Origin of the sequence: Streptomyces sp. A1136, assembly GCF_004795055.1 — a bacterium.
Taxonomy (GTDB): Bacteria; Actinomycetota; Actinomycetes; order Streptomycetales; family Streptomycetaceae; genus Streptomyces.
The window spans coordinates 111,482-342,167 of the sequence record NZ_SSBJ01000001.1 but is presented as its reverse complement, the minus strand read 5'-3'; the positions used below and the strand labels follow the sequence as shown (position 1 = coordinate 342,167).

General features: G+C 70.8%; 206 protein-coding genes, 7 tRNA genes, 2 pseudogenes and 1 riboswitch (2 of these 216 cut by a window edge). Of the genes and pseudogenes, 114 read left to right on the top strand and 101 right to left on the bottom strand.

Annotation, left to right across the window (positions count from 1 at the left end):
• Both E6R62_RS01615 and E6R62_RS01610 read left to right on the top strand, forming a co-directional pair.
• A protein-coding gene (locus tag E6R62_RS01615; protein ID WP_136210552.1) for an ATP-grasp domain-containing protein crosses the window boundary here: on the top strand, positions 1-466 show its 3' portion. Its footprint begins 323 nt before the window's first position; the window shows 466 of its 789 coding nt (coding positions 324-789); its start codon lies beyond the left edge, outside the window; its stop codon occupies positions 464-466.
• Between the two features lie 121 nt (positions 467-587).
• On the top strand, positions 588-1,304 hold the full coding sequence (locus tag E6R62_RS01610; protein WP_136210550.1) for a hypothetical protein: 717 nt from the start codon (positions 588-590) through the stop codon (positions 1,302-1,304).
• Positions 1,305-1,373: 69 nt separating this feature from the next.
• Here the strand turns inward: E6R62_RS01610 and E6R62_RS01605 are convergent, their stop codons facing one another.
• Together E6R62_RS01605 and E6R62_RS01600 are read right to left on the bottom strand one after the other, a co-directional pair.
• Positions 1,374-1,793: a molybdopterin-binding protein gene (locus E6R62_RS01605; RefSeq protein WP_136210548.1), complete on the bottom strand. Its 420-nt coding sequence runs from the start codon at positions 1,791-1,793 to the stop codon at positions 1,374-1,376.
• A 173-nt stretch (positions 1,794-1,966) separates the two neighbouring features.
• The gene (locus E6R62_RS01600; protein ID WP_136210547.1) at positions 1,967-2,779 is read right to left on the bottom strand and encodes a VOC family protein; all 813 of its coding nucleotides are present in this window, start codon (positions 2,777-2,779) and stop codon (positions 1,967-1,969) included.
• Between the two features lie 111 nt (positions 2,780-2,890).
• Here E6R62_RS01600 and E6R62_RS01595 point away from each other — a divergent pair, with 111 nt between their 5' ends.
• Positions 2,891-3,496 carry an HhH-GPD-type base excision DNA repair protein gene (locus E6R62_RS01595; RefSeq protein ID WP_136210545.1) on the top strand — a complete coding sequence of 202 codons (606 nt, stop codon included), beginning with the start codon at positions 2,891-2,893 and terminating at the stop codon, positions 3,494-3,496.
• Between the two features lie 149 nt (positions 3,497-3,645).
• Here the strand turns inward: E6R62_RS01595 and opcA are convergent, their stop codons facing one another.
• Positions 3,646-4,578, bottom strand: a complete 933-nt coding sequence (gene opcA, locus E6R62_RS01590; protein ID WP_136210543.1) for a glucose-6-phosphate dehydrogenase assembly protein OpcA — start codon at positions 4,576-4,578, stop codon at positions 3,646-3,648.
• A gap of 88 nt (positions 4,579-4,666) precedes the next feature.
• Positions 4,667-6,247, bottom strand: a complete 1,581-nt coding sequence (locus E6R62_RS01585) for a helicase HerA-like domain-containing protein (RefSeq protein WP_206308615.1) — start codon at positions 6,245-6,247, stop codon at positions 4,667-4,669.
• A 105-nt stretch (positions 6,248-6,352) separates the two neighbouring features.
• On the opposite strand from E6R62_RS01585, the gene E6R62_RS01580 reads away from it, so the two are divergent.
• Together E6R62_RS01580 and E6R62_RS01575 are read left to right on the top strand one after the other, a co-directional pair.
• Entirely contained in the window at positions 6,353-6,649 is a 297-nt protein-coding gene (locus E6R62_RS01580) for a type II toxin-antitoxin system VapB family antitoxin (protein WP_008740979.1), read from the top strand.
• Positions 6,650-6,846: 197 nt separating this feature from the next.
• On the top strand, positions 6,847-7,491 hold the full coding sequence (locus E6R62_RS01575; RefSeq protein ID WP_136210539.1) for a LytR C-terminal domain-containing protein: 645 nt from the start codon (positions 6,847-6,849) through the stop codon (positions 7,489-7,491).
• Between the two features lie 85 nt (positions 7,492-7,576).
• Here the strand turns inward: E6R62_RS01575 and upp are convergent, their stop codons facing one another.
• The gene (upp, locus tag E6R62_RS01570; RefSeq protein ID WP_136210537.1) at positions 7,577-8,212 is read right to left on the bottom strand and encodes a uracil phosphoribosyltransferase; all 636 of its coding nucleotides are present in this window, start codon (positions 8,210-8,212) and stop codon (positions 7,577-7,579) included.
• Positions 8,213-8,411: 199 nt separating this feature from the next.
• Here upp and E6R62_RS01565 point away from each other — a divergent pair, with 199 nt between their 5' ends.
• The 10 genes from E6R62_RS01565 to E6R62_RS01525 all read left to right on the top strand — a co-directional run bounded on the left by E6R62_RS01565 (position 8,412) and on the right by E6R62_RS01525 (position 15,530).
• Complete coding sequence (locus E6R62_RS01565) at positions 8,412-9,359, top strand: universal stress protein (protein ID WP_168713933.1); 948 nt, start codon at positions 8,412-8,414, stop codon at positions 9,357-9,359.
• 86 nt (positions 9,360-9,445) lie between these two features.
• Positions 9,446-9,631, top strand: coding sequence for a hypothetical protein (locus E6R62_RS01560; RefSeq protein ID WP_136210535.1), 186 nt, complete (start codon positions 9,446-9,448; stop codon positions 9,629-9,631).
• Positions 9,632-10,125: 494 nt separating this feature from the next.
• Positions 10,126-10,674: a hypothetical protein gene (locus E6R62_RS01555; protein ID WP_136210533.1), complete on the top strand. Its 549-nt coding sequence runs from the start codon at positions 10,126-10,128 to the stop codon at positions 10,672-10,674.
• A gap of 65 nt (positions 10,675-10,739) precedes the next feature.
• The gene (gene tadA / locus E6R62_RS01550; protein WP_240801431.1) at positions 10,740-11,168 is read left to right on the top strand and encodes a tRNA adenosine(34) deaminase TadA; all 429 of its coding nucleotides are present in this window, start codon (positions 10,740-10,742) and stop codon (positions 11,166-11,168) included.
• A gap of 159 nt (positions 11,169-11,327) precedes the next feature.
• Positions 11,328-11,414, top strand: a tRNA-Ser gene (locus E6R62_RS01545).
• 164 nt (positions 11,415-11,578) lie between these two features.
• Positions 11,579-11,866 (top strand): hypothetical protein, encoded by a 288-nt coding sequence (locus tag E6R62_RS01540; protein WP_136210529.1) that lies wholly within the window; start codon positions 11,579-11,581, stop codon positions 11,864-11,866.
• Between the two features lie 398 nt (positions 11,867-12,264).
• Complete coding sequence (locus E6R62_RS39325; RefSeq protein WP_168713923.1) at positions 12,265-12,426, top strand: hypothetical protein; 162 nt, start codon at positions 12,265-12,267, stop codon at positions 12,424-12,426.
• Between the two features lie 381 nt (positions 12,427-12,807).
• Positions 12,808-13,608: an RNA polymerase sigma factor SigF gene (locus tag E6R62_RS01535; RefSeq protein ID WP_240801423.1), complete on the top strand. Its 801-nt coding sequence runs from the start codon at positions 12,808-12,810 to the stop codon at positions 13,606-13,608.
• A gap of 224 nt (positions 13,609-13,832) precedes the next feature.
• Positions 13,833-14,672, top strand: coding sequence for an RNA polymerase sigma factor SigF (locus E6R62_RS01530; RefSeq protein WP_136210526.1), 840 nt, complete (start codon positions 13,833-13,835; stop codon positions 14,670-14,672).
• 60 nt (positions 14,673-14,732) lie between these two features.
• Positions 14,733-15,530 (top strand): hypothetical protein, encoded by a 798-nt coding sequence (locus tag E6R62_RS01525; protein ID WP_136210523.1) that lies wholly within the window; start codon positions 14,733-14,735, stop codon positions 15,528-15,530.
• 26 nt (positions 15,531-15,556) lie between these two features.
• Here E6R62_RS01525 and E6R62_RS01520 read toward each other — a convergent pair whose 3' ends face one another.
• The 9 genes from E6R62_RS01520 to E6R62_RS01480 all read right to left on the bottom strand — a co-directional run bounded on the left by E6R62_RS01520 (position 15,557) and on the right by E6R62_RS01480 (position 24,669).
• A complete protein-coding gene (locus E6R62_RS01520) occupies positions 15,557-15,799 on the bottom strand; it encodes a hypothetical protein (protein WP_136210521.1) in 243 nt (80 codons plus the stop codon).
• A 139-nt stretch (positions 15,800-15,938) separates the two neighbouring features.
• Positions 15,939-18,083 (bottom strand): glycosyltransferase family 39 protein, encoded by a 2,145-nt coding sequence (locus tag E6R62_RS01515; protein ID WP_136210519.1) that lies wholly within the window; start codon positions 18,081-18,083, stop codon positions 15,939-15,941.
• Entirely contained in the window at positions 18,080-19,354 is a 1,275-nt protein-coding gene (locus E6R62_RS01510; protein ID WP_136210517.1) for a glycosyltransferase, read from the bottom strand. The genes E6R62_RS01515 and E6R62_RS01510 overlap by 4 nt, the downstream gene beginning before the upstream one ends.
• 25 nt (positions 19,355-19,379) lie before the next feature.
• Positions 19,380-20,900, bottom strand: coding sequence for a cell wall metabolism sensor histidine kinase WalK (locus tag E6R62_RS01505; protein WP_276615508.1), 1,521 nt, complete (start codon positions 20,898-20,900; stop codon positions 19,380-19,382).
• Between the two features lie 212 nt (positions 20,901-21,112).
• Positions 21,113-21,880, bottom strand: a complete 768-nt coding sequence (locus E6R62_RS01500; RefSeq protein WP_136210515.1) for a response regulator transcription factor — start codon at positions 21,878-21,880, stop codon at positions 21,113-21,115.
• Positions 21,881-21,971: 91 nt separating this feature from the next.
• Positions 21,972-22,853 carry an amidohydrolase family protein gene (locus E6R62_RS01495; RefSeq protein WP_136210513.1) on the bottom strand — a complete coding sequence of 294 codons (882 nt, stop codon included), beginning with the start codon at positions 22,851-22,853 and terminating at the stop codon, positions 21,972-21,974.
• On the bottom strand, positions 22,834-23,175 hold the full coding sequence (locus tag E6R62_RS01490; protein ID WP_168713932.1) for an antibiotic biosynthesis monooxygenase: 342 nt from the start codon (positions 23,173-23,175) through the stop codon (positions 22,834-22,836). The genes E6R62_RS01495 and E6R62_RS01490 overlap by 20 nt, the downstream gene beginning before the upstream one ends.
• Positions 23,176-23,359: 184 nt before the next feature.
• The gene (locus tag E6R62_RS01485; protein WP_136210509.1) at positions 23,360-24,238 is read right to left on the bottom strand and encodes a DUF2797 domain-containing protein; all 879 of its coding nucleotides are present in this window, start codon (positions 24,236-24,238) and stop codon (positions 23,360-23,362) included.
• Positions 24,235-24,669: an Lrp/AsnC family transcriptional regulator gene (locus E6R62_RS01480; RefSeq protein WP_136210506.1), complete on the bottom strand. Its 435-nt coding sequence runs from the start codon at positions 24,667-24,669 to the stop codon at positions 24,235-24,237. The genes E6R62_RS01485 and E6R62_RS01480 overlap by 4 nt, the downstream gene beginning before the upstream one ends.
• A 108-nt stretch (positions 24,670-24,777) precedes the next feature.
• On the opposite strand from E6R62_RS01480, the gene E6R62_RS01475 reads away from it, so the two are divergent.
• Positions 24,778-25,695, top strand: coding sequence for an SMP-30/gluconolactonase/LRE family protein (locus E6R62_RS01475; RefSeq protein ID WP_136210504.1), 918 nt, complete (start codon positions 24,778-24,780; stop codon positions 25,693-25,695).
• Between the two features lie 56 nt (positions 25,696-25,751).
• Here the strand turns inward: E6R62_RS01475 and E6R62_RS01470 are convergent.
• Together E6R62_RS01470 and E6R62_RS01465 are read right to left on the bottom strand one after the other, a co-directional pair.
• Positions 25,752-25,824, bottom strand: a tRNA-Arg gene (locus tag E6R62_RS01470).
• A 231-nt stretch (positions 25,825-26,055) separates the two neighbouring features.
• Positions 26,056-26,146, bottom strand: a tRNA-Ser gene (locus E6R62_RS01465).
• Positions 26,147-26,454: 308 nt separating this feature from the next.
• Here E6R62_RS01465 and E6R62_RS01460 point away from each other — a divergent pair.
• From E6R62_RS01460 to E6R62_RS01450, 3 genes are all read left to right on the top strand, one after another.
• A complete protein-coding gene (locus E6R62_RS01460; RefSeq protein WP_136210502.1) occupies positions 26,455-26,880 on the top strand; it encodes an SSI family serine proteinase inhibitor in 426 nt (141 codons plus the stop codon).
• A gap of 119 nt (positions 26,881-26,999) precedes the next feature.
• Complete coding sequence (locus E6R62_RS01455; protein ID WP_136210500.1) at positions 27,000-30,479, top strand: PAS domain-containing protein; 3,480 nt, start codon at positions 27,000-27,002, stop codon at positions 30,477-30,479.
• A 13-nt stretch (positions 30,480-30,492) separates the two neighbouring features.
• A complete protein-coding gene (locus tag E6R62_RS01450) occupies positions 30,493-31,068 on the top strand; it encodes an antibiotic biosynthesis monooxygenase (protein WP_136210498.1) in 576 nt (191 codons plus the stop codon).
• Between the two features lie 78 nt (positions 31,069-31,146).
• Here E6R62_RS01450 and E6R62_RS01445 read toward each other — a convergent pair whose 3' ends face one another.
• The 13 genes from E6R62_RS01445 to E6R62_RS01385 form a co-directional block, all read right to left on the bottom strand.
• Positions 31,147-32,796, bottom strand: coding sequence for a long-chain fatty acid--CoA ligase (locus tag E6R62_RS01445; protein WP_136210496.1), 1,650 nt, complete (start codon positions 32,794-32,796; stop codon positions 31,147-31,149).
• Positions 32,797-33,015: 219 nt separating this feature from the next.
• On the bottom strand, positions 33,016-33,549 hold the full coding sequence (locus tag E6R62_RS01440; protein ID WP_136210494.1) for a SigE family RNA polymerase sigma factor: 534 nt from the start codon (positions 33,547-33,549) through the stop codon (positions 33,016-33,018).
• 136 nt (positions 33,550-33,685) lie between these two features.
• Complete coding sequence (locus E6R62_RS01435) at positions 33,686-34,852, bottom strand: lipid-transfer protein (protein ID WP_136210492.1); 1,167 nt, start codon at positions 34,850-34,852, stop codon at positions 33,686-33,688.
• A complete protein-coding gene (locus E6R62_RS01430) occupies positions 34,849-35,289 on the bottom strand; it encodes a MaoC family dehydratase (RefSeq protein ID WP_136210490.1) in 441 nt (146 codons plus the stop codon). Before E6R62_RS01430 ends, E6R62_RS01435 begins: the two co-directional genes overlap by 4 nt.
• Entirely contained in the window at positions 35,276-36,346 is a 1,071-nt protein-coding gene (locus E6R62_RS01425) for an acyl-CoA dehydrogenase family protein (protein WP_136210488.1), read from the bottom strand. The genes E6R62_RS01430 and E6R62_RS01425 overlap by 14 nt, the downstream gene beginning before the upstream one ends.
• Positions 36,346-37,281, bottom strand: a complete 936-nt coding sequence (locus tag E6R62_RS01420) for a bifunctional MaoC family dehydratase N-terminal/OB-fold nucleic acid binding domain-containing protein (protein ID WP_136210486.1) — start codon at positions 37,279-37,281, stop codon at positions 36,346-36,348. The genes E6R62_RS01425 and E6R62_RS01420 overlap by 1 nt, the downstream gene beginning before the upstream one ends.
• Positions 37,278-38,438 carry an acyl-CoA dehydrogenase family protein gene (locus E6R62_RS01415; protein WP_136210484.1) on the bottom strand — a complete coding sequence of 387 codons (1,161 nt, stop codon included), beginning with the start codon at positions 38,436-38,438 and terminating at the stop codon, positions 37,278-37,280. Before E6R62_RS01415 ends, E6R62_RS01420 begins: the two co-directional genes overlap by 4 nt.
• Before the next feature lie 633 nt (positions 38,439-39,071).
• Positions 39,072-39,491 carry a DUF6344 domain-containing protein gene (locus E6R62_RS01410; RefSeq protein ID WP_240801422.1) on the bottom strand — a complete coding sequence of 140 codons (420 nt, stop codon included), beginning with the start codon at positions 39,489-39,491 and terminating at the stop codon, positions 39,072-39,074.
• Between the two features lie 257 nt (positions 39,492-39,748).
• A tRNA-Ser gene (locus tag E6R62_RS01405) sits at positions 39,749-39,835 on the bottom strand.
• 222 nt (positions 39,836-40,057) lie between these two features.
• Positions 40,058-41,149 (bottom strand): YeiH family protein, encoded by a 1,092-nt coding sequence (locus E6R62_RS01400; RefSeq protein ID WP_136210480.1) that lies wholly within the window; start codon positions 41,147-41,149, stop codon positions 40,058-40,060.
• Positions 41,149-41,703: a cysteine dioxygenase family protein gene (locus E6R62_RS01395; RefSeq protein WP_136210478.1), complete on the bottom strand. Its 555-nt coding sequence runs from the start codon at positions 41,701-41,703 to the stop codon at positions 41,149-41,151. The genes E6R62_RS01400 and E6R62_RS01395 overlap by 1 nt, the downstream gene beginning before the upstream one ends.
• Before the next feature lie 100 nt (positions 41,704-41,803).
• On the bottom strand, positions 41,804-42,709 hold the full coding sequence (locus E6R62_RS01390; protein ID WP_136210476.1) for a LysR family transcriptional regulator: 906 nt from the start codon (positions 42,707-42,709) through the stop codon (positions 41,804-41,806).
• Positions 42,710-42,823: 114 nt separating this feature from the next.
• The gene (locus E6R62_RS01385) at positions 42,824-44,371 is read right to left on the bottom strand and encodes a S1C family serine protease (protein ID WP_136210474.1); all 1,548 of its coding nucleotides are present in this window, start codon (positions 44,369-44,371) and stop codon (positions 42,824-42,826) included.
• Positions 44,372-44,604: 233 nt separating this feature from the next.
• Between E6R62_RS01385 and E6R62_RS01380 the strand changes: the two genes are divergently transcribed.
• The 3 genes from E6R62_RS01380 (at position 44,605) to E6R62_RS01370 (ending at position 47,273) form a co-directional block, all read left to right on the top strand.
• The gene (locus E6R62_RS01380) at positions 44,605-45,405 is read left to right on the top strand and encodes a glycerophosphodiester phosphodiesterase (protein WP_136210472.1); all 801 of its coding nucleotides are present in this window, start codon (positions 44,605-44,607) and stop codon (positions 45,403-45,405) included.
• Positions 45,406-45,490: 85 nt separating this feature from the next.
• A complete protein-coding gene (locus E6R62_RS01375; protein ID WP_136210470.1) occupies positions 45,491-46,093 on the top strand; it encodes an ATP-binding protein in 603 nt (200 codons plus the stop codon).
• A 205-nt stretch (positions 46,094-46,298) separates the two neighbouring features.
• The gene (locus E6R62_RS01370; protein ID WP_136210468.1) at positions 46,299-47,273 is read left to right on the top strand and encodes a DUF5926 family protein; all 975 of its coding nucleotides are present in this window, start codon (positions 46,299-46,301) and stop codon (positions 47,271-47,273) included.
• A gap of 184 nt (positions 47,274-47,457) precedes the next feature.
• Here the strand turns inward: E6R62_RS01370 and E6R62_RS01365 are convergent, their stop codons facing one another.
• The gene (locus E6R62_RS01365) at positions 47,458-48,015 is read right to left on the bottom strand and encodes a hypothetical protein (RefSeq protein ID WP_168713931.1); all 558 of its coding nucleotides are present in this window, start codon (positions 48,013-48,015) and stop codon (positions 47,458-47,460) included.
• A gap of 213 nt (positions 48,016-48,228) precedes the next feature.
• Positions 48,229-48,945 (bottom strand): bifunctional DNA primase/polymerase, encoded by a 717-nt coding sequence (locus tag E6R62_RS01360; protein WP_136210466.1) that lies wholly within the window; start codon positions 48,943-48,945, stop codon positions 48,229-48,231.
• A 544-nt stretch (positions 48,946-49,489) separates the two neighbouring features.
• On the opposite strand from E6R62_RS01360, the gene E6R62_RS01355 reads away from it, so the two are divergent.
• Together E6R62_RS01355 and E6R62_RS01350 are read left to right on the top strand one after the other, a co-directional pair.
• A complete protein-coding gene (locus E6R62_RS01355) occupies positions 49,490-51,022 on the top strand; it encodes a PP2C family protein-serine/threonine phosphatase (RefSeq protein WP_240801421.1) in 1,533 nt (510 codons plus the stop codon).
• Positions 51,023-51,113: 91 nt separating this feature from the next.
• Positions 51,114-52,580: an aminopeptidase P family protein gene (locus tag E6R62_RS01350; protein WP_136210464.1), complete on the top strand. Its 1,467-nt coding sequence runs from the start codon at positions 51,114-51,116 to the stop codon at positions 52,578-52,580.
• An 81-nt stretch (positions 52,581-52,661) separates the two neighbouring features.
• Here E6R62_RS01350 and E6R62_RS01345 read toward each other — a convergent pair whose 3' ends face one another.
• Entirely contained in the window at positions 52,662-53,144 is a 483-nt protein-coding gene (locus E6R62_RS01345; RefSeq protein WP_136210462.1) for an ATP-binding protein, read from the bottom strand.
• A gap of 273 nt (positions 53,145-53,417) precedes the next feature.
• Between E6R62_RS01345 and E6R62_RS01340 the strand changes: the two genes are divergently transcribed.
• The 9 genes from E6R62_RS01340 (at position 53,418) to E6R62_RS01300 (ending at position 63,245) form a co-directional block, all read left to right on the top strand.
• The gene (locus E6R62_RS01340; RefSeq protein ID WP_136210460.1) at positions 53,418-54,209 is read left to right on the top strand and encodes a hypothetical protein; all 792 of its coding nucleotides are present in this window, start codon (positions 53,418-53,420) and stop codon (positions 54,207-54,209) included.
• 107 nt (positions 54,210-54,316) lie between these two features.
• Positions 54,317-55,030, top strand: coding sequence for a YcnI family protein (locus E6R62_RS01335; RefSeq protein ID WP_136210458.1), 714 nt, complete (start codon positions 54,317-54,319; stop codon positions 55,028-55,030).
• A gap of 65 nt (positions 55,031-55,095) precedes the next feature.
• On the top strand, positions 55,096-55,749 hold the full coding sequence (locus tag E6R62_RS01330) for an SCO family protein (RefSeq protein WP_136210456.1): 654 nt from the start codon (positions 55,096-55,098) through the stop codon (positions 55,747-55,749).
• Positions 55,746-56,231 (top strand): copper chaperone PCu(A)C, encoded by a 486-nt coding sequence (locus tag E6R62_RS01325; RefSeq protein ID WP_136210454.1) that lies wholly within the window; start codon positions 55,746-55,748, stop codon positions 56,229-56,231. Before E6R62_RS01330 ends, E6R62_RS01325 begins: the two co-directional genes overlap by 4 nt.
• A gap of 22 nt (positions 56,232-56,253) precedes the next feature.
• Positions 56,254-58,353: a copper resistance CopC/CopD family protein gene (locus tag E6R62_RS01320; RefSeq protein ID WP_136210452.1), complete on the top strand. Its 2,100-nt coding sequence runs from the start codon at positions 56,254-56,256 to the stop codon at positions 58,351-58,353.
• Positions 58,354-58,358: 5 nt separating this feature from the next.
• Positions 58,359-59,645: an iron uptake transporter deferrochelatase/peroxidase subunit gene (gene efeB / locus E6R62_RS01315; RefSeq protein ID WP_136210450.1), complete on the top strand. Its 1,287-nt coding sequence runs from the start codon at positions 58,359-58,361 to the stop codon at positions 59,643-59,645.
• A 42-nt stretch (positions 59,646-59,687) separates the two neighbouring features.
• The gene (gene pheA, locus E6R62_RS01310) at positions 59,688-60,623 is read left to right on the top strand and encodes a prephenate dehydratase (RefSeq protein WP_136210448.1); all 936 of its coding nucleotides are present in this window, start codon (positions 59,688-59,690) and stop codon (positions 60,621-60,623) included.
• 535 nt (positions 60,624-61,158) lie between these two features.
• On the top strand, positions 61,159-62,436 hold the full coding sequence (gene serS, locus E6R62_RS01305; RefSeq protein WP_136210446.1) for a serine--tRNA ligase: 1,278 nt from the start codon (positions 61,159-61,161) through the stop codon (positions 62,434-62,436).
• Positions 62,433-63,245 carry an HAD family hydrolase gene (locus E6R62_RS01300; protein WP_136210444.1) on the top strand — a complete coding sequence of 271 codons (813 nt, stop codon included), beginning with the start codon at positions 62,433-62,435 and terminating at the stop codon, positions 63,243-63,245. Before serS ends, E6R62_RS01300 begins: the two co-directional genes overlap by 4 nt.
• 160 nt (positions 63,246-63,405) lie before the next feature.
• On the opposite strand, the gene E6R62_RS01295 is transcribed toward E6R62_RS01300, so the two are convergent.
• The 5 genes from E6R62_RS01295 to E6R62_RS01275 form a co-directional block, all read right to left on the bottom strand.
• Entirely contained in the window at positions 63,406-64,071 is a 666-nt protein-coding gene (locus E6R62_RS01295; RefSeq protein ID WP_136210442.1) for a rhomboid-like protein, read from the bottom strand.
• A gap of 81 nt (positions 64,072-64,152) precedes the next feature.
• Positions 64,153-64,872 carry an ABC transporter permease gene (locus tag E6R62_RS01290; protein WP_136210440.1) on the bottom strand — a complete coding sequence of 240 codons (720 nt, stop codon included), beginning with the start codon at positions 64,870-64,872 and terminating at the stop codon, positions 64,153-64,155.
• Between the two features lie 13 nt (positions 64,873-64,885).
• A complete protein-coding gene (locus E6R62_RS01285; protein WP_136210438.1) occupies positions 64,886-65,797 on the bottom strand; it encodes an ABC transporter ATP-binding protein in 912 nt (303 codons plus the stop codon).
• Positions 65,794-66,681: an ABC transporter permease subunit gene (locus E6R62_RS01280; protein ID WP_136210436.1), complete on the bottom strand. Its 888-nt coding sequence runs from the start codon at positions 66,679-66,681 to the stop codon at positions 65,794-65,796. Before E6R62_RS01280 ends, E6R62_RS01285 begins: the two co-directional genes overlap by 4 nt.
• Positions 66,671-67,657: an ABC transporter ATP-binding protein gene (locus E6R62_RS01275; protein WP_240801420.1), complete on the bottom strand. Its 987-nt coding sequence runs from the start codon at positions 67,655-67,657 to the stop codon at positions 66,671-66,673. Before E6R62_RS01275 ends, E6R62_RS01280 begins: the two co-directional genes overlap by 11 nt.
• A gap of 244 nt (positions 67,658-67,901) precedes the next feature.
• Between E6R62_RS01275 and E6R62_RS01270 the strand changes: the two genes are divergently transcribed.
• The 3 genes from E6R62_RS01270 (at position 67,902) to E6R62_RS01260 (ending at position 71,686) form a co-directional block, all read left to right on the top strand.
• A complete protein-coding gene (locus E6R62_RS01270) occupies positions 67,902-68,792 on the top strand; it encodes a M24 family metallopeptidase (RefSeq protein ID WP_240801419.1) in 891 nt (296 codons plus the stop codon).
• A 5-nt stretch (positions 68,793-68,797) separates the two neighbouring features.
• Positions 68,798-70,570 (top strand): SDR family oxidoreductase, encoded by a 1,773-nt coding sequence (locus E6R62_RS01265; RefSeq protein WP_136210662.1) that lies wholly within the window; start codon positions 68,798-68,800, stop codon positions 70,568-70,570.
• A 183-nt stretch (positions 70,571-70,753) separates the two neighbouring features.
• Positions 70,754-71,686: a MerR family transcriptional regulator gene (locus E6R62_RS01260; protein ID WP_136210432.1), complete on the top strand. Its 933-nt coding sequence runs from the start codon at positions 70,754-70,756 to the stop codon at positions 71,684-71,686.
• Between the two features lie 90 nt (positions 71,687-71,776).
• Here E6R62_RS01260 and E6R62_RS01255 read toward each other — a convergent pair whose 3' ends face one another.
• Entirely contained in the window at positions 71,777-72,631 is an 855-nt protein-coding gene (locus E6R62_RS01255; RefSeq protein WP_136210430.1) for an aquaporin, read from the bottom strand.
• A 133-nt stretch (positions 72,632-72,764) separates the two neighbouring features.
• Between E6R62_RS01255 and E6R62_RS01250 the strand changes: the two genes are divergently transcribed.
• The 3 genes from E6R62_RS01250 (at position 72,765) to E6R62_RS01240 (ending at position 78,354) form a co-directional block, all read left to right on the top strand.
• On the top strand, positions 72,765-73,304 hold the full coding sequence (locus E6R62_RS01250; RefSeq protein ID WP_136210429.1) for an RNA 2'-phosphotransferase: 540 nt from the start codon (positions 72,765-72,767) through the stop codon (positions 73,302-73,304).
• A gap of 122 nt (positions 73,305-73,426) precedes the next feature.
• Positions 73,427-75,295: an HSP90 family protein gene (locus tag E6R62_RS01245; RefSeq protein WP_136210427.1), complete on the top strand. Its 1,869-nt coding sequence runs from the start codon at positions 73,427-73,429 to the stop codon at positions 75,293-75,295.
• Positions 75,292-78,354 carry a tetratricopeptide repeat protein gene (locus E6R62_RS01240; protein WP_136210425.1) on the top strand — a complete coding sequence of 1,021 codons (3,063 nt, stop codon included), beginning with the start codon at positions 75,292-75,294 and terminating at the stop codon, positions 78,352-78,354. The genes E6R62_RS01245 and E6R62_RS01240 overlap by 4 nt, the downstream gene beginning before the upstream one ends.
• Before the next feature lie 79 nt (positions 78,355-78,433).
• On the opposite strand, the gene E6R62_RS01235 is transcribed toward E6R62_RS01240, so the two are convergent.
• Positions 78,434-79,339: an LLM class flavin-dependent oxidoreductase gene (locus E6R62_RS01235; RefSeq protein WP_136210422.1), complete on the bottom strand. Its 906-nt coding sequence runs from the start codon at positions 79,337-79,339 to the stop codon at positions 78,434-78,436.
• Positions 79,340-79,493: 154 nt separating this feature from the next.
• Here E6R62_RS01235 and E6R62_RS01230 point away from each other — a divergent pair, with 154 nt between their 5' ends.
• Positions 79,494-80,384, top strand: a complete 891-nt coding sequence (locus E6R62_RS01230) for a Cof-type HAD-IIB family hydrolase (protein ID WP_136210420.1) — start codon at positions 79,494-79,496, stop codon at positions 80,382-80,384.
• 61 nt (positions 80,385-80,445) lie between these two features.
• On the opposite strand, the gene E6R62_RS01225 is transcribed toward E6R62_RS01230, so the two are convergent.
• Genes E6R62_RS01225 through E6R62_RS01210 form a run of 4 tightly spaced genes read right to left on the bottom strand, consistent with a single transcriptional unit; the run spans position 80,446 to position 88,341 of the window.
• On the bottom strand, positions 80,446-82,182 hold the full coding sequence (locus tag E6R62_RS01225) for a GAF domain-containing sensor histidine kinase (protein ID WP_136210418.1): 1,737 nt from the start codon (positions 82,180-82,182) through the stop codon (positions 80,446-80,448).
• A gap of 24 nt (positions 82,183-82,206) precedes the next feature.
• Positions 82,207-85,761 (bottom strand): thiol reductant ABC exporter subunit CydD, encoded by a 3,555-nt coding sequence (gene cydD, locus E6R62_RS01220; protein ID WP_136210416.1) that lies wholly within the window; start codon positions 85,759-85,761, stop codon positions 82,207-82,209.
• A 54-nt stretch (positions 85,762-85,815) separates the two neighbouring features.
• The gene (gene cydB / locus E6R62_RS01215; RefSeq protein ID WP_136210414.1) at positions 85,816-86,817 is read right to left on the bottom strand and encodes a cytochrome d ubiquinol oxidase subunit II; all 1,002 of its coding nucleotides are present in this window, start codon (positions 86,815-86,817) and stop codon (positions 85,816-85,818) included.
• 18 nt (positions 86,818-86,835) lie between these two features.
• Positions 86,836-88,341, bottom strand: coding sequence for a cytochrome ubiquinol oxidase subunit I (locus E6R62_RS01210; protein WP_136210412.1), 1,506 nt, complete (start codon positions 88,339-88,341; stop codon positions 86,836-86,838).
• Between the two features lie 191 nt (positions 88,342-88,532).
• Between E6R62_RS01210 and E6R62_RS01205 the strand changes: the two genes are divergently transcribed.
• Positions 88,533-88,901 (top strand): cyclophilin-like fold protein, encoded by a 369-nt coding sequence (locus tag E6R62_RS01205; RefSeq protein ID WP_136210410.1) that lies wholly within the window; start codon positions 88,533-88,535, stop codon positions 88,899-88,901.
• 72 nt (positions 88,902-88,973) lie between these two features.
• Here E6R62_RS01205 and hisC read toward each other — a convergent pair whose 3' ends face one another.
• Positions 88,974-90,056 (bottom strand): histidinol-phosphate transaminase, encoded by a 1,083-nt coding sequence (gene hisC, locus E6R62_RS01200; RefSeq protein ID WP_136210407.1) that lies wholly within the window; start codon positions 90,054-90,056, stop codon positions 88,974-88,976.
• A gap of 362 nt (positions 90,057-90,418) precedes the next feature.
• On the opposite strand from hisC, the gene E6R62_RS01195 reads away from it, so the two are divergent.
• From E6R62_RS01195 to E6R62_RS01185, 3 genes are all read left to right on the top strand, one after another.
• Positions 90,419-91,534 carry a LacI family DNA-binding transcriptional regulator gene (locus E6R62_RS01195; protein WP_136210405.1) on the top strand — a complete coding sequence of 372 codons (1,116 nt, stop codon included), beginning with the start codon at positions 90,419-90,421 and terminating at the stop codon, positions 91,532-91,534.
• A gap of 248 nt (positions 91,535-91,782) precedes the next feature.
• Entirely contained in the window at positions 91,783-92,985 is a 1,203-nt protein-coding gene (locus E6R62_RS01190) for a metallophosphoesterase (RefSeq protein ID WP_240801418.1), read from the top strand.
• A gap of 148 nt (positions 92,986-93,133) precedes the next feature.
• Positions 93,134-93,949 (top strand): hypothetical protein, encoded by an 816-nt coding sequence (locus E6R62_RS01185; RefSeq protein ID WP_136210403.1) that lies wholly within the window; start codon positions 93,134-93,136, stop codon positions 93,947-93,949.
• An 82-nt stretch (positions 93,950-94,031) separates the two neighbouring features.
• Here the strand turns inward: E6R62_RS01185 and thiC are convergent, their stop codons facing one another.
• Positions 94,032-95,819 (bottom strand): phosphomethylpyrimidine synthase ThiC, encoded by a 1,788-nt coding sequence (gene thiC, locus E6R62_RS01180; protein WP_136210401.1) that lies wholly within the window; start codon positions 95,817-95,819, stop codon positions 94,032-94,034.
• A riboswitch (TPP riboswitch) is annotated at positions 95,813-95,960 on the bottom strand. It overlaps the preceding gene by 7 nt.
• A 72-nt stretch (positions 95,961-96,032) precedes the next feature.
• On the opposite strand from thiC, the gene E6R62_RS01175 reads away from it, so the two are divergent.
• Positions 96,033-97,448, top strand: a complete 1,416-nt coding sequence (locus E6R62_RS01175; protein ID WP_136210399.1) for a YibE/F family protein — start codon at positions 96,033-96,035, stop codon at positions 97,446-97,448.
• 54 nt (positions 97,449-97,502) lie between these two features.
• Here E6R62_RS01175 and E6R62_RS01170 read toward each other — a convergent pair whose 3' ends face one another.
• The 4 genes from E6R62_RS01170 to E6R62_RS01155 all read right to left on the bottom strand — a co-directional run bounded on the left by E6R62_RS01170 (position 97,503) and on the right by E6R62_RS01155 (position 99,757).
• Positions 97,503-97,952 (bottom strand): SsgA family sporulation/cell division regulator, encoded by a 450-nt coding sequence (locus E6R62_RS01170; protein ID WP_136210397.1) that lies wholly within the window; start codon positions 97,950-97,952, stop codon positions 97,503-97,505.
• Positions 97,953-98,051: 99 nt separating this feature from the next.
• Positions 98,052-98,798, bottom strand: a complete 747-nt coding sequence (locus tag E6R62_RS01165; protein ID WP_240801417.1) for an IclR family transcriptional regulator — start codon at positions 98,796-98,798, stop codon at positions 98,052-98,054.
• Between the two features lie 275 nt (positions 98,799-99,073).
• Complete coding sequence (locus tag E6R62_RS01160) at positions 99,074-99,301, bottom strand: DUF5326 family protein (protein ID WP_206308614.1); 228 nt, start codon at positions 99,299-99,301, stop codon at positions 99,074-99,076.
• 138 nt (positions 99,302-99,439) lie between these two features.
• Positions 99,440-99,757, bottom strand: coding sequence for a cupin domain-containing protein (locus tag E6R62_RS01155; protein ID WP_136210393.1), 318 nt, complete (start codon positions 99,755-99,757; stop codon positions 99,440-99,442).
• A gap of 87 nt (positions 99,758-99,844) precedes the next feature.
• Between E6R62_RS01155 and E6R62_RS01150 the strand changes: the two genes are divergently transcribed.
• The 4 genes from E6R62_RS01150 to E6R62_RS01135 all read left to right on the top strand — a co-directional run bounded on the left by E6R62_RS01150 (position 99,845) and on the right by E6R62_RS01135 (position 103,092).
• Positions 99,845-100,228 (top strand): phage holin family protein, encoded by a 384-nt coding sequence (locus tag E6R62_RS01150; protein WP_136210391.1) that lies wholly within the window; start codon positions 99,845-99,847, stop codon positions 100,226-100,228.
• Between the two features lie 39 nt (positions 100,229-100,267).
• Positions 100,268-101,425, top strand: coding sequence for a cystathionine gamma-lyase (locus tag E6R62_RS01145; protein ID WP_240801416.1), 1,158 nt, complete (start codon positions 100,268-100,270; stop codon positions 101,423-101,425).
• A gap of 177 nt (positions 101,426-101,602) precedes the next feature.
• A complete protein-coding gene (locus tag E6R62_RS01140; RefSeq protein WP_136210389.1) occupies positions 101,603-102,508 on the top strand; it encodes a LysR family transcriptional regulator in 906 nt (301 codons plus the stop codon).
• Positions 102,509-102,612: 104 nt separating this feature from the next.
• Positions 102,613-103,092 carry an NUDIX domain-containing protein gene (locus E6R62_RS01135; RefSeq protein ID WP_136210387.1) on the top strand — a complete coding sequence of 160 codons (480 nt, stop codon included), beginning with the start codon at positions 102,613-102,615 and terminating at the stop codon, positions 103,090-103,092.
• 33 nt (positions 103,093-103,125) lie between these two features.
• Here the strand turns inward: E6R62_RS01135 and E6R62_RS01130 are convergent, their stop codons facing one another.
• Together E6R62_RS01130 and E6R62_RS01125 are read right to left on the bottom strand one after the other, a co-directional pair.
• Positions 103,126-104,313 (bottom strand): globin domain-containing protein, encoded by a 1,188-nt coding sequence (locus tag E6R62_RS01130; RefSeq protein ID WP_136210385.1) that lies wholly within the window; start codon positions 104,311-104,313, stop codon positions 103,126-103,128.
• 139 nt (positions 104,314-104,452) lie between these two features.
• Positions 104,453-105,103, bottom strand: coding sequence for an HAD family phosphatase (locus tag E6R62_RS01125; RefSeq protein WP_136210383.1), 651 nt, complete (start codon positions 105,101-105,103; stop codon positions 104,453-104,455).
• 106 nt (positions 105,104-105,209) lie between these two features.
• Here E6R62_RS01125 and E6R62_RS01120 point away from each other — a divergent pair, with 106 nt between their 5' ends.
• From E6R62_RS01120 to E6R62_RS01110, 3 genes are read left to right on the top strand one after another with little or no spacing between them, the layout of a single operon-like run.
• The gene (locus E6R62_RS01120; protein ID WP_136210381.1) at positions 105,210-106,115 is read left to right on the top strand and encodes a GNAT family N-acetyltransferase; all 906 of its coding nucleotides are present in this window, start codon (positions 105,210-105,212) and stop codon (positions 106,113-106,115) included.
• Positions 106,116-106,129: 14 nt separating this feature from the next.
• A complete protein-coding gene (locus E6R62_RS01115) occupies positions 106,130-106,591 on the top strand; it encodes a GNAT family N-acetyltransferase (protein ID WP_168713922.1) in 462 nt (153 codons plus the stop codon).
• 54 nt (positions 106,592-106,645) lie between these two features.
• A complete protein-coding gene (locus tag E6R62_RS01110) occupies positions 106,646-107,821 on the top strand; it encodes a winged helix DNA-binding domain-containing protein (protein ID WP_136210377.1) in 1,176 nt (391 codons plus the stop codon).
• A 64-nt stretch (positions 107,822-107,885) separates the two neighbouring features.
• On the opposite strand, the gene E6R62_RS01105 is transcribed toward E6R62_RS01110, so the two are convergent.
• Together E6R62_RS01105 and dnaB are read right to left on the bottom strand one after the other, a co-directional pair.
• Positions 107,886-109,271 carry a serine hydrolase gene (locus tag E6R62_RS01105; protein WP_136210375.1) on the bottom strand — a complete coding sequence of 462 codons (1,386 nt, stop codon included), beginning with the start codon at positions 109,269-109,271 and terminating at the stop codon, positions 107,886-107,888.
• Between the two features lie 9 nt (positions 109,272-109,280).
• Complete coding sequence (dnaB, locus tag E6R62_RS01100; protein WP_136210373.1) at positions 109,281-110,762, bottom strand: replicative DNA helicase; 1,482 nt, start codon at positions 110,760-110,762, stop codon at positions 109,281-109,283.
• A 440-nt stretch (positions 110,763-111,202) separates the two neighbouring features.
• Here dnaB and E6R62_RS01095 point away from each other — a divergent pair, with 440 nt between their 5' ends.
• Positions 111,203-112,534: an MATE family efflux transporter gene (locus tag E6R62_RS01095; protein ID WP_240801415.1), complete on the top strand. Its 1,332-nt coding sequence runs from the start codon at positions 111,203-111,205 to the stop codon at positions 112,532-112,534.
• 136 nt (positions 112,535-112,670) lie between these two features.
• Here E6R62_RS01095 and rplI read toward each other — a convergent pair whose 3' ends face one another.
• From rplI to rpsF, 4 genes are all read right to left on the bottom strand, one after another.
• Positions 112,671-113,117, bottom strand: coding sequence for a 50S ribosomal protein L9 (rplI, locus tag E6R62_RS01090; protein ID WP_136210369.1), 447 nt, complete (start codon positions 113,115-113,117; stop codon positions 112,671-112,673).
• 18 nt (positions 113,118-113,135) lie between these two features.
• Entirely contained in the window at positions 113,136-113,372 is a 237-nt protein-coding gene (gene rpsR, locus E6R62_RS01085; RefSeq protein ID WP_005315025.1) for a 30S ribosomal protein S18, read from the bottom strand.
• Positions 113,373-113,415: 43 nt separating this feature from the next.
• Entirely contained in the window at positions 113,416-114,003 is a 588-nt protein-coding gene (locus E6R62_RS01080; protein WP_136210367.1) for a single-stranded DNA-binding protein, read from the bottom strand.
• Between the two features lie 72 nt (positions 114,004-114,075).
• Positions 114,076-114,366 carry a 30S ribosomal protein S6 gene (rpsF, locus tag E6R62_RS01075; protein WP_004950685.1) on the bottom strand — a complete coding sequence of 97 codons (291 nt, stop codon included), beginning with the start codon at positions 114,364-114,366 and terminating at the stop codon, positions 114,076-114,078.
• Between the two features lie 250 nt (positions 114,367-114,616).
• Between rpsF and E6R62_RS01070 the strand changes: the two genes are divergently transcribed.
• From E6R62_RS01070 to E6R62_RS01060, 3 genes are all read left to right on the top strand, one after another.
• The gene (locus E6R62_RS01070; RefSeq protein ID WP_136210365.1) at positions 114,617-114,922 is read left to right on the top strand and encodes a hypothetical protein; all 306 of its coding nucleotides are present in this window, start codon (positions 114,617-114,619) and stop codon (positions 114,920-114,922) included.
• Between the two features lie 139 nt (positions 114,923-115,061).
• Positions 115,062-116,180 (top strand): peptidoglycan bridge formation glycyltransferase FemA/FemB family protein, encoded by a 1,119-nt coding sequence (locus E6R62_RS01065; RefSeq protein WP_136210363.1) that lies wholly within the window; start codon positions 115,062-115,064, stop codon positions 116,178-116,180.
• A 70-nt stretch (positions 116,181-116,250) separates the two neighbouring features.
• Positions 116,251-117,282 carry an alanine racemase gene (locus E6R62_RS01060; protein WP_136210361.1) on the top strand — a complete coding sequence of 344 codons (1,032 nt, stop codon included), beginning with the start codon at positions 116,251-116,253 and terminating at the stop codon, positions 117,280-117,282.
• A 7-nt stretch (positions 117,283-117,289) separates the two neighbouring features.
• Here E6R62_RS01060 and E6R62_RS01055 read toward each other — a convergent pair whose 3' ends face one another.
• Together E6R62_RS01055 and E6R62_RS01050 are read right to left on the bottom strand one after the other, a co-directional pair.
• Complete coding sequence (locus E6R62_RS01055) at positions 117,290-118,750, bottom strand: glycosyltransferase family 87 protein (protein ID WP_136210359.1); 1,461 nt, start codon at positions 118,748-118,750, stop codon at positions 117,290-117,292.
• 87 nt (positions 118,751-118,837) lie between these two features.
• Positions 118,838-121,423 (bottom strand): transglycosylase domain-containing protein, encoded by a 2,586-nt coding sequence (locus E6R62_RS01050; RefSeq protein WP_136210357.1) that lies wholly within the window; start codon positions 121,421-121,423, stop codon positions 118,838-118,840.
• A 271-nt stretch (positions 121,424-121,694) separates the two neighbouring features.
• Between E6R62_RS01050 and E6R62_RS01045 the strand changes: the two genes are divergently transcribed.
• The 3 genes from E6R62_RS01045 to E6R62_RS01035 all read left to right on the top strand — a co-directional run bounded on the left by E6R62_RS01045 (position 121,695) and on the right by E6R62_RS01035 (position 124,853).
• Positions 121,695-122,297 (top strand): PadR family transcriptional regulator, encoded by a 603-nt coding sequence (locus E6R62_RS01045; protein ID WP_136210355.1) that lies wholly within the window; start codon positions 121,695-121,697, stop codon positions 122,295-122,297.
• A 49-nt stretch (positions 122,298-122,346) separates the two neighbouring features.
• Positions 122,347-123,429, top strand: coding sequence for an inositol-3-phosphate synthase (locus E6R62_RS01040; protein ID WP_136210353.1), 1,083 nt, complete (start codon positions 122,347-122,349; stop codon positions 123,427-123,429).
• Positions 123,430-123,566: 137 nt separating this feature from the next.
• Entirely contained in the window at positions 123,567-124,853 is a 1,287-nt protein-coding gene (locus E6R62_RS01035; RefSeq protein ID WP_136210351.1) for an MFS transporter, read from the top strand.
• 110 nt (positions 124,854-124,963) lie between these two features.
• Here the strand turns inward: E6R62_RS01035 and E6R62_RS01030 are convergent, their stop codons facing one another.
• On the bottom strand, positions 124,964-126,430 hold the full coding sequence (locus E6R62_RS01030; RefSeq protein ID WP_136210349.1) for a CCA tRNA nucleotidyltransferase: 1,467 nt from the start codon (positions 126,428-126,430) through the stop codon (positions 124,964-124,966).
• 186 nt (positions 126,431-126,616) lie between these two features.
• Between E6R62_RS01030 and E6R62_RS01025 the strand changes: the two genes are divergently transcribed.
• The 7 genes from E6R62_RS01025 (at position 126,617) to trxA (ending at position 136,182) form a co-directional block, all read left to right on the top strand.
• Positions 126,617-128,881 (top strand): DUF6049 family protein, encoded by a 2,265-nt coding sequence (locus E6R62_RS01025; RefSeq protein ID WP_136210347.1) that lies wholly within the window; start codon positions 126,617-126,619, stop codon positions 128,879-128,881.
• Between the two features lie 47 nt (positions 128,882-128,928).
• On the top strand, positions 128,929-131,109 hold the full coding sequence (gene murJ / locus E6R62_RS01020; RefSeq protein WP_136210345.1) for a murein biosynthesis integral membrane protein MurJ: 2,181 nt from the start codon (positions 128,929-128,931) through the stop codon (positions 131,107-131,109).
• 126 nt (positions 131,110-131,235) lie between these two features.
• Positions 131,236-132,975, top strand: coding sequence for a protein kinase family protein (locus tag E6R62_RS01015; RefSeq protein WP_136210343.1), 1,740 nt, complete (start codon positions 131,236-131,238; stop codon positions 132,973-132,975).
• 127 nt (positions 132,976-133,102) lie between these two features.
• On the top strand, positions 133,103-133,804 hold the full coding sequence (sigM, locus tag E6R62_RS01010) for an RNA polymerase sigma factor SigM (RefSeq protein ID WP_136210341.1): 702 nt from the start codon (positions 133,103-133,105) through the stop codon (positions 133,802-133,804).
• Positions 133,801-134,706 (top strand): anti-sigma factor, encoded by a 906-nt coding sequence (locus E6R62_RS01005; protein WP_136210339.1) that lies wholly within the window; start codon positions 133,801-133,803, stop codon positions 134,704-134,706. Before sigM ends, E6R62_RS01005 begins: the two co-directional genes overlap by 4 nt.
• A 124-nt stretch (positions 134,707-134,830) precedes the next feature.
• Positions 134,831-135,790 (top strand): thioredoxin-disulfide reductase, encoded by a 960-nt coding sequence (gene trxB / locus E6R62_RS01000; protein WP_136210337.1) that lies wholly within the window; start codon positions 134,831-134,833, stop codon positions 135,788-135,790.
• Between the two features lie 50 nt (positions 135,791-135,840).
• Positions 135,841-136,182 carry a thioredoxin gene (gene trxA / locus E6R62_RS00995; RefSeq protein WP_136210335.1) on the top strand — a complete coding sequence of 114 codons (342 nt, stop codon included), beginning with the start codon at positions 135,841-135,843 and terminating at the stop codon, positions 136,180-136,182.
• Positions 136,183-136,248: 66 nt separating this feature from the next.
• Here the strand turns inward: trxA and E6R62_RS00990 are convergent, their stop codons facing one another.
• From E6R62_RS00990 to rpmH, 9 genes and pseudogenes are all read right to left on the bottom strand, one after another.
• On the bottom strand, positions 136,249-136,872 hold the full coding sequence (locus E6R62_RS00990; RefSeq protein ID WP_136210333.1) for a GNAT family N-acetyltransferase: 624 nt from the start codon (positions 136,870-136,872) through the stop codon (positions 136,249-136,251).
• Between the two features lie 89 nt (positions 136,873-136,961).
• Positions 136,962-138,077, bottom strand: coding sequence for a ParB/RepB/Spo0J family partition protein (locus E6R62_RS00985; RefSeq protein ID WP_136210331.1), 1,116 nt, complete (start codon positions 138,075-138,077; stop codon positions 136,962-136,964).
• Positions 138,074-139,183, bottom strand: a complete 1,110-nt coding sequence (locus tag E6R62_RS00980) for a ParA family protein (protein WP_136210329.1) — start codon at positions 139,181-139,183, stop codon at positions 138,074-138,076. The genes E6R62_RS00985 and E6R62_RS00980 overlap by 4 nt, the downstream gene beginning before the upstream one ends.
• A 265-nt stretch (positions 139,184-139,448) precedes the next feature.
• A complete protein-coding gene (gene rsmG, locus E6R62_RS00975; RefSeq protein WP_136210327.1) occupies positions 139,449-140,165 on the bottom strand; it encodes a 16S rRNA (guanine(527)-N(7))-methyltransferase RsmG in 717 nt (238 codons plus the stop codon).
• Positions 140,166-140,275: 110 nt separating this feature from the next.
• Positions 140,276-140,788 (bottom strand): R3H domain-containing nucleic acid-binding protein, encoded by a 513-nt coding sequence (locus E6R62_RS00970; protein WP_136210325.1) that lies wholly within the window; start codon positions 140,786-140,788, stop codon positions 140,276-140,278.
• A 30-nt stretch (positions 140,789-140,818) separates the two neighbouring features.
• Positions 140,819-141,925, bottom strand: a complete 1,107-nt coding sequence (gene yidC, locus E6R62_RS00965) for a membrane protein insertase YidC (protein WP_136210323.1) — start codon at positions 141,923-141,925, stop codon at positions 140,819-140,821.
• 30 nt (positions 141,926-141,955) lie between these two features.
• A pseudogene (gene yidD / locus E6R62_RS00960) lies at positions 141,956-142,210 on the bottom strand (membrane protein insertion efficiency factor YidD); the annotation flags it as partial.
• The gene (gene rnpA, locus E6R62_RS00955; RefSeq protein ID WP_136210321.1) at positions 142,207-142,581 is read right to left on the bottom strand and encodes a ribonuclease P protein component; all 375 of its coding nucleotides are present in this window, start codon (positions 142,579-142,581) and stop codon (positions 142,207-142,209) included. The gene rnpA and the pseudogene yidD, both read right to left, overlap by 4 nt.
• A gap of 20 nt (positions 142,582-142,601) precedes the next feature.
• Positions 142,602-142,739, bottom strand: coding sequence for a 50S ribosomal protein L34 (rpmH, locus tag E6R62_RS00950; protein ID WP_018547628.1), 138 nt, complete (start codon positions 142,737-142,739; stop codon positions 142,602-142,604).
• Between the two features lie 360 nt (positions 142,740-143,099).
• Here rpmH and dnaA point away from each other — a divergent pair, with 360 nt between their 5' ends.
• From dnaA to E6R62_RS00890, 12 genes are all read left to right on the top strand, one after another.
• Entirely contained in the window at positions 143,100-144,911 is a 1,812-nt protein-coding gene (dnaA, locus tag E6R62_RS00945) for a chromosomal replication initiator protein DnaA (RefSeq protein ID WP_136210319.1), read from the top strand.
• A gap of 982 nt (positions 144,912-145,893) precedes the next feature.
• Positions 145,894-147,024, top strand: coding sequence for a DNA polymerase III subunit beta (gene dnaN, locus E6R62_RS00940; RefSeq protein ID WP_136210318.1), 1,131 nt, complete (start codon positions 145,894-145,896; stop codon positions 147,022-147,024).
• 169 nt (positions 147,025-147,193) lie between these two features.
• Positions 147,194-148,069 (top strand): phosphogluconate dehydrogenase (NAD(+)-dependent, decarboxylating), encoded by an 876-nt coding sequence (gene gnd / locus E6R62_RS00935; protein ID WP_136210316.1) that lies wholly within the window; start codon positions 147,194-147,196, stop codon positions 148,067-148,069.
• Between the two features lie 99 nt (positions 148,070-148,168).
• Positions 148,169-149,305, top strand: coding sequence for a DNA replication/repair protein RecF (gene recF / locus E6R62_RS00930; protein ID WP_136210314.1), 1,137 nt, complete (start codon positions 148,169-148,171; stop codon positions 149,303-149,305).
• A complete protein-coding gene (locus E6R62_RS00925; RefSeq protein ID WP_240801413.1) occupies positions 149,302-149,862 on the top strand; it encodes a DUF721 domain-containing protein in 561 nt (186 codons plus the stop codon). The genes recF and E6R62_RS00925 overlap by 4 nt, the downstream gene beginning before the upstream one ends.
• A 435-nt stretch (positions 149,863-150,297) precedes the next feature.
• Positions 150,298-152,319, top strand: coding sequence for a DNA topoisomerase (ATP-hydrolyzing) subunit B (gene gyrB, locus E6R62_RS00920; protein WP_136210652.1), 2,022 nt, complete (start codon positions 150,298-150,300; stop codon positions 152,317-152,319).
• Between the two features lie 40 nt (positions 152,320-152,359).
• Positions 152,360-154,981, top strand: a complete 2,622-nt coding sequence (gyrA, locus tag E6R62_RS00915; protein ID WP_136210312.1) for a DNA gyrase subunit A — start codon at positions 152,360-152,362, stop codon at positions 154,979-154,981.
• A gap of 3 nt (positions 154,982-154,984) precedes the next feature.
• Entirely contained in the window at positions 154,985-155,617 is a 633-nt protein-coding gene (locus tag E6R62_RS00910; RefSeq protein WP_136210310.1) for a DUF3566 domain-containing protein, read from the top strand.
• Positions 155,618-155,710: 93 nt separating this feature from the next.
• Positions 155,711-155,784: transfer RNA gene (locus tag E6R62_RS00905), tRNA-Ile, on the top strand.
• 91 nt (positions 155,785-155,875) lie between these two features.
• Positions 155,876-156,214 (top strand): ASCH domain-containing protein, encoded by a 339-nt coding sequence (locus tag E6R62_RS00900; protein WP_136210308.1) that lies wholly within the window; start codon positions 155,876-155,878, stop codon positions 156,212-156,214.
• 146 nt (positions 156,215-156,360) lie between these two features.
• Positions 156,361-156,495, top strand: coding sequence for a DLW-39 family protein (locus E6R62_RS00895; protein ID WP_208809277.1), 135 nt, complete (start codon positions 156,361-156,363; stop codon positions 156,493-156,495).
• 123 nt (positions 156,496-156,618) lie between these two features.
• Positions 156,619-157,932 (top strand): hypothetical protein, encoded by a 1,314-nt coding sequence (locus E6R62_RS00890; RefSeq protein WP_240801412.1) that lies wholly within the window; start codon positions 156,619-156,621, stop codon positions 157,930-157,932.
• Here the strand turns inward: E6R62_RS00890 and E6R62_RS00885 are convergent.
• A complete protein-coding gene (locus E6R62_RS00885) occupies positions 157,929-159,191 on the bottom strand; it encodes a serine/threonine-protein kinase (RefSeq protein ID WP_136210302.1) in 1,263 nt (420 codons plus the stop codon). The two genes, E6R62_RS00890 and E6R62_RS00885, sit on opposite strands and share 4 nt — an antisense overlap.
• A gap of 34 nt (positions 159,192-159,225) precedes the next feature.
• Positions 159,226-159,774: a DNA-binding protein gene (locus E6R62_RS00880; RefSeq protein ID WP_136210300.1), complete on the bottom strand. Its 549-nt coding sequence runs from the start codon at positions 159,772-159,774 to the stop codon at positions 159,226-159,228.
• Positions 159,775-159,934: 160 nt separating this feature from the next.
• Between E6R62_RS00880 and E6R62_RS00875 the strand changes: the two genes are divergently transcribed.
• A tRNA-Ala gene (locus tag E6R62_RS00875) sits at positions 159,935-160,007 on the top strand.
• A 276-nt stretch (positions 160,008-160,283) separates the two neighbouring features.
• The gene (locus E6R62_RS00870; RefSeq protein WP_136210298.1) at positions 160,284-160,730 is read left to right on the top strand and encodes a LysM peptidoglycan-binding domain-containing protein; all 447 of its coding nucleotides are present in this window, start codon (positions 160,284-160,286) and stop codon (positions 160,728-160,730) included.
• 105 nt (positions 160,731-160,835) lie between these two features.
• Here the strand turns inward: E6R62_RS00870 and E6R62_RS00865 are convergent, their stop codons facing one another.
• The gene (locus E6R62_RS00865) at positions 160,836-161,522 is read right to left on the bottom strand and encodes a DUF5324 family protein (protein ID WP_136210296.1); all 687 of its coding nucleotides are present in this window, start codon (positions 161,520-161,522) and stop codon (positions 160,836-160,838) included.
• Positions 161,523-161,700: 178 nt separating this feature from the next.
• On the opposite strand from E6R62_RS00865, the gene E6R62_RS00860 reads away from it, so the two are divergent.
• Both E6R62_RS00860 and E6R62_RS00855 read left to right on the top strand, forming a co-directional pair.
• Entirely contained in the window at positions 161,701-162,228 is a 528-nt protein-coding gene (locus tag E6R62_RS00860) for a peptidylprolyl isomerase (RefSeq protein WP_136210294.1), read from the top strand.
• Positions 162,229-162,346: 118 nt separating this feature from the next.
• Entirely contained in the window at positions 162,347-163,228 is an 882-nt protein-coding gene (locus E6R62_RS00855; protein WP_136210292.1) for a rhomboid family intramembrane serine protease, read from the top strand.
• A 161-nt stretch (positions 163,229-163,389) separates the two neighbouring features.
• Here the strand turns inward: E6R62_RS00855 and crgA are convergent, their stop codons facing one another.
• On the bottom strand, positions 163,390-163,644 hold the full coding sequence (gene crgA, locus E6R62_RS00850) for a cell division protein CrgA (protein ID WP_136210290.1): 255 nt from the start codon (positions 163,642-163,644) through the stop codon (positions 163,390-163,392).
• A gap of 91 nt (positions 163,645-163,735) precedes the next feature.
• Here crgA and E6R62_RS00845 point away from each other — a divergent pair, with 91 nt between their 5' ends.
• From E6R62_RS00845 to E6R62_RS00825, 6 genes and pseudogenes are all read left to right on the top strand, one after another.
• Positions 163,736-164,524, top strand: coding sequence for a DUF881 domain-containing protein (locus E6R62_RS00845; protein ID WP_136210288.1), 789 nt, complete (start codon positions 163,736-163,738; stop codon positions 164,522-164,524).
• Positions 164,481-165,239, top strand: coding sequence for a class E sortase (locus E6R62_RS00840; protein ID WP_136210286.1), 759 nt, complete (start codon positions 164,481-164,483; stop codon positions 165,237-165,239). Before E6R62_RS00845 ends, E6R62_RS00840 begins: the two co-directional genes overlap by 44 nt.
• 90 nt (positions 165,240-165,329) lie before the next feature.
• Positions 165,330-165,506, top strand: a complete 177-nt coding sequence (locus E6R62_RS39320; RefSeq protein ID WP_168713929.1) for a hypothetical protein — start codon at positions 165,330-165,332, stop codon at positions 165,504-165,506.
• A complete protein-coding gene (locus E6R62_RS00835) occupies positions 165,503-166,141 on the top strand; it encodes an aminodeoxychorismate/anthranilate synthase component II (protein ID WP_136210284.1) in 639 nt (212 codons plus the stop codon). Before E6R62_RS39320 ends, E6R62_RS00835 begins: the two co-directional genes overlap by 4 nt.
• A 137-nt stretch (positions 166,142-166,278) precedes the next feature.
• A pseudogene (locus tag E6R62_RS00830) lies at positions 166,279-166,962 on the top strand (class E sortase); the annotation flags it as partial.
• 36 nt (positions 166,963-166,998) lie between these two features.
• On the top strand, positions 166,999-167,739 hold the full coding sequence (locus E6R62_RS00825) for a class E sortase (RefSeq protein ID WP_136210280.1): 741 nt from the start codon (positions 166,999-167,001) through the stop codon (positions 167,737-167,739).
• Between the two features lie 62 nt (positions 167,740-167,801).
• On the opposite strand, the gene pknB is transcribed toward E6R62_RS00825, so the two are convergent.
• The 6 genes from pknB to E6R62_RS00795 form a co-directional block, all read right to left on the bottom strand.
• On the bottom strand, positions 167,802-169,826 hold the full coding sequence (gene pknB, locus E6R62_RS00820; protein WP_136210278.1) for a Stk1 family PASTA domain-containing Ser/Thr kinase: 2,025 nt from the start codon (positions 169,824-169,826) through the stop codon (positions 167,802-167,804).
• A 155-nt stretch (positions 169,827-169,981) separates the two neighbouring features.
• The gene (locus E6R62_RS00815) at positions 169,982-171,442 is read right to left on the bottom strand and encodes a penicillin-binding protein 2 (protein ID WP_136210276.1); all 1,461 of its coding nucleotides are present in this window, start codon (positions 171,440-171,442) and stop codon (positions 169,982-169,984) included.
• Positions 171,439-172,863, bottom strand: coding sequence for an FtsW/RodA/SpoVE family cell cycle protein (locus E6R62_RS00810; protein WP_136210274.1), 1,425 nt, complete (start codon positions 172,861-172,863; stop codon positions 171,439-171,441). The genes E6R62_RS00815 and E6R62_RS00810 overlap by 4 nt, the downstream gene beginning before the upstream one ends.
• A 31-nt stretch (positions 172,864-172,894) precedes the next feature.
• On the bottom strand, positions 172,895-174,358 hold the full coding sequence (locus E6R62_RS00805) for a PP2C family serine/threonine-protein phosphatase (protein ID WP_206308613.1): 1,464 nt from the start codon (positions 174,356-174,358) through the stop codon (positions 172,895-172,897).
• 144 nt (positions 174,359-174,502) lie between these two features.
• Complete coding sequence (locus tag E6R62_RS00800; RefSeq protein WP_136210270.1) at positions 174,503-175,003, bottom strand: FHA domain-containing protein; 501 nt, start codon at positions 175,001-175,003, stop codon at positions 174,503-174,505.
• A gap of 10 nt (positions 175,004-175,013) precedes the next feature.
• On the bottom strand, positions 175,014-175,850 hold the full coding sequence (locus E6R62_RS00795; RefSeq protein WP_136210269.1) for a DUF3662 and FHA domain-containing protein: 837 nt from the start codon (positions 175,848-175,850) through the stop codon (positions 175,014-175,016).
• 292 nt (positions 175,851-176,142) lie between these two features.
• On the opposite strand from E6R62_RS00795, the gene E6R62_RS00790 reads away from it, so the two are divergent.
• The 6 genes from E6R62_RS00790 (at position 176,143) to E6R62_RS00765 (ending at position 182,545) form a co-directional block, all read left to right on the top strand.
• Positions 176,143-176,225 (top strand) — tRNA-Leu (locus E6R62_RS00790).
• Between the two features lie 285 nt (positions 176,226-176,510).
• Positions 176,511-178,850, top strand: a complete 2,340-nt coding sequence (locus E6R62_RS00785) for a sensor histidine kinase (RefSeq protein WP_306432391.1) — start codon at positions 176,511-176,513, stop codon at positions 178,848-178,850.
• 20 nt (positions 178,851-178,870) lie between these two features.
• Positions 178,871-179,518 (top strand): response regulator transcription factor, encoded by a 648-nt coding sequence (locus E6R62_RS00780; RefSeq protein WP_136210267.1) that lies wholly within the window; start codon positions 178,871-178,873, stop codon positions 179,516-179,518.
• A 67-nt stretch (positions 179,519-179,585) separates the two neighbouring features.
• Positions 179,586-181,022: a DUF2252 domain-containing protein gene (locus E6R62_RS00775; RefSeq protein ID WP_240801411.1), complete on the top strand. Its 1,437-nt coding sequence runs from the start codon at positions 179,586-179,588 to the stop codon at positions 181,020-181,022.
• Positions 181,023-181,148: 126 nt separating this feature from the next.
• Positions 181,149-181,982 (top strand): J domain-containing protein, encoded by an 834-nt coding sequence (locus E6R62_RS00770; RefSeq protein WP_136210265.1) that lies wholly within the window; start codon positions 181,149-181,151, stop codon positions 181,980-181,982.
• 218 nt (positions 181,983-182,200) lie between these two features.
• Positions 182,201-182,545: a rhodanese-like domain-containing protein gene (locus E6R62_RS00765; protein WP_136210263.1), complete on the top strand. Its 345-nt coding sequence runs from the start codon at positions 182,201-182,203 to the stop codon at positions 182,543-182,545.
• A 50-nt stretch (positions 182,546-182,595) separates the two neighbouring features.
• Here the strand turns inward: E6R62_RS00765 and E6R62_RS00760 are convergent, their stop codons facing one another.
• The 6 genes from E6R62_RS00760 to paaA form a co-directional block, all read right to left on the bottom strand.
• Positions 182,596-183,738, bottom strand: a complete 1,143-nt coding sequence (locus tag E6R62_RS00760) for an acyl-CoA dehydrogenase family protein (protein ID WP_136210261.1) — start codon at positions 183,736-183,738, stop codon at positions 182,596-182,598.
• A 148-nt stretch (positions 183,739-183,886) separates the two neighbouring features.
• Positions 183,887-185,035, bottom strand: coding sequence for a 2Fe-2S iron-sulfur cluster-binding protein (locus tag E6R62_RS00755; RefSeq protein WP_136210259.1), 1,149 nt, complete (start codon positions 185,033-185,035; stop codon positions 183,887-183,889).
• Positions 185,036-185,575 (bottom strand): 1,2-phenylacetyl-CoA epoxidase subunit PaaD, encoded by a 540-nt coding sequence (paaD, locus tag E6R62_RS00750; RefSeq protein WP_136210257.1) that lies wholly within the window; start codon positions 185,573-185,575, stop codon positions 185,036-185,038.
• A complete protein-coding gene (gene paaC / locus E6R62_RS00745) occupies positions 185,569-186,318 on the bottom strand; it encodes a 1,2-phenylacetyl-CoA epoxidase subunit PaaC (protein WP_136210647.1) in 750 nt (249 codons plus the stop codon). Before paaC ends, paaD begins: the two co-directional genes overlap by 7 nt.
• A 23-nt stretch (positions 186,319-186,341) precedes the next feature.
• Positions 186,342-186,626 (bottom strand): 1,2-phenylacetyl-CoA epoxidase subunit PaaB, encoded by a 285-nt coding sequence (paaB, locus tag E6R62_RS00740; protein WP_136210255.1) that lies wholly within the window; start codon positions 186,624-186,626, stop codon positions 186,342-186,344.
• Positions 186,623-187,720 (bottom strand): 1,2-phenylacetyl-CoA epoxidase subunit PaaA, encoded by a 1,098-nt coding sequence (gene paaA, locus E6R62_RS00735; RefSeq protein ID WP_240801409.1) that lies wholly within the window; start codon positions 187,718-187,720, stop codon positions 186,623-186,625. Before paaA ends, paaB begins: the two co-directional genes overlap by 4 nt.
• Before the next feature lie 134 nt (positions 187,721-187,854).
• On the opposite strand from paaA, the gene E6R62_RS00730 reads away from it, so the two are divergent.
• The 3 genes from E6R62_RS00730 to E6R62_RS00720 all read left to right on the top strand — a co-directional run bounded on the left by E6R62_RS00730 (position 187,855) and on the right by E6R62_RS00720 (position 190,669).
• Complete coding sequence (locus tag E6R62_RS00730; protein ID WP_240801408.1) at positions 187,855-188,544, top strand: DUF5819 family protein; 690 nt, start codon at positions 187,855-187,857, stop codon at positions 188,542-188,544.
• Positions 188,532-189,710 carry an HTTM domain-containing protein gene (locus tag E6R62_RS00725; RefSeq protein ID WP_368773864.1) on the top strand — a complete coding sequence of 393 codons (1,179 nt, stop codon included), beginning with the start codon at positions 188,532-188,534 and terminating at the stop codon, positions 189,708-189,710. The genes E6R62_RS00730 and E6R62_RS00725 overlap by 13 nt, the downstream gene beginning before the upstream one ends.
• Before the next feature lie 221 nt (positions 189,711-189,931).
• Positions 189,932-190,669 (top strand): TrmH family RNA methyltransferase, encoded by a 738-nt coding sequence (locus tag E6R62_RS00720; protein WP_240801429.1) that lies wholly within the window; start codon positions 189,932-189,934, stop codon positions 190,667-190,669.
• A gap of 30 nt (positions 190,670-190,699) precedes the next feature.
• Here E6R62_RS00720 and paaN read toward each other — a convergent pair whose 3' ends face one another.
• Entirely contained in the window at positions 190,700-192,382 is a 1,683-nt protein-coding gene (paaN, locus tag E6R62_RS00715) for a phenylacetic acid degradation protein PaaN (protein WP_136210251.1), read from the bottom strand.
• A 191-nt stretch (positions 192,383-192,573) separates the two neighbouring features.
• Between paaN and E6R62_RS00710 the strand changes: the two genes are divergently transcribed.
• The 3 genes from E6R62_RS00710 (at position 192,574) to E6R62_RS00700 (ending at position 195,832) form a co-directional block, all read left to right on the top strand.
• Positions 192,574-194,169, top strand: coding sequence for a 3-hydroxyacyl-CoA dehydrogenase (locus E6R62_RS00710; protein WP_136210249.1), 1,596 nt, complete (start codon positions 192,574-192,576; stop codon positions 194,167-194,169).
• Positions 194,166-194,756: a TetR/AcrR family transcriptional regulator gene (locus E6R62_RS00705; RefSeq protein WP_136210247.1), complete on the top strand. Its 591-nt coding sequence runs from the start codon at positions 194,166-194,168 to the stop codon at positions 194,754-194,756. The genes E6R62_RS00710 and E6R62_RS00705 overlap by 4 nt, the downstream gene beginning before the upstream one ends.
• A 107-nt stretch (positions 194,757-194,863) precedes the next feature.
• Positions 194,864-195,832, top strand: a complete 969-nt coding sequence (locus E6R62_RS00700) for an alpha/beta hydrolase (protein WP_136210245.1) — start codon at positions 194,864-194,866, stop codon at positions 195,830-195,832.
• Here the strand turns inward: E6R62_RS00700 and E6R62_RS00695 are convergent.
• Positions 195,813-196,481, bottom strand: a complete 669-nt coding sequence (locus tag E6R62_RS00695) for an Lrp/AsnC family transcriptional regulator (RefSeq protein ID WP_240801406.1) — start codon at positions 196,479-196,481, stop codon at positions 195,813-195,815. The two genes, E6R62_RS00700 and E6R62_RS00695, sit on opposite strands and share 20 nt — an antisense overlap.
• A gap of 177 nt (positions 196,482-196,658) precedes the next feature.
• Between E6R62_RS00695 and pdhA (E6R62_RS00690) the strand changes: the two genes are divergently transcribed.
• The 3 genes from pdhA (E6R62_RS00690) to E6R62_RS00680 are packed head-to-tail and all read left to right on the top strand — an operon-like array spanning position 196,659 to position 200,160.
• Positions 196,659-197,792 (top strand): pyruvate dehydrogenase (acetyl-transferring) E1 component subunit alpha, encoded by a 1,134-nt coding sequence (pdhA, locus tag E6R62_RS00690; RefSeq protein WP_136210640.1) that lies wholly within the window; start codon positions 196,659-196,661, stop codon positions 197,790-197,792.
• Positions 197,792-198,802, top strand: coding sequence for an alpha-ketoacid dehydrogenase subunit beta (locus E6R62_RS00685; RefSeq protein ID WP_136210243.1), 1,011 nt, complete (start codon positions 197,792-197,794; stop codon positions 198,800-198,802). The genes pdhA (E6R62_RS00690) and E6R62_RS00685 overlap by 1 nt, the downstream gene beginning before the upstream one ends.
• Positions 198,802-200,160 carry a dihydrolipoamide acetyltransferase family protein gene (locus E6R62_RS00680; protein WP_136210241.1) on the top strand — a complete coding sequence of 453 codons (1,359 nt, stop codon included), beginning with the start codon at positions 198,802-198,804 and terminating at the stop codon, positions 200,158-200,160. Before E6R62_RS00685 ends, E6R62_RS00680 begins: the two co-directional genes overlap by 1 nt.
• A gap of 268 nt (positions 200,161-200,428) precedes the next feature.
• On the opposite strand, the gene E6R62_RS00675 is transcribed toward E6R62_RS00680, so the two are convergent.
• The 10 genes from E6R62_RS00675 to E6R62_RS00630 all read right to left on the bottom strand — a co-directional run bounded on the left by E6R62_RS00675 (position 200,429) and on the right by E6R62_RS00630 (position 213,485).
• Positions 200,429-201,406 carry an NAD(P)H-quinone oxidoreductase gene (locus E6R62_RS00675; protein ID WP_136210239.1) on the bottom strand — a complete coding sequence of 326 codons (978 nt, stop codon included), beginning with the start codon at positions 201,404-201,406 and terminating at the stop codon, positions 200,429-200,431.
• Between the two features lie 116 nt (positions 201,407-201,522).
• The gene (locus E6R62_RS00670) at positions 201,523-202,611 is read right to left on the bottom strand and encodes a TrkA family potassium uptake protein (protein WP_136210237.1); all 1,089 of its coding nucleotides are present in this window, start codon (positions 202,609-202,611) and stop codon (positions 201,523-201,525) included.
• Positions 202,599-203,945 carry a molybdopterin molybdotransferase MoeA gene (locus E6R62_RS00665; protein WP_136210235.1) on the bottom strand — a complete coding sequence of 449 codons (1,347 nt, stop codon included), beginning with the start codon at positions 203,943-203,945 and terminating at the stop codon, positions 202,599-202,601. The genes E6R62_RS00670 and E6R62_RS00665 overlap by 13 nt, the downstream gene beginning before the upstream one ends.
• Positions 203,942-204,805, bottom strand: a complete 864-nt coding sequence (locus tag E6R62_RS00660; protein WP_136210233.1) for an NTP transferase domain-containing protein — start codon at positions 204,803-204,805, stop codon at positions 203,942-203,944. The genes E6R62_RS00665 and E6R62_RS00660 overlap by 4 nt, the downstream gene beginning before the upstream one ends.
• 1,119 nt (positions 204,806-205,924) lie before the next feature.
• Positions 205,925-206,464 carry a bacterial proteasome activator family protein gene (locus E6R62_RS00655; RefSeq protein ID WP_136210231.1) on the bottom strand — a complete coding sequence of 180 codons (540 nt, stop codon included), beginning with the start codon at positions 206,462-206,464 and terminating at the stop codon, positions 205,925-205,927.
• Between the two features lie 105 nt (positions 206,465-206,569).
• A complete protein-coding gene (locus E6R62_RS00650; RefSeq protein WP_240801428.1) occupies positions 206,570-209,314 on the bottom strand; it encodes an FtsX-like permease family protein in 2,745 nt (914 codons plus the stop codon).
• Between the two features lie 104 nt (positions 209,315-209,418).
• Complete coding sequence (locus tag E6R62_RS00645; RefSeq protein WP_136210227.1) at positions 209,419-210,162, bottom strand: ABC transporter ATP-binding protein; 744 nt, start codon at positions 210,160-210,162, stop codon at positions 209,419-209,421.
• A gap of 25 nt (positions 210,163-210,187) precedes the next feature.
• Entirely contained in the window at positions 210,188-210,916 is a 729-nt protein-coding gene (locus tag E6R62_RS00640) for a PadR family transcriptional regulator (RefSeq protein ID WP_136210225.1), read from the bottom strand.
• A 110-nt stretch (positions 210,917-211,026) separates the two neighbouring features.
• Positions 211,027-211,638 (bottom strand): hypothetical protein, encoded by a 612-nt coding sequence (locus tag E6R62_RS00635; protein WP_136210223.1) that lies wholly within the window; start codon positions 211,636-211,638, stop codon positions 211,027-211,029.
• Positions 211,639-211,823: 185 nt separating this feature from the next.
• A complete protein-coding gene (locus tag E6R62_RS00630) occupies positions 211,824-213,485 on the bottom strand; it encodes a protein kinase (protein ID WP_136210221.1) in 1,662 nt (553 codons plus the stop codon).
• Between the two features lie 227 nt (positions 213,486-213,712).
• Here E6R62_RS00630 and E6R62_RS00625 point away from each other — a divergent pair, with 227 nt between their 5' ends.
• Positions 213,713-215,353 (top strand): protein kinase, encoded by a 1,641-nt coding sequence (locus tag E6R62_RS00625; protein ID WP_136210219.1) that lies wholly within the window; start codon positions 213,713-213,715, stop codon positions 215,351-215,353.
• A gap of 210 nt (positions 215,354-215,563) precedes the next feature.
• Here the strand turns inward: E6R62_RS00625 and E6R62_RS00620 are convergent, their stop codons facing one another.
• Positions 215,564-216,226 carry a response regulator transcription factor gene (locus tag E6R62_RS00620; RefSeq protein ID WP_136210217.1) on the bottom strand — a complete coding sequence of 221 codons (663 nt, stop codon included), beginning with the start codon at positions 216,224-216,226 and terminating at the stop codon, positions 215,564-215,566.
• Positions 216,227-216,551: 325 nt separating this feature from the next.
• Between E6R62_RS00620 and pdhA (E6R62_RS00615) the strand changes: the two genes are divergently transcribed.
• The 5 genes from pdhA (E6R62_RS00615) to E6R62_RS00595 all read left to right on the top strand — a co-directional run bounded on the left by pdhA (E6R62_RS00615) (position 216,552) and on the right by E6R62_RS00595 (position 222,182).
• Positions 216,552-217,751, top strand: coding sequence for a pyruvate dehydrogenase (acetyl-transferring) E1 component subunit alpha (gene pdhA, locus E6R62_RS00615; RefSeq protein ID WP_136210215.1), 1,200 nt, complete (start codon positions 216,552-216,554; stop codon positions 217,749-217,751).
• Positions 217,752-217,756: 5 nt separating this feature from the next.
• The gene (locus E6R62_RS00610; RefSeq protein WP_136210213.1) at positions 217,757-218,737 is read left to right on the top strand and encodes an alpha-ketoacid dehydrogenase subunit beta; all 981 of its coding nucleotides are present in this window, start codon (positions 217,757-217,759) and stop codon (positions 218,735-218,737) included.
• Between the two features lie 31 nt (positions 218,738-218,768).
• On the top strand, positions 218,769-220,211 hold the full coding sequence (locus E6R62_RS41650) for a dihydrolipoamide acetyltransferase family protein (RefSeq protein WP_136210638.1): 1,443 nt from the start codon (positions 218,769-218,771) through the stop codon (positions 220,209-220,211).
• A gap of 684 nt (positions 220,212-220,895) precedes the next feature.
• Positions 220,896-221,348, top strand: coding sequence for a GNAT family N-acetyltransferase (locus E6R62_RS42010; protein ID WP_306432390.1), 453 nt, complete (start codon positions 220,896-220,898; stop codon positions 221,346-221,348).
• A 78-nt stretch (positions 221,349-221,426) separates the two neighbouring features.
• A complete protein-coding gene (locus E6R62_RS00595; RefSeq protein ID WP_136210211.1) occupies positions 221,427-222,182 on the top strand; it encodes a hypothetical protein in 756 nt (251 codons plus the stop codon).
• 72 nt (positions 222,183-222,254) lie between these two features.
• On the opposite strand, the gene E6R62_RS00590 is transcribed toward E6R62_RS00595, so the two are convergent.
• Complete coding sequence (locus tag E6R62_RS00590) at positions 222,255-222,671, bottom strand: PPOX class F420-dependent oxidoreductase (RefSeq protein WP_136210209.1); 417 nt, start codon at positions 222,669-222,671, stop codon at positions 222,255-222,257.
• Between the two features lie 79 nt (positions 222,672-222,750).
• Positions 222,751-223,974, bottom strand: coding sequence for a DUF1266 domain-containing protein (locus E6R62_RS00585; RefSeq protein WP_136210207.1), 1,224 nt, complete (start codon positions 223,972-223,974; stop codon positions 222,751-222,753).
• Between the two features lie 296 nt (positions 223,975-224,270).
• Between E6R62_RS00585 and E6R62_RS39315 the strand changes: the two genes are divergently transcribed.
• The 4 genes from E6R62_RS39315 to E6R62_RS00565 all read left to right on the top strand — a co-directional run bounded on the left by E6R62_RS39315 (position 224,271) and on the right by E6R62_RS00565 (position 229,488).
• Positions 224,271-225,257 carry a hypothetical protein gene (locus tag E6R62_RS39315; protein ID WP_168713928.1) on the top strand — a complete coding sequence of 329 codons (987 nt, stop codon included), beginning with the start codon at positions 224,271-224,273 and terminating at the stop codon, positions 225,255-225,257.
• Between the two features lie 234 nt (positions 225,258-225,491).
• On the top strand, positions 225,492-227,378 hold the full coding sequence (locus E6R62_RS00575; RefSeq protein ID WP_136210205.1) for a C1 family peptidase: 1,887 nt from the start codon (positions 225,492-225,494) through the stop codon (positions 227,376-227,378).
• Between the two features lie 140 nt (positions 227,379-227,518).
• Positions 227,519-228,169 (top strand): GntR family transcriptional regulator, encoded by a 651-nt coding sequence (locus E6R62_RS00570; RefSeq protein WP_136210203.1) that lies wholly within the window; start codon positions 227,519-227,521, stop codon positions 228,167-228,169.
• Positions 228,166-229,488: a nitrate/nitrite transporter gene (locus E6R62_RS00565; protein WP_136210201.1), complete on the top strand. Its 1,323-nt coding sequence runs from the start codon at positions 228,166-228,168 to the stop codon at positions 229,486-229,488. The genes E6R62_RS00570 and E6R62_RS00565 overlap by 4 nt, the downstream gene beginning before the upstream one ends.
• Positions 229,489-229,579: 91 nt before the next feature.
• On the opposite strand, the gene E6R62_RS00560 is transcribed toward E6R62_RS00565, so the two are convergent.
• Entirely contained in the window at positions 229,580-230,404 is an 825-nt protein-coding gene (locus tag E6R62_RS00560; RefSeq protein WP_136210199.1) for a maleylpyruvate isomerase family mycothiol-dependent enzyme, read from the bottom strand.
• 137 nt (positions 230,405-230,541) lie between these two features.
• Here E6R62_RS00560 and E6R62_RS00555 point away from each other — a divergent pair, with 137 nt between their 5' ends.
• Positions 230,542-230,686, top strand: partial view of a carbon-nitrogen family hydrolase gene (locus tag E6R62_RS00555; RefSeq protein WP_136210197.1) — the 5' end (the start) only. 635 nt of this gene lie beyond the right edge of the window; 145 of the gene's 780 nt are visible here — the first part of the coding sequence; it begins with the start codon at positions 230,542-230,544; its stop codon lies beyond the right edge, outside the window.

Below are 230,686 nucleotides of genomic sequence, written 5' to 3'. Positions count from 1 at the left end.
GGCGGCCGTGTACCCGGACGGGTCCCACCTGCCGCCCGGGCCCGACGCGCGGACGCCGGTGCTGGTGTCCGAGGTGGTGGAATTCGCCGCCGAATACCGGCTGTTCCTGCTGGACGGGGAGATCGCAGCCGCGAGCCGGTACGCCGTGTACGGACGACTGGACTGCGCACCGCTCGACACCGATCCGCGCTCCGGCGAGGTGCGGCGCTTCGCGGCGGACCTGGGTGGGACCGGGCTGCCCAGCGGGGTCGTCGTGGACGTCGGGCTCACCACCGGCGGGCGCTGGGCGGTGGTCGAGGCGAACATGGCCTGGTACGCGAACTGCTACGCCGCGCCGATCGCCGGCGTCCTGGACGTGGTGCTGCGGTCCGGCGGCCCGCAGGCCCGGGTGGCCGGCCCCGACCTGCCGTTCGTACGCGACGGGCGCGAAACGACTGAGGGCTCCGGCACTCGGAGCGGGCGGTAAATCCTTTCGCCAGTACGACTGTTCCGTCCGTGCGGGTGGACGGCGGGCGGGCGTCGGCCGAGTGGGGAGGGGCCGCGTCTATAAAGGGCCCGTCCTGTTGACCTACCGATGGGCTCCCACCATGCTGCAGGCCGCTCTGCGCGTACTCGCCGCCGTTTCCGTCGTCTCCGCCGTCGCCGTCTCGCCCGCCGTCGCCACCCCCGGCTCGCCCGCCACGTCGGCCGCGCCCGGCTCGTCCGTCGCCGACCTGAACTCCCCCTGCGGCCCCGTCACCGAGTACCGCGCCGCGGACTGGTGGCGTACGACCACGAACCCGCTGATCGCCCAAGCCGTCGCGGCCACCGCCCTGGACGAGAACTGGCAGTGGCGCGACGACACCAACACCCTCTGGCGCGGCGACACCCGGGAGAACGTCGACGAGCTCTTCCGGACGGGCTTCACTCCGCGCGGTGACGAACTGATCCCGCTGGCCGACTACATCGTCAAGGGCGGCGGGCAAAGCAGCGCCCACCTCAGCACCAGTTGCGAGAAGTGGGTGGCCCAGAAGTTCGCCACCTACGGCTCGGCGAAGACGGGATGGGTCTACGAGATCGAGGCCCCCGGCGGCATCGACGTGAACGCCACCGCGCACCTCAACCACTACGAATCGCCCTACCTCTGGAACAAGGAGATCGACTTCCCGGGCGGGGTCGAAGGCCGCTACATCAAGGGCGCCTGCAAGTTCCACCTCGTCTCCACCGACCCGGACACGAAGGTCAACACCTACGAGAACCTCGGCTGCAAGGACAACGACCGCTTCGCGCCGCTCGTTCCGGAGCCGGCCGCCGCCGTCCGGTAGCGGTCGGAAGCCGCCCCGCCCGGGCCTGGTCGGGCGGGGCCGGGCGACCGGGCGGGGCCGGGGAACGGCTCAGGTGGTCGCCAGGCTGATCTCGGTGGACTTGATCAGGGCGACGACGGAGGACCCCTCCGCCAGGCCGAGCGCCTCGACGGCGTCGTTGGTGATGGCGGCGGTCAGACCGCCCCCGTCCACGTCGACCTTGACGGACGCCATGGCCCCGCCACTGGCCAGGCCCGAGACCGTGCCCCGGATCTGGTTGCGGATGCTGATGCCGTCGACGGACCCCGTGGCAAGGGCCACCTCGGTGGCCTTCACCAACGCCTTGACAGCCGTGCCGGGGGCGATGCCCAGGTCCTTCACTGCGTCGGTGGTGATGGCCGCGGTGATCACTTGGCCGCCTTCCAGGCGCACCTTGACCGTGGCCATGGCCTCGCCGGCAGTGACGTCGCTGACGGTGCCGGCGAGCTGGTTGCGGATGCTCAGGCTCATGAAGGTTCGGCCTCTCGTGGACGCGTCGTACGACCGGAGGAGCCGTACAAGATCGACGCTAACCGGCCCGGAGCCGACCGGTGCGGGACCCGTCGCATCCGCCGGCCCAAGCCACTCGTGCGGCTCGCCTCTGCGTTCGGGCGTCCGAGGCGTGGGACCCAACCCGACTGTCGCTACGCGAACTTCGGGGTCTCACCGACCCGTGTCGACATGTCGATCACCGCGAACGCCGCGCCCTGCTGGTCCGTCAGGGCCGCGAAACGCCCGAAGGGGCTGTCCATCGGCCCGAAGTGGAGCCGACCGCCCCGCGCCTTCGCCTTCTCCACCGCCTCGTCGCAGTTCGGTACGCCGAAGAACACCTGGATGTAGGGCGGGATCTCCGGCGGGAACTCGTCACCCATGTTCATCCGACCCAGCACCGGATTCTCCGAGCCGCCCAGGCTGAAGACCTTGTAGTCCATCCCCGCCGCCTGCGGGTCGTCACCCGTCTCCATCCGCCGCGCCTGGTACGGGAAGACCTTCGGCAGGAACCCGTCCACCTTCGCCACGTCCCGGGTGAAGACCTCCGCCCAGGCGAACGAGCCGGGCTCGCCGATCTTCTCGAAACCCTTGTGGTCGCCGGGCTGCCAGACGCCGAAGACCGCGCCGCTCGGCTCCTTGGCGATCACCATCGTGCCGAACCTGCCGACCTGCATCGGCCCCATCGCCACCTCGCCGCCCGCCGACCCGATCCTCTCCGCCGTGGCGGCCGCGTCGGGCGAGGCGAAGTACAGACACCACTGGGAGGGGGCGTCGACGCCCGGCATCGGCGGTACGACGGCCGCGACCGCCTTGCCGTCGGAGTAGGCCTGCGTGTAATTGCCGTACTCGCTCGACGCGTCGCCGAACGTCCAGCCCAAGACGTCGCCGTAGAAGCTCTTGGCCCCCTCCACGTCGGCGAACATCGCGTCCACCCAGCAAGGAGCGCCTTCCGGGTACCCAGTCATGATCGATCGACTCCCGTGTCGTGTACGTCGTCGTGACCCGTCTCGGTTCACACGCTAGGCGGCCGGTGCGCCGCCCGCGCGCGGAGGACGGCCAGGAGGGAGGCTGGGTCCATGGACAAGGACATCACCATCCGGCTGGCCCAGCAGCCGGAGGCCGACGCCCTGCTCGGCCGGAGCCCGCTCGCCGCGCTCGTCGGGATGCTGCTGGACCAACAGGTGCCGATGGAGTGGGCCTTCTCGGGGCCGTACACGATCGCCCGCCGGATGGAAGCGGACGACCTCGACGCCCGGGTGATCGCCGCCTACGAACCGGAGGCCTTCGCGGCGCTGCTCTCCGAGAAGCCGGCCGTGCACCGCTACCCGGGCTCCATGGCGAAGCGAGTGCAGCAGCTGTGCGCGTACCTCGTGGAGCACTACGACGGGGACGCGGAGGGGATCTGGCGGGACGCGGGGTCCGGCGCGGAGCTGCTGGGACGGCTCAAGGACCTGCCCGGCTTCGGGGAACAGAAGGCGCAGATCTTCCTCGCCCTGCTCGGCAAGCGGTTCGGGGTACGGCCGAAGGGCTGGCGGGAGGCGGCCGGGGGCTACGGCGAAGCGGGCGTCCACCGCTCGGCGGCGGACATCACCGGGCCGGAGTCGCTGGCCGCGGTGCGGGCGTACAAGCAGGAGCACAAGGCCGCCGCCAAGGCCGCGAAGACGGGGCCCGCGAAGGAATAGGGCGGCGCGGCCCGCCGAAGCCGGGCAGGCGTGGTCCGTGGAGGCCTGGCCCGTGGAGGCCTGGCCCGTGGAGGCCTGGCCCGTGAAGACACGGTCCGGGCGCGGCGCGGCCCGGCCGGCGTCGGAAGCCGGCCGGTCCACGCCGACCGCTACGCGGAGGGCGAGGCCTCGAGCGGGGCCCCGCGCAGCGCCGAGGCGTAGATCACGTCCGCGTCGAGCCGCCGCAGTTCCTCGGCGATCAGCTCGGCGAGGCTACGGATCTTGAGGGCCACCTTCCGGTCCGGCCACCCCGGCAGTGACAGGGTGGCCAACACCCCGTCCGGCCGGTCCACCCGGATCTCGCCCCCGGTCGTCTCCAGCCGGACCCGCGTCACCACCGGCCCGTCCGTGACCACGCGCTCCACCGGCACCCCGAGCCGGACCTCCAGCCAGCGCGCCAGCAGCTCGGCGCTCGCGTTGTCGGCCTCGCTCTCCACCGCCGCGCCCGTCACCGGCAGCGGTGCCTGATCCAGGGCGCCGGCCAGCAGCGAGCGCCACGGCGTGAGCCGGGTCCAGGCGAGATCGGTGTCGCCCGGGGTGTACGAGGCCGCCCGATCGCGCAGTACGCCCACCGGGTCGGCGGTCGCATGGGCGTCGGTGATCCGGCGCTGCGCCAGCGCGCCCAGCGCATCGCGCGCCGGTGCGGCGGGGGCGTCGGCGGGCCACCACGCCACCACCGGCGCGTCCGGGGCCAGCAGGGGCAGTACGACCGAACCCGCGTGCTCGGTCAGTTCGCCGTGCAGCCGGAGCAGCACTATCTCCCCGGACCCGGCGTCGGAACCGACGCGCAATTCGGCGTCCAAACGGGTTTGGTGCGGCTTGCGCGGACCGCGGGCGGTCCTTTTGATCACCGCGATGATGCGGCTGGGGTGTTCGCGCGAGGCCTCGGAGGCCGCGCGTACCGCGTCGTAGGCGTTCTCCTCGTCGGTGACCACGACGAGCGTGAGCACCAGCCCCATGGCGGGGCTGCCGACAGCTCGGCGCGCTTCGAGGAGGGCCCGGTCGATCTTGCCGGACGTGGTGTCGGTGAGGTCTGTCCGCATGGTCCGAGTCTGTCAGCGAAAACCGTGGAAGTCGCAACCGGTTCAGTGGATTCCGCCTGGACCGCTCCGGGCGGAGGTGGTGTCCGGTTCAGCGTCGGCGGCGGGCCGTCCCGAAGAGCGAGCGTGAGATCTCCCGGCCCAACTGGGTGCCGACGGACCGGGCCAGCGAGCGGAAGAGCCCGCTTCCCACCACCTGCTGTGCCAGGGACGGCTCCGGCCGGGCCGTCCCGTGCCCCGGCTTCGCGGCCCGCCGGCCCTCCTTCTCGGCCTCCGCCGCCACGGCCGCCCGTTCGGCCGCCGCCTCGGCGGCCGCCTGCTCGGCGCTGATCTTCTCGTAGGCGGACTCCCGGTCGATCGGCCGGGCGTAGCGGGCGTAGAGGGGGGAGGAGGTCACCGCCCGGTCGAGCCCGGCCGCGTCGATCGGTCCCATCAGCGACCGCGGGGCGCGCAACCGGGTCGCCGCGACGGGCGTGGGGGCGCCGTTCTCGTCCAGCACGGTGATCACCGCCTCGCCCGTACTGAGCCGGGTCAGCAGCTCCTCCAGGTCGTAGGCCGAATGGGGGAACGTCTTCACGGTCGCCTTGAGCGCCTTCGCGTCGTCGGGGGTGAAGGCGCGCAGCGCGTGCTGCACCCGGTTGCCGAGCTGTGCCAGTACGTCCGCCGGCACGTCCTTCGGCGTCTGCGTCACGAAGAACACACCGATGCCCTTGGACCGGATGAGCCGGACCGTCTGTGTGATGGATTCCAGGAAGGCCTTGGAGGCGTCGTGGAACAACAAGTGCGCCTCGTCGAAGAAGAAGACGAGTTTCGGCCGCTCCGGGTCCCCCACTTCGGGCAGGTCGGCATAGAGGTCGGCCAGCAACCACATCAGGAAAGTGGAGAACAGTCGGGGCTTGTCCTGTACCGCCGGGAGTTCCAGTACGGAAACCACCCCGCGCCCGTCGGGAGCCGTCCGGAGGAATTCGGCGGTGTCGAATTCCGGCTCTCCGAAGAAATCCACCGCACCCTGCTGCTCGAAGGCGGTCAAGGCCCGCAAAATGACCCCGGCCGTCACCGTGGAAAGCCCGCCGATGCCTTTCAGTTCGGCCTTTCCCTCATCGGATACGAGGAAGGCGACGACCGCGCGCAAGTCTTTGAGGTCGATCAGCTCCAGACCCTTGGAATCGGCGTAATGGAAGATCAGACCGAGCGACTGCTCCTGCGTCTGGTTGAGCTGGAGCACCTTCGAGAGCAGGACCGGTCCGAAACCGGTGACGGTGGCCCGGAGCGGAATACCCGGCCCGATACCGCCCAGGGAGTAGAACTCGGCGGGGCAGCCGGCGGCCGACCATTCCTGGGCCACTTCCCCGGCCCGCTCGTGGATCTTGTCGTTCGGCACGCCCGGCGCCGAAATCCCGGAGACGTCGCCCTTGACGTCCGCGAGGAAGACCGGGACGCCCGCCTCGGAAAGTTGCTCGGCGATGAGCTGGAGGGTCTTGGTCTTGCCGGTGCCGGTGGCGCCGGCGACCAGACCGTGCCGGTTGAGCACCGCCAGTGGAACGCGCACCTGCCGGTCCGGCAGGCAGCGGCCGTCCCAGACCAGGGCGCCCAAATCGAGCGCGGGGCCGGTGAACGCGTAACCGGCGGCGATCTCGTCTGCCGGGGCCACGGGGTCTGTGCTCTCGCTCATACGTCCCTCACGGATTGGCCTTGCTCCCGGATTGGCCTCGTGTGCCACTTTTGCACCGCCGTCACGATGCTGCGCCCGCAGGCACCGGCCCGGTAGGCTTTCCGTGTGATCTTCAAGCGCATCGGAAGCGGGCGGCCGTACCCCGACCACGGCAGGGAAACCACCCGGCAGTGGGCGGATGTCGCCCCGCGCCCGGTCCGGCTCGACCAGCTCGTGACGACCAAGGGACAGCTGGACCTCGAAACACTGCTCGCCGAGGACTCCACTTTCTACGGGGACCTCTTCGCGCACGTCGTGAAGTGGCAGGGCGACCTGTACCTGGAGGACGGGCTGCACCGCGCCGTGCGCGCCGCCCTCCAGCAGCGGCAGGTGCTGCACGCCCGCGTCCTCGAAATGGACTGACCGAGCTCGCCGCGCGAGGCCCGGGCACCGACGCGCGAGGCCCAGGGCACGGGCCCGCGGCTCCGGGCGGCGGGCACTGCCGTCCTGTCCGTCGGTGACACCCGTGCTGACCGGCCGATTGCGCCTTTCGGGTCGGCCTTTGCCGATCAATAGATCATTTAGTAGGCATCGTTCCGGTACGGCATTACGCTGCGCCCATGAGCATGCTCACTCCCCCCGGCATGGGCGGAAAGTACCGCGTCACCGGAGCTGCCTTCCCCCGCATGAGCCGCCCGCGGCGACGCCGCCGGATCATCCTCGCCCTGCTCGGCTCCGCCCTCGCGCTGGCCCTGCTCGGCTACGGGGCACTGCAGCTCATGGACGTCTTCCGGGGCGACACCAAGCACAAGACGGCCGCGGCCAAGGACTGCCCGACCGGTGCCCCCAAGGCGGGCCCGGCGGCGGCGCCGTCCAAACCCGCGGTGGTGCTGCCCCAGCCCGGCCAGATCACGGTCAACGTCTACAACGCGACCCCGCGCGCCGGTCTCGCCAAGGCAGTCGGGGACGAGCTGAAGAAGCGCGGCTTCGTGGTCGGCCAGGTCGGCAACGCCCCCGCCGACTTCGACAAGAAGATCCCCGGCACCGGGATACTGCTCGGTTCGCCCAAGACCGACAAGGCCGCGTACTCCGTGCTCGGCACCCAACTGGCCGGCATGACGCAGCACACCGACACCCGCGAGGGCGCGGACATCGACCTGATCCTCGGTGACGGCTTCAAGGAGCTGAGCACGAAGGAGGACGCGGACAAGGCGCTGGCCCTACTGGCCAACCCCGAGCCCGCGCCCGCCGCCAAGAAGTGCTGATCCGCGCCCGGGGCCCGGCTCGGCCGAGCCGATATCCGACCGCGCCGTGGCTATTCGACCGAGCCTGTATCCGACCGCACCGTTGCTATTCGGCCGAGCCGTACATGCGGTCACCCGCGTCGCCCAGGCCCGGCACGATGTAGCCGTGCTCGTTGAGCCGCTCGTCCACCGCCGCCGTGACCACCGTCACCGGTGTGCCCGCCAGCTCGCGCTCCATGACCTCGACGCCCTCCGGCGCGGCCAGCAGCACCACGGCGGTCACGTCGTCGGCGCCGCGCTTGATGAGCTCCCGGATCGCGGCGACCAGCGTGCCGCCGGTGGCCAGCATCGGGTCGACCACGTACACCTGGCGGCCGGAGAGGTCCTCCGGCATGCGCGTCGCGTACGTGGAGGCCTCCAGGGTCTCCTCGTTGCGGACCATGCCGAGGAAGCCCACCTCGGCGGTCGGCAGCAGCCGCACCATGCCGTCCAGCATGCCGAGACCGGCGCGCAGGATCGGGACGACCAGCGGGCGCGGGTACGAGAGCTTCACACCGGTGGTCGCGGCGACCGGGGTCTGGATGTCGGCCTGCTCGGTGCGCACGTCGCGGGTGGCCTCGTAGGCCAGGAGGGTCACCAGCTCGTCGGCGAGGCGGCGGAAGGTGGGGGAGTCGGTGCGCTTGTCGCGCAGGGTGGTCAGTTTGTGCGCCACCAAGGGGTGATCGACGACCTGCAAACGCACAACTTCCTCCAAGACCTCAACTGCCGCCAGCTGCCGGGTTTCGACCTGCGACCTGCGAAAACGGCCGCGGTGTGCGACCCACACCCAAAAGGCTACGCGCTGGGCGACACCTTCCGTGTCCTCGGTGGCCGAAGGACGCCCCCGGACGCCCCCCGGCGTCGGGATTGCGGGCCGCACCCGGCCCCAGCACCCTGGACTGATGAGCAACGGACTGGTGATCGCCGCGGTCGACGGCTCCGAGCACAGCCTGGAGGCCCTGGAGTGGGCACGTCTGGCGGCGCTGCGACACCACGCCGGGCTGCTCGTGGCGCATGTGCTCTCCGACAGCGCGCAGTTGTACGCGGGCCGGCGCTCCTCCCTGCACGACGCGTCCCAGCCGCCGGAGTACGCCGATCCGGTGGGTGACCGCGTACGGGCCCTCCTGGCGGCGGCGCCCGAACAGCCGGTCGAGGTGCGGTACGAGGCCCTGGAGGGGTCGGTTCCGGAGGCCCTGCGGGTGATCGGTGCCGAGGTGCGGCCGCTGGTGCTGGTGATGGGCTCCAGAGGGCGCGGGGGCTTCGCCGCGCTGCTGCTCGGGTCGAACAGTCGCGCCGTGGCCACCACCGCGCCGTGCCCGGTGGTGGTGGTGCCGCCGGCGGCGCGGGCCTCCGGAGGGGCCGGCGGGCCGGTGGTCCTCGGGCTGCACACCGCCGAGACGCACGACGACGTGCCGGCCTTCGCGTTCGCCGAGGCCGCCGCGCGGGGGACGGCCGTCCAGGTGGTCTCGGCCTACCCGGTACCGCCGTCGGTGCCGACGGCCGCCGCACCTCCGACCCCCGCCTTCGCAGTGATCACGCCCGAGGCGTTGGCCGGGAACGGCGGTGACACCGCTCCGGCCGAGCGGGACACGCTGCGGGCCCAACAGGAACGCCTCGCCCCGTTCCGCGACCGGTATCCCGGGGTGCCGGTGGAGCAGGCGGCCGTGCCGGGCGGGGCGGCCGAGCCCCTGGTCGAGGCCTCGCGCTCGGCGGCGCTGGTGGTGGTGGGCCGCCACCACCCGAGGCGGCGCCTGGGGCCCGTGATGATGGGCTCCGTCGCGAACGCGGTGCTCCAACACGCGCACGGCCCGGTGGCGGTCGTCCCGGCAATCCACGACGAACCTGCCTGAGCTGGGACGACTTGGGTGGCATCAACTCGGAAGTCCCGGGGAAGGTGGGTAGCACAACCGGAGTAGACCAGCCGGGGCGGTGGGCGATGGGGCCAGAGAAAGAGCCGGGCGATCCGGGGGAGCCGGAGAGCATGGCGCAGCGGCGGGCGCGACGCGCGCAGTTCCTCCGCGACCTGAACGAGGCGCGTGAACTGCGCGACCGCGTGCAGCCCAGACGCGCCCGCGCGGCCCGTATGCGCCAACAGATGCGGATGCGCACCTTCCGCTGGTAGGCCGTTTTTAAACCGCCAGGCCCACCGCCAGGCGCCGCCCGCGTGCGAGGTGCGGGACGGGACCGGGACGGTGCAGCGCGACACACCGCCGCGCGAACCCACCGCGCGGGCCCGACACACCACCGCGCGAACCCGCCGCGCGAACCGGCCTTACGTACAGGCCGCCCAACGCCCCTACGCTGCTCGGCGGCCCCGCGGCCCCGCGGCCCCGCGGCCCCCGACCATCGCGGCCCGGACCCCGGGCCCGGGCCCCCGACCCCGGGGGACACGCCCACCGCTCAGGCGGGTCCGGGCCGCCCAACGCCGCCCCCGCACAACCCGCGGAGCGCACGGCACGGGACGACGCAAGCGCGGAAGACCTCTCGCAAAGCCGCTGTTTCTGCCACGATGCCGATGGGGCGGGGTACGAACGGCTCGCACACGGCCGCTGCGACCCCAACCTCAGGCCGGGGGGACCTCCAACCGGCACGCCTACGACCAGTGGGAGAGTCACGGTGTACTTCGCCGCACTGCTCGCGCGCACCGAAGACGGGTGGGAAGCGAGCGACATGGAACTCGACGCCGTCGAGTCCTTGAGTGATCTGATCGATCTCGCCCGGTCCGCCGCTGTCGACGACGACACGGTGGTCGCCCTCATCGAGCAGGAGGACGCCTGGTTCGGCGTCATCCGCGTGGACGGCGAGGAGGACCCTCGGTACTTCGTATCGAACGCCTCCGCGGCCGACCGCAGCTCCTACGGCTCGATGCTGACCAAAGAGCTGCTGGGCAACGAGGAGGAGGACGACGAACTCGACGAACTCGACCTGGACGGCACCGAGGACGGCGAGGCGGACGCCATCGCCGCCTTCACCACCGAGGCCGACGACGCGGACGAAGGGGTCCGCGGCGGCGCCGAGCCGGTACCGGCCGGTCCGCTCGGCGACCCTCGACTGCTCGACGACCTCGGTGTGAGCCACAAGCAACTGATGACCCTCGACGGAGACGCCCTCTCGGAGATCGCCGAGTCGCTCGGTGCGACCGAGGTCCTGGAGGCCGTCCGCTAGTGATCTACGAGCACCACACGCACCACCCCGGTCCCGACCCCGTACGGGACCCCTGGCGGGACTCCATGCGCCTGGCCCTCCAGGAGGCCGCTCTGGCGGTGTCGGCCGGCGACGTGCCGGTCGGCGCCGTCCTGCTCGGCCCGGACCGGGAGGTCCTCGCCACCGGGCACAACGAGCGAGAGGCGACCGGTGACCCCACGGCCCACGCCGAGGTGCTCGCGCTGCGCCGGGCGGCCGCCGAGCTCGGCGAGTGGCGGCTGAACGGGTGCACCCTGGTGGTGACCTTGGAGCCGTGCGTGATGTGCGCGGGCGCCCTGGTGCAGTCGCGTGTGGCCCGGGTCGTCTACGGCGCGGACGACGAGAAGGCGGGCGCGGCGGGGTCGCTGTGGGACCTCGTACGGGACCGCAGGCTCAACCACCGGCCGGAGGTGATCCGCGGCGTCCTCGCGGACGAGTGCGCCCGTCAACTGACGGACTTCTTCCGCGACCTCTGACGCCCCCACCGGACCACCACCGGAGCCACCACCGGAGCCACCACCGGCGCGACCGCTGGTGGACCTCGACACGGCCTCCGACCGTCCCGGGCACGGCTCGCGGACCGGTCTCGGATACGGATTTCAGAGCACGGCGCTCTTTGGGCTAAGCTCTCTCTCGGTAGCGTGTCCGAGCGGCCGAAGGAGCACGCCTCGAAAGCGTGTGATGGTGCAAGCTATCCGTGGGTTCAAATCCCACCGCTACCGCTCTGAGCGAGAGCCCCGCCCCGCAAGGGTCGGGGCTCTCGTCGTTCCCGCCCGGCGGCGCGGCGCCCGGGCGGGAAGCGCTCGTACGGCGCTGTCCCGGAGCTCGTACGGCCGCTCTCCGGGGCCGCGGCGTGACCGGTCGCCCGCTCGGCCGTTGTCACGACATGACCAAGACCCAGCGCATGCTCGCCGCCTTCGCCCTCGCGGGGGCCGCCGCGGGCCTCGCCGCACCCGCCGCCTCCGCCGCGCCGATCGCCCCCCTCACCCTGCCGGACCTGCCGCAGGCCGCCCCGGGCATGCCGAAGGGTGCCACGCCCGGCTCCGTGCAGGAGATCGGCGCGAAGCTCAACGACCTCAACCAGCTCAACCGGCTGATGGACCTCCCGAACGACCTCGCGCCGGTGATCGCGCCCGTCCAGCCCCTCACGGACCTGGCCGGGGCCATCGGCTGACGCGGCCCCGCGACCCGGCCCCGCCGCGCCCCGCCCCCCGACCCGTCCGTGACGCGAAGAAGGCCCCGGCCGTAGCCGGGACCTTCACGTAGGGGCGGGGGGAGCGGCGTCGGGGGGACAAGCCGCTCCCCCCGATGAGACGGAACCTGCCAGTCCGCTCCGCGGTCGGGGGAAGCCCGCGGCTCGGACCCCGCAGCGAGGCCCTTTCCCTCACCCGCCGGCTTCCTGCCAGAACCGGTGGGCTCGTCTCCCATCCTGCGTCCTCCCCCGCCACCCCGGGACTGACAAAAGGCCTGTACCGACAGGTCATTGGTCCTTAAAGGGCAGGTGAGTGTCCGAACATGACCGGTTAGACTCACCCGACTCAGCAGGACCGGTTGGGGAGGCCGACACCGCTCGTGGACACCAAGAAGATCGTCATGGGCGCGCTCGTCGTCTTCGCACTCTTCGTGATCATCACTCAACCCGTCAAAGCCGCCGATATGGTCCAAATAGGCTTCCAAGGGATCTCGGACGCCGCCCACGGGATCGGCGAGTTCATGACCGAACTGGTGCGCTGAACCCGTACGCTGAAGCGGATTCCGGACTTACCGGCCCCCCACTCCGACGGGTGGGGGGCTTTTTGTGTTATCCGTGTTCACGACGAATATCCCGATATGCCCAATCCACCCAATCTACCCTCAACACGGCGATATCAGGTGCTTGCACACAGTGCACATCTTTTGTGATGCTATGACCGCTTTTGACGGATAGTTGACTGAAGGGGTGGCGTGACCGTGCCGGCCAGTACTGCGCCTCAGGTTCCACCCCAGCAGGACCCCCAGAACCCTCCGAGCCCCCCCGGCCCTCCAAGCCCCCAGAGCGCACAGGAACCTCCGGAGCCGACCGAGCCGCCGCAGCACGACCCCCAGGTCCCCCCGCAGCAGGAGTCCCCGCCCGACGTGCCGGAGGAGCCCCCGGCCGCCCCCAGGCCGCAGAGCCGCGGCGCCGACACCCGGGCCCTGACGCAGGTGCTGTTCGGTCAGCTCAAGAACCTCCAGCCGGGGAGCCGCGAGCACGCCCGGGTCCGCGGGGCCCTCATCGAGGCCAACCTTCCCCTCGTCCGTTACGCGGCCGCCCGCTTCCGCAGCCGCAACGAACCGATGGAGGACGTCGTCCAGGTCGGAACGATCGGGCTCATCAACGCGATCGACCGCTTCGACCCCGACCGCGGGGTGCAGTTCCCGACCTTCGCCATGCCCACCGTGGTGGGTGAGATCAAACGATACTTCCGGGACAACGTGCGCACCGTGCACGTCCCGCGCCGCCTCCACGAGCTGTGGGTCCAGGTCAACGCGGCCACCGAGGACCTCACCACGCTGCACGGACGCACCCCCACCACCCCCGAGATCGCCGAGCGCCTGCGCATCACCGAGGACGAGGTGCTGTCCTGCATCGAAGCCGGACGGAGCTACCACGCAACCTCGCTCGAAGCCGCCCAGGAAGGCGACGGAATGCCCGGCCTGCTGGACCGCCTCGGCTACGAGGACCCCGAACTGGCCGGCGTCGAGCACCGCGACCTCGTCCGCCACCTCCTCGTACAGCTGCCCGAGCGCGAACAACGCATCCTGCTGCTGCGGTACTACAACAACCTGACGCAGTCGCAGATCAGCGCTGAGCTGGGGGTTTCCCAGATGCATGTGTCCCGGCTGCTCGCCCGGAGCTTCGCGCGCCTGCGATCCGCAAACAGGATCGAGGCGTAACCGGAACGGGTGGAGATCACCCGACGCGTTTCCCGACAGACCGGGCTCATTCCGGTCTGTCGCTGGAGATACATGTCGACATGGCGCTACAGCGTGTTGCCGACATGTGACATTCTGCTGGAACCGCGTTTGCCGCAGCCCCGCCTCCGGTATTCAGGTGGAGGCTGCGTTCCTCCGACGGGCGCGCAGAGAAGCGCGACCGTCCGCGACCTCAAGGGGGTGGCATGTCCGTAGACCAGGGCAGCTCAAAGGTGCTCACGCTCGTCAAGCGTGAACTGCCGGCAGTGTCCAACCGCTCGGAAGCCATCGACACCCGCACGCTCTCCCGCTCCCTCTTCCAGCGACTTGCCGCCCTGGACGTGGACAGCCCCGAACGCGCGTACGTACGAGACACCCTGATCGAGCTGAACCTCCCCTTGGTGCGGTACGCGGCGGCCCGTTTCCGCAGCCGCAACGAGCCGATGGAAGACATCGTCCAGGTGGGCACCATCGGCCTCATCAAGGCGATCGACCGCTTCGACTGCGAGCGCGGTGTCGAGTTCCCGACCTTCGCGATGCCGACGGTCGTGGGCGAGATCAAACGATTCTTTAGGGACACTTCCTGGTCCGTGCGCGTCCCGCGCCGCCTCCAGGAGCTGCGGCTGGCCCTCACCAAGGCCAGCGACGAACTCGCCCAGAAGCTGGACCGGTCCCCCACGGTGCCCGAACTGGCCGCCGTGCTCGGGGTCTCCGAGGAGGACGTGGTCGACGGCCTGGCCGTCGGCAACGCGTACACCGCCTCCTCGCTCGACTCGCCCTCGCCCGAGGACGAGGGCGGCGAGGGCTCCCTCGCCGATCGCCTCGGGTACGAGGACAGCGCGCTCGAAGGTGTGGAGTACCGCGAGTCGCTCAAGCCGTTGCTGGCCAAACTCCCGCCCCGGGAACGGCAGATCATCATGTTGCGGTTCTTCGCGAACATGACGCAGTCGCAGATCGGCGAAGAGGTCGGCATCTCCCAGATGCACGTCTCCCGGCTGTTGACGCGCACGCTCGCACAACTGCGGATCGGCCTCATCGGCGAGTGACCGCCGAACGACCGCTGCCTCCGGCTTCCCATGTGACGGATCGTCAGTAACACTGGCGCGATGCGAACGGGAACCCGCCGGGCGACAGCACTCACCCTCTGCGGCGCGGTCGCCGTCGTGGCCTTGGGCGGCTGCGGCGGCCCGTCCCACGGCGGCTACGTCGCCGTGGGGGCGGCCCCACCCGGCCCGGGTCGGAACGTGCCCCCACGGGGCGAGGTGGAGTTCCAGCAGCTCGGCGCCCCGGCGGCGGGCGGCGCAGACGCGTCGGCCACCAGTGGTACGTCGCCCGGTGCGGGGGACGCGCGGACCTCGGCCGACTCCACCCGGGGCGGACCCTCGTCCACCTCAGCCGGCGGCTCCGCACCCACCGGCACCTCGCCGGAAGCCGACCCCACCACCACCGCCCCCCACAACCCCGGGAACCCGGCTTCGGGAGCCGGATCGGGGACGGGGCCGGCGTCAGGGACCGGGGCGGGGGCGCCGGGATCGCCGCCCGTGCCCACGCCGCCCGCGCCGGGCGGACCGGGCACTCCGACCCCGGCGCCCGCCGGCCCGGCCCGGCTGACGGTCGGCGCCCCGCTCCGGTCTGCCGCCCCCGACCGTTGGTGCGAACGCGTCACGGTCACCTTCACCAACACCGGTGGTACGGCCGCGCGCTCGGGCACGGTCAGCTTCGCGACGCACATCATCGGCGCGCTCGGAATCGACTGGGCCACGATCACGACGACCCGGCCACTGCCCGTACCGATCGCGGGCGGCACCTCGAAGACACAGACCTATACGGTCTGCGTCGAGTCCTGGCGGGTCCCACTCGGCATGCGGGTGGAGACCCGGAACGTCACCGCCATCTGGGGCTGACTCCGCTCCGCGACGAAATGACGGGACTAACCCAGCGCCAGCCAGGCGACCGCCGCGATCACGAGGAGTCCGACGAGGCCCAGGCCGATCCACATGCCGGTCTTGGGGGCCGCCTTCGCGGGCCGGCGCCGACGGGCTCCCGGCACGGTGGCTCGCACCGGCTCGGCCTCCTCGACGAACGCCCGGAACATCTGGGTGCTGCCCGCGGGGTCGTAGTTGCCCTCGGGACCTGCCGAGTGAGGACCTGATGAGTTGTGGTTCGCAGCCATGGCTCCGCACCCTAGCGGGTTTGTCCCTGCCCTTACCGCCCCACCCCGCGATGTCCGGGGTGGGGGTGGCCGGTCGAGCTCGGCATGTTCGTGGCGATCCTGTCCTCGACGGGGAATCGGCGGGAGTGGGTTCGGGGGATCAGGCCCCGCCGGTCGGGGACGCGGACAGGTCGTAGAAGGTGGCTCCGCCGACCGTGGTGGCCTTGAAGGTGGCCTTCACCCAACTTTCGATGGCGCTGCTCGTGCCACCGCCCGGACCGAAGGCGGCACGCCGGGAGCCGGTGGTCTCCCCGCCGGTTCCGCCTTGGCTTCGTCGCTGCGGGCCGCCCTGGGCCTGGTTCTCGCTCTGGCCGATGAACCAGTGGATGCGGCCGGCCTTCACGTAGGCCTTGAACCGCTCCAGGGTCGGCGAGGGATCGCTGCCGTTGAAGCCGCCGATCGCCATCACGGGAGCGCCGGAGGCGAGTTGGTAGCTCGCGGCGTTCTGCGAGCCGATGGCCGCCGCCGCCCACGTGTAGCGCGTGGCATCGGCCCGCAGCACGGCAGTGGCCTCGGCGCTCGCCTTGGTGCCGTTGAGCAGACCGCCGGGGCCGCCGCCGGCGGTACCCCGCGGACCGGTCGCACCGGCCGGGCGGGTTCCCACGGGGGCCTTGCCGCCCGGAGCACCGGGGGGTCGTGCCCCGGGGGGCACCTGTGGCCCGCCGGCCCGGGCGCCCGGGGGCACGGCACCGCCGGGGAAGTAGAACGCGCGCATGCCGCGGCCACCCGGCCCTCCGCCGCCCGCCACCGCCGGGCCCGCCGTCACGATGGACCCCGTGTGCGGGGTGTTCACCGTGGTCAGGCAGTAGGCGAAGGGCCCTGCCAGCGCCGCGCCGAGCCCGACGCCCGCCGCCGCCAAGAGCGCCCTGCGGCCCAGTCGGGCGGCGAAGATCAGCGCGACGGCCGCGCCGAGCCCCGCGACGAGCACCGTCCAGCGCAGCCACGGCAGATATCCGCCTGCGCGGCCGAGCAGTACGAAGGCCCAGTACACGGTGAGCGCGAGGGTTCCGGCGAGGGTCAGCGAGGCGGCCCTGCTGCCCCGCTCCTCCCACAAGACGGCGACGCCCATGCCGACGAGCGCGGCCACGAACGGGGCGAGGGCCACGGTGTAGTACTCGTGGAAGATCCCCTGCATGTAGCTGAAGACCAGGCCGGTGATCAGGAGTGAGCCGCCCCAGGCGAGGAAGGCCGCGCGGGCCATGCTCTCCAGCGAGTCCGTGGCTCGACGGGCCCGCCAGGTGATCACCAGCCCGGCCACGAGCATGAGCAGGGCCGCCGGGAGCAGCCAGGAGATCTGGCCGCCGATTCCGGTCGAGAAGAGCCGGTCGATTCCGGTCTCGCCCCAGCCTCCGCCGGCGCCCCCGCCGGGGCGCCCGCCGCCGACGCTGCCGGTCTCGTTGCCGTTGATCCGGCCCAGCCCGTTGTAACCGAAGGTCAATTCCAGGAAGGAGTTGTTCTGCGAACCTCCGATGTAGGGGCGGGACGCGGCGGGCCACAGCTCCACCACGGCCACCCACCAGCCGCCCGCGACCGCCATCGTGATTCCGGCGAGCAGCAGCTGACCCAACCGCGCGCGCACCCGCGTCGGAGCGCACACCGCGTACAGGACGGCCAGTGGCGGCAGGATCACAAGGGCCTGGAGCGTCTTCGTCAGGAAGGCGAGCCCGACCGCGGCGCCGGCCGCGACGATCCAGCCGGTGCGCGCGCCGTCGAGCGCCCGCAGGACGCAGTACACGGTGACGGTCATCAGCAGGGCGAGCAGCGCGTCGGGGTTGTTGAAGCGGAACATCAAGGCCGCCACGGGCGTCAGTGCGAAGACCGTGCCGCTCAGCAGGGCCGCCACGGGGCCGAACTGACGTCGTACGGCGGCGTAGAGCACCGCGGTGGTACCGACGCCCATCAAGGCCTGGGGGACGAGGATCTGCCATCCGCCCAGTCCGAAGAGCCGCACCGACAGGGCCATCGGCCACAGGGCGGCCGGGGGCTTGTCGACGGTGATGGAGTTGCCCGCGTCGGAGGAGCCGAAGAAGAAGGCCTTCCAGCTCTCGGCTCCCGCCTGGACGGCGGCCGAGTAGAAGGAGTTCGCGTACCCCGAGGCACCCAGGTCCCACAGCAACAGGACCGCGGTGAGGAATAGGAGCAGGGCATAGGCGGGGCGTTCCCAACGGGGCCGACCGGTCGGCGCGGCGGTGCTGGTGGCGACCGGTGGGGCGGGCGGGAACAGGGGCACTGCTGCCGTCGTCATCGGATGTCGTCCTTCGTGGGGTTGCCGCGCCGCTCGGGGAAGACCCAGGCGCGAAAGAGCAGGAAGCGCAGCACGGTGGCGGCGAGGTTGGCGGTGATCAGTACGGCGAGTTCGGTGCTGTGGGCGGCGTTGGTGGCAGCCGCGTCGAGTGCTGCGAGCGAACCACTGGTCAGGGCGAGCCCGATGGCGAAGACCAACAGCCCCTGTGCCTGGTGGTGTAGGGCGCGGGCGCGTCCCCGTACCCCGAAGGTGAGTCGGCGGTTTGCGGAGGTGTTGGCGACGGCCGAGAGCAGCAGGGCCGCCGCGTTGGCGACCTGGGGGCCGGCCGAGATCCGGAAGACCGAGTACAGCGCCAGGTAGAGCAGCGTGCTGAGCAGGCCTACCGCGCAGAAGCCGAGGAGCTGGCGGGCCAACCCGCGTGGTACCCCGGGCAGTGCCGTCCGGTCCCGTGGGTCGTCACCGAAGGGGCGGGCCAACCGGTCGAGCGGCAGGGCGCCCACCGCGAGCGCCCGGCCCACCCGCCAGACGCCCTTGAGGTCCTCGGCGGCGGTGCGGACGATGTGGACCGTGGAGTCGGGGTCGTCCACCCAGTCCACCGGGATCTCGTGGATGCGCAGCCCGGCCCGCTCGGCCAGCACCAGCAGCTCGGTGTCGAAGAACCAGCCGGAGTCCTCCACCAGTGGCAGCAGCCGTTCGGCGACTTCGCGCCGGATGGCCTTGAACCCGCATTGGGCGTCACTGAAGCGGGCGGCGAGGGAGGAGCGCAGCAAGAGGTTGTAGGCCCGGGAGACGAACTCGCGCTTCGCTCCGCGTACCACGCGTGAGGAGCGGGCGAGCCGGGTGCCGATGGCGAGGTCCGAGTGACCGGAGATCAGTGGGGCGACCAGGGGCAGCAGCGCGTTGAGGTCGGTGGAGAGGTCCACGTCCATATAGGCGAGGACGGGAGCATCCGACCGCGACCAGACGGTGCGCAGGGCGCGCCCGCGCCCCTTCTCTTCCAGTCGGGTACTGCGGACCCCGTCCACCGTGGCGGCGAGGGCGGTCGCGACGTCGGGGGTCCGGTCCGTGCTGGCGTTGTCGGCGATGGTGATCCGGAAGGCGTAGGGGAACGTCCTGGTGAGGTGATCGTGGAGCCGGCGCACGCACGGGCCGAGGTCTTTCTCCTCGTTGAACACCGGGATCACCACGTCGAGTACGGGCTCACCGGGCGCGGGTGCCAGGTGCCCGCGGGCAGGGAGGGCTCCGGGGCCGTAAGAGGTGTCGGTTGACATGTTCCGACCCTCGTCGGGCGAACTGTCACCGCTGTGTGGTGAGCCTGTGCTCCGTCTGTGAGTCGGTGCGCACCGTCGGTGAGCCGGGGCCGGCCGTGGCGTGTGCGAGAGGCAGGAGGACCTCGAAGCAGGTCCGGCCGGGTCGGCTGTGGACCTCGACCCGCCCGCCGTGGGCGGTGACGACTGCCTGGACGATGGCGAGCCCGAGGCCGGTGGATCCCGCCACCCTGGACCGGGACGCGTCGCCGCGGGCGAACCGCTCGAAGACGTGCGGGAGCAACTCCGCCGGAATACCCGGCCCGTTGTCCTCGACCCGGAGGCGGACGAGCGGTGTTTGACGTGAAACACCGAACGCCTCGGGGCTTGTTTCACGTGAAACATGGGCGGTGACGGTGGTGCCCGGTGGGGTGTGGGTGCGTGCGTTGGCGAGAAGGTTCACCAGGACCTGTTGGATACGGGCCGGGTCGGCCCGGATGGTCGCGGGATCGTCCGGGAGCTCCAGCCGCCAGTGGTGTTCGGGCCCGGCGGCCCGGGCGTCGCTGACGGCGTCGACGACGAGGGGGGCGAGGTCGGTGGCGGTGTCGTCGGTGACGAGGGGTCGCCCCGCGTCCAGCCGGGCCAGCAGCAGGAGGTCTTCGACCAGGCCGGTCATCCGGGTGGCTTCGGACTCGATGCGGCCCAGGGCGTGGCGGGTGTCGGGTCCGGGCTCTTCGTGGCCCCGGCGGGTCAGTTCGGCGTAACCCCGGATCGAGGCCAAAGGGGTACGCAACTCGTGGCTGGCGTCGGCCACGAACTGACGTACCCGGGTTTCGCTCTGCTGCCGGGCGGTGAGCGCGGAGGAGACATGGCCCAGCATCCGGTTCAGCGCCGCTCCGACCTGGCCGATCTCGGTACGGGGGTCGGCTTCGGCGTCCGGCACCCGCTCGTGCAGGGCCGGCTCACCGCTGTGCAGGGGGAGTTCGGAGACGCGGGTGGCGGTGGCGGCCACGCGCCGTAGCGGTCGCAGCGCCACGCCGACCAGCGCCTGCCCGGCGAGCGAGGCGGCGATCAGGCCGGCCAGGGTCGCGAAGACCTCCACCGCGACCAGCGTCCGGACGGTGGAGTCGACTTCGCCGAGCCGAAAGCCGAGGACGAGGCTTCCGTCGGGAGCGGTGAGCACCCGATAGCCGCCGAGCTCGGGCAGATCCACGTCATGCGGCCCGAGCCGGCCTTGAGCCGCCTTGCGGGCGACCTTTTTCAACGCCGCGGTCTGGGCTTCGGTGAGGGGCTGGCGGTGATCGAACTCCGGGCCGCCGACCGCGGCGTTGCGGGCGCTGCCGATGACCTTGCCGTTCTCGTCGAGCCTGATGCCGGCCGCGTCCGGCGGGGTTCCGGCGAGCACGAAGCCGAGGTTGCCCTCTCGGGCCGCCTTGCCGGCGCCGGGTCCCCGGGTGGCCATCGTGATGGAGGTCCGCAACTGATCGTCCAGTTGCTGGACCAGGTACTGGCGCAGCGCGAAGGTGGTGACCGTGCCGATGGCCGCGCCGACGACAGCGATCAGCACCACCGCCGCCAGGACGAGCCTGGACCGCAGCGACCAAGGCCGCCGCGTCCTTCGCCGTCGGACCCGGGCGGAGGGGGCCTCGATGGACCGGTCGTCCGTGGTGGGGCGGGCCGGGGCGACATCGTCGGCGTTCGCGGGGGGACGGCCGGCCCCGGAGGCGAGCCGGCGCCACCCGGCGCGACCCCCGCTCCCGCGCCCGGGAAGACGTACGGCCACTACTCGGCCGGCTTGATCAGGTAGCCGGCGCCCCGTCGGGTGTGGATCATCGGCGGCCATCCCGGACCGCTCTCCAGCTTCCGCCTCAGGTAGGAGATGTACAGCTCGACCACATTGGCCTGGCCGCCGAAGTCGTAGGACCACACACGGTCCAGGATCTGCGCCTTGCTCAGGACCCGGCGCGGGTTGCGCATCAGGTAGCGCAGCAGCTCGAACTCCGTGGCGGTCAGGTGGACCTCTTGGCCGCCGCGGGTCACCTCGTGGCTGTCCTCGTCCAGCCGGAGGTCACCGACGGCCAGGACCGAGCCGCCTCGGGCCGCCTGCGCCGCGCCCGAGCGGCGGACCAGGCCGCGCAGCCTGGCCACGACCTCCTCCAGGCTGAACGGCTTGGTGACGTAGTCGTCGCCGCCCGCCGTCAGCCCCGCGATGCGGTCCTCCACGGAGTCCTTGGCGGTCAGGAACAGCACCGGCACGTGCGGGAGCTCCCGGCGCAGCCGGCCGAGCACGGCGAGGCCGTCCATGTCCGGGAGCATGATGTCGAGGAGCACCACGTCCGGGCGGAATTCCCGGGCGGTCCGCACAGCGGCCGCCCCGTCACCGGCGCTGCGGACCTCGCACCCCTCGTAGCGCAGGGCCATGGACAGGAGTTCGGAGAGCGCGGCCTCGTCGTCGACGACGAGCACCCGGCACGGGCCGCCGTCGGGCCGGACGAGGGCCGTGTGCTTGCCGGTGGACGTGGACGCTTGGGAGGTGGTCGTCGCAGTCATGCGTACACGCTGGACGGAACCTCTGAGAGCGTTCTTGCGCCTGCCTGTGAATTTCCTGAGAAGCGGGCCGGCGCGGCCCCGCCGTTCCGGTTCAGGCCAGGTGGAAGAGTCGCGCGCCGTTGTCGTGGCAGACCGCCCGCAGCCAGTCGTCCCCGAGGCCGAGCCGTTCGAGGGCGGCCAGCTGGTGCTCGTAGGGGTAGGGGATGTTCGGGAAGTCGGTGCCGAGCAGAATCCGGTCGCCGAGGTCCGCGAGCCGCCCGAGGTCACCTGCGGGGAAGCCGCTGAACTGTTCGGAGAAGTCGGTGAAGGCCATGGTGGTGTCGAGGCGGACCTCGGGATACCGGTCGGCCAGGTCGAGGAAGTCGACGTATTCCGGCATGCCCATGTGGGCGATGATCAGGGGCAGCCGCGGGTGCCGGGCCAGCAGGCGCGCGATCGGTTCCGGACCGGTGTGCTTCCCCGGTACCGGCCCCGAGCCACAGTGGATCACGATCGGGACGGCGGCCTCGGCCAACAGTCCCCAGACCGGTTGGAGCCGTTCGTCGTTCGGGTCGTAGGCGCCGACCTGAAGGTGCGCCTTGAAGATCCGCGCTCCCCCCTCGACGGCCTGGCCGACGTACTCCGCCACGCCCGCCTCCGGGAAGAAGGTCGCGGTGCGCAGGCAGTCGGGCGTCCGCGCGGCGAAGTCCGCGGCCCACGCGTTGAGCCAGGCGGCCATCGCCGGCTTGTGCGGGTAAAGCATGGCGGTGAAGGCCCGGACCCCGAACGCGCGCAGCAGCGCGACCCGCTGATCCTCCTCGTGCCGGTAGGTGATCGGCCACTCGACTCCGGTCAGCGGGCCGACGGCGTCGAAGTAGTCCCACACCTTGCCCAGAACCCGCTCGGGCATGAAGTGCGTGTGCACGTCGACCAGCCCGGGCAGTCCCAGCCGGTCGCGGAAGGCGCGAACCGCCTCAACCGTCGTCGCGGACAAAACCGTGGCTCCGTTCGACCGTGGCGACGTGCAGCGTGTAGCTCTGGTACCAGTGGGCGCGGCCGTGCTCTATCGCTGCCCGGTGTTCCAGGTCCTCCCGCCACGCGGAGAGGGAATCGTGGTCGCGGAAGTAGGCGACGGTGATGCCGAGGCCGTCGGGGGTGCGCGCGGACTCGTGTCCGAGGTAGCCGGGGTTGGTCCGGACGATCTCTGCCATCCGGTCACTGGTCTGCGGGTAACCGCCGTCGTCGGAGGTGCGCAGGCTCGTGAAGACGGCCATCACGTACGGCGGTTCGAAAGGCGGTAGGGGTTGGGCGCTCATGGCGACCACCCTCCGTGGCGGTCCCTTCGCCTGTCCACCCGAAAGGGGGCCGTAGGGCCAAAGGGATCCAAGTTTTGACCTTGGTACCTCCCGGTCGCGGCTCCCTCCGGGCGTCCGGTCCGGGTCCCAGGGTCCGGGTGCCCGGCGGGAGGCCGGTCCGTCGTCCGGGCGGGGCGTCGGTCGGTCAGAACAACCCGTCCTGCTCGGCGTCGGCAGTCGATGCGATCGCCACCACCGGCACGTCCGTGCCGGCGTCACCCGCCGCGGCCACCAGTTCCCAGCCGGCCAAGAGGCGGGTGTCCACCACCAGCCCGTCCGCGAAGTGCAGGTCCGGCCCGGCCGCGCCGACCAACAGGCCGGCCACCGTCCCGCCGGGCACCAGCTCGGCGACCACCCCCGTCGGCTTCGGGAGCGCGTCCAGCCCGAAGGCGGACGCGTGATCGACGACTTCGCAGCCCACCGGCTCCAGGGACTCCGGCCACCCGGGCAGCGCCACCGCACGGGCGTGCAGCTCCGCGACCTCCCGGGCCCGTCCGGCCGGCGGCGGCAGGTCGGCCCGTACCGCCCGCTTGCGGGCGTAGGCGATCCGGTCCGGGACTCCGAGAGCCGCCCGCAGGAGTTCCTCGGTGCGCCGCGCGGCCATCAGCGGGCCACGCCCCAACCAGGCCCAGGTCACCGCTCCCTGTTCCAACAACCGGGCCGGGCCGCGCTCCTCGGCGGTGATGCCGACCTTGATCAGGCCGGTCCCGAACCAGGCGAGGTACACCCGGTAGGGCCGCGGATCGGCGGCGTTGGTGTCGGCGGCCACGGAGAAGGACCGGTCCAGCCGCGCGCACTCGGGGCACTGGGCGCTCCCCGTCCGCCCCGCCACCGTCCGGCGCGCGGGACACGGCGTCCGCTTTCCCGCCCGCCGTACTCCGAGGCAGTGCCGCTCGCCCCGGGCGGCGAAGGCCAGCCGCCGTCCGTAGCCGAGCAGGCTGTCGCGCTCCGCGCGTTCGCCTCCGTACCAGCCGATGCGGGGCCGCCCGTCCTGCCACCGGATGCCGGTGCACCACCAGGTCACAGCGGGAGCGGCCGCTCGAAGAAGGTCTCCAGGACGACGGTGGCGTGCGTTCCGCTGACGCCCTCGATGGCGTACAGGCGGCGCAGTACGTCCTGCAGCTGTTCGGTCGAGCCCGTCCGCACCTTGACGAGAACAGAGGCGCTGCCCGCGATGATGTGCGCCTCCTGGATCTCCGCGATGTCCTCGAACGCGGCCCTGGAGTCCCCCATCCAGGCATTCGAATCCACCATCACATAGGCCAGGACCCCGCTCCCGACGGCCGCCGGCTCCACGTCGACCGTGGTCCGCCGGATGACTCCGCGCTCCCGCATTTTCCGTACGCGTTCGTGCGTGGCCCCCGCCGAGAGCCCGACCGCCGCGCCGAGGGCGGCGTACGACTGGCCCGCGTCCTGCTGGAGCCGCTGGAGCAGCGCCCGGTCGATGTCGTCCACGCGATCTTCCCCTCATCCACCCGTCAACACTTGCGAAGACAGTACCTGATACTGCAATCTCAGCCTCACGCCGAACACTATTCGGAGCGCTCGACCATTGGGGGAAAGATGTCATCCATAGCGGACGCCACTCTGTACGAGATCCTGGACGATCGCTTCCGCACGGGCCGCTGCGCCAACGGTGACGCCCGGCTGGAGCGGCTCCACGACGACTGCCGCTGGGCGGAGGGCCCGCTCTACCTGCCGGCATGGCGGCAGGTGGTGTGGAGCGACATCCCCAACGACCGGATGTTGCGCTGGGACGAGGCCACCGGCGCCGTCTCGGTGTTTCGCACCGGCGCCGGGAACCCCAACGGCAACACCCTCGACCGCGAGGGCCGCCTGATCACCTGCGAGCAGGGCAACCGACGCGTCACCCGCACCGAACCCGACGGAACCCTCACGGTCATCGCCGAACGGTGGGACGGCAAGCGCCTCAACAGCCCGAACGACGCGGTGGTGCGCTCCGACGGCTCGATCTGGTTCTCGGACCCGGACTTCGGCATCAACAGCGACTACGAGGGCCGGCGCGCGCCGAGCGAGATCGGCGCCTGCAACCTCTACCGCGCCGACCCGGCGACGGGCGAGGTCCGCCTGGTCGCGGACGGCTTCCTCGGCCCGAACGGGCTCGTCTTCTCCCCCGACGAGAGCGAGCTCTACGCGGCGGACACCCGAGCGGGCCAAATCCGCGCCTTCAAGGTCACCGACGCGGGGACCCTCACCGCCGACCGCGTCTTCGCCGCCTGCCCCTCGGTCGACAACATCCGCTTCGACGACGCCGGCCGACTGTGGGCGGCCGCGATGCGGGACGGCGTCCGCTGCTACGCGCCGGACGGCGACCTCATCGGCCGACTGCGCGTCCCCGAGCCGGTCTCGAACATCGCCTTCGGCGGACCGAAGAACAACCGCCTCTTCATCACCGCCACCACCTCGCTCTACTCCCTGGTCCTCTCGGTCACCGGCCTGCCCCGCGTCCACCGCCCCTGACACCTGCGGACACAACGCAAAAGGCCCCCCGGCGAACCGGGGGGCCTCTTCGGCTGTGCACTCGGCAGGATTCGAACCTGCAACCTTCTGATCCGTAGTCAGATGCTCTATCCGTTAAGCTACGAGTGCTTGGGCTGTTCGGGGTTTTGCGCCCCGTTGGCCTTGCGAGAACAACAATACATGGACCACGGCGGGACGCGAAATCCATTAGCCCCACCGCCGCTGACCTGCGGAAACAGCGCGGATGGAGATCATCCGGAAGGCTCCGGGCGGCGCTCGGGGATCGGCGCGGTACCCCTCCCGGGGCGTTCGAAACACGAAGAAGCCCCGGTCCTCATGGACCGGGGCTTCTTCGAGGTGCGGAGGCGGAGGGATTTGAACCCTCGATGGGGGGTAAGCCCCAAACCGCATTAGCAGTGCGGCGCCATAGACCGGACTAGGCGACGCCTCCAGCACACCCTCGCGTACGAGGGTGCGTGCAGATGATGACACAGGCGCGGGGCCGGTCACCAATCCGCTCCCACGGTACAAGGAACGACGGGCCCGGGGCAAAGCCTTAAAGGCATCCACCAGCCGAAGCACCGATGCGCGCGGGCGGCCGCGCGGGCAGCCCGCGCGGGCTGCCCGGCCGCCTCGAACGGTCGCGTCCCGCCGCGTGCCGTACGGACACGTACACGCGCACGCGTCGGCCCGGACGCAACGTCGGGCCGCGCGGGTCGTTGGTGAGGCGTACGACGTACGGACGACCTGGAGTGCCCCATGCTGCGTCTCGCCGCCTTCGCCGTCACCTCCGCCCTGGCCGCCGCGGCCGCCGGGCCGCTGCCACCCCTGCCATTGGAGCGGCTGCTGTCGACGCCCGACCGGCTCGGCATCGCCGTGTCCGACACCGGCAACCCGCGCACGGACGGCGAGTACCGGTTGGAGTGCGACCCGGTCGGCGGGAACCACCCGAAGGCGGAGGAGGCCTGCGCCCGCCTTGACGCACTCGCGCGGGAGGGCAAAGACCCCTTCGCCCCCGTGTCCAAGCGCCAGATGTGCACGATGGTCGACGGCGGCCCGGCCACCGCCCGGATCACCGGAACGTGGCACGGCAAGAAGGTGGACGCCACCTTCCGGCGGAGGAACGGATGTGACATCGCCCGGTGGAAGACACTGGAACCTGTGCTTCCGAGTGGGCGCTCCTGACCTGGGAGGATGCGAAGGATGTGCGGTATCAACCCCTCATCGACCCTCCCGCCGCGGGACGGTGCCCTTAGACTCCTCCCGTGACATGCCGGTAGTCGTGGTCAGGGAGGAAGCTCGTCGTGAGCAGCAGGCCATCCCGAGGCGCTGCTCGCCTCGCAGCAATACTCGACGCACTTCCTGACGCGCTGTTGCTCGTCAACGCCAACGGCACTGTGGTCAACGCGAATTCGATCGCCCTGGAGATCATGGAGAGCCCCGGCACCGGTCTCGTCGGCCGCGGGGTGTTGGACCTCCTGCCCGAGTTCGACTCGAAGCTCATCCCCGGCTCGATGCGCCGTCCCGGTGACGACGAAGAGGGACGGGCGAAGCCCAAGAGGATGACGGCCCGACGCACCGACGGCAGCGAGTTTCCCGTCGAGGTCACCGCCGCGCACCTCGACGGCCGGGACGCCTACCGCGAGCCGCAGCCCGCCTACACCGGTGACGAGCTGCTGATGCTCGTCGTACGGGACCTGTCCCAGACCGTCGACACCGAGGCCGAGCTCGCCCGTTCCCAGCGACAGACCGAGATGATCCTGCGCGCCGCCGCCGAGGGCGTGGTCGGCACGGACACCGACGGCAGGGTCGTCCTCGTCAACCCGGCCGCCGCGCAGATCCTCGGCTACCGTGCCACCGATCTCGGCAACCGCGAACTGCACGGGCTGATCCAGCACTCACGCGCGGACGGTTCGCCGTTCCCCTTCGAGGAGTCCCCGCTCGCCGACACCCTGCGCAGCGGTCGCAAGCACCGGGTCCGCAGCCAGGTGCTGTGGAACAAGGCCGGGCAACCGGTCTCCGTCGACCTGACCACCTCGCCCGTACGGGACGGCGATCTGCTCGTCGGCGCCGTCATGACCTTCACCGACCGGCGGCCCTACGACGCCCTGGCGGCCCGGCACGCCCAGTTGCTGGCGGTGCTCGGCGAGTCGCTGCGCGGGCCGTTGGAGGAACTGCGCGGGGAGCTGGCGACGCTGGCCGCCGACGACGCGGGCCAGCTGTGGCCCGAGGCGAACCAGCTGCTGCACCACCTGGCGGCCGGCTACTCCCGGATGACCACGCTCGTGGACAACGTGCTGGGCTACCAGCGGTTGGACGCGGGCAGCGACAAGCTCGCCAAGGAAAAGACGCTGATCAACAAAGTCGTCGCGGCGGGTGTCGACGGCGCGGTGGAGCTGATCGGGCCGGGCCGGGCGCAGTTCGCCGTGCACGCGCCGACGATCGAGGCCGAGGTGGACGGGGAGCGGATCGCGACCGCGCTCGCGCACCTGGTCGCCGACGTCGCCGGGGTGGACGCCACGGGCAAGACCCGACAGGGCAGCGGATACAGCGACTCGACGATCGTGGTGGCCGCCGCGCAGCGCGGTGACGTCGTACGGATCGAGGTACGCGGGCCGTACGAGGGCGGCAACCCGGTGCACGAGCCGATCGTGCGGGGCATCGTGGCCGCGCACGGCGGGGTCCTGCAGACGGTCGACGTCCCGGGCGCGCCGGGCGGTACCTACGTGCTGGAGCTGCCGCTGGGTGCGGGGGCCGGGACGGTGACGCTGCCGGAGCCGGAGCCGGAACCGGAGAAGGCCGCGGCGGCGGAAGCCGAGCCGAAGGCCAAGGACGGCGCCGGAGTCGGGGGCGAGGCCGGGGGCCGGCGGGCCCGGCGCGGCGTGGACGCCTTCCTGGACGACGCCGCCGACGAGGCGAAGGGGTCGCGGGAGGCCGGCGGCGCGCTCGCGCTGTCGTCGGGGCGGCGTCGTGTGGACGGCACGCTCGACGGCCCCGGTACGAACGGGCCCGGTACCGACGGCCCTGGCACCAACGGGCCCGAGCTGGCGCAGTCTCCGGTGAACCCGGCGGGTCTGGGTACCGGGCGTCGGCGCGGCCGGGACGGTGACGGCAGTTCGGGCGGACCCGGCGGCGTCGGCGGCGTCGGCGGTCCCGACGCTTCCCCGCGTCCCGGCGGACCTCAGCCCGCACAGCCCCAGCCCCAGCCCGGGCAGCCCGTGTCGGCCCAGTCCGCGGCGCGGCAGCCCGTGCCCCCGCGCGGGACCGGGATGCCGGCGCTGCCGCCCGTGCCCCCGGTGCCGACCGTTCCGGTGACCGAGCATCCGGCCGGTCGCCGCCGCGCGTTGGGCCCGGCCGTACCGGCCGGCTCGGCGTCGGGTCCGGCGGGTCCGGCGGGTCCGTCGGGTCCGGCGGGTCCGGCGGGTCCGTTCCCGCAGCCGGCCGGTCCGGTTCCGGCGACCGGGCTCACGGCTCCCGTCCCCCAGCGACCCATCGCCCCGGAGGGCGGCTTCGCCCTGCCCGCCGGTCCGACCCCCGCCCCGGGTGCCGGGGCGGGACCCGCTCCGGCCGGGGCCGACGCGGAGGCCCCGGTCGGCCGCCGGGGGCGCCGGGTGCTCGGCGCGCCCGCGGCCGAGGCTCCCGAAGCCGCCCCCGCTGCCGGGCCGGAGGCCCCCGGGCCGGTACCGCCCACGGGGCGGCGTCGCGCCCTGCCCGACGCTCCCGCCTGGCCGGTGCCCGCGGCACGTGCCGCCTCCGAGGACGGCGAGTCCGCGGCGGGCCCCGTATCCGTACCCGGTGCCCGGCAGCCGCACGACGGTCCGCCCGAGGCCTCGCAGCCGATCAGCGTGCGCGCCCTCGGCACCCTCGGCCAGGGCATCTCGGTCGACGCGGGCGGTTCCGGCCGTCGCCGCCGACTGTCCGAGCCCACGCCCCAGGGCCGTGCCTTCGCCATAGGAGCGCCCGAGGCGGGGGCCGACGAGGGCCCGGAGCCGCTCGACGGCCCCGGCGGCGCGGTCGAGGTGGTCAACCGCCCCGTACCGCTGCCCGTGGACGACGAGCTTCCGCCGGAGCCGCTGGACAACCCGCGCCGGCTGCTGGTGTGGCCCGCGCCCGACGCCCAGACCCAGCAGGCGCTCAGCGACCGGGGCTACCGCCCGGTGATCGTGCACTCCCGCGAGGAGGTGGACGCGCAGATCGCCGCGTTCCCCGCCGCCTTGTTCGTGGACCCGCTGACCGGTCCCATCACGCGCACCGCCCTTCAGTCGCTGCGCCAGGCAGCGGTGGCGGCGGAGGTTCCCGTCCTGGTCACGGCCGGACTCGGGCACGCCACGCGCGAAGCGGCCTACGGGGCCGATCCCGCCGTACTGCTCAAGGCGCTCGCGCCGCGCGACAGCGAGCAGCATCCCTCGCGGGTGCTGCTGATCGAGGAGCACGACGAGATCGCCACCGCGCTCACGGCCGCCCTGGAACGGCGCGGCATGCAGGTCGCGCGGGCGGGCGCCGACACGGACGCCGTGGAGCTCGCCACCCGGATGCGGCCCAATCTCGTCGTGATGGACTTGATGCAGGTGCGCCGCCGGCGGGCCGGGATCGTGGACTGGTTGCGCGCCAACGGGCAGCTGAACCGGACCCCCCTCGTGGTCTACACGGCCACCGGGATCGAGCCGGGTGATCTGCCGCGCCTGGCCTCGGGCGAGAGCGTGCTGTTCCTGGCCGAACGGGCCACGACCGCCGATGTCCAGGGCCGCATCGTGGACCTGCTCGCCAAGATCGGCACCAACTAGTCATCCTGGGCCGATGGCCATCATCGACACGACCGAGCACACCGTTCCCGCCGACAACGGTGAGGTGAGCCTCCTCATCGCCCGGCAGGTCGAGCCGGGCCACGAGGAGGACTTCGAGGCCTGGGCCCGAGGAATCCTGGAGGCCGCCGCGGGCTTCCCGGACCACCTCGGGTACGGGCTGTTCCGGCCGGCGGCTGAGGGCGCCCCCTGGTTCCTGGTGCACCGCTTCCGGCACCAGGCCGCCTTCGAGGCGTGGCAGAGGTCCGCCGAGCGCGCCGCGTTCTTCGCCAACTGCCAGGGCCATCACCACCACGAGATAGCGCGGCGGGAACTGCACGGCATGGAGACGTGGTTCGCGAAGCCGGGTACGACCCGGCCCGCGCCCCCGCGCTGGAAGATGGCGATCAGCTCGGGGCTGGCCATCTTCCCGATCTCGCTGCTCGGCAACGCGGTGCTCGGGCCGTTCCTGGTGGATCTGCCCTTCGTGCTGCGGACGGCCGCCTTCACGGTGGTCTTCAGCACCCTGATGACCTACGTGGCCATGCCCGCCGTCAGCAAGCTGCTGCGGCCATGGCTCACGCGCGGCTGAGGTCTCCGGGACGATCGAGCCGGTCGGGCCTCGTGGTGTCCGGCTCGGGTGAGGCGGACCTCCTCGCGTCGGCTCGGGTCAGTCGAGCTTCGTCACGTCCAGCTCGCCGTCCGCGTACTGCCTGCGGATCACCTTCTTGTCGAACTTGCCGACGCTCGTCTTCGGCACGGCCTCGATGAAGGTCCAACGCTCGGGCAGTTGCCACTTCGCGATCGACTGTCCCAGGAAGGCGCGCAGTCCCGGGTAGTCCACGGTCGCGCCGTCCTTGAGGACGACGGTCGCCAGCGGGCGCTCGCCCCACTTGTCGTCGGGCACGGCGACCACCGCCGCCTCGGCCACCTCCGGGTGCGCCATCAGCGCGTTCTCCAGCTCGACGCTGGAGATCCACTCGCCGCCCGACTTGATGACGTCCTTGGCCCGGTCGGTCAAGGTCAGGAATCCGTCGGCGCTGATGACGCCGACGTCGCCGGTCTTGAGCCAGCCGTCCGCGCTGAACTTGTCGGTGGGGCGGAGCGGTTCGCCGGACGCGCCGCCGTAGTAGGCACCCGCGATCCACGCGCCGCGCACCTCCAGCTCGCCCGCCGACTCGCCGTCCCACGGCAGGCGGTCACCACCCGGGCCGATCAGGCGGCCCTCGACGCCCGCGGGGAAGCGACCCTGGGTGATCCGGTACGGCCACTCTTCCTCGGCGCTCAGGCCGGCCGGTGGGTGCGCCATCGTGCCGAGCGGGGAGGTCTCGGTCATGCCCCACGCGTGGCACAGCCGGACGCCGAGCTTCTCGTACGCCTCCATGAGGGACGGCGGACAGGCCGCGCCGCCGATGGTGACCTGCTTCATCGAGGTGAGGTCGCGGGGGTTGGCGGTGACCTCGGCGAGCAGACCCTGCCAGATGGTGGGGACGGCCGCGGCGTGTGTCGGCTTCTCCTGCTCGATCATCTCGGCGAGCGGGGCGGCCTGGAGGAAGCGGTCGGGCATCAGCAGGTTGATGCCGGTCATGAAGGTGGCGTGGGGCAGGCCCCAGGCGTTCACGTGGAACTGGGGGACCACGACCAGGGACGTGTCCCGGTCGGTCAGTCCCATCGACTCGGTCATGTTGACCTGCATGGAGTGCAGGTAGATGGAGCGGTGGGAGTAGATGACGCCCTTGGGCTCCCCGGTGGTGCCCGAGGTGTAACACATGGCCGCGGCCTGACGCTCGTCCAGCTCGGGCCAGTCGTAGTGGTCGGAGCGTCCCGCCAGGAGTTCCTCGTACTCGTGCACGCGTACGTCGAGGCCGTCGAGCACGGAACGGTCGCCGATACCGGAAACGACCACGTGGTCGATGGTGGGCAGGTGCGGGAGCAGTGGTGCGAGAAGCGGCAGCAGCGTGCCGTTCACCAGCACCACGCGGTCCGCGGCGTGGTTGACGATGAAGACCAGCTGCTCGGGAGGGAGCCGCAGGTTGAGCGTGTGCAGGACGGCGCCCATGGAGGGGATCGCGAAGTACGCCTCCACGTGCTCGGCGTTGTTCCACATGAGGGTGGCGACCCGGTCGTCCTGCCGGACGCCCAGCTCGTCGCGCAGGGCGTTCGCGAGGCGGGTGGCGCGGGCACCGATGTCGGCGAAGCTGCGGCGGTGCGGCTCGGCTTCCCCGGTCCAGGTCGTGACCTGGGACTTCCCGTGGATCGTCATCCCGTGTCGCAGGATGCGGCTGACGAGAAGCGGTACGTCCTGCATGGTGCTCAGCAAAGCGTCCTCCCGGTGGGCGCTGCGGCGCTACGGCGGCTACGGATGCTGCCGATTCTGCGCACGTACCACGCGGTATGTCACTACCCGGGGGTAGAAACCGCGTCGGACGCCCTGGCCGTTTCACGTGAAACATCCGGCCCCATGTCCGGCCGCACGGGCCGCAGCGCCGGGGCGCCACGCGGTTTCACGTGAAACATCTGGCCGGTTCGAGGCGTCGCGTCAGCGGACCGGGGCGAGCTCCGGGTCCTCGCGGAGCTTTCCCAGCGCCCGGGATACGGCGCTCTTGACCGTTCCGACGGAGACTCCGAGCAGCTCGGCGGTCTGTGCCTCGCTGAGGTCCTCGTAGTAGCGCAGGACCACCATCGCGCGCTGACGGTCGGGCAACCTGGTCACCGCGCGCCACATCGCGTCCCGCAGCGCCTGTGCCTCCGCGGCATCCGTCGACGGCTCCGGCTCGGCCTCCGGGAGCTCCTCGCAACAGAATTCGTCGACCTTGCGCTTGCGCCACTGGGAGGTGCGGGTGTTGACCAGGGCGCGCCGGACGTAGCCGTCCAGGGCCCGGTGGTCCTCGATGCGGTCCCACGCGGTGTAGGTCTTGGCGAGGGCCGTCTGCAGCAGGTCCTCAGCGTCGCAGGTATTGGCGGTGAGGGAGCGCGCGGTGCGCATCAGGGACGTGCCGCGGGTCCTGACGTACGCCGAGAACGACGGGTACGGCGTCGGGTTCGAGGCGAGCGTGCAGACAGGCGTGGTCATGCCCCAACGCTAGAAGCGCGAGGCCGCCCTGGGATCGGTCGCAGGTGCCGAAGCGGGGTCCGTCTCAGGTTGTAGAGCCGGCCTCGGGCGCACCTCCTGAAGGTGGAGGAGGCGATAGGCCGGGCCGGCTTCCGGCTCACCCGTCGACACTGAGGATCAGGCCGGAGGTCGGCACCCCCGTACCGGCCGTCACCAGGCTGTGAGCAGCGCCGGAGATCTGGTTGACGGAGGTGCCGCGCAGCTGTCGGACGGCCTCGGCGATGCCGTTCATGCCATGCAGGTACGCCTCTCCGAGCTGGCCACCGTGGGTATTGAGGGGGAGCGCGTCGGCGGCGACGAAGTCGGCGGCCTCCCCGGGTCCGCAGAACCCGAACTCTTCCAGCTGCATGAGAACGAAGGGGGTGAAGTGGTCGTAGAGGATGCCGACGTCGATGTCCGAGGGCCGCAGTCCGCTGGTCCGCCACAGTTGGCGCGCGACGACGTCCATTTCCGGCAGCCCGGTCAGGTCGTCCCGGTAGAAGGAGGTCATGGCCTCCTGGCGGCTCCCTGCGCCCTGCGCCGCCGCCGTGATCACGGCGGGCGTCTGCCGCAGGGAGCGGGCCCGGTCGGCACTGGTCACGATCAGGGCCTGGCCGCCGTCCGTCTCCTGGCAGCAGTCCAGGAGCCGCAAGGGCTCGACGATCCAGCGCGACGCGGTGTGGTCGGCGAGGGTAATGGGCTTGCCGTGGAAGTAGGCGGCCGGGTTGTTCGCGGCGTGCCGGCGGCCGGTGACCGCGACGTGGCCGAAGGCCTCGGGCGTCAGGTGGTACGCGTGCAGGTAGCGCTGGGCAGCCATGGCCACCCATGACGCCGGGGTGAGCAGTCCCCAGGGCAGCGACCAGCCGAGGGCCGCGCCTTCCGCCGAGGGTTCGCGCTGCTGGACCCCCGACCCGAAGCGGCGCCCGGAGCGCTCGTTGAACGCGCGGTAGCAGACCACGACCTCGGCGACCCCGGTGGCGACGGCGAGCGCGGCCTGTTGGATCGTGGCGCAGGCCGCGCCACCGCCGTAATGGACCCGGGAGAAGAAGGACAGCTCCCCGATTCCGGCCGCCTGCGCGACGGTGATCTCGGGGTTGGTGTCCATCGTGAAGGTGACCATGCCGTCGACATCGGCGGGGACCAGTCCGGCGTCGTCAAGGGCGGCCTGCACGGCTTCGACCGCGAGTTTGAGCTCGCTGCGGCCGGAGTCCTTGGAGAACTCGGTCGCGCCGATGCCCACGATGGCGGCCCGGCCGCCCAATTCGTCCCGGGTGCGGACGCTCACTCTCCGGCCCCCCGGCGCTCCGGGGCGCCCTGGGCAGGACGAGCTCGCAGGGACACAGCTCCCAGGGACACCGTGACGGTGCCGGTGACGTGGTTCCCGATGCCGTTGGCCCCGACCACCCGGATCTCGGCGGTGTCCCCGTCCAAGGCGGTGACAGTACCGGTCAGGGTCATGGTGTCTCCCGGGTAGTTGGGGGCGCCGAGGCGGATGGCCACCTTGCGGAGGATGGCGGCCGGCCCGAAATGATCGGTGATGTACCGACCGACCAGGCCGTTGGTGGTCAGGATGTTCATGAAGATGTCCGGGGAGCCCTTTTCGCGCGCGAGTTCGGCGTCATGGTGCACGTCCTGGTAGTCCCGGGAGGCGATGGCGCCGGCGACGATGAGCGTGCGGGTGACCGGGATCTCCAGCGCCGGCAGTGCGTCACCGACCCTCATCTGTCGTCCCCTCTGTGGAGGCCTGCGGCGGCCCGTCGGCCAGGAGCGTGCCCAGCTCGGCCAGCAGCTCGCTGCCACAGCCCAGGTAGGCGTCCAACTGGCGCCCCCACAGGAAGTGGCGGTGGACGGGGTGGTCCAGGTCGGCGCCCGTGCCGCCGTGCAGGTGTTGACCGGTGTGGACGACCCGCTTGCCGGCTTCCGAGGCCCACCAGGCCGCCGTCAGCGCGTGTTCGTGTGCGGACAGGCCCTCGTCGAGGCGCCAGGCCGCCTCGTAGGTGGTGACCCGGATCGCCTCCGTGTCCATGTGGGCGTCGGCGGCCCGCAGCATGACCCCCTGGTTGGTGGAGAGGGGCCGGCCGAACTGCTCGCGAGTGGAGGTGTACTCCACGGCCCGGGCCAGCGAGCCCGCGCAGACGCCCGCCTGAAGCCCGGCGAAGGCGGTACGGGCGACGGCGAGGACGTCCTCGTAGACCCCCGGCCCCTGCCCGAGCCGTTCGGCCTGTGCGCCGGTCAGGGTCAGCCGGCCCGCGCCCCACGGCGCGGTGGTCTCCACCGCGGAGGTTTCCACGCCGGGCAGGTCGGTCCGTACGAGCCACACGGACCGCCCCGCGTCGGGCACCAGGACATGGGTGGCGTCGCGCAGCCACGGGACGACCGGGGCGGTGCCGGTGAGCCGGCCGTCCGGTGTGGCGCTGATCCTGCCGCGCCCGGGGAAGGCGCCCGTGGCCACCGCCTCACCCGTCCCGAGGGCGGGCAGCAGCCGGGCGCGCTGGTCGGGGCCGCCGTGCCGGATCAGGGGGAGGATTCCGTAGGCACAGGTGGCGGCGTACGGAACCTGGGCCGTCGTGCGGCCCTGCTCCTCCAACAGGAGCACCAGCCCCAGCAGGCCGATGTCCTCGACGGCGGCCGCCAGCCCGGCACTCGTCAGGGCCTTCCACAGTTCGGCGTCGCTTCCGGTTCCGGCGGCAGTCAGGCGCTCGTGAGTGGAGAGGTCGCGGAAGACGCGGGCGGCGAGGCCGGTCGCGGCGGTCTGTTCCTCGGTCGGCCGGAAGTCCATCAGCCCTCGCCCCCTCGGAAGACGGGCAGTTCCAGATCCTCGTCCACGCGCAGGAACTCCAGTCGGACGGGCAGGCCTACACGAACCTTGTCGTACGGCACACCGGTGATGTTGCCGATGATCCGCACCCCCTCGGCGAGTTCCACGAGCGCGACCGCGTAGGGAGGGTCGAACGCCGGGAAGGGCGGATGGTGCATGACGACATAGCTGAAGACGGTGCCGGCCCCGCTTGCCTCGACGGTGTCCCAGTCGGGGCTCGCGCAGGCGTGGCAGCCGGGGAGCCAGGGGAATCGGAGGGTGCCGCAGGCCGTACAGCGCTGGATCAGCAGCTTGTGCGCGCGCACCCCGTCCCAGAAGCCCTGGTTGTCGCGGTTGATCACCGGCCGCGGGCGGCGCGCACCGGGCTGTCCGCGCTGCGCGGGCCGCCGGGCCGGCGCGAACTTGAGGATGCGGAAGCGGTGGGTGCCGGCGAGTTCCCCGTTCGCGCGTACGTCCATCCGGGTCGTCACGAAGTGGCCGGTGCCGAGCTTGGTCGTCTTGCGCGGCGAGACCGACTCGATCACGGCGTCGAAGGTGACGGCGTCTCCCGGGCGCAGCGGGCGGAGGTACTCCTGTTCGCAGTCGGTGGCGACCACCGAGGTGTACCCGGCGCCGTCCAGGAGCGCGAAGAGCTCGTCGTAGGCGGAGGAGCGGTCGCTGTGTCCGGAGAGCCCGCCCATCGTCCAGGCTTGGAGCATGGTGGGCGGGGCGATGGCGGCCGGGCCGGTGTAGGCGGGGTTGGTGTCGCCCATCGCCTCGCACCAGTGGCGGATCATCGGTGCGTTCACCACGTCCTTGCCGCGCCCCGCGGTGGCGGCGGGGCGCCCTTCGAAGTCCTTCAGCAGGGCGTGGAAGGGGGCCGCCTCGTCCAGGTCCCCGGCCGGCTCGGCGGTCATCGCTTCCGCCCCTTCATGCCGAGCCGCATCATGGCGACGATCTCCCGCTGGACCTCGCTGACCCCGCCGCCGAAGGTGTTGATCTGGGCGGCGCGGTTCATGCGCTCCAGCTCGCCTCCCGCGAAGCCCGCGGGCCCGCGTAAGAGAGCCTCCTCGCCCACCGCTTCCTGGCACATCCGGTACACCTCGACGGTGGACTCGGTACCCAGGAACTTGACGCCGCCGGCGTCGCCCGGGCCGAGGGTGCCGTCGCCGACATCCTGGACGAGGCGCCAGTTCAGGAGGCGTACGGCGGCCAGTCGTGCGTGGGCCTCGGCGAGGCGGGAACGTACCCAGGGCCGGTCCGCCGGGCGCTCGCCGGTGACCGGGTCGGGGGTACGGGCATGGCCGAGCGCGCGTTCGTAGAAATCCTCGGCCTGCATGCCTATGGCGGCCAGGGCCACGCGTTCGTGGTTGAGCTGGTTGGTGATCAGCCCCCAGCCGCCGTGTTCGGGGCCGACGAGGTGACCGGCGGGCACGCGGACGGAGTCGTAGTACGTGGCCGTGGTGGTGAGTCCGCCGACCGTTTCGATCGGGGTCCAGCCGAAGCCGGGGGCGTCGGTGGGCACCAGGATGATCGAGATGCCCTTGTGTTTGGGGGCGCGGGGATCGGTTCGGCAGGCGAGCCAGATCCAGTCGGCGTTCTGGGCGTTGGAGGTGAAGATCTTCTGCCCGTCGATCAGCCAGTGTCCCTCTGGGCCACCCTCGCGCACGGCGCGGGTGCGCAGCGAGGCGAGGTCGGTCCCGGCCTCGGGCTCCGAGTAGCCGATGGCGAAGACGAGCTCGCCCTTGAGGATGCGCGGGAGGAAGTGGTCCTTCTGCGCCCGGGTCCCGTACTTCATCAGGGTCGGCCCGACCGTGTTGAGAGTGACCATGGAGACGGGGGCCCCGGCCCGGTACGCCTCGTCGAAGAACACGAACTGCTCCTCGGCGCCGCGCCCTTGGCCGCCGTACTCGACGGGCCAGCCCAGTCCGAGCAGTCCGTCGCCGCCGATGCGGCGCAGTACTGCGCGTTGGGCGGCCGGGTCCTGGGGCGGCCCGTCGGGGAGGAGTTCGCGGAAGTACTCCCGCAGTTCGGAGCGGAGCCGCAACTGGTCTCCGGTCGGGGCGAGGTGCACGCGCGGGCCTCCCGGCTTCACATCGACGAGTGAACTGACTGTCCGTCAGATTCGCGGTCGATGTCAAGGTGCCGAGAGCACGAAGAGCGGGCCGGGAGGCGCGCGGGGGCGGCGGGCGGCGGGCGGCGGGAAAGGGCATCGAGTGGAGGGGCATCACACGGGCGCCCCGATCAGCCAGCCCCCTTCAGACGGCGTCACCGGCACGGGTTGTTGCCGGCCACGGCGCTGCCGACGATGCCGGCGACGCTCGCACTCGACGCGGCGTTCACGAAGGCGCCGTTGTCCGCCGAGGCCACGTCGCCGACGAGGGCGATTGATCCACACCCCCTCAGCCCCAGAACAACAGCACCCCTGAATCCACTGACACTCTCGCCACAGGGTGGGAGAGGTCGTTTCGCCAATACCACTACTCCGGACATGCCAAAAAGGGCCGCGCCGTCCGGGGAATCCCACTGTCTCCCGGGCCTGCGACCCTGCGATGCCTTGCTTTGCGCCCCCCGTGCGCCCCCGGCGCCGCCGGGGCTCTCTCCAACGCGCCCTGTCGACGGGGCGCCTTGGGCGCGCTCCACGGCCGTACCCGGCCGGGATCCGGCGCCCGCTGTTCCGCTTCGCTCCGCCACGCCTGACGTGCCCCTACGCGGCGAGCCCCCACTGCCGCGCCACGTCCCGGGCTCGGCCGGCGGCGGCGAGGGCCGTGGCCTGCCGGCCGGGGCCACCGGTCTCGGGAGAGGCGGTCGGTTGCGCGGCGGCTCCCGCGAGCCCACCCGCGGCAAGGGCGGTGGTCGAACGACGGACAGAGGGGCTCTTGCCGTGCGCCTCGGCCCGGATCCGCTGCTTGATCGTGGGCGGGAGCGATCCTCCCCGCATCATCGCCCGCCACGTCCGCCGCGCCACCACCGCCGGCCGGCGCCGACCGGCGGGAACCGCCGGGGCGGTCTCGCCCGTACGGGGGGCCTCAGTGGCCTTCACGCCGAAACCGAGCGCGGCGAGGAGGGCCACGACCGCGGCGAGGAGAGTGGTCCAGAACGACGAGACGGTGCTGCGGAGAGCCATGACGGGTCCCTCATTTCGCGATGTTCCGACGGGCGGATCTGAATACATTCGCCATCATGGTTCCGCAACCGCACGAACCCCACCGCGCACGCCGATCTTCCGACAAACACCACCCAAAGGGGCCAATGCCCCTCGGTGACTTCCCAGGCGGCCCGGAGCCGTCGACACCGGGCAGAGGTGCGGACCGCGGCTTCCGGCGCCGCAACGACAGAACGGCCCCCGACCGTGTTCCTGGTCGGGGGCCGTCCGTTCACCGGCGGTGGGTGTGGGATTTGAACCCACGGTGACATCGCTGCCACGACGGTTTTCAAGACCGTTCCCTTAGGCCGCTCGGGCAACCCACCTGGCCGGTACAGAGTACCGGGCGAAGGGGGTGTGTGGGCGCTGGGTCAGGCGGTTGGGGCTGGTCGTGGGCCGCCTCGGTCTCGTCGCCGAAGTACGGGCCCAAGGTCGTCGTGCCGGTGTGGATCGGGCGCCGGGTGCCATGGCGGTGATGAGATGTCGGGGCACGGTCACAACCTTCGGTCGTTCCGGCCGCGAAACGGGCGACTCCTGCTGCTCCGGGCTCAACTGGTGAGCAGGACGCCCCCGTAGGACACTCCGGCGACCACCACCCAGGCGCCGAGACCCAGTACCGCCGCCCGACCTCCGGTCCGGGCCAGGGTGGGCAGGTGGACCGCGGTGCCCAGCCCGAACAGGGCCGCGGCCAGCAGGGCCTCCTGGGCGGTATGCGCCCAGTCCAGCGCCACCTCGGGCAGTACGCCGGTGGCGCGCAGCGCGGCCGACAGCAGGAAGCCGGCCACGAAGAGGGGCACCGGGGCGGGGCGTCGCCCCGAGGCCGTACGCACCCCGCGCCGCCGGGCCCGTAGCGAGAACGCCACCGCCGCCACGAGCGGGGCCAGCAGCGCCACCCGCATGAGCTTGACCAGGACCGCCTCACCCAGGGCGCCGGGACCCGCGGTCTGCGCGGTCGCCACCACCTGCCCGACGTCATGGACGCTCGCGCCCACCCACCGGCCGAATTCCAGGTCGGACAGGCCCAAGGGACCCTGGAGGAGCGGGAGCACGGCAATGGCCAACGTTCCACACAGAGTGACCAGGGCTACCGAAGAGGCCATGTCCTCCTCGTCGCTGCCGGACACCTCGCTCACCGCGCCGATGGCCGAGGCCCCGCAGATCGAATACCCGGTGGCGATCAACAACGGCTGGTCTCCCGGCAGCCCCAGGCGCCGGCCCAGCCACAGGGTGCCGAAGAAGGTGGCCGCGACGACCCCGCTCACCATCACCACCGTCGACCAGCCCAACCGGAGCACCTGGTCGAGGCCCAAACCCAGGCCGAGCAGGACGATGCCGATGCGCATCAGCCTCCGCCCCGCCAGTGAGAGCCCCGGGCGCGCGGGTCCTCGTACGACGCTCCGAGTGGCCGGTAGGTGTGCGACGAAGATGCCCAGCACCACCGACGCGGTGAGCATCGGCACCGCCGGCACCACCAGATGCACACACCACGCCAGGAAGGCGCCGAGGGCCGCGAACGCCAGCCCGGGCCAAGAAGAGGGGGAGGTTTCACGTGAAACACGGGCGGCCGGACCTGTTTCACGTGAAACATGACGCAGCCGGTCCCACAGGGGACGGTGGGTGGGCCGGTTCAGCAGGGCCATCAGCCGGCCGGGATCGTGTAGACACGGCGCACGCTACTGCCCAGGCGTGCGACGTCGGCGCCGTAGACGTGGATGGAGATGGCGGTCGTGCGACAGGAGTTGCGGACCTTGTGGATATCGCCGGGCGGGGCGAACCCGCAGACGTCACCCGGCCCGTTCACGACCTCCTCCGTCGGCACCAGACGGGCGCCCGACGTCGCCGTGGCCGGCGCCAGCCGGTAGCGAAGTTCGCTCTCGGCCCCTTCGTAGACGCCGGCCACGCACCAGGCGACGTGATCGTGGATCGCGGTCTCCTGCCCCGGTAACCACACCAGCGCGACCACCGAGAAGCTGCCGTCCGGCTCGGCGTGCAATACGTGCTGCCGGTAGCGGTCCGCGTGCCCCTCCCGCTGTTCGGGCGTGAGGAGATCATCGCGGCGCAGGTACGGGGCGAGCCGTTCACCGACGAGGTGGGCGGTCAGGTCGGGTACGAACCCACGCTCCACGACGGCGCGGATCTCACTGACGAGGGTGGCCATGCTCGTGGTCGTGCGGGCCGGTGTGGTGGTGGTCATACAGGGAGCGTCCGGGCAGCCCACCCATCACGTCCAACGACAGTTCCGACCCGAAATCCCAAGCCGCGTTTATGAATCGGCGTGGACGCAGGACCCGGCGTCAGCAGCCGACGCGGTTCTCCGCGACCCGTTTCAGTTGCTCCAGGACCACCGCCGTCGCGGGAATCCTCAGGTGATCGCGATACACGTACGCGGCGATGTGGCGGCGGGCGGCCGGCTGGAGCGGGCGACCGCAGACCTTGTTCAGGGAGAGTGAGGGGAGCACGAGGGCGGGCATCATGGCCACGCCCAAGCCCTGGGCGACGAGGCTCTGCACCACGAGATTGTCGTCGGTCGCGAACCGGATGTCGGGGACGAAGCCGAGCTCCGCGCACTCGTGGAGCAGGTTGGCCCGGCATCGCGGGCAGCCGGCGATCCAGCGTTCCCCGGCCAGATCGGCGAGGTGGACGGCCCGGCGTCGGGCCAAGGGGTGCCCGGTCGGCAGCAGCACCGTCAGCTGGTCCTCCAGCAGCTTGACCTCGGCGACCTCCTCCGGAACCTCCTCGTGCAGCCCGGGGTAGGTGAAGGCGAGCGTGATATCGCATTCCCCGCGCTGAAGCCGCCGCAAGGACTCCGGGGGTTCCCCCTCCAGCAACTCGACCTGGATACCCGGGTGCTCCTTCCCCAGCCCGCTGAGCGCCTCGGGCACGAGGGTGACATTGGCGCTGGGGAATCCGCAGAGTCGCACCCGCCCGGTGCGCAGCCGCGCGTACGCCTTCAGCTGGGCCTCGGCCGCGGAGAGGCTGCCGAGGATGGATTCGGCGTGCCGGGCCATGGACTCGCCGGCCTCGGTGAGCTGCATCCTCCGGCCGACCCTGGTGAAGAGCGGGGTGCCGACGGCGCGCTCCAACGCCTTCATCTGCTGGGTGATCGCGGGCTGGGTGTACCCCAGGACGCGCGCGGCCGCCGAGTATGACCCGGAGGCGACCACTTCGTGGAATGTCCGTATGTGCCGAGAATCGAACACGAAGGAAGCATAAGCGGACGTTGGGAGGGGCCGTAGGCGGAATCCCGCCCACGGCCCCTCTCCATCAAGCCATTGGCCGGCGCGCGTTGAGCGAACGCCCCTGCCACGTCAGGGTCAGGGCTTGTCGCCCACCCGAGAGCCGAGCGTGATGTCCACCGTGTTCGGCTTGCCGTCGCGCAGGTACGTGAGCTTCACCGTGTCGCCCGGCTTGTACGTCCAGATCTCACTGATCAGCGTCGGGCCGCTGTCGATCGGCTTGCCGCCGAACTGGGTGATGATGTCGCCGGGCTTGAGGCCCGCCTTGCCGGCCGGACCGTTGGGGTCGACCAGCTCGTTGGCGGAGGCGCCCTGCTCGGAGATCTTGGCCCCTTCGACCTTGGCCTGGAGGTCCACCGACACCGAGATGATCGGGTAGACCGGCTTGCCAGTCTTGATCAGCGACTGGGCGACGTTCTTGGCCTGGTTGATCGGGATGGCGAAACCGAGGCCGATCGAGCCCGCCTGGCCGCCACCGAAACCACCGTTCCCGGCGGACTGGATCGCCGAGTTGATGCCGATGACCGCACCGCGCCCGTCGAGGAGCGGGCCGCCGGAGTTGCCCGGGTTGATCGAGGCGTCGGTCTGCAGCGCGCTCATGTACGAGTTCTTGCCCCCGGAGGCGTCCCCGGAGGCGACCGGGCGGTTCTTGGCGCTGATGATGCCGGTGGTGACCGTGTTGGACAGACCGAAGGGCGCGCCGATGGCGATCGTCGAATCGCCGACGGCGACCTTGTCGGAGTCACCGAGCGGAAGCGGCTTCAATCCGGTCGGCGCGTTCTTGAGCTTGATCACGGCCACGTCGTAGCCCTGCGCCCGGCCGACCACCTCGGCGTCGTACTTCTTGCCGTTGGAGAAGGTCGCGGTCAGCTTGCCGCCGTTGGCGGCGGAGGCGACGACGTGGTTGTTGGTGAGGATGTGGCCCTCTTCGTCATAGACGAATCCGGTACCCGTGCCGCCTTCTCCGTCCCCGGCCGAGGCCTCGATGGTGACCACGCTCGGCAGCGAACCCGCCGCCAGGCCCGCGACCGAGCCCGGCTCGCGCTTGAGGTCCTTGGGGGTGGTGGCGGTGATCGTGGTCGATCCGGCGCCGTCGTTGCCGCGTTCCGCCGCCCAGTAGCCGACCCCACCTCCGACGCCGCCGGCGAGGAGGGCCGCGACGAGTACGGCCGCGATCAGGCCGCCCCGGCCCTTGGGCTTCGGGGCGGGAGCGCCGTGCGCGGTCAGCGGGGCTCCCCAGGTGTCACCGCCGTGTCCGCCGTCACCGCCGTACGCCGGGACGGTGGGCGGCGGCGGGGGCCAACCTTCCGCGCCGTGCGCCGCCGGGGCCTGGCCGTACGGGGCCTGCCCCTGAGGAGTCTGCCCGTACGGGTCCTGCGCCCCGGGGGACGTCTGCCCGTACGCGGGAGGGGCGGGCGGAGCTGCTGCCGGGATCTGTCGGGTCGGCTCGGTACCGGCCCCAGGCGCCGGAGGGTGTGCCTCGTGCGCGCTCGCGTCGACCGGTGCGGCACCCGGCCGGCCGGCGGACGAGGGCTCGGGGGTGGTGGAAGCGGCCACGGGCACAGGGGGTGCGGACGGGGCCGCGGGGGGCGTCGGGGCCGCGGTGCCCTCGTTCTCGGTGCTCACAGCGCTCTCTCCTCGTTCACACACACGGCTACTGGTGCTGGGTATCTGGTCTACCGGTCCGACTGAACGTTCGACGTGCCGCACAAGTTCCGATACAGAGCCTTTCCCATGACCCGTCAGAGCACTGTAAGCCGGACCTGTGCATCTCCCCCCATTCTTTATATCCGACATTTCACACGCATCAGCAGGACGCACCCCGACGCGTGTGGCCCCCTCGGTGGCACCATGACCCGGTGACCCATGCAACGCCGCACCCCATTCAGGTCGTCGCCCACCGGGGCGCCTCGGAGGATGCCCCCGAGCACACCCTGGCCGCCTATCGGAAAGCCATCGAAGACGGCGCCGACGGCCTCGAATGTGATGTCCGGCTCACCGCCGACGGCCACCTGGTGCTGGTCCACGACCGCCGGGTCAACCGCACCTCCAACGGCCGCGGCGCCGTCTCGGCCCTGGAACTGGCCGACCTCGCCGCCCTCGACTTCGGGTCGTGGAAGGACCGCGAGGAATCGCCCGACTGGGACGCCGACCCCGAACGCACCTCGGTCCTCACCTTGGAGCGGCTGCTGGAGCTGGTCTCCGACGCCGGCCGGCCGGTGCAGTTGGCGATCGAGACGAAACACCCCACCCGCTGGGCCGGACAGGTGGAAGAACGGCTCCTCTTCCTCCTCAAGCGCTTCGGACTGGACGCCCCGACCGCCGAGGGCCCGCATCCCGTCCGGGTCATGAGCTTCTCCCCCCGCTCCCTCCACCGGGTACGGGCGGCGGCTCCGACGATCCCCACCGTCTACTTGATGCAGTTCATCTCCCCGCGACTGCGGGACGGGCGCCTTCCGGCCGGGGTGAGCATCGCCGGCCCCGGCCTGCGGATCGTGCGCAACCACCCCGGTTACATCCGCAGGCTTCAGGCAGCGGGCCACCCCGTTCACGTATGGACCGTAAACGAACCAGAGGACGTTCAGCTCTGCGCTGATTTGGGCGTAGAAGCGATCATCACGAACAGACCGCGTCAGGTTCTGTCCCAGCTAGGGCGCTGACGTCCCTATTTGCACACCCGCCACACTCGCCTCCCTGGTAACAGGGTGTGCACCGGCGCATCCGGACCGCATTCGACAGTCGTGAATGCGTCAGCGGTCCCGTCCGTGGCGGTTTCCGGTCCAGGCCATTGGGGCATCCAGACCATGGCGTGGGGCTAAGGAGGTTCCGGGGGTGGCGTTGGTGATGGCACAGGAAGTGCCCACGTCGTCGTGCATGGGCGTGCGCCATGGTCCTGCGGGCGTGGGCGAGGCGAGGCGCCGGATGCGCAAGGAACTGCGTATCAGCGGGGTGTCCGAAACGGTCGTGGACGACGCCGTTCTGATCCTTTCCGAACTGCTCAGCAACGCTTGCCGACACGGCCGGCCACTGGGCGAGCGGGAAGTCGGGGACGGGGAGATCCGCGCCGCATGGGGCGTCGACAAGGCGGGACGACTGACGGTCGAGGTCACGGACGGCGGCGGGCCCACCCGCCCGGTTCCCGCCACGCCTTCGGTCACCGCGCGGGGCGGTCGGGGGCTGAACATCATCAGCGCCCTGGCCCAGGACTGGGGCGTCCGGGACGGAGCGGCGGGTGAGGTCACCGTCTGGGTGATCGTCGCCTGTGGGACCCGGCACGAGGACTTCGCTACGCGCGTCGCGTCCCCGGCGATCGACTTCGGTACGGCCTTCGACGATCTCGACACCTGAGAGCGGAGCCCGGCCCCCGGCAGGGGGTTGGACGGCCCCGTCCGCGGGCCGAGGACAAACGCCCGGGCCGCGGGGGAAGCGGAAGGCGGCCGTCCGGGAGCGCACGCCGACCGTGCTCCCGGCCGCATCCACCGGTTCCGGCGGTACCAACGGCTAGGCTCGCGCCCAGAACCCGCCGTACCGCCGCAACCGGGAGACACCCACGATGGCAAAGAAGCGCCCCGCCGCGAAGACCGCGAAGCCGCAGCTCGACAACGGGGAAATCCCGGTGGTGGGCGCGCGTGAGCCCTGTCCCTGCGGTTCCGGACGCCGCTACAAGGCCTGCCACGGCGCCGCGGCCGCGCACGCGGTCACCGAGCACGTGCGGCGTCCCTTCGAGGGCCTGCCGGGCGAGTGCGACTGGGTGGCGCTGCGCGAGCTCGTTCCCGCGGCGACCGTGCCGCTGACCCTCAAGGGCGGCCTGCCCGAGGGCGTCCCCTCCGTCACGCTGGTCACCGTACTGCCGATGGCATGGCCGGCCCTGCGCCGCGAGGACGGTTCGGTCCTGCTCGGCCTCCAGAACGACTCGACCACCGGCGACCTCGCCCGGGACATGGCGGACACGTTGGCGCGCGCGCTGACGGCGGAGCCGGGATCTCCGGTTCCGGCGCGTCGGGTTCCGGCCGAGGGCCCGCGACTTCAGGATCTCCTGGACTCCGACGGCGTTTTCGAGCCGGTTGTGCACAGTGGCTTCGAATTCTGGATTCCGGATGCGGAGAGCGCTCAGAACGCCTCCCCCGAGGTCGCCGCCTCGCTGGAACGCGCCAACGCCGCGGCCATCCCGACGGTCAAGCTGACCGGCGTGGACGCCGCCTACTGGTGCGAGACCCCCGAGAAGAACCACCTGCGGTGGGTCATGCCGCACCCCGAGGAAAAGCTGCTGGACGCGCTGGCGCGGCTGCACGCGGCCGGTACCTCCTCGCTCGGCGAAGGCACCAAGCTCGTCGGGTCGTTCCGCGCCCACGGCCTGATGGTCCCCGTGTGGGACCTGCCCACCGGGGTCTCGGCCGACGACGTGGAGAAGCCCGCCGCGGAGTTCGCGGAGCGCCTGGCCGCGGCCTTGGCGACGGATGCCCCGCTGACCTCCGAGGAGCGCCGGGCACGCGGCGGGCTCACCAACCGTCAGGTGACGCTCAGCTGACCCCACCGCGCCCCCGAGGGGACCGGTGACTGGGGTCACAACTCCCGCTCCCCGCCTGCAAATCGCTGTCTGAATATCAGAGATCGAATTTGCGAACAGGCGATCTCTTGTTACGGTTCTTGTAGCCCGGTCGCTGGTGCATCCCCCGTCGCCAGCGACCGGGCCCTTCCATTTCCGGTGGTGATCAACCACCGTTCGGTGCCGGTGCGTTGCTCCCGGACCGCAGGAGCAGTGCACCTTCATCATCCGGAACTGCAAACTCCGCTACGGCCGAGTAGCCGTTCGCGGTACCCACCGATGCCTCCTTCGGCGTCTCGCACAATCCCGGCTCGTCCCCCGCGCCCACGGGGCAGCGGATCTGCGTCGTGCGCCCCGCCGGCCCCATCACGGTCAGCACGGCTTCCAGGGGACGGCCGCTGGTGTTGCGGTAGTAGCTGCGGCCCCAGGTGTCGCCCTCGCTCACCATGACGCAGGTCTGGGCCTCCAAGCCGTGCGGCGAGGTGAGTTCGGGACCGCACCGCGAGTCCGTGCGCGGCTGCTCCGGTGGGCCCGGCTGGGCGGGGCGGCCGGCGGCCCGGGCCTTTCCCGACGCGGACGAGCCGGAAAGGCCGAGCGAGGAGAGCAACCCGCCCGCTTTTCCGTCATCTTGACCGGCGAAATCCGGCCCGGCGATCGCACCTGCAAGTGGAAGCGACAAGATGATCAGCACACCGGCACCGATACCGATCAGGCGGAGATTCATTCGCCGAAGATAGCGATCCCGGAATGGGGCACGGAGATCCCCGCGCCCAATTCCCCTGCAAACCGGTCCTGCCGACACCCTTAAGAGTGATCCGGCGGGCGCGCGGCACCCGTTCCGACCCCACGCGCCCAAGCGTCCCTACGAGTGGCGGGCGCTGTGGCGGGTCCGGACGGCAGCTCGTACCGGCGGCCCGACTCCGCGGCGTGCCGCGCGTCAGTACGCGAGCCGGCTCCCGCCGCCCGGCGCTCCGCTGCTCGCCTCCACCAACGCGTGCACGAGTTCCTCGACCTCGGGCAGCCACATGCCCCGCGATCCGGTGGACGGCTCGCGCTCCCAGCGGGCCTGACCGTCGCCGGAGGCGGGGGAGGGCGGCAGGAGCAGGTAACCGCCCTCACCGTGGAAGCGCAGCGAGGAGGGCACGTGGTCCTTGGCGTAGAGGAGTTCGCCGAGCCGCTCCAGCGAATACGGCGCCACCAGGAGCGACCAGCGGGTGGGCGTCGCGACGATCGGGCCCAGTCGCATGCCCTGCGCGTCCAGTCGTACGACGGCACGCGCGGCCGCGCCCGCGGGAAGACTGACCGCGCACGGCGCCTCGCCACCGGTGGCCATCAGGACCGGGGCGAGCGGTCTGCGGGACCACCACCAGGCCACCATCCGGGAGTCCGTGGTCGCCGCGAGCAGCCCGGGATCGAAGGGGTGCGCGCCGGGCACCACGCAGTCGGGGTCCGGGCAGGCGCACCGGGCGCTGTCGGCGCCGGCCCGGCCCACGCCGGGCAGCACGGGCCACCGCCATACGGTCGCGCACGTCAGGGCCGCGTCGAGCAGGGAAGCGGCGCCGCCGTCCGGGTCGGTGGCGGCGGGAGGGATCGGGAACCGGGATTTCAAGCGATCGCGGAGCCGCTGGAGACGCCTTCCGAGGATCTCGCGCATGAGCGCTCGTTCCTTTCCGTTGAACGCCGAGGGCCACATCACACCACGTAAGCGGCGCTTCACCACACGTACACGTTTCGCGTCACTGTCCGCCGGAAGCAGGTTCACACGGTTCGTGCAGTTTTCTTACGGGTCCATCCAACGTACGGCGGGGCCGAGCGCGACCCCCACCGGTATCGAGACCGGCTGTCACCGGTTGCGAGACCGGCTGCCGCCGCTAAGGACGACGGCACGAGCCGGGTGGTTCCCGGCGGATGCCGGGAGGTGTCAACTGACCCCGGGCACCACCGTTTACGTACCCGGACCCGCTGGGACGCCCGCTCAGTCGATCGCAAAAACCGTCTGCTTCCGGCTTTTTCCGGCCAAGTTTTGCCCTTGACCGGACAGCGAGTTGTGGTCCTGCGGACACCAGGATTCTCACCTGGGCAATGCTGGACATCGATCCTCGTGTGCGTGTAGATGTGGAGCCATTGATGGCGCGCAGCACGATCTGGGGGTTTGCGATGCTATATGGCGAATCGCACCAGGTGGAAAGGCGGACGCCATGAGCGCGTCGCATCTGCCGAAAGTGGCCGGAATCGATTCAGCAGTTACCGCGTCACCGCACACTGCGGCGCCCACCGCGGCCGCTCCCACCCGCACGACCGCCCCGGCCCCGACCGTGCCGCCCGCCGCGAGCACCGTCATCCAGGACCGGTTGGCGGGGATGGTCTCCGACCTGACCACCCTCCACGAGCTGACCGAACGCCTCGCGCGGGCCGCCGATCTCGACGCCTCCCTACGCGAATTCGTGCGCGCCGGAGCGGCGCTGGTCGGAGCCCGCCGCGGCCTCGTGGTCCTGGAACCCTCCGACGGACTCGGCCCCAGCACCACCATCGGCCTCGGGCTCGGTCGCGCGGACCTCGGCCACATCGAGACCGTGCCCCGCAGCGCCACCTCGTACGGCCGCATCCTCGACGGACTCCCGGACGCGCGGGGCGGCTCCGACGTGCTCCCGGAACCCGGCACCGGGACAGGGACGAGCGCTTTCGCCGCACCCGTCGACGCCCGGCACCGCGAGGTCGCCGCCCGGCTCGGGTACGCCGCCAGCTACGCGCTCCCACTGGCCGCCGAGGCCACCGGCAGGCTGGGCGCGGCCGTCTGGCTCTACGACGAGCAGGCCGAACCGAGCGAACGCCAACGCGACCTGGCCGGGCTCTATGTCCGGCACGCCGCCGAACACCTGGCGCGGATGATGGAGGTCGAGCGCTCCCGCTCCCGGCTGGCCACCGTCGCCGAGGAACTGCTGCCCAGCCGGCTGCCCAGGATCGCCGGGGTGCAGCTCGCGGCCAGGCACCACACCGGACCGCGCGGCGGAGGCGACTGGTACGACGCGTTGCCGCTGCCCGAGGGCGCCATGGGGCTGGCCGTCGGCTCGGTCAGCGGCTCGGGGCCGAGCGCGGTCGCGGCGATGGGCCGCATGCGGGCCTCGCTGCGCGCGTACGCGGTCATGGAGGGCGAGGACCCCGTGGCCGTCCTGTCCGACCTCGAACTGCTGCTGCGGCTGACCGAGCCGGCGCGCTCGGCGACCGCCCTGTTCGCCTACTGCGAGCCGGGCTCCCGAAAGATGGTCCTGGCCGGTGCGGGTCACGCCCCGCCGCTGCTCGTCGGCGAGCGGCGCACCGAGTACGTGGAGACCTCACTGTCGGCGCCCCTGGGGATGCTGGCCTGCTGGGAGGCGCCCAGCGTCGAGATCGAACCCGCTCCCGGAGAAACGGTGCTGCTGTACACCGACGGGTTGCTGCGGCGTACCGGCGACCCCATGGACCGGGCCTACGCACGGCTGCACGCGGCGGCCGCGGGGGTTCCCCGCGGCGCCCGGGACGACCCGGCGGCCATCTGCGACCACATCCTGCGCACCCTCTTCCCACAGGCGGACGGTGCCGCGGCGCACGGCGCAGAGGTGCCCGGCGTCGATGGGAACGGCGTCGACGTGACGGGGTCGGGCGTGAGCGGCGTCGGCACGAGAGGTGCGGGCGCGTGGGGCGACGGGGACCCGGCCGAGGACATCGTGCTGCTCGCGGCCCGGTTTGACTGATTTGTCACATGACCTGACACGGGTCTTCCGCTCACCCATACGATGGATGAGGTCCACACCCGGTCCGTTCTGTCGTAGCTGAGGAGAAGACGTGGCTGACGAGCTCACCCCGGAGACCCCGGAAGAAGAGCAGCCCCAAAAGAAGCACAAGCAGCGCAAGAACGGGCTGTACCCGGGCGTCAGCGAGGAACTCGCGGAGAACATGCGCACCGGTTGGGCCGACACCGAGCTGCGCGGACTGGAGCCGATCGCCCAGGCAGCCCACACCGCCGAGCGCCGCGCCGCCCTGTCCGCGCGCTTCCCCGGCGACCGTCTGGTCGTGCCCGCGGGCCGGCTGAAGACCCGCTCGAACGACACCGAGTACCCCTTCCGGGCGTCGACGGAGTACGCGTACCTCACCGGTGACCAGGCCGAGAACGGCGTCCTGGTGCTGGAACCCACGGGCGAGAACGGCCACACCGCCACCATCTACCTGCTGCCCCGCTCCGACCGCGAGAACGGCGAGTTCTGGCTGTCCGGTCAGGGCGAGCTGTGGGTCGGCCGTCGCCACTCCCTCGCCGAGGCCGAGCAGCTTCTGGGCCTCCCCGCGAAGGACGTCCGCGAGCTGCCCGAGGCCCTCGCCGAGGCCACCGGCCCGGTCCGCTTCCTGCGCGGCCACGACGCCGTCATCGAGAAGGCGCTGACCGACAAGGTCACCGCCGAGCGCGACGAAGAGCTGCGCGTCTACCTCTCCGAGGCCCGTGCCGTGAAGGACGACTTCGAGATCGGCGAGCTGCAGAAGGCCGTCGACTCCACCGTCCGCGGCTTCGAGGACGTCGTAAAGGTCCTCGACAAGGCCGAGGCGACTTCCGAGCGCTACATCGAGGGCACCTTCTTCCTGCGTGCCCGGGTCGAGGGCAACGACGTCGGCTACGGCTCCATCTGCGCCGCCGGCCCGCACGCCTGCACCCTGCACTGGGTCCGCAACGACGGCGACGTCCGCTCCGGCGACCTGCTGCTGCTCGACGCCGGTGTGGAGACCCACTCCCTCTACACCGCCGACGTCACCCGCACCCTGCCGATCAACGGCACCTACACCGCCATCCAGCGCAAGATCTACGACGCGGTCTACGAGTCCCAGGAAGCCGGCATCGCCGCCGTGAAGCCGGGCGCCAAGTTCCGCGACTTCCACGACGCCTCCCAGCGCGTGCTGGCGGAGAAGCTCGTCGAATGGGGCCTGCTGGAAGGCCCGGTCGAGCGGGTGCTGGAACTGGGCCTCCAGCGTCGCTGGACCCTGCACGGCACCGGCCACATGCTCGGCATGGACGTTCACGACTGCGCCGCCGCGCGTACCGAGGCTTACGTCGACGGCACGCTCGAACCGGGCATGTGCCTGACCGTGGAGCCCGGCCTGTACTTCCAGGCCGACGACCTGACGGTGCCGGAGGAGTACCGCGGCATCGGCGTGCGGATCGAGGACGACATCCTCGTCACCGAGGACGGCAACCGGAACCTGTCGGCTGGGCTGCCCCGCGCCTCGGACGAGGTCGAGGCCTGGATGGCCCGACTGAAGGGCTGAGCGGACGGCCCGGCCCGAGGGCCGATCGGCCGGCGCGCGCGTAAGTGGGCGGGTTCCCTTCGGGGACCCGCCCACCGGTGTCTACGACACTCTGAGCAGCGCGCCCTCGCGCCATTTGAGGACCTTGTCGAAGCTGACCACCGCGCCCCGGCCCGGGCGGTTGCGGAAGCGGACGTGGTCGGAGAGTTCCGCGATGAGTCCCAACCCCCGCCCGTGTTCCTTCTCCGACGGTCCGGCCGGCGGGGGTCTGCGCCCGGAGACCGTCGACGGCGGGAAACCCGGACCCGAGTCGGTCACCTCGATACGGCAGTGGTCGCCGTCCAGATAGGCCGTCACGCGGTACTCGGCGCAGACGGCGGTGTCCGGCTTTCCGACACGGGAGGTGTCGGCGACCGGGCCGCCGTGCTCGACGGCGTTCGCACACGCCTCGCTCAGCGCCACCGACAGATCGAAACAGATGTCCGGGTCCACCCCCGCGGTCTCCATCGTCCCGAGCAGCAGTCGCCTGGCGAGCGGCACGCTCGCGGCTTCGCGCCTCAAGTGGAGAGACCACCAGATGCTCATACCGTTACCTATTGCCGCCCTCGGTCACCCGTAAGCCCCCGGCGGCCGCCGGAGCCCTCATTCGGCCGCCGGAATCCCCGTTCGGCCGATGCGACTCTCCCGACCGACGGTGTATGAGGTCGCGAGCGAGGTTCGCGTCGACGGGATCACCGTCGAGCCCGGCGCCTTCGCGAGTCGACCGCTCGAACACCGCTCGGGTCCCCGTCGGGACGGATGGGATGTTCCGGACCTGCCGTATGGCGGTCCGCAAGGCAGTGCGATGATGGCCCGGCCATGACTGCCCTCCACGCGACGCGGGCCGGAGCGGGTCTCCGGGTCATACGGGCCGCGGTGTTCACCGCGGTCTGCGTCGTGTTGTCCGCGGTCGGGCACGCGATGGCGTCCTGCGCCACCGTGCCGTGGTGGGCCCTGGGACTGGGCTTCCTCGCCCTCTTCACGATCGTCGCGCCGCTGGCGGGGCGCCGGCGTTCACTGCCCGGCATCGCCGCCGGTCTCGCCGCCGGCCAGGTGACGCTGCACGCGGTGTTCGGCCTCGGCCAGCACGGCGCGGCGACGCCGGTCGACTCCGTCCCCTCGGACTCCTCCCTCGCCGCGCTCGCCGCACAGCTCATCTGCGGGGGCAACTCCGTACCGCCGAGCCCGCAGGACGCGCGGCTGATCCTGGAGGCCGCCGGGTTGGACCCGGCCGCCATGGCCGCGCACGGGCACATGGCGCACGCCCACATGGTCCACGCCCCGCAGACCTCGCTGTTCAGCCCTGCCATGCTGATCGGCCACCTGTTGGCCGCGCTCGCCGGCGGCTGGCTGCTCGGGCGCGGCGACGCCGCACTGTTCCGGCTCGTCGAGCTGTCCCGGCTGTCGACCGAGGCCGACCCGGTACGTCCACTGCGTACCGCCCTGGCCCTCGTACGAGCCCTCGTCCGCGGGCTGCCGGTCGCGTCCGGACCTCTCGGGCGGGCCCCCCGGGGCGCGGCATCCCCGGAACTCCCCACCGGTCGTGGAACGCTCCAGCACACCGTGATCAGGCGCGGCCCGCCGACGTCGCCCCTCACCCTCGCAGCCTGACGCGGCACCCCCACTCCCCGGGACTTCACGGGAGCACCGGTGCCGTGAACCTCGCGCGCGCCCGCGTGCGGGGCCATGCCACCACTGTTCCCTGGAGTGTTTCCGCCATGAAGACCTCTCGCGTCTCCTTCGCCGCCGCCCTCGCCGCCGGCGCCGTCCTCGTCCTCTCCGGTCCGGCCTTCGCCCACGTCGGCGTCCAGCCGGGAGAGGCCGCCAAGGGCGGTTACGCGGTGATCAACTTCAAGGTCCCGAACGAGCGCGACAACGCGTCGACCACGCAGGTCGAGGTCAACTTCCCGATCGACCAGCCGCTCACCTCCGTCATGCCGCAGGACATTCCCGGCTGGACCGTGAACGTCGAGAAGAGCAAGCTCGACAAGCCGCTCAACGTGCACGGCAAGCAGGTCAACGAAGCCGTCACCAAGGTGACCTGGAGCGGCGGCAAGATCGAGCCCGGCAAGTTCCAGCAGTTCCCGGTCTCCATCGGCAAGCTGCCCGACAACGCGGACCAGATGGTCTTCAAGGCGATCCAGACCTACGACAACAACGAGGTCGTGCGCTGGATCGAAGAGACCAAGGCAGGCGCTCCGGAGCCGCAGAACCCGGCGCCCGTCCTCAAGCTGACCGCCGCCGCGGGCGCCGACGACCACCACGACGACGACGCCACGAAGACCGATGACGCCAAGGGCGGGCAGGGCGGTCACGACAAGGCGGCCGCGACCGGCTCCGACACGACCGCGCGCGCCCTCGGCATCGCCGGCATCGTGCTGGGGCTCGGTGGCGTCGCGTTCGGCTTCGCCTCCCGCCGTCGAGCCTCCTGACCCACGGGCCCCCACGGGCCCTGTCATGTAGACCATTCGAAACCCCGATCCCAGGGATTCACCCCATGCGCACCACACGTGTGACGGTCGCCGCCTTCGTCGCGGCGGCCGCACTCGCCCTCACCGCCTGTGGCGGTGAGCCGAGCAAGTCCGGCGGTTCGGTCAACCAGATCACCGGCACGACCAAGGCCGGCTCGGCGACCGTCCTCGACCGCCCCTTCGAGAAGCCGGATCTCGTCCTCACGGACACGACCGGCAACCCGTGGAACCTGCGCGAGCAGACCAAGGGCCGGCCCACGCTCATCTACTTCGGCTACACCAACTGCCCCGACGTGTGCCCCCTGACCATGAGCAACATCGCGGTCGCCAGGAAGGCACTGCCCAAGGCGGACCAGGACAAGCTCCAGGTCGTCTTCGTCACCACCGACCCCCAGCGGGACACTCCCGAATCCCTCGGCAAGTGGCTCAAGGCCCAGGACCCGTCCTTCATCGGGCTGACCGGGGACTTCGCCACCATCCAGACCGCCGCCCGGTCACTCGGCATCGGTATCGAGGCCGCCAAGACGGAGGCGGACGGCAGCGTCGTCTCCATGCACGGCGCCCAGGTCATCGCGTTCTCGCCCAAGACCGACGAGGGCTACCTCCTCTACGGCGAGAGCACCACCGTCGATGACTACACCAAGGACCTGCCGAAGATCGTCAAGGGAGAGAACCCGTGAACGCCCGCACCACCCGTACCCTGGCCGCCGCACTCTCCCTGACGGCGGCGCTCGCGATATCCGGCTGCTCTTCCGAGTCCGAGGGCACGACCGCGGACGCCACGCCGAAGCTCACGGTCAGCGGCGCCTTCATGCCCGAGCCCGTCGACGACAAGATGGCCGGCGCCTTCATGGTCATCAACAATGACTCGAAGACGCCCGACAAGCTCACCGGCCTGACCAGCCCGCTGTCGGACGATCTCCAGATCCATGAGACCAAGGACCAGAAGATGCGGCAGGTCCCCTCGCTGGACGTGCCCGCGAACGGCCGGCTCAGCCTGGAGCGCGGCGGCAGCCACGTCATGCTCATGGGCCTCAAGAGCAAGCCGAAGGTCGGCGACAAGGTCAAGGTCGAGCTCAAGTTCGAAAAGGCCGATCCCATCACGATCGAGCTGGACGTGAAGGACCGCACGTACACCGGGCAGAGCTCCAACGCCCACTGACGGACCGAGGAACTGACACGCCATGACGGCCACCGCCCCCATCCCGGCCCGCGCCCGGGCCACGGCATTCCTGCCGCGGCTCGCGCTGGTCCTCGCAGCCCTGCTGGCAACGCTGTTCACCGCGGCCGGACCGGCCACGGCGCACGCCGCACTCACCGCGAGCGACCCGAAGGACGGGGCGGTGGTCGCCACGGCGCCCGCCCAGGTGACCCTCTCCTTCTCGGAGGAGGTCGCCATGGGCGACGACTCGATCCGGGTGGTGGACCCCCGGGGCAAGCGGGTCGACACCGGCGAGTTGCGCAACATGTGTAGCGGATCCACCATCCGTTACGGCACCGCGCTGCACTCCGGCCTGCCCAACGGCACCTACACGGTGGCCTGGCAGGCCGTCTCCGCGGACAGCCACCCGGTCTCGGGTGCGTTCACCTTCTCCATCGGCGCGCCGTCGGCCACCCAGGTCGTCCTCCCCACCCAGAAGGCGGGGGGCGGGCCCGTAGGTATCGCGTACGGCATCGCCCGGTACGCCGCCTACCTCGGCTTCACCATCCTCGTCGGCGGCGCCGCCTTCATCCTGCTGTGCTGGCGTCGCGGCTCGGCCGAGCGACCGCTGCAGAAGCTGGTGCTGCGCGGTTGGGTACTGCTGACCGCCTCCACCCTGGTGATGCTTGTGCTCCGCGGCCCGTACACGGGCTCCGGCAAGTTCGCGGACGTCTTCGATCTCGACGCGCTCAAGGGCACCCTCGACACCAAGGCCGGTGCGTCCCTCGTGTCGAGGCTGCTCCTCCTCGGGGCGGCGACGCTCTTCGTGGCGGTGCTCTTCGGCGCTTACGCGCGCCGGCAACAGGGCGCCGAACCGGCTGGGTCGGGCACCGAACCGCTTGACGTCGACGGGACAACCGGTAGCGACGACGCGGTGAACGAGCGGAAGGACACGAGCGACCTCGCCTTCGGGCTGGGTGTCGGAGGGGCCGTCGTGGCAGGCGGTATCGCCGCCACCTGGGCCCTGTCCGAGCATGCCTCCACAGGGGTCCAGCCCGGGATCGCGATGCCGGTCGACATCTTGCACCTGCTCGCGGTAGCCACCTGGCTCGGCGGCTTGGCCGCGCTGCTGGTCGCCCTGTACAAGGTCCCCGGCATGGAGCGTGAGGCCGTCCGGCGCTTCTCGAAGGTCGCGTTCATCAGCGTTCTGGTGCTGGTCCTCACCGGCGTCTACCAGTCCTGGCGCCAGCTGGGCAGCTGGTCCGCCCTGACGGGCACCAGTTACGGACAGCTCCTACTGATCAAGGTCGCCCTCGTCTGCGTCCTCGTCGGCATCGCCTATCTCTCCCGATCCTGGACCGCCCGGCTCGCCGACCGTGCGGCGGTGCCGGTACAGGCGAATGTTTCACGTGAAACAGAGGGTCGTGAGAGCGAGGGTCGCACAACAGACGGTCGTGAAACGGCGGATGTTTCACGTGAAACATCGCAGCGTGAAACGCCTCGGACCGAGGCGTCGGAGGGTGAGACAGCGCCTGAGGCTGCGGCTTTGCTGACGGCGCCCGCCAGCCCCGAACGTGCCGCGCAGTTGGCCCGCCAGCGCGCGGTCAAGGACAACGCCCGCGCCAAGCAGGTGCGTGACGCGGACCCCGGGCGCGCCGGCCTCCGCCGCACCGTCCTGGCAGAGGCGGCGGTCGCGGTGGCGTTGCTGGCCGTCACCACGGTTCTGACCAGCACCGAGCCGGGGCGCACCGCGGAACTTGAGACCGGTCGCGGCCCGTCCGCGGCCACCGCCGTACCCAATCGCCCCGTCAAGATCACCTTGCCCTTCGACACCGGCGGCCCGCAGGGCAAGGGCACCGTCCGCCTGGAACTCGCCCCGGGGCGGGTCGGCGCCAACGGCTTGCACCTGTGGGCGCAGAACACCGACGGACAACCCCTCGACCTCCCCGAGGTGAAGATCTCCTTCACCCTCCCGGCCAAGGAGATCGGTCCGCTTCCGGTCCTCCCGGAGCACGCGGCTTCGGGACACTGGAGCGCGGACGGCGTGCAACTGCCGCTCGCGGGCGAGTGGCGCATCGACATCACCGTACGGACGTCCGACATCGACCAGACGACCGTCCAGAAGAACGTGAAGATCGGCTGACCAGCGTGAGCGACAGCACCGAGAGCAACCCCGACATCGAAATCTCGCGACGTCGTCTGCTGGGCACAGTGGGCGCCGCGGGTGCCGCCGGTCTGGCACTCGGCGCCACCGGCGGTGCCCTGGCGCACTCGGCGTTCACCGAATCCCCGCAGGTCACGGCGAAGGGCGGCGTCGGTACGCTCGCCTCGCTCGGCGCCACCGAGGTCGCCTTCCACGGAGACCACCAGGCCGGTATCACCACCCCTCTCCAGGCCAAGGGGCACGTCGTGGCCTTCGACCTGGCGCCCGGGGCCGGGCGTACGGAAGCCGCGGCCCTCCTGCGCCGCTGGTCCGAAACCGCGCGGCGGGTGATGTCGGGCGATACCGCCCCGACCGCGGATACCGGGATCGCCCTGGACGCCGGTCCTTCGTCCCTCACCGTCACGTTCGGGTTCGGCCACTCGTTCTTCGAGCGCACCGGGCTCGCCTCGCGCCGCCCCTCAGCCCTCGACCCACTTCCCGATTTCTCCTCGGACCGACTCGACCCGCAGCGCAGCAATGGTGACCTCTGGGTCCAGATCGGCGCGAACGACGGCCTCGTCGCCTTCCACGCACTGCGCGCCCTCCAGAGGGACGCCGGGGAAGCCGCTCGGGTCCGCTGGCAGATGAACGGTTTCAACAGGTCTCCCGGGGCCACCGGCGCCCCCATGACCGCCCGGAATCTGATGGGCCAGGTGGACGGCACCGGAAACCCGAAGCAGGCGGACCCCGACTTCGACAAGCGGATCTTCGTACCGGCGGCCGGCCCCGGCCCGGCCGAACACGCGTGGATGGCCGGAGGCTCATATGCCGTCGTACGCCGCATCCGGATGCTGCTCGACGACTGGGACAAGCAGTCCCTCGCCCAGCAGGAGCAGGTCATCGGCCGTACGAAGGCCACGGGTGCCCCACTGACCGGCGGAAGCGAGACCACCAAGATGGATCTCGCGAAACTCGGCGCCGACGGCAAGCCGGTGATCCCGTCGAACGCGCACGCACGGATCTCGGCCCCGGAGCAGAACGGCGGAGCCGCCATGCTCCGACGGCCCTTCTCCTTCCACGACGGCATCGCCCCGGACGGCTCCCCCGACGCCGGGCTGCTGTTCATCTGCTGGCAGGCCGATCCGCTACGCGGCTTCGTGCCCGTCCAGCGCAAACTCGACCGGGGTGACGCGTTGTCCGAGTTCATCCGGCACGAATCGAGCGGGCTGTACGCCGTCCCGCCCGGCCCGCGGCCCGGGGAGTACGTCGGACAGCGGCTGCTCGAAGGGTGAACATCCCGTCGGGCGCGACCGCCCCGGCATTAGGCTGATCGCATGTCGGCCACCCGCTTCACCTATCTCGGTCCCGAGGGCACCTTCACCGAAGCCGCCCTGCGCACGCTGCCGGAAGCCGCCACCAGGGAGCTCGTCCCGATGGTGTCGGTTCCGGCCGCCCTGGACGCGGTGCGCAACGGCGAAGCCGCCGCCGCGCTGGTTCCGATCGAGAATTCGGTGGAGGGCGGGGTGACCGCCACTCTGGACGAATTGGCGTCCGGCGAACCGCTGATGATCTACCGCGAGGTGCTGCTGCCCATCGCGTTCGCGCTGCTCGCCCGGCCCGGGACCAAGCTTTCGGACGTCAAGACCGTGACCGGGCACCCGGTGGCGCAGCCACAGGTCCGCAACTGGTTGCGCGCGCACCTGCCCGACGCGGTGTGGGAGTCGGCCGCCTCCAACGCCGACGGCGCCCGGCTGGTCCAGGAAGGCCGTTTCGACGCTGCTTTCGCCGGTGAGTTCGCCGCCGCCACGTACGGGCTCAAGCCGCTGGTCACCGAGATCCACGACGCGGAGAACGCCGAGACCCGCTTCGTGCTCGTCGGCCGCCCTGCCCGGCCGGCCGCTCCGACCGGTGCGGACAAGACCTCGGTCGTGCTGTGGTTGGGGGACGATCACCCGGGTGCGCTGTTGGAACTCCTCCAGGAGTTCGCCGTACGGGGGGTCAACCTGATGCTCATCCAGTCCCGGCCGACGGGTGCGGGCATCGGCAACTACTGCTTCGCGGTGGACGCCGAGGGGCACATCTCGGACCGTCGGGTCAGCGAGGCGCTGATGGGGCTCAAGCGCACTTGTCCCCAGGTCCGCTTCCTGGGTTCCTACCCGCGTGCCGGTGTTGCGGTGAGTGACGTACGCGCGGCGCGGCCGGGCACCTCTGACGGCGACTTCACGGATGCCTCCGACTGGTTGGCCCGCTGTCTCGACGGCCGTCCGTAGCGGTCCCCCACTGTCCACAGAGTTATCCACAGGTCGAGAGGCGGGCCTGGGGACAAGTCGACAGAGCAGCGCGACAAGGTCGACATATCGGCCGGGGCTCTCGGGTTTCACGCAAGGGAGCGTCAGGTGAACGGCGTCACCTCCGTATCACCGATCAACTCTTTGGGGCGAGGCATTCCCACCCGAATGAGTGTGTGAGGGCGGTTTGAACCCTGATTCCCGGGGAGAGCCAACCGGTCGGGAATGATCTATTTCCGTGTCCACAGATCGGGCACACAGCCTGTGGATAAGACCGCCCCGCACGGAATTCCTGTGGACAAGGAACGCCCTCCACCCTGTTCAGGCTCGACTCTCGCCCGAGTCGGCGACAGCGGTTCGAGGAATGGGGCCGCTTTTGCGAGCGCCTCGGAAGCGGTCCGGGAGACGTACGCCGGGCAGAGGAACGACCATTTTACATTCCCCTCAATTGGGGCATAGTGACACGCAACGTGATATCGATGTGATCCTCGGAACCCCGGCCCGGTAGCCTGGAGGGGTGATTGACCTCCGGCTGCTCCGTGAAGACCCCGACCGTGTCCGCGCCTCGCAGCGCGCCCGTGGAGAGGACGTCGGCCTCGTCGACGCGCTGCTCTCCGCCGATGAGCGCCGCAGGTCCTCCGGCATGCGCTTCGACGAACTGCGCAATGAGCAGAAGTCGCTCGGCAAGCTGATCCCCAAGGCCTCCCCGGAGGAACGGGCCGAGCTGCTGAAGAAGGCCGAACAGCTCAAGGCGGACGTCAAGTCGGCCGAGGCCGAGCAGAACGAGGCGGACGAGGCGGCCAAGCAGCTCCTCCTCCAGCTCGGCAACATCGTCCACAGCGATGTGCCGGTCGGCGGCGAAGAGGACTTCACCGTTCTGGAAACGCACGGCACGATCCGCGACTTCGCAGCCGAGGGCTTCGAGCCCAAGGACCACCTCGAACTCGGCGAGTCGCTCGGCGCCATCGACGTCGAGCGTGGCGCGAAGGTTTCGGGCTCCCGCTTCTACTACCTCACCGGCGTCGGCGCCCTGCTGGAGCTGGCCCTGGTCAACGCGGCGATCGCGCAGGCCGGCGAAGCCGGTTTCGTCCCGATGCTGACCCCCGCGCTGGTCCGCCCGCGCGCCATGGAAGGCACGGGCTTCCTCGGTCAGGCCGCTGAGAACGTCTACCACTTGGAGAAGGACGACTACTACCTTGTCGGCACCTCCGAGGTACCGCTCGCCGCGTACCACATGGACGAGATCATCGACGCGGACAAGTTGCCGCTGCGCTATGCCGGCTTCTCGCCGTGCTTCCGCCGCGAGGCCGGAACGTACGGCAAGGACACCCGCGGCATCTTCCGCGTCCACCAGTTCGACAAGGTCGAGATGTTCTCCTACGTCGCGCCGGAGGAGGCCGAGGCCGAGCACAAGCGGCTCCTGGAATGGGAGAAGCAGTGGCTGACCGGCCTGGAACTCCCCTTCCAGGTGATCGACGTCGCCACCGGTGACCTGGGCGCGTCGGCGTCCCGCAAGTTCGACTGCGAGGCCTGGATCCCGACCCAGGGCAAGTACCGCGAGCTGACCTCCGCCTCGAACTGTGACGGTTTCCAGGCCCGCCGGCTGTCGATCCGCTACCGCGACGGCAAGAAGACCCAGCCCCTCTCCACGCTCAACGGCACCCTGTGCGCCGTCCCGCGCACGATCGTGGCCATCCTGGAGAACCACCAGCAGGCCGACGGCTCCGTGCGGGTGCCTCCGGTGCTCCGTCCGTACCTGGGCGGTCGTGAGGTCTTGGAGCCGATCTCCAAGTGAGCCCGGTCCCGTTCCCGTACAAGCTCGTCGCGACGGACCTCGACGGCACTCTGCTCCGCGGCGACGACACCGTCTCGGAACGCACCCGTGAAGCGCTCGCCGCGGTCACCGCGGCGGGCGCGGCGCACATCATCGTCACCGGCCGGGCCGTGCCCTGGACGCGGAACGTATTGGACGATCTCGGCTACACGGGGATCGCCGTCTGCGGGCAGGGCGCTCAGGTGTACGACGCCGGCGCGCACCGCCTGCTCACGTCGGTGACGCTGGACCGTCAGCTGGCAGGGCTGGCCCTCTCCAAGCTCGAAGCCGAGGTAGGCCCCTTGGCCCTCGCGGCCAGCCGGGACGGAGTGGACGGCGACGTGCTGTTCGGCCCCGGCTACCGGGTGCAGGAGGGCCTGCCGGCCCTCTATCTGGAGGACACCTCCGCGGTGTGGAGCGCTCCGCTGAACAAGCTGTACATCCAGCACCCCGCGAAGGACGACGACACTTTGGTGAGGGTCGCCAGGGAAGTCGTGGGCAGCCTGGTGGATGTCGTGATGGCCGGTCCCGGGATAGTGGAGATCCTGCCCCTCGGGCTGACCAAGGCCACCGGCCTCTCGCTCGCCGCGCGTCGGCTGGGCGTGAAGGCAGCGGAGACCATCGCCTTCGGGGACATGCCCAACGACATCCCGATGTTCGCTTGGGCGGCCCACGGGGTCGCGATGGCCAACGCCCATCCGGAGCTGAAGGCCGTTGCCGATGAGGTGACGACGTCCCACCAGGAGGACGGGATCGCCGTGGTCCTGGAACGTCTGCTGGGCGCTGCCTGACGGCGCTCCCTCGGCCCCTCGTGAACCGGGAAGGTCCGGAACGGCCCGCGTCCGAAGACGCGCTCGAAGTGGCTGTTCCGGACCTTTTGTTACTCCCCGCATGCCTCACTCTGCCCCGCCCTCATGCCGCTTACCAGTGATTTTTCCCCAGGGGCCAGGGTCATGTTTCACGTGAAACATGCATGACGGGCCGTTGCGCGACCCCTTGCGGATGGCGTGTCAAGGGCCAGGCGAGAAGGCCGACGGCGAGTGAGATGGCGTGCCCGAGATCGGTGAAGGTTCCGCCCGTGACCAGCGGGATGCCGAAGAAGGCGACGGTCCCGGCGAGGTAGAACCATCTCCACGGACCGGGGAGCCGGTAGGTGAGAACCCCGGCGGCCGCCGCGAGTCCGTAACTCACGCCGATGTCGACGACATGGACCATGCTGCGGGGCGCCCGGTGGGCCTGGATGGCCATGAGCACCACGTTCTGGCTGATCAGGGTGGCGGTGATGTGGGCGGTCGCCACGATCACCAGCCAGCGCAACGTGCCCAGCCACCGCTCGACGGAAGCGTGGAAGATCTCGAAGAGCACGGCGTACTGGGCGAGCGAGGCGGGGTTCTCAATCCAGAAGGCACTGGAGATCAGGGCGCGCACGGGGTGCCGTGTGAGTTCGTGGATATTGCTGCTGTTGCGGTGGAGCAGGACGTGGTCCAGGCGGTCGGGCGCGATCACGACGATGACGCTGGTGATGGCGATGATCAACAGCCAGATGTGCGTACCGGGCGCGGAACGTATCCAGGACCATACGGGCCTGGACGGTTCGGCCTCGGGGTGGGGCGTCATGCCCCGATGATGCCCGGCATGTTCGTGCCCCGCCTGGCCGGTGGGCCGGGCGGGGCACAGGTGGCTGGTGCGGGGCGAGGGCTACTCCTCACCGGCCAAGGTCAGCCTGCGCAGCTTCTGGCCCGCGTAGACGGTGGCTCCCACGGTGACCACGACGAGCAGGACGGCGGCGGTCGGCAGGGCCACGGTGGCGTCGACGTACCCTGCCCCCGCGATCTTCTCCGCAAGGGCCAGGGACCACTGCTGCACGCTCAGCGTCTTCGCGCCCGAAACGAGGCTGCCGAAGAGCGACTCCCAGATCAGCGCGTAGACCAGGCCGAAGACGACCGCGTGGCGGCTGACCGTGCCCAGGAGCAGGAACAGCGCGCTGTAGGCGATCGAGGCGACCAGGGCGGCGACGGTGTATGCGACGGCGATCTGCTGACCGTTGCCGTTGAGGATGAAGCCGGCGATCAGTGTGGGGATCGCCGAGAACGCCATGGTGACGGCGATCGCGACGATCAGCTTGGTCATGATGATCGTCGGTCGCTTCACCGGCTTGGAGAGCAGGTAGACGATCGAGCCGTCGTCGATCTCGGGACCGATGGCCCCGGTTCCGGCGATGACGCCGATCAGCGGCACCATCGTCGCGAGGGCGAAGCCGCCGAGCAGGTCGGCCGCGACCTTGTCGTCCACGCCGGTGAGGGCGCGGACGGCGACGGAGATGAGGATCAGCAACGCGGGCAGCGCGAAGAGGATCAGCGCGCGCCGCCTGCCGAGCAGCGCCCGATAGGTGAGCCGGGCAACAGTGGGGTTGTACATGGAAGCCAGCTCCTCAGGCCGTGACGAGGTAGGAGAAGACCGACTCGAGGGACTCGTCGGAAGGGGAGACCGTGAGCAGCCGGATACCGTGCGCGCGGGCGACCCGCGGCAGCAGTTCGGTGAAACGGCCGAAGTCGACGGCCTGGATGCGCAGGGCGCCTTCCTTGAGGTCGACCTCGATGCCGGCGGTGGACGGATCGGCGATGAGGGCCGCGGCGAGCGCCCGGTCGTCGGAGGAACGGATGAGGTAGCGGTGCGGGCGGTCCGTCATCAGGCGACGGATCTTGCGGAAGTCGCCTGAGGCGGCGTGCCGACCCGCGACCACCACCTCGATGTGCGAGGCGAGCTGCTCGACCTCCTCCAGGATGTGGGAGGAGAACAGCACCGTGCGGCCTTCGTCTCCCATGCGCCGCAGGAGTTCCATCAACTGCATGCGCTGACGCGGGTCCATCCCGTTGAACGGCTCGTCGAGGAGCAGCACGGAAGGCTCGTGGACGAGGGCGGAGGCCATCTTCACGCGTTGGCGCATGCCCTTGGAGTAGGTGGAGATCTTGCGGTCCTGGGCGTACTCCATCTCGACGGTGGCGAGCGCGCGCCGGGCGGCCGCGTCGTCGAGCCCGTGGAGTTCGGCGTTGGCGACGACGAACTCGCGTCCGGTGAGGAAGTCGTACATGGCCTCGCGCTCGGGCACGACGCCGACCTGCTTGTAGACCTGCTCGTTGCGCCAGATCGGCGCGCCGTCGAGGGTGACGGTGCCCGTGGAGGGCGCGAGGAAGCCGCCCATCATGTTGATCAGCGTGGACTTGCCGGCGCCGTTGGGGCCGAGCAGTCCGGTGACCCCCGGCCCGATGCGCATGGTCACGTCGTTGACGGCGACGACGTTCCCGAACCAGCGGGAGGTGTGGTCGATGTCGATGATGGTCACAGCCCGGCCTTCCGGTAGCGGGCCATCAGGGCGGCGTAGGAGCCGGCGATGAGGGCGAGGATGACGAGCAGGTAGACGGCTCCGGCGCCGGCGGTGGGGCCCTCGCCACCCGGGAAGGCCGAGGTGGCGCCGAGGAAGGCGGTCTGGAAGCCGTCGATCAGGGTGATCGGGGAGAACAGGCCCATCCACTCGATGGCGCCGGCGGAGCCGGTGTTCCAGGCGATGCCCTGAACAGCGGTCACCGCGCCGTAGGGGATGAGCAGCACGGCGATGATCGCGGCGACACCGAACCCGCGACGCGGGGTCAGGGCGGCCATGACCAGGCCGATCCCGGCGAACAGCAACGACAGCAGAAGTACGGACACCAGTCCCTGCCCGAATCCCTTGGTCTGGTCCCCGAAGTCGAACTTCGCCAGCAGCGAGCCGATGTACATGATCAACAGTGGGGTTGCGGTGAGGATGAACAGCGCGGAGGCCATGGCGGCGTACTTGGCCACCACGTAGTCGACGCGCTCGATGGGCCGCGAGAAGTAGAGCGGCACCGTCTTGAAGCGCAGGTCGCGGCTGACCGACTGCGGCGCCTGGGAGGCGAGGTAGAGACCGATCACCACCTGCGTGGTCAGGGCATAGGTCGTGTACTTGACCGGAAGATCGGTGGAGCCGGGGACCGCGATGGCGACCGCCACGATGATCAGCGCGGGAACGCACATCACCGCGAAGAGGATCATCGGCAGCACCTTGGACTTGGCCGAACGGCCGAGCCCGTAGGCGCCGCGCAAGGACTGCGAGAACAGCGACTTGCGGGCGTAGGCGCGGCCGAGCCGGGGGCCGTCGTAGGACCGGTAGCCGATGTTGTGGATCCGGGTCGAGGTGTCAGGCGCCATCGGAACCGGCTCCCTTCCGCTGGGGGGTGTCACTCTGGCCGTTGTCGCGGAAGACCTCCGCGATGTGGTGGCGGCGCTGCTCCATGCGGACCAGGCCGATACCGAGGTCGGCGACGGTGTCGCGGACCTGGTCGTACGTCTCCTCGCCCGTCGCCTCGACGAGGAGGATGTGGCCCGCTCCCGGCAGGCCCTGCTCGTCGGCCGCGTGCAGGGTCAGGCCGGCCTCGGCGAGCGCCTTGCGCAGGGCGGCGCTGCCGTCGGGGTGGGCATCGGAGTCGGTGACCTCCACGGCCAGCGTGGCGGTGTTCTGCGTGAAGTCGCTGGTGGAGCTGGAGCGCAGCAGCTTGCCGCCGTCGACCACGACGACGTGGTCGCAGGTCCGCTCCAGTTCCCCGAGGAGGTGGGAGGTGACGAGGACCGAGATGCCGAAGTCCGTGTGGACACGGCGGATCAGGTTGAGCATCTCGTCGCGGCCGACGGGGTCGAGCCCGTTGGTGGGCTCGTCCAAGAGGACCAGCTGTGGGTCGTGGACGAGGGCTTGGGCGAGCTTGACCCGTTGCTTCATGCCCGTGGAGTAGCCGCCGATGGGGCGGTAGCGCTCCTCGTAGAGACCTACGTGGCGCAGGGTATCGGCGGTCCGCTCGCGGGCCGCGGTCGGCGGCAACCCCGACATGCGCGCCATGTGCACCACGAACTCGGTGGCCGAGACGTCGGGCGGAAGGCAGTCGTGTTCGGGCATGTAGCCGACGCGTTCGCGGATGGCGCTGCCGTGCGTGGCGACGTCCAGTCCGAGTACGGCGGCGCGGCCCTCGGTGGCGGGGGACAGTCCCAGCAGAATTTTGATCAGCGTGGACTTGCCGGCTCCGTTGGCGCCCACGAGGCCGGTAACGCCGGGCCCGATGTCCAAGGAGAGCCGGTCCAGAGCGGTCACTCGGGGGTACCGCTTGCTCAGGCTTTCGGTCGCGATGACAGTCACGGCTTCGACGTTAGTGGGGCGGCGCACCCCGATCGTCAGACCTGGAGCGGGATCGCGTCTCCGCCTTGAGGACTACGGACCCTGACCCAAGGCTTACGGGCCGAAGCCCCGTGCGGGCCCCACGCGCGGCCGGCGAACTTTATCCACAGGCTTGTGCACGGCCCCTTGACGTGACCTCCGGTCATTGTCACATTCATCAGTGTCAAGTTACGGGCGCGTACGGCTCTATGGACGGACGGCTGGCATGGCTGGGGATTCCACGCAACGCACGACGCAGGGCGCCGCGTTCACCGCGCGCCCGCCGCTCGGGGCCGCCACCGAACTGCGCGGGTTCCGGGAGGTCCAACGCCTCGCCTACGAATGCGCGGAGACGGTGGCGGCGCAACTGCGCGCCGGGGTCACCGAGCGCGAGGCGGCACGGATGCAGCGTGAGTGGCTGCGTGAGCGCGGGGTGCGGGACTGGTTCCACATGCCGTTCGCCTGGTTCGGGGACCGCACCGCCTTCGCGAACTTCAAGATCCCCCTACAGTTCTTCCCGACGAACCGCAGGCTTGAGCCGGGGATGCCGTTCATCCTCGACATGGCCCCGGTCTACCGGGGGTACGCGGCCGACATCGGCTACTCGGGCAGCCTCGGACTCAACCCCGTCCAGGACCGGCTGATGTCCGATCTGCGACCCCATCGCGAGCTGATCTTGGAGCAGGTGCGCGAGCGGCGCCCGCTGCGCGAGATCTACGAGAACGTCGAGCGGCTCATGACCCGCCAGGGCTACGCCAACCGGCACCGTGCCTACCCCTTCGGCGTGATCGCGCACAAGGTGGACCGGGTCAAGGAGCGGCATTGGTCGCCCACCGCCTTCGGATTCGGCACCCAGTCCCTCAAGGGCCTGGCGAGCGACGCCCTGCACGGCCATCGCGAGGGCTGGTCGCCGCTGTGGAGCCCGTACCACTTCTCCGACCACCCACCGCAGCCCGGACTATGGGCGGTGGAGCCGCATGTGGGCTTCCGGGGCACCGGCGCGAAATTCGAGGAGATCCTGGTCGTCACAGACTCCCGGGACCCCGAGGAGAGCGCCTTCTGGCTGGACGACGATCTGCCGCACGTGCGGCGCTGGGCTGAGGAGAAGGCGGCATGAGCAGCATGAACGGAGCGGGCCTCGCGGGCGCGCGCGAGCGGCGGGTACGCACCGGCGGCATCGACCTCTGCGTCGTCGAGCTCGGCGAGGCGGACCGGCCGACCGTGATCCTCGTGCACGGGTACCCGGACAGCAAGGAGGTCTGGTCGGAGGTCGCCGAGCGGCTGGCCACGCGCTTCCACGTGGTGCTGTACGACGTACGAGGTCACGGTCACTCCACGGCCCCCGTGCCACTGCGGGGCGGTTTCACCCTGGAGAAGCTGACGGACGACTTCCTGGCCGTGGCGGACGCGGTGAGTCCGGAGCGACCGGTGCACCTGGTGGGGCACGACTGGGGCTCGGTCCAGGGTTGGGAGTTCGCGACGGTCGCCCGTACCGAGGGTCGGATCGCCTCCTTCACCTCCATGTCGGGACCCTCCCTCGACCACTTCGGGCACTGGGTCAAGAAGCGGACGGCGCGTCCCACCCCGAGGCGGGTGGCCCAACTGCTGAACCAGGGTCGGAAGTCCTGGTACGTGTACATGCTGCACACCCCCGTACTGCCGGAACTGGCCTGGCGCGGACCGCTCGGCAAGCGGTGGCCGGACATCCTCCGGCGCGTGGAGAAGGTCCCGGCCGGCGACTACCCGACCGCGTCGCTGACCTCGGACGCGGCGCACGGGGCCTGGCTCTACCGCGACAACGTACGGGCGCGTCTTCGCCGTCCGCGCGCCGACGCGTACGCCCACGTACCGGTCCAGCTGATCATCCCGACCGGGGACGTGTTCCTCTCGGAGCGGCTCTACGACGACCTCGAACTGTGGGCGCCGGACCTCGTGCGGCGGACACTGCCCGCGCAGCACTGGGTACCCCGCACCCGTCCGGACCAAATCTCAGCCTGGATCGGCGAATTCGTCACCGCCACGGAGGAGCCCGCGACGCGGGCGCCGGAGCTGAAGGCGCCGGGCAAGTACGCGGACCGGTTCGGGGGGCAGTTGGTGCTGGTCACCGGCGCCGCCAGCGGCATCGGGCGGGCCACCGCCTTCGCGTTCGCGGAAGCCGGGGCCCGGGTGGTGTGCGTGGACCGGGACGGGGAGGGAGCGGCGCGTACCGCAGAGATGGCCCGCCTGGTGGGCGCTCCCCAAGCCTGGGGCGAGTGCGTCGACGTCAGCGACGAGCAGGCGATGGAGAAGTTGGCCGCGAGGAGCGCCGCCGAATACGGGATCGTGGACGTCCTGGTCAACAACGCCGGAATCGGGCTGTCCGGCCCCTTCCTCGAAACGACCGCCGAGGACTGGAAGAAGGTCCTCGACGTGAACCTGTGGGGCGTCATCCACGGCTGCCGGATCTTCGGGAAGCAGATGGCCGATCGCGGCCAGGGCGGTCACATCGTCAACACCGCCTCCGCCGCCGCCTACCTGCCTTCCAAGACGCTGCCCGCCTACAGCACTTCGAAGGCGGCTGTCCTGATGCTGAGCGAGTGCCTGCGCGCCGAGCTGGCGTCGAAGTCGATCGGCGTCTCGGCGATCTGCCCGGGCATCGTGAACACCAACATCACCACCACCTCTCGGTTCGCGGGAGTGGACGCGGCCGAGGAGAAGCGGCGACAGGAGCGATCCTCGCGACTGTACGGACTGCGCAACTTCCCGCCCGAGAAGGTCGCCGACGCGATCCTGCTCGCCGTGGTGAGGAACCAGGCCGTGGTGCCGGTGACCCCCGAGTCCAAGGGCGCGCTGTGGATGTCCCGCTTCGCGCCTCGGACCCTGCGGCGGATCGCCAAGCTGGAGCCGAGGCTGTGAGCCGGGCCGGGCCGTGGCGCCGGGAAGAGCCCCGCACGGCCATACCCGGCGACCTGCGCCGGTCGTACCATCCCTCGCAGGAGGGCTCGCCGCGTACGGCGGTCGAGCGCCTGGTGGCATCACCTGCCGCCCGGGCCGCGGCGGGCGCGGCCGGCCGAGCCGCCATGTCGTAGGGAGCCGGGATTGTCCGATCAGGCGCCAGCCGAGTACCGGATCGAGGATCTGGCACACCACAGCGGGGCAACGGTCCGCACTATCCGCGCCTACCAGGACCGCGGGCTGTTGCCCAAGCCGGAGCGGCGCGGCCGGTCCAACGTCTACCGCGACACCCATCTGGCGCGGCTGCGTCAGATCGCGGACCTGCTGGATCGTGGCTACACCCTGGCCTCTATCAAGGAGCTACTGGAGGCCTGGGACGCGGGGCGCGGGCTGGGCGGTGTGCTGGGTCTGGTCGCGGAGGTGCACGGGCCGTGGACCGACGAGGAGGCCGCGCGCATCAGTCGGGCCGAACTCAACGAACGGTTCGGGGGCCGGCCGGACGACGACGCCGTGGGGGAGGCGTGCGAGCTGGGGGTGCTGGAGCGCATCCCGGGGCGGCCCGACGAGTTCCTCGTGCCCTCCCCGCAGGAATTGGCGGTCGCCGCCGAGCTGTACGCGGCGGGGGTGCCGCTGGCGGCGATCACCGGACACCTGCGGGAGCTGCGCGGTCAGGTGGAACACATCGCCTCGCGGTTCCTGGAGTTCACCACGGAGCACGTCTTCGGCCGCTACCTCGGGCACGTCCCGCCCACGGACGCGGACGCCGCCGCGGCGGCGACGATGGTACGGAGACTGCGTCCGCTGGCCCAGCAGACGGTGGACGCCGAGCTCGCGCGGGCGATGCGGCTCTTCGCGACCCGGCACCTTCAGCAGCACCTGGGCGCCACCGGGACGGCACCGTCATCGGAGCCGTCCCCGGTGCCGCTGCCCTCCGAGACGGTGCGGGCGGTGCGGGACTTGGTGGGTCCCGCACACGTGGCGGAGTTCATCCGGGCCGCCACGGAGCGGGAACTCCAGGCCCGGACGATGAACGAGCTGGCCGGTCGGGGTGGACGGCCGGTAGTACTCGATCAGTAGTCCACAGGGCGAATCACACTCTTGCCGCCAAAACCCGCCGAACCGGCTGTGGACAACGGGGCCCTACCTGTGGGCAACGGGGACGAGGGCTCATATGGAGACCGAATCAGCTGCGTTCGGGCGGGGGATATCAGCCACGGGCATGGCCGGTTCAGGGTTCCGCGAAGGGCCGGGGGCGGCTGCCGCCAGGCCGTGGGCGGGGTCCGGGAGGTTCGAGGGGGCGGCCTGACGCGCCGCTTCGCCGTCTCCGCGCCGGCTTTCGCGCCCGGCTCCGTAGAGCAGTCCGGCGAGCCCGAGACCGAGGGCCCCGCCGAGCAGTTGGGCTGCGACGAACCCGGGCAGTGACTGCGGCGCTATCCCGGTGAACGAGTCGCTGAAGGCCCGTCCGACGGTGCCCGCCGGGTTGGCGAAGGAGCCCGAGGACGTGAACCAGATCGCCGCGGCGATGTAGACGGCCACGGCGGCCGGGATCAGCCGCGGGCGACCGACTCGCCCGAGCCCCTGGATGACCAGGACCAGCCCCGCGGTGGCGACGATCTCGCCGATCAGCAGGTGACCACCCCCACGGACCTGGGTGGCGAAGGTCCCCGGGACCCTGCCGAACATGGCTTCGGCGAGGACGGCTCCGCCGATGGCTCCGGACGTCTGCGCCACGGCGTAGACGAGGACGTCCCGGCCACCCACCCCGTCACCACCGGACCGCCGCGCCCACCACGAGGTGAGGGTGACCACCGGGTTGAGGTGGGCACCGGACAGCGGACCGAAGAGGGTGATGATCAGCCCGAGGCCGATGGCGGTGGTGATCGAGTTGGCGATGAGAGCGACACCGGTGTCGCGGCTGAGGGCCGTGGCCTGTATCCCGGAGCCGATCACCACCACGAGCAGTGCGGCCGTGCCGATGAGTTCGGCTGCGGCGCGGCGCGGCAGTGAAGCATCGATCGTCATGGATTCTCCCCCTGGGAAGCGGTTAATCGGAAAATCTATTCCGTATCTTGGAAACGCGATAGGGGGCGTCGGAGTTCAACGGACCGGCGGAAAATCGCTGCTCGCACCGCCCTCCAGGCGGCACCCTGGGACGATGGACGACAGACGCACCGTGAAGGTGTCCAAATACGTCTCGAAACATCTGCGGCACCAGCCGGAACGGATCGGACTGGTGCTCGACCCGCAGGGTTGGGTGGAGATCGACGAACTGCTCGAAGCCGCCGCGGCCCATGGATTCCCCGTCAGCCGGGCAGAGCTCGACCACGTCGTCGCCACGAACGACAAACAGCGCTTCGCCGTCGAGGGAACCAGGATCAGGGCCAACCAGGGCCACACCGTCACGGTGGACCTCGACCTGCCGGAGGCCGAGCCGCCCGCCTACCTCTACCACGGCACCGTGGCACACGCCGTGGACGCCATCCGCTCCGAAGGCCTGCGGCCGATGGCCCGCCACCACGTCCACCTCTCGGCCGACCGGGAGACGGCGACCCGGGTGGGCGCCCGGCGCGGACGGCCGGTCGTGCTCTCCGTGGACGCTGCCGCGATGCGCGCGGCCGGGCACGTCTTCCGGCTCAGCGCCAACGGTGTCTGGCTGGTCGACGCGGTGCCACCGCGGTTCCTGCGCTTCAGGTAGCCGCGGAATTCACGCGGAGATTGTCAGATCATCCCCCTACCCTGTTCCTCACTTCCGGGATCGGTGAGGGGGGCACCTCGCGATCGCCGAACCACTCACGCGAGCACACGAGGTGACGCTGCATGACGTCCACGACCCCGCCACCGTCGACGGTCCCGCCGGAGCCGGCCGCCAACAGCTTCCAGGTCGACCTCCGCGGGCTGGTGGATCTCCTCTCCCACCACCTCTACTCCAGCCCGCGCGTCTACGTGCGCGAGCTCATGCAGAACGCCGTGGACGCCGTCACCGCGCGGCAGGCCATCGAACCGGACGCGGACGTCCGCATCGGGTTGTGGGCCGCGGACGGGACGGTGGGCATCTCGGACAGCGGCATCGGATTGACCGCGGCCGAGGCGCACTCCCTGCTCGCCACCATCGGCAGGAGCTCCAAGCGCGGTGGCGAACACGGCCTGGAAACGGCGCGCAAGGACTTCCTCGGACAGTTCGGGATCGGTCTGCTCGCCTGCTTCGTCGTGGCCACCGAGATCCGTGTCGTCACCCGCTCCGCACGCGACCTGACCGCGCGACCCGTCGAATGGCTGGCCACGGACGACGGTTCCTACACCGTCCGCGAGCTGGACCATGACGCCATGCACGAACCCGGCACCACCGTCGTGCTCCGCGCCCGCCACGGAGCCGAGGAATGGATGACGCCGGCCAAGGTCGAACAGCTCGCACGCGACTACGGCTCGCTGCTGCCCTACGACATCACCTTCCGGGCCGGACGCGACGACGAGCCGCGCTCCGTCACCGACCGGCCCGCCGTGTGGGACCGCCCCTACGCGACCCCGGCGGCACGCCGGGTCGCGCTGGCGGGCCACTGCGCCCGGCTCTTCGGGTTCACCCCGCTGGACAGCATCGACCTCGACCTGCCGGTCGCCGGCGTGCGCGGCGTCGCGTACGTCCTTCCCGAGCCGACCAGTCCCGCGCACAGGTCCGGCCACCGCGTCCACCTCAAGGGCATGCTGCTCACCGACCAGGCGAGCAACCTGCTGCCAGACTGGGCGTTCTTCGTCCGGGTCGTCCTGGACACCGACACGCTGCGCCCCACCGCCTCCCGCGAGAACCTGTACGACGACGAGACCCTGGCCGCCGTGCGGGAAGCGCTGGGCTCCCGCGTCCGGGCCTGGCTCGCCGAGCTGGCGGCCGGCGAACCCGAGAGGCTGGCCGCGTTCCTGGGCGTCCACCACCTCGGCGTGAAATCACTGGCCCGGCACGACGCCGAATTGCTCGGCCTGATGCTCCCCTGGCTGCCGTTCGAGACCAGCGACGGCTCGATGAGCCTGGAGGAGTTCGCGGCCGCGCACAGCGAGATCCACTTCACCCGCACCGTCGAGGAGTTCCGCCAGATCGCCCCCATCGCGGCGGCCCACGGACTCGGCGTCATCAACGCCGGCTACACCTACGACGCGGACCTCTTGGCCCTCCTGCCCGCCGTACGACCCGAACTGAAGGTCACGGAGCTGGACGCCGGAGCCGTCACCGAGCGGCTCGATCCCGTCCCGACCGCCGTCGAACTCTCCCTCGCCTCCTTCCTCTCCATCGCGCGCACCCGACTCGAACCACAGGGCTGCGACGTGGTACTGCGCGCCTTCCAGCCCGTCGCCGTCCCCGCGCTCTACCTGGACGACCGGCAGGCACGTCAGGAGCGCGACCGGACCGCGGCCCTGGACAGCGCCGATTCCCTCTGGACCGGCATCCTCGGCGCCCTGCGCGGTTCCGCACCACGCGCCCGCCTCGTCCTGAACCACAACAACCCGCTGATCCGCCGGATCGCCGGTCTCCCCGACGAGACGCTCACCGGCACCGCCGTCGAGTCGCTGTACGGGCAGGCACTCCTGATGTCCCAGCGGCCGCTGCGCCCCGCCGACTCGGCGCTGCTCAACCGGGCGTTCCTCGGGCTCCTGGAATGGGCGACCCACTCCCACGACGCCCAGGAGGGCCAGAAGTGACGACGCCGACACGCGAGGAGATCGAGCGGGGCCTGGCGGAGAACCGTCGCGCACCCGGGGGTGCCGGCCGCAACGCGCACGCCGAGGCACTGGCGGGCGCCGCCGAGGCGAGCGGGGACACGGCCCTGTTCCGAGCGGCGTTGGACAACCTCATCAACGCCTACCTCTACAGCGCCGAGTCCCCGAAGCTGCTGGTGCCCTTCGCCCGGTTGCTCCAGGAGTACGACAAGGACCCCGGATCCTTCTCCGAGAGCGCCACTCATTCGCTGTTCTGGCAGTTCAAGTGGGTGGCCACCGCCATCGGCAACTCGCCCGACATCCCTTTGGAGTCCGCGGCCGGTTGGCTGGACGACATGGAGCGCCGCTACCGGATCGCGGGCTACAGCGAGCGTCCCGTACGCGAGGCGCAGATGTGGCTCGCCGACGTGACCGGTGACGACGAGCGGGCCGAACGCGCCTTCCGTGCCTGGCGCGGCGCCGAACGCGACCGGATGAGCGACTGCCAGGCCTGCGAGGACAACAGCCAAGGCCAGTACGCCGCTCTGCGCGGTGATGACGCCCAGGCCCTGGACGTCTGGAAGTACGTGCTGGCAGGGGAGCGCGTCTGCGCCGAGGAACCCCACCGGGTCCTCGCCGTTTCGCTGCTTCCGCTGCTGCGCCTCGGGCGGTTCGATGAGGCTCGCTCCCACCACCTGCGCGGTTACCGTCTGGTCCGGGGCAACGAGAGCCTGCTGCCCTCGGTGGGCAGGCACATCGAGTTCTGCGCGTTGACGGGCAACGAGTCGCGCGGGCTGGAGATCCTCGCCGAACACGCCACCCACATGGGGCCGCCGGCGAACGACCGCGACCAACTGGTGTTCCACGGCGGTGTGCTCGTACTGCTGCGTCGACTGAGGGAACTGGGCCACGGTCAGAGCCCGGCCGTCCCTTACGACGGCGTACCGCACACCGTCTCGGAGCTGTACGACAGCCTCCTCGCCGGCTCGCTCGACAGCGCCCGGCGCTTCGACGCACGCAATGGCACGACCCGGATCTCCGACCGGTTCCTCACCCGGATCGGGCGGGAGCCGCTGGTCGGTCTGCTTCCGCTCGGTGTGCGCAGCCCTGCCCTGCCTTCCACGACATCGACCGGCTCCGCACCCGCCCCCGCGGCGGCCCCGGTGGAGACCGGCTCGGGCGACCTCACCCGACTCGTCGACCGCGCCCGGGCGGCGCGCGATCAGGGGCACCCGGCTGCCGACGCGCTCTGGACGCGGGTGGCGGCCCTGGTGGACGCCCACCCGGCGGACGCGGTGGACCCGCTGATCTCGGCCGATGTGGCGGATCACCGGGCACTGGCGGCCGCGCGCTGCGGCGCCGACGACGCAGCGGAACTCCTGACCGCCGTTCGCGACCGGTACCGGGCGCTCGGGGAGGCTGAGCGGGCCGCGCTCGCCCAGTTGCGGCTGGCGACCGTCGCAGCGCAGTCGGGGGCCGATCCGGCCGAGATCAAGGAGTCGCTGGGACTGGCCATGCGGGCCGCCGAGGCACTCGATCCGACGGACCCCCTGCGCACCCGCCGGATCGCCCTCGTGGAACTGGCTTCGATCCGTGTGGACTCGTACCTGCGCTCGGTCCAAGAGCCGGCTCGGACCGCCGGACACGACCACGCGCCCGGTGCGGAGCACGGGCACGGCGAGCTGTCGGCCGAACTCACCTCCTTCGTCGCCGCATACGCGCAGACGCTTCCCGATCTGGTGGCCGAGGCGGAGGAACTGCTGGGCCGGGTGGCTCTGGCCCAGGGGGAACCGGAGCGCGCCCTGCCCCTGCTGGTCTCCGCCGCGAGGCGGGGGATCGACGCGGGCCGTCCCTGGATCGCGGTGGATCCGCTGGTCCTGCGGGCCGGTGTGCTGTCGTCACTCGACCGCCTGGAAGAGGCCGAGGAAGCGGCGCGTTCCGCCTGGGAGCACGCCGCGGAAGTGACCGACGCCGAGACCCAGGGCGTCGTACGGCTCACGCTCGTCGACATCCTCTTGCGCCGCGCGAACACGCCGGAAGGTGCGGGAGAGAGCGGGGTGGAGGAGGCCGCGGAACACGCGCTCACGGCGGCCCATTGGTTCGACCAGGCCGGACTGAGCTCCGACGGTGGCGCCCAGGCCCGGCTGCTGCTGGCCCGCTCGTACGCCCGTACCGGCCGAACCGCAGATGCCGCGGAAGTGCTGCAGTCGGCCCTGCCGGATCTGCTGGAGCACGGCGAGGGACAGGCCGTCGCCGCTCACGAGTTCCTGGGTGATCTCCTACGCGAGCTGCGGGAATGGCGGCCCTCGGCGGAGCAGTACCTGCGGGCGGCGGAGATCGCCAAGGGCTGGGAGGACCTTCGTCCCCAAGCGGGCTTCGCCCAGTCGGCCGCCGATCAGCTATCCGCAGCCGACCTGGTGCCCGAGGCGGTCGCCGCCTACGAGCGGGCCCTCCAGCTACACCGGCAGGCAGGCGGCGCGCCGGTCGCCGAGGTACGCATCCTGCGCTCGCTGGCCTGGCTGGGGTTGCGTTCGGCCGTGACCGAGGCGGCCGTGACAGCGGCCCGCACCGGGATGGAGGAGGCGGCGAACGTACTGGCCTGCGCCCTCGCCGTCGATCCTCAGGCCCGGGAGCTGCGGGCCGAGCTCGCCCAGACCTGGCATCAGCTGGCGCAGGTGTTGGACCGCTGGGTCACTTCGCGGGAGGAAGCCGCCGACGAAGCCGGTGACGAACCCGGTGAAGCGGGCCTATCCGGCGACGCCGTCGCCGCTCCGGCTCCCGGATCACTGGACGCCCCCGAGGCCGAGGCCCTACGGCTGGAAGAGATCCTCTTGTGGGAGCGGGCGGCCGGTCTCTACGCCGAGCTGGGCGCCGACCACATCCAGGACCGGCTCCAGTGCCTGAACAACGCCGCGTGGACCGAGCACGAGCTGGGCCGCCCCCAGGCGGGCGCCGCCCGGATCTCGGCCCTGATCGATGAGATCCGGGCCCTGCCGGAAGGCGACGTCCCGGAGTGGGTGGTGCCGCAGGCCGAACGGATCGTGGCAGGCCTGCTGTCCTGACGCGCGTTCCGCCTCCGTCTGCCCCGCCGCCCATTGGCGCGGGGCAGACGGAGCGCGGGGAGGACGGGGCCCTCCCGGCTCAGGCGTTCAGCTGGGCGAGTGCCTCGGTGGCGATCCGCTCGAAGACGGCCTCGTCGGCCGCGAAGTCGGAGTCCGGAATGGGCGCGTGGATGACCAGCTCGGTGAAACCCAGTTCCTGGTGGCGGCCCGCGAAGTCCACGAACGCGTCGACGGAGTCCAGGACCGCGCTGCCCTCCGGTGTGAAGCCGGTGAGCAGGATCCTCTCCATCGAGGCAGGATCACGCCCCGTGTCGGCGAAGGCCTTGTCCAGCTTCTCCAGCTGCCCCCGCAGGGCCTCTCGCGACTGTTCGGCCGTACCGTCCTTCTCCAGCTTCGGGTCGCCGGTCGTCACCCAGGCCTGACCGTGCCGGGCGGCGAGCTTCATACCCCGCGGGCCGGTCGCCGCGACCGCGAAGGGCAGGCGCGGCCTCTGTACGCAGCCCGGGATGTTGCGGGCCTCCTCGGCGGAATAGAAGTCGCCGTGATGGGTGACGGCCCCTTCGGTGAGCAGCCGGTCCAAGAGCGGCACGAACTCGGCCAGGCGGTCGGCCCGCTCTCGCGGCGTCCACGGCTCTTGGCCCAGCGCCGTCGCGTCGAAGCCGTTCCCGCCGGCGCCGATACCCAGGGTGATACGGCCACCGGAGATGTCATCCAGCGACATGAGGTCCTTGGCGAGGGTCACGGGGTGCCGGAAATTCGGTGAGGTGACGAGTGTGCCCAGGCGCAGCCGGTCGGTGACGGCAGCCGCCGCGGTCAGAGTGGGGACCGCCCCGAACCACGGGCCGTCCCGGAAGGTCCGCCAGGACAGGTGGTCGTAGGTGTAGGCGGTGTGGAAACCGAGCCGCTCGGCCCGAACCCACTGGTCACGTCCTCCTTCGTGCCAAGGCCGTACCGGGAGGATCACAGTGCTCAAACGCAGACTCATACGTTCGAGCGTACGGTGCCCCACGCGCCAACCACGCACCTCGGAGCCCGGCCACCTGCTGATGTTTCACGTGAAACATCAGCCGCGGCGTTGTTTCACGTGAAACAACGCCGTCGGCCCGTGGTGACCGATCTTGGTCCAGGCAGCTGACCCCATGGGTGAAGATGGAGCGGTGACATCGGCTCCCCAGCGCCCGGACGGGCCAACCTCTGCTCCCCGGCTCATCGCCACCGACCTCGACGGCACCCTGCTGCGCGACGACAAGACCGTCTCCCCCCGCACGGTCGCCGCGCTCGCCGCCGCCGAGCAGGCCGGGATCGAGGTCTTCTTCGTCACCGGGCGTCCGGCCCGCTGGATGGGTGTCGTGAGCGATCACGTCCACGGTCATGGTCTGGCGATCTGCGCCAACGGCGCCGCTGTGGTCGACCTCCACGCCGGTGGAGAGTTCGTCCAGGTCCGGCCCCTGCCCCGGGCCACCGCACAGACGGTCGTGGACACACTCCGCGCCGCCGCACCCGGCACGTCGTTCGCCGTCGAACTGACCACCGGAATCAATTACGAGCCGATGTACCCGCCGTTCTTCCAAGACCCCGGCGCCACGATCGCCATCGCGGAGAAGTTGCTGAGCGAGGACCTCGACGACGGCGCGGCTCCGGTGCTGAAGCTGCTCGCCCATCACACCGAACTGGCACCGGACGATTTCCTCGCCCTGGCCCGCTCCGCCGCCGGCGCCTACGCCTCCATCACCCGTTCCAGCCCCACGTCCCTGCTGGAAATCAGCGGACCCGGGGTGTCCAAGGCGAGCACGCTGGCACTGTGCTGCGCCGAGCGCGGAATTTCGCCCGCGGAGGTGGTCGCCTTCGGCGACATGCCGAATGACCTGGAGATGCTCAGCTGGGCAGGAACCTCGTACGCGATGGGCAATGCCCACCCGGATGTGCTCGCGGGCGCCACCGACCATACGGCCGCCAACAACGAGGACGGTGTGGCCGTCGTCATCGAACGCATCCTGAGCACTGGCGCCGCCCGGCACTCTGGGGTCTGACCGGCGACCACTGTCTGACCGACGCGACCGGCGGTCACGAGTGCGACACGGCTCCCGCGGGTCAGAGCGGGGCCTCCCAGACGACGGTGGTTCCGCCGCCGTCCTCAGCGATGCCCGGGCCGTACCAGCTCGCACCGCCCAGCGACTCGGCCCGTCGACGCAGGTTCCGCAGACCGCTGCGCCGACCACCCTCCGCGATGCCCACCCCGTCGTCGGCGACCTCCAGCCGCAGACCCGGTCGTCCGTCGGCCAGCTGAATGGTGGAGTCCACCAGGACCTCGATCCGGGACGCCTCCGCGTGACGGAAGGCATTGGACAGGGCCTCACGCAGGGCAGCGATCAGGTTCTTGCCGACCAGTTCGCCGACAGCCGCGTCGATCGGGCCGACAAACCGGTGCGCGGGCCTGAAGCCCAGCGGTACCGCGGCCATGTTGATCTCACGCAGCACCCGGGTACGCAGTCCCGAGGGCGCCTCCGCCGGCCCCTGCTGCAGCGCGAAGATCGCCGTGCGGATTTCCTGGATCGTCACGTCCAGCTCGTCCACCGCCTTGCCGACGCCGTCGCGGACCTCGGGGACGATGGACCGGCGCTGGGCGCCCTCCAGCATCATCCCCGTCGCGAACAACCTCTGGATCACGAGATCGTGCAGGTCACGGGCAATCCGATCACGGTCCTCGAAGACCGCGAGCCGTTCCCTGTCCCGCTGGGTCTCGGCCATCATCAGTGCGAGCGCGGCCTGCGAGGCGAACTGCGTGGCCAGCGTGCGTTCGGCCTCACTGAACGGCCGGCCGCCCCGCGTCCTCGGAGTCACCAAGGCACCCAGCACCCGGCCGCCGCTTTGCAGGGGAAGCATCATGCAGGGCCCGTACGGGCTGGTGAGCCGGCTGATCGTGCGGAAATCCGCGGCGGCGTCCTCGACGAAAACCGGTTCGCCCCGCAGCAGCTCGTGTACGACGGGGCTCTCGGGTGGGATCACCACGCCGAGCGAGGTGGCCGGATTGTCGGAGGAGACCGCGACGATCTCCATCCCACCCTCCTTCGCCGGCAGCAGCACGATCCCGGCGGCGGAGTCGGCCAGTCGACGAGCCTGCTCGGCCACCACGGCGAGTGCGTCGTCGGCGTCCCCTCCGGACAGCAGGGCCGTGGTGACGGCCACCGAACCGTCGATCCACCGCTCGCGCTGGGTGGCGGCCTCGTAGAGACGGGCGTTGCCGATGGCGATCCCCGCTTCCGTGGCCAGGACGCGGACCATGTGGACGTCGTAGTCGTTGAACTCGCCGCCACCGTTCTTTTCGGCCAGGTACAGGTTGCCGAAGATCTCCCCCTGCACACGGATGGGGACGCCGAGGAACGACTTCATGGGGGGGTGGTGAGCCGGGAACCCCGCGGAACGCGGATCCTTCGTCAGGTCCGGCAGTCGCACCGTGTCGGCGTGCGAGATCAGCGCCCCGAGGAGTCCGCGCTTCCCATCGGGGCGGTGTCCGATCTTGCGGGCCAGCGCCTCGCTCAGGCCGAAGGTGACGAAGTCGGACAGGCCCCGACGGTCGGTGTCGACGACACCGATCGCCGCGTAGCGGGCGTTGGCGAGCTCAGCGGCCGTCTCGCAGATGCGGTCGAGCGTGGAGTGGAGTTCCAGGCCGGTGCCCACCGACCGCATCGCCTCCAGCAGTTGCGGCACCCGGGCGGTGAGTTCGGTGGACAACCCCTGGAGACTGCGGGTCGCGTGAGCGGCGGCCTCCAGCGGGTCCGGTGATGCCCGTGACGGCTCCGGCGATTCCTGAGACTGCTCCGCTGACATGCCCTTGAGCCTAGTTAGTACCCATTAGCTGGGAAAGTCGGCCGGCGTCCCATCCGTCTCCCGTTCGCGCTCCAGGAGCCGTCGCAGCGGCCCCTCGACCGTGGCCAGCTCCTCGTACGCACCACGCTGCACGACCCGCCCGCCGTCCAGCACGAGCACCTCGTCCACCGCGGCCAAGGCCGCCAGCCTGTGCGTGATCAGGACCGTGGTGCGGCCCTCGGTGGCGGCCAGCAGATCGGCTGTCAGCGCGTCCGCGGTCGGCAGGTCCAAGTGCTCGGCCGGCTCGTCCAGCACGAGTACCGGGAAGTCCGCCAGCAGCGCCCGGGCCAATGCCAGCCGTTGGCGCTGCCCTCCGGACATCCGCTCCCCGTGCTCTCCGACCAGGGTCTCCAGTCCGTCGGGGAGACTGTCCACCCACTCCAGCAGCCTCGCCGCCGCGAGCGCGTCCCGCAGCCGGGTATCGCTCGCATCGGTTCGGGCCAGTCGCAGGTTCTCCCGCACCGAGCTGTCGAAGAGGTGCGCGTCCTGGGCACACAGCCCGACGAGGCGGCGGACGGCGTCGCTGTCGAGCGTGCGGGCCTCGGCGGCGCCCAGGGTGTAGGAGCCTTCGCACGGGTCCAGGAACCGCAGCAGGACCTGCGCCAAGGTCGTCTTGCCCGAACCGGACGGGCCCACCACGGCGATCCTGCGACCGGCTTCGAGGGTCAGGTCCAGCCCGTGCAGCGCATCCGCTTTCTGCCCGGGATGGCGGGCCACGATGCCCGTGAGCCTCAGGGGGAACGGCGAGACGGGGCATTCGGCCGCCTGCTCCGGTTCACGGACCGGCATGGGCGCGTCGATGACCTCGTAGATCCGCTCGGCGCTACGGCGTACCCGCTGCCGGTACTGGACTGCCTGCGGGAGTCCGGTGACGGCCTCGAAGGCGGCGAGCGGGGTCAGCACGACCACGGCCATCGCCACTCCCGCCAGTCGGCCGCCGGCCACCGCGTTCGCCCCCAGAACGGCGGCGCACACCACGGTCAGCACACTCACGAGGGTGGACAGGCCGCCGCCCAGCCCGGTCGCGGCCGCGCCCCGCGAGGCGATCCCGGTCAGGGTCCGGTCGCTCAGCTTCGCGGCTTCCTTGCGCCCCTCCAGCGCGCCGGCCACGGTCAGCTCCGCGGTGCCGGTCAGCAGATCGGCCACCCGGGTGGCCAGCTCGCCCCGGGCGGCTGCGAGCCGCCGCTCCGCGCGGCGGGCCACGGCGCCGCTCACCAACGGCACACCCACACCGGCCGCGAGCAGTCCGACGGCGAGCGCGACCCCGGCCTCGGGCAGGAGCCACGCGGTGAAGGCGACCGAACCGGATGCGACCAGGATCGCGGTGCCGACCGGCAAGAGCCAGCGCAGCCAGTAGTCCTGGAGGGCGTCGGCGTCCGCCACCAACCGGGACAGCAGATCCCCTCGGCGCTGCTCGCGCAGTCCGGCCGGGGCGATCCGTTCCAGTCGGCGGTACACGGAGACCCGCAGGTCGGCCAGCATCCGCAACACCGCGTCGTGCGACACGAGCCGCTCCGCGTAGCGGAAGACGGCCCGGCCGATGCCGAAAGTGCGGGTGGCCGTGACGGCCACCATCAGGTACAGCACCGGCGGCTGTTCGGAGGCTCGTGAGATCAGCCAACCGGACACGGCCATCAGCCCGACGCTGCACCCCACTGCCAACGCCCCGAGCAGCAGGCCGAGACGGAACCGTCCTCGCCACGCGGCGGCGATCTCCCGTACACGGGTCAGCGGATGCGCGGCACCCGTGCTCCTTCCTTGGCCCTTGTCGGTCCGTTCGGGGGTGGTGCCGAGAATCCATTCGCCGGGACCGGACGGCGCGGCCCCGGGCCGCACGGTCTCCCGCCCGGTGGCCTCGGCCGGTCCTTGGTGCGGGCTCTCCCCGGTCCCCACCTGCGGATCGACGGAGGGAAGCCCCACCACCCGATCCGCAACCGCGAGCAGTGCCGGCCGGTGCACCACCAGCAGCACGGTCCGACCCACCGCGAGGCGCCGCACCGCGTCCACGACACCCGCTTCCGTCTCACCGTCCAGCGCCGCGGTCGGCTCGTCCAGCAGCAGTACCGGCCTGTCCGCGAGGAACGCCCGGGCCAGGGCCAGTCGCTGGCGCTGCCCGGCGGACAGCCCGGCCCCGCCCTCGCCCAGCGGCGTGTCCAGGCCTCGGGGGAGCCCGGCCACGAATTCCCACGCCCCGGCATCCCTCAGCGCCTGGGTCACCTCGTCGTCGGAGGCGGTGGGCCGGGCCAGCCGTACGTTCTCGGCGATGGTCCCGGCGAACAGGTGCGGTCGCTGCGGCACCCAGGCGATCCGCTCCCGCCACTGCTCCAGCGCGAGTTCGGCCAGGTCCGTGCCCTGCACCCGTACCCGCCCGGAGGTGGGTGTCACGAAGCCCAGCAGGACCTGGAGCAGGGTGGATTTCCCCACACCGCTCGGCCCGGTGAGGGCGACGCACTCTCCCGGTTCGACGGTCAGCGAAACGGGACCCGGCGAGTCCGTCGTCCTTCCGGGGTACCGGACCGCCACCGCGTCGAGCTCGATCCGCAGCCCCCGCGCGGGAACCTCGGCGGTGCCGTCCGAAGCGGGCACCGGCGTCTCCAGGACCTCGAAAATCTCTTCCGCGGCCGACAGTCCCTCCGCCGCCGCGTGGTACTGCGCTCCCACTTGGCGCAGCGGCAGGTAGGCCTCCGGTGCCAGGATCAGGATGAGCAGCCCGGTGTACAGGTCCAGGTCTCCGTGGACGAGTCGCATGCCGATGGTCACCGCCACCAGGGCCACCGACAGCGTGGCGAGCAACTCCAGGGCGAACGAGGACAGGAACGCGATGCGCAGGGTCCGCATCGTGGCCTGTCGGTAGTCGTCGGTGATCTTGCGGATCGATTCGGCCTGGGCCTTGGCCCGGCCGAAGACCTTGAGCGTGGGGAGCCCCACCACCACGTCGAGGAAATGTCCGGAGAGCCGGGACAGCAGCCGCCACTGGCGGTCCATCCTGGACTGCGTCGCCATGCCGATCAGCACCATGAACAGCGGGATCAGCGGCAAAGTGACCACGATGATGGCCGCCGAGACCCAGTCCTCGGTGACGATCCGGGCGAGCACCGCGACGGGCACGACCACCGCGAGCCCCAACTGGGGCAGGTAGCGGGAGAAGTAGTCGTCGAGCGCGTCCACACCGCGAGTGGCCAGGGCCACCAGCGAGCCGGTCCGCTGTCCGCTCAGCCACCCCGGCCCAAGGTCCGCGGCACGGTCCAGCAGCCGGCCCCGTAGCTCCGACTTGACCGCCGCGCCCGCCCGGTGCGCGGCGCGTTCCGTGAGCCAGGCGATCAGTGCGCGCCCCAGCGCCACCGCGGCGAGCAGCAGCAGTGGCGTCCGGAGCGCCCCCGCGTCCAGTCCCTTCTCGAAGGCACCGACGACGATCTCGGCGATGAGCATCGCCTGGCCGACGACCAACCCCGCCCCGGCCAGCCCGAGGGTGACCACCGCGGCCAGGAAGAGGCGGGTGGAACGGGCGTAGCGCAGGAGGCGTGGGTCGATCGGTTTCACGTGAAACATCCCCTCGGGAGGGTCATGCGGGAGGTTCGGAAGGCGCGGGCCGGGTCAGTGTGCGTCGACGATGTGCTGGGTGCCGATCCGCTTGCGGAACACCCAGTACGTCCAGCCCTGGTAGAGCACGACCACCGGGGTCGCCACGGCGGCGCACCAGGTCATGATCTTGAGCGTGTACGGGCTGGACGACGCGTTGGTGACCGTCAGGTTCCAGCCGTCGTTCAGCGAGGAGGGCATGACGTTCGGGAAGAGCGTCAGGAAGAGCATCGCGACGGCTGCCGCGATGGTGACCCCGGAGAGCGCGAACGACCAGCCCTCGCGGCCCGCCAGGTTGAAGCCCAGGGCCGCGACAAGAGCCGCGACCGCGATGGCCATGGCGATCAGGCTCGTGCCGTCACCCCGCGAGGACTGGGTCCAGAGCAGGAAGGCCAGTGCCAGGACGGCGGTGACGACACCCAACCGGGTCGCGAGCCGGCGTGCCCGGTCCCGGATGTCACCGACCGTCTTGAGCGAGGCGAACACCGCGCCGTGGAAGGTGAACAGGGTGAGCGTGACGAGCCCGCCGAGGAGCGAGTACACGTTGAGCAGGTCGAGGAGGGTACCGACGTACTCCTTGTGCTGGTCGATCTTGACGCCCCGGACGATGTTGGCGAACGCCACACCCCACAGGAACGCCGGGATCAACGAGGTCCAGAAGATCGCGTGCTCCCAGTTGGTCTGCCACTTGTCCTCGGGGCGCTTGTGCCGGTATTCGAAGGCGACACCGCGGACGATGAGGCAGACCAGGATGATCAGCAACGGCAGGTAGAAGCCGGAGAAGAGGGTGGCGTACCAGTCCGGGAAGGCCGCGAAGGTCGCGCCGCCCGCGGTGAGCAGCCACACCTCGTTGCCGTCCCAGACGGGCCCGATCGTATTGATCAGGACCCGCTTTTCCTGTCGGTCACGGGCGAGCAGCTTGGTCAGCACGCCGATCCCGAAGTCGAATCCCTCCAGGAAGAAGTAGCCGATCCACAGAACGGCGATGAGTACGAACCAGACGTCGTGGAGTTGCATGGTGTGGTCTCCTCAGCCTCAGTACGAGAAGGCCATCGGCCGGTCGGAATTCTTGTCGTCCCCACCGATCCTGGTGGGCGGGTTGAGGTCGTCCTCGGTGAGCTCGGGAGGCCCGGCCTTCACGTACTTCACGAGCAGCCGCACCTCGATCACCGCGAGCACGGCGTACAGAGCGGTGAATACGAGCATCGACGTGATCACCTCGCCCTGCGTGACACTGGGCGAAACGGCGTCACGAGTGCGCAGGACGCCGTAGACGACCCACGGCTGGCGGCCCATCTCGGTGAAGATCCAGCCCCAGGAGTTGGCGATCAGCGGGAAGCCGAGCGTCCCGATGGCGGTCAGCCAGTACAGACGGGTGAGGCGCGGGTTCAGGGCCGTCCGGAACAGGACCAGGTGCGGCCGCTCTTCGTCGCCGGTGCGCAGGGCCGCCGGCAGCATGAACTTGCGCCGGGTCAGCCACAAGCCCAGGGCGCCGATGCCGAAGGACGCCATGCCGAAGCCGATCATCCATCGAAAGCCCCAGTAGGCGACGGGAATCGCAGGCCTGTAGTCACCGGGGCCGAACTTCTCCTGCTCGGACTTGTTGACGTCGTTGATGCCGGGCACGAAGGAGCCGAAGTCGCTGTCGGCGAGGAAGGACAGCAGACCGGGCAACTCCACGGCGACCTTGTTGTGGCCCTTGTCGACGTCACCGACGGCGAAGACCGAGAAGGGCGCGCTCTTCTCGCCGTCCCAGAGCGCCTCGGCCGCGGCCATCTTCATCGGCTGCTGCTTGAACATGACCTTGGCGAGCGTGTCCCCGCTGATCGCCGTCAGCAGGCCGCCTATGACCACCGCGATCAGGCCGAGTCGCAGCGAGGTCCGCATCACGGGGATGTGCTGCTTGCGCAGCAGGTGGTAGGAGGCGATGCCGACCATGAAGGCGCCACCGGTCAGCGCGGCCGCGGTGAGGGTGTGGAAGACCTGGGCGACGGCCGTGTTCTGGGTGAGGACCTGGAGGAAGTCGGTCAGCTCGGCGCGCCCGGTCTCCTTGTTCATCCGGTATCCGACCGGGTGCTGCATCCAGGAATTCGCGGCGAGGATGAAGTACGCGGAGAGGATGGTGCCGATCGAGACCATCCAGATGCAGGCGAGGTGGATCTTCTTGGGGAGCTTGTCCCAACCGAAGATCCACAGCCCGATGAAGGTGGACTCGAAGAAGAAGGCGATCAACGCCTCGAAGGCCAGCGGAGCCCCGAAGATGTCACCGACGAATCGCGAGTAGTCGGACCAGTTCATGCCGAACTGGAATTCCTGGACGATGCCGGTGACGACACCCATCGCGATGTTGATCAGGAACAGCTTGCCCCAGAACTTGGTGGCCTTGAGGTACTTCTCCTTCTCGGTGCGCACCCAGGCGGTCTGCAAGATCGCGACGAGCGCGGCGAGCGAGATCGTCAGGGGGACGAAGAGGAAGTGGTAGACGGTGGTGATACCGAACTGCCATCGCGCCAGGGTTTCCGGCGCCAGAGCCAGGTCCACGGTCATCTCCTTCGGGTCGCCGTGGGTCGTCAAAGCCTCGCTCCGCCTGCCAGATCCCCCGTGATGTGGGACAAAGCAGGCGAGCTTGTGAACGCGTTCACATTCACAAGCATTATGGCGCACACCTTTTCGATCTTTCGAGCGGGGGGTACCCCTGGCCAAGAGATTCAACAGATTGTTGAATGCGGCTCATGAAGATACGAATCTCCTGGCCCGCCGGCCAGCTCACGGCAACCCTGGAAGACACCCCGACCGGCAAGGCCCTGGCCGCCGCCCTCCCGATCTCCGCCTCCGCGAACACCTGGGGCGAGGAGGTCTACTTCGACACGGGCGTCTCCGTCGCGCTGGAACACGACGCGCGGCAGGTCGTCGAGCCGGGAACGGTCGCGTTCTGGACCGAGGGCGACGCGCTCGCGCTTCCCTACGGCCCGACGCCCATCTCGCGCGCCGGCGAGAGCCGCCTCGCGAGCCCGTGCAATGTGCTCGGCTCGTTCGACGGCGACCCCCGCCTGCTCGCCACCGTCCGCGACGGCGACCCGGTCCGCGTCGAGCTCGCGTAACCGGTCCGCCCACAGCTCGCGTGACCGGCCCGCGGCCGGCTCGCGCAGCCCGTACCGCCTTCCGCGGTGCGGCTACAGCTCCTTGAAGAACGCCTCAGCCGTCTGCAGGAAGATGTCATTCGCCTCGGACTCACCGATCGTGACCCGCAGGCCCTCGCCCGGGAACGGCCGGACCACCACACCGGCCTTCTCGCACGCCGCCGCGAACTCGGCGGTCCGCTCCCCCAGCCGCATCCAGACGAAGTTCGCCTGAGTGTCGGGGACCACGGTCCAGCCCTGCGCGAGAAGCCCGTCGTAAACCCGCTTGCGCTCACAGACCAGCGAGCCCACCCGCCCGAGCAGCTCGTCCTCGGCCCGCAGCGAGGCGACAGCCGCGTCCTGGGCGAGCTGGCTGACGCCGAAGGGCACCGCCGTCTTGCGCAGCGCGGCGGCCACCGGCTCGTGCGCCACCGCGAAGCCGACCCGCAGGCCGGCCAGACCGTACGCCTTGGAGAACGTCCGCAGGACGCATACGTTCGGGCGGCTCCGGTAGAGCTCGATGCCGTCCGGGACGTCCGTGTCGCGCACGAACTCCCGGTACGCCTCGTCCAGGACCACCAGCACGTCCGACGGCACCCGGTCCAGGAACCGCTCCAGCTCGGCACGGCGCACCGCGGTACCGGTCGGGTTGTTGGGGTTGCAGACGAAAATCAGCCGGGTCCGCTCGGTGATCGCCTCCGCCATCGCGTCCAGGTCGTGCACGTCGCCTTCGGTGAGCGGGACCTGTACCGACGTCGCGCCGGAGATCTGCGTGATGATCGGGTACGCCTCGAAGGAGCGCCAGGCGTAGATGACCTCGTCGCCCGGGCCCGCCGTCGACTGGATCAGCGACTGGGCCACGCCCACCGAGCCGGTACCCGTGGCGATGTGCTCGACCGGGACCCCGAAGCGCTCCGCGAGCTCGTTCACCAGGCCCGTGCAGGCCATGTCCGGGTAGCGGTTGAAATGGCCGGCCGCCGCGACCGCGGTCTCCAGGACCCCCGCCAGCGGCGGGTACGGGTTCTCGTTGGAGGACAGCTTGAACGCCACGCGCCCGTCCGCCGCCGCGGGCTTGCCCGGCTTGTACGTGGGGATGCCGTCCAGCTCGGGGCGCAGCTTCGGGCTCTTCTCGCTCACCGCAGGTCCTCCTCGACCGTCCCATCGACGTCGCCGTCGACTCAATACTGCTCACCTTATGAGGATTCCGCCGATCAGAGAATGGCGGGCGCCAGGATCACAGGGGGAGCGCGCGCATATATGCGCGCGCTGGTGGCCCGCGCCGTGGCGCGCGTCCCTCGTGCAGGTGAGTTGAGAACTGTTCCGGACGGCACCGTTTTGGCGGGCCTGTCGCCGCCGACTGGCGTCACACTGCCATTCGGCCAGCAATCGCCTTCTTTTCCAAGGTCATTGGGGGTGGCGAACCATGCAGAATCGTGCCTGTCAACGAGTGCATATGCAGCCGGGCCAACCAACCCATCGAGCCCTACTATCGGCTCGCCATGACAGCAGCAGGGAAGCATCAGGTGAGCCGGACCGAGACCACCCGGCGGGTCGGCGGCCGACAGGGCCGGGCCGGCATCAGGGACGTGGCCGCCGCGGCGGGCGTCTCCATCACGACAGTCTCCGACGCGCTCAATGGCAAGGGACGGCTGCCCGACGCCACCCGCCGCCACGTTCGCGAAGTCGCCGACCGGCTGGGCTACCGACCGTCCGCCGCCGCACGCACCCTCCGTACCGGCAAGTCCGGCCTCATCGGCCTGACCGTGACGACGTACGGGGATGAACCTTTCACCTTCACCGAATTCGCGTACTTCGCGGAGATGGCGCGGGCCGCCACGTCCGCCGCGCTCGCCCGCGGCTACGCCTTGGTCATCCTCCCCGCCACCTCCCGCCACGACGTGTGGTCCAACGTCGCCCTCGACGGCACCGTCGTCATCGACCCGTCCGACCACGACCCCGTCGTCAGCGAGCTCGTCCGCCAGGGCCTTCCGGTGGTTTCCGACGGCCGTCCGGCCGGATCCCTCCCCGTGACCGCCTGGGTCGACAACGACCACGAGGCCGCCGTCCTCAATCTCCTCGACCACCTCGCAGCCGCGGGAGCCCGCAGGATCGGGCTTCTCACCGGCACCACGACCGACACGTACACCCGCCTCTCGACCACCGCCTACCTCAGCTGGTGCGAGCGCGTCGGGCAGGACCCCGTCTACGAGTCCTACCCCGCCCACGACCCGTGTGCGGGCGCCGTAGCCGCGGATCGGCTGCTCGCGCGCCCCGACCGACCCGACGCCGTCTACGGGCTCTTCGACCCGAACGGCACCGACCTGCTCGCCGCCGCCCGGCGCTACGGCCTGCGCGTCCCCGAGGACCTGCTGCTCGTCTGCTGCAGCGAATCGACCGTCTACGCCAACACCGAGCCGCCCATCACCACGCTCTCCCTCAAGCCGCGCCGCATCGGCACGGCCGTGGTCCAGCTCCTGATCGACGCCATCGAGGGGGTCGACACCGACCGACCCGTCGAGCAGGTGGTCCCGACCGAACTCATCATCCGTACCTCCTCTCAGCGGAGGCAGCCCCGTACGACCGTCAGCCCCCCGCGCTCACCCGCACAGGACTGATCACCCGCGCACGATGGGGACTTGATGCCACTCCGGCGGGGCCCTCGGCCCTGCCGGAGATGTCAACAATCACCGAAATCGGGATAAAGGGGCAGGAAGGAACGGCTCCGGCCAGGATTCACCACCCCTGGTGCGTCACAGAGCGCGAGCTGCATTCCTATGATGGGCGCACGACATCACGGACCCTCCGCCACGGAGGTCAGGAGGGTCCGCAGGTGTACGGCAGTGCGACGGTGGTGGAGGGGTCGATGACTCAGGGGGCCGGTCAGGGACCCGCGATGCGGACGGACACGCTGCGGGACTTCCGGGTTCCCGTCACCGAACCCGCCCCGTACACCGAATCCGTCGGCGTGCCCGGCGAGGCGCCCGTCTACGGCGCGTACCCGGCGTACTACGAGGAAGGCACTCCCGTGCCCCCGCGGCCCGCCTACGCACCCGAGGCGGCACCGCCTTCCGCGACCGGACCCGAGGCGACGCCCGCGACCGCGCCCCCGCAGGACGAGGAACCCGACGACGGTTACACGCCCACCCAGCGCGACCTGCCCGTCATCGGCCGCGGAGCGTCCGAGGGTCCGGGTGACACCGTCCAGGTCCACTACGTGCCCCAGGACTCGGCACCCACCGGTCCCGGCCCCCTGTACGTCGTGGGAGACGTACACGGATACCTCGACGAGCTCGTCACGGAACTCCGGGCGCAGGGCCTGATCGACGCCGACTGCCGCTGGTCCGCCGGCAACGCCCGGCTCTGGTTCCTCGGCGACTTCACCGACCGGGGCCCCGACGGCATCGGCGTCATCGACCTGGTCATGCGACTCTCCGCCGAGGCCGCCGCCGCGGGCGGCTATTGCAAGGCCCTGATGGGCAACCACGAGCTCTTGCTCATCGGCGCCAAGCGGTTCGGCGACACCCCGGTGGTGTCCGGAGCCGGAACCGCGACCTTCCAGGCCGCCTGGCTGCTCAACGGTGGTCAGCGCACCGACATGGACCGCCTTCAGGACGTGCACCTCCAGTGGATGTCGCGGCTCGACGCCGCCGCGCTGGAGGACGGACACCTGCTGCTGCACTCGGACACCACCGCGTACCTCGACTACGGCGACTCCATCGAGGACGTCAACGACACCATCCACGAGCTGCTCACCCGCAACGACGCCGACATCACCTGGGACCTGTTCCGCAAGTTCACCAAGCGGTTCGCCTTCCGGGACGAGGAAACGGGCCCGCAGGCGGTACGAGAACTCCTCGGGACGTACGGCGGCGGCCGCGTCGTGCACGGCCACAGCCCCATCCCCTACCTGCTCGGCGAGGTGGGAACCGAGGACGGTGACGACTCCCACGGACCGGAGAGGGTGGACGGCCCGCACGTGTACGCGGACGGTCTGGCCATCGCGATGGACGGCGGCGTCACCATGGCCGGCAAGCTGCTGGTCGTCCAACTCCCTTTGAACGACTGAGCTTTCCCCGAGCGGGGTATTTCCGGAAAGCCCCTGTCACCTCGTGGCATGGGCGCTCTACCATCGCTCTATCCGTAGCAGGCTCTCCTCCGTTTGTGCCGGCGCCCGAATCTACGCGGGCATACCGGCTTGTACGGAGCATCGGGGGATGCACATGACCAGCGCTCCGCACCTGCTCACCGAAGACCGACCGGAGTTCGATCGGCTCCTCGACGAGGCGCTGCGCACGGCGAACGAACGGCCGGAACTCGCCTCCATAGGCGAACGACTGAACGCCGAACAATTGCGCACCATGGCCATGAGCGCCATCGCCTTGCTGACGGCCGCGGCCGCGGCCGAGTACGACCACTACGTCAAAGTCCGCGCGGAACTGCGCGTCGAACAGCTGTCGGCCCCTGGCACGGCGGGCGAAGGGGAAGGGGACGAACAGAGCGGCGGCGTGGGCGTGAGCGCCGTGGTCGCGGTCTTGGCCCCCGTCCTGGCCGGCACCGCCATGCTGATCTTCCTGTTGGTCGGCTACAGCCTCAAGATGCTCGACCCCGAGCCCGCCTTCGCCCGGACGATGCTGACGGCGGGCTGGCTCTTCGGCGGGCTCACCGTGGCCGCACTGCTCTTCGCGGTGATCGGGCTGCTCGTGACCGCCGTCCGCAACAGCTCCACCGAGGTCGCGGCCGAGGAGGCGGTGACCGTACCCGACGAGCTCTCACGTGCCCGAGAAGCGTGGCGGAATGCCCTGCTCGAACGCGGCATCAGGCCGTTCCTCCGGGACGCACTGGCCGATCCGAGCGCCGGCCCCGGGTATCCCACCCCTCGAACACCGCACGCCGGACGCATCCCCAGCCTGGGATACACGAGGCCGGACTTCACCAGCCCCGGCGCCACCTCCCAAAGCCCACTCCCCGATTACACCCCGCCCGACTTCACCAGCCCCGACTTCGGTGGCTCAGAGGCCGACCGGGAGTGATGTTTCACGTGAAACACACGCCTGGAACGGGCCCGCGACTCCCCCCAATGGGTCGCGGGTCCGTTCCGTGCGGGTACTGGCCTCAGTCGGCGAGCGGGAGGTAGACCCGATTGCCCGAGGCGGCGAACTCCGCCGACTTCTCCGCCATGCCGGCCTCGATCTCCTCGGCCTTGAGGTCTCCACCATGTTCACGACGGATGTCCTGGGAGATCTTCATCGAGCAGAACTTCGGACCGCACATGGAGCAGAAGTGCGCGGTCTTGGCAGGCTCGGCCGGCAGGGTCTCGTCGTGGAACTCACGGGCGGTGTCCGGGTCGAGGGCCAGATTGAACTGGTCCTCCCACCGGAACTCGAACCGGGCGTCCGACAGGGCGTCGTCCCACTCCTGGGCTCCGGGGTGGCCCTTCGCCAGGTCCGCGGCGTGGGCTGCGATCTTGTAGGTGATGACACCGGTCTTCACGTCGTCCCGGTTGGGCAGCCCCAGGTGCTCCTTGGGCGTGACGTAGCAGAGCATCGCGGTGCCCCACCAGGCGATCATCGCTGCGCCGATGCCCGAGGTGATGTGGTCGTACGCGGGCGCGACGTCGGTGGTCAGCGGGCCGAGGGTGTAGAACGGCGCCTCCTCGCAGATCTCCTGCTGGAGGTCGATGTTCTCCTTGATCTTGTGCATCGGGACGTGGCCCGGGCCCTCGATCATCGTCTGGACGTTGTACCGCTTGGCGATCGTGTTCAGCTCGCCCAGCGTCTTCAACTCCGCGAACTGCGCGGCGTCGTTGGCGTCCGCGATGGAACCGGGACGCAGGCCGTCGCCCAGCGAGTAGGTGACGTCGTACGTCGCGAGGATCTCGCAGAGCTCCTCGAAGTTCGTGTAGAGGAAGTTCTCCTTGTGGTGCGCGAGGCACCACGCGGCCATGATCGAACCACCGCGCGAGACGATGCCGGTCTTGCGCCGGGCGGTCAACGGCACGTACGGCAGCAGTACGCCGGCGTGCACCGTCATGTAGTCGACGCCCTGTTCGGCCTGCTCGATGACCGTGTCCTTGTAGATCTCCCACGTCAGCTCTTCGGCGCGGCCGTCGACCTTTTCGAGCGCCTGGTAGAGCGGCACGGTGCCGATCGGTACCGGGGAGTTGCGCAGCACCCACTCGCGCGTCGTGTGGATGTTGCGGCCGGTGGAGAGGTCCATGACCGTGTCGGCGCCCCACTTGGTCGCCCAGGTCATCTTGTCGACCTCTTCCTCGATCGAGGAAGTGACCGCGGAGTTGCCGATGTTGGCGTTGACCTTCACCAGGAACCGCTTGCCGATGATCATCGGCTCGATCTCGGGGTGGTTGACGTTGGCCGGGAGTACGGCGCGACCTGCGGCGATCTCCTCGCGGACGACCTCGGGAGAGACGTTCTCGCGGATCGCCACGTACTCCATCTCCGGGGTGATCTCGCCCCGGCGGGCGTACGCGAGCTGGGTGACCGCCGCCCCGCCACGGCCGCGACGGGGCTGGCGCGGGCGGCCCGGGAAGACCGCGTCGAGGTTCTTGAGGCCACCGCGCGGCGAGGTGTGCTTGATTCCGTCGTCCTCGGGGCGCACGGGCCGGCCCGAGTACTCCTCGGTGTCTCCCCGCCCGATGATCCAGTTCTCCCGGAGCGGAGGAAGGCCCCGGCGGACGTCGGTCTCGATCTGCGGGTCGGTGTACGGACCGGAGGTGTCGTAGAGCGTCACGTCCTTGCCGTTGGTGAGGTGGACCTGGCGGACCGGCACCCGGATGTCGGGGCGGGACCCCGCCACGTATCCCTTGTGCCATCCGGGCTGGCGCCCGGTCTGGCCGTCGGCGTCCTCGTCGACGGCAGGCGTGCGTGCATCCTGAATGGTCATGAGACCTATCTCCCTACGCCGGCATTACCCGGTAACAGGTTCGGCGGTCGACGCAGCCTCCTCCCGTACCCGCCCTTTCGGCGTGCGTACGGTGATCAGCGCCCTCTCAGCCCGGTGCTCCGAGCTCCCGCGTTGTGCAAAGTAGCCCCCACGCTAGCGTCATCTGTGGCGTGCTGAACAGTGGGCCCCCTCATCTCTTGCGATGATCGGTCGGTGACGTCCTCGCCGCAGCTTCCCACCCAGCCCTCCGAGCCCCCCGGCCACAGTGACCACGCGCACGCGTCCCACGGAGATCACCACGGGTCCGCCAACGGCCACGCCCACGGGTCCGCGCACGGGCATTCCCACAGCCATGGGCACGGTCCGGCGGCGCCGGTCTCCCTGCACCTGCGCAAGGTTATCGCCGCCGTGCTGATCCCCTTCGCGGCCGCCGTCTTCGTCGGGATGGTGGTGCTCTGGCCGGGCGGAGCTCCGGCACACGAGCGGACCGGCGTCGGCTTCGACCGGCAGACGCAACAGGGCAAGGTCGTCGCGTTGGCGCGTGTGGACTGCAAGTCCGTGAACGCCTCCCAGGTCCCACCGACCGGTGACACCTCGACCCCGTCGGGGCGCGAGGCCACGGCGGAACAGACCGGTGCGTGCAAGAAGGCGACCGTCGAGGTCGGTACCGGCCCGGACAAGGGGCGCACCTTCGTGGAGATCGTCCAGCCCGGGGCTCCCCGACAGTTGACGAACGGCCAGGAGGTGGTGGTGGCGTACGCACCGGACGCTCCCCGCGACCTGCAGTACTCGGTCATCGACCTGAACCGGAAGTTCCCGTTGGCCTTGCTGGCGGGCATCTTCGCCCTCGCGGTCGTCGTGGTCGGTCGGATGCGCGGCCTGTTCGCCCTGGTGGCACTGGTCGTCAGCTTCGGCGTCCTGACCCTGTTCATCCTCCCGGCGATCCTCCAAGGCTCCAACCCGCTGGTCGTTGCGGTGGTCGGGGCCAGCGCCATCATGTTGATCGCGCTGTACATGTGTCACGGCCTGACCGCGCGTACCTCGGTCGCCGTGCTCGGCACGCTGGTGTCACTGCTGCTGATCGGGTTGCTGGGATCGCTCTTCATCGGATGGGCCTTCCTCAGCGGAAACACCGACGACAACACGGGGCTCATCCACGGCCTCTACCCGGACATCGACCTGAGCGGTTTGCTGCTGGCAGGCGTGATCATCGGATCGCTCGGTGTGCTCGACGACGTGACGGTCACCCAGACGTCCGCCGTCTGGGAACTCCACCAGGCCGATCCCACGATGGGGTCACGGGCCTTGTACCGGGCCGCCATCAGGATCGGACGCGACCACATCGCGTCCGTGGTCAATACCCTGGTGCTCGCCTACGCGGGCGCGGCGCTTCCCCTGTTGCTGCTCTTCTCCATCGCGAACAGCAGCATGGGTTCGGTCGCCAACAGCGAATTGGTGGCCGAGGAGATCATCAGAACGCTGGTGGGTTCCATCGGGCTCGTGGCCTCCGTGCCGGTGACCACCGCCCTGGCCGCGCTGGTGGTGTCGGCCGACCGTCCCGGGGGCGCCCGCACCACCCCGGCCACAGGACCGGCGCGCGGTGGCCGAGGGCGTCGGCGCAAGCGCTGATCCGCCCGGACCACCCAGTTCGCAGGGGGGCCGGGTGGCGAAGCGCGCCTGACGTCAGCCGGCGTTCTGCTCGTTCTGCCGGGCTTCGGCGAGGATTCTGTCGAGCGCCTCGTCCAGCGTCCCCTCGAAGTCCCCGAGGTTGCGTTCCTGCCCGAGCGGAACGATTCGGTCGGTGCGGTCGAGAAAAGCGACCAGCGGCGCGGCTCCCGCGCGGAACAGCGCCCGCTCGCCGCCGACCTGCAGACGGATGTGGACGTCCGACAGCTCGTCGGGGTGGGACGGGGCGATGTGCACATCGCCGTCACCACAGGGCTTGTTGATCCCGTCGAGGAGCAGTTCGCGGCCGAACGCCCAGGTCACGGGCGCGTCTCCCGGAAGGTGGAAGGTCAGTCGCACTGCGTAGGGGTCGTGAGCGTCGTACCGGAGCTCCACCGGGATCCGGAAGGAGAGCTCCTCGGAGACGAGAAAGCTCATCATGACCTCTGCCTGTACCGACTCGCGCATTGACTACCCCGATGTTGTGGAAGTGGCCAGGAATGGTCCCCCCATGGGCCCTCTTGACAAGAGTGGTGGAAGCGCTAGCAGATCACAAGGAGTGAGATTTCAGATACTGATAGAGAACGAGAGGGTGCTCAACAGCGCGCCTACTTCACTCCGTAGTCGATCAACTGCATAGCGCAACCGGTCTTCTTGGTGCAAAGGGAGTGAAATCGCCATGGTTGCGGCGGTGTCTCCTGCCGTAATCGGGATGGCGGCGCACACCGTGCCCCTTGCATACTCCTGACGCTCTGTAACCACCTCCATGCGCTGCAAGGAAGCGAGGCGTCGCTCCAAAGCACGCTCGCTCCGCACGGTGTAAGGGGTTACCGCGCCAACCGGATGCCGGTCGTAGTGGTCCTTCCGCGTCTTCTCGTCGAGCTGCCCGAGCAGGCACTGTCCGATGGCGTGCGCGTGGCCGGTCTCGCGGAAATCGGCCCACTCCTCGCATGCCGGAGCGGCCGGAGTGTCCGATACGCCCACCACCTCGATTTCACCCTCGCGGTAGACGGCGAAGTAGACGGGGGCACCGACCACGTCGCGAAAGTGCGCGAGGGAGTCGACGATCATGCTGCGACGTTTCTGCTGGAGCCCACTGCGGGCCAGACGCCAGGCGGCGTCGCCGAGGACGAAGACACCGCCCTGGCGGCGCAGGTAGCCCTCATGGGTCAGGGTGCGCAGCAAGTGGTAGGCGGTGGGAAGCGGGAGCCCGGCTTCCCGCGCCAGTTGCTTCGCCGGGGCGCCCCCGCTGTGGGCACCGACCGCTTCAAGCAGTCTCAGCGCCCGCTGTACGGAAGCGATCAGCGTCGGCACACCGGCGTTGTGGACCGCGGACAAAACTCACCCCCAGGCGTGACGGCGAGCTCAGGGGCGGCCCGCCCTGCGGGGGCCGCCCCCGCGTATGCCGTGCCTGGGGGCGCGCTCGACAAGCTGATGAAGATAACCGCAGGTCAGAACGGTGATACCGCTATGGGTACCCAGGGACGGCCCAGATTCGCACTCTATCGGCCGGTTCTGGCGGCGTGAGAGGTTTCGTACCTCACGTTCCCTCGCCTGGGTTAACGCGGGTATCGCCGCGTCGGCGTGTCCTACCACTCACCGGCGGAGGACTTCGATCCGCCTCGGGTGAACTTCTTCACCACGAAGATCAATCCGCCCACCAGCGCCACGAAGAGCAGCAGTTTGAAGACGAAGGCGATCAGCGTCCCGAGGATGCTGGTGATGACACCCCCGAAGACGAACAGTGCGAGCAGCGGAACGGCGACCCACTTGACCCACCAGGGCATGCCCTCGAACATCGCTCGGATCCCGTCCATGTCCACAACCTCTTCCTCGTCCGTGACTTCCTGCTTCGATGCTAGGAGGCCACGTTCTCGTCCGGGGGCCCGCGAGCCCTCGGAACCCCCTGATCCGACCCTTAGGGGGATCAGGGGCCCGACCCTCAGCCCTCGGCCTCAGCCCTCGGGCGGGGAGAACACCACCATCACTTTCAACGGCTCGGTGATGTGGTGGAACTTGTGCGGCACACCGGCCGGGACATAGACCACGCTCCCGTTGGCCACCGTCGTCGTCTCCTCCCCGACCGTGACCGACGCCCGGCCGCTCACGACGAAGTACACCTCGTCCTGGCCATGCGGTTGCTGGGGGTCGGTCTGCCCGGCGTCGAGCGCGTAGAGCCCGACCGACATGTTCCGCTCTTTCAGGAACTGCAGATACGCACCGTCATTGGCAGCCCGTTCCGCTTCGAGCTCGTCCAGCCGGAAGGCTTTCATCCTCGTACTACCCCTTACTCCGCCGCGTCGTCGAATCCGCTGATCTGACGATGTCCCACCAACATCTTGTCTGCAACGATCGGACCCATGACGAATTTCGTAGTCAAGACGCTCGCCAATGCGGCCGCCCTGGCCGTGGCCATCTGGCTGGTCGCGGGCATCACGCTCGACGAGGACGGGAACAGCACCGGCAAGCGGGTCCTCACCCTGATCCTGGTCGCCCTGGTCTTCGGCCTGGTCAACCTGATCGTCAAGCCCGTGGTGAAGCTGCTCTCCCTCCCGCTCTTCATCCTCACCCTGGGTCTGTTCACCCTCGTGGTGAACGCCCTGATGCTGATGCTGACCTCTTGGTTGGCCAAGCAGTTCGATCTCAGCTTCCACGTCGACGGGTTCTGGGCCGCACTCATCGGCGGGCTGATCATTTCCGTCGTCTCGTGGGCCGTGAACCTCGCCCTGCCCGACAAGAGCTGAGCGGCGACCCGTACCGAGTGTGTTGAAGGAGCCCACCCCGTGAACGATCACCCCACCTCATCGGTGGACCGATACGGTGACGGGACCCGGGCCGTCCGTGCCGGGCTGCCCGATCCCGTGAAGAACGAGCCCCCGCTGCCGGGGCCCGTATTCGCCGCCCACTTCCACCTCCCCGGCGAGGTCGAGGGCCCGTACGCATACGCCCGCGACAGCAACCCGACGTGGACCCTGCTCGAACGGGCCATCAGCGAGCTGGAGGCACCCGGACAGGCCGGTGTGGAGACCGTCGTCTTCGCTTCCGGGATGGCCGCCGTCTCCGCGGTCCTCCTGTCGCAGACCCGGGCGGGCGACACCGTCACGCTCCCCTCCGACGGATACCAGGCGCTGCCGCTGCTCAGGGAGCAGTTGGAGGCGTACGGGATCCACGTACGCATCGCCCCGACCCGCGATGACGCCCAACTCGCGGAGCTGGACGCGGCCCGACTGCTGTGGATCGAGACGCCTTCGAACCCCGGCCTCGACGTCTGCGACGTACGGCGCCTCGTCTCGGCCGCGCACGCCGGCTCCACCCTGGTCGCCGTCGACAACACGCTCGCCACACCCCTCGGGCAGCGCCCGCTGGAACTCGGCGCGGACTTCTCCGTCGCCAGCGGCACCAAGGGACTCACCGGCCACGGTGACCTCCTGATCGGCTACGTCGCCTGCCGCGACCCCGAGCTGGCCGCCGGCGTCCGCCGCTGGCGCAAGATCGTCGGCGCCATCCCGGGTCCGATGGAAGCCTGGCTGGCCCACCGCTCGCTCGCCACGATCCAGCTGCGGACACAGCGCCAGTGGATCAACGCACTGGCCGTCGCCGAGGCCCTGCGCGAACGCGCCGACATCACCGGGCTGCGTTACCCGGGGCTCCCCTCGGACCCGTCGCACAAGACGGCCGCCCTGCAGATGAGCGGCTTCGGGTCGGTGGTCTCCTTCACCCTGGCGGACCGGCCGCACGCGGAACGCTTCATGGGCGCCCTGCGCCTGGTGGAGGACGCCACGAGTTTCGGTGGGGTGCGGTCCACCGCCGAGCGGCGCGGACGGTGGGGCGGGGACGCCGTGCCGGACGGCTTCATCCGCTTCTCGGCGGGCGCCGAGGACACAGAGGACCTGGTCGCCGACGTCCTGCGGGCGCTTGATTCCGCGGGCAAGAACGGCTGACCCGCCCAAGCAGGGCGGTCCGAGCCTCCCCCCTCGTGGCTCGGACCGCCCTCGGGTTCCTTCGGCGAAGAACCACGTTGACAAGGCTAGTTGACTCTGCGTCAGAGTCCAATCACGGTAGCGACAGGGGCCTATCGGCATATTTATAGTTGAAGGACCCCAACGAGAGGGGCCGCCATGGACCTGGCCCTGCTGCGTACCTTCGTCGCCGTGCACCGGGCCGGCTCGTTCACCCGGGCCGCCGCACTCCTCGGGCTGTCCCAGCCCGCCGTCACCTCACAGATCCGCACCCTCGAACGGCAACTGGGTCGGCCGCTCTTCCACCGCCGGGCCCGGGGGGTGACACCCACCGCCATCGGCGACGAACTCGCCCACAAGGCCGCCCCCCACCTCGACGCGCTGTTGCGCATCACCGAGACCGAGCGGGAGGCCGCCGGCGCGTTACGCACGCTGCACATCGCCGGGCCACCCGAGTTCGTGTGCCAGCGCGTGCTGCCCGCCCTGGCCCCGCTGGTCGGCCAAGGCCAGACCTTGCGCACCGCGTTGAAGACCGACGCCGAGGAAGTCCTCGACGGACTGTCCGCCGGGCAGCACGACCTCGTGGTCACCACCGGCCGGCCGCGCGGCGGGCCGGTCACCGCGACTCCCCTGTGCGACGAGGAACAGGTCCTCGTCGCCGCTCCCTACTGGGCCGCCCTCGTCGATCCGGACCTGCTGCGCGAGAAGGGCCCCGACAGCCCGGCGGCTCTCGACGGGATCCCGGTCGTGGAGGTGCACGAGAGCCTCCCGCTCGTCACGCGCTACTGGGCCGCCGTCTTCGACGCGCCGCCGGAAGCCGCCGCCACCGTCGTCGTGCCCGACCTCAGGGCCGTACGCGAGTGCGTCCGGGCGGGAGCGGGTCTCGCCGTCCTGCCTCGCTACCTCTGCCAGGAGGCCTTGGACCGCGGCCAGATCGTCTCCCTGCTGGAGCCCGCGGTGCCACCCCTGCGCACCTGGTTCGTCGTCGTACGGACAGGCAGCCTTGCGCTCGCCCACCTCGCCCGGGCCCACGACCGGCTGCTGCGCGCCGCCGCGGACTGGTGACCCGCCGTATCCCGGAGTCCCGCCCACCATGCGGTTCGCGGCCCGGGACCGCGTGTTTCGCGGGCACGCGTTTCAGAAGCGGAAGAGTGGGCCACTCTTCACCCATGACCGAACGTCCCGTGGTCAAACGCACCGCCCGCGCGATCCTGCTCGACGGTGACGACCTGATCCTCATCAAGCGCACCAAGCCCGGCGTCGATCCGTACTGGCTCACTCCCGGCGGGGGAGTGGAGCCCACGGACGCGACCGTGGTCGACGCCCTGCACCGGGAGGTACACGAGGAACTCGGCGCCAAGATCATCGATGTGGTGCCCTGCTTCGTGGACACCGTCGAGCACATCGCCGATGGCGGGGTGACCGGCGTCAAGGTGCAGCACTTCTTCGTCTGCCGCCTCGAATCGATGGATACCGACCAACGACACGGCCCCGAGATCGACGAGCCCGAGGGCGAGTACGAGATCGTCCGCGTACCGTTCAGCCGGGTGGGTATCGCGGCCGTCCACCTCGTGCCGCTGTCCCTGCGCCACTACCTCGACGGAAACATCGAAGGCGTGCGGGCGATGCACGCCCCGGACCTGGGCTGATCCCTCCGAGGAGCCGTCGGGCGGTCGCCGGTGTCAGCCGGCGACCCCCACCAGCTCCTCGACCGAGTCGTAGCGGATGCGCTCCCCGGGAATCCCGATCCGCTTGAGCGCGTCCACACCGTTGCGGATCATCGCGGGCGGACCCGAGATGAACGCGTCGTAGGTGCTCCACGGCCCGTTCACACCGACTGCCTGGGGCAGCTGCCCCGCGAGTCCTTCCCCCACGACCGGACGCACCGACAACCAAGGGTGCGAGCGCTGAAGCCCGAGCAGCGTGTCCTTGTCGTACAGGTCGTCGTCGCTGCGCGCTCCGAAGAAGACTTCCATCCGGCGCCGTTCACCGTGTTCGGCCACGTCTTCGATCAACGCTTTGATCGGCGCGATGCCCGTCCCGCCGCCGAGACAGAGCATCCCGTTGTCCGTGCTGTGGTCCACCACCATCGAGCCGGCCGGTGGGCCCAGGCGTAGGACGTCGCCCGGCCGGGCGTGCCGGACCAGGGCGTTGGAGACCCAACCGGCCGGAACGGCCTTCACGTGGAAGGACAGCAGTCCGTCGGCGCGCGGGGCGGAGGCGAAGGAGTAGTGCCGCCAGACCCGTGGCCACCATGGCGTTTCCAAGCTGGTGTACTGACCCGCCAGGAAGGCGTAGGGCCGGTCCGGGCGCACCGTCAGCACCGCGATGTCGGGTGTCCGCAGATCGTGGGCGACCACCTCCGCGTGCCACCAGGCCGGCGCCTTGGCCTCATCCTCGGCCGCCGCGTCGATCATGATCTGGGAGATCGCGGTATACGCCCGCACCCACGCGGCCTCGGCCTCCGGTCCCCATGTCCGTTCCGCGTACCGGGCCAGCGCCCCCATCAGAGCCTCGCCCACCACCGGGTAGTGGCCGGCCATGGTCCCGTACTTGCGGTGCCCGGTGCCGAGCCGGCGTAGATACGGGGTGAGCACCGCGGGATCGTCGATGTGTTCGGCGGCCGTGAGGAGCGCCTTCAGCAGTCGGTCGCGCTGGACGTCCATGGCCACGGGGAACATGTCCCGCATCTCGGGATACCGCGTGAATATCAAGGCGTAGAAGTACGAAGTGACCTTGTCGGAGATGGGCTCGATCTCCGCGAGCGTCTTGCGGATGAGTACGGCATCGGGGGAAGGCTCGGTCGCCCCGGCGCCGGGGGGTATCCGGTCCGTCCCCCGTCTCGCCGTTCTGGTGGGCGGAGCGTCCATGCGGTGCCTCGCTTAGAGCATCTGGGTCGGTCTGCACACACCACGGTCGAATCCGTGGTTCCGGGCTTTACAGCGTGCCAGCGGACCGTGTGCCCCGCGGGGGAATACGGAAACTTGGCGCTCGTATCCCCCCTTCCCCTTAAGATGCGGCGAGTTCCGGGCGTGCCGTCCCGACGAGCTGATACGCCTCACGGAGGTCCCTGCCCTCGTAGACGTAGGTGGCCCGCTCCGCGAGGTACGGCCGGGCGTTGACCGCCACCGATGTCGGCACCGCCTCGAAGAGCACCGAATCGGTCAGCGAGTCCCCGTACGCGACGCAGTCGTTCCGGCTCAGTCCGAACCGCGTGCACAGACGGTCCGCGACCTCGACCTTCCCCTCGGGGGTGAGAATGCCCGTCACGTCCAAGGGCCCGGTGAACGGCACCGCAGGGTAGACCGAGCCATGCGCCGCGTCCGCTCCCCACTCCAGGAGCAGCTCGACGAAGAACGAGGGGGACAGCGAGATCACGGCGCAGAGATCACCGCGTTCCTTGATCTCTCGCCACACCTCCCGGATGCCCTCCAGCCACGGGGCACCGTCGAACGCCGCCCTGACATGGTCAGCGGTCAGGTCCGACCACAACGCGTGTGCCGCCAGGGAGAACTCGTGCGGGCCGATCTCCCTGGCCGCGAAGGCCCGTTCCAGCTCGGCGATCTCGTGACCGACACCGAGCTGACGGGAGATCTCGACAGGTGCCGCCGATCCGTACATCAGGGTGCCGTCGAGATCGAAGAGGTGCAGACGCGTCATAGTCGTCGAGGCTAGCGGTCATGTTTCACGTGAAACAGCGTGTTTCACGTGAAACATGACGGCTCCGGCGGCGGGTCTGTCAAATCCCCTGGACGGCCCCTCTGTCATGATCCAGGCTGAACCGGTGACCGCACCAGATCTCACCGACCTACCGATCCGCTCGCTGGCCCTGAAAGATCTCCGCCAGTGCGCCGACCTGTCCGAGGATCGCGGCTGGCCCCGCGAGGACCACAAGTGGGGACTCCTCCTGGCCGCCGGCGACGGTTACGGCATTGACGCTCCCGACGGCGGTGGACTCGCCGCGGTCTGTGTCGTCACCCGCTACGGCCCGGCGCATGCCGATCCGGAGCTCGCCGCGATCGGTATGGTCCTCGTCGCCGACCGGTACGCGCGGCAGGGCCTGGGGCGTCGCCTCATGACCTACATCTGCGACGACGTCCTCAAAGGCACCCCGCTGACGCTGCACGCCACGCCCTACGGACGCCCGCTCTACGAGGAGCTCGGCTTCGACACCGCCGGCAGCGCGGAGATGCTGTGCGGAAGCTTCCGACCGGATTCCACGCCGCCTCCCCCGGGAACCTCGCCCGTCAGGCGTGCCACCGCCGGTGATCTCGTCCGGATCGTCCACTTGGACACGGAGGTGTTCGGAAGCGATCGCACCCATGTGATCACGCGACTGCCCGCCTTCGCGGACAGGTTGTTCGTCGCCGAGGACAGCTCCGGCGAGCTTGTCGGCTACGCCGCCATCTGGCCCAACATGGAAACGCATGTCATCGGCCCACTGGTCGCCCGGGACACCGTCACTGCCCAAGCGCTCGTCACGGCCCTCGCCGCCACCACCGAACGCCCGCTGCGCACCGATGTCGACGTACGCCACGAAGAACTCCGCGCATGGCTCAAGGACCGCGGTCTCAGCTCCCTGGCCTTCAACGCCGTCATGACCAGGAACCTCTCCTGCCTCCCGGGCGACTGGACACGCCGCTGGGCTCCGGTCACCGTCGCCGCGGGCTGAGAAGGGAAACCGCCGTGACCGACGACCGTGAACCGACCATCCGCCCCGCGACCGAGGCCGATCTGCCCGAGATCGTCGCCATGCTCGCCGACGATCCGCTCGGGGCGACCCGGGAGTCCCCCGACGACCTCACCCCCTACGCCGAGGCTTTCAGACGCCTGGCGACCGACCCCCATCAGCACGTGATGGTGGCCGTCCGGGGCGAGCGGGTCGTGGGGACCCTCCAGCTCACCATCATCGCCGGCCTCTCCCGCAGGGGCGCCACCCGCTCCGTCATCGAAGGAGTGCGGGTCCACGCGGAGGAACGCGGCAGCGGCCTGGGCACCCGGTTCATCGAATGGGCGGTCGAACACTCCCGCCGGGAGAACTGCGTGCTGGTCCAGCTCACCTCGGACGTCACACGAACCGACGCGCACCGTTTCTACGAACGGCTCGGCTTCACCGCCTCCCACGTCGGCTTCAAACGGGCGCTCTGACCAAGCCCAACGAGGGCCGGGCCGCTGTCCGTGGCCCGGCCTACGATCGGGAGGGTGAGTCTCACCCTTCCTCTCATCACGCGAGCCGAGCGCCGCCACCGGCTCGGCCATCGCCACGGCTTGGCTCCTTCGGCTCGCGCGGCCGACGTCCCCCAGGCGGCGGATGCCGTCGTCGCGCTGCACGCCACGGACGCGGCGACCGTGTTCCTGTCCGCTCGCGCGCGGCTGGCCGCAAGCGACCCGACCACGATCGAGCAGGCCCTTTACGAGGACGTGAGCCTGGTCCGGTTGTTGAGCATGCGCAACACCTTGTTCGCCGTCTCCACCGAACTCGCGCCCTACGTGGCCTCCTCCACGGCCCGAGCCATCGCGATCAAGGAACGTCGAAGCCTCCTCAAGCACCTCGAAGAGGACGGCCAGGGCCTCGACGCCGCCTGGCTGGCCGAGGCGGAGCAGGCCGCACTCGACGCGCTCGACACCCTGGGCCCCGCCACCGGAGGGGAGTTGTCCGCCGCGGTGCCCGCCCTGCGTCGGAAGATCACCGTGGGTCGGGGCAAGAAGTACGAGGCGCAGACCGGTGTCGCGACCCGTGTCATCCGCCTCCTGGCAGCCGACGGGCGGATTCGTCGTGACCGCCCGCGCGGGGCGTGGACGTCCAGTCAGTACCGCTGGGTCCACACCGAGCCCTGGCCGGCCGTGGCGCTCGCCGAGGCGCGTTCCGAGATCGCCCGCCGGTGGCTGCGCGCGTACGGTCCGGCCACGGAGGTCGACTTCAAATGGTGGACCGGCTGGACCTTGACCGAAGCGCGCAAGGCGTTGGCAGCCACCGGCGCGGAGCAGGTGCGCCTCGAAGACGGCACCACCGCCCTTGTCAGCCCGGGCGACACCCGTCCCGAGCCGGCCCCCGAGCCATGGGCCGCGCTGCTTCCGGCGCTGGACCCCAGCGGGATGGGCTGGGCCGACCGCAGCTTCCACCTGGACCCGGCGTACCGGGTCGCTCTCTTCGACTACGCCGGCAACATCGGCCCCACCGTGTGGTGGAACGGCGAGATCATCGGCGGCTGGGCGCAGCGCGCCGACGGACGGATCGTCTGGCGGCTACTGGGCGGCGCGGACCGCGCGGCCGAGCGGGCCGTGACCGCCGAAGCAACCCGCCTCGCCGAGTGGATCGGGGACGCGCGGATCACACCCCGCTTCCGCACCCCGCTGGAGCGCGAGCTGGTCTCCTGAGAAGCGGTCGTGAGGCCGGCGCGCGAGCCGGCCCGCGACCGTGCCCCGGCGCCCGATCACCGCGCTAGCCGATGCCGCGCCAGCCCGCGGGATCCACCCCACCGGGAACCGGTGCCCCGGCGTCGTACGGCTCCCGTGTGAAGACGAACGAACCGAGGTCGAGGTGGCTCACGGAGCCGTCCGCCCGTCGGACCGCACGCAGCGTCTCGCCGGCGTAGTAGCCGTTCAGGCCGGTCCACGTGCCGTCCCGGTTGGCACGGAACCTGGCCGTGCGACCCGTGGGACCCATCGGTCCCAGTTCCAGCAGTCCGTCCGATGTCAGCCGCACCACCTGGGCAGCCGTGCCCCAGTACCAAGGGCCACACAGTTCGAGTGCCACCGGGTCCGAGTCGAGGAAGGGCCGCCACGGCTCGGGGATGCGCGGCTCGGCTTCCGCCACGATCCCGAGCAGGTCCAGGGCGACCGCGGTGGCGGGCAGTCCCGAGGTGCAGTTCGCCAGCACCACGGCGGCCACGTCGTCCGCCTCGCTCAGCCACAGTCCCGCGACGAACCCGGGCAGTGACCCGCCGTGCCCGGCGAGCGCGCGCCCACCCTGATCCAGGACTTGCAGCCCGAGTCCGTAGCCGTTCGCGGTGGCCCCGGGTTCGGGAGCCACGGCCGGTGTCCGCATCTCCCGGAGGGAGTCCGCACTCAGCACGCGGGAGTCACCTCGTACGAGGAATGTCGCGAATCGCCCCAAATCCTCGGCCGTCGACCACAGTTGCCCGGCCGCGGCCATGATGCCCAGGTCCTCGGCCGGCTCCGGCATCATCACGTCCGCCCAGGGATGCACCGCCCAGCCACCGGCGTGCGGGGCCCGGGGAGCCACCGTGGTGCGTTCCAGCCCGAGGGGCTCCAGAATCTCGGCCCGGAGCACCTCTTCCCACGGCTTGCCGCGAAGCGCCTCCACCAGCGAACCGAGCAAGCTGTAGCCGGGGTTGGAGTAGTGGTGTCGAAGGCCGGGCTCGAAGCGGAACGGCTCGTCTCCCAGCACGTCGGCGAGCGCCGGCCGCAGCCCGGCCGGGCTTCGCTCCCACCACTCGCCCGGCGTCTCGGCCGCCAGCCCGCCGGTATGGGCCAGGAGCTGGCGGACGGTCACCGCACCGGCTGCCGTGCCCGACAGGTGCTTGTCCAGCCGGTCGCCGAGGTCCAGCAGCCCCTCGTCCCGCAGCCGCATCACGAGTACGGCGGTGAAGGTCTTGGTGATCGACCCGATGCGGTACTGGACGTTCCCGTCCGGGCCGTGCCCTTCGACCGAGGTCCGGGATCCTTCCCAGACCACCTCTCCCGCGCGGACGACGGCGGCGACGACGGACGGCGCACGTCCCTCGCTCTGCGCCACGGCGATCCGGTGCCGAAGCGCGCGGCGGGTGGAGGGGAGCAGGTGGTGGTCCTCGGATACGTCAGCCATGATCGGATGCTACGTGTTGGCCATGTCCACGAACCGCGAATAATGGCCCTGGAAGGCCACGGTGATCGTCGCCGTCGGGCCGTTACGGTGCTTGGCCACGATGAGGTCGGCCTCGCCCGCGCGGGGCGACTCCTTCTCGTACGCGTCCTCGCGGTGCAGCAGGATCACCATGTCCGCGTCCTGCTCGATCGAGCCCGACTCACGCAGGTCGGAGACCATCGGCTTCTTGTCCGTACGCTGCTCGGGTCCACGGTTCAGCTGGGACAGCGCGATCACCGGGACCTCCAGCTCCTTCGCCAACAGTTTGAGGTTTCGGGACATGTCCGAGACCTCCTGCTGGCGGCTTTCGGGCCGGCGCGACCCACCCGACTGCATCAGCTGGAGGTAGTCGATGACGACCAGGGAGAGGTCGTTGCGCTGCTTGAGCCGGCGGCACTTGGCGCGGATCTCCATCATCGACAGGTTGGGCGAGTCGTCGATGTACAAGGGGGCGGCGGAGACGTCGGGCATGCGGCGGGCCAGCCTGGTCCAGTCGTCGTCCGTCATGGTGCCGGAACGCATGTGGTGCAGCGCGACCCTGGCTTCCGCCGAGAGCAGGCGCATCGCGATCTCGTTGCGCCCCATTTCGAGGGAGAAGATGACGCTGGGCAGATTGCTCTTGATGGAGCAGGCACGGGCGAAGTCCAAGGCGAGCGTCGACTTGCCCATGGCGGGTCGGGCCGCGATGACGATCATCTGTCCCGGGTGCAGGCCGTTGGTCAGGGAGTCGAGGTCGGTGAAGCCCGTGGGCACGCCGGACATCTGGCCGCTGCGCGAGCCGATCGCCTCGATCTCGTCGAGGGCGCCTTCCATGATGTCGCCCAGCGGCAGGTAGTCCTCCGACGTCCGCTGCTCGGTGACCGCGTAGATCTCCGCCTGGGCACTGTTGACGATCTCGTCGACGTCGCCGTCGGCCGCGTATCCCATTTGCGTGATCTTCGTACCGGCGGCGACGAGGCGGCGCAGGACCGCCCTCTCGTGGACGATCTCCGCGTAGTACTCGGCGTTGGCCGCGGTCGGCACGGACTGGACCAGGGTGTGCAGGTAGGCGGCGCCACCCACCTTGCTGATCTCACCGCGCCGGGTCAGTTCGGCTCCGACGGTGATCGGGTCCGCAGGCTCGCCCTTGGCGTACAGGTCGAGGATGGCCTGGTAGATCGTCTCGTGGGAGGGTCGGTAGAAGTCGTGCCCCTTGAGCACCTCGACCACGTCGGCGATGGCGTCCTTGGACAGCAGCATGCCGCCGAGGACGGACTGCTCGGCGTCGAGGTCCTGGGGCGGCACCCGCTCGAACCCACCGCCCCCGCCGTCCCAGGAGCCGCCGTCACGTCCCCGGTCCTGCTGGTCCTCACCGCGACCGCGGGCGTCACCGCCCCGACGCGAACGGGCGGGCAGACGGTCACCAGGACCGCTGTCGGCCCAGGGGTCGTCCATGGGCTCGGGCATACTCACCGGGCCGCCTCCTCCCGTCCGCAACGCGGACCTCGCCGTGCCACTCTTTCTAGGGCACGGCTCTGACATTCGGGGACCCCGAATCGGCTGTCGGCGCACCGGGGCAACGCACAACGGTAGGGCCGCGGACGACGTCAGCCAATCTTGTTATCCACAGGCTGTGTGGATGAGATGTGGATGACGGCGCCAATGCTGTGGGTAAGTCCCCCGAAGCTGTGCACGGACCGGGGGACGACGCTGTGGACAAAATCACCTGGGCGCCCCGGCTACCCAACTGACCTGCACTTTTACCTCCCGGCGACGCGCGGGGAGAAAAATCTTGGCCACTGTCTCAAGATCGCCTCCAAAGGGGTGCGGAGAAGTCCCAAGTCAGCGGTCAGGTAAGGATCACTGATAGCCTGTATCTATTACCTGTGGAAGATTGGACGGGGCTTGTGAACGTGGCCTCCACAGCGCCCGAGGCGGGCCCGCGACGACATGACCGCGAGATCCTCGCGCTCGCCCTCCCGGCCTTCGGCGCGCTGGTGGCCGAACCTCTCTTCGTGATGGCCGACAGCGCCATCGTCGGGCACCTGGGCACCCCCCAGCTGGCCGGTCTGGGGGTCGCGGCCGCCTTGCTCACCACCGCGGTCAGCGTCTTCGTCTTCCTCGCCTACGCCACCACGGCGGCCGTCTCCCGACGGGTCGGCGCGGGTGATCTCCAAGCCGCCATCCGCCAGGGCATGGACGGGATCTGGCTGGCGCTGCTGCTCGGCGCCGCCGTCATAGCCGTCGTGCTCCCCGCCGCGCCCTGGCTGATCTCCCTCTTCGGGGCCTCCGACACCGTCGCCCCGTACGCGGTCACCTACCTGCGGATCTCGGCTCTGGGCATCCCCGCCATGCTCATCGTGCTGGCCGCCACCGGTGTGATCCGCGGCCTCCAGGACACCCGCACCCCTCTTTACGTCGCCATCGGCGGTTTCACTCTCAACGGAGTGCTCAACCTCGCGCTCGTCTACGGCGCCGGCCTCGGCATCGCCGGCTCGGCGTGGGGCACCGTCACCGCACAGTGCGCCATGGCGGCCGTCTACCTGGCCGTGGTCACCCGTGGTGCCCGTCGACACGGCGCCACGCTGCGGCCCGACGCAGCAGGCATCCGCGCCTGCGCACAGGCCGGTGCGCCACTGCTGGTCCGCACACTCTCCCTGCGCGCGATTTTGATGATCGCGACCGCCGTAGCCGCCCGCTTGGGCGACGCAGACATCGCCGCCCACCAGATCCTGCTCTCCCTGTGGACACTGCTGGCGTTCGCACTGGACGCGATCGCCATCGCCGGACAAGCCATCATCGGCCGCTACCTGGGCGCCGGGGACACGTACGGAGCCAAAGCCCTGTGTCGCCGGATGGTGCGGTGGGGGATCATCGCAGGTCTCGTACTGGGTCTGCTCGTCGTCCTGGCCCGGCCCGTCTTCGTACCGCTCTTCACCAACGATCCCGTGGTGAAGGACACCCTGTTGCCCGCCCTGCTGGTCCTCGCCGTCTCCCAGCCGCTCTGCGGCATCGTTTTCGTGCTGGACGGAGTCCTGATGGGGGCCGGCGACGGCCGATACCTCGCCTGGGCGATGCTGCTGACACTGGCCGTCTTCACCCCGGCAGCATTGCTCCTGCCGGCCCTGGGAGGCGGCCTGACCGCCCTCTGGTGGGCCATGACCCTCATGATGGTGGTCCGTATGGCGACGCTCCAGCTGCGCGCCCGCTCAGGTCGGTGGCTGGTGGCCGGAGCGACCCGGTGACCCGGCCACCGTGTTTCACGTGAAACATCGCTCGGTTTCACGTCAAACACCGTGTTTCACGTGAAACAAGTCGAAGGAAGCGCGAGCAACGAAGAAGGGCCGCACCCCTTGGGGTGCGACCCTTCATGCGCAGCACTTAGGCGGCGACGACCTCGACGCCCACGTTCGCCAGGACCTCGGCGTGCAGACGCACGGAGACCTGGTAGGAACCGAGGGTCTTGATCGGCGAGCCGAGCTCGACGCGGCGCTTGTCGACCTTCGGGCCACCGGAAGCCTCGATCGCCGAAGCGATGTCGGACTGCGTGACGGAACCGAAGAGACGGCCGGCGTCACCCGAGCGGGTGGCCAGACGCACCTTGACGCCCTCGAGCTTGGCCTTGATCTCGTTGGCCTGCTCGATGGTCGCGATCTCGTGGATCTTGCGGGCGCGGCGGATCTGCGCCACGTCCTGCTCGCCACCCTTGGTCCAGCGGATCGCGAAGCGACGCGGGATCAGGTAGTTGCGGGCGTACCCGTCCTTGACGTCGACGACGTCACCGGCGGCACCGAGGCCATTGACCTCGTGGGTCAGGATGATCTTCATTAGTCGGTCACCCTTTCCTTATCGCGCGGTGGACGTGTAGGGCAGCAGCGCCATCTCACGGCTGTTCTTCACGGCCGTGGCGACGTCACGCTGGTGCTGCGTGCAGTTGCCGGTAACGCGGCGGGCACGGATCTTGCCGCGGTCGGAAATGAACTTCCGCAGCATGTTCGTGTCCTTGTAGTCCACGTAAGCGGTCTTGTCCTTGCAGAACGCGCAGACCTTCTTCTTAGGCTTGCGCACAGGCGGCTTCGCCATTGTGTCTCTCCTGTGAAATCAAGAAGTGGGGGTTCGAGCTGCCCTAGAAGGGAGGCTCGTCCGAGTAGCCACCGCCGGAACCGCCGGAGCTTCCGCCCCAGCCGCCCCCGCCGCCCTGCTGCTGGCCACCGGCCGGCGCGCTGGACGCCCACGGGTCGTCGGAGGGAGCTCCGCCGCCCTGAGGTGCGCCGCCGCTGGGGGCTCCGCCCCAGTTGCCGCCGCCGCCCTGAGGCTGACCGCCGCCGTATCCACCCTGGCCACCGCGGCCCGTGGTCTTGGCGACCTTGGCCGTGGCGCTCTTGAGGCTGGGGCCGACTTCCTCGACGTCCAGCTCGTAGACCGTGCGCTTGACACCCTCACGGTCCTCGTACGACCGCTGCTTCAGCCGGCCCTGCACGATGACGCGCATGCCCCGCTGAAGGGACTCGGCGACGTTCTCCGCCGCCTGACGCCAGACCGAGCAGGTCAGGAACAGGCCTTCGCCGTCCTTCCACTCATTGGTCTGCTTGTCGAAGATGCGGGGAGTGGACGCGACACGGAACTTCGCGACCGCCGCACCCGAGGGGGTGAAGCGCAGCTCGGGGTCGTCGACGAGATTGCCGACGACCGTGATGACGGTCTCGCCTGCCATGGATGAACCTCTCGGCGGGGATTGCTGCTGGGCTGCTGTGCTACTCGGTCCCGATTACCGCTGAACCGAAGTTCAGTGGGTCTCGGGGCGAAGGACCTTGGTCCGGAGAACCGACTCGTTCAGGTTCATCTGTCGGTCAAGCTCCTTGACGACCGCAGGCTCGGCCTGGAGGTCGATGACCGAGTAGATGCCCTCGGGCTTCTTCTTGATCTCGTAAGCGAGACGACGACGGCCCCAGGTGTCGACCTTCTCGACCTTTCCGTTGCCCTCACGGACGACGGAGAGGAAGTTCTCGATCAGCGGGGAGACAGCGCGCTCCTCGAGATCGGGGTCGAGGATGACCATCACTTCGTAGTGACGCATGTGGAACCCACCTCCTTTGGACTCAGCGGCCACGGTCGTTCCGTGGCAGGAGGGTCGTGATGCGTGCGCACGGCGTCCGCAGAGCAGACACCGCGCAGACCGTACAGACTACCTGCTCGACTCCTTCCGGTTGAAATCCGGCAGGAGGAGGCCACACTCTGTATCCATAGGGTGTGCACGGTGCTATGCCCCCGGCTCTCCGGAGGCGGGCCCGTCGCACCGCTCTGCGGCAGCCAGGAGGTGCCTTCCGATGGCACAGGCAATGCGACCCCAGTCCTCCATCTCGCTCTTCGCGACCGACGGCAAGCCCCATCCGCTCCAGGACACCCTGATGGCGGCCACCGTGATCCTCGGCATGGTGGCGTTCATCACGGGGTTCTTCGACAATCTGCACCTCCTCGCCTCGTGGACGGGGCTGATCGGGATCCTGACCGGCGCGTACGGCCAATTCATCTCGGAGACGACGCGTGAGCGCTTCGCGCTGATCATCGGGCTCGGCGCCTCGGCCGTGGGCTTCTACCTCGGCATGGCACACGGCGGCCTCTTCGGCGGCTAGGCCCATTGCCCGGGATACCTCCGCGAGGGGGGCGCCGGCCACCGAAGGCCCGGGCCCGGCCCGTCCCCCACAAGGGTGGCGCCCCCGTCGCAGTAGGCTTCGCGCCATAGCCAGCGAAGCCGCCGGAGGAGCACCCCGCATGAGCCTGTCCCTGAGGACCATCAGCCGAGAGCAGCATCTGGGTTACCTCCAGAGCCTGCCCTCGGCTAGCCACTGCCAGGTCCCGGCGTGGGCCGACGTCAAGAACGAGTGGCGTTCGGAGAACCTCGGTTGGTTCGACGCATCCGGCGAACTCGTCGGTGCCGCACTCGTGTTGTACCGCCAGCTGCCCAAGGTGAAGCGGTACCTGGCGTACCTGCCCGAGGGCCCCGTCATCAACTGGTACGCCCCGAATCTGGAGGAATGGCTCCAGCCGATGCTGGCCCACCTCAAGCAGCAGGGTGCCTTCACGGTGAAGATGGGTCCGCCCGTCGTCATCCGTCGTTGGAACGCCGCCGCCATCAAGGCCGGCATCCAGGACCCGGACGTCAAGCGCCTGCGCGACGTGGAGGCTTCGGTCATCGAGCCCCGCGCCTTCGAGGTGTCCGACAAGCTGCGCCGGATGGGCTGGCAGCAGGCAGAGGACGGGGGCGCCGGCTTCGGGGACGTCCAGCCCCGCTACGTCTTCCAGGTTCCCCTGGCCAACCGCTCGCTGGACGATGTCCTCAAGGGCTTCAACCAGCTGTGGCGCCGCAACATCAAGAAGGCCGAGAAGGCCGGTGTCGAGGTCGTCCAGGGTGGTTACGACGACCTCCCGACCTGGCAGCACCTGTACGAGATCACGGCCGAGCGCGACAAGTTCCGCCCGCGCCCGCTCAGCTACTTCCAGCGCCAGTGGACGGCCCTCAACTCCGAGGACCCCAACCGCATGCGCCTGTACATCGCGACGCACGAGGGGGAGCCGCTGGCCGCCGCCACGATGCTCACGGTCGGCCAGCACGTCTGGTACTCCTACGGCGCCTCCGCCAACCACAAGCGCGAGGTCCGCCCCTCGAACGCGATGCAGTGGCGCATGCTGCGCGACTCGTACGCGCTCGGTGCGAGCGTCTACGACCTGCGCGGAATCAGTGACACCCTGGACGAGAACGATCACCTGTTCGGTCTGATCCAGTTCAAGGTCGGCACCGGCGGCGAGGCGGTCGAGTACGTGGGCGAGTGGGACTTCCCGCTGAACAAGGTGCTGCACAAGGCGCTCGACATCTACATGTCGCGCCGCTGACGGCACCCGCCCCATCCACATACACAGCACCGCCGCACCCAGCGGCTTATCGGAGAGGTTCCGGACGGGCATGGCGCTCACGCTCTACGTCGACACCGCGCGCTGGCGTGCGCACCAGAAGCAGATCGCGGACCAGTTCCCCGACGTGATCCCGGTCTGCAAGGGCAACGGCTACGGCTTCGGCCACGAGCGGCTGTGCGAGGAGGCGACCCGGATGGGCGCCGACGTCCTGGCCGTCGGCACGACGTACGAGGCCGCGAGTATCAAGGACTGGTTCGGCGGCGACCTGCTCGTCCTCACGCCGTTCCGGCGGGGCGAGGAGCCGGTGCCGCTGCCGGACCGCGTGATCAGGTCGGTGTCCTCGGTGGACGGGGTGCGCGGCTTGGTCGGCGCCCGCGTCGTCATCGAGTGCATGAGTTCCATGCGCCGCCACGGTGTCTCCGAGCAGGACCTGGGTCTGCTCCAGTCGGCGATCGAGGACGTGCGTCTGGAGGGCTTCGCCCTGCACCTTCCGCTCGACCGACCGGACGGCTCGGATGCCGTCGAGGAGGTCATCGGCTGGATGGACCGGCTGCGCGCGGCGCGACTTCCGCTGCACACGATGTTCGTGAGCCACCTGCGGGCCGAAGAGCTGGCCCGGCTCCGGCAGCAGTTCCCGCAGACCCGTTTCAGGGCCCGCATCGGCACCCGGCTGTGGCTGGGTGACCACGAGGCGACCCAGTACCGCGGCGCCGTCCTGGACGTCACGCGCGTGGCGAAGGGGGACCGGTTCGGCTACCGCCAGCAGAAGGCCGCCTCGGACGGTTGGCTCGTCGTGGTCGCCGGCGGTACCTCGCACGGGGTGGGCCTGGAGGCCCCCAAGGCCCTGCACGGGGTGATGCCGCGCGCCAAGGGCGTCGCACGGGCCGGCCTCGCGACCGTCAACCGCAACCTGTCGCCGTTCGTCTGGGCGGGCAAGCAGCGATGGTTCGCGGAGCCCCCGCACATGCAGGTGTCGATCCTGTTCGTGCCCTCCGACGCCACGGAGCCCAAGGTGGGTGACGAGCTGGTGGCGCACCTGCGCCACACCACCACGCAGTTCGACCGGGTGGTCGACGCCTGAGCCCTGCTCAGCGCCGGGGGCTGACGCCCCACTCCACCCGTTGTGCCTCCGAGGGCGTCGCGTCATGCGGCGCCCTCGCGGCGTCGGACAGCGTGAAGACGTCGCGCGCCCCGTCCAGGACCCCGCCGGAGGGGTCGTCCGAGCCGTCGCGCCGTACGACGTCCCGCTCGGGCAGCAGGATGTCCCGTACGACCACCGCGCAGAGGTAGAGGGTCGCCAGCAGGTGGAGGACGATCGCCAGCTGGTACCCCTCGACCGGCAGGCCCTGGTGCTTCTCGCCGCTCGTCGTGTAGGCCAGGTAGAACCAGATCCCGAGGAAGTACAGGACTTCGCCCGCCTGCCAGATCAGGAAGTCCCGCCAGCGCGGACGGGCGAGCGCCGCGAGGGGGATCAGCCACAGTACGTACTGCGGCGAGTACACCTTGTTGGCCAGGATGAAAGCCGCGACGACCAGGAAGGCGAGTTGCGCGAAGCGCGGCCTGCGGGGTGCCTTGAGGGTGAGCAGCCCGATGCCGGCGCACAGCAGCAGCGTGAGACAGGTGGCGTAGGTGTTCGCGTCGGTCAGGGGGTTTCCGGACCGCTGGGAGATCAGCAGCCACACCGAACCGAAGTCGATCGGTCGCTCCTGGCTGAAGGTGTAGAACTTCTTCCAGCCGTCCCAGGCGAAGTACATGACCGGAAGGTTCACCACGAGCCACGCGCCGACCGTCCCGGCCGCGGCGGCGCCGAAGGCCCGCCACTTACCGGCCCTCAGGCAGAGGACGAACAGCGCGCCGAGCAGCAGTACCGGGTAGAGCTTGGCCGCGGTGGCCAGCCCGACGAACACCCCGAAGAGCACGGTGCGGCCGCGGGACCACATCAGCATCGCGACGGCGGTCAGGGCGAGGGCCAACAGGTCCCAGTTGATCGTCGCGGTGAGCGCGAAGGCGGGTGCCAGGGCGAGCAGCAGGGCGTCCCACGGCCGACGACGGTGAGTACGGGCGACGCACACGGCGATGACTGCCGCGCAGATCATCAGCATCCCCGCGTTGACCATCCAGTACATCTGCTCGCGGTGCTGCATCGAGCCGCTGCCTGGGGTCAGCCATGAGGCGATCTGCATGAAGAGCCCGGTGAGGACCGGGTACTCCAGGTACTCCATGTCGCCCGGGAGCCGGTCCCAGTAGGGGGTGAGGCCGTCCGCGAAGCCCCGAACCACGTACAGGTGCGGGATGTCGGAGTAGCAGGCGTGGGTGTACTGGGAGCCGGCTCCGCGGAACCAGGCCCAGTCGTAGCACGGCACCTTCTGGACCATGCCGAGCGCGAACATGCCCAGCGCGACGAGGACCACGACGCGTACAGGGGTCAGCCAGTGGGCGCCCAGCCGGGCGTGGCGGCCGAACGGGCCGCCGATGAGCTCGCTGCCGGCGGCGGCGACCTCGTCCTGCTGGGTCGGCAGAACGGGCCGGTCCTCGTGCACCTTGGTCATGGGCTCATCCTGCCGTACCGCGCCCGGCACGCACGAGGGCCGCCGCACGGTGTGCGACGGCCCTCGTGGATTCGAGCGCGGAGGGGGTCAGCCCCCGGTGCCGAGGCTGGTGCCCCAGCTGGTGCCGCCCGGGCGACCCGGTTTGCCGGTGGGGGGCGGTGACGGCGATCCGGAGGTGCCGCCGTTCGGTCCGCCGTCGACGCCGCTGCTGGTGCCCGTGTCCGTGCCCCCGCTGGGGTCCGGGGGGCACAGCTTCCACGGCTGGCAGGTCGGCTTGCCGCCCTTCGAGGGGGACGGGGAGACCGACGCCGAGGGGCTCGCCGGAGGGGTGGACTGGGACGCGGAGGCGGAGGGGGAGGGCGCCGCCGGAGTCGGGGTGGGGGCTCCTGCGGCGTCCGCGACCACACCGACGTCCTCGGCTTCGGGGAAGTCCTTGACCGGAGCCCCCTTGAGCGCTTCCTTCATGTACTCGGTCCAGATGGTGGCGGGGATGTCACCACCGTGGATCGAGTCGATGTTGCCGACGCCGTTCATGGACTGCAGTCCCTGGTCCGGCTTGCTCGGGTCGCTGCGGAACAGGGTCACCGCGGTGGAGAGCTGCGGGGTGTAGCCGACGAACCAGGCCGACTTGTTCTTGTCCGTCGTACCGGTCTTGCCGGCCACGGGCCGTCCCAGCTTCTTGGCCTTGTTGCCGGTTCCCTCGGGGCTCTCGACGACGTTCTTGAGCACCTTGGTGATGTTGTCCGCGACCGAGTTGTCCATGGCGCGCTGCGGCTTGGGCGCCTCGAACCCGGGCAGCTCCGTGCCGTTCTTCTCGACCTTGGTGACCGAGTAGGGCTCGTGGTGGGTGCCCGAGGCGGCGAAGGTGGCGTAGGAGTCGGCCATCCGGATGGCGCTGGGCGTCGAGGTACCCAGGGCGAAGGAGGCGTTGTCGTTCGGGTCCATGGAATCCTTGAGGATGCCGGTGGACGCGGCCACGTCCCGGACCTTGCTGTGACCGACGTCGAAGACGAGCTGGGCGAACGGGACGTTGATGGACTTCTCCATCGCCTCGTTCAGCGTCACGTAGCCGTAGGCCCGTTCGCTCTCGTTCTTCTGCCTGAACGGCGTGCCGTCCTTGCCCAGCAGCGGCTTGCCGTCCCGGTCGTTGATCACCGTCATGTCATTGGCGTTGTACTTGCTGTCGGCCGAGATGCCCTCGCCCTTGGACTTCTTCGTGCCGTACTCCATCGCCGCCGCCAGCACGTACGGCTTCCAGGTCGAGCCGACCGGGACGCCGCTGGTGTTGGCGTTGTTGTTGAAGTACTTCTTGTCCATGCCGGGGCCGCCGTACAGGGCCACGATCGCGCCGGTGTTCACATCGACGGAAGCGGCGCCGAACTGGACGAAGGTGTCGGTCGCGGGCCGTGCCTTCTCGTCGATGAAACCGTTGCGGGTGTCCTCGACGGCCTTGGACAGCGCGTCCACCTTCGGCTTCTGGAAGGTGGTGTGGATCTGGTAGCCACCGCGGGCCAGATCGTCGGCGCCGATGTGCAAGGTCTTCATGACGTACTGCTTGGCCGTGTCGACCAGGTAGCCGGTCTGTCCGGACAGGCTGCGGACCTGCTCGGCTTCGATCCGGTCGGGGAACTTCGTGTACTTCGCCCGCTCGGTCGGGTCCATCCGGCCCACCGCGACCTCACGGTCCAGCACCCACGCCCAGCGCTGCCGGGCCCGCTCCTCGTTCAGCTTCGGAGTCGCCGCCGAGCCGAGGCCGCCGTCCGGGTTGTAGAGATTGGGCCCCTTGAGCATCGAGGCCAGGAAGGCGCTCTCCGAGGGGTCCAGCTTCTCGCTGTCCTTGCCGAAGTACGCGCGGGCGGCGGCCTGGATGCCGTAGGCGTCCCGGCCGTAGTAGGCGGTGTTGAGGTAGCCCGCGAGGACCGTGTTCTTGTCCACCGTCACACCGAGCTTTATCGCGATGAAGAGCTCGGTCACCTTCCGCTTCAGCGTCTGGTCGGAGCTCAGGAACGTGTTCTTGACGTACTGCTGGGTGATGGTCGACCCACCCTGGGTCGAGCCGCCCTTGGCCATGTTCACCACGGCGCGGGCGATGCCCATCGGGTCGACGCCCTTGTCCGTCTCGAAGCTCTCGTTCTCCGCCGCGATCACGGCGTTGCGCATCGAGAGGGGGATCTTGTCGATGGTCACGATCTGCCGGTTCATCGAACCGCCGGTGGCGACCATCTGGGAGTTGTCCGCCCAGAAGAAGACGTTGTTCTGCGCCTTCGCCGCCTTGTTCGCGTCAGGGGTGTTGACCATGGCGATACCGATGCCGGCGCCGGCGATGATCACCGCGAAGAAGCCGAGGATCGTGCCGCTCACCAGCTTCCAGGACGGCATGAAGCGCAGCCAGCCGTCCTTGTCGGAGCGCGGGTAATTGACGAGCCGCTTGTCCGGACGACCCTTGGCTCCCGCACGCCCACGGCCCGCGGGCCCTCTCTGGGTGGATCTGCGCGCGTCGGCCCGGCTGCCATGGGGGGGCTGGGCTCCTCCGTGTGGGCCGCTGCGTGAGGCCATGGGGACGTCACGTCCGGCCGCGGGGTCACGGCCCGGGCGCTGCTGCGCGGCCCGGCGGGACGCTGCACGCCCGCCGCCTTGGGGCTGCTGCGGCGGTTTGCGGCGGTGCTCGCTCATCGAACGACTACTCCTCGGGCAGGCGAGTGGCCTGGAAGCGGCGGTTGCATTCCGGTTCCCCCGGTGTCATGCGGCAAAGAGTACGCAGGGTCAAAACCCAATCAGTGCCGAAGTTCACCCCAAATCAGGCAACTTGCATCGTACGAATTGGTGATGTGACGCCGGTCACCACCCCACCACTTGTCGCCGCGAGCCGCCCGCTCTATCGTCTGGATGTATCGAGTCGATACATCAGCTCGACATAAACTCGGAGCCGGAGGAGGGCAGGCGGATGAGCAGGCGCTCAGGCATCCTCGAGTTCGCCGTCCTCGGTCTGCTCCGCGAGTCCCCCATGCACGGTTATGAGCTGCGTAAACGGCTCAACACCTCACTGGGAGTCTTCAGGGCGTTCAGCTACGGGACGCTCTACCCCTGCCTCAAGACGCTGGTCGCCAACGGCTGGTTGATCGAAGAACCGGGCAACGCCCCGGAAGACGCTCTCGCCGCGTCACTCGCGGGGCGCCGCGCCAAGATCGTCTACCGGTTGACGGCGGCGGGCAAGGAGCACTTCGAAGAGCTCCTCTCCCACACCGGCCCGGACACCTGGGAAGACGAGTCCTTCGCCGCCCGGTTCGCCTTCTTCGGGCAAACCGAGCGAGAAGTGCGGATGCGTGTGCTGGAGGGCCGCCGCAGCCGGCTGGAAGAGCGTCTGGAGAAGATGCGCGCCTCGCTCGCACGCACGCGGGAGCGGCTCGACGACTACACGCTTGAGCTGCAGCGGCACGGAATGGAATCCGTGGAGCGCGAAGTGCGCTGGCTGAACGAGCTCATCGAGAGCGAGCGGGCGGGACGGGATCAGAGACGACCCGGTCCGTCCGACGAAACTGCAAAGTGAGACCTGCATCTCGCAGGCCTCGTCCGAGAACAAACAGGGAGCAACCGGAATGGGTTCGGTTCGCGTAGCCATCGTCGGCGTGGGCAACTGCGCCGCCTCGCTGGTGCAGGGCGTCGAGTACTACAAGGACGCCGACCCGGCGGCCAAGGTCCCCGGTCTGATGCACGTCCAGTTCGGCGACTACCACGTGGGTGACGTCGAGTTCGTCGCCGCGTTCGACGTCGACGCGAAGAAGGTCGGCCTCGACCTTTCGGACGCCATCGGCGCCAGCGAGAACAACACCATCAAGATCTGTGACGTCCCGAACACGGGCGTCACCGTGCAGCGCGGCCACACCCTGGACGGCCTGGGCAAGTACTACCGCATGACCATCGAGGAGTCCGCCGAGGCTCCGGTCGACGTGGTCCAGATCCTCAAGGACCGTCAGGTCGACGTCCTGATCTGCTACCTCCCCGTCGGTTCCGAGGAAGCGGCGAAGTTCTACGCCCAGTGCGCCATCGACGCCAAGGTCGCCTTCGTCAACGCCCTCCCGGTCTTCATCGCCGGCACCAAGGAGTGGGCGGACAAGTTCACCGAGGCCGGTGTCCCGATCGTCGGCGACGACATCAAGTCCCAGGTCGGCGCCACCATCACGCACCGCGTGATGGCGAAGCTGTTCGAGGACCGCGGCGTCCGTCTTGAGCGCACCATGCAGCTCAACGTCGGCGGCAACATGGACTTCAAGAACATGCTCGAGCGCGACCGCCTCGAGTCGAAGAAGATCTCCAAGACGCAGGCCGTCACCTCGCAGATCCCCGACCGTGAGCTCGGCGAGAAGAACGTCCACATCGGTCCCTCCGACTACGTGGCGTGGCTCGACGACCGCAAGTGGGCCTACGTCCGCCTGGAGGGTCGCGCCTTCGGCGACGTCCCGCTGAACCTCGAGTACAAGCTCGAAGTTTGGGACTCCCCGAACTCGGCCGGTGTCATCATCGACGCGCTGCGCGCCGCGAAGATCGCCAAGGACCGCGGCATCGGCGGCCCGATCCTGTCGGCGTCGAGCTACTTCATGAAGTCCCCGCCGGTGCAGTACTTCGACGACGAGGCTTACGCGAACGTCGAGAAGTTCATCAAGGGCGAGGTCGAGCGCTAAGCAGGTCCGGCTCCACGCGTTCCACAAGGAGCACGCGAGGTCCGATTCTCCGGACATCCGGACGTCGACTGTTCTTCCGCCGAGGGTCCCCGGGCAACTGTGCCCGGGGACCCTCGGCGTGTGTGACCCTTGCCCTCATGCCTGTCGTACGTGATCTGCGCGTACTCCTGCGCCTGAGGAACTTCCGCAACCTGCTGACCGTACGGCTGCTCTCGCAGGCCGCCGACGGCGTCTACCAGGTCGCGCTCGCCACCTACGTGGTGTTCTCGCCGGAGAAGCAGACGTCACCCGCCGCCATCGCCTCGGCGATGGCGGTGTTGCTCCTGCCCTACTCAGTGATCGGCCCGTTCGCCGGTGTGCTGCTGGACCGCTGGCGCCGCAGACAGGTCTTCCTCTACGGCAACCTCCTGCGGGCCTTTCTCGCCTGTGTCACCGGCGTCCTGATCGTCTCCCACGTCCCCGACTGGCTGTTCTACGCCTCGGCCCTGTCCGTGACCGCCGTCAACCGCTTCGTCCTCGCCGGACTGGCCGCGTCGTTGCCCCGTGTCGTCGGACCCGGCCAGCTGGTGACCGCGAACGCGCTGTCGCCGACCGCCGGAACACTGGCGGCGACCGCGGGCGGTGGGCTGGCCTTCCTGCTCAGGCTCCTCGCCGCGAACTCCGACGCCTTGGTCGTACTTTTCGGAGCCTGCCTCTATCTGTGCGCCGCGCTCGTCTCGCTGCGCCTGGCCGTCGGCCTCCTCGGGCCCGACCACCCCCCGGGCCGGACACACCCCTCGCTGGCCCAGGCAGTGGTCCTTACCGTGCGGGGCATGGTCGAAGGCCTCAGGCACCTGGCCGGCCGCCGGGAAGCCGCGCAGGCGCTCACCGCGATGACCTTGATGCGGTTCTGCTACGGGGCGCTGCTCGTCACCCTGCTCATGCTCTGCCGCTACTCCTGGTCGGACGACGAGTCCGCCGGGCTCGCGCTGCTGGGCGTCGCGATCGGCGCCTCTGGCGCGGGGTTCTTCGTGGCCGCCGTCATCACACCGTGGTTGGTGGATCGGCTGGGCACCCGCGGGTGGATGATCCTCTGTGCCGGTGGCGCGGCGTTCCTGGTACCGACGCTCGGCCTGTTCTTCGCCCCCGGACCGATGCTCGTCGCCGCCTTCGCCCTCGGCATCGCCACACAGGGGGCCAAGATCTCCACCGACACCGTCGTGCAGTTCCAGGTCGAAGACGAGTTCCGCGGCCGGGTCTTCTCCGTCTATGACGTGCTCTTCAACGCCGCTTTCGTGGCAGCGGCCGCGGTCGCCTCACTGATGCTCCCCGCCGACGGCCGATCCGTTCCCCTGGTGGTGAGCGTGGCCGTCCTCTACGCCGTTACGGCGGCGCTCCTCCTGCGGCAGGGCCGACGCCCCGCCGAGAGCACCACCGGGCCGTAGTCACGACGCGGGCCGGGGCGATGTTTCACGTGAAACATCGGAGGTTCCACATGGAACATCACGGCTGTTTCACGTGAAACATCACATTGAGCCGCCAGGCTCAAGCCGCCTCAGGCCTGGGAGGCCCACCAGTCCTTCAAGGCCGCCACCGCCGCGTCGTGCCCCATCGGCCCGTTCTCCAGCCGCTGCTCCAGCAGGAACGCGTACGCCTTGCCGATCACCGGACCAGGGCCCACGCCCAGAACCTGCTGGATCTCGTTGCCGTTCAGGTCGGGCCGGATCGCGTCCAGCTCCTCCTGCTCCTGAAGCTGCGCGATCCGCTCCTCAAGGCCGTCGTAGGTCCGGGAGAGCGCACTCGCCTTGCGCTTGTTGCGGGTGGTGCAGTCGGACCGCGTCAGTTTGTGCAGGCGCTCCAACAGCGGACCCGCGTCACGGACGTAGCGGCGCACCGCCGAGTCGGTCCACTCGCCGTCGCCGTACCCGTGGAAGCGCAGGTGCAGCTCCACCAGTCGGGACACGTCCTTGACCATGTCGTTGGAGTACTTCAAGGCGGTCATGCGCTTCTTGGTCATCTTCGCGCCCACCACCTCGTGGTGGTGGAAGGAGACGCGGCCGTCGCTCTCGAACCTGCGGGTGCGGGGCTTGCCGATGTCGTGGAACAGGGCGGCGAGGCGCAGCACGAGGTCCGGGCTGTCCTCCTCCAGGTCGATCGCCTGCTCCAGCACCGTCAGGGAGTGCTCGTAGACGTCCTTGTGCCGGTGGTGCTCGTCACTCTCCAAGCGGAGGGCGGGCAGCTCGGGCAGTACCCGGTCCGCCAGACCGGTGTCCACGAGCAACCCGAGGCCCTTGCGGGGGTGGGCCGACAGCAGGAGCTTGTTCAGCTCACCCTGTACCCGCTCCGCCGAGACGATCTCGATCCGCTCCGACATGGCCTTCATGGCCGCCACGACCTCGGGCGCGACCTCGAAGTCCAGCTGTGCGGCGAAGCGGGCCGCACGCAACATCCGCAGCGGGTCGTCCGAGAAGGAGTCCTCGGGGGTCCCGGGCGTGCGCAGGACGCCTTCCCGAAGGTCCTCCAGACCCCCGTGCGGGTCCACGAACTCCTTCTCGGGCAGCGCGACGGCCATCGCGTTCACCGTGAAGTCACGGCGGACGAGATCCTCCTCGATGGAGTCGCCGTAGGACACCTCCGGCTTGCGCGAGGTTCGGTCGTACGACTCGGAGCGGTACGTGGTCACCTCGATCTGGAAGTTCCGGTCGGTGCCCTCGACGCGGGCCCGCTTGTGCGCCCCGACGGTGCCGAAGGCGATACCGACGTCCCACACCGAGTCGGCCCAGGGCCGCATGATCCTCAGCACGTCCTGGGGACGGGCGTCGGTGGTGAAGTCGAGGTCATTGCCGAGACGCCCGAGCAGCGCATCGCGTACGGAGCCCCCGACCAGGGCGAGACGGAAGCCCGCCTCCTGGAAACGGCGGCCGAGCTCGTCGGCGACAGGGGCGACGCGCAGCAGTTCACTGACCGCTCGGTGCTGCACCTGACTCAGGGCACTGGGGGTGTCTTCATTGGCGTTCGGCACAACAGAAAAGGGTACGTGGCCCGCCCGGCCGGGGCCGCCGCGTTTTGCGGCCACCCCGCCCCACCACGCCCGCGGGCCGCTACCGATCATGTGGAGCAAGGCGCGGCACTCGCGCACAGCGCGCCTCGTTACCATTCGTGGACGCACAACCGACGACCACTGACACTTCGAGGGACGGGCGAGCGCGTGGCCGAGGCGGCAGACATCCTGGGGGCAGCCGCCCCTGCCCGGCGCCGCTGGCTGCGGCGGGCAGTCGTCCTGCTCGCCGGCACGCCGGTCCTCGCCGCCCTGATCTACGCCCCGGCCCCATCGGCGCAGGCCGCCGACTCATCCGTCGACGTCCATTTGCTCGAGGTGTCGCCCAGCGCTCCTGTGAAGAGCGACACCCTCACCATCTCCGGCAGCGTGGTCAACAACAGCCGCGAGGTGATCAAGGGCGCGCATGTCGGGCTGCGTGTGGGGCCCGTCCTGGGTGATCGGGCGTCCATCGACGAGGTGGCGGACCGCACCGGCTTCCGGGCCGGCGTGGACCCGGGGGAGATCGACTCGGCGTACGCGGTGAAGATCGACTCGTTGCCCTCGAAGGCCAGCCGGCAGTTCACCATCAACGTCCCGGTCGGCAAGCTGGACCTGGGCAAGGACGGCGTGTACCAGCTGGGTGTCTCGCTGTCGGGAGAGACCGACAGCCGACCGTACGAGCAGGTACTCGGCATCCGGCGGACGTTTCTGCCGTGGCAACCCGAGGCCGCCGCCAAGCGCTCCTCCCTCACGTACGCCTGGCCGCTGATCGCCGCCACCAGGGTCACGGCGGAGACCGGCTCGGACGAGTCCCAGACGCCCGTCTTCCTCGACGACTCCCTGGCCAAGGAGCTGGCCTCGGGCGGCCGCCTGGAGCGGATGGTTTCCCTCGGCAAGGACCTGCCGATCACCTGGGTCATCGATCCCGACCTGCTCTACACGGTCGACGCCATGGCCAAGGGCTATCGGATTCGCAACCCCGATCCCGACGGCAAGCCACTGCCGGGCAGAAGCAGGGCCGTGGCCGAGCAGTGGCTGAGCGCCCTGGAGAGCGCGGTCCAGGGCAAGAAGGTCGTCGCGCTGCCCTACGCCGACCCCGACCTCGCGTCCCTCGCCCACCACGGCAAGGACGTCTCGGGCACGCTCGGCCAGCTGCGGCCGGCCACCGACAAGGCGAAGCAGGCCGTCGAGACGGTCCTGCACGTCACCCCGTCCACCGACTTCTCCTGGCCCGTGAACGGCGCGATCGACCCGTCGATCGTCAACGTCGCCACCTCGGCAGGAGCCCACAACGTCCTCACCCGCAGCGACAGCCTCCAGGAAACCGGCGCCCTCGGCTACACGCCGACGGCCGCCCGTCCCATTGGCGCGGGCGCGACCGCGATCGTCGCCGACGCCGAACTGTCGACGGCGTTCGAAGGCGACATGCTCAATGCCAGGGATTCCACGCTCGCCGTGCAGAGGTTCCTGGCCCACAGTCTCGCGCTCAATCTGCAGGGCGGCGACGAGCAGCGCAGCTTCGTCGTCACCCCGCAGCGGATGCCGTCCGCCAGTCAGGCCGAATCCATGGCGGCCGCGTTGCGGGGCCTGCAGGGCGGCCGCTGGACCCAGCCCGCCGACCTCGACGCGGCGGCTTCCGCCAAGCCCGACCCCGGCGCCGCCACCCAGGTCCCGGGCGCCGGCCAGTACCCGGAGGCACTCAGCCGTCAGGAACTCCCGGTGTCGGCGTTCGAGAAGATCCGGACCACTCAGGACACCCTCGACCGCTTCAAGGTGATCCTCGCCGCCCCCGAGCGGGTCGAGATCCCCTTCGGCAACACCACGAACCGGGAGATGTCCACCTCGTGGCGAGGTCGGCCCGAGGAGGCCGCCCTCTACCGGGACCAGGTGCAGAACTACCTGATCGGGCTCACCGAGAAGGTCAAGGTCGTGCCCAAGTCCGACGCCACCTTGTCGGGACACAGCGCGATCATCCCGGTCAGCGTCCAGAACAGCCTCGTGCAGGACGTCCACAACCTGGTCCTGCGCGTGAAGTCGGCCAACCCCACGCGTCTGATGTTCGGCGACAGCGGAACGGCCGAGCAGGACGTCAACGTCCAGGCCGATCACAGTCAGACCCTGAAATTCACCGCGAACGCCACCGCGAGCGGTCCCGTCGAGGTCAGCGCGCAGTTGTTCACGAAGGACGGCGTCCCCTACGGCAAGGAACAGAAGTTCACCGTGGAGGCCACCGAGGTCACTCCCACCGTCATGCTCGTCATCGCGGGCGGCGTTCTCCTCCTCGTGCTCGCAGGCATCAAGATGTACGCGAGCCGCAAGCGCGTGGCGGCCCGCGCGGCCGCCCAGGAGAGCACGCAGCCGAGTGACGAGTCCCCGGACACCGGACCGCAAAGCACAAGCGGGTCCGGCGCGGGTGAGACAGTGGACCGTTGAAGCGATGCCGTGGCCGGTCGGCCTGGGGACGATGAGGTGGGGTTTCGATGAACGCGCCGTACGACGGTGACCGCGCGCAGGGCACTGGTGGGCCGGCGCCCTCCCAGGGCACCGCGCCGGGTGCCCCCGTGCCCGGGCAGGCCTCCGCGCCCGCACCCGCACCGGATCACGACCCGTATGTCCAGGACGCCTACGACTACGACCCGTACCGGTCCCAGGACCTGTCGGCCCAGGACCCGGTGGCGGAGGTCCTGTACGACCGGGCCTCCCACCCCCCGCCGCCTCCGGGCACCTACCTCGAACCGGGCCCCCTCTACGCGGCTCCGCAGCCGCCCGCGTACGGCGGTCCCGACGCGCGCGTCTGGGCCCAGACCCCACCGCCCGAGCCGGACGGCCCTTCCCGCCACCTGCCCTACGGTGACCGCCCCACGACGACGGAGTTCGTCGGCGTGGACTCCTTGGTGACCAAGGCCGCGGACGAGCAGCCCGAACCGGATGCCTTCGCGCACCTGTACCGGGACCAGGAGGCGGCCCCGCAGGTTCTCGCCGAAGAGCCCCCGGTCGCCGTCCCGGCGCCGACCAAGCCCACCGGGAAGGCCTCCGGACTCCTGAAGTCCAGCGCCCTGATGGCGGCCGGCACGATCGTGTCCCGCATCACCGGCTTCCTGCGGACGCTCGTGATCGGCACCGCGATCGGTGTCACCACCCTCAACGACAGCTACCAGGTCGCCAACACCCTGCCGACGATGATCTACGTGCTGGTCGGCGGCGGCGCCCTGAACGCCGTGTTCATCCCCCAGCTGGTCCGCGCGATGAAGAACGACGACGACGGCGGCGAGGCGTACGCCAACCGCCTCCTGACGCTCGTCGTGGTGTTGCTCGGCGCCGTCACCACCGTCTGCGTCCTCGCCGCCCCGCTGTTCATCGGCATGATGTCTCAGAAGATCGCCGACGACCCGCACCGGATGGAGGTCGCTGTCGCCTTCGCCCACTACTGCCTGCCCACCATGTTCTTCATGGGCGTGCACGTGGTGCTCGGACAGATCCTGAACGCCCGCGGCCGTTTCGGCGCGATGATGTGGACCCCCGTCCTCAACAACATCGTCGTCATCGCCACGTTCGGAGCGTTCATCTGGGCCTTCGGCGGCTTCACCAGCACCGGCATCGACGAGGCGAGCATCACCCCCGAGGGCGTCCGGCTGCTCGGCCTGGGCACCCTGCTCGGTCTCGCCGTCCAGTCCCTGGCGATGATCCCCTACCTGCGTGACGCCGGTTTCAAGCCGCGCCTGCGCTTCGACTGGAAGGGTCACGGACTCGGCAAGGCCGCCGGCCTCGCCAAGTGGACCTTCTTCTTCGTCCTGGCCAACCAGCTCGGCCTCATCGTGGTGACCCAGCTCGCGACCTGGGCGGGGGACGTCGCGCACTCCCAGGGCCACGACGGCACCGGCATCGCCGCCTACAACTACGCGCTGCTGCTGTGGCAGATGCCCCAGGCCATCATCACCGTCTCGGTCATGACCGCGGTCCTGCCCCGCATTTCCCGCTCGGCACACGACGGTGACGTAGCCGCCGTCCGCGACGACATCTCCTACGGTCTGCGCACCTCGGCCGTCGCCATCGTGCCCTGCGCCTTCGCGTTCCTCGCGCTCGGCGTCCCGATGTCCACCCTGCTCTACGCCGGCTCCGGCGCGGCGACCGCCCAGAACATCGGCTACATCCTGATGGCCTTCGGCCTCGGGCTCATCCCGTACTCCGTCCAGTACGTCGTCCTGCGCGGCTTCTACGCCTACGAGGACACCCGCACGCCCTTCTACAACACCGTCATCGTCGCCGCCGTCAACGCGGGCGTCTCGGCCCTTGCCTTCTTCGCCCTGCCCGAGCGCTGGGCCGTCGTCGGCATGGGCGCCGCCTACGGCCTCGGCTACACCGTCGGCGTGGGCGTCGCCTGGCGTCGCCTGCGGGCCCGCCTCGGCGGTGACCTCGACGGAGCGCACGTGATGCGTACGTACACCCGCCTCATCGGTGCTTGTGTCCCGGCCGCGGTCGTGGCGGGCGCGGCCGCGTACGGGGTCACCCAGTGGTTGGGCAGCGGAGCCCTCGGGTCGCTCGCCGCCCTCGTGGCCGGCTTCATCGCCTTGGCCGCCGTCTTCCTCGCCGCCGCCAAGCGCATGCGGGTGGAGGAACTCAACGCGATGGTCGGTATGGTCCGGGGACGTCTGGGGCGCTGATGGGCGGACCCGCCGACGGTTCGACCCTCCTTCGCGTGTCGTGCGGAGCGCCGGACTGTGGGCACAATTGGCATGGCTTCGCAGACTGGCCGACAGCGTGCAACGGATGGGGAGGCAGGGACGACGGTGGCGGAACGTAGCACGGCTGCCGTCGACGTGGCCGACAACAGCGGCGATGAGCCGCTGACCGCGGAAGCGGTCAAGGCCACGGCCGACGGGGTGGACACCCAGAACGACCGAGCCGCGGACGGATCCATGCGCGAAACGGACGGCGAACGCAGAGCAGCCGCGCCCGTGGCGGCGCCCGAACTGCACAGCGGCCACAAGCTCGCCAGGCGCTACCGCCTCGAGGAGTGCGTCACCCGTCTGGACGGATTCAGCAGCTGGCGTGCGATGGACGAGAAGCTGCGTCGCGCCGTCGGGGTCCATCTGCTGCCCGCGGACCACCCCCGGGCCAGGGCCGTCCTGGCCGCGGCCCGCTCCTCCGCGCTGCTCGGCGATCCCCGGTTCGTCCAGGTCCTCGACGCCGTGGAGGAGAACGACCTCGTCTACGTCGTACACGAGTGGCTGCCGGACGCTACCGAATTCACCGCCATCCTCGCCGCCGGGCCCCTGGAGGCCCACGAGGCGTACCAACTCGTCAGCCAGGTGTCGCAGGCCATGGCCGCGGCCCACCGCGAAGGCCTGGCGCACCTGCGGCTGACTCCCAGCGCGATACTGCGCACCTCCACCGGCCAGTACCGCATCCGCGGCCTCGCCGTGAACGCCGCCCTGCGCGGGATCACCAGCGACACCCCGCAGCAGGCCGACACCGAGGCGATCGGCGCGCTGCTGTACGCGGCCCTGACCCAGCGCTGGCCGTACGAGACGGACGCCTACGGGCTCACCGGCCTGCCCAAGGGCGTCGGGCTGATCGCCCCCGACCAGGTACGCGCCGGGGTACACCGGGGTCTGGGAGAACTGGCCATGCGCGCGCTGGCCAACGACGGGGCCACCGCCTCCCGCCAGGAGCCCGCCTGCACCACTCCGGAGGAGTTGGCCAAGGCCGTCACCGCGATGCCGCGCATCCGGCCGCCGGAGCCCGCCTTCACCGCCCCGCCCGAGTACCAGCACACCACCTACCAGCAGGGCAGCTACGTCCGGCACCCGGCAACCGGCCTGCCCACCGTGCAGAGCCTCGCCGTCCCGCCCCCTTCGCCGCTGCAGAGCCGAACGGGCCGGGCCCTCAAGTGGGGTGTCGCGGCGCTGCTCATCGCCGCCCTCGGTCTCGGCAGCTGGCAGCTCGCCGACACCCTCCTGGACCGCGTCAAACAGAGCGGCAACGGCGGCGGCAACGGCACGTCGCAGTCGTCCGGGACGGACGACACCAAGAAGAACCCCGACCTCGTCCCGCTGCAGATCAAGGGCGCCGAGGAGTACTACCCGGACGGGATTCCCCAGAACACGGATGGGGTCGCGCAGAGCTACGACAGCGACCGTTCCTCGTACTGGCGGACCAAGTCGTTCACCGACGGCCCGGACTTGGGCGCTTACAAGGCGGGCGTCGGCCTCGTGTTCGACCTGGGCTCCGAGCAGGAGGTCAGCAAGGCCTCGATAGCGTTCAAGTTCGATGGCGACCACACCACCGCCGCGATCTACGCGGCACCGAACATGTCCTCGAAGACCCCGCTGAAATCCATGCACAAGATCGCAGCGGGTACGACTTCCGCCAGTCAACTCGCCCTCACGGCGGAGACCCCCGTCAAAACCCGCTACGTGCTGTTGTGGATCACTGCCATGCCGAAGTCGGGACCGTACGAATACAGTGGCGCCGGCTACAAGCAGGCCGTCACCGACGTCGCCCTTTCAGGTCCCGGCAGTTCCTGAGGCCGGAGAGGACGAGCGAACGGGACCGTGAGGGCAGCCCCCTCACGGTCCCGTTCGGTACCACGTCGTGCCGCAACGCCTGCTCCGGCCGCCTCACCAACTGCACGGCTCCCACCAGGAGGGGAACATGAAGCCTGCGGCTGACGACCCCGAGCGGGCCGGGGACCAAGAGCTGCTCGCGCGGCACGTCGCGGGGGACCCCGATGCGTTCGGGGAACTGGTGCGGCGACACCGCGACCGGTTGTGGGCCGTGGCACTGCGCACCCTCGGCGACCGGGAGGAGGCCGCCGACGCCGTGCAGGACGCGCTCGTCTCCGCCTACCGGGCCGCCCACACCTTCCGAGGCGACTCCGCCGTCACCACCTGGCTGCACCGGATCACCGTCAACGCCTGCCTCGACCGGGCCCGCAAGGCGGCTTCCCGCAGGACGGCGCCCCTCGACGACACGGACCGGCTGGAGCGGCTCCTGGAGCCCCACGAGTCGGCCGAGGCCCCCGCGGAGCGCCAGGACCTCCACCGGCAGCTACTGGCCGCCCTGGGTACCCTCCCGGCCGAGCAGCGGGCCGCGCTCGTCCTGGTCGACATGCAGGGATACCCCGTCGCCGAAGCCGCGAGGGTCCTCGACGTCGCCGTGGGGACGGTCAAGAGCCGCTGCGCGCGGGGCCGGGCGAAGCTGCTCCCGCTGCTCACTCATCTGCGCTCGAATGCAGGGGATAACACCGCCGTCGAGCGGGGAAGGAACCGGACGCCGGGGCCATCCGTCCCATCAGCGCCAGAACCCAGGCAGCCAGACCCAGACGCATTGAAGGGCGGAGGTGGACGACCGTGAGCCCCACAACCGGCACGACCGGCACAATCCGGCACCCGGACGTCGCGGAGATCTCCGACCTGACCGAAGGATTGCTCTCACCGGCCCGCACCGCCGCCGTACGCGGCCACCTCGACGACTGTGCCCTGTGCGCCGACGTCCTCGCCTCGCTCCAGGAGATCCGGGCCCTGCTCGGCACCCTTCCCGGCCCGAGCCGGATGCCCGCCGACATCGCGGGCCGAATCGACGCCGCTCTCGCCGCCGAGGCGCTCCTGGACTCCACATCCCGGCACGCCGAGCCGGCTCCCGCATTCCCGGGCCGCGATGTTTCACGTGAAACATCGCCGTCCTCCCCCGCTCGACCGGCGGGTCACCCGGCCGGCCCCACCGGCCCGGGCCGGCGCCGGGCCCGTCGGCGGATCGCCGTCCTCACCGGTCTCGCGGGGGCCGCGGCCTGCGTCCTGGGCCTCTTCCTCTCCGGTGGGCTGGGCGGCTCACCCCAGCACACCGTCGCCCGCACCGGCACCTCGGCCACCACCGGTCCGCACACCTCCGACAGCCTGTCCTCCCAAGGGCTCCAAGGCAGCGTCGATCGCCTCCTCGCTTCGGGCGCGAAGCCGCAGACCAAGCCGGAGGAGAGGAACAACACCTACGGCATGGAGAACGCCTCTCCCCAGATCGCCCCCGACGAACGGCAGTCCTCCACCGTTCCGCCGTGCGTTCGGGAGGCGACCGGCCGTACAGACACGCCGCTCGCCGCCGAACACGGCACCTATCAGGGCACGGACGTCTACCTCGTCGTCCTTCCACACCCCGACGACCCGGCCCGGGTGGACGCCTTCGTCGTCCCGAGCGGCTGCGCCGACGTCCCTTCGGCGGCCCCGGGCAAGCCGATGCTGACCGGCACGTACGCCCGACCCTGACCCGTTCAGGTCCGAGCCGGGCCCAGCCGGGAATGCGCGCGCCGTAGGATCCGTTGGGTGGGGTGAGAGTCCGCACCGGCCCCCGGTAGGCAGCACGCAGTCCGCAGAGACGAGGAACGAACCCGTGAGCGACGTCCGAAACGTGATCATCATCGGCTCCGGGCCGGCCGGTTACACGGCCGCCCTGTACACCGCACGCGCTTCGCTCAACCCCCTCGTCTTCGAGGGTGCCGTCACCGCCGGCGGTGCGCTGATGAACACCACCGAGGTCGAGAACTTCCCCGGCTTCCAGGACGGCATCATGGGCCCTGACCTCATGGACAACATGCGCGGTCAGGCCGAGCGCTTCGGTGCCGAACTCGTCCCCGACGACGTCGTGGCCGTGGACCTCACCGGCGAGATCAAGACCGTCACCGACACGGCCGGTACGGTGCACCGCGCCAAGGCCGTGATCGTGACCACCGGTTCCCAGCACCGCAAGCTCGGCCTGCCCAACGAGGACGCGCTCTCCGGACGCGGCGTCTCCTGGTGCGCCACCTGCGACGGGTTCTTCTTCAAGGACCAGGACATCGCCGTCGTCGGCGGCGGCGACACCGCGATGGAGGAAGCGACCTTCCTCTCCCGGTTCGCCAAGTCGGTCACCATCGTCCACCGCCGCGACAGCCTGCGTGCCTCCAAGGCCATGCAGGACCGCGCGTTCGCCGACCCGAAGATCACCTTCGCGTGGGACAGCGAGGTCGCCGAGATCCACGGCGAGCAGAAGCTCTCGGGTCTCACGCTGCGCAACACCAAGACCGGCGAGACCTCCGAGCTGCCCGTGACCGGGCTCTTCATCGCCGTGGGACACGACCCGCGCACAGAACTGTTCACCGGTCAGCTGGATCTGGACGACGAGGGTTACCTCAAGGTCGACGCCCCGTCCACGCGCACCAACCTCACCGGCGTCTTCGGCGCGGGCGATGTCGTGGACCACACCTACCGTCAGGCGATCACCGCCGCCGGCACGGGCTGCTCCGCGGCCCTCGACGCGGAGCGTTACCTCGCCGCCCTCGCGGACGCCGAGCAGGCGCACGCGACCGTCTGACCCCCGCACCACCCCCCTCACCCACACCCCGCAGGAAAAAGGAGGCCGCTGTGGCCGGCACCCTCAAGAACGTTACCGACGCCAGCTTCGACGCCGACGTCCTCGCCGCCGAGAAGCCCGTCCTGGTTGACTTCTGGGCCGCGTGGTGCGGCCCGTGCCGCCAGATCGCCCCGTCGCTGGAGGCCATCGCGGCCGAGTACGGCGACCAGATCGAGATCGTCAAGCTCAACATCGACGAGAACCCGGCCACGGCCGCCAAGTACGGCGTCATGTCCATCCCGACGCTGAACGTCTACCAGGGCGGCGAGGTCGTCAAGACCATCGTCGGTGCCAAGCCGAAGGCCGCCATCCTGCGCGACCTCAACCCCTTCGTCGAGGTCAAGACCGCCTGACGTTCCACGTGAAACGGGGCCGCTCCTACCGGGAGCGGCCCCGTTCGCATGTCCTGCGGCCACATCTCACAGCGGACGCAGCGCCGGCTCCGTACGGGCCCGCGCCCCGCCGAGCAAGCGGTCCAAGGCGAGTTCCACGTCTTCCTTCCAGGACAACGTCGAGCGCAGTTCCAGGCGAAGCCGGGGATGCACCGGATGCGGCCGGACCGTCTTGAACCCCACGGACAGAAGGTGGTCCGCCGGAAGCAGACAGGCCGGTCGCTCCCATCGCGCGTCTCCGAACGCCTCGATCGCCCGGAACCCACGCCGCAGCAGATCCTTCGCCACTGTCTGGACCATCACCCGTCCCAGGCCCTGCCCCTGATACCCCGGCATGATCCACGCAGTGATGAGCTGCACCGCGTCGGGAGAGACCGGGCTCGTCGGGAACGCCGTCGCACGCGGCACGTAGGCGGGCGGCGCATAGAGCACGAAGCCCACGGGGACATCGTCCACATAGACGACGCGGCCACACGATCCCCACTCCAGCAGGACGGCGGAGATCCACGCCTCCTTCTCCAGTTCCGCGGTGCCCGCCTTCACGGCGGCCTCACCACTGACCGGATCCAGCTCCCAGAACACACAGGTCCGGCAACGCCGGGGAAGGTCCTGGAGGTTGTCCAGCGTGAGCGGTACCAACCGACGACCCATACACGCATCGTATCCGCTACGACAAAGAGGCGAGCCGTACCGGCTCGCGCCGTACGACTCGCCTCCCGCATTCCGGGCCGGCTCCGGAGCTACTCGCCGGACAGGCCCTGTTCCAGCACCCGGCCCTCGCCCGGGGCCAGCGTCCCCAGGATGCGCTCCAAGTCCTCCATCGAGGCGAACTCAACGGTGATCTTGCCCTTCTTCTGGCCGAGATCCACCTTCACCCGCGTCTCGAAGCGGTCCGAGAGCCGCGTCGCCAGCTCACTGAGCGCCGGGGCCACCCGGGCGCCCGCCCGCGGACCCTTCGGCTTCACCGGGCTCTCCGGCTCCGAACCCATCAGCGACACGATCTCCTCGACCGCGCGCACCGACAACCCCTCGGCCACGATCCGGTGCGCCAGCCGATCCTGCGTCTCGGAGTCCTCGACCGACAGCAGCGCCCGGGCGTGACCCGCAGAGAGGACGCCCGCGGCCACCCGACGCTGCACCGGGGCTGACAGCCTCAGCAGCCGCAAGGTGTTCGACACCTGCGGACGCGAGCGCCCGATCCGGTCGGCCAGCTGGTCATGAGTGCAGTGGAAGTCCTGCAACAGCTGGTCGTAGGCGGCCGCCTCCTCCAGCGGGTTGAGCTGCGCCCGGTGGAGGTTCTCCAAGAGGGCGTCCAGCAGCAGCTTCTCGTCGTCCGTCGCCCGGATGATCGCCGGGATCCGGTCCAGCCCGGCCTCCCGGCACGCGCGCCAGCGACGCTCACCCATGATCAGCTCATAGCGGCCCGGCCCGGACTGCCGCACCACGACCGGCTGGAGGAGACCGACCTCCTTGATGGAAGTCACCAGCTCCGCCAGCGCGTCCTCGTCGAACACCTCACGGGGCTGCCGCGGGTTCGGCGTGATCGCGTCCATCGGAAGCTCCGCGAATGTCGCTCCCGCCACCTCCACGGCCGCCGGCGCGGCCGGTTCCGGCACCCCCACCGAGGCGAGCGCCGGCGCCGTCCTGTCCCCGGCCACAGCCGGAGAAGCCTCGAAAGAGGCATCGGCCTGCGCCAGCGCCGCCAACTTCGCGGCGGCGATGCCCCGCTCCGACGTCAGCACCGGCACCGCCGACGGTGACGTCGACCCGGCACCCACCACGGGCGTCTTCTCCTGGGGAGCGGCGGGAATCAGTGCGCCGAGCCCCCGCCCCAGACCCCTACGTCGCTCACTCACTGGATCCCCTCCGCCATACTCTGCGTGCTGTTCATGCCGGCGCCCAGATGGGCGTGCCGGGCGTCGTAATGGATTCCGGCTCCCCGCAGCGCGATCTCCCGCGCCGCTTCCAGGTAGGAGAGGGAGCCGCTGGAACCCGGGTCATAGGTGAGCACCGTCTGTCCGTAGCTCGGCGCCTCCGAGATGCGCACCGAACGCGGAATGCTCGTCCGCAGCACCTCCTTGCCGAAGTGCGTGCGGACCTCCTCCGCCACCTGCGAGGCGAGTCGCGTCCTGCCGTCGTACATCGTCAGCAGGATCGTCGACACGTGCAGCGACTGATTCAGGTGGGCCCGCACCAGGTCGACGTTTCGCAGCAACTGGCCCAGCCCCTCCAGCGCGTAGTACTCGCACTGGATCGGGATCAGCACCTCCGCGCCGGCCACCAGTGCGTTCACCGTGAGCAGGCCCAACGAGGGCGGGCAGTCGATCAGGATGTAGTCGAGCGGCTGCTCGTACGCCTGGATCGCCCGCTGGAGCCGGCTCTCCCGAGCCACCAGCGAGACCAGCTCGATCTCGGCGCCCGCGAGATCGATCGTGGCCGGGGCGCAGAACAGCCCCTCCACATCCACCACGGGCTGGACGACCTCCAGCAGCGGTCGGCTGTCGACCAAGACGTCGTAGATGGAGGGCACGTCCGCGTGGTGGTCGATGCCGAGTGCCGTGGAGGCGTTGCCCTGCGGATCGAGGTCGATCACCAGGACCTTCGCCCCGTGCAGGGCCAGCGAAGCCGCCAGGTTCACGGTCGTCGTGGTCTTCCCGACGCCGCCCTTCTGGTTGGCCACCACCATGACCCGGGTCTGCGCCGGCCGCGGCAGCGGCTCGGCGGAGCGTCCCAGGGCGTCGGCGGCCGGCTGGGCGGCTCGGCCGATGGGGAGGTCATCGTTGTCCACCAGGGGCGGAGGTGCTGCTTCTACCCCAGCGGTGGCTGGGGAAGAGACATCCTCGCCCGGCGATTCAGAGCGGGGACCGGGGACCGGGTCGGCCATCGGCCCCGCGAGGTTGGCGTCGGACCGCACGGTGTCACTCTCCTCGACATCAGGCTCGCGATGAACAGAGCCTGCCATGTCACCGGGGTCACGAACCAGCGGGGCCCGAACTCCTGTGGATGAATCCACCGATGTGGACAACTCCGTCACCCCCCTGCCGTCACGCGGGCGGGGGGACGCGGCCGCACGACCGCGGCTGATGATTCCGTGCAGCAGGGAGCGACGTTTCACGTGAAACACGATGCCCGGACACGGTCTTCCGCCCGCTACGACACTCCGAAATCCATACCTATAGGGCCCAACACGCCTGAAACGGCCGGGTCCGGACCCAAAGGGACGATCGTCAGCGTCGGCGCCGGGTCCGCCCCACCCGGGCGGCCTTCGCGCGCTTGGCCGCGAACCTCACGCCGCCGGGGCTCTCACCCACCTCGACGCGTACCACCGTGGTCAGGGGGTCCACGACGCCCTCCCCGACGTGGAGCACCGAGGTCTTCACCACACCGAGCTTCGTCAGCGCGGCCTTGGCCGCCACCAGCTCCTCGTCGGCCGTGTCGCCCTTGAGCGCCAGCATCTCACCGTAAGGACGCAGCAGCGGCACGCCCCAGCCGGCCAGCCGGTCAAGCGGAGCCACCGCGCGCGCCGTCACCACATGGACGGGCTGGAGCTTGCCGAGCACCTCTTCCGCCCGACCGCGCACCACCGTCACGTGGTCCAGGCCCAGCAGTTCCACAGCCTCCTGGAGGAAGTTGGTCCGCCGCAGCAGAGGCTCCAGCAAGGTGATCTTGAGGTCCCTCCGCACCAGGGCCAGCGGGATGCCCGGCAAGCCGGCGCCCGAGCCCACATCGCACACCGAGACGCCTTCGGGCACCGCCTCGGACAGCACCGCGCAGTTCAGCAGGTGCCTCTCCCAGAGCCGGGGCACCTCACGCGGGCCGATCAGACCGCGCTTGACCCCCGCGTCCGCCAGCAGCTCCGCGTACCGCACAGCCTCCGGGAAAAATTCGCCGAAAACCGCACGCGCCTCTTCAGGCGCCGGGGGAAGCTCAGCTGCCTCCGTCACGGGGACCGTCCTTCCGTACAGAACTCACTCTTCACACAACGGGCACTGCCAGGCTTACAAACATCGGCCCCGCCTGCGAGACAGACGGGGCCGACCACACGCTTTTCCGGTCAGGCCGGGAGCACAACGACGAAGCGCTGCGGCTCCTCGCCCTCGGACTCGCTCTTGAGACCGGCCGCCGCCACGGCATCGTGGACGACCTTCCTCTCGAACGGCGTCATGGGCGCCAGCTTGAGCGGCTCGCCGGAGGCCTTCACGTCGGCCGCCGCCTGGGCGCCCAGCGCCGCCAGTTCCTCGCGCTTCTTGGCACGGAACCCGGCGATGTCCAGCATCAGCCGGCTGCGGTCCCCGGTCTCCCGGTGCACGGCGAGGCGGGTCAGCTCCTGGAGGGCCTCCAGGACCTCACCGTCGCGACCCACGAGCTTCTGCAGGTCGCGACCGGCGGAGTCACTGACGATCGACACCGCGGCCCGGTCGGCCTCGACGTCCATGTCGATGTCGCCGTCCAGATCGGCGATGTCCAGCAGGCCCTCAAGGTAGTCGGCCGCGATCTCGCCCTCCTGCTCGAGGCGGGTCAAGGTGTCGCCGCCCTCAGCGGCGGCGGTGGTGGTGCCTTCCGTCACGGGAGGGGCTCCTTCTTGCTTCTTGGAGGGCTACTTCTTGGTGGGCTTGCTGGGAGGCGTCTGACGCTTCGCCTTCGTCTGCCGCTTCGGCTGCTGCCGCTTGGTGGCGACACCGCCGCTCGCCGCATCCGCGTCGGCCGTCGCCTCGACGCTGCTGATCACGGAGCCGTCCGGCTGCGCGGCCATGCCCTGCTTCGTCAGCGCCGTGATGAACTTGCGCTCGTTGTCGTTGCGGTCCGGACCCTTGGCCACGATCGCCGCGACGATCTTCTTCTTGCCCCGGCCCTTGAGCTCACCGTGCGTGCTGACGTGCTTGAGCAGGCGGGTCAGGTACTGGTCCTGGGCCTTGCTGCCCGGCGTCGGGTTCTGGTTGATCACGTACATCTGCTGACCCATGGTCCACACGTTCGTGGTCAGCCAGTAGACGAGGACACCGACGGGGAAGTTGATGCCCATGAAGGCGAAGATCAGCGGGAAGACGTACATCAGCATCTTCTGCTGCTGCATGAACGGCGTCTTGACCGAGAGGTCGACGTTCTTCTGCATCAGCTGACGCTGGGTGTAGAACTGCGACAGCGACATCATGATGATCATGACCGCGGTCACGATCCGGACGTCGGTCAGCGAGGCGCCGAGCGCGGCGACCTTCTCCTCGCTGTCGGTGAACTTCGCCGCCAGCGGGGCACCGAAGATGTGCGCCTGACGCGCGCTCTCCAGCAGCGACTGGTTGATGACGCCGATGGTCTTGCCGTTGGCGATGGCCGAGAGCACGTGGTAGAGCGCGAAGAAGAACGGGGACTGCGCCAGGATGGGAAGGCACGAGGACAACGGGTTGGTACCCGTCTCCTTGTACAGCTTCATCATCTCTTCGGACTGGCGCTGCTTGTCGTTCTTGTAGCGCTCCTGGATCGCCTTCATCTTCGGCTGGAGCGCCTGCATGCCACGCGTCGCCTTGATCTGCTTCACGAAGAGCGGGATCAGGCAGATACGGATCAAGACCACCAGGGACACGATGGACAGGCCCCAGGCCCATCCGCTGTCGGGGCCGAAGATCGCGCCGTACAGCGAGTGGAACTGGACGATGACCCACGACACGGGTGTGGTGATGAAACTGAACAGACTGGCAATCGTGTCCACTAATCAGGCTCCTTGAGCATTGCGAGATCTACGCAACGCACTGCGCAGCTGCTCGTGCCAACGCGGGCGTTTCCGGGGTGGGACATGATCCACACCACCCGGGGACCACGGATTGCACCGCAGGATCCGCCAGGCGGTAAGAACCGTCCCCTTCACCGCACCATGCCGGTCGATGGCCGTGTACCCGTAGTGCGAGCACGAGGGGTAGTAACGGCACACCGGTCCGAGCAGCGGACTGATCGTCCACTGGTACAGCTTGATCAAAGCGAGCAGCGGGTACTTCATCGAGCCACGCCTCCCAGGAGCCGCTGTAGAGCGGCATCCAGGTCACGGGCCAGCTCGTCGAGGCCGGCGTCACCCGCACCGGGCAAGGCCCGTACCACCACCAGGCTACCGGCGGGCAGCTGGGACAGCCGCTCCCGGACGAGATGGCGCAAACGGCGCTTGACCCGGTTCCGTACGACGGCGTTGCCGACAGCCTTGCTGACGACGAAACCCGCACGCGTCGAGGGATCGATCTCCCCCGGCTCGTGCGGGTCCGTTGCACCGCTTGTACGTAGGTGGACGACGAGGAGCGGGCGGCCGGCCCGGCGCCCTCGTCGTACCGCGCTCGCGAAGTCCTCGCGCCGCCTCAGCCGATTTTCGGGAGACAGCACGACGTCACGACCCGCGCGTGTTACGCGGAGAGGGCGGCGCGGCCCTTGCTGCGGCGGTTCGCCAGGATGGCGCGACCGGCGCGGGTACGCATCCGCAGGCGGAAGCCGTGGGTCTTGGCACGACGGCGGTTGTTCGGCTGGAAGGTGCGCTTGCTCACTCGGGGGCTCCAGAGAATGAATCGTTGTGGCGGGACATCGCCTGGCTGTCACCGTGCGCCCACGAAGGAATTCTCGCGTGTTCGCCCGAGTGGCACCGCTACATGATCACAACCGGTGATCTTCGCCCATCGGTAGGCAGGCGGCAGCAGCCATCGACAACTCGACCTCGTTACGGTACGCGCGGCTACGCCATCCGGTCAAACCGAGCCCTGACTGCCGCACACTGTGCACAGGCTGTGGACAACGACTTGAACCGCACCCACCGGCCTGACTACCGTTGTCTGATCCCGGATTTTTGTCCCGACCGTCCCAAAGAACCACACATTCGTGGAACCGGGACCTGTGAGAGAGCGTGCTCTGTGGCTGACGTACCTGCCGATCTTGCCGCAGTGTGGCCACGCGTGCTCGACGTACTCCTGGGGGAGGGGCAGCCGGGCATCGAGCCCAAGGACAAACAGTGGGTCGAACGCTGTCAGCCCCTGGCCCTCGTCGCCGACACCGCTCTGCTCGCCGTCCCCAATGAATGGGGCAAGCGCGTCCTGGAGGGCCGGCTCGCCCCGCTGATCAGTGACGCCCTCAGCCGCGAGTGCGGTCGGCCCATCCGGATCGCGATCACCGTGGACGACTCCGCGGGCGAGCCGACCCCGCCCGCGCCCTCAGGCCAGCAGCGCGAGTCCTATGGCGGCCAGCGGACCGGCGGGCACACCGGCCCCGGCCACACCGGCCCCGGCGGGTCCGACGACGAACGGCTGCCCACCGCGCGCCCCGCATACCCGGACTACCAGCAGCAGCGACCCGAGCCCGGCTCGTGGCCCCGCGGCGGCCAGCACGACGACTACGGCTGGCAGCAGCCCCGCCTCGGCGGCTTCCCGGAGCGCGACCCTTACGCCTCACCCCAGCCCGGCTACCTCCAGCAGCCCGAACAGGGCGGCTACGAGCAGGGCGGCTACGAGCAGGGTTCCTTCGACCAGCAGCAGTACGACCAGCAGCAGTACGAGCAGTCCCCGTACGAGAAGCAGCAGCACCAGAAGCACCAGTACGAGCAGCAGCAGTACGAACAGCCCTCCCCGCGACCGGCCCCGCACCGCCCCGCGCCCCCGGCCCCGTCCGGCGGTTCCACCTCGGGCCCGCTGGAGCCGACCGCCAGGCTGAACCCCAAGTACCTCTTCGACACCTTCGTCATCGGAGCGTCGAACCGCTTCGCGCACGCCGCCGCGGTGGCCGTCGCCGAGGCGCCCGCCAAGGCGTACAACCCCCTCTTCATCTACGGGGAGTCGGGCCTCGGCAAGACGCACCTGCTGCACGCCATCGGGCACTACGCGCGCAGCCTCTATCCGGGCACCCGGGTGCGGTACGTGAGCTCCGAGGAGTTCACCAACGAGTTCATCAACTCGATCCGCGACGGCAAGGGCGACGCGTTCCGCAAGCGCTACCGCGAGATGGACATCCTGCTCGTCGACGACATCCAGTTCCTCGCGAGCAAGGAGTCGACGCAGGAGGAGTTCTTCCACACCTTCAACACCCTCCACAACGCCAACAAGCAGATCGTGCTGTCCTCCGACCGGCCGCCCAAGCAGCTCGTCACCCTGGAGGACCGGCTCCGCAACCGCTTCGAGTGGGGTCTGATCACCGACGTCCAGCCGCCCGAGCTGGAGACCCGGATCGCGATCCTGCGCAAGAAGGCGGTCCAGGAGCAGCTCAACGCCCCGCCGGAGGTACTGGAGTTCATCGCTTCCCGCATCTCGCGCAACATCCGCGAGCTGGAGGGGGCGCTGATCCGCGTCACGGCCTTCGCGAGCCTCAACCGGCAGCCGGTGGACCTCGGTCTGACGGAGGACGTGCTGAAGAACCTGATCCCCGGCGGCGAGGACAGCGCGCCCGAGATCACCGCTTCGGACATCATGGCCGCCACCGCCGACTACTTCGGGCTCACCGTGGACGACCTGTGCGGCTCCTCGCGCAGCCGGGTCCTGGTCACCGCCCGGCAGATCGCCATGTACCTGTGCCGGGAGCTCACGGACCTCTCGCTGCCCAAGATCGGGGCCCAGTTCGGCGGACGCGACCACACCACCGTCATGCACGCGGACCGCAAGATCCGCGCCCTGATGGCGGAACGACGCTCGATCTACAACCAGGTCACGGAACTCACCAACCGCATCAAGAACGGCTGAGCCGACCTGCCCCAACCCCCGTGTGCGGAACGGGCGGAAGGCCCCTTCGGCCCGCCCGGACCCGCCCGGACCCGTCCGGACCCGTCCGTCCACGCCCGTACACCCCACGCCCCTACAGCCCGACCACGCCCGTCCACGCTCGTCTACAGGGGCGCTTCCGGATCGAACCGGGGGCGCCCTTCTTCGTGCGCGCGCTGTTGCTCTGTTCGAATACGCCCCCTGGGAGCCAACTCATCCACAGATGTGGCGACTTTCTTCCGTCCACACCCTGGGGAGGGCCGCCGTCACCCACAATCTGTCCACAGGGATGCCGGGTGAGAGGCCATCAGGGCAGTTCAGACCCCTGTGGAATTGTGCACAACTTCTGTCCACAGGCTGTGGACAGAAAAATCGTCCACAGGCTCGTCCACCTCTCTGTCCACCGCCCACTCACAGGTTCCCGCATCCTGTGCACAGGATGGGACGACTTCTCCACACCGTTGTCCACTGTTCGGCAACCCGGACCCCCGCGTCACCGCCCCGAGTGAAAGCGGTCACACGGAGGTCGATGTTTGGTCTGTGGAGTACTGGGGAAAAGCTGGGGACACACCTGTGGAGTAGTGGGGGTCGTCTGGGGACGGCCTGTGCAGAAGTTTTCGTTCTCCACAGAGACACCGTGTTGTCCACCGGTGCCACCCACAGGGTGTGGGGATAAAAAACCGGGGCTGACCTGCGAGGACGGGCTTATCCACCGTTTCCACAGGCCCTACTACTACCCCCATAGAGATTTAGGCCGGATTCGGTTTTCAAGCAGGTCCTGTGCACAACTCGTCGTGCGGCCGCCGCGACGCCGTGCTCCCGACTTGACCGGCGACAGCACCGACTGTCGGCGCCGTACGTCAGACTGGTCCCCGGCACCGAGGCCTCGGTCCGTCGAGACCCTGGGCCAGGAGCCGACGACGAAGGCCGGCAGACGAGCGAGCAACAGCAGGAGGCGGTTCCGGTGAAGATCCGGGTGGAGCGCGACGTACTCGCGGAGGCGGTGGCCTGGGCTGCCCGCAGCCTCCCGGCCCGGCCGCCGGTGCCCGTTCTCGCGGGCCTGCTGCTCAAGGCCGAGGACGGCACGCTGTCGCTTTCCGGCTTCGACTACGAGGTCTCGGCCCGCGTCTCCGTCGAGGCCGACGTCGAGGAGGACGGCACGGTCCTCGTCTCCGGCCGGCTCCTCGCCGACATCTGCCGCGCCCTCCCCAACCGCCCGGTGGAGATTTCCACAGACGGTGTACGGGCGACCGTGGTCTGCGGCTCCTCCCGGTTCACCCTCCACACCCTGCCTGTGGAGGAGTACCCGGCGCTGCCGCAGATGCCGACCGCGACCGGCACCGTTCCCGGCGAGGTCTTCGCCTCCGCCGCCGCCCAGGTCGCCATCGCCGCGGGCCGCGACGACACGTTGCCCGTGCTGACCGGTGTCCGCATCGAGATCGAGGGCGACCGGGTCACCCTCGCCTCCACCGACCGCTACCGCTTCGCGGTCCGCGAGTTCCTGTGGAAGCCGGAGAACCCCGACGCCTCCGCCGTGGCCCTGGTGCCCGCCAAGACGCTCCTGGACACCGCCAAGTCGCTGACCAGCGGTGACACCGTGACCCTCGCCCTCTCGGGCTCGGGTGCGGGCGAAGGGCTCATCGGCTTCGAGGGCGCGGGCCGCCGCACCACGACCCGTCTTCTCGAAGGCGACCTGCCGAAGTACCGCACGCTCTTCCCGACGGAGTTCAACTCCATCGCGGTGATCGAGACCGCCCCGTTCGTCGAGGCCGTCAAGCGAGTCGCCCTCGTCGCCGAGCGCAACACCCCGGTCCGCCTGAGCTTCGAGCAGGGCGTGCTGATCCTGGAAGCCGGCTCCAGCGACGATGCACAGGCTGTGGAACGCGTCGACGCGAAGCTGGAGGGCGACGACATCTCGATCGCCTTCAACCCGACCTTCCTGCTGGACGGCCTGAGCGCGATCGACTCGCCCGCCGCCCAGCTGAGCTTCACCACCTCCACCAAGCCGGCGCTGCTCAGCGGCCGACCCGCGGTGGACGCCGAGGCGGACGAGGCGTACAAGTACCTGATCATGCCGGTGCGGCTGTCCGGCTGAGTCCGTCCCGTCGGGCCCGGTCTCGCGACTGCGCGGGCCGGGCCCGACGGCGTACCCGGCACGTTGGGTGGGGTCCCGCCCGACAGCCCGGCGTAGGCTCGGATCCGGGGACGGCCCCGGATCCCGGGGAGCCCGGCACAGACGGCCACAACGCTTAAGGAAGCACCTGATGGAGCTTGGTCTCATCGGTCTCGGCAAGATGGGCGGCAACATGCGCGAGCGCATCCGCCGCGCAGGCCACACCGTCATCGGATACGACCGCAACCCCGACCTCGCGGATGTCCACAGCCTGCGGGAACTTGTGGACGGCCTCCAGGCCCCCCGCGTGGTGTGGGTCATGGTCCCGGCGGGTGCGGCGACGCAGTCCACCGTCGACGAACTGGGCGAGCTGCTCTCGCCCGGCGACATCGTCGTCGACGGCGGCAACTCGCGCTGGACCGATGACGAGAAGCACGCCGAGGAACTGGCCGCCAAGGGCATCGGCTTCGTCGACTGCGGTGTCTCCGGCGGCGTGTGGGGCCTGGAGAACGGCTACGCGCTGATGTACGGCGGCGAGAAGGAGCACGTCGCGGCCGTACAGCCGATCTTCGACGCCCTCAAGCCGGAGGGCGAGTTCGGCGCGGTGCACGCCGGCAAGGTCGGCGCCGGCCACTTCGCGAAGATGGTCCACAACGGCATCGAGTACGCCATGATGCAGGCCTACGCCGAGGGCTGGGAGCTGCTGGAGAAGGTGGACTCGGTCACCGACGTCCGCGAGGTGTTCCGGTCCTGGCAGGAGGGCACGGTCATCCGTTCCTGGCTGCTGGACCTGGCCGTGAACGCGCTGGACGAGGACGAGCACCTGGAGAAGCTGCGCGGCTTCGCGCAGGACTCGGGCGAGGGCCGCTGGACGGTCGAGGCGGCGATCGACAACGCCGTTCCGCTGCCGGCCATCACCGCCTCGCTCTTCGCCCGGTTCGCGTCCCGCCAGGACGACTCCCCGCAGATGAAGATGATCGCCGCGCTGCGCAACCAGTTCGGCGGGCACGCGGTCGAGAAGAAGTAGCCCGCGCACGGCACCACCGGCACCGCCGGCACGCCACGCGAGAAGGCACCACAGCAGCACCACAGCAAGCAGCGGGAAGCCGGGGGAGGTCGGCGCACCATGTACGTCTCGCATCTCTCACTGGCCGACTTCCGCTCCTACGCCCGGGCCGAGGTCCCCCTCGGTCCGGGCGTCACCGCGTTCGTGGGCCCCAACGGCCAGGGCAAGACCAACCTCGTCGAGGCGATCGGATACCTCGCGACCCTCGGCAGCCACCGGGTCTCCTCGGACGCCCCGCTGGTCCGGATGGGCGCGGACCGGGCGATCATCCGCGCGGCTGTGGCGCAGGGCGAACGCCGCCAACTGGTCGAGCTGGAGCTCAATCCGGGGCGGGCGAACCGGGCCCGTGTCAATCGGTCCTCGCAGGTCAGGCCGCGGGACGTGCTGGGTATCGTGCGTACGGTGCTGTTCGCGCCGGAGGACCTGGCGCTGGTGAAGGGCGACCCGGGAGAGCGCCGCCGCTTCCTGGACGAGCTCGTCACCGCCCGCTCACCGCGGATGGCCGCCGTCCGCTCGGACTACGAGCGGGTGCTGAAGCAGCGCAACACCCTGCTGAAGTCGGCGGCGATGGCCCGTCGGCACGGCGGGCGTTCCATGGACCTCTCGACCCTCGACGTGTGGGACCAGCACCTCGCCCGGGCGGGCGCGGAGCTGCTGGCGCAGCGGCTGGACCTGATCGCGACCTTGTTGCCGCTGGCGGACAAGGCGTACGAGCAGCTCGCGCCGGGCGGCGGCCCGCTGGGGCTCGCCTACAAGGCCTCGGCCGCAGACGCCGTGGACAGCGGCGCGGCGCGGACCCGGGAGGCGCTGTACGAGGTGCTGATCGCGGCTCTGGCCGAGGTGCGCAAGCAGGAGATCGAGCGGGGCGTGACGCTGGTGGGTCCGCACCGCGACGACGTGCTGCTGCGGCTCGGGGACCTGCCGGCGAAGGGGTACGCGAGCCACGGCGAGTCCTGGTCGTACGCCCTGGCCCTGCGGCTGGCCTCGTACGAGCTGCTGCGGGCGGAGGGCGACGAGCCGGTGCTGATCCTGGACGACGTGTTCGCGGAGCTGGACGCGCGGCGCCGGGAGCGGCTGGCGGAGCTGGTGGCCCCGGGTGAGCAGGTGCTGGTGACGGCGGCTGTGGACGACGACGTTCCGGACGTGTTGGCGGGGGCGCGGTTCGGGGTGTCCGGCGGTGAGGTGACCCTGCTGTGAGCGAGTACGAGCCCCCGCGGCGCGAGCAGCGTCCGGAGCCCCCCGAGCACCCGGAGCGCAAGACGCCGCAGCTGTCCGGGGTGGACCTGGCGCGCCAGGCCTTGGCGGCGGCGCGCGAGCAGGCACGGGCGCGGGGCAACGCTGCGCCCGGGAAGAAGCGGCAGCAGCCCGGGCTGCGGTCGGGCGCGCGCGCCGACGGCCGCGACCCGATGCCGTTGATGGCGGCGCTGGCCCGGTTGCGGACGGAACACGGCTGGGAGATGCCGATGGCGGTGGCCGGCGTGATGGAGCGCTGGCCGGAGATCGTCGGTCCGGAGATCGCCGCGCACTGCGTACCCGAGCGGTACGAGGACCGCGAGCTCGTGGTCCGGTGCGATTCCTCGGCGTGGGCGGCGCAGCTGAAGCTGCTGGCGCCGCAGCTGGTCGCGCGGCTGAACGCGGAGCTGGGACAGGGCACCGTACGGATGATCAAGGTGCACGGCCCCGGCGGCCGGCCGAAGCAGTACGGGCCGTGGCGGGTGCCGGGCGGCACCGGCCCGGGCGATACGTACGGCTGACCCCTCCGGGACCCCTGCTCCCCCCCCAGACCCCCCTCGGACGTGGCCGCGCGCCCGCTGAGCGGTGCGCCGTGACCGCCCCGCGCCATGTTGATCACGGGCCGGCGACGGTGTGGTTTCGGCCGGGTCGCGGCCGGGCTCCGTCGCATGCGCGCGGGTGGCGTCCCTCACGGTAGTCGCGGGTTGACAACCCGAAGCGCTGGACGCCCGCGTGAGCCTCTTTGGGCCCCTCCCCGGATATGGGGAGTCGGAGAGAGGAGGTTCAGGGCGGCACATGCGGACTCAGGTACCGGCAAACCCCCATTCATGTCAGTGGTACCGGTAGACTGGAGACAATCCCGCCCGATTAGCGGGTGGACACCCGACAACGCAGACAACGCAGATCGACGCGGCCGCTCCCGCCGGCGCACATGCTGGACCGGAGTACGGGCTGCGCTGTGCCAGAAAGGGCGCTTCGTGGCCGATTCCGGCGACTCCAACGAGAAGAATTACGACGCCAGTGCGATCCAGGTCCTCGAGGGCCTGGACGCCGTTCGCAAGCGGCCGGGCATGTACATCGGCTCCACGGGTGAGCGTGGTCTGCACCACCTCGTCTACGAGGTCGTCGACAACTCGGTCGACGAGGCCCTGGCCGGGCACGCGGACACCATCGACGTGACGATCCTCGCCGACGGCGGCGTACGCGTGATCGACAACGGCCGAGGCATCCCGGTCGGCATCGTGCCGTCCGAGGGGAAGCCGGCCGTCGAGGTCGTCCTCACGGTCCTGCACGCGGGCGGCAAGTTCGGCGGCGGCGGCTACGCCGTCTCCGGCGGTCTGCACGGCGTCGGCGTGTCCGTCGTGAACGCCCTGTCGACCAAGGTCGCGGTCGAGGTCAAGACGGACGGCTACCGCTGGACCCAGGACTACAAGCTCGGCGCCCCGACGGCCCCCCTCGCCAAGAACGAGGAGACCGACGAGCACGGCACGTCGGTCACCTTCTGGGCCGACCCGGACATCTTCGAGACGACCGAGTACTCCTTCGAGACGCTGTCGCGGCGCTTCCAGGAGATGGCCTTCCTCAACAAGGGCCTGACCCTGACGCTGACCGACGAGCGCGAGTCGGCCAAGGCCACCGTCGGCGCGGACGACCCCGACGCGGACGCGGCCGAGCCGACCGCGCGCACGGTGAAGTACTACTACGAGGGCGGCATCGTCGACTTCGTGAAGTACCTCAACTCGCGCAAGGGCGAGCTGATCCACCCGACCGTCATCGACGTCGAGGCCGAGGACAAGGAGCGCATGCTCTCGGTCGAGATCGCGATGCAGTGGAACTCGCAGTACACCGAGGGTGTCTACTCCTTCGCGAACACCATCCACACGCACGAGGGCGGTACCCACGAAGAGGGCTTCCGCGCCGCGCTGACGGGTCTGGTCAACCGTTACGCCCGCGAGAAGAAGCTGCTGCGCGAGAAGGACGACAACCTCGCCGGCGAGGACATCCGCGAGGGTCTGACGGCGATCATCTCGGTCAAGCTGGGCGAGCCCCAGTTCGAGGGCCAGACGAAGACCAAGCTGGGCAACACCGAGGCGAAGACCTTCGTGCAGAAGGTCGTGCACGAGCACCTCAACGACTGGTTCGACCGCAACCCCGTCGAGGCCGCGGACATCATCCGCAAGTCGATCCAGGCCGCCACGGCGCGCGTCGCGGCCCGCAAGGCCCGTGACCTGACGCGTCGCAAGGGCCTGCTGGAGAGCGCCTCGCTGCCGGGCAAGCTGTCCGACTGCCAGTCGAACGACCCGAAGAAGTGCGAGATCTTCATCGTCGAGGGCGACTCGGCCGGTGGCTCCGCGAAGTCCGGCCGCAACCCGATGTACCAGGCCATCCTGCCGATCCGCGGCAAGATCCTGAACGTCGAGAAGGCCCGTATCGACAAGATCCTCCAGAACACCGAGGTCCAGGCGCTGATCAGTGCCTTCGGAACCGGTGTGCACGAGGACTTCGACATCGAGAAGCTCCGCTATCACAAGATCATCCTGATGGCGGACGCCGACGTCGACGGCCAGCACATCAACACCCTGCTGCTGACCTTCCTGTTCCGCTTCATGCGGCCGCTGGTCGAGGCCGGGCACGTCTATCTGTCGCGTCCCCCGCTGTACAAGATCAAGTGGGGTCGGGACGACTTCGAGTACGCGTACTCGGACCGCGAGCGCGACGCCCTGGTCGAGCACGGCAAGGCACAGGGCAAGCGGATCAGGGAAGACTCCATCCAGCGCTTCAAGGGTCTGGGCGAGATGAACGCCGAGGAACTGCGCGTCACGACCATGGACGTGGACCACCGCGTGCTCGGCCAGGTCACCCTGGACGACGCCGCGCAGGCCGACGACCTGTTCTCGGTGCTGATGGGTGAGGACGTCGAAGCCCGGCGCTCCTTCATCCAGCGCAACGCCAAGGACGTCCGCTTCCTCGACATCTGAGTCGGCTCAGCTGACTGCCTGAAAGGACTTCTGACCAGCAATGGCCGACGAAACCACCCCGACCGCCGAGAACACCGAAGAGGAAGGCCAGCAGCTGCGCATCGAGCCCGTCGGGCTCGAGACGGAGATGCAGCGCTCCTACCTCGACTACGCGATGTCCGTCATCGTCTCCCGCGCCCTGCCCGACGTACGGGACGGTCTCAAGCCCGTCCACCGTCGCGTGCTGTACGCGATGTACGACGGTGGCTACCGGCCCGAGAAGGGCTTCTACAAGTGCGCCCGCGTCGTCGGTGACGTCATGGGCACCTACCACCCCCACGGCGACTCCTCGATCTACGACGCCCTGGTCCGCCTGGCCCAGCCGTGGTCGATGCGGATGCCGCTGGTGGACTCCAACGGCAACTTCGGCTCGCCGGGCAACGACCCGGCGGCAGCCATGCGCTACACCGAGTGCAAGCTGATGCCGCAGGCCATGGAGATGCTCCGGGACATCGACGAGGAGACCGTCGACTTCACGGACAACTACGACGGCCGCAACCAGGAGCCGACGGTCCTGCCGGCGCGCTTCCCGAACCTGCTGGTCAACGGCAGTGCCGGTATCGCGGTCGGCATGGCCACCAACATCCCGCCGCACAACCTGCGCGAGGTCGCGGCCGGCGCCCAGTGGGCGCTGGAGCACCCGGAGGCCTCGCACGAGGAGCTCCAGGACGCGCTCATCGAGCGCATCAAGGGCCCCGACTTCCCGTCCGGCGCCCTCGTCGTCGGCCGCAAGGGCATCGAGGAGGCGTACCGGACCGGTCGCGGCTCCATCACCATGCGCGCGGTGGTCGAGGTCGAGGAGATCCAGAACCGCCAGTGCCTGGTGGTCACCGAACTCCCGTACCAGACCAACCCCGACAACCTCGCGCAGAAGATCGCGGACCTGGTCAAGGACGGCAAGATCGGCGGCATCGCCGACGTCCGCGACGAGACCTCCTCGCGGACCGGTCAGCGTCTGGTCATCGTCCTCAAGCGGGACGCGGTCGCCAAGGTCGTGCTGAACAACCTGTACAAGCACACCGACCTGCAGACGAACTTCGGCGCGAACATGCTGGCGCTGGTGGACGGGGTGCCGCGCACCCTGTCGATCGACGCGTTCATCCGCCACTGGGTGCAGCACCAGATCGAGGTCATCGTCCGGCGCACCCGCTTCCGCCTGCGCAAGGCGGAGGAGCGCGCCCACATCCTGCGCGGTCTGCTCAAGGCGCTGGACGCGATCGACGAGGTCATCGCGCTGATCCGGCGCAGCAACACGGTCGAGATCGCGCGCGAGGGCCTGATGGGCCTGCTGGAGATCGACGAGATCCAGGCGAACGCGATCCTGGAGATGCAGCTGCGCCGCCTCGCCGCGCTGGAGCGGCAGAAGATCGTCGCCGAGCACGACGAGCTCCAGGCCAAGATCAACGAGTACAACGCGATCCTCGCCTCCGAGGAGCGTCAGCGCTCCATCGTCAGTGAGGAGCTGGCGGCCATCGTCGAGAAGTTCGGCGACGACCGGCGCTCCAAGCTGGTGCCCTTCGACGGTGACATGTCCATCGAGGACCTGATCGCCGAAGAGGACATCGTCGTCACCATCACGCACGGTGGTTACGTCAAGCGCACCAAGACCGAGGACTACCGCTCGCAGAAGCGCGGCGGCAAGGGCGTGCGCGGCACGAAGCTGAAGCAGGACGACCTGGTCGACCACTTCTTCGTGTCCACCACGCATCACTGGCTGCTGTTCTTCACCAACAAGGGCCGGGTCTACCGGTCCAAGGCGTACGAGCTCCCGGACGCCGGACGTGACGCGCGCGGTCAGCACGTCGCGAACCTGCTGGCCTTCCAGCCGGACGAGAAGATCGCCCAGATCCTGGCGATCCGCGACTACGAGGCCGCTCCCTACCTGATCCTGGCCACCAAGGGCGGCCTGGTGAAGAAGACGGCGCTGAAGGACTACGACTCCCCCCGTGCGGGTGGTGTCATCGCCATCAACCTCCGCGAGACGGGCGCCGACGGCTCCGACGGCGGTGCCGACGAGCTGATCGGTGCCGAGCTGGTGTCCGCCGAGGACGACCTGCTGCTCATCAGCAAGAAGGCGCAGTCGATCCGCTTCACCGCGACCGACGAGGCGCTGCGTCCGATGGGCCGTGCCACCTCCGGTGTGAAGGGCATGAGCTTCCGCGGAGGGGACGAACTGCTCTCCATGAGCGTGGTCCGGCCCGGTACCTTCGTCTTCACCGCGACCGACGGCGGCTACGCCAAGCGGACGCCGGTGGACGAGTACCGCGTCCAGGGCCGCGGTGGGCTGGGCATCAAGGCGGCGAAGATCGTGGAGGACCGCGGTTCGCTCGTCGGCGCGCTGGTGGTCGACGAAACGGACGAGATTCTCGCAATCACCCTCAGCGGTGGTGTGATTCGTACGCGCGTCAATGAAGTCCGGGAGACCGGCCGTGACACCATGGGCGTCCAGCTGATCAACCTGGGCAAGCGGGACGCCGTGGTGGGTATCGCGCGAAACGCCGAGGCCGGTCAGGATGCCGACGAGGTCGACGACGAGAACCCGTCGCAGACCGAGGAAGCCGAAGGACAGGCCGTTGAGGCCGCCGAGGGCACGCAGCCTTCGGCTGGGGAGCACGAGGAGTAAGTCGTGAGTGGAGCCACGGGCGCCGGACCGGCCAAGACTGGAGCGAACGGTGCCCGTGGCCCCGCCGCGGATTCTGATGGCGGGGGCGCCGCCGCGAAGGGCAGGGGGAGCACGGTGACGGACACCCGAGGGCCTAAGTCGAAGGCGAAGGCCGGCGCGGGCCAGGACGCGGGCGCGCAGCCGTACAAGCCGCCGCAGGCCTATGCGGCACCCGCGGGCCCGGGCGCGCAGCGTCAGGCGCGCACGGGGGTCCGTACGGCTCCCCGCACCCGCAAGGCGCGGCTTCGGGTGGCCAAGGCCGACCCGTGGTCCGTGATGAAGGTCAGCTTCCTGCTGTCGATCGCGCTCGGCATCTGCACGGTCGTGGCGGCCGTGGTGCTGTGGATGGTCATGGACGCGATGGGCGTGTTCTCGACGGTCGGCGGCACGATCAGCGAGGCGACCGGTTCCAACGAGAGCAACGGCTTCGACCTCCAGTCGTTCCTGTCGCTGCCCCGCGTGCTGATCTTCACGTCGGTGATCGCCGTGATCGACGTGGTGCTGGCGACGGCCCTCGCCACGCTCGGCGCGTTCATCTACAACGTCTCGGCCGGGTTCGTGGGCGGTGTCGAGCTCACGCTCGCCGAGGACGAGTGAGCCTGACTGACCTGCGGGGACGGCCTCGCGGAACGGATTTGGGACCTGCCGGGTCTGTGCGCTAACCTTCAGGAGTCAGCGCGCAGCGCGGATGGGGCTATAGCTCAGTTGGTTAGAGCGCATCCCTGATAAGGATGAGGCCACAGGTTCAAATCCTGTTAGCCCCACAGTGTCGAAGACCCCCAACCGATTCCGGTTGGGGGTCTTCGCGTTGTGCGGCCCGCAGGCCCCCGGCGCGCCCGTCTTAGGGTGTTGGGCATGAACAACGACCCGCAGCCGCGGTCCTTGCACTTCCACAGGGACTATCTCGACGCCGTCCGCACGGGACGGAAGACGACGACCGTGCGCTACCGGGACCCGGTCGCCGAAGGACCGGTCGCCCTGGTCTTCGAGCTGGACGAGGAACTGGTGCTCCCGGGCGTCGTCACGCGGCTCACTTCGAAAAGGGTCGACGAGCTGACCGGGGCGGACGCCGTCGCCGACGGGTTCCGCGACCTCGCGGAGCTGCACGCCAGGCTGCGGTACCACTATCCCGACCTCGCTCCCGCCGACGAGGTCACCGTCGTCCGTTTCCGCTTGGCGGCGGACGCTCCCTGAAGGCCGGGTGCCTCCTTCGTCGGGCCGGTTTCCTTGGGCCGGTCGAGTGGCGCCGGAGGGGCCCCTCAGATAACCGATCGGTATCGGTCGGTGTGTATTGTGGGCCGTCAGAAGTCCCCAACGTCAACGAAAGACGAGGTCGCGCGGTGAAGAAGCTGCTCCTGGTCGCACTGGCCGCCATCGGCGGGCTCCTCGTGTACCGCCAGATCCAGGCGGACCGCGCCGAGCAGGACCTGTGGACGGAGGCAACCGACTCCGTGCCTTCTGGTTCCGGCGTGTGAGACCCACCGTTTCCCATAAGGCCCCGGCTGCCGCTGCTGCCGGGGCTTTGTGCTGTTCCGGCACGAAAAGTTGCGGTACGCAAAGTTCGGGCTTGCGGGAGTGAATCCGGGGTGTGGGTGCGTGTGAGGGACCGGGTAAGGACGACGGTGCTGGTCGGGGCGGTGGCCGCGGGACTCGCGCTCGGGGCGCCGGGAGCCGCTTTCGGGGCCGGACCCGCGCCGGGGCCGCTGCCGGAGTACCGCGTGCCCGAGGGAGCCCGCCCGGTCCAGGGCAAGCCCTCCAGCGCGGACGCCCCGCTGCTGGAGCCCGGGACGGTCTACGAGGACACCGTCTCCCCCGGTGAGCGGTTCTACCGGCTCGGCCTCGACGACACGTCCGACGTGTACGTCTCCGCCGTGGTCCGGCCCACCAAGGGCTCCGAGGTGGGCTACAGCGACGGCGTCGAGGTCGAGATCATGACGAAGGAGGGACGGCGCTGCCCCAACCCCGGCCGGGCCGGCTTCGCTTACGACCCCGTCCCGATCGGCGCGGCGGCCGTCCGGCGGGTACGGGAGGACGCCGACTGCCGGGCGGGCGGCATCTACTACGCCAAGGTGACGCGAACCGCGGCCAAGGACTCCGCCCGGGGGCCGTGGCCGGTGGAACTCCTGGTCCGGCGCGAGCCGGGCCTGGGTGGCGCCGTGCCCACGGTCGCGCCCAGCGTGTGGCCCTCGGCCTCGCCGACGCTTCCGGGCGCGGAACCCGTGGCCCGTACCGGCGGAACCGGCTTCAACGACGCGCGCGCCCTGGGCGGCGGGGTGTGGCGCGACGACCTGCGGCCCGGACAGACCCGGTACTACCGCGTCCCGCTGGACTGGGGACAGCAGTTGGGGATCGGCGCGGAGATCGCGGCCGCCGAGATGACCAAGCCGTACGGATCGGCCCCCGGCGGGCTCACCGTCTCGCTCTACAGCCCGTACCGGGGCCTGGTGGACTCCGAGGACACCTCCTACGACGGCAAGCAGGCGGCCGTCACCCTGCCGAAGACCGCCCCGGTGGCGTACGAGAACCGCTTCTCGAACGACGCCGCGGTACGGGGGACGGGGGTGGCCGGCTGGTATTACCTCGCCGTCACGCTGGGCGGGAAGGTCGCGGACTTCACACGGGACGTGACGCCGGTGCCGTTGACCCTGCGGATGGACGTCGTCGGCGCCCCCGGCAAGGCGCCCGCGTACCGGGAGAGCCTGGGCGCGGCCGGGTTCGGCGTGGGCTCCGCCGACCGGACGGCGGCGAAGGAGGGGCTCACCGGTCCGGAGGCCGCCGCGGCTGAGGACGACCGGTCGGTGATGCGGGTGGTGGCCGGCGCGGGGTTCGGCGCCGGGCTGGTGCTGCTGCTCGGGCTCGGCGGCTGGTTCCTGCTGGCGCGGGCCGGGAGGGATCTTCGGAACACCCCTTAGAGCACGCCCTGGATGCGGGTCAGCGCCCAAGTGCCCACGGCGAAGCAGAGCAGGGCGGCGGAGAGGACGACGGCCGTGACCCGGCGCGAGGGCGGGGCGATCGCCCGGCGGGTCGCGGACGGCCGCGGGGGCGGCGCGATCGGCGGGGGCGCGGTCGGCGGGGCGAGGTGGAAGCTGCCGGTCGCCGAAGGGCCGTAGCCCACCGGCGGCCCGAACGGGGAGTGCGGCGGGGGCGTGGGCCGAGCGGCTTCGGGGACGACGGCGACCGCGAGTGGCGGGGCTTGGGGAACTGCCGGGTCCTGGGGAACCGCGGGATCCTCGGGTGCCACCGGGACCTGGTGGACTTCGGGCCCGTGGGCGGCCTCGGGTCGGTGGGTGGCCTCGGGGCCGTGGGGGCCGAAACCGGCGGGGAGCGGACCGAGTTGGTCGAACACTTCGACGGGTTCTTCGTCCGGCGGAGGTGGCGGCAGCAGCTCGACGGCCTCGGCAAGGGCCTTGCGGGCCCCTGTGGCGGTCCGGAACCGGTTCTCCGGGTTCGGGTGCAGCAGGCTCGCGATGACGTCCCACAGAGGCGTGGGAACGCCCTCGGGTGCGTCGGGTGTTCCCCGCGTCAGGTAGTGCTCCACCAGCTTTTGGGCGTCGGGCTTGCTCCCTTGGAGCAAGTACAGCGCCACGAGGCCCACGGCGAAGAGGTCGGCGGGGAAGTCGGGTTCGGCGCCCAGCATTTGCTCGGGGGCGAAGTATCCCGGCGTGCCGACGACGACATGGGTGTCGGTGAGCCGTGGCTCGCCCTTGCGCATCGAGATCCCGAAGTCGGACAGCCGCAGGTGGGGTCGCCCCGTCCCGGTCGCCTCCAGCAGGATGTTGGCCGGTTTGATGTCGCGGTGGACGACGCCCTCCGCGTGCACCGCCGCCAGCCCCGCGAGGAGCTGGTCGAGCAGGGTGCACACGAAGCGCGGCGGCAGCGGTCCGTAGTCCGCGATCACATGGGCGAGGGAACCGCCGCCGACGAGGTCCATGGTGAACAGCACCTTGTCGTCGTCCGCCGCCCAGCTGGCCGGGGCGAGGACGTGCGGGTGGTCGATCCGCAGGGCCTGCTCGCGCACGAAACGCAGCAGGGTGTGGGCGTCGCCCTGGAGGAGGACCTTCGCGGCGACGTACCGGCGACGGCGTTGGTCCCAGGCCCGCCAGACGGCGCCGGCGCCGCCCCGTCCGATCGGGTCGATCAGCTCGTACCGGCCGGCGAAGACCTCACCCATCGCTCTGCCCGTCCCCCCGTCGTCGCTCGTGCGGTCAGTTCTGGTGCGCCTCGTAGTGGGCGACCGCGTCGGAGGTGCGGCCGGCGCCGTAGACCCGCAGGAACTCGGCGAGTTCCGGATGGCTGGCGGCGAGCGTGTCCGCGGCGTCGATGATGTCGCCCGCGGCGGAGACCGAACGCAGCAGGGACTGGATCTCGCGCACGACCCGCTTCACCGTGGGTGCGCCCGAACCGGTGCTCGTCTGACCGCTGTTGCTGAGGACGGAGCCGCCCTGCGTCCGCTTGATCTCGTCCATGCGGTCGGTGGCCTCGGCCGCGCTGACGCTGCCGTCGGCGACCTGACCGGCGAGGTCTTGGAGCGCCTGGACCCGCTGGACCACGGCAGGGTTCCCGATCTTGGCCCGCTGGCCGCTCATCAGCTGGGACAGCATCGGGGCCGACAGTCCGAGGACGGCAGCGAGGCGGGCCTGGTTCAGCCCGAGGTCGTCTATGAGCCGGCGAAAGAGCGCTCCCAGCGGCTCGCCGTACCAACTGCGCTGGAGCTCCCTGGCTCTGGCGGTGGCCTCTTGCTGTACTGCGTCCACGCTGACAACTCCCCTTCGCTGGTGCGAACCTCGCGAGCATCTTACGGAGAGTGGTCGCGGGGCGGGAGTCCCTATCATTTTGCGGGATGAGGGGGTACACCCGGTACTCTGTTCTGCGGAACGACCACTCCTTCACCAAGGGACGGGCGTATCCGTTTTCGGGGCCTTAGCTCAGTTGGTAGAGCGCTGCCTTTGCAAGGCAGATGTCAGGAGTTCGAATCTCCTAGGCTCCACTCCTGAAAGACCCCCTTGACCAGCGGAAACACTGGTCGAGGGGGTCTTTTTCGCATGTGGCGCACGCAAGCCGGAGCGAGCGCGCCGCCCAAGCGAACCGATGTTTCACGTGAAACATCGGCCACGCCGAGTGCGGACTCCGGTCCGGGCCGGATCGGCGAGGACGCCCCGTCGCCCGGACGGGCCAGTCACGGGGCCGGGGCGTGGATGGTGGTCGAGAGTGGGGTGAGGCACTGTGAGCAGGGGGGCGAAACCACGCCGGAGGCGCACACACCATGGGAATCTTCGACTTTCTGAAGTCCGACAAGAAGAGGCGGGAAGAGGCCGCCGAGAAGGCGAAGGAGCAGGTCGAGCAGCAGGCCCCCGTCAGGCCCACCGGGCCCAACGACATGGGCGGGAAGTACACCGACGCCGCCTCCGGCCCCAGGGCGGCCGAACGGATGGCCGCCGCGGCGCCTCCCAAGCCCGCACCCGGGCACGTGCAGCACAAGACGCCCACGCCGGGCTCCGCTGCCCACAAGGCGGTCCCGGCGGCGCCCAAGCCGCCGTCCGAGGCGCAGCGCACCTACATCGTCAAGGCGGGTGACTCGCTTTCCGCCATCGCCCGCCGCGAGCTGGGCAACGAGGGGCGCTGGCGCGAGCTCTACGCCATGAACAAGTCCGTCGTCGGCCCGAACCCGGACCTGATCCGGCCGGGCATGGTGCTCATGCTCCCGAACTGACCCCGGACACGGTGGAGGGGCCCGGATCGAATCGATCCGGGCCCCTCCACCGTGCCTTGGGCGATGCCGTGCCCTTGGGCGGTGCCGTGCCTCGGGCGATGTCCGTCAGACCTGTGGCTCGCCGTTCGAGCCGGCCTCGTTCTCCTTGGCCGCCAGTTCGTCGTCGAAGCTCGCCGATTCGGCGTCCCGCCCCGGCTCCGTGGCCGCCGGCGGCTCGACGAGCCAGTCCGGGTTGGACTGCTGGTCCCACCACTTCCACGCGGCGTAGGCGGCGCCCGCGACCAGGCCGGCCACCGCGATGCCCTTGAGCAGCCGGCCCGCGCGCGCCCGCCGTTCGTGCTTGCGTACCAGCCGCTGCACCTCCTTGGCCGTCACCTGGCCGCGCAGCGCCGCGAGTGCCGCCGCGGAACGCGACGCGGCTTCCTCCGCCATGGGTTGGGCGGCCGCAAGCGCGCTCTCGAGTCGCGGCTGCGTGTAGTCGGCGGCCTGGCGCGCCACCCGGCGCGTCTGGTGCACGGCGGTGGTGGCGGCCCGGTCGACCGGCGGAGGCACATGCGCCCGCGCGGCCTTGAGGCGCGGCTGCAGGTGGCTGTCGTAGGTCGTGCGGGCTTGTCGGGCGGCCTCTCCGGCCGCGTACGAAACCTTCGGCGCCAGCCGCTCGTTCGCCTCTTGCGCGTAGTGCACAGCCGCGTCCTTGGCGGTTTCTGCGTACGGCGCCACCACTTCCGCTGCGTGCCGCATGCTCTCCCTGGCGTTCTCGGCTGCCAGGCGCACGCTGTCCTTGCGGGTCACGGGATCCTCCTCCTCGGTGGCGGACACAGTTCACCTTTCCACCCTTTGTCGGATCATGCCTGTACCGACGCCAACGGGCATGTGTGACAGGGCATACGGGTGGAGGGTTTTCCGTGTGGCGGCCCCCATCGTGGGAGGATCGGGCACCGACAGCGAGCACTAGGGAAGGCAGATCCCGTTGGCCGAGAAGCTCTACGCCACCTTGAAGACGAATCACGGCGACATCGAGATCGAGCTGTTGGCGAACTTCGCTCCGAAGACCGTACGGAACTTCGTGGAGCTCGCCACCGGCGAACGCGAGTGGACCAGGCCGACGGACGGTCAGAAGACCACGGACCCGCTGTACGACGGCACGGTGTTCCACCGCATCATCAGCGGTTTCATGATCCAGGGCGGCGACCCGCTCGGCAACGGCACCGGCGGCCCCGGCTACCAGTTCGCCGACGAGTTCCACCCGGACCTGGCCTTCACCAAGCCGTACCTGGTCGCCATGGCCAACGCCGGCCCGGGCACCAACGGCTCGCAGTTCTTCATCACCGTCGCGCCCACCGCCTGGCTGACCCGCAAGCACACCATTTTCGGCGAGGTCACCGACAAGGCCAGCCAGAAGATCGTGGACGAGATCGCCGCCCTGCCGACCAACCCGCGCACGGAGCGGCCGCAGGACGACGTGATCATCCGGACGGTGGTCGTCGAGAAGCGCTGACCCCGCGCGGCGCCGCGCCGGGAACCTTTCCGCCCCGCCCGTCCGTCCTCGATACGTACCGTGACCGGACCGGTGGGACGGCGCCGCGCGCCCGTCCCGCCGTGGATCGAGGGGAACGATGGACACCGACCGTCTGCCGGGGTGCTACCGCCATCCGGAGCGCGACACGGGGATTCGCTGCGTCCGCTGCGACCGGCCGATCTGCCCGGAGTGCATGATCAGCGCCTCGGTCGGCTTCCAGTGCCCCGAGTGCGTCCGCGAGGGTTCCGGCACGGGCCGGCGCCCCGCCCCCCATGCGCCGCGGACCCTGGCGGGCGGCGCGGTCGCCGCCGATCCGCGCCTGGTCACCAAGATCCTGATCGGCATCAACGTCGCGCTGTTCCTCGTCGCACAGGCGGTGCCCGGCCTGCCCGTGCGGCTGGAGCTGCTCGGCCGCTACGTGGAGTACTACGGAGCACCCTTGGAGGGTGTGTCCACCGGTGAGTACCACCGGCTGCTGACCTCGGTCTTCCTGCACACCGAGTGGTGGCACCTGATCGGCAACATGATCGGCCTGTGGGTGCTCGGCGGACCGCTGGAGGCGGCGCTGGGCCGGGGCCGCTACCTGGCCGTATACCTGCTGTCAGGCCTGGGCGGGAGCGCCCTCGTCTATCTGCTGACCGCGCCGAACACCGCGACCCTCGGCGCGTCGGGCGCCATCTTCGGCCTGCTCGGCGCCACGGCCGTCCTCGCGCGCCGGATGCGGTACGAGATGCGCCCGGTGATCATCATGGTCGCCCTGATGCTGGCGCTGACCTTCGTGCGGATCGGTGGCATGAGCGTGTCCTGGCAGGCGCATGTGGGCGGCCTGGTCACCGGCGCCCTGGTCACCCTGGGACTGCTCGCCCGGGGCTCGGGCAGGAAGCGGGTGCTCGTCCAGTGGGGGAGCTGCGTGGCGGTATTCCTGCTGGCAGTGCTGCTGATCGCCGTCAGAACGGCCGATCTGGCGGCGCTCGGCTGAGTGCCGCCCCGCCCCCGACGGCACTCACCTGATCACACCGGCGTCAACTCTCCACAGAGTTATCCACAGATCTTCTGCCTTTTCCTCAGGTGTGGATGACGCTGTGGATAACTCATGGGGAGAGCTTCCTTCGGCGGGGGAAGTGCGCTATGCCCGCCCGGCTACTTCCACTGCGTCGAGACGCCGAAGCCCGCCGCGATGAAACCGAAACCGACCACGATGTTCCAGTTGCCCAGTGATTCGACGGGCAGCTGGGTATCGGTCACATAGAAGACGACGATCCAGGCGAGGCCGATGAGGAAGAACGCCAGCATGACCGGGGCGACCCAGCTGCGGTTCGTCAACCTGATCGCCTGCGGCTGCCGCGTCGGCGGCGGCGTGTAGTCGTCCTTCTTGCGGATACGTGACTTCGGCACGAGGGGCTCTCCTGTCGATGCGCTGGGGACCTTGCCTGCCCCGGGCGTCCGTTAGCGTAGTGGACCTGTGGCGTTGAAGGAGAAGGGTACGTTGAGCGATTCCGACGACTCCTCCGCGGGTCCCCGCCGCCGGCTGCGACCGGTCCGGCTGCTGACGGCCGCCGTTTTCGCCCTCGCCGGCCTCATTTTCGTCACCAGCTTCAACACGTCCAAGGGTACGAACATCCGCACGGACGCGTCGCTCCTCAAGCTCTCCGACCTGATCCAGGAACGCAGCCAGAAGAACGGCGACCTGGAGCGGACCACCGCGGCCGTACGCGCCCAGGTGGACGCCCTCGCCGAGCGTGACGACGGCAGCACCAAGGCGGAGGACGCCAAGCTGGCCGCCCTGCGCACCGCCTCGGGCACCGAGGAGATCTCCGGCAAGGGGCTGACCGTCACCCTCAACGACGCTCCCCCCAACGCCACCCCCCGCATCCCCAACGTGCCCGACCCCCAGCCCAACGACCTGGTCATCCACCAGCAGGACCTCCAGGCCGTGGTGAACGCGCTGTGGCAGGGCGGCGCCACCGGCATCCAGATCATGGACCAGCGCCTGATCTCCACCAGCGCCGTGCGCTGCGTCGGCAACACGCTGATCCTCCAGGGCCGGGTCTACTCGCCCCCGTACAAGGTCTCCGCGGTCGGCGACCCGGGCGCGTTGCACAAGGCCCTGGCGGCCTCGCCCGCCCTGCAGAACTACCAGCTGTACGTCACCGCCTACGGCCTCGGCTGGAAAGTGGACGACCACAAGGCGCTGACACTGCCCGGCTACTCCGGCACAGTGGACCTCCACTATGCGAAGCCGGTGGAACCCGCCACGTCCACGCCGACGCCCTGACGTCGTACCGCGCCTGCTGGTACGGACGTTCAGCGAGGTGTGCCTGACGGTCGGCACGCTGATCCTGCTGTTCGTGGTGTACCTGCTGCTGTGGACGGGGGTCCGGGCCGATCGCGACATGGACGACCAGGTGGCCCGGCTGCGCCGGAGCTGGTCGGCCCCCGAGCGGCCCGCCGGGCACGCGGCCCCCACCGCCCGCACCGCCCCACCCCAGGCATCCCCCGCCTCCCCGGCCCCGCCGCCCGCCGAGGGGCGCGCCTTCGCCGAGATGTACGTGCCCCGCTTCGGCGCGGACTGGAACAAGCCCGTACTGGAGGGCACCGGCCCGGACACCCTGAAGAAGGGCCTCGGTCACTACCGGGGTACGGCCCGACCCGGGGAGAGCGGGAACTTCTCGGTGGCCGGGCACCGGCGGACCTACGGGGACCCCTTCAAGGACGTGCCGGAGCTGCGCCCCGGGGACGCCGTGATCGTCAAGGACGCCGAGACCTGGTACACGTACACCGTCCGGGCGGCGCCGTCGCGCATCCTGCCCACCGAGACGGGGGTGCTCGACCCGGTGCCGCGCGGTTCCCCCTTCGGCGCCCCCGGCCGGTACCTGACGCTGACCACCTGCGAACCGGAATGGGGTCACAGCCACCGACTGGTGGTGTGGGCGGAACTCACCGGAACCCGCTCGTCCGCACAGGGTCCGCCGGAGGGATTGACGAGGTGACGCCCTCGGCGGGGCCGCTGGCTTTAGTCTGTTGCGGTACCGCTCCCGCGGTGCGTGGGAGGAACGTGGAACGAGAGGGAAGCGGGCACGATGTACGGCTGGATCTGGCGGCACCTGCCCGGCAACGCATGGGTACGCGCGCTGATCTCGCTCGCACTGGTCCTCGCGGTGGTGTTCGTGCTGTTCCAGTACGTCTTCCCGTGGGCCGAGCCGCTCCTTCCGTTCAACGACGTGACGGTGGACGAGGGATCGGGAGCTGCTCCGTGAGCGCGCGCATTCTGGTTGTCGACAACTACGACAGCTTTGTCTTCAATCTGGTCCAGTACCTCTACCAGCTCGGCGCCGAGTGCGAGGTGCTGCGCAACGACGAGGTGGAGCTCGCGCACGCCCAGGACGGCTTCGACGGCGTGCTGCTGTCGCCCGGCCCGGGAACCCCGGAGGAGGCGGGCGTCTGCGTCGACATGGTGCGGCACTGCGCCGACACGGGCGTTCCGGTCTTCGGTGTCTGCCTCGGGATGCAGTCGATGGCCGTCGCCTACGGAGGGGTCGTCGGCCGGGCGCCGGAGCTGCTGCACGGCAAGACCTCGCCGGTGGTGCACGAGGGGCTCGGCGTGTTCGCGGGGCTGCCGTCGCCGTTCACCGCGACGCGCTACCACTCGCTCGCGGCCGAGCCGCAGTCCCTCCCCGACGCGCTGGAGGTCACCGCGCGCACCGAGGACGGGATCATCATGGGCCTGCGGCACCGCCAGCACGACGTCGAGGGAGTGCAGTTCCACCCCGAGTCCGTGCTGACGGAGTGGGGCCACCGGATGCTCGCGAACTGGCTCGTGCGCTGCGGTGACGCCGGGGCCGTGGGGCGGTCGGTGGGGCTGGCCCCGGTGGTGGGCAAGGCCGTCGCGTGACGACCGTCGCGCCGTCCGCCCCCACGGGGGGCCGGGCCGCGCGGCGCAAGGCGGCACAGGAGGCCTCGAAGCGCACGCACGCGCGGGCGCGCAAGCGGGGCGGTGGACGCCGCCGCAGGCGCCCGCGCTCGGGCGGCCCGCTGGTGGTGCTGAGCAGGGCCTTGGGGGAACTGTTCATCACCGTCGGGGTGGTGATGCTGCTGTTCGTCACCTATCAGCTCTGGTACACCAACGTGCTGGCCGAGCGGACGGCGCACGGGGCCGCGGGCTCGCTCCGGCAGAACTGGGAACACGCCCCCGGCGGGTCGGCCGCGCCGCCGGCGGTGGCCTTCGAGCCCGGCCAGGGCTTCGCGATCCTGCACATTCCGAAACTGGACGTGAAGGTGCCGGTGGCGGAGGGCGTCAGCAAGACGCAGGTGCTCGACAAGGGGATGGTCGGGCACTACGGCGAGGGACCGCTGAAGACGGCCATGCCGGCCGACGCGCAGGGCAACTTCGCCCTGGCCGGTCACCGCAACACCCACGGCGAACCGTTCCGCTTCATCAACCGCCTGGTATCGGGTGACCCGATCGTGGTGGAGACCCGGGACGCCTACTACACCTATGAGATGACCTCGGCGCTGCCGCAGACCTCACCGGCCAACGTGTCGGTGATCAAGCCGGTTCCCGAGGGCTCGGGGTTCACCGGACCCGGCCGGTACATCACGCTGACGACCTGCACGCCGGAGTTCACCAGCACCTACCGGATGATCGTATGGGGCAGGATGACCGGGGAACGCCCCCGCGGTCAGGGTCCCCCGCCCGCGCTGAACAGCCCGTAAGCCGACCGTACGTACGCCACAGAGGACGAATCCGCAGTGTCTCGTGCCCGCCGCCGCCGTTCGACGCCGCCGCCCGGCGGCCGCAGTGTCCTCGCGGGAGTCCTGAGCCTGCTCGGCGAGCTCCTCATCACCCTGGGCCTGGTGCTGGGCCTGTTCGTGGCCTACTCGCTGTGGTGGACGAACGTCCTGGCCGACCGGCAGGCGTCGGCGCGCGCCGACGAGGTCCGGCGCCAGTGGCAGCGGCAGCAGCCGCCCGGCGGGGCGCCGCGGCAGGCCGAGCCCGGAGCCCTGGACACCCAGGACGGCATCGGGTTCCTGCACGTGCCGGCGATGGACAACGGCGAGGTGCTGGTCAAGCCGGGCACGTCGCCGGAGGTCCTCAACGACGGCGTCGCCGGGTACTACACGGAGCCGGTGAAGGCGGCGCTGCCGTGGGAGGAGAAGGGCAACTTCACGCTGGCGGCGCACCGCGACGGACACGGCGCGAAGTTCCACGACATCGACAAGGTGAAGAACGGCGACGCGGTCGTCTTCGAGACGCGCGACACCTGGTACGTGTACAAGGTCTTCGCCGAGCTGCGCCAGACGTCCAAGTACGACGTGGACGTGATCAACCCGGTCCCGAAGGAGTCCGGCAGGACGGCCCCGGGGCGCTACATCACGCTGACGACCTGCACCCCCGTGTACACCTCGAAGTACCGCTATGTGGTGTGGGGCGAACTGGTGCGGACGGAGAAGGTGGACGCCCGGCGCACCCCGCCCGCGGAACTGCGCTGACGGGAACGGCCCGGCCCTCCCCTTGGGCGGGGAGGGCCGGGCCGTTCTCGTTCGGGCCCCGGTCAGCGGCGGTTGCCTCCGGTGAGGCCGCCGAAGAACCCGCCGTCCTGACCCTTGGCCGTACGGACGTTGATCACCGTTCCGGCGGGCAGGGGCGTGCCTGCCGCCGGGTTCGAGTCCAGGACCACCGCGTTGTCGTCCGTCGGACCGGCGAGGACCGAGCCGAAGGCCAGGCCGCTCGCCTGGAGGGTCAGCTTGGCCTGAGCCACCGTCTGACCGGTCAGCGGCGGTACGACGACCGGCTGCGCCGGCGCGGCCTTGGCGATGCTGACGTTGACCGTCGTGCCCTTGGCCAGCTCCTGGCCGGGCGCGTACTGCTGCTGCACGATCGTCTTGGGCGCCGGAGTGGTTCCCGCCGGCGGGTCGACCTCGGTGACGCTGCCGAGCTTGAGCTTGGCGTCGGAGAGCAGCTTGGCCGCCGCGTCCTGCGTCTTGCCGGTGAGGTCCGGGACGGTGCCCTTCGCGATCTCCTTCGAGACGGTCAGGGTGACGACCGAACCCTTCTCCGCCTTGACGTCGGACTTGGGGTCCTGGTCCAGGACGATGCCGGGCGACTGGTCGGACTCGACCAGCTTCTTCTCCACTTGGAAGCCCTTGCCCTGCACAGTGGACTCGGCCTGGTCCGACTTCATCCGCAGCACGTCGGGGACCGCCACCTTGGGCGCACCCGAGGAGATCTTGACCTTGATGGTGGAGTTCTTGTCGACCTTGCTGTCGGGCGCCGGGCTCTGTTGGCAGACCCGGTCCTTGGGCTGGTCGTCACATTCCATCGTGCCGTCCTGCACCACCGTGAGGCTGACGTTCTTGGCGCGTTCCTGGGCCGATGCCAGGGTCTCGCCGATCAGCTTCGGGACGGTGGGACGGTTGTCGGCGCCGCCGGTGAAGACGGTGCGGCCGATGAGGATGGCACCGACCAGGACGAGGACGGCGGCGACGGCCAGCAGGACCGTCGAGGCGCGGCTCTTCTTCTGCGGCCGGCGGCCGTGGCCGCCCTGGTCGTAACCGCCGTGGCCCTGGTCGCCGTACCCGTAGCCGTCACCGGGGGTGGGGGGCATCATCGAGGTCTGGCCGGGCTCGGCGCTGCGCAGGGCGGTGGTGGGCTGGTCGTAGCCCTGGTGACCGTACCCGTTGCCCTGGTCGCCGTAGCCGTATCCGGCGGCTCCCATGGCGGCGGTCGCGGCGACGGGCTGGCCGTCGAGGCAGGCCTCGATGTCGGCGCGCATCTCGTCGGCGGACTGGTAGCGGTAGTCGGGGTCCTTGACCAGTGCCTTGAGGACGATGGCGTCCATCACCGGCGTGATCTCGGGGTCGAAGTTCGACGGGGGCTGCGGTTCCTCGCGCACGTGCTGGTAGGCGACGGCCACCGGGGAGTCGCCGACGAACGGCGGCCGGACGCAGAGGAGCTCGTAGAGCAGGCAGCCGGCGGAGTAGAGGTCGGAGCGCGCGTCGACCTGTTCGCCCTTGGCCTGCTCGGGCGAGAGGTACTGGGCGGTGCCGATGACCGCGGCGGTCTGCGTCATGGTCATGCCGGAGTCGCCCATGGCGCGGGCGATGCCGAAGTCCATGACCTTGACCTGGCCGGTGCGGGTGAGCATCACGTTGGCGGGCTTGATGTCGCGGTGCACGATGCCGGCGCGGTGCGAGTACTCCAGGGCCTGGAGGATGCCGATGGTCATTTCCAGGGTGCGCTCGGGCAGCAGCTTCCGGCCGGAGTGCAGCAGCTCGCGCAGGGTGGACCCGTCGACGTACTCCATCACGATGTACGGGATGGAGATGTTGTCTACGTAGTCCTCGCCGGTGTCGTAGACGGCGACGATCGCCGGGTGGTTGAGCGACGCGGCCGACTGGGCCTCGCGGCGGAACCGGGCCTGGAAGGACGGGTCGCGGGCGAGGTCGGCGCGCAGGGTCTTGACGGCGACGGTACGGCCGAGCCGGGTGTCGTGGCCGAGGTAGACCTCGGCCATGCCACCACGGCCGAGCACGTGGCTCAGCTCGTACCGGCCGCCGAGGCGACGCGGCTCTTCCATAACTTGCAGCCCTCTCCGTCAGTCCCGACCGCACCTGTGTGTGGTCCGGCGGTGTGCTGTTCGCGCAAAGGCTACCGGCCGATCGGAGGTGATCGTCTCGTGACCACAGGCTGATACGAGACCGGTACCGAGCGCTCGGAAACTGTCCTCGTTTTTCATCCCTTGGTCTTCAGCACGGCTTCCATGACCGCCTTGGCCACGGGCGCGGCCAGACCGCCACCGGTGATGTCCTCGCGGCTGGCGTCGCTGTCTTCGACGACGACGGCGACCGCGACGGGGGAGGAACCGTTGGGAAGCTTGGCGTAGGAGATGAACCAGGCGTAGGGGCGCTTGGCGTTCTTCTCGCCGTGCTGGGCGGTACCCGTCTTGCCGCCGACGGTCACGCCCTTGATCTTGGCCGGGGTGCCGGTGCCGTTCTCGACGACGTTGACCATCATCTGCTGGACCTTCTGCGCGGTCGCGGCGGAGACGGGCCGGCTCATCTCCTGCGGCTCGTGCTTCTCGATCACGTCCAGGTTGGGCGCGGTCAGCTGGTCGACCATGTAGGGCTTCATCAGCTTGCCGTCGTTGGCGATGGCCGCGGTGACCATGGCCATCTGCAGCGGGGTCGCCGCCGTGTTGAACTGGCCGATGGAGCTCTGCGCGTTGCCGTCCCGGCCCATGGTCTTGTCGTAGACGCTGGCGAAGGCGCGGACCGGGGTGTCGATGGTGTTGTTGAACCCGAACTTCTGGGCCATGTCGACCATCTTGTCGCGGCCGACCTTGTCGCCCATGTTCGCGAAGACCGAGTTGCAGGAGACCCGCAGCGCGTTGTTCAGGCTCGACTTCTCGCAGCCGCTGGCGTGGTTGACCATCGGGGTCTTCGTGCCCGGCAGGATGTACGGCTCGGGGGTGTCCGTGGGGGCGTCGATGTCCGTGACGACGCCGTTCTCCAGCGCGGCGGAGGCCGTGACGACCTTGAAGGTGGAGCCCGGCGGGTAGGTCTCGCGCAGGGCGCGGTTGACGAGGTTCTTGTCCTCGCTGTTGTTGAGGTCGCGCCAGGCCTTGCCGTCGTCCTTGGAGAAGCCGGCGAAGCTGGACGGGTCGTAGGACGGCGTGCTGACCAGGGCGAGGATGGCGCCGGTGCTCGGGTCGATCGCCGCCACGGCGCCCTTCTTGGTGCCGAGCTGCTGGTAGGCGGCCTTCTGGGCGGCGGCGTTCAGGGTGGTGACGACGTTGCCGCCCTGCTTCTTCTCGCCGGTGAACATGCCGATGGTGCGGTCGAAGAAGAGCCGGTCGTCGTTGCCGGTGAGGATGCCGTCGTCGATGTTCTCCAACTGCGTCGAGCCGAAGGCCTGCGAGGCGTAGCCGGTCACGGGCGCCCACAGGGGGCCGTCGAGGTAGGTCCGCTTGAACTTGAAGTCGCTGCCGTCGGTGATCTTGGAGCCGGTGATGGGCTGGCCCTCGACGATGATGTTGCCGCGCTCGGTGGCGTACTGGGCGATCTGGACCCGGCGGTTTTCCTTGCGGGTGCTGAGTTCCTCGGCCTGCACGTACTGCAGCCAGTTCGTACGGATCAGCAGCGCGAGGACGAGCAGCCCGCAGAACAGCGAGATGCGGCGCAGGGGCTTGTTCATGACGGGCGGACCACCTGGGTCATCTCGGAGTCGGGGGACGGGGCGGGAGCCGGGGCCGGCCGGCGTGCGGTGTCGCTGATCCGGATCAGGATGGCGATGAGCACCCAGTTCGCGAGGACGGAGGAACCGCCGGACGCGAGGAAGGGCATGGTCATGCCGGTGAGCGGGATGAGGCCCATGACTCCGCCGGCGACGACGAAGATCTGCAGGGAGAACGCGCCGGACAGGCCGATGGCGAAGAGCTTGCCGAACGGGTCGCGGGCGGCGAGGGCGGTACGGACACCGCGCTCGATGATCAGACCGTAGAGCAGGAGGAAGGCCATGACGCCGGAGAGGCCGAGCTCCTCGCCGACGGTGGAGAAGATGAAGTCGGAGTTGGCGGCGAAGCCGATCAGGTCCGAGTTGCCCTGTCCCCAGCCGGTGCCGAGCACGCCGCCGGAACCGAAGCTCATGATCGACTGGCCGACCTGCTCGCAGGCACCGGACTTGCTGTAGCAGGCGAACGGGTCGAGCCACGCGGTGACGCGGACCTTGACGTGGCTGGCCGTGGTGCCCACGACGACGGCGCCGCCTACCGACATGAGCAGGCCGATCACGATCCAGCTGGTGCGCTCGGTGGCCACGTACAGCATGATCACGAACATGCCGAAGAAGAGCAGCGAGGTGCCCAGGTCGTTCTCGAAGACGAGGACGAGCAGGCTCATCGCCCAGATCATCAGGATCGGGCCGAGGTCACGGCCGCGCGGCAGGTAGAGGCCCATGAAGCGGCGGCTGGCCAGGGCCAGGGCGTCGCGCTTAACCATCAGGTAGCCGGCGAAGAAGATCGCGATCACGATCTTGGCGAACTCGCCGGGCTGGATGGAGAAGCCGCCGACGCTGATCCAGATCTTGGCGCCGAAGACGTCGGCGCCCAGGCCCGGGATGACGGGCAGGATCAACAGGATCAGCGAGGCGGCCATCGAGATGTAGGTGAACCGCTGGAGCACGCGGTGGTCCTTCAGGACCAGCAGCACGGCCGCGAAGAGGGCCAGGGCGAGCGCCGTGTACATCATCTGCCGCGGGGCGGACTCGGTGAAGGTGCCGAACTGGCGCTTGGCGAGGTTCTGCAGCCGCTCGGATTGGTCGAGGCGGTAGATGATCACGAGCCCGAGCCCGTTGAGCAGCGTGGCGATCGGCAGGAGCAACGGGTCGGCGTACTTGGCGTAGCGGCGTACGACGAGGTGCGCGAGACCGGCGAGCACGCCGAGACCGAGCCCGTAGGTGAGCATGCCCGGGGGCAGCTTGCCGTGTATCGACAGGCCCACGTTGGCGTAGGCGAAGATCGGGATGACCACGGCGAAGCCGAGCAGCAGGAGCTCGGTGTTCCGCCGGCTCGGCAGCTCGATCGCGCCGATGGTGGTCGTGTTGGTGACAACGCTCATGGTGTGGCAGGCCCCCTGTGCCCGCGTGTGGCTACGGCTTTTCGCACTGGGCGGCCAGCTGCTGCTCCGCGGGAGTCAGGCTGGGGCCGGGTGTCGGGCTGTTCTGCGCCTCGGCGGCGCGGCGGGCTTCGTCCTTCTTGCAGGCGGACACCTGGGCGCCGAGCTCGTCGATCTTCTTGCGGGCACCGTCGAGGCTGCCTTCGCCGATCGTGGCCTCGACCTGCTTGCGCTTGAAGGACGGCAGGTACTTCAGTTCGATGTCGGGGTGGTCCGTCTCCACCTGCGAGAGGTGGATCCAGGCGAGGTTCTGGCTGATGCCGCGGTACAGGGCGACGTGCTCGTCCTTGACCCCGACGTAGAACTGGGTCTGGGTCCAGCGGTGCCCGGCGTACACGCCTCCGCCGATCACGCCCGCGACGAGGAGCAGGATCAGGGTCCGGGTGGTCCACTTGCGCCCTTTGCCGCGGCGCCTGCGGGGCTTGTCGTACGCGTCGTCGTAGCCGGACTCGGTGTCGTACGCGCTGCTGTCGGCGTCGCCGAAGCCGCCGTACCCGCCGCCGTGGCCCTGGTCGGGGTATCCGTAACCGGGGTGGTCACCGCTGCCGGGAGGGCCGAAGGCCCCCGCGGGCGGGGCGGGGGGGCGGCCGAGCCCGGAGGCGCGGCCGGCCGGGGTCTGCATGGCGTTGCCGTCGAAGAGCTGGTGCTGGTTCTCGGCGACCGCGCCGACGACGACCGGGGTGTCGTTCAGCTGGGCGGCGAGGGTGTCGCCGCTGTCGGTGTCGAGGACATCGGCCACGATGCAGGTGATGTTGTCGGGACCGCCGCCGCGCAGGGCGAGTTGGATCAGCGACTGCACGGTCTCGTGCGGACCGTGGTAGTCGGCGAGGGTCTCCTCCAGGGTCTGGTGGGAGACGACGCCGGAGAGCCCGTCGGAACAGATGAGGTAGCGGTCACCAGGGCGGACCTCGCGGATGGAGAGGTCCGGTTCGACGATGTCGCCGCTGCCGAGTGCCCGCATGAGCAGCGAGCGCTGCGGGTGGGTGGTGGCTTCCTCTTCCGTGATGCGGCCCTCGTCGACGAGGCGCTGCACCCAGGTGTGGTCCTGGGTGATCTGGGTGAGGACGCCGTCGCGCAGCAGGTAGGCGCGGGAGTCGCCGACGTGGACGAGGCCGAGGCGCTGGCCGGTCCACAGGAGGGCGGTCAGGGTGGTGCCCATGCCCTCCAGTTGGGGGTCCTCCTCGACCATGACGCGCAGCTGGTCGTTGGCGCGCTGCACGGCGACGCTGAGGGCGGTGAGGATGTCGGAGCCCGGGACGTCGTCGTCGAGCTGCACGAGGGTGGAGATCACCTCGGAGCTGGCGACTTCGCCGGCGGCCTGACCGCCCATGCCGTCGGCGATCGCGAGCAGGCGGGGGCCGGCGTAACCGGAGTCCTCGTTGCCCTCGCGGATCATGCCCTTGTGCGATCCGGCGGCGAACCGCAGGGACAGACTCATGCGCACCTGCCCTGTCGACGCTGCCTCCGGGTACAACCGGTCTCGAGCCACACTGCCCACCCTCCGGTCGGGAGCGCGCTCGGGTCCGTGTCCCCGATGGGACGGACCGCCGCGGCTCGCTCGCTCCGCTCGCTCATTCTCGTACTACTTCCGCAGCTCGATGACGGTCTTGCCGATGCGGATCGGGGCGCCCGGCGGGATGGGCGTCGGGGTGGTCAGCCGGGTCCGGTCGAGATAGGTGCCGTTGGTGGACCCGAGATCCTCGACGATCCACTGGCCGTCGGTGTCGGGGTAGATCCTGGCATGACGGCTGGACGCGTAGTCGTCGTCCAGCACGATCGTGGAGTCGTGGGCGCGGCCCAGGGTGATCGTCTGCCCCGAGAGGGCGACCGTGGTTCCCGTGAGGGTGCCCTCGGACACGACGAGTTTGGTGGGCGCCCCTCGGCGCTGCCGCTGCTGCGGGGGCGCGGTCGGGCGCCCCGTCTGCTGCGGCGCACCGCCTGCGCCGCCGCCGCGGCGGGAGCCGCGTTGCGTGACTCTCGTTCCGAAGAGGTCGCTGCGGATGACCTGAACGGCCACGATGACGAACAGCCACAGAACGGCCAGGAAACCCAACCGCATGACCGTCAGGGTCAGCTCTGACATTGCCCCCGCTTCACCCTTCGGCTTGCCGGTAAATGATGGTGGTACTGCCCACGACGATCCGCGAGCCGTCGCGGAGCGTAGCGCGGGTGGTGTGCTGCCCGTCCACCACGATGCCGTTGGTGGACCCGAGATCCTGGATCGTCGGGGGCGTTCCGGTCCGGATCTCACAGTGCCGGCGCGATACGCCGGGGTCGTCGATCCGCACATCGGCCTCGGTGCTTCGGCCGAGTACGAGCGTGGGGCGCGAGATCTGGTGGCGGGTGCCGTTGATCTCGATCCAGCGGCGCGTGGTGCCCGGCGCGCCCGCTCCCGGGCCGGCGCCGGGGCCGCCCCTGCGGGCGGCGGGGCCGCCGGGCGGCGGGGCGCTGGGCATGGGCGGGGCGGCGACCGGGGGGTACCCGTATCCGCCCTGCTGCGGGCTCTGGGGAGCCTGTCCCGGTCCCTGTCCCTGGGCGGCACCCGGCTGGGAGGTGCTGGAGGCGAGGGTCCGACTGCGGACGCGGTAGAGACCGGTGTCCAGGTCGTCGGCCTTCTCCAGGTGCACCTTGATGGGGCCCATGAAGCTGTAGCGCTGTTGCTTGGCGTAGTCGCGGACGAGGCCCGCGAGCTCGTCGCCGAGTTGGCCGGAGTAGGGGCTCAGACGGTCGTAGTCGCCCGTGCTGAGTTCCACGATGAAGTCGTTGGGAACGACGGTCCGCTCGCGGTTCCAGATGGTGGCGTTGTTGTCGCACTCGCGCTGGAGGGCACCGGCGATTTCCACCGGCTGTACTTCCGACTTGAAGACCTTGGCGAAGGTGCCGTTCACCAGACCTTCGAGTCGCTGCTCGAACCGCTTCAGAACTCCCATGGGGCACCTCCTCCGTCGTTGTCGCCCTGTACTGCTTACTGATCGTATCCACGCGTGGCGGATTCGGGTGGTTCCCCTCCACTCCCTTGCCCAGGAGTGTTGGTCCTCACAAGGATCGTAGGGGCGCTTCATGGACAGTGTCCCGCACCGGGAGCGGAGTGCGGGAGGGGACCGTCGTGGCGGTCGTGGCGGGCGGTGGGAAAGCGATGTGATTCCACCCCGTCCGACGTGCTAATGTTTCGACGTCGCCAGGGGAACGGCCCGAAAGGGAAGAGCCACTGGGGAGCTGCTCGGGCGAGTGGCGGAACGGCAGACGCGCTGGCTTCAGGTGCCAGTGTCCTTCGGGACGTGGGGGTTCAAATCCCCCCTCGCCCACTGAGGACGCCGATGAAACGGTGTTCTTGGGAACGACGAAACGGTCGTCATCGCGAAAGCGATGGCGGCCGTTTCGCTTGTCCCCGCGTGTGTTGTGGCCGCGGGGGTGTGCGCGCGACGTTTCGTTGAGGACGCGTCAGGCGCGGGGCGCCGGTGACGTACGTCATGGAGGGGCCGTGGGTTTTCCACGTGAGTCGGTGACATCCGTACCCCCGGCCCCGGCGGCGCCCCGGGCAGGCTGGACGCATGAGCGCGGACTGCGGGGGGACAGCGGGAAGATCGGCCGTGAAGTGGGCGGCGAGCCTGCTGAGGGATCTGGCGGGTTGGCTGCGGCGCGAGCCGGTGTCGGTGCCCGAGGGGGGTCGGGCGATCTCCCATTCCGCGGACGCCCGCCTGGCGATCTGGGCGGTCACCGCGGCGGACCTCGTCGTCGAAGCCGTCGTCGACGCGGTGGTACCGGCGACCCTGCGGGTGTTCCACCTGCTGTGGGTCGGGTGCGCGCTCGTGCTCTGCGCCGGCGTGTGCGCGATGACGGCCCGTACTCCACACCTTCTGGACGGGCGGGTGTTGCGGCTGCGGACCGGGCCCTTTCGGGAGCTGACCCTCCCGATGTCGCACGTGATGAGCGTGCGGGCGGAACACGGGCTCACGGTCGGACACGGACTGCGGCGGTCGCCCGACGACGCCGAGGCCGTGGCGTGCTCCGTCGGCAGCGCCACCACCGTCCTCCTCGTCCTGGCGGCGCCGGTGGAGGTGCGCGTGCGGCGGGGTGCGCCCGTCTTGGCCCGGCGGGTCCGGTTCAGCGCCGACCGGCCGGCGGAGGCCGCGCGTCTGATCCGGGAGGCGGCGGGCGGCGGGCCGGTCCGGGCACCCCCGACTTTCGTCGTGCGGTGCGCGACGAAAGAGGACAGTCACCGGAGGGCACGGGTGTCTAGGGTCGGGCGCGTGGATGTGACGGCGAGAACGCGGGCGGGCTGGGACTGGTTGAGGGGACCCGAGCGGTGGACCCGGCGCGCCCTGGCGGTGGACCTGGCACTCGTGGGGGTGCTCGTCGTGCTCGGCCTCGGGGTCGAGGAACTCGACCACGGCTCCCTGCGGCGGATGCTGACCAGCGCGGCCGCCGTGGCGCTGCTGGTGCTGCTGCGACGACGCCTGCCGGTGGCCACCCTGGTCGTGGCGGCGGCCGTGTCCCCGTTCCTGCCGGGGACTCTGTTGGTGACGAGCCTGCTGGGCTGGTCGGCGGGGCGGCGGATCGTCGGGGTGGGTCGGGCGCTGGGCGCCTTCGCGGTTGCCTTCGTCGCCGAGGTCGGCCTCAGCGTGGTGCAACAGAGCTACATGCGGCCGTTGCTGGTGATCGTCTTCTCGGCGCTGATGTTCCTGGCGACCACGGTGATGCCCGGCCTGGCCAGCCGCTACTGGTCCCAGCGCCGCACCCTGCTGCGCGCCCTCCAGGAACGCAACGGCCAACTCCTGCGGGAAAGGGCGATGGTCGCCGGGCAGGCGCGGCTGCGGGAACGCCAGCGCATCGCCCAGGACATGCACGACAGCCTGGGTCACCAACTGGCTTTGATCTCGGTGCACACGGGCGCGCTCGAAGTGGATCCGAAACTCACCGACCACCAGCGCGAGGCGGTGGGGGTGCTGCGACAGGCGTCGGTCGCGGCGATGCACGAGCTGCGCGAGGTCGTCGGCATCCTCCGGGACGGGGTCGAGGCGCCCGCCCCGGTCGAGGAGGCGGCGCAGCCCGCGGCGCGCGGGGTGGCGGGCATCGCCGGGATCGTGGAGGCGGCCCGGGGCGCCGGTACCGACGTACGGCTGACCACCTCGGGGCAGCCGCGGCCGTTGGCGGCGGCCTGCGACCACGCGGCCTACCGGATCGTGCAGGAGGCGCTGACGAACGCCTACAAGCACGCGCCGGGCGCGCGGATCACGGTGGAGCTGCGGTACGAGGACGACTCGCTGGTGGTGGAGATCGCCAACGGCCCGGCGGCCGCACCGGGCGACGCCGAGGTGGTGTCGGGCGGACAGGGGCTGACGGGGCTGCGGGAGCGGGCCCGGCTGGTCGGCGGGATGGTCTACGCGGGCGCGGCCGACGGCGGGGGCTTCCGGGTGGCCGGGGTGCTGCCGTACGGGGCGGAGCCGGCGGGGGCCGAGGAGCCGGCCGACGACTTCGGCCAGCGGGCGCGGCCGGCCGCGTCGAAGGACGCGCCGCCGATGGACTGGGCGGCGGTGGACCGCGAGCTGGAAGTGCGCGGCCGCAGTCGTACCGGGGGTGTCGCCCTCGGGTGTGGCATCGCCTTCGCGGCGGTGGTCTTGCTGGTGATCGCCGTCGGGGCCGGGGTGGCGCTGGTGGTGAGTTCGGCGATGGACGCGATGATCAGCCGTGCCGACTTCGACGCGGTCCGGGTGGGCGAGCCGGAGCGGGCGGTCCGGGACCGGTTGCCGGACGGGGAGAACTTCATGACCTCGGGCATGGAGGGGAAGGGACCGGCGCGTCCGGAGGGCAGCCACTGCCTGGTGCTGCTGTCCGAGGAGGATTCGCAGTTGACCACCGATACCGCTTTCCGGTTCTGCTTCAAGGACGGCAAGCTCGTCGACAAGCAGGCGTACGAGGTCGAACAGTAGGAGCGCGGGTGCCGCCAAGAGTGATCAGAGTGGTGATCGCCGACGATGAGCCGTTGATCCGGGCCGGGATCAGGATGATCCTCACCTCGGCGCCGGACATCGAGGTCGTCGCGGAGGCGGCGAACGGCCGGGAGGCCGTGGAGCTGGCCCGCGCGCACGTCCCGGACGTGCTGCTGTTGGACATCCAGATGCCCGTGACGGACGGGCTGACGGCCCTCGGCGAGCTGGGCCGCGCGGCTCCCGACGTGCGGGCGCTGATCCTCACCACCTTCGGTGAGAAGGAGAACGTCCTGCGGGCCCTGAGCCGGGGCGGTGCGGGGTTCCTGCTCAAGGACTCGGCACCGGGTGAGCTGATCGGCGCCGTACGGGCGGCCGCGGCCGGGGACGCGTACCTCTCGCCCGGAGCGGCCCGGCACGTGGTCGACCAGTTGGTCTCGGGGCGGGCGGCCGGACGGGCCGAGGAGGCCCGGCGCCGGATCGCGGAGCTGGGTGAACGCGAACGCGGGGTGTTGGCCCTGTTGGGCGAGGGACTGTCCAACGCGGACGCCGGCCGACGGCTGCACATGAGCGAGGCGACGGTGAAGACCTACGTGAGCCGCATCCTGGCCAAGCTGGACTGCGAGAACCGGGTCCAGGCCGCCCTGCTGGCCAGGGACGCCGGGCTGTAGATACGGTCAGCCCGAATCATTGATGTTGGCCGGTAAGTACGGCGGTTACGGGTGGGGGGCGGCACGCATGGTGGCGGTACCGGCGGAGCGGGCAGTGGAAGCGGAACCGGCGACGGGAGCCGGGCGGATACCGCGCGTCGCCGGGTTCGCGCCGCGGGTGGTGGCGGGCTCGGCCAAGGAGACGGGCAAGGCGCTGCGGGCACGCGTGCCGCGCTCGGCCCACGCGCGGTTCGAGGCCCCCGCCGGACGGCCGGACGCCGTACGCGCGGTCGAGGAGTCCAATGTGGGGCGGGTCGCGGAACTCACCCCGATCCGCGTGGGTCGGATGGCCGCGAACCCCTTCGCGTTCCTGCGGGGCGCGGCCGGCCTGATGGCCCACGACCTGTCCGGCGGTCCGGTGACCGGCGTCGGCGCACAGATCTGCGGTGACGCCCACGCGGCCAACTTCGGCCTCTACGGGGACGCGCGCGGCCGGCTCGTCATCGACCTGAACGACTTCGACGAGACGGTGTTCGGTCCGTGGGAGTGGGACGTGAAGCGGCTGGCGACCTCGCTGGTCTTGGCCGGCCGTGTGGCCGGGGCCGACGAGGACACCTGCCGGGCGGCCGCCTTGGACGCGGTGGGTGCCTACCGGCGGACCATGCGGCTGTTGGCGAAGCTGCCGGCGCTCGACGCGTGGAACGCCATCGCGGACGAGGAACTGGTCTCGCACACCGATGCCCGGGACCTGCTGGGCACGCTGGAACGGGTCTCGGAGAAGGCCCGCAACAACACCTCGGCCCGGTTCGCGGCCAAGTCGACGGAGGCCGGTCCCGACGGGTTCCGGCGCTTCGTGGACGCGCTCCCGGTCCTGCGTCGGGTCGGCGACGACGAAGCGACCGCCGTGGCGGCCTCGCTCGGCCCGTACCTGAACACCTTGCAGGGCGACCGGCTGCCGCTGCTGGCTCGTTATGCCATCCACGACGTGGCGTTCCGCGTGGTCGGCACCGGCAGCGTGGGCACCCGCTCGTACGTCGTGCTGCTGCTGGACCACCGCGGGGAGCCGCTGGTGCTCCAGGTGAAGGAGGCGCGGCCCTCCGTGCTGCTGCCGCACCTGCCCGCGTTGGGCTTCCACGCGCCGGAGGAGGAGCACGAGGGGCGCCGGGTGGTTGCCGGGCAGCAGCGGATGCAGGTGGTCTCGGACATCCTGCTGGGTTGGACCACCGTGGAGGGGCGGCCGTACCAGGTCCGCCAGTTCCGCAACCGCAAGGGAAGCGTGGACCCGGCGGCGCTCGCGCCCGAGCAGATCGACGACTACGGACGGATGACGGGCGCCCTGCTGGCCCGGGCACACGCGCACAGTGCCGATCCGCGGGTGCTCGCGGGGTACTGCGGCAAGAACGAGGAGTTGGACGAGGCGATGGCGACCTTCGCGGTGGCCTACGCGGACCGGAGCGAGGCCGACCATGCCTATTTGGTGGCGGCGGTCCGGTCGGGCCGGGTCGCGGCCGAGTTCGGCGTCTGAGCGGCCGGCCCCTCCGGGCGGGGGGACGGGCCGGGCCCCGCTGGATGTTTCACGTGAAACCCCCGGTGGATGTTTCACGTGAAACACGAAACTCCCACCGGGGCGGACGGGCCGTAGGCTGGCCGGGTGAGCGAGCACACGGAGCAGACAGTCCCCCCAGAGCCCGCCGACTCCGGCGACGAGCGGCCCGAGGCCCGGCTCGACCGGGCGGTGCGGGCCGCCGAGCAGGCGCTGATCGAGTTCGAGATCGCGGTGGAGACCTTCCGGGTGGAGGTGGAGAACTTCTCCCGACTGCACCACCAGAAGCTGGGCCCGATGTATTCGCGGCTCGACGAGCTGGACGCGCTGATCGCGGAGGCGAAGGCCGCGCGTAGTGGTGATCCCGAGGACCTGCGGCGGGCCCGCGACGCGCGGTCCCTGGTGATGCCGATGCCCGGGGTCGACGAGCTGTTCCACGACTGGATGGGCTCGGACGGGATCTCCGACGACGCCTCCGCGATGCTCACCGACCGCACGGTGCGCCCGCCGGAGCGGGTGCGTCCGACGGAAGAGGTGCGTCGGCTCTACCGCGAGCTGGTCCGCAAGGCGCATCCGGATCTCGCCCAGGACGAGGCCGAGCGGGTACGGCGGGACGCGTTCATCGCGCGGGTGAACGCCGCGTATGGACGGGGCGAGGAAGCCGTGCTCCGTGAGCTGGCCGAGGAATGGGCGGCGGGTCCCGCGCCGGAGGCGGCGCGGCCGAGCGAGAGCGAGGAGCTGTACGCGCGGCTGGAGTGGCTCGCGCGGCGCAAGGAGCTCCTGGCGGCATTGGCGCGCGAGCTGGAGGAGGGGGCGATCGGGTCGATGCTGCGGATGGCCCCGGAGGACCCGGACCGGCTGCTGGACGAGATCGCCGAGCAGCTGCTGGCCGACGTCTCCCAGCGTGAGGCGGAGCTGGCGGGTCTGACCGCCGAGCAGTGAGGCGCGGGGCCTGAGGCCCGGGGCGTCCGGCGCTGGACGTCCGGCGCTGGACGTCCGGCGTGGGCGTCCGGCGTCGATCGCCCGGCTCGGGGCGCCCGGCGTGGACGGGGCGGGCGCGGATGAGGGCCGGTGGGTGCCTCGGATTTCCCGGGACCCGGGCCGGTATAGGTTGGCTTTCAGGTCTGTGACCAGAGATCTGTGACGAGAGAAGGCGACGTATGAACTTCGGACCGCTTCCCTCGGTGGGTGCCGCCGAGGTGCCCTCCGAAGGCTTTGTCCTGGACGTCCGCGAGGACGACGAATGGGCGGCCGGGCATGTCGAGGGCGCGCTGCACATCCCGATGAGTGACTTCGTGGCCCGCTTCGGCGAGCTCACCGAAGCCATCGAGGACGGCGGCCGGGTCCATGTGATGTGCCGGGTGGGCGGGCGTTCCGCGCAGGTCACCCAGTACCTCGTCCGTCAGGGCATCGACGCCGTGAACATCGACGGCGGCATGCAGGCCTGGGACGGCGCCCGGCGCCCGATGGTCAGCGAGAGCGGCAACCCGCCCTTCGTCCTCTAGGCCTCGGTGCCGTGGGTCGGACCGGTACCGGTACCCGTCCGACCCACGGGTCAGCCGAGGGAGTGGGCGGCCAGCAGGTCGCCGAGTGCCTCCTCGTGCGCGGCGGCCGGTCCCAACTGGAGTTCCAGTTGCTTGGCCCAGGCGTGATAGCGGTGCAGGGGGTAGTCGGTGTCGGCGCCGAAGCCGCCGTGCAGGTGCTGGGCGGTCTGAACGACGCGGCGTACGCCCTCGGCCGCCCAGATCTTGGCCACGGCGACATCGCCGGCCGGCGGCAGCGGGCCCCCCGCGCCCGCCGCCGCGCTCTCCAACCTCCAGGCCGCCTGCCAGAGGGTGACCTCCATGGCCCGCAGGTCGATGTATCGGTCCGCGGCCTGTACGGCGACGGCCTGGAACGTGGCGATGGGGAAGCCGAACTGCTCGCGTTTCCCGGTGTACTGGCTGGTCATGCCCAGCACGGCCTCGCCGAGACCGAGCGCGAGGGCGCACGTGCCCGTCGCCAGCAACCGGTGGAGCCGGTCCCATGCCTCGGGGTCCTCGATGACGTGCGTGCCGGGCACCCCCACCCCGTCCAGGGTGAGGTGGGCGAGCCGCTCCCCACTGGTCGAATACTGGTCCGCGAGGGTCAGGCCCTCTGTGACCCGGGGAACCAGCGCGAGGACCGCCGCTCCCTCCCCGGTGTGGGCGGGTACGGCGATCCAGTCGGCGCTCTGCGCCCAGGGGACCGCGGTCTGCACCCCGGTCAGGATCCAATGCGAGCCGTCCCGGCGGGCGGTGACGGCGAGCTCGGCCGGATCGTGGCCGGTGCGGCCGTGCGCGGCGGCCGTCAACACGAGGGTCCCGCTGCCGGCTCCGGGAAGCAGGTCGGCGGCCAGTTCCCGACCGCCGTGGGCCTGGACCGCCATGGCGGTGGCACAGTGCTCCAGCAGCGGTACCCGGGCCAGCACCTTCGCCGCCTCGCGCAGGACGAGGCAGAGTGCGATCGCGTCGAGCCCGGCCCCACCGTGCTCCTCCGCGAGGACCAGGCTCAGCAGGTCGGACGCGGCGAGCCGGGCCCACAGCGGCCGGTCGAAGTCGTCGGCCACAGCTCCCGGGGTGAGCGCCGGGCTCGGAACGCCGTCGGGCGAGACACCCGCGAACACGGCCCTGGCCGCTTCGACGGCGGCCTGTTGCTCCTCGGTGAAGGTGAAGTCCACTGCCAGTCCTCCCGGGTGTCCACCGGACCGTGTCGGGTCAGAGCCGCGCTGGAATCTGACGGAGCGTCAAGATAGAGCACCGTGTGAGAAAAGCACAGCCTCCGAAGAGCGCGACCCGTGGACCGGGAGGACCGGGAGGACCGGCCGGTCAGCGGTCGAAGTCGATCTCGACTTCCTCCGTCACCGCGTGGGACTGACAGGCCAGCACGAAGCCGGCCTCCGTCTCCTCCGCCTCCAGCGCGAAGTTGCGGTCCATCCGCACCTCGCCGGACACCAGGAACGCCCGGCAGGTCCCGCAGACCCCGCCCTTGCAGGCGTAGGGGGCGTCCGCGCGGTTGCGCAGCACGGCATCCAGCAGGGACTCCCCCTCCTGGACCGGCCACGTGCCCGAACGGCCGTCGAGACGGGCGGTGACCCGGCCCCGCGAGGCGGCGGCCGAGGGAGCCCGGCCTCCGGTCTGCGGTGCGGTGTCCTGCGGTGCGGTGTCCTCGACGTGGAAGATCTCCTCGTGCACCCGGGTCCGGACGACGCCCAGGGCGTGCAGCGCCCGCTCCGCGCCCTGCACCAGCCCGTAGGGACCGCAGAGGAACCACCCCGTCACCTCCGCGACGGGCAGCAGCGCCGGGAGCAGGGCGGTCAGCCGTTGCTCGTCCAGCCGTCCGGAGGGCAGTCCGGCCTCCTGCTCCTCCCGGGAGAGAACGGTGACGAGCTGGAACCGGTCGGGGTATCGGTCCTTGAGGTCGGCCACCTCCTCCAGGAACATCGTCGAGGCAGCCGTACGGTCGCTGCGCACCAGGCAGAAACGGGCGTCCGGGCGGGCCGCCAGCAGGGAGGCGGCGATCGACAGCACCGGGGTGATCCCGCTGCCGCCGACGACGGCCGCGTAGTGCGCGGCGGCGGGCGCCGCGGCCGGGTCCAGCACGAACCGTCCGGCCGGGACCATCACGTCCAGGACGTCCCCGGCGGCGATCTCCTTGTGCGCGAAGGTGGAGAACTCGCCGCCCTCCACCAGCCGCACGCCGACCCGCAGCACGGACGGACCGGCCTCACCCGGGGCCGGGGAGCAGATCGAGTAGGTACGGCGGACCTCGGCACCCTCGGGAGCGGCGCGGCGCAGCGTCAGGTGCTGCCCCGGCGCGTGCCGGTACTCGGCCCGCAGTTCCTGCGGGACCCGCAGGGTCAGGGCCACCGAGTCGTCGGTGAGCCGGTCGACCGCCGCCACCGTGAGGGCGTGGAAAGCGCCGTGGCGCGCGGGACGCGGCGACCCGGACGTGGGCGACGGCGGCGGCACGGCCATTTACAGCTCCTTGAAGTGGTCGAACGGTTCACGGCAGGCGACGCAGCGGCGCAGTGCCTTGCACGCGGTGGAGGAGAACCGGCTGAGCAGTTCCGTGTCGGTCGATCCGCAGTGCGGGCAGCGGACCGACAGCGTGAGCGGGACGGGGCCGCCCGCGGCGTGCGGGCGGGGCGGGGCGATCCCGAATTCGGCGAGCTTGCGCCGGCCCTCGGCGCTGATGTCGTCGGTCGACCAGGCCGGGGCCAGCACGGTGGTCACCCGCACCTCGGGGATGCCGTGCCCGGTAAGGACCCGCTCGATGTCGGCGGACATGGCCTCGATGGCCGGGCAGCCGGTGTACGTGGGCGTGAGGAGGACCTCGACGTGGCCGTCCTCATGCATGCGCACCCCGCGCATGACGCCGAGCTCGGTGAGGGTGAGGACGGGCAGCTCGGGGTCGGGGACGGAGCCGGCCAGCTCGGCGAGCTCCGCCTCCAGGCGGGTCGTCCCGTCGCCCGCAGCCGGTCCCTTTCCCGAGCCGGGCGCCGTCTCGGTCACCATGACGCCCCCGGATGGCTGCGGTGCAGATGCTGCATCTCCGCCAGCATCCGGCCGAACGGCTCGGTGTGCAGCCCCTGCCGACCGGCTCCGGCGGCCCAGGCGCCCGTACGCGGCCCTTCGGGCAGGTCGAGGCCGGCGCGTGCCAGGACCGCTCCGAGGGCGGTCAGCCAGCGCTCTTCCAGGGCGGCCCACTCGACGCCTTCGAGTCCGTCCACCGGCTGGAACATCTCGCCGGTGTACTTCCACAGCGCGTCCAGCGCGGCTCGCATCCGGGCGTGGCTCTCCCGGGTGCCGTCGCCGAGCCGGAGCGTCCATTGTTCGGCGTGGTCGTGGTGGTAGGCGGTCTCCTTGACGGCCTTGGCCGCCAGGGGTGCGAACGGCCCGTCGCCGGCGGCCAGTTCCGTGTACAGCTCGTGTTGGTAGAGCGAGAAGTAGAGCTGTCGGGCGATGGTGTGGGCGAAGTCGCCGTTGGGCTGCTCGACCAGTTGGAGGTTGCGGAAGGAGCGTTCCTCGCGGAGGTACGCCAGTTCGTCCTCGTCGCCGGCCATGGACAGCAGGAGACGGGCCTGGCCCAGCAGGTCGAGGGCGATGTTGGCGAGGGCCACCTCCTCCTCCAGGACGGGTGCGTGGCCCGCCCATTCGCCGAGGCGGTGGGAGAGGATCAGGGCGTCGTCCCCGAGGGCCAGGGCGGCCGATCGGACGACCTCGCCGCCGGTCGCCCCGCCGGTCGCGCGGGTGGGCACGGGCGGGGTGTTCGCGTGGCTGTTCACAGGTGGCGCACCCCCTCGGGGATCTCGTAGAAGGTGGGGTGCCGGTAGGGCTTGTCGGCGGCCGGGGCGAAGAACGGGTCCCGCTCGTCCGGGGAGGAGGCGGTGATCTCGGTGGAGGGCACCACCCAGATCGAGACGCCTTCGCTCCGCCGCGTGTAGAGGTCACGGGCGTTGCGCAGCGCCATCTCCGCGTCCGGTGCGTGCAGGCTTCCCGCGTGCGTGTGCGAGAGGCCTCGCCGCGAGCGGACGAACACCTCCCACAGCGGCCAGTTCTGCGTCATGCCTGTGTCTCCTCGTCGTTCGTCGCCGACTGTCCGGCGTGCTCTGCGCTGGTTCCGTCCGCCGAGCGGCCGGCCTGGCGCCCCGCCTGCTTCGCCGCGTACGCCGCGGCCGCGTCCCGCACCCACGCGCCTTCCTCGTGGGCGGTGCGCCGCTGGTCGAGGCGCTGCTCGTTGCACGGACCGTTGCCCTTGAGCACGTTCCAGAACTCGGCCCAGTCGATCGCGCCGAAGTCGTAGTGGCCGCGCTCCTCGTTCCACTTGAGGTCCGGGTCGGGCAGGGTCAGCCCCAGCGACTCGGCCTGCGGGACGGCGATGTCCACGAAGCGCTGGCGCAGCTCGTCGTTCGAGTGGCGCTTGATCCGCCAGGCCATCGACTGTGCGGAGTGCGCCGATTCCCCGTCCGGCGGGCCGAACATCATCAGCGACGGCCACCACCAGCGGTCGACGGCGTCCTGGGCCATGGCGTGCTGGGCCTCGGTGCCCTTCGACAGGGCCAGGAGCAACTCGTACCCCTGGCGCTGGTGGAACGACTCCTCCTTGCAGATGCGGACCATGGCGCGGGCGTACGGACCGTACGAACAGCGGCAGATCGGCACCTGGTTGGTGATGGCCGCCCCGTCCACGAGCCAGCCGATCGCACCCACATCGGCCCAGGTCAAGGTGGGGTAGTTGAAGATCGAGGAGTACTTCTGCTTCCCCGCGTGGAGTTTGTCGAGCAGCTCGTCACGGCTGGTGCCGAGGGTCTCCGCGGCGCTGTACAGGTACAGGCCGTGGCCGGCCTCGTCCTGCACCTTGGCCATCAGGATGGCCTTGCGGCGCAGCGAGGGCGCACGGGTGATCCAGTTGGCCTCGGGCTGCATGCCGATGATCTCGGAGTGGGCGTGCTGGGCCATCTGGCGGACCAAGGAGGCTCGGTACTCGTCGGGCATCCAGTCGCGCGGCTCGACGCGCTCGTCCGCCGCCACGGCGGCATCGAACGCCGCGGCGAGCTGTGCGCCGAGGTCGCCCTCACCGGCCGGGGCGGAGTGCCCCTGCTGCGAGGGGCCCGTGCCCAGGCCTGCTTCCTGCCCAGATTCCGGGGTCACTGTGACCATCCCGGCCCCCTGTCAGAGTCTGCTTTCCGCCCGACCGACCGATCGTTCGGTTCATTCCCTTCAATGGTGAGACGACGGCCCGTAGGGTGTCAACCTCTGTGGGCAACCTGTGGACGCCGGACGATCGGGACGCGATGGATTCGAACGAGCGAGAGCCCGTGGAACAGGCAGCCGCGCCGCCCGTCCCGCCGCCCGCCGGCACGGCGCCGCGCGCCCCCGGAATCGCCGGTCTGTCCACGCCGTACCGGGTGATCGCCGCCTTGGCCCTCGGTGCCGTCGCCGTGGCCGCCTGCGCGCACCTGGCGTTCGTCTTCCTCCACGTCGCGCCGTCCAACACGGTCGGCAAACGTCACGCGGCGACCATCGACGGTTGGATCTACCCCGAGTTCGAACAGAACTGGAAGCTCTTCGCGCCCAACCCGCTCCAGCAGAACATCGCGGTTCAGGTGCGGGCCCAGGTGCGGACGGCCGGCGGCGAGCTGACCACCAGCGCCTGGCGAGACCTGTCCGCCGAGGACGGCGCGGCCATCCGCCACGACCCGCTGCCGAGCCACACACGACAGAACGAGCTGCGGCGGGCCTGGGACTTCTTCACCGGCTCCCACGACGACGACAACAGGCCGAACGGCGAACGCGGCGAGCTGTCGGAGGCCTACCTGCGGCGGATCGCCCTGGAACGGCTCGCGGGGTGGCAGCGCGGCGGTGACCGCGTCGTACGCGTCCAGCTGCGCTCGGCGACGACGGCGGTCGCGGCGCCGAAATGGAGCGAGGAGCGCACCGACACGCGCACGTACTACCGGGAGCTGCCGTGGTGGACGGTCTGATCCGGGCGCGGGCCACGGCCGCGCGTGGCCTGGCCAGGGTCACCGGGGAGGCACTGGGCCCGTACCAGAGCGCGGTCGTACGCATCGGCTTCGCCGGGACCTGGCTCTTCTTCCTGCTGCGCGAGTTTCCCGACCGGCACGAGCTGTACGGGCCGGACGGGCCGTGGAGCTGGGCGCTGGCGAGGCGGCTGATCGCCTCGAACCACGCGTTCACGGTGCTGATGTGGTCGCACGCCACGTGGTGGTTCGAGACCGTCTACGTCGTCTCCGTGCTGGCGAGCGCGCTGCTGATGTTGGGCTGGCGCACCCGGGCGATGTCGGTGCTGTTCATGGTCGGAGTGCTTTCGCTGCAGAACCGCAGCGTGTTCATGGGGGACGGCGGGGACAACGTCATCCACCTCATGGCGATCTACCTGGTGCTGACGCGGTGCGCGCGGGTGTGGTCGCTGGACGCGCGGCGCGAGGCCCGGGGCGGTGGCGGGGCGGGGGGACCGGTGTTGTGGGGTGTGCTGGGGGCGGTGTTCGTCTACGGGACCCTGGCCGGGCGGTTCGGCGGGCTGTGGGCGGCGGTGTTCGGGGCCCTGTGGGTGACGGCCGGGGTGTGGTGGCTGACCGGGCGGTACGCCCCCGAGGGCGAGGGACGGGCGGTCCTCGACGTCTTGGCGAACCTGCTCCACAACGCGGGGATGCTGGTGATCATGGCGGAGGTGTGCCTGATCTACGCGACGGCGGGCTGGTACAAGATCCAGGGGTCCAGGTGGCAGGACGGGACGGCGCTGTACTACCCGCTGGGGCTGGACTACTTCACCCCGTGGCCGGGGCTCTCGGCGGTGCTGGCGGGGAGCGGGACGGTGGTGATGCTGCTGACCTACGGGACGGTGGTGGTGCAGGTCGCGTTCCCGTTCACGCTGTTCAACCGGCGGATCAAGAACGTGCTGCTGGGGCTGATGATGCTGGAGCACCTCGGGATCGCGGTGGTGCTGGGGCTGCCGTTCTTCTCGTTGGCGATGATCGCGGCGGACGCGGTGTTCTTGCCGACCGGGTTCCTCGTGTGGCTGGGGGCCCGGGTGCTCGCGCGGGCACGGCGGCGTGAGACCGGGGCGGTGGTGGTGGGCGAGGCGGTCGCCGGGGCGGGTGCGGCCGGGGCTGGTGCGGTGGGGCGGTGACGCCGCGCCCCCTGCGGGCGGCCGGCGGGCGCTGTCCGCTCCCGATGCCCGGGCGTCGGCTTGGACGCCGGCTCGGCCGGGCGTCGGCGAACCCGGCCCGGGAGTGCCGGGCGCGGCCGTGATGGTGCCGGAGGGGGTCGCGGGGGGCGGGCCGGGTCGGGCAGGGCCGTAGGGTCGGCGGTATGAGTGAGCAGCGCGGTGGTGGCGACGAGGTACGGCGGATGTGGCGGGAGGCCGCCGGGCGGAAGGACGTCGTACTCCTCGACGGGTTCCACGCGCTGAAGCACGCCCTGCGCTTCGGCGCCGACGTGCGGGCCGTCGTCGCCGACGACCCCGACGCCGTACGGGCGCTCGCCGCCGAGCTCGCCCCCGACGTGGAGGCGGAGGTGGCCCGGCTGGTCGGCAGGGCGGTGGTGCGTTCGCTGCTGCCCCGCGTGCACCCCACCGGGGTCGCGGCCCTGGCGGTCAGGCCCGACGCCGCCGAAGGGCGGGCCCGTCTGGAGCGGATGCCCCGCACCGCGCCCGTCGTCGTCCTGGACAACCCCCGCAACCTGGGCAACGTCGGAGCCGTCGTCCGCCTCGCCGCCGGCTTCGGCGCCACGGGCGTCGTCACCCGCGGCGACCTCGACCCCTGGCACCCCAACGTGGTCCGCGCCGGAGCCGGACTGCACTACGCCACGACCGTCGCCGGGGTGGACATCGACACCCTGCCGCCCGGGCCGGTGTACGCGCTCGACCCGGAGGGCGAGGACATCCGTGCCCTCACCCTCCCGGACGACGCCCTGCTCGCCTTCGGCTCCGAACGCCACGGCATCTCGCCCGAGCTGCGCGCCCGCGCCGACCACCTGGTGTCCCTGCCGATGCGGCCGCAGGTTTCCAGCTACAACCTGGCCACCAGCGTGGCCATGACCCTCTTCCACTGGGGAGGGCCGCACCCGGACCCGGCCGCCACGGTCTAGTCGACCGTTGCGGCTCTGGCCCCTGTCGACCTAGCCCTGGCGGCGGACCTCCACCACGCGGAAGCGGTTCGCGACGAACGCGCCGTCGCACAGCGCCGCGTTGGCCGCCGGGTTGCCGCCCGAGCCGTGGAAGTCGGAGAACGCCGCGGTCTGGTTCACATAGACGCCGCCGGTCAGGTTGAGCGACAGCTGCGCCGACTCTTCCAGGCAGACCTCCTCGATGGCCCGCTCGGTGTCGGCGGACGTGGTGTACGCCCCGACCGTCATCGCGCCCTTCTCCCGGATCGTGCGCCGCAGCAGCTCCAGCGCGTCGGCCGTCGAGTCGACCGCCACCGCGAACGACACGGGGCCGAAGCACTCCGACAGGTACGGCGCGGAGTCGTCCGGCTTGGAGCCGTCCAGCTTCACCATCACCGGGGTGCGGACCACCGCGCCCGGGAACTCCGGGTTCGCGACCTCACGCGAGGCCAGCGCGACCTCGCCGAGGCCGGCCGCCGCCTCCAGGCGGGCCTTCACGTCCGGGTTGACCAGCGCGCCCAGCAGGGCGTTGGCCCGGGCGTCGTCGCCCAGCAGGCCGCCGACGGAGGCCGCGAGGTCGGAGACGACCTCGTCGTACGTCTTGTGGCCGGCGTCCGTCTCGATGCCGTCCCGCGGGATCAGCAGGTTCTGCGGGGTGGTGCACATCTGACCGCTGTACAGGGACAGCGAGAACGCGAGGTTCGACAGCATGCCCTTGTAGTTGTCGGTGGAGTCCAGGACGACGGTGTTGACGCCCGCCTTCTCCGTGTAGACCTGCGCCTGGCGGGCGTTGGTCTCCAGCCACTCGCCGAAGGACGTCGAACCGGTGTAGTCGATCAGCCTGATCTCGGGGCGCAGCGCGAGCGTCTTGGCGATGCCCTCGCCCGGCCGCTCGACCGCCAGCGCGACCAGGTTCGGGTCGAAACCGGCCTCGGCGAGGACCTCGCGCGCCACCCGCACCGTCAGCGCCAGCGGGAGGACGGCGCGCGGGTGCGGCTTGACCAGGACCGGGTTGCCCGTGGCCAGGGAGGCGAAGAGGCCCGGGTAGCCGTTCCAGGTCGGGAAGGTGTTGCAGCCGATCATCAGGGAGATGCCGCGCGGCACGGCGGTGAAGGTCTTGCCGAGCTCCAGCGGGTCCTTCTTGCCCTGCGGCTTCGACCAGTCGGCCTGCCCGGGGACGCGGGTCTGCTCCTCGTAGGCGTACGCGATCGCCTCCAGGCCGCGGTCCTGGGCGTGGGGGCCGCCGGCCTGGAAGGCCATCATGAAGGCTTGCCCGCTGGTGTGCATGACCGCGTGCGCGAACTCGTGCGTCCGCGCGGAGATCCGGGACAGGATCTCGACGCACACGAGCGCGCGCGTCTCGGGGCCCGCGTCGCGCCAGGCGCCCATGCCGGCCCGCATGGCGGGCAGCAGCACGTCCGGGTCGGCGTGCGGGTACTCGACACCGAGGTCGAGGCCGTACGGGGACACCTCCCCGCCCGTCCAGCCGTCGGTACCGGGCTGCCCGAGGTCGAACCGGGTGCCGCGGACGGCTTCGAACGCCGCGAGGCCGTCGGCCGGGGCGGTCTCCCCGTAGGCCTTGGGGTGCTCGGGATGCGGGGACCAGTACGCGCGGCTGCGGATGGCCGCGAGCGCCTGGTCCAGGGTGGACCGGTGCTTCTCGGACAGCTGGGGGAGGGTGAGCTCGGCGGCCATCAGGGACCAACTCCTCGTTGAGCCGGGCGGGATCAGACTGGTTCACGCGATCACCGGGGTGCGGATCGGGGGAACCGGATCGGGCAAGGGCGGGTGAAGAAGAGCAGACTGGAGTTAGAGTAACCGAACGATCGGTCGGGACAAGAGGGCCCGGCAAGCCTGTGGATAAGTCGGTGCGGGAGGATCGGGTCATGACAGCAATCGAGCGGTCCCGCACAGTGGCGGTCATCGGCGCCGGCACGATGGGGCAGGGCATCGCCCAGGTCGCCCTTCTCGCAGGTCACCGCGTGCTGATCCACGACATCGACCCCGACGCGGCCGTCGCCGGCGTCGGCCAGGTCCGCGACCGCGTCGATCGGCTGGCCGCCAAGGGCCGACTGGAACGGGCCGACGCGGACGAGGCGAACGGCCGGATCACCGCCGCCCAGGCCGTCACCGAACTGGCGGACGCCGCTCTCGTGATCGAGGCGGTCGTCGAGGACGTCACCGTCAAACGCGCTCTCTTCGCCGCACTCGAAGCAGTGGTCTCGCCGGACGCCCTGCTGGCGACCAACACCTCGTCCCTCTCCGTCACCGAGCTCGCCGCCGGCCTCGCCCACCCCGGCCGCTTCCTCGGTCTGCACTTCTTCAATCCGGCCCCGCTGCTCCCGCTCGTCGAGGTGGTGAGCGGCTTCACGACCGACCCGGCCGCCGCCGAGCGCGCGTACGAGACCGTCCTGGGCTGGGGCAAGACGCCGGTCCGCTGCGCCGACACGCCCGGCTTCATCGTCAACCGGATCGCCCGCCCCTTTTACGCCGAAGCCTTCGCGGTGTACGAGGAGCAGGGCGCGGACCCGGCGACCATCGACGCCGTGCTTCGCGAGAGCGGCGGCTTCAAGATGGGCCCGTTCGAGCTGACCGACCTGATCGGCCAGGACGTCAACGAGGCCGTCACCCGTTCCGTCTGGGACTCCTTCTTCCGCAGCCCCAAGTTCACCCCCTCGCTCGCGCAGCGCCGGCTCGTCCAGTCGGGCCGTCTCGGCCGCAAGTCGGGTCACGGCTGGTACCCCTACGGCCCGGACGCCCGGCTCCCGCAGCCGCACACCGCCGGTCCCGAGGAGGCCCCGGCCAAGGTCACCGTCGTCGGCGACCTCGGTCCCGCTGCCGGTCTCGTGGACCTCCTGGAGGAGGCGGGGGTCGCCGTCACCGCCACCGGTCACGGGGGCCCGTACATCCAGCTGCCCGGCGAGGGACAGCTGGTGCTCGCGGACGGCAAGACCGCGGTGGAGTTCGCGGACGTCGTCTACTTCGACCTCGCGCTCGACTACCGCGCCGCCACCCGCGTCGCGCTCTCCGCCGGCGAGGACACGAGCGAGCGCACCCTCGCCGAGGCGGTCGGCCTGTTCCAGAAGCTCGGCAAGGAGGTCTCCGTCATCGGCGACGTCCCCGGCATGATCGTCGCCCGGACGGTCGCGATGCTGATCGACCTGACCGCCGACGCCGTCGCGCGCGGCGTGGCCACCGCCGAGGACATCGACACCGCGATGCGGCTCGGCGTCAACTACCCGCTGGGGCCGTCCGCGTGGCACGAGCGCCTCGGCCGTGACTGGGCCTACGACCTGCTCCACCACCTCGACGAGCGTTGCCCGGGCGGCCGGTACGCGCCCTCCCTGGCGCTGTTCAAGCTCGGCTACGCGGAGGACGAGGACCAAGGCGAGGGCGAGGACGGGGGCGACGGCGAGTTCGCGGTCGAGCCCGAAGCCGCGTACGGAGACGACGGCCGGGACGCGCGGGGGGATGCCCGGTGACCACCGCCAGGCGGGACACGTACACCCCCGAGACACTGCTCTCGGTCGCGGTCCAGGTCTTCAACGAGCGCGGCTACGACGGCACCTCGATGGAGCACCTCTCCAAGGCCGCGGGGATCTCCAAGTCCTCGATCTACCACCATGTCGCGGGCAAGGAGGAACTGCTCCGAAGGGCGGTCAGCCGTGCCCTCGACGGCCTGTTCGCCGTCCTGGAGGAGCCGGGCGCGCTCCGGGGCCGCGCGGTGGAGCGGGTCGAGTACGTCACGCGGCGCACGGTGGAGGTGCTGCTGGCCGAGCTGCCGTACGTGACGCTGCTGTTGCGCGTACGGGGCAACACGCGCACCGAGCGCTGGGCGCTGGAGCGCCGCCGGGAGTTCGACCACGCGGTGGCCGACCTCCTGAAGGCCGCCGCGGCCGAGGGCGACCTGCGCGCCGATGTCGACAGCCGGCTCGCCACCCGTCTGCTGTTCGGCATGGTGAACTCCCTCGTCGAGTGGTACCGCCCCTACCCGGGCGCGGACCACTCCCAGCTGGCGGACGCTGTCGTGCACATGGCCTTCGACGGTCTGCGTACGAGCACGACCTGAGCGGCGGCCGCCCGTAACGGCATCCCGATCGGCCGCCGCGCGGCGGACGCCACCTGAACGGCTCCGTCCGTGCGGCGCCCCCCGCCCGCCGCCGTGACGATGGCCGCATGCCCCTGGACCCGGACATCGCCGCGCTCATGGACCGCTTCGGCGTCGGCGGGGCGCCCCCCGTCCCGCCCCCGGACACGGCGGAACGACGGGCCGGCAACCGACGGCTCTCGCTCGCGCTCGCCCCCGACCCGCCGCTCGCCGTGGGCTCCGTCGCGGACGACACCCTCGCCGGGGTCCCCGTGCGGATCTACCGCCCGCGACCCCCGGGCCCCGCGCCGGCCGTCGTCTACTGCCACGGTGGCGGATTCATCGTCGGCGACCTGGACACCCACGACGCGATCTGCCGCCGCCTGTGTCGGGACGTGGAGGCCGTGGTCGTCGCCGTGGGCTACCGCCTCGCGCCCGAGCACCCCTTCCCGGCCGCCTACGAGGACTGCCTGGCCGTCGCCCGGGACGTCGCCGGCCACCCCGAGCGCTTCGGCGGCGGCAGCGGCGTGTTCGCCCTCGCCGGGGACAGCGCGGGCGCCGACCTCGCCGCCGCCGTGGCCCTGGCCCTGCGCGACGCGGGCACCCCGGTCGCCGCGCAACTGCTGGCCTACCCGGTGACCGACCTGACGGGCCGGGGCGGCTACCCGTCGATGGAGGAGTACGCCACCGGCTACGTACTGACCACGGCCGAGATCGAGGAGCAGATCCTGCTCTACGTCGGCAACGACCCCGGAACCGCCGCCGACGGCCGCGCCTCGCCGCTGCTCGCCGAATACCACCGCGGGTCGGCCCCCGCGGTGATCGGCGTCGGGGAGTTCGACCCCCTGCGGGACCAGGCCATGGCCTACGCCCGGACCCTGGAGGACGCCGGGGTCCCCGTACGCGCGCACCTCTACCCCGGCCTGGTCCACGGCTTCCTGGCCTACGACGCCCTCGCGCCCGCCGCGGACGCCGCCGTCGCGGAACTCCTCGGCGAGCTGCGCGCCCTCGTACGCCCCACGGCCGGCGCCGCCGGACCTACGGCTGCTCCTCGGTGAGGGGGGCGAGCGGGTTGAGCGAGGCGAGCGCGGGGCCGCCGATCGGGCCGGACTCCAGGAGGTCCGTTTCCTCGAACACCAGCAGGGTGCGCGTGGACAGCACTTCCGGGATCGATTGGAGGCGGGTGAGCACCAGTTCGCGCAGGGTGCGGTTGTCCGGGGTGTGCACCAGCAGGAGCACGTCGAAGTCGCCGCTGACCAGGGCGATGTGCGCCGCGCCCGGAAGCTCGCGCAGCTTCTCGCGGACCGTGCGCCACGAGTTCTGGACGATCTTCAACGTGATGTACGCGGACGCGCCTTGACCCGCGCGTTCGTGGTTCACCCGGGCGGTGAAGCCCTGGATCACGCCGTCGTCGATGAGCCGGTTGATGCGCGCGTAGGCGTTGGCCCGGGACACGTGGACCTGTTCCGCGACCGACCGTATGGAGGCCCGACCGTCCGCTTGGAGCAGCCGCAGGATCGACCGGTCGATCGGGTCCAGGGGGCGTGGCGGGGCGGGCGCCGCGGCGGCGGAGGCCGGCGGGCCGGCGGGCGCGGCCGGCGGCCCGGAGGGGGCGGGCGGTGCGGTCGGGGCCACTTTCGCGCCTCCGGGCGGTACCGGACCGGCGCCTGCCTCGGAGCCCGCCGCGGCCATTTGTTCATCCGGCATTGCCCACTGCCTCCCTCTGCTGGACGTCCTGCATCCATCCCAGGGCCCCGGCGCCACTTTGTCCACAGCCTGAAGGTGCCTGTAGCCAAATTGCGCAGGCAACCGAACAATCGGTAGGTGAGGGGCCTCACACCCGGGGCACTCATGCCCGCTTCCTACGAGGAGGTGTACGCCGCCATGACGGTCCAAGAGCTGCCCGGTGCCGGGGCGTCCCACCGTTTGACCCCGCCGCCCGCCTGGACGCCGCGTACGGACGCCGCCGCGCTGCTCCCGGACCCCGAGCCCTACCGGGTGCTGGGCACGCCGGCGGCGGACGGGCTCGACGCCGAGCTGATGCGCCGGTACTACGCCGAGCTGGTGCGCGGGCGCCGCTACAACGCCCAGGCCACCGCGCTCACCCGGCAGGGGCGGCTCGCCGTCTACCCCTCGACCGTCGGCCAGGAGGCCTGCGAGATCGCCGCCGCGATGGTCCTGGAGGACCAGGACTGGCTCTTCCCCAGCTACCGGGACACCCTGGCGGCCGTGGCGCGCGGCCTGGACCCCGTCCAGGCCCTGACCTTGCTGCGCGGCGACTGGCACACCGGCTACGACCCGCGCGAGCACCGCATCGCCCCGCTGAGCACCCCGCTCGCCACGCAACTGCCCCACGCCGTGGGCCTCGCCCACGCCGCCCGGCTGCGCGGGGACGACGTGGTGGCGCTGGCCATGGTCGGCGACGGCGGCACCAGCGAGGGCGACTTCCACGAGGCGTTGAACTTCGCCGCCGTGTGGAAGGCCCCGGTGGTCTTCCTCGTCCAGAACAACGGCTTCGCGATATCCGTCCCGCTCGCCAAGCAGACCGCCGCCCCGACGCTGGCCCACAAGGCCGTCGGGTACGGGATGCCGGGCCGGCTGGTCGACGGCAACGACATCGCCGCGATGCACGAGGTGCTGACCGAGGCCGTCCAGCGGGCGCGCGCGGGCGGAGGTCCGACGCTGATCGAGGCGGTCACGTACCGGATCGAGGCGCACACCAACGCCGACGACGCGACGCGCTACCGCACGGACTCCGAGGTGGAGGCCTGGAAGGCGCACGACCCGGTGGAGCTGCTGGAGCGCGAGCTGACCTCGCGCGGGCTGCTGGACGCGGAGGGCATACAGGTGGCCAAGGACGCGGCCGAGACGATGGCGGCGGCCCTGCGCGACGCGATGAACGCCGAGCCGGTGCTCGACCCGATGGACCTCTTCGCGCACGTCTACGCGGAGCAGACCGGGAGGTTGCGCGAGCAGGCGGAACTGCTGCGTGCCGAACTGGAAGCGGAGAACGAGTGATGGTGACGGTGGCGGTGAAGCCGGAGACGAAGCCGGCGACCATGGCGCAGGCCCTCGGCAGGGCGATGCGCGACGCGATGGCGGAGGACCCGACGGTCCACGTGATGGGCGAGGACGTCGGGACGCTCGGCGGGGTCTTCCGGATCACGGACGGCCTCGCGAAGGAGTTCGGCGAGGACCGCTGTACGGACACCCCGCTCGCGGAGGCCGGAATCCTGGGCGCCGCGGTCGGCATGGCCATGTACGGGCTGCGGCCGGTCGTGGAGATGCAGTTCGACGCGTTCGCCTACCCGGCCTTCGAGCAGCTCATCTCGCACGTGGCGAAGATGCGCAACCGCACCCGGGGCGCGATGCCGCTGCCGATCACCATCCGAGTGCCGTACGGCGGCGGGATCGGCGGGGTGGAGCACCACAGCGACTCCTCCGAGGCCTACTACGTGGCGACGCCCGGGCTGACCGTGGTCACCCCGGCGACCGTCGAGGACGCGTACGGACTGCTGCGCGCGTCGATCGCCAGCGACGACCCGGTGGTGTTCCTGGAGCCGAAGCGGCTGTACTGGTCGAAGGCGCCGTGGTCGCCCGATGCCCCGGCGGAGGTTCCGGGGATCGGCAAGGCGATGGTGCGGCGGGCGGGTACGAGCGCCACGCTGATCACGTACGGGCCGTCGCTGCCGGTGTGCCTGGAGGCCGCGGAGGCGGCGCGGGAGGAGGGCTGGGACCTGGAGGTCGTGGACCTGCGCTCGCTCGTCCCGTTCGACGAGGAGACGGTCGTCGCCTCGGTACGTCGGACCGGGCGCGCGGTGGTGGTCCACGAGGCCGGAGGCTTCGGCGGACCGGGTGCGGAGATCGCCGCCCGGGTGACGGAGCGGTGCTTCCACCACCTGGAGGCGCCGGTGCTGCGGGTGACGGGATTCGACATCCCGTACCCGCCGCCGATGTTGGAGAAGCACCACCTGCCCGGCGTGGACCGGATCCTGGACACCGTAGGACGCCTGCAGTGGGAGAACTGATGCCGCAGGTACTGGAGTTCAAGCTGCCCGACCTCGGTGAGGGGCTGACCGAGGCGGAGATCGTCCGCTGGCTGGTGGCGGTCGGCGACGTCGTCGAGATCGACCAGCCGGTGGTCGAGGTCGAGACGGCCAAGGCGATGGTGGAGGTGCCCTGCCCCTACGGCGGTGTGGTCACCGCCCGGTACGGGGAGGAGGGGACCGAACTGCCGGTCGGCGCACCGCTGATCACGGTCGCGGTCGGCCCCGGGGAGCCCGAGCCGTCGTCGGAGTCCGCAGGCTCGTCGGAGTCGTCCGGTTCGGGGAACGTACTGGTCGGATACGGCACGGACCACTCGCGGCCGGCGCGCAGGCGCCGGATTCGGCCGGGTGCCCCGGCCGGCGCGGCCACGGCCGTGGCGACTCCCGTCGCCCAAGGGCCCGTCGCCCCGGCGCCCGTGGTCGCTGCTCCCGATGCGTCCGGTGCCGCTGCCGCTCCGCTTTCGGTCGGGCCGGTCCCGGTGATCTCGCCGCTCGTACGCAAGCTGGCCCGCGACAACGGGGTCGATCTGCGGGCGCTGCGGGGGTCGGGGCCCGAGGGGCTGATCCTGCGGGCGGACGTGGAGGCGGCCCTCCGGGCGGAGGTCGCACCGGCGCCGGTGGCCACCGCTCCCGTCGTCGCCGCCCCCCTCGCCGGTGAGCGGATTCCGCTCAAGGGGCTGCGCGGGGCGGTCGCGGAGAAGCTGTCGCGGAGCCGCCGGGAAATCCCGGAGGCCACCTGCTGGGTGGACGCGGACGCCACCGAGCTGATGGCGGCCCGGGCCGCGATGAACGCGGTGGGCGGCCCCAAGATCTCGGTGCTGGCGCTGCTGGCCCGGATCTGCACGGCCGCGCTCGCCAAGTATCCGGAGCTCAACTCCACCGTGGACCTGGCGGCGAAGGAGATCGTCCGGCTCCCGGCCGTGCACCTGGGCTTTGCCGCGCAGACCGAGCGGGGTCTGATGGTCCCGGTGGTCCGGGACGCGCAGACGCGCAGCCCCGAGTCCCTGTCGGCCGAGTTCGCCCGGCTCACGGAGCTGGCGCGGGCCGGGAAGCTGACGCCGGCGGACCTCACGGGCGGCACGTTCACCCTGAACAATTACGGGGTGTTCGGCGTCGACGGCTCCACGCCGATCATCAACCACCCGGAGGCGGCCATGCTGGGTGTCGGCCGGATCATCCCCAAGCCGTGGGTCCACCGCGGCGAGTTGGCGGTACGGCAGGTGGTGCAGCTGTCGCTGACCTTCGACCACCGGGTCTGCGACGGGGGCACGGCCGGGGGCTTCCTGCGGTACGTGGCCGACTGCGTGGAATCCCCGGCGGTGCTGCTCCGCTCGCTGTAGCCCGCCGAGTGGGAGCCCGAAGGGCGCGCCGCACAAAGGGGCGCGCCCTTCCGCTGTCCCCGGGCCGGGCCGGGCGGAGATCCTGCTGCCTCGTGAGAACGCCGGGCGGGAAGGCTGCACGGTCCCTCCCGACGTCCCTGGCGGTCCGCCCGGAAACCCGGCCGGCCCCGGCCCCTCCGGCCTCATCCCCGAGCGGTTGCCCGAGCGGCGGTCCGGTGCGCGTGAGGCCCGGGAGGGGCTCGTCACGCCTGTCGTCGGACGACCGGCGTCACACGGTCAGCAGCAGCTTGCCGACATGCGCGCTGGACTCCATCACCCGGTGCGCCTCGGCCGCGTCCGCCATCGGATACACCGCGTGCACCACCGGGCGTACCCGACCCGTCGCCACGAGCGGCCAGACGTGTTCCCGCACCGCCGCCACGATCGCCGCCTTCTCCTCCAGCGGCCGGGACCGCAGCGACGTCGCCGTGACCGCCGCCCGCTTGGCCATCAGCGCGCCCAGGTTCAGCTCCGCCTTCACCCCGCCCTGGAGCCCGATCACCGCGAGCCGGCCGTTCACCGCCAGCGCGTCCAGGTTCCGCGCCAGGTACTTCGCCCCGACGATGTCCAGGATCACGTCCGCCCCGGCTCCGTCCGTCGCGGCCCGCAACTCCTCCACGAAGTCCTGCTCGCGGTAGTCGATCAGGATGTCGGCGCCCAGTTCCGCACAGCGCTCCAGCTTCTCCTTGCCGCCCGCGGTCACCGCCACCCGGGCGCCGACCGCCTTGCCCAACTGGATCGCCATCGTGCCGATGCCGCTGGACCCGCCGTGCACCAGCAGGGTCTCGCCGGGACGCAAGCCGGCCACCATGAACACGTTCGACCAGACCGTCGTCACCACCTCGGGCAGCGCTGCCGCCGTCACCAGGTCCACCCCGGCCGGTACCGGTAGCAACTGCCCCGCCGGGATCGCGACCCGCTCCGCGTAGCCGCCGCCAGCCAGCAGCGCACACACCTCGTCTCCCACCGACCAGCCGGAGACGCCCTCCCCGACCGCGACGATCCGCCCCGAACACTCCAGGCCGGGGTGGCGGGAGGCACCGGGTGGCGGATCGTAGAAGCCCTGTCGCTGGAGGACGTCGGCGCGGTTCACGGCGCTCGCCGCGACCTCGACGACTACCTCGCCTTGGCCTGCCACCGGATCGGGTGCTTCGGCCCACACCAGGGCCTCGGGTCCGCCGGGCTGCTCGATGGTGATCGCATGCATGGCCCGGAGGCTACGCGAACCGCGTCCCGGCCGCATCGGTGACGGCCCTCTCCCCCGCCGCGCGGCGGACTGTCCCGCGATCCGCCGGGCGGCGGCCCGCGCCGCCCGCCTGGCACCTACCCGGCGAAGCCGGGCGAGGCCGCCGGTCCGGCCCGGACGATGGTGATCAGACGGTCCGTCGACTGGAGCGGGCTTGCCCGGGGATCGTCGTAGGCCAGCAGCCGGTGCCCCCGCACCACGCTCACCACCAGGTCGTCCGTCTCCCGCACACCTCTGCCCACCTCGGGCCTGGTGACGGGCCGTTCGATCAGGTCCAGGCCGCTTCCCTGCTGGATCAGATCCTCCATCACGGTGCCCGCGTTGGGGCTGAGTACCGACAGGCCCAGCAGCCGCCCGGCCGCGCTGGCGCTCGTGATGACCGCGTCCGCGCCCGACTGGCGCAGCAGCGGGGCGTTCTCCTCTTCCCGGACCGCCGCGACGATCTTCGCACCGAGGTTGAGCTGGCGCGCCGTCAGAGTCACCAGGACCGCCGTATCGTCGCGCTGCGTGGCGACGACGATCTGCCGGGCCTTGGGCAGTTCGGCACGCAGCAGCACATCGGAGCGCGTGGCGTCGCCGACGACTCCGGTGAACCCCTCGGCCGCCGCCACGTCGATCACCTTGGCGCTGGGGTCGACGATGACGACCTGCTCCTTGCGCAGGCCGGTGGCCAACAGCGTCTGGAGGGCCGAGCGGCCCTTGGTGCCGAAGCCGACGACGACCGTGTGGTCACGCACGTTCTTCCTCCAGCGGTTCAGCCGCCACTCTTCCCGGGTCCGTTCAGTCAGCACCTCCAGCGTGGTCCCGACCAGGATGATCAGGAACACGATGCGCAGGGGCGTGATCAGCAGGACGTTGGTCAGCCGCGCACTGGCGCTGTACGGGACGATGTCGCCGTAGCCGGTCGTCGACAGGGTCACGGTGGCGTAGTAGACGCAGTCGAGAAAGTCGACGGTGTCGTTGGCGTTGTCGTGGTACCCGTCGCGGTCGAGCCACACGATCAGCACCGTCAGACACATCACCAGGAAAGCGACCAGGAGCCTTCGCGCCACCTGCCGCAACGGCTTGTGGACCACACGCTTGGGCAGGGTGACCTGCCGCGCCACGAGGGCCTCTTCGGCGCGCCGGGCCATCGCGTCCTGGCCGGGCTGTTTCACGTGAAACATCCCCCGGACGCCCAGGGCAGGTCGAGCATTTCCAGCTCTTGCCCCGACCGCGCGCCGTGCGGCGGTACGACGGCCAGCGCGTCCGCCGCCGCCACGCCGCGCAGCATCGCGGGACCGTGGTAACGCAGCGGTACGGCGTGCTCCTCGGTCAGGAGCACCGGCACCAACCGGGTGTCGTACGGGTGGCCGGGTACGTCGCCCTGGACGGCGACCGCGTACCTCGGGCGGCGGCGTCGCCCGGCCAGGGCGCGTAGCAGCGGTTCGGCCAAGGTCAGCAGGCCGGACACCGCCGCCAGTGGATTGCCGGGCAGTCCCACCAGGTGTCGGCCGTCGACGCGGTCGCCGATCCGGGCCAACAGCATGGGGTGTCCGGGGCGCACGGCGACCCCGTCGATGAGCAGTTCGGCACCGGCCCGCTCCAGGACCGGGTGTACATGGTCGACGGGGCCCGAGGCGGTGCCGCCGGTGGTGACGATCAGATCGGCGCCGGACGTGGTCACGGCCTCGAACAGGGCCTCGGCCCCGGCCGGGTCGTCACCGAGCCGCCGTGTCCCGGTGACTTCGGCGCCGAGCCGGCTGAGCCAGGGGCCGAGCATGGGGCTGAGGGCGTCGCGGATGAGGCCGTCATGGGGGCGGCCCTCGGTCAGCAGCTCGTCCCCGAGCACCAGGATCTCCACCGTGGGACGGGGCCGGGTCTCCAGCTCGTCGTACCCGGCGGCGGCGGCCAGCCCGAGCAGGGCCGGGGTGACCAGGGAGCCGGCCGGCAGCAGCAACTCGCCGGAGCGGCACTCCTGACCGCGGGGCCGGATGTCCTGACCGGTGACGACGGGCCGCTGCGCGTACAGCTGGGAGCCGTCCTCGCGGGCGTGCTCGCTGCGGATCACGGCGGTGGTGTCCGCGGGGATACGGGCGCCGGTGGCGATCGGTACGGCCTCGCCGTCCCCGAGCGGCTCGGGTCGGTCGGATCCGGCCAGTATCCCGGCGCCGGACCGGAGGGTCCAGGGGCCGGGACCGGCGACGGCCCAACCGTCCATGGCGGAGGTGTCGAAGGAGGGCAGGTCCGTGAGCGCGTCGAGCGGCGTGGTCAGCACCTCGCCGAGGGCGTCGGCCAGCGGCACCCGGTGGCTGCGGGCGAGGACACCGGAACCGGCCCGGATGGCGGCTTCCCTGGCCCGGGGCCAGGACGCGGCGCGGTGGGCGCCGGTGGAGCGGACCGCGTCCGGCGCGTCGAGGGGACCGGAGTCGCCCGCGGGGCCCGACGCGTGGGGTGACGGGTCGCGACTCACCAGAGCGAGGGCTTCGTCCAAGGCACGGTCGGCATCGGTGCGGGTCATCCCGTGCCGTCTTCCGTGCCGGCCGCGGGGGCCTCCTCGGCCCAGCGCAGGGCCAAGGCGGCGGCCTTGCGGGAGGCTTCGGCGACGGCCTGGGCGGGGTCCGCCCCGGTCGCCTCGGCGCGGGCCGCGGCGTATCCCACGAGGAAGGTGGTCAGCGGGGCCGCTGGCCGGTCGACGCCGTGGGCGGCGTCACGGGCGAGGTCGAGGAGGGCCTTCGTGTCGACGGCGACGTCGATGCCCAGCTCGCTTTTGACGGCGGTGATCCATTGCTCCAGCACGGTCCCATGCTCTCTGATCCGGGCGCGGGCCGTCGCGAGATCGTCCCAGGTGTCGCAGTCGAAGGAGGCGAGTGGCGCAGCGCCGGTGACGGCGGTGAGGCGCAATTCGCTGGTGAGGGCGCGGAGCGGTAGGCCGGCGAGGGTGCCGTGTTCGGTGGCCAGCAGGGCGATTTCGCGGCGCAGGGGCTCGGTGCGGTAGGCGGCGACGAGGGGTTGGTCCCTGCCGTCGGGGTCTCGGAGCATGACGCCGTCGGGGCCGGGCGCGTCGAGGAGGGCGCGGACGGTGTCCCGGTCCAGGAAGGGCAGGTCGGCGGAGAGTACGAGGACCCGCCCGGCCGAGGTCCGACGGAGCCCGGCGTCGAGCGCGGCCACCGGGCCACCACCGGGCGGGTCCTCTCGGGTCCACCGGACGGGCCGGGTGGTGGGGCGGCGGCTGCCGACGACGACGGTGGTGTCGGCGTCGGCGCAGGCGTCGAGGACGCGGTCGAGGAGGGTGCGGCCGCCGACGTGCAGGCCGGGCTTGTCCGCCCCGCCGAGTCGCTGCGCGGCGCCGCCGGCGAGGACGATCGCGTCGTAACTCATGCCGATGAGTATGCGGGGGGTGTGTTGCGGGCGGGTTCCGGCCTGCGCCGGGGGCCGGGCTGTGGGCCGTGAGCCGGCGCCGTTGCCCTCGCGGGTGGCGGCTTCCGGCCCGGGGCTCCGCCCCGTACCCCGCGCCTCAAGCGCCGGCGGGGCTGCGTTGGGCGGGTGGGGGTGCGGGCTGCGCCCCCTGCGCCGCGCCTCAAGCGCCGGCGGGGCTGGGTTTGGCGGGCCGGGGGGGGGGCGCCCTGGGGTCGGGGGCTTCACGCGGCTGGGTTGGGGCGGGCGGGACTGTGGCGTGGGCCGGGGGCCTTGTGTGGCTGTGCCGGTGCCGTGCGGGTGCGGCTTCCCGATCGGGGCTCCGCCCCCTGCCCCGCGCCTCAAGCGCCGGCGGGGCTGCGTTTGGCGGGCCGGGGGGTGTGGGCTCCGTCCCCTGCGCCGGGCCTCAAGCGCTGGCGTGGCCGGGTTTTGCGGGCCGGGGGGTGGGGTTCGCCCCGGGCTCGGGGTCTCACGCGGCATCGGGCCGGTGGGCGGGACTGTGCCGTGGGCCGTGGGCCGTGGGCCGTGGGTCGTGGGTCGTGGGCCGCGGGGCTCGTGCGGCCTGCGCCTCAGGCGCCGGCGGGGCTGGGTTGGGCGGGGCGGTGGGGATGCTCCGTACCGGGGCCGGGGCTTCACGCGGCAGCGGGCTGGGTTTGGTGGGGCCGGTGTGGGCTTCGCCCCCCCCCGGGCGCCGCCGCGAAGGGCGGAGGGGGTGGTGGGGCGGGCGGGCTTTCGGCCGCCCCCGGAGCACCGGCCGGGCCGGTGCTCCGGGGAGGGGGCGTACCTCGGGTACCGGTCCGGGCGGCCCGGCGCTCGGGCCTGGGCCTCGGGTACCGGTCCGGTCCGGAGCCGAACTTCGGGGGCAGCCCGGGTCCGGGCGGGCCGGGGGCCCGACCTCGGTACCGGGTTCGGTACCGGGTTCGGTTCGGTCCGGGCGGGCCGGGGGCCTGGGCCTCGGGTACCGGTCCGGTCCGGAGCCGAACTTCGGGGGCAGCCCGGGTCCGGGCGGGCCGGGGGCCTGGGCCTCGGGTACCGGTCTGGTCCGGGGCCGGGCTTCGGGTGCCGGACCGGGGCTGGGGTGGCTCAGAGGTAGGGGCCCGAGCGGATGGCGCCGTGGGGGCCTTCCTCGTCGTCCTCGTGGGACGCGCCCGGAGGGAGGGCGCGGCGCATCTGTTCCAGCTGGGCCCGCGCCGCCATCTGCTGTGCGAACAGGGCCGTCTGGATGCCGTGGAAGAGGCCTTCCAGCCAGCCCACCAACTGCGCCTGCGCGATCCGCAGTTCCGCCTCCGAAGGGATCGCCTCCTCCGTGAACGGCAGGGAAAGGCGCTCCAGTTCCTCGACCAACTCCGGGGCGAGGCCGTCTTCCAGTTCCTTCACCGACGCGGCGTGGATGTCCTTGAGCCGGACCCGGCTCGCCTCGTCGAGAGGTGCGGCGCGTACCTCTTCAAGGAGTTGCTTGATCATGCTGCCGATCCGCATGACCTTGGCGGGCTGTTCGACCATCTCCGTCACCGGGACCTCGCGCGACTCGTCATCGGCGTCGCCGACCGCCGACCCGTCCTGTCCCAAGATCAGGACGTGCGGGGGGCTGTCCTGCGACCGTTCACTCCTCGGCATCTCCATGCCGTCATTCTCTCGCACACCTTCGTACTCACACGGTGTGCCCCCGCACAGGCGTGATCCACCCTGTGCGAGGGCCCGTAATCAAACAGTGAGGCCGGTGGGCGCTCAGCCCGTCGCGCGCCGCGCCAGCGCGCCGCCCGACTTCGTCACCAGGGCCGCCAGTACCGCCGCGCCCAGCGGGACCAGGACCAGCAGACCGCCCAGCGTCTCCCACGGCACGGCGAACGGCACGTAGGCGATCTCGTTCGAGCCGGAGTGGGCGATCAGTCCCTCCAGCGCGTGCCGCTCGGTCAGTCGCAGGCCCGCGGCCGGCAGCAGTCCGGCGGCGGCGCCGAGGGCGACGCCCATGAGGGCCACCACCCCGCACTGGAACCCGCTCAGCGTCCGCCGCACCCGCGGCGGCGCCCCTACCGCGGCCAGCGTCTTGAGGTCGGCTTCGGCATCGGCCTGGGCCAGGCCGGTGGCGATGCCCGCCGCTCCGATGGTGACCAGGCCCGCGAAGATCGTCAGAGCGAGGATCTCCACGCTGTCCCTGCCCTGGAAGCCCTCCTCGATCTTGACGGGGGCGTCGATGCCGATCCGGTCTATCCGGCCCGCCAGCGCCTGACGTTGTGCGCTCGTGGGCTTCTCGGCGAGGGTGAAGTAGGTGCCGAAGGGGGCCGTGCCCAGGCCCGCCGCCTTGACCGCCGAGGGAGGCAGGACCACCTCGATCCCGTATCCGGTGACTCCGTCGGGCACTTGGTGGACCGAGAGGACCTTGTCGACGCCCTTCGGCTCGTCCGCGGCTCCCGGCGTGCCCTGGCCCTGGGCGTCCTCGGTGACGACCCGCAGGGTGATCTTGTCCGCCTTCACGTTGCGCCGGTCGAAGGAGACGGCCTGCCCGGACCTCAGCGCGGCAGCCGCGCCCGGGTCGTCGACGCCCAGCACCGTCATCAGCTTCTCGTCGGCCACGACCGTGCCGCGCGGCTGCCTGCTCTGCTGCTCCTGGCAGCGCCAGTCCTTGCGCAGGGCGCGCGTCTGTTCCAGGCTGAAGTCCGACATCCCGTTCTTCGACGACCAGAGCGGGCAGCGGTTCTCCGGCGGGGTGATGATCTCCAGTCGCCCACAGCCCGGTTCCGTCGAGTACGAATCGCAGGACGGCTTGCCGGTCACCACCCGGTCGACGTCGGCGCGTACGGCCAGCGAGAAGGACTTCGCCAGGGCCTCGCGGGCGGCCGGCAGGTCCTTGTAGCGGTCGTCCTCCTGGTTCGTCAGCATTCCGGCGCCGGCGGGCAGTGAGGCCACGTACTCGTGACGCGCCTGGAGTTCGGTGCTGTGCTGGTAGGTGGCCACGGCCACGGTTCCGGCCACCGCTGCGAGCACGGCGGCCACCGCCGGGGCCGTACGCCCGCGGTTGCGCACGGCGTCGCGCAGCGCGAGCCGCGGCGACAGCGGCAGCCACCGCCCGGCCCGTCCGAAGAGGCCGACCAGTGTCGGTGTCAGGGCGACGACGCCCAGCTCGGCCAGGGCGCTGCCACCGGCGACCACCAGGGTGCCCCGTCCGGAGAGGGCCCCGTACAGGGCGAGGGCGGCGCCCGACGCGATGGCGACCATCCCGATGACGGGGAGGACGCGGTTGGCGCGCCGGACCCCCCGGCGGCCCGTCAGCGAGGCCAGGACGGTCTGCCGGGAGGCGGTGACGGCCGGGACGATCGCGGCGAGCAGTCCTGTCAGTACGGCGACCAGGGCGACGGCGAGCAGTTCCAGGGGGCGGACTTCGAACCCGCCCCAGCGGAGCCCCAGATACTCCTCCAGCACCGGCCGGAGGCCCAGGGTGAGCGCCGTGCCGAGGGCGGTGCCGACGACTGCGGAGGTCGCGCCGATGACGAGGCCGCCGGACAGGACGATGGCCCGGATGTGCCGCCGATCACCGCCGTTGGCGCCGACCAGGCCGAGCTGGCGGGCGGAACGGCGGGCACCGACCGCGAAGGCGGGACCGGCCAGCAGGCAGATCTCCAGCACGGCCAGACCCACCACGGTGGCGAGCACGGTCAGTTCGACGGCTCGGGTCGACGAGCCGTCGTAGTCGTCGGCCGTGCCCTTCTCGCGCTGCTGCGCGTACAGCGGGACGTCCGAGTCGGCCGGCGGGTGCAGTTCGGCGTCGCGCGAGACGGCGAGGATTCCCTTGGCGTTGGCGGCCCGCACCATGTTCCACGTGAAACCATCGCCGCCGACCGCGACGAGGAAACTGTCGTTGACGCTCAACCCCTGGCCCCCGGCCCGCGTCAACGCCTGGTCGAGCGGGGCGAGAAGGGTCCGCGGCGGCGCGATGATCTGAGTGCTCTTGAGGGCGGACGGAAGCTCGTACGCGCCCACGATCCGGTAGGACCGGGGGGCGCCACGCGGGGTCAGCTCGGAGCCGACGAAGAAGCCGGACTCCTTGAGGAAGGAGTCGGTGGCGATGACCTCGCCCGCCGTCGCGGGCAGCCGACCCCGCTTGAGGGTGAACAGCCCCTCCACCAGCGGGCTGGCCGTGTCCACCTCGCGCAGCTCGGTGTCGAGCAGCCCGTGGGTGGTGCGGACCCTGGCGCTGACGTGACTGTCCTGCACCACCTGGGCACCCTGCGGGAGGACGGACGGGACCCGCACGTCCTCCTGCTTCGTCTTCGACGGGTCGTAGTCGCGATATCCGCCGACGGGCTCGTACCGGTCGGCCGCCGGGTTCTGGTAGATGGCCGTGCCGAGGGAGGTGGCCTCCAGCCGCGCGTCGGCGGCGCCGATCCGGCGGGACAGGGACTGTTCGGCGGAGAGCGCGGAACTGCGCCACGTCAGGTCGACGGCGCTCACACCGACGATGGGCAGGGCGATCATCGCGAGTACGAGGGCGCTGCGTCCCTTGGCGCGCCAGGCGTCACGGCGCGCTATGCGCACCGCCGCGACCCACCCGTGGTACCAGGACGAGAGGAACGAGGGGCTCACAGACCGGCCGCCCGCCCCGAGAGCAGCGAGTCGGCCCCGCTGCGCAGTGTCTCGTCGACGACGCTGCCGTCGCGCAGGAACACGACCCGGTCGGCCCAGGCGGCGAACCGCGGCTCGTGCGTGACCAGGATTCCGGCCGCCCCGGCGTCGCAGCGCGAACGCAGCAGCGCGAGGACGGACTCCCCGGTCTCGGAGTCGAGGGCGCCGGTGGGTTCGTCCGCGAGGACCAGGCGGCGGTCGCCGACCAGGGCGCGGGCGATGGCGACGCGCTGCTGCTGACCGCCGGACATCTCGTCGGGGAACCGGTCGGCGAGCTGCCCGAGGTTCATCTCCTCCAGCGCCGCCAGGGCGGAGGCCCGCGCCTTGCGCGCCGAGACCCCGTCCAGTTCGCGGGGGAGCGCCACGTTCTCGGCGGCGGTGAGGGCGGGGATCAGGTTGTAGTCCTGGAAGACGTAGCCGATGCTTCGGCGGCGCAGCGCGGCCAGTTGCCTGCGGCTCGCGGTGGTGAGGTCGGTGCCTTCGACGACGACGCGTCCGGAGCTGGGGGTGTCGAGTCCCCCGGCGAGGGTGAGCAGCGTGGACTTGCCGGAGCCGGAGGGCCCCATGACGGCCACGAGTTCGCCGGGATGGACGGCGAGGTCGATGCCGCGCAGGGCGTGTACCTCGGTGGCGCCGCTGCCGTGCGTACGGACGAGTTTCTCCAACCGGAGTACGGGCCGCTGCGTGTGCTGGTCGGGCATGTGGGTCCCCCCTGGAAACGGTGGTTCAGCGCCGCCGGATGCGTGCGGTGCGGGACGGGTCGGTGGTCGCTGCGGTCGTTGCGGCGCCCGGGACGCTCACGGGAGTGGTGACCGGCGCGGTGGTGACCGGCGAGGCAGTGGCCGGCGAGGTGGTGGCCGGGGTGCGGCTCGCGGGCGTTGGGTCGGGCTCTTCGGTCGACCGGGCGGCCGTGTGGGAGAGCCGGACGAGCCGTGTCTCGCAGTGGTCGAGCCAGCGCGCCTCGGCCTCGGTCTGGAAGATCAGCTGTTCGAGGACGAGCAGCCAGGCCAAGTCGTCGCGTTCCCGCGTCTTGCCGCTCTCGATCGCGGCGAGGGCCTGGGCCTTGAGCCGCGTGTAGTCCTGCATCGCCTGGATGGTGGCGTGCCGCTGCGACTGGATGACCGAGCGGATGTCGACGCCCGGAGCGCCGACGGCCATGGCGAGCTTGATCGAAAGCTCGTCGCGCGGCGGGTTGGTGCGGTCGACGGGGCGCTCGTACCAGGCGCGCAGTTCGGCGCGTCCGGTGTCGGTGATGGCGTAGAGCGTGTGGCCGGCCGGGTCCTCACCGCCGGGGGCGACGAGGCCGTCGCGCTCCAGGCGGGCGAGGGTCGTGTAGACCTGCCCGACGTTGAGCGGCCAGGTGGAGCCGGTGCGGGATTCGAACTCGGTACGCAGCTGAGAGCCGTACCGAGGACCCCTTTCGAGCAGGGCCAGGAGACCGTGGCGGATCGACATACTCAGTATGTATACCGAGTATGTCCAGGACCGCAACCATCCTGGGTCGTACGTCGCGAGGGGGACGCGGGGCCCGGGGCGGCCCCCGGGGCCCTGCCGGCCCCGGCGGGTCAGGGGCCCCGCCGCAGCCGCACGCCGATGAACCCCAGGCCCAACCCCATCAGGGCGAGCCCGGCCCCGAGCGGCAGCATGTGGGCGGCGAGATCCGCGGCCCGGTCGTTCGACCCGTTGCCGAGCGCGTTGACCGCGGAGCCCGTACTCGGTGTGCCGCTGGGGGCGGGGCTCGCGGCGCCGGAAGCCGCCCCGGTCGGGACGTCCGACGGCGCCGCGGGCCGCTGACCGTTCGGCCGACCGTTGGGCTGCTCGGTCGAAGGGCCCGTCACAGGGCCCGTCACAGGGCCCGTCGGCACCGCACCGGGAGGAGCGACGGGCGGTCGCCGCGGACGCACGGGTTGCCGGGGCCCGGAGGCCACCATCGCCTCGGGGTCGGCCGGCTCGCCGACGGGCCGACCGGGCCGCTCCCGCCCGACGCCCGCCGCGCTGCCGGCCAGTTCCTCGTAGGCCTCTTGGGGTACGTCGGCCTCCGCGTCGGCGCTCGCGGAGGCGATCGGGACCCGTGCGGGGGCGGGACCCCGGCCCTGCCCGGGCGCGACGCCCAGAACCGCTACGGCGGCCAGCGCGGCCCAGGCCGCCCACACCGGCGCGCGGAGACGTTGGGTCACGGGGAAGCCCCTCCCGTCCGAGCGGCGCCGCGGCGCGAGCGCGCGGGACGGCAGTCGCTCGGGCCTGTACAGGGCTCACATTCGCACGGGGGGACAAAAGCGGCATCCCGGACCGCCCATCAGGGTGGCCCGGGATACCGGAGCACTGCGGCGGCGGCCCGCGTCGGCGCGGCCGTCGCACCCGCCTACTGCGGGTCGCCGGTGGACACGGTCAGCGTGTACTCCTGGTCCTTCGTCACCGCGGTTCCGGCGGTCGGGAATTGCGCCAGCACGGTGTCCTGCCCGAAGACCGCCTCGTCCTTGTTCTCGATCTTGTACTTGCCGCCCGCGGCCTGGATGCAGAGCTTCACCGAACCCAGGTTCTTGTAGGTGAAGTCGGGCGCCGACACCTTCGAGGCGTCCTTCCAGTCCTTGGACGGGTTCTTGCACTTCTCCGCGTCCATCGTGCGCGAGGTGTCAGGGCCCTTGTGTCCCGCCTTCGCGGGGCCCGATGCCGACGCCGATGCCGACGCCGATGCGTCCCCGCCCTTCGCTTCGTCCTTGTCGCCGTTGCCCCCGTTGAGCGCCGCGATCAGCCCGCCGACGGCCAGCAGCGCCACCACGATCGCACCGATGATCACCGGCGTGTTCGACTTCGTGGCCGCGGCGCCCGCCCCGCCGCCCGGGTTCGGCGAGATGGTGAACGGCGGCGGCGTCTGCGGGGCGTACTGCTGCTGCGCGTGCTGCGCGTGCTGCGGGGCCGGAGTGTGCTGCTGGGGCGGGTACGCGTAACCGCCCTGCGCGGGGGTGTGCGGCGCGTACGGGGACGGCGTCTGGTACGGCTGCTGCACGGACTGCGGCGGCGTCTGGAAGGCGGAGTCCACCGGCGGGAACACGGCCGAACCCACCCCGGCGCCGCTGCCGCCCGTCGCCGCGCCCGGGACGATGACCGGCGCACCCGTCTGACCCGCCGCCAGGACCCGCGCGATCTCGTCGCCCATGGCCGCGGCCGTCGGGAAACGCTCGTTCGGGTTCTTCTTCAGGGCCCGGGCCACCAGCGCGTCCATCGCCGGGGTCACGGCACGGTTCACCGAGGACGGGGCGACCGGCTCCTCCTGGACGTGCGCGTACGCGATGGCCAGCGGCGAGTCCGCGTCGAAGGGCAGTCGACCGGTCAGCAGCTGGAACAGCATGATGCCGACCGAGTACAGGTCGGAGCGGGCGTCCACGGCCCGCCCCAGCGCCTGCTCGGGCGACAGGTACTGCGGGGTGCCCACGACCATGCCGGTCTGCGTCATCGAGGTGACCCCCGACTGCATGGCCCGCGCGATGCCGAAGTCCATGACCTTGACCACGCCGCGCTTGGTCATCATCACGTTGCCGGGCTTGATGTCGCGGTGCACCAGGCCCATCTCGTGGCTGGTCTCCAGCGCGGCCAGCACGTCGGCCGTCACCTTCAGCGCCCGGTCGGCCGGCATCGCGCCGTACTGCGCGACGTCGGCCTGGAGCACGGAGCCCAGGGGCTGCCCCTCCACGTACTCCATCACGATGTACGGCATCGGGGCGCCGTCGTCCGCGGCGGCCCCGCCGAACCTCACCGTGCCCTCGCCCGTGTCGAATACCGAGACGATGTTGGTGTGCGACAGTTTCGCTACAGCCTGCGCCTCGCGACGGAACCGCTCGCGGAAAGACGCTTCCCGGCCCAATTCGCTGTGCAGGGTTTTGATGGCCACCTGTCGATCGAGCGCCGAGTCGTAGGCGAGATAGACGGACGCCATGCCGCCCTCGCCCAGCAAGTCCCTTAGCTGGTAACGGCCACCGGCCAGGGAACCGCCTGCGTACCGGCCCCGTGTGCCGTCCTGGCTCATGACTGTTGCTTCCCCTCGGGCTGTGTCCGAACGCGTCTGGCAGAGCGCATGTCGCGCCCAGTCTGCCGGAGGGTAAGCACCAGTCAAGCCAGGTGGCCTTTCCGTGACCGGGGGGCCACGGGGCGCCATTGCCCGAACGGCGACCTGTTCCGAGGCTGTAGCGTTCGTCGGAGCATGCGAAGAGGACCCGCAGAAGTTACGGACGAGAGAGACGACGGCGAGGACTGATGGCACCCGAACCCGACGGAACCGGCGCCGGGATGGCCGAGGATCCTGAGCATTGGGGCGCAGGCGGCTTGGTGGGCGACGGCCGCTACCGCCTCACCCACCGCCTGGGCCGAGGCGGTATGGCGGAGGTGTTCGCCGCCGAGGACGTCCGACTGGGACGTACGGTCGCCGTGAAGCTGTTGCGCGCCGACCTCGCCGAGGACCCGGTCTCCAAGGCCCGCTTCACCCGCGAGGCACAGTCGGTCGCCGGGCTCAACCACCATGCCGTCGTCGCGGTCTACGACTCGGGCGAGGACCGGGTCGGCCCGAACGTCGTCCCGTACATCGTCATGGAACTGGTCGAGGGCCGCACCATCCGCGAGCTCCTGATCAGTGCCGAGGCCCCAGGGCCCGAGCAGGCCCTGATCATCGTCTCCGGTGTGCTGGAAGCGCTGGCGTACTCGCACCAGCACGGCATCGTCCACCGCGACATCAAGCCCGCGAACGTCATCATCACCAACACCGGCGCGGTGAAGGTGATGGACTTCGGCATCGCCCGCGCCCTGCACGGTGCGCAGTCGACGATGACCCAGACCGGCATGGTCATGGGCACTCCCCAGTACCTGTCGCCCGAACAGGCCCTCGGCAAGGCCGTGGACCACCGCTCGGACCTCTACGCCACCGGTTGTCTGCTGTACGAACTCCTCGCGCTGCGACCCCCCTTCACCGGTGAGACGCCGCTGTCGGTGGTCTACCAGCACGTCCAGGACGCGCCGGTGCCGCCCTCGCAGCTGCCCGACGGGCACCACATCCCGCAGGAGCTCGACGGCCTGGTCATGCGCTCCCTGGCGAAGGACCCGGACGACCGGTTCCAGAGCGCCGAGGAGATGCGCGGGCTGGTCCAGTACGCGCTCCAGATGCTCCATGAGCAGGGGCCCAACTCCGGTACGTGGAACACCGGTCCCGTCACCATGGCGCTGCCGCACGGTCAGCCGGGCGCCGGTACCCCGACGACGCAGATGCACGGGCCCGGTGGACAGCGTCCGCCGTACGGTCAGAACGCCACGACCTCTCAGTTCCAGCGGCCGATGGTGCCCCCGCTCAACCCGGACGACGGCTCGGCCTTCCCGGGCGGCGGCAACGGCGGCTACGGCAACGGCGGCTACGCCAACGGCAATGGCGGCTACGGCAACGGGAACGGGAACGGCGGCTACGGCAACGGCGGATACGACGACCGCCGCGGCAGCCGTTGGAAGATGTGGGTGTTCGCGGTGCTCGCGGTCCTCGCGATCGCCGGCGGCGTCGCCTACGCGGTCAAGACGATGGGCGGCGGCAGCGGCGGGGGACACGCGCCGGCGACCACCAACACCAGTTCGCCGAAGGCCTCGCAGAGTTCCTCGGCCTCCTCGGACACCACGCCCTCCGCGCCGCCCTCGGACTCCTCGGAGTCGACGGACGAGGAGACCGTCAAGCCGACTTCGGGCCGCACCAAGTACACGCAGAGCCCCAGCCCGACGCCGTCGACGGAGACCACGGTCTCGGAGAAGCCGACGGTCTCGGAAAAGCCGACGGTCTCGGAAAAGCCGACGGCCCCGGAGAAGCCGACGAAGTCGCCCGGGGGCGGCGGCACCGGGGCGCCGGACAACACCGGCGCCGAGTAGGAACGCCCAGGCGAACGGGCCCGGCGGGAATTCCTCCCGCCGGGCCCGCCCGTTTCCGCCCTCGTACGCGGCTCGCGCCGGGCCCGCACGCGGCTCGCACGGCGCTCGGACCCGCCCGCACGCTGCTCGGGTGCCCCCGCACGCTGCTCGCGCGCGGCTCGCACGCCGGTGGAACGGGAACCGCGGTCGGCAGGCGTCGGGCCCGCGAGCCTAGACGCGCCGCTCCGCCTGGAGCCGGGCCACGTAGGCCGCCGCCTGTGAGCGGCGCTCCATGCCCAGCTTCGACAGCAGGCTGGAGACGTAGTTCTTGATGGTCTTCTCGGCCAGGTGCAGCCGCTCGCCGATGACCCGGTTCGTGAGTCCCTCGCCGATCAGGTCGAGGATCTTGCGCTCCTGTTCGGTCAGGTGCGCCAACCGGTCGTCGCCCTTGCCCTTGTTGCCGTCGCGAAGCCGCTCCAGCACCCGGGCGGTGGCCACCGGGTCGAGCAGCGACTTGCCCGCCGCCACGTCCCGCACCGCGCTGAGCAGCTCGTTCCCGCGGATCGCCTTCAGTACGTACCCCGAGGCGCCGGCCATGATCGCGTCGAACAAGGCCTCGTCGTCCGCGAACGAGGTCAGCATCAGGCACTTGATGCCCTCGTCCTGCGAGCGCACCTCCCGGCAGACCTCCACCCCGCTGCCGTCCGGGAGCCGCACGTCCAGGACCGCGACATCGGGGCGCGTCGCCGGAATCCGCACCAGCGCGTCCGCGGCCGTACCCGCCTCACCGACGATCTCGATGTCGTCCTCGACGGACAGCAACTCGTGTACACCCCGGCGCACCACTTCGTGGTCGTCCAGGAGGAATACCTTGATTTTACCGTTTTCGGGCACGGAGTCAGTTTCACACACTCACCCCTTCCCAGGCGCTGTTACCCGGGATAACGTGCCGTTGTTCCGGCCCCCTGCAAGGCTGTGACCAGTGGTTGTTCCCGCAACCGCCGATTTACTTGGATATCCAAGCAAAATCGCAGGTCAAACGGGGTTTCGCAGTTATGCGAGGCACTGGGTAACGTGCATTGCGCAGGGCACTCGCCGGGGCACCTGTCACGCCTGAATCCCGTACCTTCCTCGCACCCACCCCGTGCGCGGGTACGCATACAGGTGAGCCGCACTGGACCCCGGAGAACCCGGGTGCCGGACCGACGGAGGAGCACACGTGACCGTGGAGAGCACTGCCGCGCGCAAGCCGCGACGCAGCAGCGGCACCAAGCGGGCGGCCGGCGCCGAGAGCGCCCGCAAGACCGCCGCTGCCACCGCACAGCCGCACGACGCCGAGCCTCAGCTCGTACAGCTGCTGACGCCCGAGGGAGAACGGGTCGAGAGCGCCGACAGCGCGCGGTTCGCCCCTTACGTCGCCGACATCACCACCGAGGACCTGCGCGGGCTCTACCGCGACATGGTCCTGACCCGCCGTTTCGACGGCGAGGCGACCGCCCTGCAGCGTCAGGGCGAGCTGGGCCTGTGGGCCTCGCTCCTCGGTCAGGAAGCCGCGCAGATCGGCTCCGGCCGGGCGCTGCGCGACGACGACTACGTCTTCCCCACCTACCGCGAGCACGGTGTCGCGTGGTGCCGCGGGGTCGACCCGACCAATCTGCTCGGCATGTTCCGCGGCGTGAACCACGGTGGCTGGGACCCGAACACCAACAACTTCCACCTGTACACGATCGTCATCGGCTCCCAGACGCTGCACGCGACCGGGTACGCGATGGGCGTGGCCAAGGACGGTGCGGACTCCGCGGTCATCGCCTATTTCGGTGATGGTGCGTCCAGTCAGGGTGACGTGGCCGAGGCGTTCACCTTCTCGGCGGTGTACAACTCCCCGGTCGTGTTCTTCTGCCAGAACAACCAGTGGGCGATCTCCGAGCCCACCGAGCGCCAGATGCGCGTGCCGCTCTACCAGCGGGCCCAGGGCTTCGGTTTCCCGGGCGTCCGCGTCGACGGCAACGACGTCCTGGCCTGCCTGGCGGTCACCCGCTGGGCGCTGGAGCGGGCGCGCAACGGCGAGGGCCCGACCCTGGTCGAGGCGTTCACCTACCGCATGGGCGCGCACACCACCTCCGACGACCCGACGAAGTACCGGCGCGACGAGGAGACGGCGGCCTGGGAGGCCAAGGACCCGATCCTGCGCCTGAAGGCCCACCTCCTCGCGACGGGCGGCGCCGACGAGGCGTTCTTCGCGCGGCTGGAGGAGGAGAGCGAGACGCTGGGCAAGCGGGTGCGCGAGGTCGTGCGCGCCATGCCCGACCCGGACACCATGGCGATCTTCGAGAACGTCTACGCGGACGGGCACGCGCTCGTCGACGAGGAGCGCGCCCAGTTCGCCGCCTACCTCGCGTCCTTCGAAGGCGGGGAGTGACCACCATGGCCGTACAGAAGCTGACCATCGCGAAGGCGCTCAACGACTCGCTGCGCAAGGCCCTGGAGACGGACCCCAAGGTCCTGATCATGGGCGAGGACGTCGGCAAGCTCGGCGGGGTCTTCCGTATCACCGACGGTCTGCAGAAGGACTTCGGCGAGGAGCGGGTCATCGACACCCCGCTCGCCGAATCCGGCATCGTCGGTACCGCCATCGGCCTGGCCCTGCGCGGCTACCGCCCGGTCGTGGAGATCCAGTTCGACGGGTTCGTCTTCCCCGCCTACGACCAGATCGTCACGCAGCTCGCGAAGATGCACGCGCGCTCGCTCGGCAAGATCAAGATGCCGGTCGTCATCCGCATCCCCTACGCGGGCGGCATCGGCGCGGTCGAGCACCACAGCGAGTCCCCGGAGACGCTGTTCGCGCACGTCCCGGGCCTGAAGGTGGTCTCGCCGTCGAACGCGAGCGACGCGTACTGGATGCTCCAGCAGGCGATCCTCAGCGACGACCCGGTGATCTTCTTCGAGCCGAAGCGGCGCTACTGGGACAAGGGCGAGGTCGACGTCGAGGCGATCCCGGACGCCCTGCACGCCGCCCGGGTGGCGCGGTCCGGCACGGACCTCACGCTGGCCGCCTACGGCCCGATGGTGAAGGTCTGCCTGGAGGCGGCGGCCGCGGCCGCCGAGGAGGGCAAGTCGGTGGAGGTCGTCGACCTGCGGTCGATGTCCCCGATCGACTTCGACGGGTTGCAGGCCTCGGTCGAGCGCACCCGCCGGTTGGTGATCGTCCACGAGGCCCCGGTGTTCCTGGGCGTGGGTTCGGAGATCGCCGCTCGCATCACGGAGCGGTGCTTCTACCACCTGGAGGCCCCGGTGCTGCGCGTGGGCGGTTTCCACGCGCCGTACCCGCCGGCCCGCCTGGAGGACGAGTATCTGCCGGGCCTGGACAGGGTGCTCGACGCCGTCGACCGCTCGCTGGCGTACTGAGGAGAGCCCTGTGACGATCCGCGAATTCAAGATGCCCGATGTGGGCGAGGGCCTCACCGAGGCCGAGATCCTCAAGTGGTACGTCCAGCCGGGTGACACGGTCACCGACGGGCAGGTCGTCTGCGAGGTGGAGACGGCGAAGGCGGCCGTGGAGCTGCCGATCCCCTTCGACGGGACCGTGCACGCGCTCCTCTTCGAGGAGGGCACCACGGTCGACGTCGGCCAGGTGATCATCTCGGTGCGGACCGAGGGCGGGGCCGCCGAGGCCCCGGCCCAGGAGGTGGCCGCCCCAGCCGCCGCCCCGGCCGCTTCCCCGGCCGCCGGTCAGGAGCCGGCCGCCGAGGCGCGCCAACCCGTCCTGGTCGGCTACGGCGTGTCCACCGCCTCCACGAAGCGCCGACCGCGCAAGGCCGCGGCAGCGGGCTCGCCGGCGGCCCCGGCCGTCCCCGCCGTCCCCGCTCAGAGCGGGACGGCGGCGCTGAACGGCAACGGCAATGGGAACGGCAACGGCAACGGCACCGCCCTCGGGGTCACCGAGCGCCCGCTCGCCAAGCCGCCGGTCCGCAAGCTCGCCAAGGACCTCGGCGTCGACCTCGCCACGGTGGTCCCCACCGGCGAGGGGGGCGTCGTGACCCGCGAGGACGTGCACGCCGCCGCGTCCGCCGCCGTCGCCCCGCAGGCCGCCGCGCCGGTCCAGGCCCCGGCCGCCCCGGCCGCCGCCCAGGCTCCGGCCGCCGCCCAGGCACCCGCCCCGGTCCCGGCCGACGCGATGGCGCGCGAGACCCGTATCCCGGTCAAGGGCGTCCGCAAGGTCACCGCCCAGGCGATGGTCGGCTCCGCCTTCACCGCCCCGCACGTCACCGAGTTCATCACCCTCGACGTGACGCGCACGATGAAGCTGGTACAGCAGCTCAAGGAGGACCCGGACCTCGCGGGTCTGCGGGTCAACCCGCTGCTCCTGATCGCCAAGGCCGTCCTGGTGGCCATCCGCCGCAACCCGGACGTCAACGCGTCCTGGGACGAAGCGGCCCAGGAGATCGTGCTCAAGCACTACGTCAACCTCGGTATCGCGGCGGCGACCCCGCGCGGCCTGATCGTCCCGAACATCAAGGACGCCCACGCCAAGACGCTGCCCGAGCTCTCCGAGGCCCTGTCCTCGCTGGTCGCCACGGCCCGCGACGGCAAGACCTCCCCGGCCGACATGCAGAACGGCACGATCACCATCACCAACGTCGGCGTCTTCGGCGTCGACACCGGTACGCCCATCCTGAACCCCGGCGAGTCCGCGATCCTCGCGGTCGGCGCGATCAAGCTCCAGCCGTGGGTCCACAAGGGCAAGGTCAAGCCGCGGCAGGTCACCACGCTGGCGCTGTCGTTCGACCACCGTCTGATCGACGGCGAGCTCGGCTCCCGCTTCCTGGCCGACATCGCGGCGGTCCTGGAACACCCCCGCCGCCTCGTCACCTGGTCGTAACAGGACGTACGCGGCGCCGGTGGCCGGTCTCCCCGCGGGGAGACCGGCCACCGGCCGTTCCGGACCGGGAGACCGCATGCCGGAGTCCTCCTGCCCGGCGTACCCCTTCCCGGACCCCCGTCGATCCGGGAAATCCCTGGTGGGGGACGTTCCGTCGGGTGATCATCGGCGGATGCCATTCCGCGCTGCGACCGCAGACCCCACGGACATCGACCGCGCCCTCACGTATCCCGCCGACGGGCCCCTCGAAGCCCTCGCCGCCGACCGCGTCCGGGAGGAAATGGCCGCGGGGCGACTGCGGCCCGAGTGGATCTGGTTCGCCGAGGACGAGGGAGGCGAAGTCCTCGCCCGGGCCCTGTGGTGGGGCCGTGAGGACAGTGAGCGGCCCGTCGCGCTCGACTGCCTCCAGGTCCGGGCCACGGTCGCCGATCCGGCGACCGTCGCCGCCGGCCTGCTCGCCGCCGGACACGCGGCGTTCGGGAGCCTCCCCGTCTACAACATCTCGTTGCCCCGCGACCGGCGTGCCGGCCCCGACCTCGCCGAGGCCGTCGCCTGGCGCCGGGAGGCGGCGTACAGGGCGGGGCTGACCAGCGTGATCGAGCGCCTGCCTACGAGTGGACCCGCCCCGAGCCGGCGCCGGGGGCGTCCCCGGCCGCGGGAGCCCCGGGAGCCGGCGGACGGCTGGTGTTCCGCGAGGGCACGGACGCGGAGTTCGTGGAGGCGTTCGCCCGCGTCTCGGTGGGCAGCCTGGACGTGCACACCCGCACGGAGCTGCGCTCCATGGACGCCGGCCGACTGGCCCGGGAGGACGTCGAGTTCTACCGCGACTGTCCCGGCGAACGCTCCTGGTGGCGGCTGGCGGAGCTGCCGGACGGCACCCTGGCCGGCGTGGCGGTTCCCTCCGCGACCCCCTACCACCGCAACGTGGGCTACCTCGGGGTCGTGCCGGAACAACGCGGCAAGGGCCTGATCGACGAGATCCTCGCGGAGATCACCCGCTTCCACGCGGCCCAGGGCGCCCGGCGCGTCACCGCGACGACCGACACCGTGAACATCCCGATGGCCGCCGCGTTCGACCGCGCCGGTTACGAGGTCACGGAGATCCGCCTGGTCCTGGAAGGGCCGTCGCGGGCGTGAGCGCGGGGCGGTAGCCTCCGGGCCGGAGGCAGACCGGGGCGGGCCGGAGTCGGCCGGGGCCGGTGGAAGGGGGGACGGATGCCGATCGCCGAGTTGCAGGTGTACTCCGTCGAGGAGGCCGACGTCTCGGGCGGGGTGTGCGTCGTCCGCGTCGTCGGCGGGACCGCGCGGGCCGGCCAGGTGTACACCGCCGGGGGCCTGCGGCTCGGTCTGGCCCGCATCGAGGCGTGGGGAGCGCCCCGGGACTTCGTGGATCCCCCGCACGCGGCGCGGGTCCACCTCACCGGGCCGATGGTCGCGCTCCTTTCCCGGGGGCAGGTGCTGACCTGCGTACCGCCCGCCGGGCACGCCTTGGACGACCTGGAGACCTGGCTGGCCACCGATCCGCCGCTGCGCGAGGAACCGCACCCGGGCCCCCTGCGCGCCCTCGCCGTGGCCCGGATGCACGACGAGTCGCTGCCCGACGCGGTGCGGCTGCGCTGGGGCCGGGTGGCCCTGGCCGCGGTCGCCCGGGTGGAGCACCGGGACGCCGTGGAACGCGGGGTCGAGCGGGCGGCGGTACGGGGCTACCTCATCGAGCGGTTCGGGCCCGGCCCGGGAGGCGACCCCGCCGAGCTGTGCCGCGAGGTGCTGGCACTGATCGACCTGACCCCGGCGCGGGCGGCGGCCGAGGCCCGGGTCTGGCGGGACCTCCCACGGGAGCGCATCCTGCGCCTGCGCCGGATCAAGAACCTGCTGCCCTGGATGACCCTGGTCCGGGCCCACCTGGCGGCCGACGACCCCCTCAGGGCGGCCGTCGACGCCTGGACGGCCCTCGCGCCGCGGCTCCCCTGAGCCGCGGTCCGGCGCTCGGGTGAGCCCGGGCTCTCCCCAGCCGCGGTCCGGCGCGTCGGCGCCCCGTGTCGGCTAGCCGGCCTTGGCGGCGTTGCCCAGCACGTTCGTCGGGGTGATGCGCAGGACCACCCGGAGGTTCTCGGCGGGCGCCTGCGCGTACTCCTTGCCGCCGCCCGGTCCCAGGTACTCCTCCGCGATCCGCACGGCGACCGCCCGTCCCGTGTCCTCGGTGACCGAGGCGGTGCCGCGGATCTCCGCGTAGAGGAACGGATTGGTCAGGTCGAAGACGGTCAGGCCGACCCGCGCGTCACGGACGATGTTCCGTTCCTTGCGGCGCCCCTGCTCGGTGGAGACCAGCAGTTCGTTCCCGTCGCGAGTCACCCAGACCACCGAACTCTGCGGTCCGCCATCGGGGTTGAGCGTCGTCAGCACGGCCGGGTGCGGCGCGTCCAAGAGCTTGCGTACGGCGTCGTTCAACTCAACAGTCATACGGCGCAGGCTAGTCGGGGGCGTGCGACGGCACGCCGGGTTTCCGCGCCGCCGGTGCGATTAACCGAGGTCCGCCCCCTCAGCCCCAGGCGAGGTTGCGCCAGGGGCTCCCCGGGTCGCCGGTCAGCTCACGGTGCGCGGTCGCCATCTCCTGGTACCACGGCCCGAATTCCTCCTCGTCGAACTGCATGCAGCGCCCGAGGACGAACCCCGCCGAGAGCTCCTCCCAGGAACGGTAGGCGATCCGGCAGGCCTTCCCCGCCCGCACCACGGCGTCCTCGGCCTCGGCGAGCGTCCCGAAGCGGGCGCCGACGCCCCAGCGGGCCATCTGGGAGGCCCGGCCGTAGTCCCACGCTTCCACGGACCGCACGTGCTTGCCCTCGCCGAGCACCCCGTCGGCCCGGAACCGCTGTTCGTAACGGGTGATGCGGCCGATGACCCGCTGGACGCCCGCGATCTCGCCCTCCACCTCGGCGGTCGGGCGCGGCTGTGCGACCGTGACCCCTTCGGGGGTCAGCCGGGGCTCGGCGGCCCGCTCGGCGTTGGCGCGCAAGGTCGCCTCCGTGGCGTGCCGCCAGTGCTCGACGTCCACGGGCCCGGCGAACTCCTGGGCGAGCGCCTGGCGCACGCGGAGCGCGAACTCCCATACGGGGCTGACCATGTCGGCCCGCAGCAGCCGCTCGACGGTGACGAGCCATTCCTCCCGGGTGGTGACGCCCCAACTGTCGCGGAGCTTGTCGCGCTCCTTCGTATAGCCGTGCCCGTGGTGGGCCAGGGCGTTCCAGAACTCGCCCGCGCGCACGGCCAGATGCGCGCCGCAGGCCAGCCCGAAGGCGACGGGGCCGTGCAGGGGTCCGCCGACGCGGAGGGCGTGGACCTTGCCCCGCTCCAGGCCCACGTATCGCGGCCGGCGGCCGTCGTGGTGAGCCCAGCCGGCGCGGTGCGCGGGCGTGGCGGGCAGCAGGGTCTCGAAGGGTGTTCCCGGGTTCAGCGCCAGGTAGGCGGGCCCGTCGGGCGGGTAACTCTCGCAGAACCAACCGAGGTCGACGCTCTCGAAGACCAGGTCGGGGGAGGGGGCGGGCAGCATCCCCTTGGTGAACACCACGTACGCGTCGGCGCGCGCCCGGGGCAGGTGGACCCGGCGGCGCCGTATTCGGGTGGGATGGGCGTCCTGGAAGGACCGTTCCTGCGGTACGAAGAGGTCGGCGAGTGCGAGGGCGTCGAAGAACGCCGGCCAGTTCCCGGCGGCCTTGGCCTCTTCCAGCTCGTGTTCTACGGTGCTCGGCGCGGTCCACGTCCCCATGGGGAGACCCTATCCGGGCGTGTCGGACGGCAGTCGGCGGGCGAGGCGACCGGGATGTCCGGGGGGACGCGTCACGCTGGGTGAGGAGGCGCGTCCGTATGGGTCGCGGTCGGGGGTGAAGGGGTTTGGCCTGGTCAGGCAGGGGTTTCGCGCTGTTGCGCGGCGTGTCGGGGGCTGCGGAGGAGTGGCTCCGGTTGCGGTAGGTGACCGGCTGTCGGTCAGTGGTATGGGGCACCTCCAAGGCCCCGCGTCATCGGAACAGACGTTCACTGACATCTCTGAACAGGAGCGAGCCGTTGCACCGCATCACCCGCTACTCCGTCCCCGCCGCCCTCTGCGTGACCCTGCTGACCGCCTCCCCCGGCATCGCGGCGGCCGTGTCCACGCCGGAGCGCTCGACCTTCGCCGCCTCGGAGCAGGCCGTTCCCGGCAGTGAGGCGCTGCTCGCGCAGGTCCAGTCGCTCGGCGCCGCCGCCGGAGTGCTCGAACCCGTCACCGACCTGGTCTCGGCGGTGTTGAAGTCGCCGAACGGGAAGGTCTCGGAGGCCGACCTGGCCGCCGTCAAGACGAAGCTGGAGCCCGCGTTCGCGGAGCTGCGGCAGAGCCTGCCCGCTTCGGCGGCGCCGCTGCCGGCGCCCGTACCGGCGGACCCGGTGCTCGCGAAGCCCGCTGCCGCGCCGCTGGACCCGCCGGCCGACCCGGCCGCGAAGCCTCCGGTCGCCCAGCCGGCGAAGCCTCCGGTCGCCGAGCCGGCGAAGCCTCCGGTGGCCCAGCCTCCGGTGGCCCAGCCTCCGGTCGCCCAGCCGGCCAAGCCCGCCGACCCGGTCGCCCAGCCGGCGAAGCCTCCGGTCGCCGAGCCGGCGAAGCCTCCGGTGGCCCAGCCGGTGAAGCCTCCGGTCGCCGAGCCGGTGAAGCCTCCGGTCGCCGAGCCGGTGAAGCCTCCGGTCGCCGAGCCGGTGAAGCCTCCGGTCGCCGAGCCGGCGAAGCCTCCGGTCGCCGAGCCGGCGAAGCCTCCGGTGGCCCAGCCTCCGGTCGCCCAGCCGGCCAAGCCGGCTGCTCCGGCCGTCGCGCCCGCCGTCGCGCCCAAGGCCGCTCCCGTCGACAAGGCCGGCGCGGCCGTCGACAAGCTCAAGGCATCGGTCGACGGCCTCATGAAGGTCGCGGCGACCGGTAGCGGCTCGGCCGACGCCAAGGCCAAGGCGGACATGGTCGTCACCGACCTCGGCGCCGTCCTGCTCGCCCTGATCAACGGTTCCGGTCAGCACAAGGCGCCCACCGCCTAAGCGGTACCCCGGTACCCCGGTACGGCGGTACCCACGAACCCCGCGTCCCCGGCGACCTTCTCGCGTCGGGGACGCGGCGGATCGCGGTCCCCTCCCCCGCCGGGGCCCGCGGAACCGTACGACCCCCGTGCCACCGCGCGACCGGCCGACCCCTCTTGACGCCCCCTCGCGCCGGGGAGACGCTCCCGGATCTCGCCCGTATCCGAACGGGCGGTCGCACACTGGGGGGCGGGCATGCCGCAGGAGTCCGTGCGGACGGCGGGGGAGCTGCGCACGCGGCTCGCGGAGCGGGCGGCACGCTGGTCCGTCAGCGAGCACCTCGCCGACGAGGAGCCGGTCCCGCGCCCCTCCCTCGGCCTGGACCCGGCCTCGCGCCCGACGACCGCCGCCGCGGCGGGGACCGTCGATCTGCGCGCACTGATCGGCCGCGCGAGCGGCAATCCCCACCTCACCCGGCGCAGGGCGGCGCACGGCCTGCTGCCCGGGAGCCGGGAGTCGGCCGCGACGCTTGCGACCGCCGTGGACTGGCGGGAGCGATGGGGGTGGCGCTGGATCACCCGGGTCAAGGACCAGAACCCGTGCGCGTCCGGCTGGGCCTTCGCGGCGGCCGGCCTGGTGGAGTCCATGGCCCGGATCGAGCACCACGTGTGGGCCGTGCGCTCCGAGGGTGACCTGCGCGACGGGCTGCGGCTGACGTGTGGGCAGGCCTCGGACCCGGAGACCGCGCTCGACTGGATCCGCGACAACGGCGGCCTCGCCGACCCCGACTGCCGTCCGTACACCACTCCGCCCCCCGGCCTGCCCCCCGAGCGGCGCGACGCCTGGGGTTCCGAGTACACGCCGAGCTGGGACCGGTCGGGCCGGACCGTACGGATCGGCGACTACGTGCGGCTCGGTGACGTCCGCCAGCAGAAGGTCTGGCTCGACACGGTCGGCCCGCTCACCGCCTGCCTCGACGTGTACGAGGACTTCTTCGGGCTCGGGTCCGGCGTGTACCACCGCGTCGACGGCCGACTGGTGGGCGGGCACTGCGTGTTGATCGTCGGCTACGACGACGCGGCGGGCTGCTGGCTCTTCAAGAACTCCTGGGGCACCCGCCACCACGCCGACGGCTACGGGCGGATCGCGTACGGCGAGGCGCGCGTCGACCACTGGGCCAAGTGCGGACTGAGCGACACCAACATCGACCCGTGGAGCAAACGCCGGCTGCACGCGGGCAACGTCTACGAGAGCGGCAACGGTCGCGCCCACCGCAACTTCGAGCTGGCGGCGCCGACGGGCGACGGCGGGCTTCGGCACTGGTGGCGCGAGGGCGAGCCCCCCTTCGCGTGGAGCCCGGGCAAGACCTTCGCGCACGACGCCTCGGGCCGGCCCGCCTTCACCGGCTCCACCTACAACCGGAACATGGAGTCCCTGCACGTCACCACCGGCGGCCGGCTGCGCCATTGGTACTACGAGCAGTCCGGCGGGGCCTGGCGCGACGGCGGCGCCTTCGGCCCGGGCGACGCGGCGATCGGCTCGACCCCGGCCCTCATCCAGAGCGACTACGGAAAGCCCGGCAACTTCGAGGTGGTGGTGCGCACCGCCGACGGACGCCTGAACCACTGGTGGCGTATCAACGGCGCGCCGTGGACCTGGAACGACGGCGGCCGGTTCGCCTCCGGGATCGCCCATTACGGGCCCGCCCTCGTCCAGACCCGCTCCCGCCGGCTCGAACTCGTCGCGACGCGCACCGACGGCCGGATGCAGCTGTGGTGGCGCGACGACCGCGACCACTTCGCCTGGCATTCGGGCGAGGTCTTCGGCAGTGCGATCACCTCCGCGCCGTGTCTGATCGAGGGCCAGTACGGGGCCCGCGACGAGGAGACCGTCGGGAACTACGAGCTGTGCGTGGCGGGGGCGGGAGGCCGGGTCGAGCACTGGTGGCGCGCGAACGCGGGCGGCGGGGCATGGGTGCGCGGCGCGGTCTTCGGGCGGGACGCCCTCGCCGTCACGGGGATGCTCCAGGGCAGCTTCGGGTTCGACCTGGAGGTGATCGTCCTGCGCACCGACGGCCTGCTCCAGCACTACCGGCGCGACGGTTCGGGGTGGCACACCGGACCGGTGATCGGCCCGGCCTGACGCGGGCTCCCCGAAACGCCCCGAGACGCGCGAGACGCCCCGACGAGGCCGGGCGGACGGTCGACGCGGCCCGGTGGTCCGGTGGTCCGCATCCTGGACGGACGAGTCCCTTGTATTACTCATGTATCTATCCTGTGCGCATGACCTCCGCGCCCCCTGCCGTGACCGCCGCCGACCGCGTCTACCACCACGTCAAACAGGGGGTGCTCGGCCGCCGCTACGAGGGCGGCGTCCTGCTCACGGAGGGCGAGGTGGCCGAAGCCGTCGGGGTGTCCCGCACGCCGGTGCGCGAGGCACTGCTGCGCCTGGAGACCGAGGGGCTGCTGAAGCTGTACCCGAAGAAGGGCGCGCTGGTCCTGCCCGTCTCCGCGCAGGAGATCGCCGACGTCATCGAAACCCGTCTGCTGGTCGAGGAGTTCACCGTCCGCAAGGCCGTACCCGCCCCGCCCGGCCTGCCGGAGCGGCTCGCCGCGCTCATCGAGGAGCAGCGCCGGCACGCCGAGGAGGGGGACCTGGTCGCGCTGATGGCCGCCGACCGGGCCTTCCACGCGGAGATCGTGCGCAGCGCCGGTAACGCCATCCTGGACCGGCTCTACGACCAGCTCCGTGACCGGCAGCTGCGGATGGGCGTGGCCCTGCTGCACGCCCACCCCGAGCGGGTGGAGCGGACGCTGGCCGAGCACGCCGAGATCCTGGACGCCCTGCGCGCCGGGGAGCCCGAGACGGCCGCCGCCGCCGTACGGGCGCACGTGGGCCGGGTCGAGGCGCTGGTGCGGGGGGCCGGCCGATGAGCCTGCCCGCGCAGCCCTCGCGGCCGCCCCTCGATCCCCCCGGCGGTCGCCGGGCCCTCGCCGTCTGGGCGATCGGCGTCGCCGTGTACTTCGTCGCGGTGATCTTCCGGACCAGCCTGGGCGTGGCCGGGTTGGACGCCGCCGACCGCTTCCGGGTCGGTGCGTCGGCGCTCGCCACCTTCTCCCTCCTCCAACTGCTGGTCTACGCGGGCATGCAGATACCCGTGGGGCTGATGGTGGACCGGCTCGGCACCAAGCGGGTGCTGACGCTCGGGGCGACGCTGTTCACCGTCGGACAGCTGGGGTTCGCGCTGGCGCCCTCCTACGGCACGGCGCTGGCCGCGCGCGCCCTGCTGGGCTGCGGTGACGCGATGACCTTCATCTCCGTGCTGCGGCTCGGCACCCGCTGGTTCCCGGCGCGCCGGGGACCGCTGATGGCGCAGTTGGCCGGGCTGGTGGGCATGGCGGGCAACCTCGTCTCCACGCTGGTGCTGGCGCCGGTGCTGCACGGGGTCGGCTGGGTGCCGGCCTTCGCGGGGAGTTCGGTGGCGGGCCTCGTCGTCATGGTGCCGCTGGTGCTGTTCCTGCGGGACCACCCGGAGGGGCACGCGCCGCCGCCCGTCGCGCGCGCCGCCGGAGGCGGGTTCGTACGCCGTCAGATCGCCGATTCCTGGCGGCAGCCCGGTACCAGGCTCGGGCTGTGGGTGCACTTCACGACGCAGTTCCCGGCGATGGTGTTCCTGCTGCTGTGGGGGATGCCGTTCCTGGTCGAGGCGCAGGGGCTGACGCGGACCACCGCGGGCGGGCTGATGACGCTGATCGTCGTCGCGAACATGGGGTTCGGGCTGCTGTACGGCCAGCTCGTCGGCCGCCGTCAGGCCGCGCGGATACCACTGGCGCTCGGCACGGTCGCGGTCACCGCCGCGCTGTGGGGCGCGGTGCTCGCCTACCCCGGCGAGCGGGCGCCGATGTGGCTGCTGACCGCGCTGTGCGTGGTGCTGGGGACCTGCGGACCGGCCTCGATGATCGGCTTCGACTTCGCCCGCCCGGCCAACCCGGCGGAGCGCCAGGGGACCGCCTCGGGTATCACCAACATGGGTGGTTTCCTCGCGTCCATGACGACGCTGCTGGCGGTGGGCGTCCTGCTCGACGCCACCGGGGACGACTACCGGATCGCCTTCTCGTCGGTCTTCTTCCTGGAGGTGCTCGGCGTCACCCGGATACTGCGGCTGCGCCCCGCCGCCCTCGCCCGCGAACGGCTCCCGCTCGCGACCGTGCCCGACCCCGACCAGGTCACCCCGGCCCGCGCCCGCACCTGACGGGCGACCCGGGCGACCCCGGGTACGGGGTGCGCCGCGCCGTATCCGGGGCCGTATGCGGCGCGGGGCGGGCGGGTCCGGTTCCGGGTGCCTACGGGGTCACGGCGAAGTGCGCCAGGATCGCGTCCGCCAAGGCGTGGTCGCCCTCGACCTTCACCCGGTCCGCGACGGTGCGCGGCCGAACCCGCCCCGCCGCGAGCCGCACGTACGTCTCCCAGTCCATGGCCAGGGTCACCGCCGGACCCAGCGAGGGTGCCTTGTCCAGGGTTCCCCGGCCCTGCGCGTCCACCCGCACGGTCCGCATGAACTCCAGCTCCCCGTGCACGTCGAGCACCACGGCCGAGTTCGGGGGCGCGCCCGCCTCCTTCGCCACCACCTTCGGCAGCCCGGCCAGCAGGATGTCCCGCGCCACGTGGGCGCCCGGCGAGTCCAGGTTCCCCGGCACGCCCAGCGCCGTCCGCAGGTCCTGCTCGTGGATCCACACGTCGAACGCCCGCAGCCGCAGCGCGAACTCCAGCGTCACCTGGTCGCCCAGCGGCCCCCGCACCAGCGCGTCCGGCTCCCGCTTCTCGTTGCGCAACTGCCGCTGTCGCCGAATGACGGTGTACTCCAGCTCGGAGGTCATCTCCGGGGCGGTGTGGTGACGCCGCACGTCAACCTGCACCTCCATGTACCGGGTGAACTCGTCCACCACGTGGCGCAGGTCGCGCGGCAGCGTGTGGATCGGCCGCGGATCGCCGAGCTGCTCGCACTCGATGCCGATGATGTGTGACACCACGTCACGTACGGACCAGCCGGGGCAGGGGGTCGCCCGGTTCCACTCGCCCTCGGTCAGGGGGAGGACCAGCTCGGATATCGCCTCGATGGAATGGGTCCACGCGTCGGCGTAGGGCTGAAGGCTGGGATGGACGGTCAACGGGACCCCTCGCGTGCTGTTCAGTGGCGCGTTGTGGACTGTGCCCAAAACTACGCTGCCGGTGAGCGCCCCGGCAGTGCTTTCGTGTGACGATCGTAGGCCCGAGCTGACGGACACAATGCAAGGACGGTGGTAGTGTGCGCGCCTCTCTGATCCAAGTCGCCGTGAGCGACGGCGAGTCGGTCGCCTCCCGACGGGCCCGGGTGGCCGATCTCGTACGGGAGCAGTCCGCCGCCGACCTCGTCGTGCTGCCGGAACTGTGGACGGTCGGGGCCTTCGCCT

Coding starts and splice junctions, on each gene's coding strand:
- E6R62_RS01610 (WP_136210550.1), top strand. CDS start 588: ATGCTGCAGGCCGCTCTGCGCGTACTCGCCGCCGTTTCCGTCGTCTCC.
- E6R62_RS01605 (WP_136210548.1), bottom strand. CDS start 1,793: ATGAGCCTGAGCATCCGCAACCAGCTCGCCGGCACCGTCAGCGACGTC.
- E6R62_RS01600 (WP_136210547.1), bottom strand. CDS start 2,779: ATGACTGGGTACCCGGAAGGCGCTCCTTGCTGGGTGGACGCGATGTTC.
- E6R62_RS01595 (WP_136210545.1), top strand. CDS start 2,891: ATGGACAAGGACATCACCATCCGGCTGGCCCAGCAGCCGGAGGCCGAC.
- opcA (WP_136210543.1), bottom strand. CDS start 4,578: ATGCGGACAGACCTCACCGACACCACGTCCGGCAAGATCGACCGGGCC.
- E6R62_RS01585 (WP_206308615.1), bottom strand. CDS start 6,247: ATGAGCGAGAGCACAGACCCCGTGGCCCCGGCAGACGAGATCGCCGCC.
- E6R62_RS01575 (WP_136210539.1), top strand. CDS start 6,847: ATGAGCATGCTCACTCCCCCCGGCATGGGCGGAAAGTACCGCGTCACC.
- E6R62_RS01565 (WP_168713933.1), top strand. CDS start 8,412: ATGAGCAACGGACTGGTGATCGCCGCGGTCGACGGCTCCGAGCACAGC.
- E6R62_RS01560 (WP_136210535.1), top strand. CDS start 9,446: ATGGGGCCAGAGAAAGAGCCGGGCGATCCGGGGGAGCCGGAGAGCATG.
- tadA (WP_240801431.1), top strand. CDS start 10,740: ATGCGCCTGGCCCTCCAGGAGGCCGCTCTGGCGGTGTCGGCCGGCGAC.
- E6R62_RS01540 (WP_136210529.1), top strand. CDS start 11,579: ATGACCAAGACCCAGCGCATGCTCGCCGCCTTCGCCCTCGCGGGGGCC.
- E6R62_RS01530 (WP_136210526.1), top strand. CDS start 13,833: ATGTCCGTAGACCAGGGCAGCTCAAAGGTGCTCACGCTCGTCAAGCGT.
- E6R62_RS01525 (WP_136210523.1), top strand. CDS start 14,733: ATGCGAACGGGAACCCGCCGGGCGACAGCACTCACCCTCTGCGGCGCG.
- E6R62_RS01520 (WP_136210521.1), bottom strand. CDS start 15,799: ATGGCTGCGAACCACAACTCATCAGGTCCTCACTCGGCAGGTCCCGAG.
- E6R62_RS01515 (WP_136210519.1), bottom strand. CDS start 18,083: ATGACGACGGCAGCAGTGCCCCTGTTCCCGCCCGCCCCACCGGTCGCC.
- E6R62_RS01510 (WP_136210517.1), bottom strand. CDS start 19,354: ATGTCAACCGACACCTCTTACGGCCCCGGAGCCCTCCCTGCCCGCGGG.
- E6R62_RS01500 (WP_136210515.1), bottom strand. CDS start 21,880: ATGACTGCGACGACCACCTCCCAAGCGTCCACGTCCACCGGCAAGCAC.
- E6R62_RS01490 (WP_168713932.1), bottom strand. CDS start 23,175: ATGAGCGCCCAACCCCTACCGCCTTTCGAACCGCCGTACGTGATGGCC.
- E6R62_RS01475 (WP_136210504.1), top strand. CDS start 24,778: ATGTCATCCATAGCGGACGCCACTCTGTACGAGATCCTGGACGATCGC.
- E6R62_RS01460 (WP_136210502.1), top strand. CDS start 26,455: ATGCTGCGTCTCGCCGCCTTCGCCGTCACCTCCGCCCTGGCCGCCGCG.
- E6R62_RS01450 (WP_136210498.1), top strand. CDS start 30,493: ATGGCCATCATCGACACGACCGAGCACACCGTTCCCGCCGACAACGGT.
- E6R62_RS01440 (WP_136210494.1), bottom strand. CDS start 33,549: ATGACCACGCCTGTCTGCACGCTCGCCTCGAACCCGACGCCGTACCCG.
- E6R62_RS01430 (WP_136210490.1), bottom strand. CDS start 35,289: ATGAGGGTCGGTGACGCACTGCCGGCGCTGGAGATCCCGGTCACCCGC.
- E6R62_RS01425 (WP_136210488.1), bottom strand. CDS start 36,346: ATGGACTTCCGGCCGACCGAGGAACAGACCGCCGCGACCGGCCTCGCC.
- E6R62_RS01420 (WP_136210486.1), bottom strand. CDS start 37,281: ATGACCGCCGAGCCGGCCGGGGACCTGGACGAGGCGGCCCCCTTCCAC.
- E6R62_RS01410 (WP_240801422.1), bottom strand. CDS start 39,491: ATGGCTCTCCGCAGCACCGTCTCGTCGTTCTGGACCACTCTCCTCGCC.
- E6R62_RS01400 (WP_136210480.1), bottom strand. CDS start 41,149: ATGGCCCTGCTGAACCGGCCCACCCACCGTCCCCTGTGGGACCGGCTG.
- E6R62_RS01395 (WP_136210478.1), bottom strand. CDS start 41,703: ATGACCACCACCACACCGGCCCGCACGACCACGAGCATGGCCACCCTC.
- E6R62_RS01375 (WP_136210470.1), top strand. CDS start 45,491: ATGCGTCAGCGGTCCCGTCCGTGGCGGTTTCCGGTCCAGGCCATTGGG.
- E6R62_RS01370 (WP_136210468.1), top strand. CDS start 46,299: ATGGCAAAGAAGCGCCCCGCCGCGAAGACCGCGAAGCCGCAGCTCGAC.
- E6R62_RS01365 (WP_168713931.1), bottom strand. CDS start 48,015: ATGAATCTCCGCCTGATCGGTATCGGTGCCGGTGTGCTGATCATCTTG.
- E6R62_RS01360 (WP_136210466.1), bottom strand. CDS start 48,945: ATGCGCGAGATCCTCGGAAGGCGTCTCCAGCGGCTCCGCGATCGCTTG.
- E6R62_RS01355 (WP_240801421.1), top strand. CDS start 49,490: ATGAGCGCGTCGCATCTGCCGAAAGTGGCCGGAATCGATTCAGCAGTT.
- E6R62_RS01345 (WP_136210462.1), bottom strand. CDS start 53,144: ATGAGCATCTGGTGGTCTCTCCACTTGAGGCGCGAAGCCGCGAGCGTG.
- E6R62_RS01340 (WP_136210460.1), top strand. CDS start 53,418: ATGACTGCCCTCCACGCGACGCGGGCCGGAGCGGGTCTCCGGGTCATA.
- E6R62_RS01335 (WP_136210458.1), top strand. CDS start 54,317: ATGAAGACCTCTCGCGTCTCCTTCGCCGCCGCCCTCGCCGCCGGCGCC.
- E6R62_RS01330 (WP_136210456.1), top strand. CDS start 55,096: ATGCGCACCACACGTGTGACGGTCGCCGCCTTCGTCGCGGCGGCCGCA.
- E6R62_RS01320 (WP_136210452.1), top strand. CDS start 56,254: ATGACGGCCACCGCCCCCATCCCGGCCCGCGCCCGGGCCACGGCATTC.
- pheA (WP_136210448.1), top strand. CDS start 59,688: ATGTCGGCCACCCGCTTCACCTATCTCGGTCCCGAGGGCACCTTCACC.
- E6R62_RS01295 (WP_136210442.1), bottom strand. CDS start 64,071: ATGACGCCCCACCCCGAGGCCGAACCGTCCAGGCCCGTATGGTCCTGG.
- E6R62_RS01290 (WP_136210440.1), bottom strand. CDS start 64,872: ATGTACAACCCCACTGTTGCCCGGCTCACCTATCGGGCGCTGCTCGGC.
- E6R62_RS01280 (WP_136210436.1), bottom strand. CDS start 66,681: ATGGCGCCTGACACCTCGACCCGGATCCACAACATCGGCTACCGGTCC.
- E6R62_RS01270 (WP_240801419.1), top strand. CDS start 67,902: ATGGCTGGGGATTCCACGCAACGCACGACGCAGGGCGCCGCGTTCACC.
- E6R62_RS01265 (WP_136210662.1), top strand. CDS start 68,798: ATGAACGGAGCGGGCCTCGCGGGCGCGCGCGAGCGGCGGGTACGCACC.
- E6R62_RS01255 (WP_136210430.1), bottom strand. CDS start 72,631: ATGACGATCGATGCTTCACTGCCGCGCCGCGCCGCAGCCGAACTCATC.
- E6R62_RS01250 (WP_136210429.1), top strand. CDS start 72,765: ATGGACGACAGACGCACCGTGAAGGTGTCCAAATACGTCTCGAAACAT.
- E6R62_RS01245 (WP_136210427.1), top strand. CDS start 73,427: ATGACGTCCACGACCCCGCCACCGTCGACGGTCCCGCCGGAGCCGGCC.
- E6R62_RS01235 (WP_136210422.1), bottom strand. CDS start 79,339: ATGAGTCTGCGTTTGAGCACTGTGATCCTCCCGGTACGGCCTTGGCAC.
- E6R62_RS01230 (WP_136210420.1), top strand. CDS start 79,494: ATGGGTGAAGATGGAGCGGTGACATCGGCTCCCCAGCGCCCGGACGGG.
- E6R62_RS01225 (WP_136210418.1), bottom strand. CDS start 82,182: ATGTCAGCGGAGCAGTCTCAGGAATCGCCGGAGCCGTCACGGGCATCA.
- cydB (WP_136210414.1), bottom strand. CDS start 86,817: ATGCAACTCCACGACGTCTGGTTCGTACTCATCGCCGTTCTGTGGATC.
- E6R62_RS01205 (WP_136210410.1), top strand. CDS start 88,533: ATGAAGATACGAATCTCCTGGCCCGCCGGCCAGCTCACGGCAACCCTG.
- E6R62_RS01195 (WP_136210405.1), top strand. CDS start 90,419: ATGACAGCAGCAGGGAAGCATCAGGTGAGCCGGACCGAGACCACCCGG.
- E6R62_RS01190 (WP_240801418.1), top strand. CDS start 91,783: ATGACTCAGGGGGCCGGTCAGGGACCCGCGATGCGGACGGACACGCTG.
- E6R62_RS01185 (WP_136210403.1), top strand. CDS start 93,134: ATGCACATGACCAGCGCTCCGCACCTGCTCACCGAAGACCGACCGGAG.
- thiC (WP_136210401.1), bottom strand. CDS start 95,819: ATGACCATTCAGGATGCACGCACGCCTGCCGTCGACGAGGACGCCGAC.
- E6R62_RS01170 (WP_136210397.1), bottom strand. CDS start 97,952: ATGCGCGAGTCGGTACAGGCAGAGGTCATGATGAGCTTTCTCGTCTCC.
- E6R62_RS01160 (WP_206308614.1), bottom strand. CDS start 99,301: ATGGACGGGATCCGAGCGATGTTCGAGGGCATGCCCTGGTGGGTCAAG.
- E6R62_RS01155 (WP_136210393.1), bottom strand. CDS start 99,757: ATGAAAGCCTTCCGGCTGGACGAGCTCGAAGCGGAACGGGCTGCCAAT.
- E6R62_RS01150 (WP_136210391.1), top strand. CDS start 99,845: ATGACGAATTTCGTAGTCAAGACGCTCGCCAATGCGGCCGCCCTGGCC.
- E6R62_RS01140 (WP_136210389.1), top strand. CDS start 101,603: ATGGACCTGGCCCTGCTGCGTACCTTCGTCGCCGTGCACCGGGCCGGC.
- E6R62_RS01135 (WP_136210387.1), top strand. CDS start 102,613: ATGACCGAACGTCCCGTGGTCAAACGCACCGCCCGCGCGATCCTGCTC.
- E6R62_RS01130 (WP_136210385.1), bottom strand. CDS start 104,313: ATGGACGCTCCGCCCACCAGAACGGCGAGACGGGGGACGGACCGGATA.
- E6R62_RS01125 (WP_136210383.1), bottom strand. CDS start 105,103: ATGACGCGTCTGCACCTCTTCGATCTCGACGGCACCCTGATGTACGGA.
- E6R62_RS01120 (WP_136210381.1), top strand. CDS start 105,210: ATGATCCAGGCTGAACCGGTGACCGCACCAGATCTCACCGACCTACCG.
- E6R62_RS01105 (WP_136210375.1), bottom strand. CDS start 109,271: ATGGCTGACGTATCCGAGGACCACCACCTGCTCCCCTCCACCCGCCGC.
- rplI (WP_136210369.1), bottom strand. CDS start 113,117: ATGAAGATCATCCTGACCCACGAGGTCAATGGCCTCGGTGCCGCCGGT.
- rpsR (WP_005315025.1), bottom strand. CDS start 113,372: ATGGCGAAGCCGCCTGTGCGCAAGCCTAAGAAGAAGGTCTGCGCGTTC.
- E6R62_RS01080 (WP_136210367.1), bottom strand. CDS start 114,003: ATGGCAGGCGAGACCGTCATCACGGTCGTCGGCAATCTCGTCGACGAC.
- rpsF (WP_004950685.1), bottom strand. CDS start 114,366: ATGCGTCACTACGAAGTGATGGTCATCCTCGACCCCGATCTCGAGGAG.
- E6R62_RS01070 (WP_136210365.1), top strand. CDS start 114,617: ATGGCACAGGCAATGCGACCCCAGTCCTCCATCTCGCTCTTCGCGACC.
- E6R62_RS01065 (WP_136210363.1), top strand. CDS start 115,062: ATGAGCCTGTCCCTGAGGACCATCAGCCGAGAGCAGCATCTGGGTTAC.
- E6R62_RS01060 (WP_136210361.1), top strand. CDS start 116,251: ATGGCGCTCACGCTCTACGTCGACACCGCGCGCTGGCGTGCGCACCAG.
- E6R62_RS01055 (WP_136210359.1), bottom strand. CDS start 118,750: ATGACCAAGGTGCACGAGGACCGGCCCGTTCTGCCGACCCAGCAGGAC.
- E6R62_RS01050 (WP_136210357.1), bottom strand. CDS start 121,423: ATGAGCGAGCACCGCCGCAAACCGCCGCAGCAGCCCCAAGGCGGCGGG.
- E6R62_RS01045 (WP_136210355.1), top strand. CDS start 121,695: ATGAGCAGGCGCTCAGGCATCCTCGAGTTCGCCGTCCTCGGTCTGCTC.
- E6R62_RS01040 (WP_136210353.1), top strand. CDS start 122,347: ATGGGTTCGGTTCGCGTAGCCATCGTCGGCGTGGGCAACTGCGCCGCC.
- E6R62_RS01035 (WP_136210351.1), top strand. CDS start 123,567: ATGCCTGTCGTACGTGATCTGCGCGTACTCCTGCGCCTGAGGAACTTC.
- murJ (WP_136210345.1), top strand. CDS start 128,929: ATGAACGCGCCGTACGACGGTGACCGCGCGCAGGGCACTGGTGGGCCG.
- sigM (WP_136210341.1), top strand. CDS start 133,103: ATGAAGCCTGCGGCTGACGACCCCGAGCGGGCCGGGGACCAAGAGCTG.
- E6R62_RS00990 (WP_136210333.1), bottom strand. CDS start 136,872: ATGGGTCGTCGGTTGGTACCGCTCACGCTGGACAACCTCCAGGACCTT.
- E6R62_RS00980 (WP_136210329.1), bottom strand. CDS start 139,183: ATGGCAGGCTCTGTTCATCGCGAGCCTGATGTCGAGGAGAGTGACACC.
- gnd (WP_136210316.1), top strand. CDS start 147,194: ATGGAGCTTGGTCTCATCGGTCTCGGCAAGATGGGCGGCAACATGCGC.
- recF (WP_136210314.1), top strand. CDS start 148,169: ATGTACGTCTCGCATCTCTCACTGGCCGACTTCCGCTCCTACGCCCGG.
- gyrA (WP_136210312.1), top strand. CDS start 152,360: ATGGCCGACGAAACCACCCCGACCGCCGAGAACACCGAAGAGGAAGGC.
- E6R62_RS00900 (WP_136210308.1), top strand. CDS start 155,876: ATGAACAACGACCCGCAGCCGCGGTCCTTGCACTTCCACAGGGACTAT.
- E6R62_RS00885 (WP_136210302.1), bottom strand. CDS start 159,191: ATGGGTGAGGTCTTCGCCGGCCGGTACGAGCTGATCGACCCGATCGGA.
- E6R62_RS00870 (WP_136210298.1), top strand. CDS start 160,284: ATGGGAATCTTCGACTTTCTGAAGTCCGACAAGAAGAGGCGGGAAGAG.
- E6R62_RS00855 (WP_136210292.1), top strand. CDS start 162,347: ATGGACACCGACCGTCTGCCGGGGTGCTACCGCCATCCGGAGCGCGAC.
- E6R62_RS00840 (WP_136210286.1), top strand. CDS start 164,481: ATGCGAAGCCGGTGGAACCCGCCACGTCCACGCCGACGCCCTGACGTC.
- E6R62_RS39320 (WP_168713929.1), top strand. CDS start 165,330: ATGTACGGCTGGATCTGGCGGCACCTGCCCGGCAACGCATGGGTACGC.
- pknB (WP_136210278.1), bottom strand. CDS start 169,826: ATGGAAGAGCCGCGTCGCCTCGGCGGCCGGTACGAGCTGAGCCACGTG.
- E6R62_RS00815 (WP_136210276.1), bottom strand. CDS start 171,442: ATGAACAAGCCCCTGCGCCGCATCTCGCTGTTCTGCGGGCTGCTCGTC.
- E6R62_RS00810 (WP_136210274.1), bottom strand. CDS start 172,863: ATGAGCGTTGTCACCAACACGACCACCATCGGCGCGATCGAGCTGCCG.
- E6R62_RS00805 (WP_206308613.1), bottom strand. CDS start 174,358: ATGAGTCTGTCCCTGCGGTTCGCCGCCGGATCGCACAAGGGCATGATC.
- E6R62_RS00800 (WP_136210270.1), bottom strand. CDS start 175,003: ATGTCAGAGCTGACCCTGACGGTCATGCGGTTGGGTTTCCTGGCCGTT.
- E6R62_RS00795 (WP_136210269.1), bottom strand. CDS start 175,850: ATGGGAGTTCTGAAGCGGTTCGAGCAGCGACTCGAAGGTCTGGTGAAC.
- E6R62_RS00775 (WP_240801411.1), top strand. CDS start 179,586: ATGGTGGCGGTACCGGCGGAGCGGGCAGTGGAAGCGGAACCGGCGACG.
- E6R62_RS00765 (WP_136210263.1), top strand. CDS start 182,201: ATGAACTTCGGACCGCTTCCCTCGGTGGGTGCCGCCGAGGTGCCCTCC.
- E6R62_RS00755 (WP_136210259.1), bottom strand. CDS start 185,035: ATGGCCGTGCCGCCGCCGTCGCCCACGTCCGGGTCGCCGCGTCCCGCG.
- paaD (WP_136210257.1), bottom strand. CDS start 185,575: ATGGTGACCGAGACGGCGCCCGGCTCGGGAAAGGGACCGGCTGCGGGC.
- paaB (WP_136210255.1), bottom strand. CDS start 186,626: ATGACGCAGAACTGGCCGCTGTGGGAGGTGTTCGTCCGCTCGCGGCGA.
- paaA (WP_240801409.1), bottom strand. CDS start 187,720: ATGGTCACAGTGACCCCGGAATCTGGGCAGGAAGCAGGCCTGGGCACG.
- E6R62_RS00730 (WP_240801408.1), top strand. CDS start 187,855: ATGGATTCGAACGAGCGAGAGCCCGTGGAACAGGCAGCCGCGCCGCCC.
- E6R62_RS00720 (WP_240801429.1), top strand. CDS start 189,932: ATGTGGCGGGAGGCCGCCGGGCGGAAGGACGTCGTACTCCTCGACGGG.
- paaN (WP_136210251.1), bottom strand. CDS start 192,382: ATGGCCGCCGAGCTCACCCTCCCCCAGCTGTCCGAGAAGCACCGGTCC.
- E6R62_RS00710 (WP_136210249.1), top strand. CDS start 192,574: ATGACAGCAATCGAGCGGTCCCGCACAGTGGCGGTCATCGGCGCCGGC.
- E6R62_RS00700 (WP_136210245.1), top strand. CDS start 194,864: ATGCCCCTGGACCCGGACATCGCCGCGCTCATGGACCGCTTCGGCGTC.
- E6R62_RS00695 (WP_240801406.1), bottom strand. CDS start 196,481: ATGCCGGATGAACAAATGGCCGCGGCGGGCTCCGAGGCAGGCGCCGGT.
- pdhA (WP_136210640.1), top strand. CDS start 196,659: ATGACGGTCCAAGAGCTGCCCGGTGCCGGGGCGTCCCACCGTTTGACC.
- E6R62_RS00685 (WP_136210243.1), top strand. CDS start 197,792: ATGGTGACGGTGGCGGTGAAGCCGGAGACGAAGCCGGCGACCATGGCG.
- E6R62_RS00680 (WP_136210241.1), top strand. CDS start 198,802: ATGCCGCAGGTACTGGAGTTCAAGCTGCCCGACCTCGGTGAGGGGCTG.
- E6R62_RS00675 (WP_136210239.1), bottom strand. CDS start 201,406: ATGCATGCGATCACCATCGAGCAGCCCGGCGGACCCGAGGCCCTGGTG.
- E6R62_RS00670 (WP_136210237.1), bottom strand. CDS start 202,611: ATGTTTCACGTGAAACAGCCCGGCCAGGACGCGATGGCCCGGCGCGCC.
- E6R62_RS00665 (WP_136210235.1), bottom strand. CDS start 203,945: ATGACCCGCACCGATGCCGACCGTGCCTTGGACGAAGCCCTCGCTCTG.
- E6R62_RS00660 (WP_136210233.1), bottom strand. CDS start 204,805: ATGAGTTACGACGCGATCGTCCTCGCCGGCGGCGCCGCGCAGCGACTC.
- E6R62_RS00655 (WP_136210231.1), bottom strand. CDS start 206,464: ATGGAGATGCCGAGGAGTGAACGGTCGCAGGACAGCCCCCCGCACGTC.
- E6R62_RS00650 (WP_240801428.1), bottom strand. CDS start 209,314: ATGATCGCCCTGCCCATCGTCGGTGTGAGCGCCGTCGACCTGACGTGG.
- E6R62_RS00645 (WP_136210227.1), bottom strand. CDS start 210,162: ATGCCCGACCAGCACACGCAGCGGCCCGTACTCCGGTTGGAGAAACTC.
- E6R62_RS00640 (WP_136210225.1), bottom strand. CDS start 210,916: ATGTCGATCCGCCACGGTCTCCTGGCCCTGCTCGAAAGGGGTCCTCGG.
- E6R62_RS00630 (WP_136210221.1), bottom strand. CDS start 213,485: ATGAGCCAGGACGGCACACGGGGCCGGTACGCAGGCGGTTCCCTGGCC.
- E6R62_RS00625 (WP_136210219.1), top strand. CDS start 213,713: ATGGCACCCGAACCCGACGGAACCGGCGCCGGGATGGCCGAGGATCCT.
- E6R62_RS00610 (WP_136210213.1), top strand. CDS start 217,757: ATGGCCGTACAGAAGCTGACCATCGCGAAGGCGCTCAACGACTCGCTG.
- E6R62_RS41650 (WP_136210638.1), top strand. CDS start 218,769: ATGCCCGATGTGGGCGAGGGCCTCACCGAGGCCGAGATCCTCAAGTGG.
- E6R62_RS00595 (WP_136210211.1), top strand. CDS start 221,427: ATGCCGATCGCCGAGTTGCAGGTGTACTCCGTCGAGGAGGCCGACGTC.
- E6R62_RS00590 (WP_136210209.1), bottom strand. CDS start 222,671: ATGACTGTTGAGTTGAACGACGCCGTACGCAAGCTCTTGGACGCGCCG.
- E6R62_RS00585 (WP_136210207.1), bottom strand. CDS start 223,974: ATGGGGACGTGGACCGCGCCGAGCACCGTAGAACACGAGCTGGAAGAG.
- E6R62_RS00575 (WP_136210205.1), top strand. CDS start 225,492: ATGCCGCAGGAGTCCGTGCGGACGGCGGGGGAGCTGCGCACGCGGCTC.
- E6R62_RS00570 (WP_136210203.1), top strand. CDS start 227,519: ATGACCTCCGCGCCCCCTGCCGTGACCGCCGCCGACCGCGTCTACCAC.
- E6R62_RS00565 (WP_136210201.1), top strand. CDS start 228,166: ATGAGCCTGCCCGCGCAGCCCTCGCGGCCGCCCCTCGATCCCCCCGGC.